This window comes from Peribacillus sp. NJ11 (assembly GCF_030348405.1).
In the GTDB taxonomy this organism is placed as follows: Bacteria; Bacillota; Bacilli; order Bacillales; family DSM-1321; genus Peribacillus.
Genome location: NZ_JAUCFO010000001.1, coordinates 346030 through 576715 on the forward strand (window position 1 = coordinate 346030; position 230686 = coordinate 576715).

A 230686-nucleotide genomic window follows, 5' to 3' on the forward strand; every position below is an offset into this window, starting at 1 on the left:
GATAAATCGGGCGAAGGATATCTTCCATCATAAATTCCTCCAAAACCTTTTTTTTTTTACTTTCGACAAAACTCTTCATTTTCCTGCTTATTTCCCTTACCCCAAACCATTTCAATTCAAAAGTAATAAGTATCCTTTATTTCTTTTTTGTTCCATCCATTGTTTATGGTATAGTTAAAGTTATATTTTAGGAGGGACAATCCATGGCTAAACATTCTAGCAAAATCAATAAAATACGTACATTTGCTTTGAGTTTGATTTTCATCGGCTTTATCGTAATGTATATCGGGCTTTTCTTCAAAACACATCCAGTTGTCATGACACTTTTCATGGGACTTGGCCTTTTATTCATAATCGCAAGCACCGGGGTTTATTTTTGGATTGGAATGCTTTCTACAAAAACGATTCAGGTTGTCTGTCCTAACTGCAGCAAACCTACAAAAATATTAGGGCGTGTAGATATTTGCATGCATTGTGAAGAACCCTTGACCCTTGACAAAAAGTTGGAAGGCGAAGAATTCAACGAAAAATATAATCGCAAAAGCCTGCATGATTAGAGGGATTCCAGCTAACTGATTTACCTATCATGAGACCTTAACAATTGTATCATTTCTTAGAGACATGAAAAAAAGTTCCAACCAAGTGGAGGAACTTTTTTTAATGCGTTTCTTTTTTCGCACAATCCGTACAGTCGCCGTAGATTTCCATCCGATGGTGACTGACATTGAACCCGGTGACTTGTGCTGCGAAATGCTCGACTTCATCCAATGCAGGATAGTCGAAATCCACAATTTTCCCACAAGTTTGACAGATTACATGATAATGATTTGTCGTTACGAAATCAAACCTGGCTGAAGAATCACCATAAGTAAGTTCTTTTACCAAGCCTACCTCCCGGAAAACACGCAGGTTGTTATAAACTGTCGCCACGCTCATATTCGGAAACTTGCCTTCCAGCGCTTTATATATATCATCCGCGGTAGGGTGGGACATGGAGCTTATCAAATACTCAAGTATCGCATGGCGTTGAGGAGTTATTCTTACACCGGTATCTTTTAGGGAATCCAACGCTTCTTTTAACTGAACTTCAGACACCGTCATCCACCTCGTTTTCTCATTAAGTATGAATTCTTAAATTGTAATATTTATAATTAGTGTACCTTTTATTCGTTGAATTTGTCAATAATTCAATGGTTTTACCATTCTTTTTTATTTTATTCATCACCGCTTTGAATCTTTCCCATTTTCGTATTGTATTTAGTATCCCCTCGATAAGTCGATTACGTTGATGAAGTCTTTTCCAGCTTTCAGGTATTCACGCATGTTTTTTTCGAATATCGCAAAGGTTCTTGGTAAATATTCTCCGCTTTTACTTGAAAGATGCGGTGTGACCGTAACGTTTTCCATCTTCCAAAATGGATGCCCTTTTCCTAAAGGTTCCGGATCAAATACATCCAAGATGGCATGAGCCAATTCCCCTGCTTCCAATGCTTCGATCAACACTTCATCGTTAATAAGATCACCGCGGCCAATATTCACGAATACGGCGGTTTCTTTCATTGCTTTAAAGTGTTCTTTTTGCAGAAGGCCCTTGGTTTCGTCAGTACTTGGCAGGACGGATACGATGTAATCGGCGTCCGTTACGGCTTCCAATATATTATCCAGTGTATAAAGGTGATCGATGGACTCCACTGGCTTCCCGCTCCGGTTCACCCCCATTGTCGTCATCCTAAAGGCTTTCCCCAAACGGGCCACTTCTCCTCCAATTGCACCGGCACCAAGAATGAGCATCGTTTTGCCATTCAATTCCCCAACTTCAATTTTTCTATGCCACAGTTCTTCCCTTTCATTCTTCATAAGCTGTTTCAATTTCTTTTCATATTGTAAAAGCATCCCTATCGTATACTCGGCCATTGGGATTTTATGAATGCCTCTTGCGTTCGTCACCAAAATGCCGCGTTCCTCAATGGCTTTAAAAGGCATTAATTCCAATCCTGCACTCATGACCATTATCCATTTTAAGTTCGTCGCGTTCTCAACGATTTCTTCATTTAAATCCTCACCGTATGTAATCAAGATTTCCGCTTCATTAAGTGGCTCATCCGTCCATTCTTCTTGATAAATAAAGTTCAAATCAGGAAAAGCGTCCATCATCTTCGTTTGGATGCTTTCATTCGGAATGATTGTTGAAAGTATTAACATGTTTATCTCTCCCTTTTAATTAACATAAAAAAAACACGGGCTCTGTGTGTCCCGTGCAACTTTCTCTGAGGAGGTATTCCCTTAATAAAGCATATTCAGGTGTCCCCTTTTTGAGTTGGACAAAAGCCTTAGCCTTAATAAAAAAGGCTTTGTTTTAATGAATTTGGGTTTAATGCATGTAATTCAGGCAATATGAAAACACCATCCCTTCTGATCAGCACATCGTCAAAGTAGATGTCACCACCGCCATATTCAGGACGCTGGATCAAGACCATATCCCAGTGTATAGATGAACGGTTTCCATTATCCGCTTCTCCATAGGCAAGTCCCAGAGCCAAGTGCAGACTTCCGCTTATTTTCTCATCGAACAATGTATCGTCCATAGGTTCTAATATGTAAGGATTGATTCCAATTGCGAACTCCCCGATAAAACGGGACCCTTCATCGATATCCAGAATCCGGTTCATTTTGGCAGGTTGATTGGAAATGGCTTTAATGATTTTCCCCTTTTCAAGGTTTAATTCCATGTCACTAAAGGTGATTCCTTCATAGGTTGTGGGTGCGTTGAAGGATATCCTTCCATTGACGCTCTCTTTTATGGGTGCCGTAAACACTTCCCCATCAGGTAAATTCTTTTTTCCGGCACATATGATGGCCGGCATACCTTTGATGGAAAAAGTCAAATCTGTCCCCGGTGAAACGATCCTGACTTTGTCAGTCCGTTCCATCAATTGCTTTAACGGTTTCAATGCCGCCTCCATTTTCCCGTAATCCATAGTGCATACTTTGAAAAGGAAGTCTTGGTACCTGTCGAAGTTCATGCCGGCTTTTTGCGCTGATGCGTTGGTGGGATAATTAAGTAAGACCCACCGTCGGTTGTTTACATAGAAAAGAGTGGGAGAATTCATAGCTTCCCCTTGAATACGGTGCCTCTCGATGGGAACATCAGTCATTTCCACGTCGTTTTCTTCACTGGTGATGATGATGACCGCATCGATATCCGTATACTTCTTCAAAGCCCATTGCGATGATGTATCAAGTTGTTCCTTCACATTCCCTTGTAACAGATGTCGGCTAATCTCATCGTCTTCGAGTTCTATATATGGATAAGCACCCACTCTGTATATTTCATCAATCAGCTCTTTCAACAACGGTTTCGTGTTGATATGGCCCCGGATGAGGATTCTCTCTTTTGGCTGTAATTGTATCGAATGGTGAATCAGCCTGGCCGCAAGCTTCGTTATTCGTTCATCCTTCATCTGCCTGTCCCTTATTTTTCTAGGTCTCGAAGAGTTTCAAGCGCTTCTTCGACGTGGCCTTTGACTTTTACTTTACGCCATTCCTTGACTATTTTACCTGCCTTATCAATCAGGAAAGTTGAACGTTCAATGCCCATATATTCCTTGCCGAAATTCTTTTTCAATTGCCACACATCAAATGATTCAGCCGCTTCATGGTTTTCGTCAGCTAGCAGCAGAAAAGGCAATCCATGTTTTTCGATGAATTTTTCATGACGTGCCGCCGGATCTGGGCTGATACCAATGATGACAGCGTTCAATTCCTCGAATTGTTCATTGTGGTCCCGGAAATCACAGGCCTCCGTCGTGCATCCTGGCGTCATGTCTTTTGGATAAAAATATAAAACGATGTATTTCCCTTTAAAATCCGATAGGGAAACCATTTCACCATTGTTTGCAGGGAGTTGAAAATCAGGTGCTTTTTCTCCAATTTTAACAGTCATATTGAATCCTCCATTTCCTTCATTATGGTAAGAGTACCCAATAATCGAAAGAAACACAACTTTCATTTATCCTTCCTCTCTTTATGCTCCAGATCGATCACCGTCCGAATCACGAACGCTGCCGGGAGTGTGTACCCGATGAAAGCCTGAATGGTAGCTATCATCCTGCCCATGCCAATTGGGGCTATATCTCCATACCCTACAGAAAACATGGTCATTGCGCTAAAATAAAAAGAAGTCTTCAACTGTTCATAGAACGTGCCATCCAATCGATTGCCCATATCAAGAATCACCGAATGATTCTGAAGCTCGTATAATAAATAAATCAGTGCAAATCCAACTAATATCGTCGCATATAAATTGCCAAGCCACAGCATATCCTCCAGAGAAAACTTCTTTCCTCCCGACTCAACAAGAAATAACGTCCGAATGCTCATCACCATGCAAAAAATGATTCCTGCAATCAAGATGTAGAAAGTCATCCCCTACGCCCCATTTCAAAACGCTACTTCCTTTATACATACTCCCTGTCCTAACAATATATTCTTTTTTAGGAACAGACTTCAGCCTTATCACTCACACACCCTAAAGGCATTTGTCAAAAAACCGGGAACGTTTCCCGATTTTTTTCATGTTGACCCTTTTGGTCGGATATGTTAAGATTGTCTAAATTTTTATAATAGTTTTTATTTTATAAATATTTGGTGCCTGCAATCAGTTTATCAGCAGGTTTAGTGAAATTTCATATGTGGAAATAGGTTCCTAATTTTCATTAGGATTAAAAGGGAAGCCCGGTTTGATTCCGGCACGGTCCCGCCACTGTAATGGGAATGTTAGCGCCATCCAATATGCCACTGGTCCACGGATCGGGAAGGCTCGCTGCTAATGATATTCCCTAAGTCAGGAGACCTGCCTATTTCGACAACACTGTTTTAACCTACGGGAGATAGGGAGGTGTTAGGGACCTTATAATTATAAGGGGCATTCTGCATGTCTCTTTATTTTAAGCATTTCTAACTTTCTCTTTTTGACGGTTAGGGGTGCTTTTTTTATTGTTTTTAAACAAATCAAAGGAAATTAGGAGGATGAGAATTTTGAAAAGCAGTAATTTGGGGTACCCGCGAATCGGGGAAGATCGTGAATGGAAACGTACATTGGAAGCATATTGGTCCGGGAAAATCGATGAACCAAAATTCACGGCACAACTAAAAGCCATCCGATTAGGCAACTTACAAAAACAAAAAGATCAAGGCATTGATATCATTCCTGTCAACGACTTCACTTTCTATGATCAAATGCTCGATATGTCCGTCATGTTCGGTCTTGTTCCTGAACGTTACTCTGCCTATGGAGGCGGAAGCGTTCCCCTTTCCGTTTATTATTCAATGGCTCGCGGGAACAATGATGAGGTCGCTTCCGAAATGACGAAATGGTTCAATACGAACTATCACTATATCGTCCCTGAATTAAAACTGCCACAGCTGACTTTAACAGAAAATAAACCACTTGTAGCATATCGGGAAGCCAAGGAAAAGCTAGGGATTGAAACGAAGCCCGTGTTAATCGGACCTTATACTTTCATCTCCCTTTCCAAAGGCTTCAAAAAACAAGATATCCCTGGCATAATCCTGAGCCTGCTTCCCCTATATACGCAAATCCTGCAAGAGTTGGAGCAAGAAGGCGTGAAGTGGGTTCAAATGGACGAGCCTTCTCTTGTTTCATCCATTTCCAAAGATGATATGCAAACTGTTACTTACCTCTATGAAAAACTGAATGAAGCAGCACCAAACCTGAACATCATGCTGCAAACATACTTTGATGCCGTGGAACACTACCAAGAAGTCATCGAATTACCAGTTCAGGGAATCGGTCTTGATTTTGTACATGATAAAGGAAGGAATCTAAGTAATCTTGAAGCATCCGGCTTCCCGAAGGACAAAGTGCTTGGTGCAGGTGTGATAGATGGAAAAAATATTTGGCTTTCTGATTTATCGAAAAAGATTCAATTGATCGACACTCTAAAGAAAAAAGTAGCCGAAGACCAAATCTGGCTTCAACCCTCTTGTTCCCTGCTTCATGTTCCAGTGACCGTTCGTAATGAAACCGCCGTTTCAAAAGAAGTGAAAAAAACCCTTGCTTTTGCCGATGAGAAACTTGAAGAAATAACACTCTTGGTCAAAGGGAATAATCAGGGCTTTGAAGCAATCGCCGATAAGGTCGATGCTAATAAATTAACGGTTCAGACGTTAGCTAGTTCAAATGCACGGAATCATAAGAGTGTACAATCCAGTGTCGAAAAGGCTAAATCAGAGCATGTTGGACGTCAGCTTCCATTTAAAGGACGTTACCAAAAACAACAGGAATTTTTCAAATTGCCTTTTCTACCTTCAACAACGATCGGTAGTTTCCCCCAGACATTTGAAGTTAAGCAAGCACGCGGGAAATTCAAAAAAGGAGAATGGAGCGCTGCGCAATATGAAACATTCATTAACGAAGAAATCGGCAGGTGGATCGACATTCAAGAAGAAATCGGCTTGGACGTTCTCGTACACGGGGAATTCGAACGGACGGATATGGTTGAATACTTCGGTCATAAGTTAGGCGGATTTGTCTTTCTAGAAAAGGGCTGGGTACAATCCTATGGGTCTCGCTGCGTAAAACCACCAGTCATTTATGGTGACATCCATTTCATCGAACCGATGACAGTCAGGGAAAGTGTATACGCACAATCACTGACGAAGAAGACCGTAAAGGGAATGCTTACAGGTCCTGTCACGATTTTGAACTGGTCATTTGTCCGTGATGATATTTCCAGGGAGAATGTTTGCTACCAGCTGGCACTTGCTTTGGAAAAAGAAGTCATTGCATTGGAATCGGCTGGAATCAAAATGATCCAAGTTGATGAACCTGCACTTAGGGAAGGTCTACCATTGAAAAAAAGCGATCGCGATGAGTATTTGAACTGGGCTGTGAATTCGTTCTTGATATCCACATCAAGCGTGGAGGATACAACGCAAATTCACACGCATATGTGCTATTGCGACTTCAACAGTTTCATGGATGTCATTTCTTCCTTGGATGCCGATGTAATTTCCATCGAAACATCCCGTAGCCACGGAGAGCTTGCTTCCGCATTCGAGGAAAAAACGTATGAAAAAGGTATTGGCCTGGGTGTGTATGATATTCACAGTCCCCGAGTTCCAGCAGTGGAAGAAATGGTCGATATGATTGAACGGGGCATCAAAGTATTGGATAAAGACCAGTTTTGGATCAATCCCGACTGCGGCCTGAAAACAAGGGGTATCCCGGAAACCGTCGCTTCCCTGAAAAACATGGTCGAAGCAGCAATAATCGTCCGTGAAAATCTTTTAGCCCAAACAACAGGCAAATGATTGAAAAGGAAAGCGGCTTATCAAATGCCCATCCAACACAGCAATCACGGACTTTCCTAACCGACCTTGTTTTTCCACCGGATACGAATCATCATAATACCATCTTTGGCGGGAAAGTAATGGCTTATGTTGATAAAATAGCCTGTATTTCAGCTATGCGCCATTGCCGAAAACCCGTTGTGACTGCTTCAAGCGACTCTTTTGATTTTTTGGCCCCCATCAAGACAGGGGACGCAATTAACCTTGAAGCTTATGTCACTTGTGCCCATCGCACATCAATGGAGGTATTCGTGAAAGTGGAGCGTGAGAACTTATTAACAGGTGAAAAGCAGCTTACGGCACGCGCTTTTTTAACGATGCTGGCCATTGACGAATACGGTAAGCCGACAATCGTACCTCAGGTCATTCCGGAAACGGAAGAGGAAAAGCAGCAATATGTTCAAGCACAAGCAAGATATATTGAAAGAAAAAATAAACGCAAATAAACAAAAAACCCTTCAACATGAATACTGTTGAAGGGTTTTTTTTAGTTTCCTGCCCCACGGTACCTCTTCACTCCTTGATTCCATATGAAAACGGATATCATGAAAAAGGCAACCCCGATTACAGGTGTGGCAAATGCATATGCATACCACTCTTCTTTTCTAAGGAAATAAGATGCCGGATAAACACCAACAAACGCGAATGGCAGCACCCATGTAAGGATAAAACGAATGACCTTATTATAAATATCAACAGGATAGCGACCGTAGTTCCCGATATTGTACATCATTGGCATGATGGATGTTTTCGCATCCGACCAGAACCCAATGCTTGCTATCGCTACGAATATGGCTGCATAAGCAAGGGCCCCTCCTATTGCAAAAATGATGAAAAGAATCGGGTCATACCACGCAAGCTCCAGATCCAATGAAGCCCCCGAATAGAATATAATGATCAAACCGGTCACAACGCCAAACAACGATTCTAGCTCGATTCTTTCTAAGATGACTTGAAAGAGACTATGTATCGGTCTTGTTAATATCCGATCCATTTCACCTTTGACGATATAGCGATCATTAAAATCCCAGATGTTGAAAAAGGCTGAAAAAAGGGCGAATGGGATAAGGAAGAATCCATAAATGAATATGATTTCTTCACGGCTCCACCCGCTTAAAAATTGGGTATGTCCAAAAACGACTAAGATAAATACCAGATTCACGACCTGATTCAGCAGGTCAGATAGGATTTCGATGAAGAAATCGGCTCTATACTGCAATCTTGTTTTCATATACTGACTCACATATTGAAAAAACATCGATACATAAAACATCCCGTCAACCTCCTTGAATAATCAGCTGTTTTTTTGCGACTATCCATAAAAGCTGAATCGGTATTATAAGAATGATGCACCAAATTAACTGCTGTAAAAGCGCCATGCCAATTTCGCCTGAACTGTACCCGTTCGTAAAAATCATGCTTGGTACATAGCTGATCCCTTGAAAGGGCAAATATTTCATCACTTCCTGTGCCCATATCGGATAGAAACTGATGGGCAGCAGCAGACCGGAAAATAAATCAATGATAACCCTTTTAGCCCGGATTAATCCGGCATTATTATATAAGAAAAAGGTAGTGATTCCCGTCAATAAGTTAATTTGTGTATTGATGATGAAGCTGAACAGCAAGGAAATGCCGAATATCCCCCACGTAGCCGGCTCGTGTGGCAATTCAATAGGAAAAATGAAAGCTACCAGCAGCATTCCCGGAATCGAGAAGAAGAAGAAACGGAATATCCCCTCCCCAAGTCCTTGCATCGTTTTCATGCCTAAATAGTTATAAGGACGGATCATTTCAATGGCGACCTTGCCGTCCTTAATTTCAGTGGCGATTTCGCGGTCGATATTATTGAAATAAAAAGCACGCGCCATCCATGCAACAGCGACGTAGGTTGTCATCTGCATACTTGAAAGTCCTTCGATGGAGCTTTTTTCTCCATATATCGCATTCCATAAGAAATAATAAGCACCGATATTAATGCTATAAATTAAAATGCCGGTATAATAATCCGTTCGATACGCAAGCATCATCAAAAAACGCATGCGGATCATTGCAATATACTTCCCCATTGCCCTCCCCCTTCTTGATAGACACGTTGTTTCTTAATGATAAGAGAGTCAGACAGTGCCTTCTTCATAAATATTGCGAACAATCTCTTCAATGGACGTTTCATGGATTTTGATGTCCTTTATTTTAAAATGTGACACGACAGCTGAAACAAGCTGTGAAATATGATCACTTTCTTCTTTCAACAAGGCAATATAAGTTTGATTTTTCTCATCATAAACCCAGTTAGCAGTAAATGGGAGCGGTAAGGATTGCAATTCCTTCAATTCAATCGGCTCGATGAATTGAAAATGGATCTGTTTTTCCTCAGCCCAGTTATCTTTCAAACTCTGCAATTCCCCATCATATATGATTTGACCTTCATCAAGCATGATTACGCGCTCACACAATGCCTCAATGTCACCTAAATCATGGGTAGTCAAAAGGATTGTCGTATTATATTTCTCATTGATTTCTTTCAGGAACTCGCGAATTTTCATCTTCACGAGTACGTCAAGGCCTATTGTCGGCTCATCAAGGAACAGCAAAGGCGGATTGTGGATCAGTGCTGCCGCAAGCTCGCAGCGCATTCGCTGACCAAGTGAGAGTTTACGCACTGGTTTGTCCAGCAAAGGACCGATATCGAGCGTCCTGATGACATGTTCCATATGATCGTTATAATGTTCATCCGTTACTTTATAGACCTTTTTTAGCAGCCTAAAGGATTCCTGAACCGCAATATCCCACCAAAGCTGTGAGCGCTGACCAAATACGACTCCGATTGTTTGAGTGAACTTTTCCCTTTCCTTATGTGGATTCATGCCATTGACCGTGATTTCACCCGCTGTCGGTTCCAAAATACCTGTCAGCATTTTGATCGTGGTCGATTTTCCTGCACCATTTTCCCCAATATAAGCTACCATCTCACCCTTTTTTACAGTAAAATTGATATCATTGACGGCAGGGACGATTTTATAATTTCTTGTAAGTAAATCCCGGAAGGCACCCTTTAAGCCTGAACGGCTTGATGCCGACTTAAATTCCTTCCGAAGCTGTTTCACTTGAATTGCATCACTCATCCTGTTAAATCCTCCGTAATCTCTTGTCCTAATGAATTAGTTTATCCAACCTAACCCTTTTAGACAATAAAAATGCTTGGATGCCATCTACCATTTTCAGGGCGAATCCGACCGTTGTCACAGATACATATATAAAGGAGACGAGCATGCCATGAATATTAAAGAATTTTTACTATCCCAAATCGAAAAGGTCGTAATCGACCTTCGATACGACTTCCTTTATGAAGATGAATACGGAGAATTATTATGCCAGGTCATCCAAAGGGATTCCAGCGGATCGATTGAAAGCACCCCCATAAGTTTCCACATTCGCATTAATGAAGAAAAAGGAACCGGCCAACTTATCTATTACCAAGCCCAGGGCGAAATGAACCGCCAATCCTTCGACATCGAAAACCCTGCCACCATCTTGGACATTTTATCTTTCATAACCGGAGTTTTGGGGTCCGACCCCATTTCCCAAACAAAATGAAGGCCCAGGAATGCTGCTGCTCTAAGGCTGCTTCATTCCAACAGAGGCCGGATCACATTTCCTAGCCTTCCACCACAGATTTACGGACGGAAAAGTGCTATGATTAAGGTGAAATATGTTTATATTTTTAGGAGGTTTTAAGATTGGATTTTAGTAATTCGGAGCTTTTACATAAAGAGGCATTAGAACATATCGTTGGTGGGGTTAACAGCCCATCCCGTTCTTACAAAGCGGTAGGCGGCGGTTCACCAGTTGCAATGGATCATGCCAAAGGGGCTTATTTCTGGGATGTTGATGGCAATAAATATATCGATTATTTAGCTGCATATGGCCCGATCATAACAGGGCATGCCCATCCACATATTACGGAGGCAATCGTTAAAGCGGCAGAAACCGGCGTTTTATACGGCACACCAACAAAACATGAAGTCAAATTTGCCAAAATGTTGAAAGATGCCATACCATCCATGGATAAAGTCCGCTTCACCAATTCAGGCACTGAGTCTGTCATGTCCACCATCCGTGTGGCCCGCGCTTACACCGGACGCGATAAGATCATCAAGTTTGCCGGCTGTTACCATGGTCACTCCGACCTTGTTCTCGTAGCTGCTGGTTCAGGCCCGTCCACCCTAGGCACACCGGACTCAGCCGGCGTGCCCAAAAGTATCGCACAAGAAGTCATCACGGTGCCTTTCAATGATATCGAGCCATTTAAAGAAGCACTGAATAAATGGGGCAATGAAATTGCAGGCGTACTTGTTGAACCGATCGTCGGTAACTTTGGAATCGTGGAACCAAGCCCAGGCTTCTTGGAAGAAGTCATTTCATTATCTCACGAAGCCGGATCACTCGTCATTTTCGACGAAGTCATCACAGCTTTCCGCTTCATGTATGGAGGGGCACAGGACTTCTTGGGCATTCAGCCCGATTTGACGGCTCTTGGAAAAATCATCGGGGGCGGACTTCCGATTGGTGCCTATGGCGGCAAAAAAGAGATCATGGAAACTGTCGCACCGTTAGGACCAGCCTATCAAGCAGGTACGATGGCAGGAAATCCGGCTTCCATGCTTTCCGGGATAGCTTGCTTAGAAGTACTTAAAGAAGAGGGTCTGTACGACGAGCTTGACCGGCTGGGAAAAATTCTTGAAGAAGGTATCCTGAAAGCCGCTCGCCAATATAATGTCCCAATCACCATCAACCGCCTAAAAGGGGCATTGACGATCTATTTCACGACAGAAAAAATTGAAAACTATGAGCAGGCGGAAAATACTGATGGCGAAATGTTCGCTAAGTTCTTCAAACTCATGCTCAACCAAGGCATCAATTTGGCACCTTCTAAATATGAAGCATGGTTCTTGACAATAGCTCACACGGACGATGATATCGCTTATACTCTAAAAGCGGTTGAACATGCATTCAAAAACCTAATTTAATAAAACGAAACAGCATAATTATGCATTTTTTATACACCCCCAAGATGTACATCAATCTTGGGGGTTTCTTATTTCCGTGTAATAAATCTTTTAAATTAGCCTTTGGAGCCATTCTCTACAAAAATCCCATCAACCACAGCATCCAATCCATTGTATAAAAAATTGATTTCTGAATATTTAAATGATATGATATGGATACATTTATATACATTTATACACTTTCTTTCAATCTATAAAAAAACTTGGACGATTGTTCGGGTTTACTAATATTTCCCCCATTAAACAAATGCTACAGGAGGTGAAAGGCTAAGAATAAGGGCAGCCTTATTCAAGCCACACATATGACCCAACAATGGACACCTGCTACATTCAAAGAATTTTACAAGGAAGAACATGATGCCTGCGGAATCGTTTCCCGCATCGAAAAAAAGAAGATCCCTACTAACGAAAACATCTTTGCCTGTATCGACGCCCTGGTTAAAATGAACCATCGCTGCGGCTTCATCAATGGCGAGGGTGATGGCGCCGGCATCCATATCGATATTCCCCGGGCTCTTTGGAAAAAGAAGCTGGAAGCGGTAAATATCGATCCAAGCATCGTCGATGAAGATTCCTTCATAGTCGGCCACTTATTTTTAAGCAAAAAAACAGATGCGAACGACTTAAAAATCGAAGTAAAGGAGAAACTGCTTCAATATGGTCTCTCTTTGATATATGAAACAGATAAAGCATACCGTTCTGAGGCATTGGGACCGATTGCCATTCAAGAAGACCCAATGTTCTGGCAATTCGCCTGTTCCTCCACCATCAAAAACAACCAGGAGCTTTCAAATCTTCTTTTTGAGCTGACTTCCGACATCGAAAAAAGTGATTTCATCCATGTTGCATCCTTAAGCCAGCATCATGCTGTCTACAAAGTGATGGGTGCGGGGGATACCCTCCCTGCCTATTATCTTGATCTTGCAGACCCTTTAGCTGCCTCCACCATGACACTGGGACATAACCGTTTCTCCACTAATACTCTATCAAGCTTCTTCCGGGTCCAGCCTTTCAGTGTACTTGGTCATAATGGCGAAATCAATACCATTGCCAAATTGCGTGATGAAGCGAAAATGATCGGTGTTCCCATCGCTAAAGACGGAAGTGATTCACAGGATTTAAACAAGACGATCGAAACTTTCATCTGCCGCCATGGCTACTCTTTATTTGAAGCTGTCGACCTTATGTTCCCGCCAATCATTAATGAAATCAAGGAATATCCAGAGCACTTACAAGACTTATATACGTATCTACGGGAGGCATGGGGTCACTTTGCACAAGGTCCAGCAGGAATCATCTCACGTTTCGGCGATGAGGCCGTGTTTTCTGTCGACTCTTTAGGCCTGCGCCCGCTATGGAATATTGAAACAGAATCATCCTATATGTTCACTTCCGAACCAGGAATCATCCCTTCAAGTGAATATACCGGAGATCCTAAACCGATGGGACCTGGGGAAAAAGTGGGTTTGAAATGGAATGGTGACCGTATTGAGTTGTACACCTACAAGGATTACCAGGATAAAGTATTTGAACTCTTCAATAATCGTTTCGTTCTTTCCAATGACCGAGTCCGCTTGCAGCCCCAAGTTTTTGAAAAGGTTGTCTCCATGACAAACGCGCAAGCCATTCATAATGGTCAGTATAAAGCTTTCGGGTGGGAAAGGGAGCATGTTCAATTAGTGGAACAGATGGCCGAAAAAGGCGCTGAGCCCATTCGTTCACTTGGTCATGATGCGCCTCTGGCGGCACTTAATCCCCAACGGACCAACATTGCGGATTTCATTAAGGAAAGTGTGGCTGTCGTAACCAACCCAGCGATAGACCGGGATCGGGAAACCGAGCACTTCTCAACAAGGACCATCATCGGAAAACGGCCTTCCCTATTCGAAGCGAATAAGGCTGGAAAGGTTATGGAGCTGCTGACTCCTTTATTGATTGAAGGATTGACGGGTTATGAGTGTTCATCCATCGTATCGCAGCCAAGCTATGATCAGTTCATTAAATATAACCAAGATCAAAAACTCGTGCATTTCATTTCAAGCACGTTCAAAGAGGATGAAAGCATCACGGATGCTTTAACCAGGATTACGGATGAAAGTGTCAATGCAGTGGATAAAGGAAAAACGCTGCTCGTTCTGGATGATGCCCTTGCCCATCAAAACGGCAACCTTTGGCTTGATCCCCACCTTGTCACTTCAGCCGTCGATCAAGCATTGGTCCGCACAGGCAAGCGCCGGGATTGTTCCATCCTTTTACGTTCCGCATCGCTAAGGTCACTGCATGATATCATCGTTTCTTATGGTCTTGGAGCCAACTTAATCAGCCCCTATTATATGTTCCTATCCTTATCTTCAGATGACCTTAAGGGGGTTACCAATCTATATAACTCCTTGACGAAAGGACTTGAGAAAGTTATCTCCACCATCGGCATTCATGAGCTGCGGGGATATGGAAGACTTTTCTCTAGCATCGGTTTACATGAGGAAATCGCAAAATATTTAAATGTGGCTAACTTCTTCGGTTCCAATGATCTGGATTACAATTTTGATAAAATCAAGGCTGACGCCATCCAGCGTGCGGAAGATTACGGCAATGAAAAAGAACGGATGGGAAAGACCTTCCATTTATTCCCTAGGGTTTGGAAGTCGATCGGGGAAGTTGCTTCAACCGGTGACTATGACGCTTATCGCGAAAAGATCACCGAACAGGAAGAATCCAATCCTACGACGATCCGACACTTGACATCATTAAAAGCTTCAGATGCTTCAATCCCTTCTGAAGAAGTCAGTCTTTCGGTCGGCGAACAGGAATTGCCGTTCGTCATAGCCTCCATGTCCTTTGGATCACAAAATGAAATTGCTTTCCGGGCTTATGCAGAAGCTGCCGAGCGGTTAGGCATGATCAGCATGAATGGTGAAGGCGGGGAAATCAAGGATATGCTGGGCAAGTACCCGAAATCCCGCGGACAGCAAATCGCTTCCGGCCGTTTCGGTGTCAACGCAGAACTCTTGAACTCTTCAAATCTATTGGAAATTAAAATTGGGCAAGGGGCAAAACCTGGTGAAGGCGGACACCTTCCCGGTTCCAAGGTCACAGCGAAAATCGCAGAAGCCCGGAATGCAACAATCGGTTCCGACTTGATCTCCCCTTCCAATAACCATGATATATACTCAATTGAAGATTTGGCCCAAATGATCCATGAACTAAAAACGGCAAACGATAAAGCAAAAGTTGCCGTCAAGGTTCCGGTCGTTCCAAACATTGGTACGATTGCGGTCGGCGTCGCCAAAGCAGGGGCCGATATCATTACGCTTTCCGGTTTTGATGGCGGAACAGGTGCTGCCAGGATCCATGCACTCGCACATGTCGGTCTGCCAGTCGAGATTGGTGTGAAAGCGGCCCATAATGCTTTACTTGAGTCAGGTATTCGTCAGAATGTTGAAATATGGGCTGACGGTGGGTTAAAAAGCTCGATGGATGTATTGAAATTAATGCTGCTCGGGGCAAACCGTGTAGGTTTTGGGACACTTTCGATGATTGCCGTCGGCTGTACAACGTGCCGCGGTTGTCACCTTGATACCTGCCATGTGGGCATCGCCACTCAAATCGAATCGGAAGCACAAGCGAAAGAACATGGGCTACGCCGTTTTGTTCCGCGAAAATTTGATTTAGCCGTTCAAGGATTAACGAATATGTTCAGTGCATTTGCCAAAGAACTCAAAGCTCTGACCGGATCACTCGGGGTGAAGAATCTTCAGGATATCGTCGGACGTTCTGATTTGCTTCAGCAAAGTAAAGGTCAACAATCAATGGATTTAACCTATTTATTGAAAAATTTGGATATAACACCGTTCTCTCATAAAGAAACGGCGGCATATTTGAATGAAGGCTCCATGCAGGTTGCCGTTGGCGCTGAATATCTGGATTCACATGTAGATGATCTGCAGCAATCCCGCAACTATAGCTCGATCACTTCCGAGCAGCGTGTACTTGGCAGCAGGGTGTCCTGCCATCGCGTTAGAGGCAGATTGGATGGTTCATACAAAAAACTTCCTCCCGTTCACCTATCCTATCAGGATGGTTCCATCCCAGGTAATGGACTTGGGGCATACAATACGGAGGGAATTACGATCAGTGTGAATGGCGGCGCCCAGGATGGGATTGGCAAAACATCGATTGGCGGTAATATTGCCATCTTTAAATCTCCCGGAAAAGACGGAAAGTTCTACAATGGCTCTGTCGGTAAGGGCTTTGGATATGGTGCACAGCATGGTCTCCTCATTGCCCAAGGTGATGCCGATGCCAGAGCGGGAATCCGGCTTTCCGGAGCAGATATGATCATTGGAGGATTATTGAAACAACCACTTCCTGAAAAGGAAACCGGTAATATTGCGGTTACTTCCAATATTAAGGGATTCGCTTTTGAATACATGACAAATGGAAGAGGTTTGGTTCTGGGTGATCCGGGTCCATGGATTTGCGCAGGGATGACAGGCGGTGTCGTTTATTTACGGCAACAGCCTGAATTTGGATTAACCAAAGATGTCATTAAGAAACGGGTTGCAAAAGGGGCAAAGATTTCCATTGAGCCCCTGTCTGCAAAAGGCCTGCAGGACGTGGCCGAACTTCTTGGCAAGTACACGGCACTCTTGAAGGATCATGACCAAACGGAAGAAGCAGCCTCCTTGGAGGCTCTGCTTCAAAATCCTGGAGAGCACTTCCTTCAGGTCGTTCCTGTTAAAGAACAAGCGGATCCTGCTGTATCCACAGAGTGATGCCGAAAACAAAATTAAGAATCGTTCATTAAAAAAGCTGATGCTCTTCAATTCGAGCATCAGCCTTTTCCAGTCATTTACCTTTGGGGTAGTCTTTTAAACGAAGGAAAAACACACTTGAAAGCAATCAAGAAATTGCCTATATTTTCTTTATATATTAAACTTGATTTTACCTATTGTAACTTTAAGGAAAATCCTGTATATTACTTTTTGTTTACATCCACTCATTTTAGTGTAAAGTACTAACAAATAAGTTAGAATACAACTTTAAGCAAAAGCCTATATATAAATAGAGCCTTTTTCTTACCATGATCCATTACATCACAAAGAAAGGATTAACCTATATATGAAGTTTGGTGCCCGCATTCTCAAAACAGGAATAGCAATTGTTTTAGCGCTTTATCTATCGGAACTGCTTAACCTTCCTGCTCCTGTCCTTTCTGGGATTGCTGCAATTTTTGCAATACAGCCGACCATTTACCGTTCGTATCAAACGGTGTTGGAGCAAATCCAAGGAAATATCATTGGCGCGTTGGTTGCTGTCTCCTTCGTTTTGTTGTTCGGAAATGATATTTTTATAATCGGTCTTGCCGTAATGGTTGTCATAACCATCAACTTAAAATTGAAAATGGATAAAACGATCGTCCTTTCCATCGTGACGGTCATTGCCATCATGGAAAACCAGGAAGGGGAATTCCTTAATTTTGCCTTTATACGTCTCTCATCCGTTTTGCTTGGAATCGTTTCTTCTTTTATCGTGAATCTGGTTTTCATTCCTCCAAAATATGAAGCAAAACTTTATACACGCATTACAGATGTGACGGAAGACATCTTAAAATGGATCAGAATCAGCACAAGACATGCTACAGAACACACTTTATTGAAGAAAGACATCAGCCGATTAAAGGCGGAGTTACTCGATCTCGAACATATCTATTCCATGTACAAAGAGGAACGGGAATATTTCAAGAAGAACAGTGTAGCTAAAGCAAGAAAGCTTGTGGTTTATCGGCAGATGATCATTACAACAAAAAAAGCGTTTGAAACCTTGAAGAGAATCCATAAATTCGAGAATGAATTATATCAAATGCCTGAAGATTTCCAACGGAGTATCTTACAACAGCTTGATTCCTTGATTCGCAAGCATGAACAGTTGATATTACTGCATATCGAAAAAATCAAGTCGATTGGGGAGATTGAAGATTGGGACCAGGATTGTTTAAGTCGTAAAGAGCTGCTCGCCCACTTTTTCGAACAGCAGAATCAAGTGGACGAAATGCATGATAATCTAGGCCATCTCTCTGCCCGTCTTGTACCATTGATTTCTGCAGTCATAGAATATGACGAACAATTGGAACATCTTGAAAAGCTGATCGTCAGCTTCCAGTCCTTCCATAAGGAAGATAACGAAATATCTGTCCAGTATGAAGAAGATTAAAAAGACGGTTCCCCGGGAACCGTCTTTTTTCGTCTCTATTTAGAGCATGCTCCTCATTCAATCATCCAAAAGGTTCTTATCAGCAGCCTTTTCAATCGTATCCAATTTCTTCAAAAGATCCTGCAGCTCATCTTCTGAGAATGAGTTGAAGTTCTTGCCCATCAATTGGTTATGCTCCGCAAGGACTCTCCCCAAAATGGCTTCCCCTGCCTCTTTCAATTCAAGATTGATGACCCTGCGATCCTTTTCAGAGGGCTGCCGTTTCACATAATCCATTTCGACCAGCTTATCTACAAATACGGTAATCGCACTTGGCTTTACGGTTAAGAAGTCAGCCAGCTGGGTCGATTTGATCGACCCCTCTTTTTTCAATATCAATAATATGAAAAATTGAGGCGACGTTAATCCATAAGGCTGAAGATTTTTTGCTACGATGGCCCTAAGCTTCTTCCTAATCCGAAAAATCTGCATTTCTATACTATTAGTTACTTCCCATTTAAAATCCAGCCTTCTCACTCCTTATATAGGACAATCCTACCTCTTAAATTTAATTAAATGACATACCATTGTCAAATTTACTTTCCATATATCCTTAAAACTAAAAAAAATTCAAATTTTCCCCATTTAACTGTATTTATTTCCTACTTCCATTCCGAATAAATTACATGACAAAAAATAATTAAACTGGTAAACTCTTTACTTAATAATATTAATACTTATGAAAATTAATATTTATTAAAATTAACAAATAAACATTGGATATGGGAGGCGTTGTCAAAAATAGGTCAAGTCATTTAATGAAACTGATTCAAAAACCGATCATCAATATTTTTTTGGAGGCGAAACAAGTGAATAGAGGACGTTTAGTTTTAATCAATATCATTGGTTTGGTTATTATATTGGCGGTAGTGGCCGGTGGGGCTTATTACTATTATGAAAGCACGAATTTCATTAAAACGGATGAAGCGAAAGTGTCGGGTGACCTTTATACCATCGTTGCCCCCACAACCGGAAAATTAGCAGATTGGGACTTACACGAAGGAGACAGTGTAAGTAAAAATGACAAAGTTGCTAATGTAACCACATCAGATGTAAAAGAAGCAGTAAAAACGGCAGCGCAAGGGACAATCGTTAAAACACAAGTACATGATGAGCAGTTGGTTCAAGCGGGTCAAACGCTTGCTCAGACCATCAATATGGATGATCTATCCATAACGGCTAACATTGAAGAAAATAAATTGAAGGATATTGAAAAAGGTGACAGCGTCGATATTATCATCGATGGAGATCCCGATACTGTCTTCGAAGGTACATTGGAACAGATCGGTTATGCGACAACGTCTGTCTTTTCAGTGATGGGCAATCAAAACAGCAGTGGAAACTATACGAAAGTGACTCAAAAAGTACCAGTGAAAATTTCCATTAAAGCACCATCCGATAAAGTTCTGCCTGGAATGAACGCAGAAGTGAAAATTTCAACTAAATAAACCGGCAATACAGTTATACAGAAAGGAGGCTTACCTTAAATGGCTTCTCAAACCATCTCAGTAAATGAAAACAAGGGAATGAAACAGTTTGCCCCCATGTTAATTATCTTAATGCTAGGTTTGTTCATGGTCATTTTGAATCAAACCCTGCTTAGTGTCGCCATGCCGAGGATGATGGCCGAATTTAATGTAGCTGCGACAACGATTCAATGGTTGTCAACTGGATTCATGCTCGTGAATGGAGCTTTGATTCCACTGTCCGCTTTTTTAATAGAACGGTTCGGCACGCGCATTTTATTCCTCGCTGCCATGTTTCTATTCACGGTAGGGACATTCATCTGCGGCATCGCACCAAATTTCCCCGTCATCCTTACTGGCCGGCTGATCCAGGCGGCGGGCGGCGGGATCTTACAGCCATTGGTCATGACAATCATTCTTTTCATCTTCCCTCCAGAAATGCGCGGGAAAGGAATGGGAATCTTTGGTCTGGCCATTATGTTCGCCCCTGCCATCGGACCGACTTTATCTGGTTGGGTCATTCAGGAATATAGCTGGCGGGTCATGTTCTACGCAATGGTGCCATTAGGCATGATTATCATGACACTTGCCTTTATAAGTATGCGTAATGTAGCAGAACCCAAGAAAATAAAATTGGATTTGTTGGGCGCCTCTCTATCCTTGATAGGTGTTGCATCATTACTATACGGTGTCAGTGAAGCAGGTTCCAAAGGCTGGACGGATTCCATCGTTCTGGGAACGATCATCATCGGGCTAATCCTTCTGAGCCTATTTGTGGTTCAACAGTTAAAATCGGAAGCACCTATGCTCGACTTCCGTGTATTTAAGTATGACATGTTCGTATTATCGAATATCATTTCCGCCATAGTCACAGTGGCCATGTTTACCGGGATATTCTTATTGCCTATCTATTTACAGACTCTAAGAGGATTCACACCCGTTCAGTCCGGTCTGTTGATGTTACCCGGAGCCCTTGTGATGATGGTGATGTCACCCATTTCAGGAGCATTATTCGACAAAATCGGACCTCGTCCATTAGCACTTGTCGGTTTAGCGATTACTGCTATCACAACCTTCGAATTCGCTAAATTGACTACGGAAACTACCTATTCGACTTTGGTCATCATCTACGCCATCCGCTCACTTGGAATGTCTTTACTTATGATGCCGATCATGACAGCTGGGATGAATCAGCTTCCTAAGCATTTGAATACACATGGTACGGCAATGAGCAATACGCTTAAACAAGTAACCGGAGCAATTGGTACGAGCTTCGTGACGACCATTTATACAACCCGTGCTTCTTTCCATGGAACTTCCTTAGGTTCGGAAATGAGTACGAGTGATCCCGGTTTTGTTCAGAATTTCCAAACAATCGTTCAATCCATCATGAGTTCGATGAATCAAACGAGAGAACAGGCACAGGAAACTGCAATGTCGCTGATTTCTTCACAAATCCAGGGTCAAGCAAATGTGATGGGAATCAATGATGCATTCTTTTGGGCAACAGGTTTCGCAATTGCCGGTATAGTTCTCTCATTGTTTTTGCGTGACGTTCGGAAGGACAAAGCAATGAAACAAGCTAAACAGGAAAAATTGGATGTACCTTTGCTTCCTTCACCAGTAAAAAAATCGGTTTAATTAAATGGGGGATTTAATATGAAAATCTATGTTGTATACGACAGTGAAGGTAACCATACGAAGGCACTTGCCGAATCAATAGCTCACGGAGCCGCTGGGGTTCCAGGGGCTGAGGTTCTAATTGACCATGTAAACGAAGCGGATGTTTATAAGCTTCAGGAAATGGATGCCATCATTTGGGGATGTCCGGGTCACTTCGGCACCATCAGTTCGAGTTTGAAAACATGGATTGATAAACTTGGGTATCTATGGGCGGAAGGAGCGCTGATCAATAAAGTGGGTGCTGTTTTCTGTACGACTGCCACCATACATGGAGGACTCGAGGCTACCATGCTGAACTTAATCACCCCAATGCTTCATCAAGGCATGATCATTGTCGGCTTACCCGGCACTGTCCCGGAAAACGCCTTATATGGTTCCTACTATGGTGTAGGAATAAGCTGCCCGCCCGGGGTGGATGACAACATAACCAAGAACGACTTGCAGCTTGGAGAAGCATTAGGAAAACGGGTAGCCCATGTCACCCGTTCATTCACAAACGAGCTCTAGGAGGCTTGATTCAATGGGCATAATTCTAATTATCATCGTTGCCATTTTAGCGGTTTCGGGCTTGATCACATTCAATATCAAAGCTTTATCACCTGAAGATAAGCCGGTTCTCGAGAAAGAGAACTCGTCGGAAGAGTCCGCTTCTTCTTCGGATGATGATCCCGTTACCGAAATCATCGTCCCAACAGACAATGATGAATTGAAAATGAAAGACCAGGATTATCGTTCGGCACTTTCCAAGCTTCACAACCAAAAGCCTGACGATGAGCCAACTGCAGAAAAAAAGCCTAATCTTCGCAAAATGAAAGACGAAGAATATCGTGGTAAATTGGAAGACTTCCAGCAAAATGGCGATTGAAACACGCCCCCCCATTCGGCATATTTGCCTTTTGGGGGTTTTGTTTTATATGCCATGAAAGGATCTTCTCTTGCCTCTGCCACCACCTTCAACTTAGGGATCGACGTGCAGGCTTTAACTTTTTTTTCTGGTTGACAAATATTCACAAAGACTTTAAGCTAAGTTAATGCAACACAAACATTTTTTTAAACTCAGCTTTTGTTGAGAGACGGAATTTTAAAAGGATTTCCTTTTTTCGTTCGTCACTTGCCTTTTTGGCAGGTGGCGATTTTTATTTTTACAGGGGTGAAAAATATGCAACTTTTGAAGTATTCAATAATGGTCTTAATTGGTTCAATCTCATATGGCACATTATCCACCATGATCAAGTTTGGATTTATGGATGGCCATTCATCTGGAGAACTGGTCGGCAGTCAATATCTTGTCGGTTGGCTGATTGTCTCCGTTTTATTTCTTTTTTCGTTTAAATATAAAGTTTCATGGAAGAGTGCCGGATTACTTTTAATCACGGGCATGATGTCCACTTTCGTCGGAAAGGCATATGCCGTTTCCGTATCCGAGCTTCCCGCTTCGATTGCCGTTGTCTTTTTATTTCAATTTACCTGGATAGGCGTCCTCATTGAAAGTTTCATAAATAAAAGACGCCCGGATAAAAATAAACTCATTGCCATTTTCGTTCTCTTCATCGGAACATTATTGGCAGGAGCGATTTTTGGTCAGCCTCTATCTGCCCTAAGCCTAAAAGGCGTATTGTTCGGACTATTGTCTGCGGTGCTTTTTGCGCTATATATGTATTGCAACTCTCAATTCGCAGTTGGGGAATCTTCAATGAAACGGCTGTTTTTCATTGCAACGGGTGGTATGCTGACTGCTGTATTCACAACTAACCCCGTTACACTTGTTACGAATCTTGTCCAAACGAACCTATGGTACTATGGTTTGTTGCTCGGTACTTTGGGTGTACTTGTTCCTTTCTTTTTCTTTGCTGTCAGTCTGCCGAAAGTGGGAGTCGGGCTTGGAACGATCCTTTGTGCAGCGGAATTGCCATCAGCGATGGTCGTTTCCGTCATCTTCTTGAATGAACAGGTTACGTCACTGCAATGGTTCGGGATGTCCTTGATCATTGTCGGTATCGCCTTGCCTGAGGGAATAAAGCACCTTCCTCAATTCCTTCCTGACAGAAAAAAAACGCTGCATGAAAAAAGAATTTCTTAACAGGTTCATCATTATAATAAGAAAGACCATTCCCGTTAGCGGAATGGTCTTTCTTATGTATATTACTTTGGCGGGAATCATATGGTTTTCCTTTTCCCTTAGGAATCCAATTGTTGTACTTGAAATAGGCTGTAGTAATGCCCTTGCTTTTTCATAAGTTCTTCGTGTGTTCCCATTTCCGTAATTTCCCCATTATCGATATGAACGATCCGGTTAGCATGGGTGATGGTTGATAAGCGATGGGCCACGATGATGGTGGTCCGGTTTTTCGCCAAAATATCAAGTGCCTCCTGGATATAGTGTTCACTCTCTAAATCCAATGCGGATGTAGCTTCATCCAGCACAAGGATAGGCGGGTTTTTCAAAAATACCCTCGCAATGGCAACCCGTTGCTTTTGGCCTCCGGATAATTTAACTCCCCGCTCCCCGACTTTCGTTTCATACCCCTCTTTTAGACCCATAATGAAGTCATGGGCATTCGCCGCCCTTGCCGCTTCAAATACTTCTTCATCACTTGCATCAGGCCGTCCCATAAGGATGTTGGCCTTAACCGATTCACTAAATAAGATATTATCCTGTAGCACCATCCCGATTTTATCTCTTAGGCTGCGGACTTGATATTTACGGATATCCGTTCCATCCAATAATACCATTCCCTCCGTCACATCATAGAAACGGGAAATTAAACTGACGATCGAGGATTTCCCTCCGCCGCTCATCCCGACAAGTGCAATGGTTTCTCCTGGTGTAACATCCAAATTTATATGTTTTAAAACGGGTGCCTCTTTCTCGTCATAAGCAAACGAAACATCCTGAAAGGTAATTCGGCCATCTACATGCTTAAGCTCTTTCGCCCCTGGTTCGTCATCGATATCATACTTCTCATCCACAAACTCAAAAACCCTGTCCATGGACGCCAATGTCTGGGTCATTGTCGTAGAAGAGTTAACTAATCGTCTGAGGGGATTATATAGCCGGTCTATGAAACCGACGAAAGCAACCATGGTACCCAGCGACAATTGTTCGTGAATGACTTGATAACCGGCAAAGCCTATCACGAGCAGGGGGGCAATATCCGTAATCGTATTCACGACAGCAAATGACTTAGCATTCCAACTCGTATGCTTTAGGGCCTTATCCAGGAAATTCTTGTTCTGCTTCGCAAACAGTTCCTGTTCCCTGTCTTCTATCGCAAAGCTTTTGATGACTGACATCCCTGAAACCCGTTCATGAAGGTGACTCTGTACATCCGCTAACGCTTGGGAGCGAATCCTTGTATAGGTTCTCAACTTGCCAAAGAAATGCTTAATCGAAAACGCATAAAATGGAAGCATGATGATGGATACAATGGTTAACTTCACGTCCATCGTAAACATGATGGCTATCACTATGATGATCGTTGCGATATCCAGCCAAAGATTCATCAAACCCGTGATGACAAAGTTCTTCGTTTGTTCCACATCCGTGATCATCCTTGAGATGACCTCGCCCACTCTTGTATTGGAATAATATTTAAAGCTCAGTTTCTGTATATGAGTGAATAAATCATTACGAATATCATATAGGATTTTCGTTCCGGTCCATTGAGCGAAATACTGTCGGTAATACTCAATCGGCGGTCTAACCGCAACAAAAATGAACATCATGATGCCCATTGCCCATAAAAGGCGTTCAGACTTCACAGCTTTGGACAGGTCACCATTTCCGATGATGTCATCCACTATGTACTTACTGAGCAATGGAAGCAAAAGCGGAATTGCGAACTTCAGCAATCCAATCAATACCGTCCCGATTATCTGCCATTTATATGGTTTAACGAATTGCAAATACCTCTTAATGCTCTCCACGGAATCCCTCCTTTTCTGATTCATTAAATCAAAATGCTAAAAAAAGTCCCTAACGTTCAATTGGGAATCATATATGCACTTTTCAATTATATTTTCCTTTTCGAAGATTAACTATAAAAAGGATTTCATTCAATATCTTTCATACACATTTATAGGAGGCAAGGGGTTAAAGATTTGCTGTTATTCAAAAATCGTTCCTGCTTGAAAGATCAGTGGGTAGGTACGTTACACAATGAAAAAGCCTGCTAATTAAGCAGCAGGCCTTTTCTATCATCGATAGGTTAAAAAGCGTTCATACCAACTATCAATAAACTCTGCGGAGAATGGTCCTTTTCGCTGGCGTATCATATAAATTAAATAGTCTACGTTCTGTTTCAATATTGAATCGATGGCATCCGGGTAATTCATTTCTTTCCGATGCCTTTCATATTCATCCTCATCCAGCAAATTAAACGTCATATCTGGGAATACCTTAATGTCCAGGTCATAATCAATGTATTTCAATGCTCCCGAATCGTATGTGAACGGAGAACTGATATTGCAATAATAATAAACTCCGTCCTCTCTCAACATACCAATAACATTAAACCAATACTTTGAATGAAAATAGCAAATCGCCGGCTCTCTCGTAATCCAGGTCCTTCCATCTGATTCCGTTACCATAGTACGGTCATTGGCTGCTATCACCAGATTTTGGGTCCCTTTTAAAACGGTTGTCTCTTCCCAGATACGATGGATATGTCCATTATGTTTATAGCTATGAATTTGGATTTTTCCTCCTTCGGCAGGAACAATCCCCATTTATCTCTCCCTACTTTCTATAGACACCCTGACAGCGTACTGTGCCCTATTCCGTTTGCAGTTGTTGTGTGTATTTATAATATATACTTTTTTCCATTTACCCTATATTCCTATATTATAGCGATTTATTCATAAATTTAAAACAAAAGTGGCTAATCTCCCAGTGAAAATGTGTAAATAAGTCGAAAAAGTCTGACCATCCACCCCATTTTAACTTAGAAATTAGCCGGTTATTCATTGTATTGCAGCTTGTCCTTGCTGAAAATAACGGATGACTTCTTCCGTTTGCTTCTCGAACATATCATGGATACTTTTCAATTCCTGCTTTTTAAGTTGGATCTCTTCATGAATGGTGACTGCTTCATTCTCCTCTTGCAGGGCAAGGAGTTGCTTCTCTATATCTTGGCATCTTTCGATTTCGGATTGTAAAAGTAACAGCTTATCCATCGTTTTCAACTGGTTGTTTATTAGCCGGTTAAATTCCTCCATGAATGCACCTTCCTAATGTGTATTTTTTCTATAGTATGTATATTCTAGTTTTTATCCAGCTTTTCCTTTGACATAAAATGTAAACACATCAAAACATTTGTCGAATCAAATGAAAGGCAAAAAAAAACATCCTTCAAAAGAAGGATGCCTTTCGTTTTTAAAACGGCAATTAGCCTTGGTTTTTATTGCTTTGGGATTTTTGGTTTTGCTGTTTCACTTCTTGAACGTTTGTTTCAGAAGCGAACTCAGTACCGAATTGGCCCTGAGCTTGACCTTGACCCTTTTTTTGCTGAGATTGTGCGTTTTGTTGTCTCACTTCTTGAACGTTTGTTTCAGAAGCGAACTCAGTACCGAATTGGCCTTGACCTTGCTGAGATTGCGCGTTTTGTTGTCTTACTTGTTGAGCGTTAGTACCTGCTTGTGATTTATTATTGTTATTAGCCATTGATATCACCTCCACGATAATAAGATAACCAATATCAAGGAGTGTTATCCAACTAATAACATTTAAATTTTTCCAGTTACATTAAACAAGCAATGAAATGCCACCATCAACTATAATGGTTTGTCCACGAATCATACTGGCTCCATCGGAAATTAAAAACAGGATGGTATTCACCATATCTTCCACCTCGACCATCCGTCCAGCAGGAGTTTGTTCTGCCGCCTCAGCAAGCATTTCATCCCGATTCGGGAAAGACTTCAGGGCATCCGTATCGATAACACCGCCGGAAACGGCATTGACACAAATGTTTTTCGCAGCCAGTTCGACCGCTAAATATCTTGTCAGGGCTTCAAGCGCAGCTTTGGAAACACCGACAGCTGTATAATTTTTCAAATAGCGAATGGATCCTAGTGAACTGATGCTGACGATTTTCCCTCCGCCGTTCCTCTCCATCAATTTCGCCGCTTCCTGTGCGCAGAAAAGGAGGGCTTTTGTATTGATGTCCATGGTCCAGTTCCAATGCGATTCTTCAAGCTCCATCAAAGGGCGCTGCACTCCTGAAGCAGCATTATTAATGAAGATATCCAAACGTCCATAATAAGCATCGATTTCCTCGAACATGCTTTTCACTTTCGCAACGTCACCGACATTTGCCTTAACTACAAGGGCTTTACGCCCCAAAGCTTCAATTTCAGCTGCCACTTCTAATGCTTTCGACTTGCTCCGGGCATAATTAATAACGAGGTCGTATCCTTCCTCTGCAAGCCTTATTGCCGTGCTTCTACCTAAACCTTTACTGCTACCTGTAACGAGTGCCACTTTTTGTTCCATACGTTTATTCATCCTTTCTGAGTAAACACCGAGTAATAAAAATCATTTTTAAAAGGAGTGTTACTGTTATGTATGTTGGACGTGATATGACAGAGTTGTCGATGATGAAAAAATCGGATTGGGAAAATAGCGAACTTGCCTATTTTCATCACTCCCTTCAACAAATGGTACCTTATTTAAACCAAGAAGGACAGAGTATCCATAGCGAAATCGTCAAAGAAATTGAAAATAGAGGCGGACTTAATAGGCAGGAAGCCGATTATACCCATGGAACGAAAACCATTTACGATTGATTTTATACGGATATGACATTGAAAATCAACAAAAAGAAGAGGATATCTTAGCGGATATCCTTTTTAGTCTGAAAGCAAACTCGATAATCGAGTTTGCCTACTGTTTTTTTAGAGTTGTATAATTTGAACGCTGATTGGAATGTAGGGCACTCGCTTTCGGCGGGCGGTCCGGGAGCTTCCTCCGGCGTCTTTGCCCCTGCGGAGTCTCCCTTGGACACGCTTTTCCCGCGAGTCTCTCTCACCTTCCGTTCCAATCAACTCTGTTTTAAAATGTAGATAGAAACCATCCCCAAGGTGACCCGTAATTACAATACTGCCTTTATTCAATCCGCTTTTTTTCTTTATAGGCCTTCATCATTTTTTGGTGGGAAACCGGAAATGCGAACTCCTCCATCTCTGCTTCACTCACCCACTTGAGTTGGTTTTCTCTTAATGTCTCTTCACTGATGACTTCTTTGACTATTCCCGTATACGTGTCCACTTTCCAAACAAGATGTGAGAAAACATGTTCAATTCTCACAAGTGATTCCGTGATTTCAGGTTTAACACCATACATTTCCTGAAACCGATTCTCGAAGAACTCCCTCTTATGCTGAAGGGATGAATGGTTCTCGAAGTTCGGATATTCCCAAAGATTTGCCAGCAACCCTTCAGATGCTCGCTTGTGAATTAAAAATTCACCTTTTTCATTCGTTAAAACAGCAGCCACAATTGGTACATCCCGCGTTTTTTTCTTTTGGACTTTTACAGGCAGTTCCGATTGAACCCCTGCTTCAAATGCAAGACAATGACTTTGAACGGGACATAATAGGCAGGCAGGCTTACCTGGTGTGCAGATTAATGCCCCCAGCTCCATCAAGGCTTGATTAAATGCAGAGGTATGTTCATGATCGATCAGCTTTCTGACGGCAGCTTCGAATGTTTTTCTAGTCTTTGGCTTGGCAATATCTTCATATATCATCAATATCCTTGATAATACACGCATGACGTTTCCATCGACAGCTGGCTCCGGCTTGCCATAGGCGATACTTAGAATCGCACCAGCTGTATAAGGACCCACACCTTTCAATTTGGAAATTTCCTCGGGATCATCCGGTACAATCCCATTGTAGGAAGCCTTCACTTCCTGAACGGCACTATGCAGATTCCTTACACGTGAGTAATACCCTAGCCCTTCCCAAGCTTTTAGGATTTTCTCTTCATCGGCATTGGCAAAATCCTCGAGTGTGGGGAACCATTCCACAAACCGGTTGAAATAGGGAATCACCGTGTCCACCCTCGTTTGCTGCAACATTATTTCTGAAACCCAAACACGGTACGGGTCCTTATTTTCCCTCCATGGCAATTCTCTTTGTTCTTTGAGAAACCAGGAAACCAAATCTTTTTGAAAATCATCGATTTTTATTTTTTCTATTGTCGGGATCGTTATTTCTTTCACATCAGTTCCTCCAAAGATGTTACACTCTTATCAAAAATGGGAATACCTATAGTAGGTCATTCTTTTTTAATATCATGTTCATATCCAGTTATTTGTAATTGGTCACGGAAATAAGTCTGAATTATATTCATTTGATGGTTAATATATAAATACGGTATGATGAGAGAAGACCATTTTTTTCAAATTGTGGCAGGGAGGTTAGTTTTTTGGATACAGGTACTCACTTCGTCATGGGAATTGCTCTTGGAGGTCTTGCCACGTTAGATCCTGTCATTGCGCAGAGCCCAGTCACTGCAAGTGCAGTAATAGCAGGTACGATATTGGGATCACAAGCTCCAGACATTGACACCGTTTTAAAATTAAGGAATAACGCTGTATATATACGAAACCACCGTGGAATCACGCATTCCATTCCCGCTGTTTTACTTTGGCCCTTGATTATCAGCGGAGCACTTTTCGCCATCATACCTGAAGCAAATTACCTTCATCTTTGGCTTTGGACGTTCTTAGCCGTATTCCTTCATGTATTCGTGGATATATTCAATGCTTATGGGACTCAGGCTCTTAGGCCGATTTCGTCAAATTGGGTAGCTTTAGGGGTCATCAATACATTCGACCCGTTCATTTTTGGAATACATGTTGCAGGCCTGATATTATGGGGCTTTGGATTTCCTCCAGGCTATTTATTTCTCTCGATTTACGGAATACTCGTTGTCTATTATATCTCCAGATTCAGGGAACAGGCGTTTATAAAAAGAGCTGTTAAGCAGCAAATTCCCGGAGCAAGAAAAATTATTTTATCACCGACCATGCGTTTTCACCGCTGGAAAATCGCGGTAATTACCGAAAAGAATTATTATGTGGCACGAGCCGATAATGGGTATGTGACGATTCTTGATACATTTGATCGAGTGCCATTGCCAGAAAGTGAAATTCTCGAAGCCGCAAAGAAGGACATCAACTTGGCAGCCTTTCTGTCCTTTTCTCCGGTTTACCGATTTGAAATCGAACAGATAAAAGATTATTATGAAGTCCGTTTCATCGATTTAAGATATCGCAGCAATGGGTATTACCCGTTTGTGGCAGTAGTCCATTTAGACAGCGAATTGAATATATTGAATTCTTATACCGGCTGGATCTTTAGCGAAGCGAAGCTGCAGAAGAAATTGAATATTATTTTGTAGTCGCTGCATATTGAAAAAAGGCTGATCCCAGGGAACCCCTCTGGAATCAGCTTTTTAATGAAATCTATTCTGCTGATTTAATAACTGTTTATATTTAGGATTTTTTGCAATGAATTCATGGAACTGCTCACCGTAGTTATCAATCCAGGTCCTTACAACGCGCGATGTCATTTCTTCCCCGGCATATTCATGTCCAGCCTTTGCATAGGTCGCTTCGAAATCTTCCCATAATAATTCCACCCAAGTCAAAGCTTGCTCATACGTGATGTGGTCATTTTTCTCAAGCAGTATCTTGGTTAACCTTTCATGGTAATCATTCATTTGAACCACCTCATTGCCAATATTTTTACAGAATGAACTATACTGTCCCTTACCCATACTAGTGGTAAGCGGAAACGCTTCTTTTCTTTAATCTGATGCTTGGAGGAGAAAAACTTGCGAAATAAACAAAAAGGATTCCCCAACCAAAACAATAATAAATTCCAAGGCGAGCCTCGTGCAAAAGCAAGATATGCATCAAAGCGTGCAGATGGCAGTATTAATACACATCCTCAAGAACGAATGAAAGCATCAAATCAGCGATCGAACTAAAAGGTACCTCAGAAGGAATCGGGTCTCCCCCGGTTCCTTTTTATTTCAACATTGAAATTGGCAGTGCCTCTTCCTTTCCGCTTCCACCTAAACGGTAACCCCAGGCGAATACGCCGTTCATATAATCAATTTTGAAATAGACACCGGGATCGCCGTCAATTTGGTATATTTCACCTTTTTTGAAATCATCCGGATTTAACAAATAGGCCTTGGCCATCGTCACTTTACGTTCCAATACTGAAAATTCATTAACCATTCCCAATTGCTCTGCTTTTCTCGCTTTTTCAGTCAACGCTGCAATTTCCTGTTGTAGTTCATAGGCCGACAACTTGCTGTACCTTACGTCGCTCATATATATGGCTCCTTAAATGAAATTAATTTACTTCTATATTAAACAAAATTTTATGATTTGGCTATCGATGCACTTATTCCATATCAGGATTGGAAAGATAACGCTCAATCAATTCTATTGGAAAACCTTTTCGGTATAATGCCTGCTTCATTTTTTGTTCATATTCGAAGCCTTCATGGTTTTTATATCGGCGTTGCATTTTTTCAGCATGGTGGCAAAGAGAATCCCATTGTTCATCTTCATCCTTTTCAACCGTCACATCTTCAAGCGCTTCAAGGATGACATCTCTCGGGAAACCTTTCCGTAACAAGGTTTGTTCAACTTTCAGCCTCAATGCCCGTTCTGAAATGTTTTTTTCCTTTTTGACCGATTTTCCAGCAAGTTTCCTTGCATGTTCAATTTGAATATCATAGGGGTATTCCTTCAATGCCTCGACAACCAACTTTTCTTCTACCCCTTTTTCCTTAAGCTCGAGCTTAAGGGTAGTGGGACCTTTATTGCCTCCGTTAACATGGGTCCGTACGTAAGCCTTGGCAAATTCTAGGTCGTCTAAATAGTTAAAGCTGTATAGCTTATGTATCGCTTCCTTTATAATCGGCTCTTCCGTTTCCTTCTTTTTTAAATAAAGGCGAATTTCCGATTCCGAACGCATCCTGTATGATAAATAATTAAGTGCATCGGTAAATGCTTTTTGGATTTCATCATGGAATTGTATTTCAGCTAGCAGCAGGTCATCAAGTGCCGTACCCTTTTTCAATTGAAACTTTAGTAGCACTTCTTCGTCCACACTGAAAGCATATTTTTCATCAACGAAAATGTTATAACGATCTTTACGTTTTTTTTGGGTTGTTATTTTTGTTATGTTTGGCATAATATCCACCCCCACCCCTACTTTACCCCTTTACGTGTACCATTTCTATATATAGCATGTCTAAAAATGAAAAAAGGACATGGTCATGTTAAAGTGAAGGAAAGAAAGGGAAAGGAAGTGGTTTTCATGAAAATAGCCATTGCTGGTGGAAGCGGTTTTGTCGGCACAGCCCTTATCGATGAATTATTAAAAGAGAATCATGATATATATATCTTGACCCGTCATCCCGAAAAATTCAAAAAACAGGAAAATCCGACATATATCGGCTGGCTGACCAAGGACGCAAAGCCGGAAATGCATTTGGAAGGGCTCGATGTTTTCATTAACCTTGCTGGTGAATCTTTAAACAGCGGGCGTTGGACTCCTGAACGAAAACGCCGGATTGTCGAAAGCAGGGTCGAAGCTTCCAAAGAGATGAACCGGATCATTTCCAAACTGCCCGAAAAAGTATCTGTCATAATCAATGCAAGTGCAATCGGATATTATGGTATTTCGGAACATGAAACCTTTACCGAAACCTCCGAATCCATCGGTGATGATTTTTTGGCCCGTACTGTTAAGCTATGGGAAAAAGAAGCGGCTAAATCCCGCTCTTACAGTGAAAGGTTCGTCCTAACAAGATTCGGCGTGATTCTGGGGGAAAAGGAAGGAGCACTGCCAATGATGGTCATCCCTTATAAACTTTTCGGTGGAGGAAAGATGGGCAAAGGGAATCAGTGGCTTTCCTGGATCCATATTCATGACGTGGTCCGTGCAGTCATCTTTTGCATAAACGATCAGCGGATTGAAGGTCCAGTCAACTTTACGGCACCTAATCCCGTTCAGATGGATACATTCGGGAAAACAATAGGAACTGTCATGCACCGGCCCCATTGGTTACCCGTACCTCCCTTCTTCCTCAAGACCATGCTTGGGGAAATGAGTGTACTTGTGCTTGAAGGACAAAATGTCCTACCCATTAAACTTAAAGAGGAAGGATTCATCTTTTCTTTCCCAACCCTCAAAAACGCTTTACAAAATATCTTAAAAGAGGATTCTCACGTATGAAAGGATCATTTTAGGAAAAAATAGGGATATTAAGTGAAATGGAGATGATCTAATTGTCCAAAAAACACGAAAAAGAAAAAAGTAACTTAACTAGTACGCAAGCGGTTCTTTATGCTCGGGAATTTAAAAATGCAGATCGAGCAGGTGGTTTTAACGAGAGGAAATCCCGTCGTTAAGTCTGGAGTATTTTCCCGTACATTTTGAACATCCATTCAACACAAAATAAGCTAGAGATGATAAGTTGAATAATCATCTCTAGCTTATTTATTTTAATTTTTAGGGGGCGCTAGCATGGGACGCAATAACATACACCATAATCGAGACAACAACAAACAGAAACTTCCGCAGGTTCCTAAAAACTTGAAAAGTGACGGACTTGATGTTGAATATTCTTCCGAACTGGCTGACCAGGAAGATATCGAGGCACAAGCCCGGGCAAATGCAGCTGACCGCCGTGCTCATAATCGCCGCTAATAAATAGGACGAACCAAACCAAGGGGCTATAATCAGCCCCTTATATTTACTTTATTCACATAGTTTATCCACAACCCTGTATATATTGTGGATATATTCTGAAAATACTGACAAACAATAGGTACAATGACTGCCTTACTAACATGAAAATAATGTTATTTCTGGATAACCCTGTGGATTATGTGGATAAAAGGAATGTTCCACTGATCACTCTGTATTTTCATTGTGGATAACTATTCAGTTTCCTTAAATTGTTCCACAGGAATATTATTTATATAATAATTCATCTAGATCTGTTAAACTTCTTCCTTCCAATTATCATCGCATGCCATGCGACTTTTCCAACCTTTCCCCATATGATTCTAACTAATTTGTCAGTATTTTTTTCGGCTACTAACCCCGGCATTAAAGGAGGTTCCCCATACTTTTGTCATCCGCACTTTCTTCCAACTGTTTACGAAGCAAGAATTTTTGTATCTTCCCACTTGCATTTCGAGGCAGCTCATTACAGAAGATATATCTTCTTGGACGTTTATAGTTCGCCAGTGTATCACTATTCTTACACCAGGTTTCTAAATCGCTTTCCTGTAACGTAAGGTCTTTGGCAACGATGAAAGCCGTTACCATTTCCCCCCATTGATCATCAGGCTGCCCCAGTACTGCACAGTCGAGAACTCCTTGATGCTCATAAAGTGTGTCTTCCACTTCACGTGGATATATATTTTCCCCTCCTGAGATAATCATGTCGTCCACTCGGTCCTTGACCCACAGATATCCATCTTCATCCAGGAAACCGATGTCACCGGAATGGTACCAGCCTTTGTAAAGCGCTTTTTCGGTCTCTCCACCTTTTTGGAAGTAACCCTTCATGATACATGGACCTTTCACAAGAATTTCCCCTGTTTCCCCAGGTTCCAGAATATCATCGGGATCTGATGGCCCTTCGTCATTCGGACGGGCAATGATGATTTCATGATCGGAACATGCTTTACCGGCAGAACCCGCTTTCCTAATTTGATCATCCTCCAATAAGAGAGTGATGGCAGGACCCATTTCAGTCATTCCATAAGCTTGGATGAACTGGATGCCAAGTTTCTCCTGACAGGCACGTACAAGTGATGGTGCCATTGGAGCTGCTCCATAAAGCCCCAGCTTCAAACTCTGGAATTTATATTCATCCAAGTTTTCCTGAAGTAGCATGTTCCACATCGTTGGTGCAGCAAATAACTTGGTGATCCCCTCGGATTCAATCAGTTCCATAACTTTTTTGGGATTAAACTGATGTAATATGACGTTTGTGGCACCAGCCTGTACGCGAGGTAAAAAGGAACAGTGCAATTCAGCACAATGAAACATCGGTGCAGTAATCAACCCGATGTCAGAGCGTTCGTACTTCATGGCCTCTGTTAAAATCTCTGCTTGTTTGACCATATCTTTATGAAGGTGAATGACCCCTTTTGGTCGTCCGGTTGTCCCGCTCGTATACATGATGGCATAAACATCATCCTCGTGAACGTCAACTTCATCCGGATTTGATGAGATACTTGCCATTTTTTGACGGTAACCTTTGGCATATTTCGGAACATTATCATCAATATACCAGAAAGCAGTTTCCGGAAATCTCTTCTCAACCGCGGCAACGCTCGATTCCAATTCGTGCTCGAATAAAACGACCTTTGGAGCAGCGTCATTTAAGATGTAGGCCAACTCCTCTGGCATTAAGCGGAAGTTGATTGGATTAAAGATTGCGCCGATTTTTGCACAAGCAAATAATGCGGTGGCAAGCTCTTCATTGTTGTAAAGGTATGTAGAGACCCTGTCGCCTTTTCGCACTCCTTCCGCTTGAAGGGCCGCCGCCAACCTATTCACCTGCTCATTCCATTGAATGTACGTATAGCGGATATTTCTTCTCACGTCGTAGATAGCTTCTTTAATGGGGAATTTCTGAACCGTCTGATCAAAGATACTTTTAATCGTCACTGACATATCATTTTCCTCCTCAAGTAAACCCACCATCAACGGGGAGAGTTCAGGCCAGCCCTGCCGATGGTCGGCTTCATCACTTTTTCAGCTTTTACTTTCGTGCGAATTACGAATGTTCATAACCGTATAGTCCCGTTTCAATCCAATCTTTCTATGATGGTGGCATTCGCCATGCCGTGGCCCTCACACATTGTTTGCAGCCCATAACGGCCGCCTGTCCTTTCCAACTCATGGATCATTGACACCATCAATCGGGCCCCGCTGCCGCCAAGAGGATGACCTAAGGCAATCGCCCCGCCATTTGGATTCAGCTTCTTGGGATCTGCCCCCGTTTCTTTTAGCCAGGCAATAGGTACAGGAGCGAAAGCCTCATTCACTTCGAAGACATCGATATCATCGATGGAAAGGCCGGCTTTTTCCAAAGCTTTTTGAGTGGCGGGAATCGGCCCAGTAAGCATCAGGGTGGGATCTGATCCTACTACAACCCGTGTATGCACTTTAAAGCGTGGTTTCAATCCAAGTTCTTCCGCTTTACTGCGTTCCATCAATAATAAAGCGGCAGCACCGTCACTTATCTGGCTTGAGTTCCCGGCATGGATTAAACCGTCTTCTTGGAAAACCGTTTTCAACCCAGCCAGTACTTCCATGGTAGTTCCAGCCCTTGGACCTTGATCTTCCGTAACTTCCATTTGATTTCCTTCTTTATCAGTACCCGTCACTGAAATCATTTCACGGTCAAAATGCCCTTCTTTTTGAGCACGTATTGCTTTGGCATGACTCTTAACGGAAAACAGATCACATTCTTCACGTGTTATTCCCCACTTATCGGCGATTCTCTCAGCTGATAAACCTTGGTTGATCACCTCATACCTGTCTAAATACTTTTGGCTGGTTACAGCACCTTGAATATTAGACCCCATGGGGACTCGGGACATGTTTTCCACTCCTCCGGCCACTACAACATCCATATCTCCCGACAAAATGGCTTGGGAAGCGAAATGGACAGCCTGCTGACTTGATCCGCATTGACGATCAATCGTCGTTCCCGGCACTTCGATCGGAAATCCTGCAATCAGTGCAGCAATTCTTGCTATGTCACCTGCTTGTTCGCCAGCCTGTGAAACACAACCTAGTATGACATCATCGACAATAGCCGGATCGATGCCCGCCTTCTCAATCAGCTTTTTCAATACTTCCCCTGCTAGATCATCTGGGCGAATGTCTTTCAAGACACCGTTCCTTTTCCCTACTGGCGTTCGAATCCCTTCAACGATTACCACTTCCCGCATATACTCTCTCCCCTTCTCATCCTGTTTATATTAAAGGCCCAGATTCTTAGCGATGATTTTCTTCATGATTTCATTTGTCCCGGCATAGATGCTTGCTACCGGGACATCCCGATACCTTCTGGCAATCTTGTATTCTTCCATATATCCATAGCCGCCATGAAGTTGCATGCACTCAATCGATATTTTTCTCGCAGTCTCCGTCAAACGCCATTTTGCCATCGAAACCTCTGTGACCACCTGTTCTCCCGCCATATGATTGGCGATCAATTGATCTAGGAAAACACGCCCCATTTTGATTTCCGTTGCCATTTCTGCGATTTTGAATTGAGTATTTTGAAACTGACTCACGGATTTTCCGAACGCTTCCCTGCTTTTCACGTACTCAATGGTATCGTCCAGCATATCCTCTGATGCCGTTTGAGCACAAATTGCCACTACAAGGCGTTCCTGCTGCAATTTCTCCATTAAATAAGCAAAACCCTTGCCTTCTTCACCAAGCAGGTTTTCCTTTGGAACACGACAATCCTCGAAGATGAGCTCTGCTGTATCCTGACTGTGCAAACCAAGTTTCTTCAGTTTCCGCCCCCTGGAAAATCCAGGTGTATCCCTTTCTACCACGACTAAGCTAACGCCTTTATGCTTTGGAACGGCATTTGGATCCGTTTTACACGCAACGATGACCAAATCCGAATGAATGCCATTTGTGATGAATGTCTTTTGGCCATTTAATATGTAATGTTCTCCATCCAAAATAGCAGTGGTTCTTATATTGGCTAAATCCGAACCTGTTCCAGGCTCTGTCATGGCGATTGCTGTAATGATTTCCCCTGTCGTGCATTTAGGAAGCCAGCGCTGTTTCTGCGCCTCATTTCCGTATGCGGCAATATACGGAACAGTGATGTCACTATGGAGTCCGAAACCAATGAATCCAGAACCTACTCTTTCCAATTCCTCATTAATTATGACCGCAAAGCCCCAATCTACCCCGGAACCCCCATAATCTTCTCCAAGATCCGGACAGAGAAAACCCTGTTCCCCCATTTTCACCCAAAATGACCGGGGAATGATCCTCTCTTCTTCCCATCTTTCATAGTGGAGAACTGCTTCTTTCTCTAAAAACTTTCGGAATGTCTTACGGAAAATGTCATGATCCTCACTTAGATATGGATGTTTCATCTGTTTTTATCTCCTCTGCATGTCTTTGTCTAAGGCTCTTTTCAAGATCGATCTATAATGGATTGCATCATCTTTTCCAAAAGGAATTCACACTTACCTGGGTGACATTCGAATGGCCCCATCCAGCCTGATGGTTTCCCCATTCAGCATTGGATTCGTTATGATGCTCTCCGTTAGCTTAGCGTACTCTTCGGGATATCCGAGCCTTGATGGGAATGGAACGGTTTTACCTAATGACGTCCTCGCTTCATCAGGCAATGAATCGAACATCGGAGTATGGAATAGGCCCGGTGCAATAGATACGACACGTATCCCTTTGGTGGCAAGCTCCCTTGCAATCGGCAGGGTCATCCCAACAATGCCCCCCTTAGAAGCACTATATGCTGCTTGTCCGATTTGTCCTTCAAAGGCAGCTACCGAAGCCGTATTGATAATGACACCACGCTCCCCCTCTTGGTTCGGTTCATTTTTGACCATTTTTTCAGCCGCAAGTCGGATGACATTAAATGTACCGACCAAATTGATTGTCACCACCTTTGAGAACGCTTTCAATTCATGTGTACCTTTTCTGCCTATGACCTTCTCTGCAATTGCAATACCAGCACAGTTGATGACCGTATTGATGCTCCCGAATTTTTCAATTCCTTCTTCCAACGCTCCCAATACACTATCTTCACTTGTTACATCCGTTTTAATGAACAGGACTGAATCTCCCAATTCATGAGCCATCTTAGCGCCATTTTCTTCCGAGAGGTCAAATATGACTGCCTTTCCACCTTTTTTAATGATGTTTCTTACTGTCGCCGCTCCCAGACCTGAAGCCCCGCCTGTAACAACTGCAATGGTTTCTTGAATATCCAAATCCTCACCTCATTTGTTTCTAGAATATATATTCATCTTTCACTACCATCAATACCTATTTTCAATATTAATTTCACCGCTTGCCTGTTTTATCGTTCACCTTCAAGTCATGAAGGGTTTCGGTAAAGCCTTTGATTACCTGTTCAAAATCCTGTTTCAATCCATCCAGCTCTTGAATGCGTTCATTAATTTCGTTTAATTTCTGTCCTGCCATTTCAATCGTTTTTTCCAATTGCTTGATGCCTGTCCTATCCTTATCGAATAACAGGACTATATCCTTTATTTCCACTAACGAAAAACCATACTTCTTACCGCGCATTATGATTTTAAGCTGTGCGTATTCTTTCTTTCCATAAACTCTTTTTCCCGTTTCGGTACGCTTTGGCCTAAGCATACCCAGTTCCTCATAATATCGGAGCGTCCTTGTCGTCAATTCGAATTCTTTTGCTAACTCAGAAATGGTGTACATGTTAAAACCACACTTTGCAAAGGGATTATTTACCTTTATTTTAACATTGACGTTAACGTAAACTTCAATAAATATTCACAAAATTTATAATATATGAAACTGCATGAAAGATTCAAATTGATATACTAGAGGTATATTCTTTAAAAGAAGGGAATGATCGATCAATGCTATGCTCAAAAATATTAGTTGCTTACGATGAATCTGAATTGGCACTTAAATCTTTAGAAAAAGCGATTGAATTAGCCAAGTTGGATCCCGCTATCGAAATCCAGGTGCTTCACGCTGTAACGTTGCCAATCAAACCAAATATATATGGTAATGCCTTTCAGGAAATTGAAGAATCCATGCTCAAGTATGGAAATGAAGTGATAAAAAAAGCGGAAGCGCTATTATCAGAAATCCCGAATGAATCCCAAACATTTGTCGTAGAGGGTTCAGCCATCACGACTTTATTGGAACATGCAAAATCCCGGAATTGTGACCTTATCATCATGGGCAGCCGCGGATTGAGTGGTTTCAAGGAATTCCTAGGCAGCGTGAGCCACTATATCGTTCAACATTCCCCAGTGCCCGTCTTGTTGGTCAAATAAAATTTACTGCAGATATTATGCCGGCCCTTTCATAGCTGGGTTTCCCTTTGGAATCCAGCTTCTTTATGCGTGCCTGAACCCCCATCAAAACTTATCGTGTTTTACAAACACTTCCGTTTACGGGTAAAATGAAACTAATTTTAAACGAGGATAACAGGTGACGCAATGGATATTAAGCATTTGCAATACTTTATAGAGGTAACCAATTTTAATAGCTTCACTCGGGCTGCCGACCATTTATTCATTACCCAGCCGACCATCAGCAAGATGATTAAAAACCTGGAAACCGAGCTAGGTGTTGAGCTTTTTGATCGGTCGCGTAAGCAACTGATCCTGACCGATGCAGGCAGGGTTGTCTTGGAACAGGCAAAATTGATTGATAAGGCCTTTCACAATTTAGAAACGGAAATGGACAATTTATTAGGTTTGAAAAAGGGACATATACGCATCGGGCTGCCGCCGATCATCGACGCTTCTTTCTTCCCCCGAATTCTTAGCCGTTTTCATGAGGAATATCCCAATATTACCTTTCAATTAGTAGAGGATGGTTCAAAAAAGATTGAAGAATCCGTCCAAAATGACTTAATTGATATAGGCGTTATTGTCCTGCCAACCAACACCGCACTTTTTCATCATTTTGCTTTTTTAGAAGAAGACATTAACTTGATAGTTCATCCCTCCCATCCACATTCTTGTCTGGCAGAAATCGATTTGGCCGATCTGGAAAACGAGTCTTTCATCTTATTCAATAAGGATTACGTCCTTCGAGAACTCATCATTTCATCCTGTAATGAAGCCGGTTTTTCTCCACATATCGTTACTGAAAGCTCACGCTGGGATTTCATTGAGGAAATGGTTTACTGTAAACTCGGAGTTGCTCTATTACCTGAAAGTTTATGCCATCATGATGAACGCGTGAAGTCAATCAAGGTTAAAAACCCATCCATTAGTTGGAATTTGGGATTCATTTGGAGTAAGGACCATTACCTTTCATACGCTGCAAAAGAATGGCTGAAATATACGAGGGAAGCGTTATCTCATAACGAGTGAATTTTAATCTGCCTGATGGGATGTAAGCACTATCATAGATTTTGGTTATGCATTTGATAACATCTAACCATTTTACAATACGTAACGGCGGGGTTAGACTTGGTATGAGTAAAAAGCACGGTAACTGCTGATGGTTTCCGTTTTTTCTGAAAGGAGATATTAATGATCACTTTATCCAGTGTCGATGAGTTACACGAAACAGAAGCAGCTCTGGAGAAAATTAAATATTCATACCCCGAACTATTTAATAAACTGCTCCATGTCGTTGCCTTAACACGGACTTTTCAATTTAAATATCAATTTATGGGCACTTTAATCATGGATGAAAACCCAAACGAATACACCCCTGAATTCGTTATGCCCTCCGTTATCAGATTATATATAGAGGAAGTTCAAAAGTTAAAGGATGATCCGAATATCCAGGTATTACTTCAAACCTTCTCCCAAAATAAAAATATTGGATATGCCAAAATCAGTATGCTTGTGCTCGGTAAAAGCCCTGAATCGCTTTTAGGTGCTTCATCCATCAAATGAACCACCCCTGATATGCTCCAAAAAAAAAACCTCCATTAACGGAAGGTTTTTTTCTTTAACACGTTATTAAAGCACTTTGCTCAAAAAGGCTTTGGTTCTTTCCTGCTGGGGATTATCAAAAATCTCACTGGGGGTATTTTCTTCAATAATATAGCCTTCGTCCATGAAAATGACGCGATCACCAACTTCTTTTGCAAATCCCATCTCATGGGTCACCACTACCATGGTCATACCTTCCTTAGCAAGTTGCTTCATGACCTCAAGGACTTCACCGACCATTTCCGGATCTAGAGCGGAAGTCGGCTCGTCGAATAACATGATTTTTGGTTCCATCGCCAAAGCCCTGGCTATTGCGACGCGTTGCTTTTGCCCCCCCGATAATGAATCCGGGTATGCGTTCGCTTTCTCGGCAAGCCCCACTTTCTTAAGCAGTTCCATCCCTCTTTGGGAAGCCTGGTCTTTGGAAATCTTGCGGACCTTTAGAGGCGCAAGCATAATATTATCAAGAACAGTCTTATGTGGAAATAAGTTGAAATGCTGAAATACCATGCCAACTTCCGTCCGGACTTTATTGATATTGACCTTCTTGTCTGTCGTATCAAGTCCTTCGATGAAAATATGCCCTCCTGTTATCGTTTCAAGTTGATTGATACACCTGAGGAAAGTGGATTTACCCGATCCAGACGGCCCGATTACAACGACTACTTCCTGAGGGGAAACGATTGCATTGATATTTTTCAATACTTCATTTTCCCCAAATGACTTCTTTAGATTCTCGACCTTGATCATTCTGTTTTCAACCTTCTTTCGAGTCTACTTAATACGAAACTTAAAATGAGCGTAAGGAATAAATAGATGAAGGCACACGCCAAATATGGCTCCCACACTTTAAAGTACTGACTCCCCATCGCCTTTCCCCAATACATTAATTCCGGGGCTGCAATGACACAAAGCAGGGACGAATCCTTCAATAATACAATGAATTCATTTCCTAACGGAGGGATCATTCGTTTGAAAGCTTGAGGCAATACAACATGAATCATTGTTTGGGTATGGGTCATCCCCAATGAACGTGATCCTTCCATTTGCCCTTTATCGATGGATTGAATGCCCGCACGGAAAATTTCTGCAATATATGCGGCTGCATTTAAAGATAAAGCAATGACCCCGGCGGTTACTGCATTCGTTTCACCGGTAAAGAAGGGCACAATTCCAAAATGGATTAAAAAGATTTGAACTAAAAGCGGTGTTCCGCGAAAAACCGTGACATAACAGTAAAATGGAAAGGCCAGCACTTTGTTCCTCATGATTTTCCCTAAACCGATCAATAACCCCAAGAAGGTTCCGATGAGGATGGAGGAAACCGACAGCCCTATAGTAAGCAGTGTTCCTTTTAATAAGAAAGGAGCATATTCAAAAATAATATCCCAGCGAAAACTCATTCCGTTTCCCTCCTAAAGACCAAAAAAACTGCGTAACTTCACACGTAAAGTTACGCAATCTTTTACTATCCACTTGTTTTTATTGTTGTGCTTTCAATGTTTCGATATCTGGATCAGTACCAAACCAGTCTTTATAAATATCTGCATATTTTCCATTTTCATAAATGGCATTCACAGCTTTATCGAACTCCGATTTCAATTCACTGCCTTTCGGGAACATAAGACCATAAAATTCCTCATTGAAACTTTTGCTATCTTCAACGACTTTCAGTTTTTGATCGGGGTTATTTTTCACATATTCCTCAACAACCGTATTATCAGCTACGACAGCCGAAGCTCCACCTTTCAGTAATTCCTGAATGGCCAGGTTATTGTTTTCGAATTTTTTGATGTCCTTATGATTTTTTCCAAGGAGTTTCTCTACCGCTTCCTGTCCAGTTGTACCAGTCTGAACGGCAATGACCTTCCCTTTCAATTCACTTCCTGATTTTATATCACTTTTCTCAGGAACGAGAATCTTGTTAGTTGATAAAAAGTATGGAACCGAGAAATCATAAGATTGTTTTCTTTCGTCATTCACTGTAATCGCAGAAATTGCGACATCCGCTCTCTTAGATTCGATTTCAACAAAAATAGGGTCCCACCCAACACTTTCCAGTTTAACTTCATAACCTGCTTCTTCAGCAACGGCGTTGATGAAATCAACATCGAATCCTACAATCTTATCGCCTTCAAGAAATTCAAATGGAGCATAATTGGCGTCAGTCACGATTCTGAGTGTTTTTCCATTGGACTCTTCTTCTTTACTAGTTGTCGAGACTTCTTTATCCTTTCCGCATCCTGTCATGACTAGTAACAAAGAAGCTACCATGGCAAACACTAAAAAAGAAACCTTTTTCAAAATAATCCCCTCTTCTCTCTCGTAAACTCTCTTTTTTTAAAAAAACAGATAAATCTAACTTTAGAGAACATTCAGTATATTCTTTTAAGAATATTATACGTTCATTTGTTTTTTTATTCAATAAAAAATCGACAAATAACTTTAGTAAAATAAAAGTTTAATCAATTAACTCGGTAAATCAAAAATGCAAATATTCTCTAATGGGTAAACGGGCAGACTTTTTCCCTTTTCTCGAATTAATGGATATTATATTGAAAACAGTAATTGAAACTTTCAAAAGATTTAATAGAACAAAAATAAGCAGCGGCCAAATTAGCGTGGCCGCTGCTTAAATGATTATTATGGAACTTCCTTATTGCCCTCTTCAATATCTAACATATCCAAAAGGAAGATGAAGATCGGTATCCCGATGATCAATCCCCATATCCCTAGGAAATGCTCTGAAAACAATAGGATGATGAAGGTGAAGAATGTTGGAAGATTTGTTTTTGCCGACATGAATTTCGGATTTAAAATATAGCTTTCAAGTGCATGGATCACAACAATCATGATTAATACAGCAATCACTTTAGGCATGCCGCCGATGCTATAGGCAATCATGCTAAGTGGAATGAGGGAGATGATGACCCCTGCAACCGGAATCAAACCCAGGAAGAAAATCATGATCCCTAGTCCGAGCAACTGCGGGAAGCCAAGAATCCATAAGAAAGTTACCGATAGGACGGCATTCGTAATGGCTATCAAGAACTGGACCTCAATCACCTTTCCGAATGAATTGATGAATTTGACGCCAAAGTGGCTTAAGTTTATAAAGAAAGATTTAAATTTGGCCCGCTTGAATTTAGAAGTGAAGCGAATGATTTTATCTTTTTCCAATAAGAAAAATAGACTGAGCAACATGGAAATGAAAACTTGAAATGCCAGTTTACCGAAATCGGATATATAAAGATAGAGTGTATTCATCTGTGTTTGAAGATCGAGCGGCGATCGCAGCTCGTTCATTATATTAATGGCGTATTGAATGACCCTACTATCTGGTGGATGTTGAAAGAAGAAAACGATCTGTGTGACTAATTCAGTGAATTGTAGCGTAATGACCGGTAGATATTTATAAAGAACGATGGCTAAACAAGAAATGACGACTGCATATAAAAAGCTTATAACAACCTTAGAATTGATATGCATCACTTTATTCAGCCGACTCATGATAAATTGCTCCAGCCTTCCCATCAGGAAAGTGAAAACAAATGTGAATAACACGATATTAACCATACTTCCGATGCTTATTAAAAAGAGGACTAACACAATTAATGTAATTAACCTTGAAAAACCTTCGCTTTGCAAATACTCTTTTACCACTTACCTATCTCCTAACTACCATTCTGCCTTGATAATTCCTTCTACTTATTATTTTACACGGAATTGAGGGATTCTACTACAATTACCTTCCATTGACAACAAAATTTTTTGAATGATCAGTAATCCCCATGATGCAGACGTTAGTTAAGAGCTTTTTAGAACATCCGATTCCATAATTCCACTGTCATTCATGCATGAAAAAAACATCTGCCATGGGCAGATGCTAATCTTCATCCTTCACATCGATATCTTCGGGGATGGGTTCGTTATAATAATCCGCCAATTGCTTCTTATATTTTTCCATCTGTTCAAGATGCATATTAAACTGCTCTTTAAAAATCAAATGCTGCTCACCGTCATGAACGGTGCGAATTTTATTTTGAACGATCAAACTTTCTATATAAGATTCCGGCATCGATAAATATTCCGCAGTCTCTTTAATTGTCAAGTACATGCCTTCACCCCTTTTCCATACTAACTATACTAGATTGGGGGCATTATTTGAAGTGCTTGATATTTGATTGAAAATCCCTTCAATTCCAAGGAAAGGATGAAACCGGATTCAGGGTTTTTGACATGTAACATCCCCAGCTTAATCGATTTCCGTAAATGGAACATTTTATACAAAATTCCAAACAATAACTTACAATCCCTTCCAATAACATGTAAGATAATGTTAAAGTACTATATCCATATATTAAGAGGAGTGGGACAAAAATGACCTTCTTTTATGTCATTCTTGCGGCAATTTTTGCTGTTTTCCTGGTCAATTTCGTTAAAGGGCTAAGTGAACCGGCTAAATTAGAACGCTATCAAAATGAATTCCGTAAATACCATGCGGAAACTTTAGATTTGCATGCAACGGAAATCGTTTCAGAAGCATTGATAGAAAAGCTTAATAAAGCACTAGATTTCAATTATATGGAAAAGGTCAATGCTGAATTCCGACTGAAGCATCCACGTGACTCACAGATAAAGGTCAATCAGGTTTGGCGTGAATTGAAACGCTATTTGATTATGGCTGCAGTGTTTGGAAAAGTTGAAATGTTTAATTCAGTCATCGATGAGTTATGGCATATCATGCTGAAATATAGACAGGAATATGATGAGTTTTGCCAGGCTTTCATCGGTAGGACCATTCAGCACCATCCGCATTCAGAACCTGTTTTCAAACCCGAAGAGCGTACTCTTTTTGACTTTTACTATGTACAGCTATTTACGGTGGACTCCCATTCCATTCAAAAATGGGGTAAATTTTTCAAACATGATAAAGGGCAAACGCTTCTCCGCGATTTTGAAACGTTGGAGCTGGAGCAGTTAAAAGAAAAATATATGCGGAAACCGACAAGTATACAAGCGGAACGGACCTTTGAATCTTTCACTTCCCAATTTAAAGAAAATCGCCCTTTGACAGAATTGAATTGGCGGAAAACGTACGACCAGACGGACTACGCAGCTCCTGCCTATTTCACTTATGCAAGTACCGATGATTTTGACAGCGAATTTAAAGATATTTTCGGGAATGAACCGAACACAGTTTCCTCTGGATCCGGTCATGGTGGCGATCATAGCAGTTCCCATGACAGCAGTTCTGATTCCTCTTCTAGCTGTTCTTCATGCAGTTCTTGTTCGTCATGAGCTTTTCGCTTGGAAAAACATTTGAATAAACGCGAAAAAACCACTCTGTATGCTTTCAGAGTGGTTTTTTATGATTTTGATGATGTTCTCATAATGGATTTCTACTAATTCTTCACAAACTTTATCTCAGATGTTTTGAAAGTCTTCAAAACCAGCTCCATGAAAAGTTAGATAGATTCTACTATGAGTTTGGTTTTTTCAGAAGATAATTCAAAATTGAAAAGATATTAACCAAAATTGGAACAATGTCCTCTATTAATTTTTACAGAATTTAACTTATAGCTTTTAGATTATTAATTAAAAGGAGAAGAAAAACAGAAAAAACATTTTTTTAGCAATTTTAGCAACGATTTTAATGTTTTCCACTATTGCTCCAACATTTAGTTTTGCTGTTGGGAATAAAACAACAGTTAATATTGAAGAAGATGTAAATATGACTAATGAATATTCAACTAATACAGCAGATTCAATGTTTAACAATTCATATGAATTTGCTACAGAAGAACCATCCTCAGGAGAGGTAGGTATTCAACCTGCTGGATTTAAAGGGTGGGCAATACAGATTGGGATTGATGAAGCAGAGGGTGTTACTCAATCAACAATTAAATCACGATTAAATACTTATTTAAAAAATGCTGGGGTACCTTCTAAATATTCTTTACAAATTGCCGATGCTTTTGCTCGGGCAATCACTTGGTTTATAATGTGATTATAATATTTTGTATAAAATTTAAATAAGTATATTTAATTTATTTTTTTTAAGGAGTTACAACTGATTTGGATGATAAAGAGATACGGAAATTCAGACCAGTTTTTGTATATACAAATTTGGAAAACAAGAAAAAATTAGTACAAGGTTTAACTGAAGATCGAGTGAAATTAATTAAAGAATTAAAAAAGTATAGAAATGCCCTTTCACCATTTTTAATTAATGTTTTGCAAACTAATATAGATCAGTGGGAAATGGAAATTTATGATTGGCAAGAGGAAATAAAAAAAATAGAAGCAGAGAAAGAGAGCTTTTAAGTGCTCTCAGTTTGTAGACAAAAGGGGTTCGGAATTTATAAATTCCGAACCCCTTTTGAGATTCCCTTTGAATTTTCGTCCAAGGTTAAGAGATTGGGGCACTGCAAGCCACTCTTTTAGGCCATTATTAGACATTGCCATGTCCAATTGGCTATCTTCTTCAAATTATAGGTAAGCATCGCCTTCATCGGAAATTTTTTAAGTCGTCTATTTCCTTCTTCATTAATTCCACCGATTGAACCAATTCTTGATCCTTTGTTTATTTTTCTCGAGAACCTCCTTCGATGTCCGGTTGTCTTTTTGTTTTTTCCATTCAAAGAAAGAGGCAATTCCGATAAGCAGCCCTCCGCCAATGATTAAATACAGCCACCATGGCATCTCGCTCCACATCGAATTGGTATTCATATAGACATTGAATAAAATGGTGCCAGTTCCAGCGATGAAATAGGATTTGTATTTCATCATGAAGCCAACGAGCATTGCTGCCAATGACACCGTTCCGATAATGAGCGCATCGTATAAAGTGTTGCCCGCCATTGCATCAATGATCAAGACTAAAAACAGGAGGAATACAATACCCATCTCGATATATTGTGTGATTTTGCCTTTAACAAAGATTTTCCTCAGCAGAATGGTGCTGACAATGAACAGCGGCAGTATATTTACCTCCTCCTCAAGTACAACTGGTATCGTGAATTGACCCGTGATGACCCAATACGGATAGAGACTGAATAATATCGCTGCAGCTAACTGGGTTTTTCTTTCCATCATTCCTGTCGTCGTGCTTCTCATCAAAATGAAATAGATCGGAATCAACAGTGCCACGATGATTTCCAGAAGGAAATGTGCTGGTCCCCCCATCAAAACATCCATGTTCATGGCAAGAAGAAACAGCAAGCCATAGACTCTGTAAAAGTCCAATTGAAGTCCTGCCCCGCCTTTAGTCAGCAGGCCTTTAAAGAATTTCCTGCTAAGAAGTACCATTATGGCTGCACACCCAAAAAGGACTGTCATACCAACGAAAGGCCGTAATGTGGCCGTATACATGATGGTGGTCCAATACGGATACAAACTGATAATTCCCGTCAGCCAAACGTAGATGCCCTTTTCTTTTACATCCTTTGTGAAACTTCCAATCAAGATGAAGTAAACCGTGATCAAGAGTGAGACAATAACTTCGAGTAACTGGCTTGATGTTTCAGTTACGGGAATTCCCCTATTCATGGCCAGTAAAAATAACAGGCCATATATCCTGTATCCATCGATAGTAATACCTGTATCTTCCTTTTTGATTAAGCCATTGAAATAACGTCGGCTTAAAAGCAGCATTCCTAACATACAGCTGAAAAGGACCATCAATCCCATTACAACCGATAGGCTGTCGGCATAGTCGACGATGATTAGGAAAGGATATAGACTGACTAGAGCAGCAATATTGGAATAGATTTTCCTCTCTTGCTTTTCCGTTGTTAAGCTTCTCAGGAAAATGAAATAAGCGGTTAACAAAAACGATACAAAGACTTGGAGTAACTGTTGATCATTATCATTAAAAACCTCTGCATTCATATCGATCACAAAGAATAAACCATAGATTCTGAAAGGATCAAAGCTGATGATGCCCGATCCGTTTTTCTTGAGTAAACCGCTGGAATACAGCCTGCTTAGCAACAACATTCCTGCCATACAGCCGAAAAGAACAGCCAAACTCGTGACGATTGGGAGTGTATGGGCATAGTCTATGATATTGATGAAAGGGAAAAGTCCGATGATGGCTGCTATTCCTGAGTAAATGCTTTTTTCTTTCTTATAGATCGTGAATCTTCTCATCAGGATAAAGTAGCTAGGCAACAGCAGGGAAACAAAAATCCCCAAAATCGCAGATCCTGTACCGCCCATAAACACTTCCAGATTCAGAGTACAGAGATATAACAAGCCATAAATCCGATAATAATCAATGACTCTTTTCGTTCCCTCTTGGTTGACCAATCCTTTGAAATGGCGACTGCTTGCAAACACCATCACAGCCATGCATATAAACAATACAATTATCGCAAAAACCAGAGGTAATGTATTTGCATACATATTGTAAAAAATGAACGCCAGGGTCAGAGGAACCACAACATAGTTCCGCCAATTCCTTTGCATGAGCAGATACCAGGCAAACAAGAACTGTCCAGTCATCACCCCTACCCAGACCAATTCGCGGTTAAGCGGAAAGTCCCGGATTGCCGTTTCCAAGATAGCTATGCTTATCCCTAAATGAATGAATGGAATAAGGTAATACTCCATGATGCCTTTCCAATTCTTATTGGATAACGCCCACAGAATGGTTATGAGTCCTGCTGTTATCATCATGCATATTGATTTAATGAATACCATTTGCTCCATGTTTACCACAAATAAATGGACCTGTAGGAAAAGGACTGAAAACCCTAGGTACGTAAAAACGTATTTTCCCCATTTCACATGCGCCCTAAAAGCACTCAAAATATAAATCAACAGTTGCGCAACATATAGGAACGGCGAACTTTCCGTTTGGGCAATGAGCATATATCCAACAGGAATCGCCAGTAAATTGGCAAGGTGACTTGCGTAAAAGAAGTACAGTTTCCCATTTTTTGAGTATTTCCCAAGCCATTCTCCTAATAGGAAAAAGATAATGGGGCCGATCAACACGAACGCAATCTTCAACACCATTGAACCAAAATCAAAAACATCGTAGAGTGAAGCATATAAGCTGGCACCTGTAATTACGACAGGTACCCAGAATATGTGCTTCCGATGGATATGGACGGACCAACCATTTATTGCAGTAGCTACAGCAATCACTCCGCTTGCCTCCAAAGGATTCAGTGAATCGAATGGGATCCATATCAAGGAAAGGAAGGAAAGAATCTGTCCACTATATGCAAAAACAGGAAAGAATTTATGATATTCCTTTTTAAATGTATAAGCTGCACCAATTGAAATCAGCGAAACCCCCATTAAATAGAGGCTGACCGGGATATATGAACGGACCCACTCTAAACCTTCCAACAAATATGGATAGAAAGCAACCAAAGCCAAAACGAAAGTGATTGGAAATCCGTAAATGGCGTTTTCCTTCATATGCTTACTATCGTCTTTAATATATGTGATGAAGAAAAGGCCAGAGATCATGGCGAGGGCTACGCTAACTGCAAGCCAATCCATTTCGCTGAATTTACTGGTCAGTATCACTAACATGGTCATTGGGGAGATAAGTAAGATACTCCGCTTAAACAGGCTGTACTTCGGGTGACTGTTATATAAATATAATCCAAGATATTGGATGACCTGAAGAACAAAAATCAGATTTAAACCGGTAGAAAAAGAGACTGGTAAAGCAAAGAAAAGGTATACGAACGCTAAGTTGAAAACAACAACTGCCGGGTACGTGAAGCTTGATTTTCTCGATTGAACGGAAACATAGACAAGCTGTGCGGATACTATCATGAGCGCGATGAATATTTGCGCATAGACTTCCTGGTACGCCATCCCGTTTATATATAAGAAAACGATCCCGCTCTCAATCAAACTTGTAAACATGAAATTCTTCGAAAGCTTAGTCATATTGAATTTGACCAGATATTTTGAAAGAGCGGTAAAAATGATTGGTACAAGTGCAAAAGCAATGACCATGTATTCATTTAATAATGAATTAAAAACAAAATGGATATATCCATACGTAAAAACGGCACTAAAAGCCATTTCATAATATTTTTTTTGAAATTTTACGGCAAAAATTAAAAACAAAACAGAAAAGAACATCAACGTTAGTGAATACACCAAGTTACTAGAGAATAACGTCAAGATTACAAAGGCTTCAACGATGATCTTAAACTGGATGAATTGAAAAACGAATGGTTTGAATAACGTTAATGCTTTTTGATTTTTCAATTGCTCAATATTCCATAATAGAATTAAATTAAGAATGCCAATGGCCAAAAACATCCACTCGATAGTCGGCGTCACAAAAGCTAAACCGAAATAACAGGTAATGCCGAACGTGAATATGGAAATGAAAATGAATATTTTCGACTTAAAGTAGTCAGCAATCTTAAAATAAATGGCTAAGCAGAGTAATCCTCCAAGAAACCCCAGAAGCCCCCGCCCCCCACCATTAAGTGAAAGGTACTCTCCAAAAATCCGATAATATGAAGCTGATAAAATCGTAATCGGAATGAATAAACCCGCTAGCGTCAAGAATGCAAAAGCTGTCTGTTTAATTTTCAGCTTCGAAGCGATGAAGGCCATCCCCGCAAAAATGACGGAAACCATTCCTATGAAGAAAACTTTAAGGACCGCATTCAAATTCCCCCATGAAGAGGTTGCTAAAATCAATCCGCCGAACAGAAGTAATATGACCCCAGTAAGCAGGATGACAGAGATATTCCGTTCCCTGATTTGCTCAGGTGTTTTCTTCAGCTTTGCCTGTTTTACTGGTTTCTCCAGCTTGAATGCCTGCTGGTCAATAACCGGTTTCCTATCAGTGATCTCCTTGACAGGTTCAAGCCTATCCTCCAAAACGGATTCAATAGGATCATACCCGGCCTTCTCATTCTTCATTATCGATTCTTTCAATTTCCCAGATTCCCGTAATTTCAATGAAGATTCTTCAATCAGGCTATCTTGAACCTTCATCTCGGCACTTTCACCGATAATCGTTTCATGTGCTTGGATGGACTTCTTTTTTTCATACTCTAAGCGCTTTTGTTTATGGAGGGCTAATTGGAAATGCCGATTGTATGCCCTGCTAATCCGGATATATTCTGATTTAGGGATGAGCCGCCTTTCCCATAAAACATCCAGCTCTTCTTGGAAAATACGCTTCCTTCTTTCTAATGTCATTTCTTCCTTTGAAGAATCATTCATCCCAAGATTCCCCTTCCTTCAAATAGACCTTCTATCATCTTATGTATATTCTCTTTTCGATAATAACAAAGTTTTTCCATTTTTTAAATATTCAGGATGATACGTATATGAAACAACGAAGCCAGTGGTGTTCCTCCTGACTCAAAAAAAAGAATGACTTCCATTGAAGCCATTCAGCGTCTTTCCATTGATTTTACTTTATCCTCGCTCCTGATAATGCATAAATAAACGATCATTGAAATGAAAATCGAGGCCGCTGCCGTGATATAGATGCTCCTATAGCCGAAGAGGAAGCCTATCTGCCCGAACACGATGGCACCTATGCCCACTCCAAGATCGAAAAATGAAAAGTATGTTGCATTCGCCATCGCCTTCCGATTAGGTGCCGTCTTTTCAATCGACCATGCCTGCAGCGCCGGCTGGACAGAACCGAATCCAAATCCATAAAGCACTGCCGCAATGTAAAGGACCGCTTCACTCGGCATCCACGCAAGCAGCAGCATCCCAGCCATGATGAGTACTGTTGAAGGCACGAATATGGCTCGATGTCCCCTTCGGTCATATAATCGACCCGCGAATAATCTCGTGACCATGAGGGCCATTGCATATACTAAAAAGTACCACTGAATCCCATCTACACCTTTTTCCGTTGTATACAGGGGAAGGAAGGTTGCAATTCCACCGAATGTAACGGAGATGAAGAAAATGAGCAAAGATGGCTTAAGGGCACTTTTTTCATATATGTCAAACCTTTTGGCTCTGACAGCCGCCGAAGAATCACATTCCACTTTTTGATACCGAATAAGTGATGCTGTAATGATGGCAAACAATCCTAATAATGAGCAGATTAAAAACAACTCTTGAAAAGGAAGGACCGTAACTAGAAAAAGACCCAATGATGGCCCGAATGCCAGTGCTAAGTTACCCGATAATCCGTAATACCCCATCCCCTCACCACGCCGTTTCGCAGGGATTATATCGGAAGCAATCGTTCCTGAAGCCGTTGAAGAAAATCCCCAGCCGACGCCCTGTACAATCCGCATCATGAATAACAAGCCGATGCTCCCCATAAAACCGAAGGAACCCACTGACAATGCGAAAATGGCTAACCCGATAAGAAAAACGATGCGTCTTCCCTTCGTCTCCAATAATCTGCCGGCAATTGGCCGAACAAGCAAGGCCGAAAAAGTGAAGATTCCAAGGACAGCCCCCACCAGGCGGTCGTCACCACCAAGCTGCTCAACAAACAGCGGGAGGGTCGGCATCGTCATTTGAAACCCCATGAAGATGCACATATTTGCCAAACAGATCATAATGAAATCACGTGTCCAGATTTTATCAGTCCCTCTTACCCGTTCATCCACTAAGGTTTCCCTCATATCCCTTCACCTTCCAATTAAAATAGTCATTGCCAGTTTACTAAAATTGGTTAAAATAAGCGAATGATTTATTTCGTGCACCTAAATATATATATATAAATAAAAGCCCAGTATGACACTGGACTCCCCCCTTTAACATTCATAATGAAAAGCTGACATAACCATTTCCGTCCACTTTCCTTCCGTATGCAAACTAACAATTTAGGTTCGCCTTGCTGTAATACATAATACCATTGCTTCTATTCATCATTCATACAGCGAAACGACTCCGAATCCTTTTAATTGAAACGAATCCCGCCAATCTAATTGAATTTCCTTAAATTCAAAATTCCATTAAACAACCCAGGAATCAACCACTCTGCTAGTGAGGAATGGTAGTATCGCCCTATCTTAGTGTATCCCATATCTTTCATCTACCCGCCCGAACGAGTTTCTGTTCTTTTCTTCGCCGTTTATCTTGATACATTTTTTGATCCGCTTCTTTGAATAAGCTATCCATATTCCCTTTGGAATGCGAACGGTAAGCATGCCCGATTGACATACTGATGTGAGGGCCTTTTTTTAGGGAGTTTTGCAGAAGGATTTCTTCCTTTAATAATTCACAAAGAGATTCTACTTCTCGCTTGCTTCTATCAATCAGCAGTATGGCAAACTCATCCCCTCCCACTCTTGATACAACAGCGATGTCCGAGAAAATCCGTTTCAATAGATTGGCTGCTTCTTTAATCAATTCGTCCCCTTTCTTATGGCCATACGTATCATTCATAAATTTCAGCTCATCTAAATCACACAAAATCATGGCAACCGGAGTGTCAAAATCCAGATTGGATTTCGCAGAAATATTATCGAAAAACTGTCGATTATGGATATTCGTTAATGGGTCATGGGACATTTGATACTCAATATCCTGTATGAATCTCACTCTTTCATCGATATTCCGAATGATTCCTTGAACGGCTACCAATCGCTCTTTTTCATATATTGGTGTAGCATATTCCTCGAACCACAAATAATTCCCCTCGATATCTCGCCAGCGCTGAATGACCGGCTTAGTATAATCAATCCCAACGTATATCTTTTCATTTAGGATTTCAAAGTCATCAGGATGAATCCTTTCAAAAGGCGAGGAAGGGTCATTGTATGCTTCTTCCAAGACACCTTGACCTAAAAGTGTATTGATGGATGGACTTAGATACCTGAACTTGGAACTTGGATTTGATTCGTAGCAGTAGATGATATCCTTAGAACTTTCCACTATATTAAAAACCTTTTTTTGCTCTTCGAATCCTTTCTTCAGATAGTCCTTTTCCCTTTTCTTGCGAGTGAAGATCGTACATTTAAATATATCTAATGACAATTTATTGAATTTCATTCTACAGCCCCCATACTTTTGAAGTCATTTTCCAAATTTTTTTCCTTACACTTGATGGCGGACTTACACGGTTCATTCGTTACTTTTAACATAATTATCCTTTATATATTATAATTCCAAAACATCTAAAAGGAAAAACTTTAAAAGTTTTTCCTTATTTCCTGAGAAAGGGGACCGCTTCTAGCAAATTACCCACGCTATGATAAACTGAAAAACGGAAGAAACACTAGCATCTTTTCTATTATTATTGGAAACTCGTTTAATCCTCTCCAGCACTTTGGTACTTTGTTCCAATAAATATTGACTTCTGTTTATGGTTCATTTCTAAATCAGCATCACCATAAGCCATAGGCTGTTCATGAAGATGAAATGGCCGCATAATTGAAAAAGCCGATCCCAATTGGATCGGCTTTTTCATGCTTCACGACTATTTCGTTACCTCGATTTTCCCATTATTCGTTTCCAATTTAATTAAGTTTTCGCCTTTTCCAATGACAGTATTGCCCTCATGCTTACCAAGGATATCTACTTTCCCATTGTCGACATGAACATCGAAAGTTGTATTTGTCGGTTCATTCTCCGTTTTAATCATGATTTTACCATTATTACTTTCGAGGTCGATCTCCCTATCCAAGTCTTTCGTGACCAATGTGATTTTACCGTTATTCGATGACCCAACCAGTTTTCCCTCTACATTATTAAGATCTACTTTTCCGTTAGCAGATTTCACTTCAACTTTTTCAGTAATTATATCATTCAGTTCTACCCGGCCATTTTGAGATTTCACATTTAGATTTTCACTTTTCAATCCTGATATTTGCAATTTACCATTATCGGACTCGACGACAAAGGATTTATAAGATTTATCAGGTACAAATACTTTTAAATGTAAGGATTGTATATGAAAACCAAAGCTAAAGGTACTTCGGTCTTCTAATTTTACCGAAAGCTTCTTTCCTTCCACATCTGCAGTGAAATCCAACTTGGAAACATTCACCCCTTTTGAAACCAACTCAATCCGGGTCTCCCTATCCTTCGTTGGAATAATCTCTACAGCTGCATTGTCAGTGTCGATTTGAATGTCCGTCACGATCTCTGAAATCGTTTTTTCCTCTGTAGTCGCTTTCTTATCCGTCACTTGGGAAAACGTAAACAGACTTCCTATTACTCCAATCAATAACAATACAAGTGCAATGATTGATAATTTCTTAACATTAATCATTTTTCAAACCGCCTTTCACAAGGGAAGCGTTAAATTTTAAATAGCGAATGAACCCTTTGGTTAAAGCACTCGTAGCAACAAACATTCCCATGGCAATGAAAATGCCAATCCCGCTTAGTCCCAATGCGAAGAACAGGTCGAATAATTGAAAGTTACCTATCGCAAGGTTGAAAAGAGCGCCAAACGGAGCAAGAATGAACGCTATCGCCGATGTCCATCCTGCAATGACAACTCCGAGCAATGCTATAAAAGGTCCCAAAACGATCACTAAATTAAAGAATCCCAAACCAATGACTGCCCAAACTGCCCGCATTACATTACCGGCAGAAGTCGTTTGTTCGACCTGGCCAAGATGATAGGTTGCCATCAGCTCCTTGGAAATCTGTTTAGGATTCCCAAGGGATGTGGAGATTTCCTGCTCTGACTTCCCTTTTTCCATTCCAATTGCGAAATACTCTTCGTAATCTTGGAGGATATCTTCCCGTTCCTCTAAGGAAAGTCTGGTTAAAGAGGCATTCAATTGTTTTAAAAACTGTTCTTTATTCATTGGTTCACACCTTCCTTGATTAATTGGTTGACCCCATTGGAAAATTCATTCCATTCCATCAGCAGCTCTTGAAGGTATCTCCGGCCTTTGTCGGTTAACTTATAATACTTGCGCGGAGGACCTTCTGTTGATTCTTGCAAATAAGTCGTAAAATACTCTTCCTTCGTCAATCGTCGCAAAAGTGGATATACCGACCCTTCCGATATTTCAATTTGATCCGAAATCTTCTGTACAAGTTCATAACCATAACGATCCTGCTTATCCAATAAGACCAGGACACACAGTTCCAGGACACCCTTTTTAAATTGTACATTCATATCCCCATCACTCCTTCCAAGAGTCTTTTAGTATAGTTCAATAAACAGTACTGAACACCGAACAATACATCATATGTAAATAATTTACCACATGGTATTGTTTATTGCAAGGTACTGAAAATATTTTTTTGGTCTTACATGCATTCCAATTAGGGTAGAAGAAAATTAACATTATATTCAAAGCTACAAGAGAATACGATGTATAATAGTAAAATATGGAAGGGGGAGTTACTTTGGCCAACAAAGAAATAACGAAAAAGCAATTCGAGTTTCTTGAACATGAATTTAATTACCTTGAAAAGGAAGGAGTCATCTCCCAGCAAGAGAAAGTGAGGATGTTAGGTTCCTATGATGTAAAAGGTAATTTGAGCTTCATCACTATTCTATTATCCATTGGGGCACTTCTTTTAGGTTTAGGCGTATTGACCTTCGTAGCCAGTAACTGGATCTATTTAAGTAAAGCGGTTAAATTCCTACTTATCATAGCATGCCTCATCGGAGTGAACTTTGCTGGGGTGAAGGTGCAGGTACGCTTTCCCAAAACGTCACGAAGTCTGCATTATGCAGGTATTCTGATTTTTGGTGCAGGAATTTTTCTAATCGAGCAGATGTTTAATATTACCATAAATTTCAACAGTTCCTTTTTATTATGGGCGATCGGAACGGTATTCATTGGATACTATTTAAAGGATGTCTTCATCCTCCTTTTTACATCTTTCCTGCTTTTCATTTATATTAACGGAAGTATATTCGTTGATGAAACGTCTTATCCGCTTGCCATTCTTATATTTCTACCGGCTTTATACATTTTGTTAAAGAAATTCGATTACCCTAAATATCTGACCTTTTTCACTAACGCTTTAGCCATAAATACAATTGCCTTATTTCTTATGGAATTCGTGCCGAAGCTTGATGTTGAAAATTCGAATACGATTGTGCTTTCCATTCTGTTTGTACTGGGAATCGTGCTTGCCTATATTCCGGTAAGAGCCAAATTACAAAACATCACCCACATACAAGGGCATATCTTACACGGTATTACGGCACTCTTCCTTACCTTTGATTTTTCTATCTGGTTCCCTTTAGCTTATTTCGTTTTTCTGCTTTATCTCATTCTAAAAGGCAGTTTGACCAGCATCGTGATAATATGTGCACTGATTTTCAGATATTACATCTACTCCTTTGACTTCCTGCCAAAATCGCTTACATTCATCATTGGAGGAATCATGCTTATCGGATTTGGCTTCTTCTTTGAAAATCAACGAAAAAAAGGAGGGGAACTCAATGAATAATCCATCATTCCGTCCACTCTTCATATTTTCCATTCCAGTCTTGATTCTGTTAGTCTTGGCGATTCCTCCGGTCTGGACAACAATGACTGGAGATGTAATCAAGATCAAAACAGCCCCGGTTGATCCGACTGACTTGTTTAGGGGAAGCTATGTGGCTTTGAAATACGAAATTGAATCCGTTAAGCCATCCCAAGTCGATGACTCGATTAAAACCGAGTTCAACACAAGGAATATGGGTGATTATAAAAAGGTATATGTACGTTTAAAACAAAACTCTGATGGACTATACGATGTTGATTACGTAACGAAAGAAAAACCCACCAAAGGCGTTTACCTAAAAGGGGAATTGGAAATCCCATATGAGCTGCAAAATCCGGAAACCCTTCAGATCAGATACGGTCTGGACAATTATTTCGCATCCGAAGAAAAGGCAAAGGAAATAGAGAAGGACGCATTGGCCAATCCTTCAGTGGCCGTGGTAAAGGTCCGTAATGGCAATGTTGTTTTAACGGATATCATCATTGAATGAATGACCCCGGATATGACTAGCAAAAAGAGCATCGGATTTTCGATGCCCTTTTTTTGCTCGACTTTTTTCATATGGACATCAGCTTGTTACTTAATGACTCGTTTTGCCCCTATATATTTTTCTTTCCAATACTTATCACTCATTTTGACCACCTTGACCCCTTTGGTTGTGGTCCCGACAAATGTACCATTTCCATAATAGATTCCTACAAAAGAGACCTGCCCTTTCTTACCTGTGGCATAGAAGACCAAATCACCCGCTTTTAAGTCTTTTTGTTGCAAAGCCTTTCCGATTTTATACTGTTCGGCACTCGTTCTTGGAATCTTCATTTCTGTCGCGGCATTTTTATATACATACTGGGTAAGACCGCTAGCATCAAATCCTTTTGGTGTCGTCCCCCCATATTTATATTTGCTCCCCACCTGCTTCTTTGCCAAAGCGGCAACTTCATCACCATAATTGATAGAGGCAGAAGCATTAGCCGGACTGAATATGAATGCCGCCATCAATACTCCGATTAAAACTATGGCTGCAAGCCATTTTGAAACTGGTAAACTATAACTCATCCTTTTTCCTCCCCAAACTGAAAATGAACCACAATTTTAAATGTATGTTGCCTTTCGGTTTTCAGACCAAAAATCATTTTTAATTCGTTCATCATAATCTTTGCCAAAAAAAACAAATAACCAGATAACGCCGTTGGGTAGCTAGTACGGTGTTATCTGGTATATTCTACTCTTCTATATGAAAGAATAGTGTCCATTACTTAGGATCCTTGTATTGTCGTGCATTCTCACTGTCACTTAGACCTTTAGTGGTATGATCGACCACACCGCCGACCCCAAAGAATGTAAGCGCTATGAAGTTAATGATGCCCAAAGCCCCGTTCAATGCATCATCAGTAATGGTAAAGCCTATAGGGGTAATGAAATTGTTTATGAACGCGGCAACCATCTGCGTCAATATTAAAAGCCCAGGAAGGAGTACCGTGAATATAAACGTCGGATTCTTAAAACGCACTCTCCAGTTGATCATTGCCTTTCCCCCTCTCTATCATATTAAATCCGCTTCATTGAAGATAGTTACGGACTTGCTATATATTATGCGGCTTGTCCTTTTTACGTTCGGATATTCCATTAATAATCTATCTCGCTAGTTTCCCATAAACATAAAAAAGCCCATCCGAGGATGGACCTTCTCTTAAACATAAAAGTAGTTTTAGAAAAAGCTAGAGAGCGCCTTACTTTAACAAGTAAGTAACAACCTCCTCAAGGTCTAAATACTCCTCAGCGTGCCAGTTGATTCCTTCCTTCAGAAAATAAGCTTCTGCCTCTATAGGCGAATTGGAAGTCACAGTCCGCAAACCTTTTCTCTCAATCTCCCCCGGAATGGATACTGGCGGCAAATCCTCTGCCATCCAAAACCGTTTATACTGCTGAGCCAATTTATCCTTTTCGAATTCACCTATCATTTGCCCCCGGTTTATAAATATGAGGTAATCGGCAAGCCTGCGGATATCCTCCATTTGATGAGTGGAAATGAATACCGTCTTTTCTCCCCTTTCCATCCACTTAATCAAAAAGTCCGTGTACTTCCGTTTTGAGACGATATCCATATGTGCGGTCGGTTCATTGATCGGCGGTACATTATCCCATGAAGTCATTTTTGTTCAACGTTCGCAAATGCCTTTAATGATACTTGCTGCAATCTCTGCTGCATCAGCTAATTTCATTTTAAATAAAGTCACGAAAAAATATTTAAGCGGGAGAAAGCAAAAAGAAAGAACGTTCGATCCGTGATCGAGCGTTCTTTTATCCTGAACATATTGAATGAATGTAAATAAAACGATAGGCACGATAGTTATTTGATACTCGAACCTTCACTTTTCCTTTCAAATGCTAGAATTGCCACACTCAATTCCCCTTCAAAAACCATCGAATCCGTTCAGCAGCTTCCGTCAATCTCTCAACCGGTTGGACCAAAGCCATCCGGACATACCCTTCACCCTGCTTCCCGAAAGCATCTCCGGGGACGACCGTAACCCCTGCTTTTTCGATCAATGCATAGGAAAAATCGCGTGATTTCCAACCAGCTGGAATTTGGGCCCAAATAAACATCGTGGCTGAGGTTTTCGGGACATGCCATCCCCCATCGGCAAGGCCTGATATCAAGGCATCTCGACGGGACTCGTATTCCTTAACCTGATCGGATAGCAGCGAAAGGTTGGAAGTAAGCGCCATTTCGGCAGCTTTTTGGATGGGATAAAAGACCCCATAATCGATGTGTGATTTCAAAGTTCCCAGAATGTTCAGCGCATCGCGATTGCCGACCGCATACCCAATGCGGCATCCGGCCATATTAAATGTTTTGGAAAGTGAATTAAATTCAATTCCCACTTCCTTGGCACCCGGAATGGACATAAAACTAATTTGTGGATGATTATCAAAAATCAACTCAGAATAAGCAAAATCGTGAACCACCAGGATCTCATTCTTTTCCGCAAACGATATGACTTCTGAAAAGAAAACTTCATCAGCAAGGGAGGTGACAGGATTTCCTGGATAACTGATGATCATCATTTTCGTTTTTTGCACTATTTCATCCGGAATTCCGTTGAGCTGGGGGAGGAATCCGTTCTCGGCAGTAAGCGGCATCGGATGAATGATTCCGCCGGCAAGCTCTACACTCGCTTCATAAATTGGATATCCCGGATCTGGCACCAGCACATAATCTCCCGGGTTTATCATCGCCGTTGCCAAGTGTGCAAGTCCATCCTGGGATCCCATCAGTTGAAGGACTTCTTTTTCTGCATCCAGCTCCACTCCATACCGCTGCCGATAAAAATAACGGACTGCTTCATGGAACTCAGGCGTACCTTTTAACGTATACCCGTAGGAATTTGGATCCTTTGCATATTTCACAAGCGTTTCCACTACAAAATCAGGCGGTGGTAAATCCGGACTTCCTACACTCAAATCGATAACATCCATCCCTCTTTTCATTGCTTCCTGCTTGCGGGTCGCCAATTCTGAAAATATCCCTGTTGTGAATCTTCCGACTTTTTCAGATGGAGTCATATTCATTTATGATTCCCCTCCATTATTGATCTTTTATCTATCATTATAGCAATCAATCTCCGGTATTTTATACCCTTAATTAGTGCTCATCAGTATCTGTTCAAGTGCTTCATCAAGATGATGGAATTTAAATGCATACCCTTCCTTTTCCAACCTCTCAGGTATGACCCAGCGGCTTTTTAATATCAATTCCGTTTCGGTCCCCATAAAGAAAGCCCCCATTTCAAGCATGGGTGTTGGGCATGGCATTCCTATCTTTTTATTCATGATTTTTCTCAAATGGGCCATTAATTCGCGATTTGTAACTGGATGCGGTGAAGAACAATTGAATACCCCGCTCAATTCCTCATTCTTTCTCAAAAAAAGGACAATATTAAATAAATCTTCTATATGTATCCAACTGAATTTCTGATTTCCTGATCCTTGATGGCCTCCCAGGCCGAATTTAACCAAATTCCTATAAGGGGTCATCACTCCCCCATCTCCCAATACAATGGCGATCCGTAAAGCAATTTGTCTCGTCTTGGGTAATTGGAAATCGAAAAATGAGCGCTCCCATGCTTTAGCTACATCAACGGAAAAGCCTGAACCGATCACACCATCCTCTTCCGTCATTGGTTTATCTTCGGCATGCCTGTATATCGTTGCCGTACTTGAGTTTATCCATAATGAAGGTGGGTTTTCACATTGTTCGATCGCCTGTCCGAGCACTTCAGTCGTATCAGTTCGTGAATCCAATATTTCTTGCTTATTCTTGACATTATAGCGGCAATTGACCGTTTTTCCTGCTAAGTTGATTAACATATCCGAATTATCGATCGTTTCCCTTATTCCTACTTTATCTTCCCAGCCAATATGAGGGGTTTGCCTGGAGATGATCCTTACCTCATACCCTAAATTCCTGAAATGCCTTTCAAAGTATTGACCGACAAAACCAGTCCCGCCCGCTAAAACCACTTTCTTCAGCATATACCCAACCCACTTTCTCTTATGAGTTAATAGTACGAATAATAACCAGTGATATCTTTTTTTGTGAATTAATTCACAAAGATTATACCATATTATTACATTGAATGGTAGCACGAATACATAACATACCGCTAAGCAATAATTGATGAACTTGTCCAAGCAAAAGGGAAAATTACACATAAATTAGTAATGTGGAAAATTATAAAACAAAGGGATGATTTCAGTGTCAAACAAAAAACTAAGAAGAACTGGCAATTCCGGAACTGGCAATAGAAGCCGTAGGACTGCCTTGAGAAGAATCTTAGAAAATTTTTTAAACAATAATAGAGGTACTTCAATCAAGGAACCCACTTCAATCAAGGAACCTACTTCTATCAAGGAATTTGAAAGGAATTAGAAGGATGCTTTTTTGAAATTAACAGGGAATCCCTTTGGACTATTCTAAAGGGATTCCCTGTTAAAATACTGTTTTCTGACTTTTGGTTATGTATTTACATGTACCAGCTATATATTTCTAGTGAATAACTGTTATATCTAATAGAGATAAGGAGAAGTTATGATGTATTTTTTTCGAGACTGGAAACCTAAAAAAGATATAAAGAAATTAATGGATATTACGGTAAAAAATTTTCGGGTTTCGTCCGATAAAGTGAATGAAATTTTGCAAAAGTCACACAAGGTACTTGTGATTTGTAATGATAAAGGTAAAGTAGTGGGGTTTCTTTGTTATAATCTTTATTTATATAAAGTTGCTCATATTAATTATGTAGTCCTTGACAAGAAATATAGAGGAAAGGGAATTCTGCAATCCCTTTTACCAGAATTAGTAGCATATGTGAGAAAAAAAGGAATTCTTGTTTTGTCCGGTTTTGTGAACAAAAATAACCCTGAAGCATTGCAAAAGTTTAAAGGCCTTGGATTTAAACCGATTTTAATTTATCATGATGACATTCTAATACAATCCCTGATTTAAAAAGGCCTCCTGCCCCTTATAGCGTAAATAAGAAGAAAGATCGATTAAAATACATTCTGTTTTACCATTCATTAACTGGAATTCTCTGTCTGGTACTAATAATGAATTGAGGATTACCCCGAATATATGAATCTTGTGTTACTCCCTGCAATGAAAAACTACAGAAAGAAATCGCCTGTAAATTCTACATGGATTCATAGGCATTTTCCCTGTAATCTCTTTGACCATTTAATACCCAATCATGATCTGACCCTCACTAGGATGCTTCATTGAACTGCCCTTTTCTACATATAGTCACGTACAATTCAATTGAACGAAACCATCCGCCCGTATGTCCTACCTTGTCTTGATATTTGAGTTCCCCATTAAAAAGGTCGACCAGAAAAAACTGGTCAACCATATATACGATTATCTTAATTGAATAAAACAGGAACGGTGCTGTCCATATTAGAAGGAATACGCAATGATTTAATACCTCAACCATAATGTTAAATTTTTTCTATATTTTCAAAATCGACCCATATCTTCAGCACCCATTCGTGTATAGTGATTGTATAACTGCTTAAAGGGGAGATAATTATGAAATCGATAGAACTAATCATCTTAAATATGGAAGAGGTTAGAAGAAGAAACATTAAACTATGGACTTCAATACCTAAAGACACACTCCATTGGAAACCAGACGACATGGCAATGAACTGTTTAGAAATGGTTAGACATGTAGCTTACCAGTTTATGAATCACCATTTGAAAAACAGCCACTTATCTCTGTAGAAGCGGAATTAAACTTTGCCGAACCTTACAGGCGTGATTTTTTGGAAACAATAGTATCCTTTAGCGAAGACGACTTATCCAATATTAAAATTGATCGCTCTAATATAGGCTATATCAGGGATTTAGGAGACATGTTGCTAAGAATCGCTTATCATGAGTCTGTACATACTGGTCAATTATTGGACTATTTAAGAACTGCTGGAGTTCCTAGAATTAGCGTTTGGGATTAACAGCATCATCTTCAAAGGGTGTTTCACATGGTGAAGCACCCTTTTCCTTTTGTGAAAAATCATGATGTATGCTATCCAAATCTATAATCATTGTTATTCTTATATACATGTATAATAGTCTCGCAGTTCAACAGATTTCAAACATAATGACAGGCTGTGAAATGACCATTTCCGATATCCCGGTACTCCGGTACCCTTTCGGCGCAAAGCACTGTTGCCATCGGACAGCGAGTCCGAAACTTACATCCCGATGGCGGGTTCACCGGACTCGGGATGTCTCCTTTTAAAATGATCCGTTCACGCTTTATACGCGGATCAGGGATGGGAACGGCAGACAGGAGCGCTTTCGTATAGGGATGCAGCGGGTTATCAAAAAGTTCCTCTTTGGTTGCCAACTCAACAATATTCCCTAGATACATGATGGCTATTTTTGTGCACAAATGCTCCACCACACTCAAATCATGGGAAATGAACAAATAGGAAAGCCCGTTTTTCTTACGCAGCTCACTAAATAGATTAATGATTTGAGCCTGGATGGATACGTCGAGGGCCGCAACAGGTTCATCCATGACAAGAAATTCGGGATTGAGGGCCATCGCCCTGGCAATGACAATCCTCTGCCGTTGCCCACCCGAAAACTCGTGCGGATAGCGGTCCACATGATACGGAGAAAGGCCGCAAGTTTCCATGACCTGAAGCACCTTTTCCCTGACGTCCTTATTTGTGGCTAGACCGTGTTCGACCATGGCTTCCCCGATTGCGTCCCCAACTCGTATACGGGGATTCAAGGAACTGAAAGGGTCCTGAAAAACAAGCTGCGTTTGAACCCTGAGGCGGCGCAGGTCTTTTTTATTCAAGCTGAACACATCTTCCCCTTTAAAATGCACTTCACCTTCCGTTTTGTCATGAAGTCTTAAAATTGTCTTTCCAATGGTTGATTTCCCGCTACCGGATTCACCGACTAAACCAAACACATCTCCTTTTTCAATGGTAAATGTGACACCGTCGACGGCTTTTACCGATTCATTCTTTTTACCGAAAATTCCTTTTGAGCTTGAGTAATATTTTTTTAAGTTTTTCACTTCCAATAATGCTTGACTCATGTAACGGCCTCCCCCTCAAATAAATGGCAGCTTACACTATGATTGTCGGAGGTTTCTTTCAGTTCAGGGTGCTTTTTCAAGCAAATATCCTTACGATGCTCGCAGCGGTCGGCAAAATAGCAGGATTCCGACAGTTCAGCCAGGTTCGGGACTTGCCCCGCAATCGTAAATAGTGATTCCTTCCTTTCCCCAATGAGTGGCTTTGCTTTCAATAGTCCCTTTGTATAGGGATGCTGAGGATTTGTATACATCTCCATGACTGGTCCCCGCTCCACGATTTTCCCAGCATACATTACAATGACATAGTCTGCCATTTCCGCTACAACTCCAAGATCATGAGTAATTAGCAATATGGATGTATTGAATTCCTTTTTTATATCCCGCAATATATCTAAAATTTGGGCCTGGATGGTTACATCAAGAGCAGTCGTCGGTTCATCAGCTATGATGAGCCTTGGATTGCAGCTGATGGCAATGCCGATCATTATCCGTTGAAGCATCCCCCCGCTCAGTTCGTGAGGGTACATGCCGATTATTTTCTCGGAGTTTGGTATTCCAAGCAATGTTATGAGTTCCCGTGCCTTCTTATAAGCATCTTTCCTGCTTAGGAGCAAATGTTCCTGCAGTGGTTCGATCATCTGCTGTCCAATCGTATAAACTGGGTTTAGCGATGTCATCGGCTCTTGAAAGATCATTCCGATATCATTTCCGCGAAAGCGGTTTATTTCTTTTTTGTTCATTTGCAGCAGATTACGTCCGGCAAAATTCACTTCGCCTTTTTCAATTTTGCCGGACTCAGGAACCAACTGCATGATTGAAAGCGAAGTTATGCTTTTTCCGCAGCCGGATTCCCCAACGATACAAACGGTTTCCTGCTCGCCAATTGAAAAGCTGACGTTGTTCACTGCCTTTACAACGCCTTCTTCTGTATAAAAATTCGTTTCAAGGTTTTTCACTTCCAATAGAGCTTCACTCAAAACCAACACCTACCTTTTCATTTTCGGATCCAGCGCATCCCTCAACCCATCTCCTAGCAGATTAATGGACACCACTGTTAAAAAGATCGTTAATCCTGGCGGAATCCATAACCATGGACGCATACGGAAGTCCATATAATTATTGGCGGCATCCATCATATTTCCCCAAGAAGGGGTAGGTGGAACAACTCCCAATCCAAGAAAGCTCAACGCCGATTCACTGAGAATCGAACCAGCAACATTTAAGGTTGCCACAACAAGCAACAATGGTAGGGTATTCGGAATCAGATGATGGAAAATCTTCCGTCTGTCGCTTAATCCAAGAACTTCCGTTGCTTGCATGAAGGGTTGTTCCCTTAAGGATAAAATCTGCCCTCGCACAAGTCTTGCAAGAGCTGGCCAGCCGACAACACTTAGCATGATCATGATGATGTAAAGCCTGTATTCGGATGGAACCTTCCACTCTGATAGGATGGCCCCCATTATTAATAGAAGCGGCAATCCCGGAATGGACATTAATATATCCGCGAGACGCATGATGACCAAATCCACGACTCCTCGATAAAAGCCAGATATCGCACCAAGAAACGCTCCGATAGCAATGGATAGGAACATGGAAGCAAGACCTATCGTTAATGATATCTGTCCTGCCATCATCAGCCTTGTCAGTACGTCCCTACCGTAATTGTCAGTACCAAGCCAATGTGAGGCACTTGGTGGCTGATTGGAATATGCGATGTCTGTCCTATCAAGAATATACGGCGAAAAATGCGGCCCGACAAAACTGAGCAAAAACATGAATATGAGGAAAAATAAGCTGACCATCGCCAATTTGTTCTTATTTAGACGGCGATAGGTCTGTTTCCATAATGAAGGGGATTTAACCTTCGCTGGCTTCTTCCCCTTTTGGATTAACGGTTTAGCAGTCTCCATTTTCACCCCTCCTATTTCAGCCTGATTCTAGGATCGACAGCTGCGTAAGTCACGTCGGCAAGAAAGTTGCCGATGATGGTAAGGCAGGAAAGAAACAGTGTGAATGCCATCAGGACAGGGTAATCACGGAAACTGACCGATTCCAATTGGATTCTTCCCACTCCTGGCCAATTGAAGATCTGTTCCATGATGATCGCACCGGAAAAAAGACCCGGCAATTCAAAGGCAAGGAGCGTAATAACTGGAAGGATGGCATTTTTAAGAGCATGTTTAAATATGACCACTCTCTCCTTTAACCCCTTTGCCCTAGCCGTCCGGATATAATCCTGCCTGATCACCTCAAGCATTCCGGTCCGGAAATAACGGGTAAGTGACCCGATGCCAAGCAGCGTTAATATGGTTACCGGCAAAATCATGTGCTTACCTACCTCCAGAATATAGGCAAAGCCAGTGCTGTTGCTTCCCGTATCTATCATGCCGCCGACCGGCAGGACTTTCAGATCCACACCGAACCATTTTATGAATAGCAGACTGATGAAAAATGAAGGGAAGGACATGGCGGCAAACACGAAAAACGTAACAAGTCCATCCAACAATGAATATTGCTTAATGGCCGAGAGAACGCCGGTCAGGAGAGCGATGGTCCACGTCAGGAACAACGCGAGCAGCGCCACTATAAAAGAGTTCCAAACATATTTGTTTAGCAACGAAGTTACACTTTCCTGATGTTTTAATGAGAAACCGAGATTCCCTTGAAACACATTCCCGAGCCACGTGAAATAACGCTGCAGCATAGGCTGGTCCAGTCCGTACAAAGCCTTCAGTTCCTGTGCCCTTTCGGGTGTGAGGCTTAAGTTTGAATCAATATAATCACCAGGAAGCATGGCAAATAAAAAGAAAATGATAAAAGACGTTCCAAACAAAATAACGATCATTTGTATAAATCTCTGCAGAACATATTGTTTCACCTGGTAATCCCCCTTTTGCAGATAAAATGCCTAGCTATGCGCCAGGCATTTTACATCTTACTTTTTAATTGAAATATTCGGTAAGCTCGATCCTATACCCGTATAGTTGTCAGGAACCAATCCTTCGATTTGCCCGCTGATTGCTCTTGCACTCTGGCGGTAATGAATAAGGATATATGGAGGGTCCTGTGTAAACTCTTTATATAGTTCATGATACAGTTCTTTACGTTTATCGATATCAAGAGTACCTAAACCTTCTTGAATCAGTTGATCGACCTTAGGATTTGAATAACCCACATAGTTATTAGGGTTATTGGTTGCAAGGTCTTCCACTGTATCGCTCGGGTCAAGGATTTGTGATGTGGAGACCGCTGCAAAATCATAATCTTTTGCCGTTAGCTTCGATACAAGAGCATTAAAGTCCGTTACTTCCGGCTCGAATTTAATACCGATATCTGAGTAATTTTCTTTCGCGATCGGAATCACGGCATCCTCTGCATCTGCAGTTAGATAGCGGATTTTCAATTGTACGCCGTCTTTTTCACGGATACCGCTTTTCCCGATCTTCCAGCCTGCTTTATCCAGGAGTTCTTTTGCTTTCCCGGCATCAAATGCATACTGTGTGACACCTTCATTGTTATAAGCCCATGAAACAGGGGAAACCGGAACATCTGCTACCTGTCCAAAGCCTTTAAATCGTACATCTACAATTTTCTGGCGGTCCATTCCATAAAGCAGTGCTTGGCGTACTGCTTTATCCTTAAATTGCGGTCGAGTATTATTTACATAAATCAAGCCATAATCGTTCACCGGAGCCACTTGCACATTGGCAAATTTCAAGCTCTCCAATTGCCCTACCGTATCATCATCAGCCGGAAAACCTGCATAATCAAGCTCACCAGTTTCAAACTGCTGAAGAGAAGTGGCTTTATCGATGATTTTGTAAATCAAGTTTTCCGTTTTAGGTTTCCCTTTGTAATAATTATCGTTGGCCGTGTAGCGTATTTCCTGTCCAGGTACATATTTAGAGAATACATATGGTCCCGCACCAAGTGGTTTCGAATACAACTCTTTTAAATAATCCAACTTACCGTATTCGTACTCTTTTCCGTAATATGCCTTAGAAAGCACCTGCCCTCCAAGAATTAATAATGCCTTCGCATTTACTTTTTCAGTCGCAATTTCTATCCTTTGTTCATCCAATACTTTGATGCCCTCTATCGATTCGGCTTTACCTTCTTTATACTCTTTACCGCCTTTAATAGCAGCAAGGGAAATGTCTTGGTACCCATTGTAAGAAGGATCATGAAGAAGTGTAAGTGTAAACGCAACATCATCTGCCGTCACAGGAGAACCATCGCTGAATTTAGCATTTTTCCTCAACTTGAAAGTATAGGTCATTTGATCTTTAGAAGTATCCCAACTCTCTGCAAGAACCGGAACCGGTTTTCCATCTTTATCAAGATCCACAAGCGGTGAGAAGATTGGCGTCGTTGCGTTGCCATCCCAGCCGTTTTCATAAAAATAAGGAAGGAACACCCCTCCTGGAGCTGAGATGCCAGCAACGAATGTATCTTTTCTTGCTTTGGTTTTATCAGGCAAAGCAGATAAGTCGGTTGCTTTATAACTTTTTACTTCTGCCTTTTTCACAGTGACATTGTTTGTTTTTGGCACGCTTTCTTTTGTTTCATCATCCCCTGAACTGTTTAATGCACATGCTGATAAAAACAATAACAACACAATCAAGAGAATTAGACTGCTGATCCCCTTTTTCATTCCCCAACCCCCATTATTTTATTTTTCACAATCCCTGCCACTATGTATATATAGCGAAATCGGCTAACGAATTTAAAACATATTATTCTGACAGGTTTTATGAGATTTATTTTGTTAGCTTACTTAAACTAGATAAATTTGTCAATATATAATTTTTATTACAATTAAAGGATAAAAAGGAATTCGCGCAATGCAATCCTGTACACTCTTTGTACCAAAAACAAACAATCAACTGTAACTATGTGAACGGAAAAATGATCACCAAGAGAATGTTTCATGATTAGGAAATTGTGGAAAATAAATGATATAGGAGGGATAAGAAATGTAATCTAAAAAACCAGCGGTCAGAATGGTTAGCGCTGTTATTCTAACCAGTACTCTTTTAGGGGCGGGTGCTTCATTTTCAACAGAACCGATTGAGGCTGCTTCCACTATGGATTCCACTTCTGGCATACCTAAGGAACACGCTCTTACAACCTTACATGAAATCTACAACAAAGCTTTTTCAGGAGAGATGCCTTATACTGCCAAGGGTTTGACAATTAGTGAAAACACCAAAAAAGAAGTATATGAGACATTTGGTTCCCCCCCAGAACCAGGTAACACCGATGAAACATTTGACTATTACCATGCAGAGATGGGACACCCAGGATTTGCATTTGCCTATAACGATGACAAGACCATCTCACAAATCCGATATTTTGGGACAAATGTAGAACGGCTAGGAAGCATCACACCTAAAGTTTTAGGGAAACAACTCGGCAGCGCTGACGAAATACGCCATATCTCCAGTACGAATGAAATCAACTATATTTACAAGACAGGAAATTATGAACTACAATTCATTGTCGGTGAAGATCAAACTGTAGATCATATCAATTTACTCGAAGCTAAATAATATTTACGGCAAAATAGTCGTTGCAGGTTGTAGAGAAGGAATATTTTCTCTACAGCCTTTTTTGTTTCCAGCCCCTAACCTTCTATCACTTTCAACCTCCCAAAATACAGAATGGAATCCGAACCGATCGTTCCATTTACAAAAACCATACTCCCCCCAAACGAGCTCTTAATATTTTTACAATAAAATTAGCTTGTTCAATATTATTTCAATATTAGGAGATGTCGGAAAGATGATTAATAAGTTCAGGGCATTCACAGTATCGGTTCTAAGCATAGCCATCCTTTTTCAAGGTCTTCCCGCGGTTGCTGCAAAAGATTCAGAAGACAATCAATCTGGAGGCAGATGGATAAAGGGCGAATATCATGCCCATACCACACAGTCAGATGATGCCGAGGGATCACAGAGCCTTGAAAGCTTGCTAAATAACGCATTTGAAAAGTACGGCATGGATTGGATGGGAATTTCCGACCACTTGAGGATGTCTTCAAGGGATGATGAGGGAAATTTGATTCCGGGTGGGCCGATACCGCTATCTCAGGGAATCATTCAATATCAAGCCCCGAAAATGGAACAACTTCAAAAAGAGGGAAAATTTAAAAATAAAGTCATCTTTTCAGGCTTTGAATGGGACATGCCCACATACGAGCATGTCGGCATAGGCATTTTGGGAGATCAGCCGGGATCACCTAAAAGTCTGAAAGCTGGCAATCAATTTGAATATCTGTTCACCAACCAGGATGAAAAGATGTTTGATCCTGTGGATGTAGCCGTCTGGAAAGCACAGGATCAAAGAGCCAATAAGACACCCGGGGATGCTCGAACGGCATTGGCATGGCTTGAGAAAAATTATAAGAATACAAGTTATGCCATATTGAACCATCCATCAAGAAAAAGGGTGTACAACATATCTGATTTTCGTGACTTCAACAATATCGCCCCGAATGTCATGTTCGGATTTGAAGGGATGCCAGGTAACCAGATGGAGCCAGATAGAGGCGGTTTAAATCTGACAACACCCGAAAATCGGACCTATGGCGGTTCCGATTACATGCTTGCTAAGGTAGGAGGTGCATGGGATGCGCTTCTTGGGGAAGGTCGTAAGTTCTGGACCTTTTCAAATTCGGACTCCCATTTTGAAATCAGTGAAAACCGGCTATACTCCAGCGGTTACTGGCCAGGAGAATATTCGAAGAATTATACATGGGTAAATGGTTCATCAATGCAATCCGTCCTTAATGGAATGCGATCCGGAAAATCCTTCTCCGTTTTTGGTGACTTGATCGATGCTCTTGATTTCCAAGCTAAAAACGGAAACAACAAGGCAGATATGGGCGGGGAACTTAAAGTGAAGGAAGGACAGGTGGTCAAGATTACCATCCGATTTAAGAGCCCCAAAAAGAACAACAACGGGGACCCCGTTAAGGTGGATCACGTGGATTTAATTTCCGGGGAAGTAACCGGAAAAGCAGTGCCTGGAACACCTGCTTATAATAAAGCTACCAATGATACGACAAAAGTGGTTAAACGCTTTACAAGTAAAGACTGGAAAACCGATGGCGACGGTTTTCATGCCATCACTTACAAAGTCAAAGCGAATAAGGATCAATATTTCCGTTTGCGAGGGACGAATCTAGGGGTAAATGTCACTGGAGAAACGATTGACGGTGAACCGCTGATTGATACAAAGACTGAAATCGAGGATAACGAAACGCGTTTTTCAGAAATAAACAAACGTAACTATAATGACCTTTGGTTCTATTCGAACCCCATTTTCGTCAGCGTAGAGGATAAAAATCATGATAAACACAAAGTTAATTAATATTCTGCAATAGTTCTGGACGGTCCAAAAAAAGCCCCTCATCCACTAAGCCAATAATCGATGTGGATGAGGGGCTTTTTGTCCCCTTAGATTCTTAATGATCCCTTCCCTTTCTTTAAAATCCTTCCTCGGATAACGATTATCTTTCTTTTAGTATTATTTCACTTCAATGCGTGAAAATCCGTATAATTCACCAAGTTTCATTAACACTAATCATATAAGTTATTTTCATTGACTTTTTTCCTTTTCTTGTATAGTATCACAGAGTATCAATCCCTATCAGATTACTAGGAGGTTTACCCAAATGAAAAAAATGGTTGCACTTTTATCGCTATTGTTAGCTTTCACGGTTGTACTTACCGCTTGTGGTACCAATACAAAAAATGAGGCAAACGATACCGACAATAAATCTTCTTCACAAGAAAATCTATATGATAAAGTTAAAAACGATGGCGTATTAACAGTTGGAACAGAAGGTACATACCCTCCTTTCACATTCCACGATGATTCAGATAAACTAACGGGGTTTGATGTTGAAATTGCTAAAGAAGTGGCAAAACGCCTTGGAGTGAAAGCTGAATTCAAGGAAACACAATGGGACGGCATGTTTGCAGGATTGGATGCTAAACGTTTTGATATGATCGCGAACCAAGTGGGCATCGATGAAGACCGTCAAAAAAAATATGATTTCTCTGACCCATATATTCAATCCGGAGCCGTATTGCTTGTACACAAAGACAATTCGGATATTAAATCCTTTGATGATTTGAAAGGTAAGACCTCTGCACAATCTTTAACGAGTAACTACAATGATCTAGCCAAATCACATGGTGCTGAAGTTACCGGTATTGAAGGATTTTCTCAATCTGTACAGCTTATTGGTTCTAAACGTGTAGATGCGACGATCAATGACAAATTGTCGTACCTTGATTATAAAAAGCAACACCCTGATGCACCTATCAAAGTCGCTGATGAGGAAGAAAGCGGAGTCGCCAGTGGTTTAATGTTCAGAAAAGACAGCGGCAAATTAGTGGAAGAAGTAAACAAAGCATTAAAAGCAATGAAAGACGACGGCACGTACGCAAAAATCTCGGATAAATGGTTTGGTGAAGATGTTTCTCCTAAGTAATATTTTCACCGACCCCGAGCGTATGGACCAGCTTGTTTCCATCGCTCAAACCTCCCTCTATCCGATGATAGAGGGAGCTATTCAATATACAATTCCACTAACGCTAATTTCATTTGTTCTCGGCCTTATTCTCGCTGTACTCACAGCATTAGCTAGATTATCTTCCATTAGGATCTTTCAAATAATTGCGCGAGTATATGTGTCAATCATCCGCGGGACACCATTACTTGTGCAATTATTTATCATTTTTTATGGACTTCCAAATTTAGGAGTAACCATCAGTCCTTTTATATCGGCTATTATCGGATTCTCATTAAGTGTTGGAGCATACGCTTCTGAAATTATAAGAGCGGCCATTTTATCCATACCTAAAGGACAATGGGAAGCGGGCTATTCGATCGGGATGTCATATACCCAAGCTTTAAAGCGGATCGTCTTGCCGCAAGCAGCGCGTGTATCCGTTCCCCCATTATCCAACACGTTCATTAGCCTTTTAAAAGATACATCGCTTGCATCACTCATTCTTGTAACGGAATTATTCCGTAAAGCTCAGGAGATCGCTGCAAAAAACTATGAATTTCTACTACTTTACATGGAAGCGGCTGCTTTATATTGGATTTTGTGTACCATTTTATCCTTCATTCAAGGAAGTTTAGAAGACAGACTTAATCGTTATGTAGCAAAATAAGAACCGCAGTAGTTAAAGGGGATTTTAAAATGATCAACATTAAGAATCTTCATAAATCGTTTGGTGACCTTGAAGTTTTAAAGGGCATCGATTTGGAAGTGGAGCAAGGTAAAGTCATTGTATTGATCGGTCCTTCGGGTTCAGGTAAAACAACCTTTCTTCGGTGTTTGAATCTCCTTGAGGTGCCAACGGACGGGACGATTGAAATCGACCAAACCGTAATGGACTTCAAAAAACCCGTTAGAAAAAAATCGATTACATCTTTTCGCGGCTTGACAGGGATGGTTTTCCAAAGCTATAACCTCTTCCCCCACAAAACAGCTGTGGAAAATGTAATGGAAGGCCCCATCATCGTAAAAAATATAGCCAAACATGAAGCGAAAGAAACGGCTGCTGCCCTGCTTACAAAAGTGGGCTTAGGTGAAAAAATCGATTTTTATCCTTTTCAATTGTCCGGCGGACAGCAGCAACGAGTCGGCATTGCAAGGGCGCTGGCCATGGAACCTAAGGTCATGCTATTCGATGAACCCACTTCCGCTCTAGATCCTGAACTAGTTGGAGACGTGTTACAGGTAATGAAAGACCTGGCGAAAGAAGAAGGCATGACAATGATCGTAGTAACCCATGAAATGCGTTTCGCCCGTGAGGTCGCCGACGAAGTCATTTTCATGGATGATGGAAAAATAATGGAACGGGGAACACCCGAACAAATTTTCACAAACCCTAAAGAAGCACGTACACGCAAGTTCCTCAATATGATTCAATAAAAAAACGATGCTTTTGCAAGCACCGTCCGTGGCCCCCCGTTTTTTGGAAAATGGGGGGTTTTTCTTCATTAGATTAATGAGAGGCTTGGACCTGTTTAGTCCTTGTCCGTGCATGGTAAAGCTGAAAAAGAATCAAAGCAAAAACGGAAAGGATCGCTCCAGATATAAATGGCAAATCTATTGAAATCGAAAATAACCAACCGCCTATCGGAGGGCCTGCAATCCTGCCGAACGAGTCGAAGGAAGAAAGCAGTCCAGTGACACTTCCATGCCCCGACATGGAACTTTTGGTCAGCAAGGCCGAAATTGCAGGTCGGATGAACCCATTACCAACTCCGAAAATCGTTAGGAAGACCGCAGATGTCCAGAAACCGGTAGAAAACAGGATGAGAATGAAACCAACTGCCGATACGATGATTCCTACTCGGATAACCGCGCCTTCCCCGTATTTCTTTGTCATCCTACCCACTAATCCACCTTGAACAATCGCACTGCCAAATCCCATGATCATAAAGATATAGCCTAATTGAACAAGAGTGATATCAGCTTTTTTTGCTGCAAAATAGGCAAAAGTCGTTTCGAGTCCCGCCATTGAAAGCGTGACGATCAATTGTAGGATGAACATGGTGGTAAGGGGCCCTTTAAAGGCTGTCCACATGGACTCTTTATTTTTAGACTGTTGGGCCCTCTTTTCAACCGTATGTGATTCCTTCAGTATCGCAATCACTAAGATTAGTGTGATCAAAGAGGAAATTCCAGCAATGTAAAAAGGTAAATTCAAACTTGATTTGGAGAATATCCCGCCAATCGCCGGACCAAAGATGAACCCTAGCCCTGTAGCAGCACCGATGATTCCCATCCCTTTTCCTCGATCTTCCGGAGTCGTGATATCAGCCACATACGCCATTGCGGTTGGCATGTTTGCCGATGACAAAATCCCGCCAACGATCCTGGCTACAAATAATACCCATAAAGAATCTGCCGAGGCCATGATGAAAAATGAAAGGGCCAATCCAGCAATCCCGATTATCATGACAGGCTTACGTCCTATCCGATCAGATATACGTCCCCACATCGGGGCAAAAAATAATTGCATTAACGAATAAACAGCCATTAAAAGACCAAGCTCAGTAGGACTGCCGCCAACCTTTTCAGCGAGGAACGGAATGACGGGAATGATGATTCCAAATCCGACCATGACTAAAAACATCACTAAAAAAAGAACGGGTAACACCTTTTTTGTTTCCATTATTTTTTTCTCCTTTTATTCTTCCACATTCGTTGAGTACATTTTTTAGAAAGATTTTGTTTTAAAGTACAGGAACGAAGTCCTGAATCATAATACTTAGCATGAACTGCCTAGCAATACTTTAAACAGTTTATCATACAACCTTTACCAAATCAGTAGGAAGCGCCATCTTCTTTCTCCCCAAATGAAAAGAAACCTCCTAAACTAAATAAAGATCAGGCATCGGGGTCCCTGATCCTTACAGTGCATTTTCATTTACGTGTTTCGTGAAACTTGTGGAATGGATGCCAAAATTCATTACTTATAAGAAATATCTTTCACTTCCCCTTATTTTTTGCTGAAGGGTACTCTATACTGTAGGGTATGATTGATGTTTGGGAGGTAGAAGAATGTCAAATGATCAGTGGATTTTAATTATTGACGATGAAGAAGATTTAGCACGTCTCATGGAGACAGTTTTACATAAGGAAGGTATTCCAAATATTATTACGGCAGGGACGATTGCGGATGGATGGGCAAAGTTTCAGGAATTCAATCCTGCACTAGTCTTGCTAGATATTATGCTGCCAGATGGTGAAGGATATGATTTATGCAAGCAAATTCGTGAAGTGTCCAATGTTCCGATTTTATTTTTGTCCGCAAAGGATGAGGAAATTGATAAGCTTTTAGGATTGGCAATAGGCGGGGATGATTATATTACCAAACCATTTAGTCCGAAAGAAGTTGCCTATCGAGTAAAGGCACAGCTGAGACGTGCTGGCTTTTCAGAGGACAAAGTGGCTCCGAAAAAATTGCAAGTTGGTCCTTTTGAGCTTAGTGCCAATGAAAATGAAGTGAAAAAGGATGGCAACACAATCGAGCTCACAGCTAAAGAAATCGGGCTGATGAGCTGTTTTATGCATCACCCGAATCAGATCTTGAGCAAGGAGACTTTGTTTGAACATGTGTGGGGTGATGATTTCTTTGGCTCTGATAATACAGTGATGGTACATATTCGCCGTTTACGCGAAAAAATCGAGGTGGATCCTTCAAAGCCTTTGTTTTTAATAACCGTTAAAGGGCTTGGTTATAAATTACAAACCAAGGGGTGAAACAAGATGAAGTGGAAATTGACACGGCGCTTTTTAGGATCCGTTGTGACAATAGTTGTAATCATAGGGATTGTAAATACAATTTTACTCTTAAGCTTACTCTTTTATCGAGCCATGCATGACTTCGGGACTGAAGGAGTATCTGCAGAAAACTTTAGCAGAACATTTTCACAATATGTGGAATTAAAAGATAACAAACCTATGGTAAATGAAAAAGGGCTGAAAAAATTGCAGGACAATAACGCCTGGATACAATTTTTGAATAATAAGGGTGAACAAGTGGCAGCCTTTTATACACCGAAAAGATTGCCAACCGTGTATTCTCCAGTTGAAATCGTCCAAATGTATAAGTATAAAGAAATTGATGCAGAGACAACTGTTTTTGTTGGCGAAACCCATAATTTCAGCTATTTTGTAGGCGTTAAGGAACAGAAAATTGGCCGCTATGTAATAACCTATAATTATGCTAAAGTTTTTAAAAACTTTAACATCTTACTATTACTTTTTTTAATCGTGGATATCATTATTGCATTAGTCATTGGATTCCTGTTTGGTAAAAGATTAACGAGACCGCTAAACATATTAATAGAAGGAATTCAGCAGCTCCGGGAGAGGAGCTTTAAAAAGATGAGCATACCAAAAGGCGTTTATGAAGATGTATTTCGCAATATGAATGAACTGTCAGTAAAGCTAGATCAGTATGAGAAAGAACGTGATCTTCTCGACCAAATGCGTGAGGAATGGATTAGCAATGTTTCACATGACATGAAGACACCACTTGCTTCCATCCATGGGTATACAGAATTGATGAAAGACAACGCCACAGATTTAACACCACAGGAATTGTATGAGTTTTCATCCATTATTAATAGACAGTCCACTTATATGAAAGATTTGTTAGATGACCTAAATTTAACGATGCGTTTGCGGAATCAAAGACTCCCCTTACAATTTGAAGATGTAGAAATCGTGGGGTTTATACGGGAAATGACGATCGAGCTTTTAAATGATTCACAACTTGGTGATCGACAGGTTGAATTTGAGGCAAATGTGGACATGGCAAAACATAAAGTGGATAAAAAATTACTGAAGCGGGCGATTTTTAACTTTATCTACAACGCACTCGTGCACAATGAGGAAAATGTCATTGTGAAAATACAAATTGATGATATTCGTCTAGAATCGGAACTTCATACCAAAATTACCATTTCCGATAATGGCCGCGGTATTCCCTCCAAAGATTTAGAACAGGTTTTTGAACGCTATTATCGAGGTACGAATACTGCAAGTACACATGGGACTGGACTAGGTATGGCCATTGCAAGAGACATCATTCTGGCTCATAATGGAAAACTTGATTTGACTAGCGTTGAAAATAAGGGAACCACCATTACTATCCTTTTATAATGCACATTTTACTTAACAGGAAAAGGGCTGTACTCCTCTTACTTATTGGAGACAGCCCTACTTCCCTATTTATTTTGTTTGTGCCTTTTTTGGAATTTCCTCAAATTTAACTTCATCATATGACGAAACTTCATCACCATTTTTCACGTACATCTTCAAGTAAGCATCTTTCCGAAGATTTTTTTGTACCGTGAATTCAAGTGGTATTGTTTCACCATCTGCATTCTTTGCGTCCAGTTTATAAGAATAGTAGGTCATCACTGAACCATCATCAAGTTTTGTTTCATGTTTTACCCCATCCTCTATAACTTGCAAATAATAATTGCTGGCATTCATGCGGTTAAAGTCTATTTTAGTAAGCGCGAAGACTCCTGCCGCTCCCAGTATAAATAAAATACCAATTACCATAAGAAATTTCTTCATCTCGATCATCCTTCTGTTTTATTATTTTGTGTGATAATACGATTGTAGGAAGCTACCGTTAAGAAATAATACAGACCGTAGATAACCGTATAAGCAATCATCCAGATCAACACAGGTTTTTCCAGGTCCATCATCAATAAGCCCGAGAAGGCTTTTAAAGCAACTGCACTGTGTAATAACCCCACTGCCAGTGGTACGAAAAAGATTACGAATACTTGTGATGCAATGGATTTCCGCATTTCTTTTGCGTTAACGCCCATTTTATGAAGCATATTGTATTGCGATTTATCTTCCTCTGCTTCAGTTAGAACCTTAAAGTAAATGATACTGCCTGTTGCAGCTAAAAAAACCAGACCAAGAAAACTTCCGATAAAGAGCAATGAGCCCACACCCTCGATACTTGTTTGGAAATCTTGAGGGGCACTGGAAAATAGCGCTTCTTCAGGTAATTGTTTTGCAATTTTTTCTGATAAATCCTTGGAAGCTTGTTCAACACCGATAACACGATATTTTAGGGATTCCCCTTCTTTTTGCAATGATTTAAATTGATCATTCGATACTACCACTGCAATGCCTGCTGTTCCGGCATTTAAAACTGTTTGTGTCTTAAAACTTTGGAATGTGATTGCCGTGTTGTTTTCTGTCGTGATGGTCTTGTCCTTATATATAGGTGAGAACCTTTTGTCATATCCAATATCCAAAATGACTGCATTGTCATTATTCACAAGCAGTGCTTCCTTGCTTTGAACTTGTGCTAATTTGTTATATGTTTTTTCGTCGATAACCGTGTAAATCCTTTTATCAGAGCTATCGAATGCTGATGGCATGTTAAATTCTTTCGTATTAAATGTGATAGATAGTGCTTCAATATTTTCATCATACTTTGTATCTGACAATACAGCGCTCACTTGTTGATCGCTTTTTGCATCCGTTAGCTGATACATGAAGGTATTCGGATCAACGGTCATAACTTGGTCATTTGCATTGTAATAAAGACCATAAACCGCACCGCCGGCCGTTACCGTTGTAGCACTTAACACCGCAATTACGGTCAATGTACGTGCATTACCCCGAATGCGATACAGCAGTTGCGAGATCGTCATTAAATGAAGGCCTTTCCATAGCCATTTTTCATTTTTCTTAATCACGGCTAACACAAAGCCTGTCACGCTATGAAACAAGATAAACGTACCGACAATAACTGTTGTCAATATAATGAGTGCTGTCATTAAAAACCCGACCTTTTCCCACACTTTAGAAGTAAAAAGATCTTGCATCGCCAACCAATAACCCATGACAATCAAGAAAATTCCCAGAATGGCTACAATCATTGATGGCTTCGGGGCTGCTTCCCCTTTTTTCGATGCATGGAAGAGATCGATTAGTTTAAATTGATAAATTAAACGATAGCCCTGGAATGATGTCACCAAGAAAATAATAAGAAATACGAAAGAGGTGTTCAATGCTGCAGATCCCGAAAAAGTAAATGGTGCTATGACATCATAGCCCATTAAATAAATCAAAATCGTCATGAATCCTTTTGAACAAAGGAATCCAAGGAAAATCCCGACAACTAATGAAACCAAACCAAGCAATAGGTTTTCAAAGAAGAGCATAAAACCAATTTGACGATTACGTACGCCAAGCAATGCATATAATGCCACTTCTTTTTTACGTTTTTTCATAAAGAATGAATTTGAATAGGCAATGAAAATGGCAACGAAGAAAATCAGGATGACTGCCGCACCACTCATTAATGAACCTAATTTTTGTGATGAAGCCGTTTGTTCTGCAACTGTGTCGCTATATTTTAATGTTACAAATGTGAAGTAGATGATAATGCTAAAAACCATCGATGCGATATATAAAAAATATTGGGAGAGGTTTCGTGCAATATTTTTTCTCGCTAGACTAAATAACGTCATCTACCTCACCTCCAATTGTTGCAAGGACATCTAAAATCTCTTGGAAGAAAGCTTTACGTGTTTTGCCACGACGGTAAATTTCTGTTGAAAGCGTACCATCCTTAATGAAAATAATGCGCCTGCAGAAGCTTGCGGCATAAGCATCATGCGTCACCATCATGATGGTGGAATTATTATTTTCATTCAGTTCACTTAAACTTTCGAGCAGACCTGTCGCCGATTTTGAGTCAAGTGCACCTGTTGGCTCATCTGCCAGGATCAGTGCCGGCTCTGTCACCAGCGCTCTGGCTGCAGCTGTTCTTTGCTTCTGGCCACCGGAGATTTGGTATGGATATTTAGCTAATAAATCCTCAATCCCAAATACTTTTGCAATACGATTCACTAAGATAGTAATTTCTTTCGCTGGAATTTTCGCAATCGCCAGTGGTAATAATATATTTTCCTTCACAGTCAAAGAGTCGAGCAAATTGTAATCCTGGAAGATGAAACCGAGATTATCACGTCTGAAATCTGTTAAGTCAGCTCCCTTCATATCGTGAATGCTCGTATCATTCATATAAATTTTCCCTTCAGTTGGCGAGTCAATAGTTGCTAACATATTAAGCAACGTCGATTTCCCTGCCCCGGAAGGTCCCATGATCCCTACAAACTCTCCTGCATGAATATCAAAAGATATATTTTCCAACGCTGTGTAGGCAGCACTTGATTTACCATAAGTTTTTTTTATATTATCCACTTTCAATAATGGTTCCATTTGTTTCACCTCTTCAATTTTGTTGATACTTATACTTTACATGCCCATCCTTACAGCATGGTTATGCCAACCTTACAGCAAGCTTAAATCCATAAAAAAAACGCCTTCTTTTGAAAAGAAGACGTTTTTTCATTATGAATTTTTCAAACACCATCAAAGGACTTAATAATTACGATATTAGAGCATGCCCCTTATCATTTAACTTTGCTTCAATAGCCTGCGATCGATTACAAAATTCCCAAACGGGATGAATGAAACGATGAAGATCAACGCCATTTTTAAAAAGGACCATTTTGATATAATGCTCACATAGAGCAGCAAAAGCCCAAACACGACAAATAAGAAACCATGGATGCTGCCCAAAATGAGTGTTGCTTCCCCAATATCCAATATGTACTTTATGGGCATACCAATGGCAAGCAATAGAACATATGAAATTCCCTCAATTATTGTAATAAACCGAAACCATCCAATAGCTGTAGAAAACATTCGCTCATCCCCTTATTCATTGTACAGTACGACATCATTCAAAATCGACTCACAAACAGACTTCCAGCTTCTTATTCCTAATCCAAAATCTGTTACTCTATCATATTATATAACTGGCGTATCCACTAATAAATAGTACCAGGATCCGTTTCCTAAAATTAAACCTGCAAAAGCCCAATCCAAGGACTGGGCCTATTAACAACCTAAGGTTCAAATTTACTTAAAAGAATCCTGAACGCTCAATTCCGAAACCAATTCGCGCCCTCATCCATATGCACAAATGGAATATCCGTATCAATTACACCTTTGATTCGTTCTAACTTAACATCTTCCCCATCAAGCCATTTCGCAAAATCTATTGAAGTCGGCTCCTGGTTCCCTCCCAAAGCGATCCAAGCCTTCATCTCCTTAGGTAAATAAGCGGATGTATGAATCGTTCCCGCCCAGCTGCTATATAAATCCGAGAAGACGCCTTGATCGGTATCATTAAACAATCTATAAGCATCGTAGGCAGATGAAAGTTTCCCTTCGTGATCTTGTATAATTTCCAATCGGCGTTTCGAATCGATAAGATGGTTACGATTTTCATGTTTCATGATTTCAAAATGATTGGTACAAGCATTTGACGTGCGCACCTCTACATTTCTCGGAGAGGTTTCCACAATATAGGTACTTCCGCTTTTATCATAGACGACGTAAGTGAAAGAATGACGATGCGGGATTTCCTTCAACATCGCGACCGCCTCCTGAACGTTCGCACAAGATTCAACAATCAGCCTGCCAATCATGCAACAAATGAACCCATCACCAGGGTTCTTGCGATTCATGAAGTTATAGCCTATCACCAAACCTTTTTCGTTCATTCCATCCATCCGCCCAGTCCCTCGCTGACTCGGACCAATGCTGGAATACCCTCGATCGCTTGGCTGGAATAAGACATAGCGCCCTTCATATGTCTTTGGATGGTAATCATAATTGCGAATGAGATAATCATCGCCTGTCATGATGGAGCACCCCGACCGAACATAATCCAAACGGTATCCCCCGAACTCCTGCAACACGCGTTCAATTGGCCATTTAAGCGCATCTTGCAACCCCAGTAATTCCTCCCAAACTCCAGGGGCGAATTGTGTAATCGCCTTCTTGACCTCTTCCTCTTCAACCGTAAACCGAGGCTGCCTGATCTTCCACTGATCTTCACGATTTTTTACCGTTAGTGAATCTTTTAATTCCTCCCCTTGCATGTATCCAAACTCATAATGTGTACCCCGAAATTGTATGACATCACTATATATTTGCTTCACGGCTTATCCCTCATTTACAGTAGTTACTATTCAAATTAAGAATACTTGAAGTAATGTTGAAAATAAAGAAGATAAGCGTTTAAATTTATGAAACAACTCACCACCCCGTACCTCCTTCATAATCTGTAACTAGGCATATATATGAGGGGGACGGATCATGGAGATGGAATTAACGGCACTCCATTGGATTTATGTTGTATTCATTGCATTGATAATCGGGTTTATGGTAAAACGTCGTGATACTACCCTCATCTGCATAATTGGTATTTTCCTTTTGGCTTTAGTGGCTACAGGTAGTTTAGCATCCTCCATAAGCGGGATATTCAACAGCTTCATTTTCGCAATCACGGAATTAATGTCCACGATTTTAATCATTTCAATCATCGTTGCCATGAGCACGGTATTAACGAAGTCGGGCATTAATGATGTCATGATTGCACCGTTTGCGAAATTCATTAAAAATCCTACACTTGCCTTTTGGGTAATCGGGATCGTCATGATGATCATATCCTGGTTTTTCTGGCCATCACCGGCCGTTGCCTTACTCGGGGCTGTTTTGCTCCCAGTTGCCTTACGGGCTGGTTTACCTGCGTTAGGCGTAGCGATGGCGATGAACCTTTTTGGTCACGGAATAGCATTATCAGGGGATTTCATCATTCAAGCTGCACCTAAACTAACTGCGGATGCCGCTTCGATACCAGTCGGTGATGTCATCGCTGCGAGTATTCCCCTTGTCATTACAATGGGGGTCGTTACCACCCTTTCCGCCTTTCTCCTTTTAAAGCGGGATATGAAGCTTGGAAGAATCAAGGCGGCGGATAATGAGGGAATCGTCCAAGATCAAACAATCAGTGAAGATTTGCTCACACTGGGACAAAAGAAGTTTTTTGCCGTTTTCATTCCGATCGCCTTTCTGTTGGATGTTGTGGCATTGTCGATTTTGAAGCTCCAGGGCGGAGATGCAACGGCGTTGGTTGGCGGTACAGCCGTTTTCATTTTGCTGATTTTATCCCTTGTCGCACATAAACAACAAGGACTTGAAAAATCAACAGCCTATTTAATTCAGGGTTTTCAATTTGGCTTTAAAGTATTCGGACCTGTAATTCCAATCGCTGCATTCTTCTATTTAGGTGATTCTGGATTCAATCAGATCATCGGGAACTATTTACCAAAAACATCCCTCGGCATCGTCAATGACCTCGGTGCCGCATTAGCGGCCTCCGTTCCTTTAACAAAAGAAATAGCCGCCGTCACATTAACGGGAATCGGTGCCATCACTGGGTTGGATGGATCGGGCTTCTCAGGCATTTCTTTAGCGGGATCGGTCGCCAAACTATTTGGAACGGCAATCGGAAGCGGAACCGCCACATTGACCGCACTTGGGCAAATAACCGCGATTTGGGTCGGCGGAGGTACCCTGATTCCATGGGCACTGATACCAGCCGCTGCAATTTGTAACGTGAGTCCCTTTGAACTTGCTCGCCGGAATTTGCTGCCGGTCACCATTGGTTTAACAGTTACTACGATAGTCGCGATGTTTCTCATTTAATGATTCTGTCCGATATGTATGGACTCACGGAACGGGTCTGAAATTTCCACATTCCCATATTTAAAAAGGACTGAATTAAAAATCAGTCCTTTTTCATTTCAATCGTCGATATAACTGTAGATTTCGTCGATATATTCCTATTTTCGGAGATATAACTGTAGATTTCGCCGATATATTCCTATTTTCGGAGATATAACTGTAGATTTCGTCGATATATTTTTCCTTCATACCCTAACTTATTCGTTATGGAATTTCTTTTTTGAAATCCATATGTTCGTTACCAATATCGTTAGTGCCGTCAATTCAAGTGCCGCTAATGCACCCCAAATCGCCTGTGTATTGACGGTACCTAAAATCAATACTTCCATCGCATATTTACTCATGCTTGCTGGATTCACATTATCTATAACCGGGCTTAAACCAACTATCATTCTGCAGCCGAGAAGAAATACTATCGAAATTAATGCAATGATGCCCTGACTATTAAAAATGGTACTGATCATCGTCGTGAATGAAACGATAAATAGAATCCACAGCAGATAGAACAACAAAGCCATTATTAAATTCACAAAATCAACACTCGTAAACAAAAAAACTGCATACAGATATGAAACCAAGTATCCTAATGCTACACTGCAGGCAACAAACAGATAATTGGAAATGATTTTCCCACTTATATAAGATACAACCGTCACGGGCCTTGTAAGAATGAAAGCCAGCATCCCATTTGCTTTATCAGATTGTACGACACCCATCATGGAAACGATGATGATCATGACTCCGAGCTGATCAAATTGAGACCCTAATGTACTAGCAAGAACTTCGCCGCCTGTTTGGGCAGCCATGCTTGGATCAATGGTGATCCCTTGACCCCCACCCAGAGCTTCTAATATTGAAGGTAAATAATAGCTTACAACCGGTTGAGTTATCCCTAAAAATATAAATGCAAGTGGAAGCCAAATCACTTTAAATTCACGTACCATCTGAACAAATTCCTTTTTCGCTAAAACGGTAAAATTATTCATTCTTCTACCACCAATTTTAAAAATATCTCTTCCAATGTATCGTTATCTATTTCGAACCTTACAAGATCAACATTATGCTCCAGCGCATTCGCCAGTAACATATTCTTGTTTGACTCAATATTTTCCACTTCTATCTTCAATTTATTTCCCATTACCTCTACACTTTTTACAAAGTTCAAGCTTTTTACGTTTTCAATCCATTTTTGACTTTTAGAGGTTATGTCGACATTAATTTTGTTTCCGCTATTCCTGTTTAGTAATTCTGACATTGTTGTATCTTCAATTTTTTCACCACTCTTTATAATGACAAATCTCTCACATATTTCTTCTGCATCGCTTAATATATGTGTCGATAATAAAATTGTCGTATCTTTCTTTATTTCTTTTATTATATTTAACACTTCTCTCCGGCCGATTGGATCTAATGCCGAAACAGGTTCATCCATGACAATCAATGCTGGTTTATGTAACAACGCTTGTGCAATTCCAAGCCTCTGTTTCATACCTCCTGAAAAAGTTCTCACCTTTGAATTTTCTTCCCCGCTCAACCCCACTTTCGACATTATCTCTGGAATGCCCCTTAATAATTCTTCTTTTTTGATACCCGAGAGCTGCCCCATGAAAGTAAGGGTTTCTTTGGCAGTCATCCATTGAAAGAAGTTTGGGTATTGTGGTAAGTAGCCTATTTCCTTTTTCATTTTAGAAATTTTCTTACCATCAAGCAAAACTTTTCCCATACTTGGATCTATAATGTCTGCAATCACTTTTATTAGTGTCGATTTGCCAGCTCCATTTGGCCCTATCAATCCAACACATTCCCCTGATTGCAGTTCCATTGAAAAATTATTGACCGCTGTTTTTTCTTTGAATTTTTTTGTAACATTTTTAATTTCTAATTTCATATTCTCTCATTGTCCTTTCTACCAATAACGAAGTACAGAATTGGACCGATAGTATTTGCAAAAATAATGATGAGTGTCCACAATAAAACATTTTTCCTCGTCTTTCGATGTCGGTATAAATCAATTAATGATATAAGGACTAGAATCATCCCAATAGCAATTACCGGTAAAATAATTGGCAGAATAGACATGAAATCAATATCTTTCAATTCGTTCCATCCATAATGCAATTCCATATATACCACTCCTTTAATAACGAAATATTATTATCATTATCAGTAATGATAACATTAAGATTGGAATTTTTCACCTATTTTTTTCTTTATAAAATATTGTTTTAGTTTTTATTGTTATTTATAATGATAATATTATCAATATAAATAACAATGAAAATATAGTGATATTTATTAAGCTTTATTGTAGGTATTTTCAATTGTGAAGTAGTTAATATCTTCAGAAAAAATAGTTCGGTAATATTCTTGAACATGATTCAAACATTACAATATATGGCGAAATGAACTTATTATTCATGACTTATCCCGTCAAATTCTATGTAAGGAGAATAAAATGATTAATAAAGCTGAAATTTTAATGCATCCAGTAAGAATAAAGATTTCCCAAGCTTTAATGAGAAACAGGGAAAATGGGTTAACACCATTAGAAATGTTAAAAATCATTAAAGATGTGCCCCAAGCAACATTATATAGACATATACAGGTTTTGTTGGATTCAGGGGTCATTCGCATTGTTAAAGAGAAAAAAGTGAGATCCGTTTCGGAAAAATACTATGTGTTAAATGAAGAAGAAGCGCGAATTAGCGGGGAAGAATGGAAAAAATCTTCTAATGAGAAAAAACTGAACTTTTTTTCTTATTATCAATTATCCCTTATGACTCAATATCAAAACTATCTTTCTAAATTAGAAGAAAAAGACTGCTCAGAAGATGGTTCAACCTTTTCAATTTTAGAGCTAAAGCTTGATGATGAAAGTTTTGTTAACTTCCAAAATGAATTGAACGATTTAATGGTAAAATACTACAAAGCTACGAATCAAAGTTCTAAACAGGACTCCCCTATTCGAACCATCGGCGTTACGATTATTCCAGAATCATAAACAAATGAAAAAGGCTGTTCCGAAACCATGGTACCATGACCATAAGTCTCCTTATTTGGAACAGCTCCTTCATTATGGAAGAAACCCCCACATTTTTATTATCTGCTTGACGGCAATTATCAGGTCAAAAATGAATCTATCCGTTGGCAGCAGCAAGAGTCATCCTTAAAATTCAAATTTCCCCCATAGCTTCCTTGATACTGCTGTATACTTCGTCCCATAGATGCTTTTCTTCGGAAAAAGCCGCTGTTATTTTTTTAATAACTTCTTTTTGCTCTGCCTCGAAACGTTCATCATCCTTGGAAGGCAGGTCAGACCTCAACTCCATTACATACTCTTGTACCTTTGGTGCACGAGGTCCCCAAACGGCTTTTTCTTCACCATTCTTATCAATGAATATAAAAATGGGAATCGCACGCGCCGTTCCATTCGTTAAGTATTGATCGATCAGCTCAAGATTTTGATCTCGTAAAACCATGCGAGTTTCAATATTAGCCGCTTCAGCTATATTCAACAGAATAGGTATATTCATCATCGCGTCTCCACACCAGTCTTCAGTGATGACAATGGCTCGAAGTTCCTTCGTAGTTAATTCATAAAAAAAGCCTTGGTCTTCTGCAGAAATGGAAAAACGCTCCTGAATCGATTGTAAGTTTTCTTTATGTACTTTCATCGAGGATATAAATTCTTTTGCAGGAATCCCCTTTTCAAACCATTCATTCAGTGTCGTCATATTATTGCTCCTAACTATTTTTAAGTTAAAAATAGCATAAACCACTTATTATTTCATTGTTTCCACGCTGAAAAATCAATTAGAGCTAAAATTACAAATTGGTAAATTAAAACCATGTTTTCTTTCCCGTGTAAAGGGAAAACTCTAAATACAATCAATAGCTTACTAACTAACTATTTTATATTCATTAAAACATTGTTTTCTAGTTTAGGAGATGAAATTTGTGGAAGGTTTTCTCTTTGCGCTACTCCCTGCATTGACATGGGGCAGCTTAGTGCTTGTTGCCGAAAAACTCGGAGGCAACTCTTATAATCAAACACTTGGCATTACAGTCGGTTCATTACTGTTCGCCATCGTGATGTCTTTCATCAATCCGCCGGAATGGAGCAGTACAGTATGGATCGTCGGCATCTTTTCCGGGATAGGCTGGGCATTCGGGCAATTATTTCAGTTCAATAGCGTCAAGGAAATCGGAGTGTCGAAAACCGTTCCAATCTCAACAGGACTGCAAATTCTAGGAAATACATTCTTTGCCGTTATCATTTTCAAGGAATGGAATGACAAGATTACAATCATCATCGGCATTGTTGCAATAATCTGTTTGATTACAGGTGTCTTGCTGACAAGCTACGGCGATGGTACTAACAAAAAAGAAGGAAGCATGAAAAAAGGGATTTTTTATCTTGCCATTTCAACGGTTGGTTATGTTACATATGTCATTGTAGTCAGATGGAATGAAGTTGACGGATGGTCGGCGATCCTGCCTCAAGCAATTGGCATGTTCCTAGCTGCCCTGCTCCTTTCCATCAAACATAAACCGTTTAATAAGTATGCCGGACGAAATATTCTAACCGGAATCATGTGGGCAATCGGCAATATCGGCCTCCTGCTCGCTAATCCAAAAGTGGGCGTCGCCATCGCATTTTCATTTTCCCAAATGGGAATCGTCATTTCCACTTTAGGCGGCATCTTTCTTTTAGGAGAGAAAAAGTCCAAAAAGCAAATGGCCTTCGTCATTATCGGATGTGCACTCGTAATAACTGGCGGAATCATGATTGGCTTTACAAAAGAATAGTCAAAGGAGCGATAAATGATGTATGAAGATTTAGAGAAAAAAGTAGTCGTGATCACTGGGGCGGCAAAAGGGTTAGGAAAAGCCATGGCCGAAAGGTTCGGTAAAGAAAAAGCACATGTAGTATTGAATTATCACACTGAAAATGGCGACCATAAGGAAATCATCAAGACGATTGAAGCTGCCGGCGGGAAAGCCGCAGCCATTCAAGGAGACGTTTCAAAGGAAGCGGATGTAAAGAAATTGCTTTCATTCGCTGTGGACACATTTGGTACAATCGACATCATGATCAACAATGCCGGTATTGAAAATGAAGTGCCAAGTGAAAAATTGACGCTTGAAGATTGGCAGAAAGTCATCGATGTAAATCTAACGGGTATGTTCCTGGCTAGCAGGGAAGCCATCAGTTATATGCTTGATCATGGTATTAAGGGAAATATCATTAACATGTCTTCCGTTCATGACCGGATTCCTTGGCCTCATTTTGTCCACTATGCAGCAAGTAAGGGTGGAGTGAAGATGATGGCAGAAACCCTTGCACTTGAATATGCCCCTAAGGGGATTCGCATTAATAATATTTCTCCTGGCGCAATCGACACACCAATCAATGCCGAAAAGTTCAATGACCCAAAAGCTAAACAAGAAGTCATCAACCTGATTCCGATGGGATATATCGGAAAACCGGAACAAATTGCCGCTTGTGCTGCTTGGTTAGCTTCCGCTGAATCAAGCTACGTAACGGGCATGACCTTATATGCTGACGGCGGAATGACCAAATATCCAGGATTCCAAGCAGGAAAAGGCTGAACTTAACTTAGCTTATTAGCAAGAAACTTTTATGTATATGGATAGGAGAAAAGAGGGACTAGGATTTTTCCTATGTCCCTCATTCCTTTGTCCTCACCATATATATGAATTTAATGGCTTCTAATGAAAATGCGAGATAACCCTTATTCCAAATAATTTGCTATTTCTTCATTAACAAAGCGATTTTTTGGTTTTTTTAATCCAAGGTGATCACGGAGAGTGTCTCCTTCATAGTCCAAACGGAACAAACCCCTCTCCTGTAAAATTGGAACAACCTTCTCGACGAAATCCTCTAAGTCGCCTGGTAACAGTGGAAATTGAAGCATAAAGCCATCTGCAGCTTTTTCAGTAAACCATACCTCCATTTCATCAGCTACTTGTGTTGGTGTACCGACAAATCTATCTCGTCTGGCAGGACTGAAAAATCTCGCATATAAATCACCCACTTTTATGTCCTCTTCACCAATAATTTTCTTCATTTCATTAAAGTTACTTTGTATGCTATTTACTGATGGAAATTCAACATCCTTCGCTGGTGTATCTAAAGAATATTTTGAAAAATCTACGTTGCCCATATAACCAGAAACGAATTTCAAACTCTCATAAGGGTCGACGAGACTTTGGAGTTTATTGTATTTTTGAATGGCAATTTCCTCGGTTTCTCCGATAATAGGGGAAATGCCGTGAAGGATGTGGAGCTCTTCCACGCTTCTTCCAAAATCCATTAAAGACGATTTTAATTCTTGATAATATCGTTTGGATTCTTCAATGTTATCCCAATGGGTGAAAACGACTTCGGCTGTTCGAGCGGCTAACCGCTTCCCTGGTATAGACGCACCCGCTTGAATGATAACCGGCTGCCCCTGCGCCGAACGTGCAATATTCAACGGACCTTTAACCGAAAAATAGTTGCCTTTATACCGAACCTCATGCACTTTATCATGATTAAAAAATTGTCCCGTTTCTTTGTTATGCACAAACGCATCATCTTCCCACGAATCCCATAATCCTTGGACAACGTCGATGAATTCCTCCGCTCGTTCATAACGATGATCGTGTGCCCAATGTTTATCACGACTGAAATTCAAGGCCGTCTCTCCGGTCGCATCAGCTGTAGTAACAACATTCCATCCCACCCGTCCGCCGCTTATATGGTCAACAGAAGCAAATTGGCGAGCGAGTACATATGGTTCACTGTACGTTGTAGAAGCTGTCGCCCCAATGCCGATTTTTTCTGTCGCTACAGCTAATGCTGTAATTAGTACAATCGGATCAAATCGATTAAGTATTTGAGGATGCGATTCATGATTAATGGCCAAGCTATCTGCCACAAAGGCAAGGTCAAATTTCCCTTTTTCCGCAATTTTTGAGAGTCTTTGCAAAGCTTTCACATCAATACTTGCATTCGGATTTGATGCCGGATGCCGCCACGACGCAACATGCATACCTGTTCCAATCAAATAAGCAGCTAACTTCATCTTTCTGTCTTGAGCCATTCTAATCTCTCCTTCCTTATTTATTAGAATATATCTCCTTATAACTGCTCAATTTTTTCAAGGTAATGAATGTTGGAATATAGTTTCCATTGTAAGTTTCTTCAATAAATTTAGCCGTTTTCTCTGATTGATAGAGATCAACTAACTTTCGGTAAATTTCATTGTCTTGATCTTCACTCCTAGCCGCTATAATATTAATATAAGGCTTTGCAGTACTACTTTCATAAATAAGAGCATCTTTTAAATTTAGTCCCGCTTCTACCGCAACTCCATTATTAATCACCGAACCAGCTGTATCTTCCATCACACGTGGGGCACTGGCACCATCGACAGGAACAATTTTGATTTTCTTCGGATTTTCCTTTATTTTGTCCTGTCCACCATTCCCGTCAAAGTCATCCACAACCTTTAAGAGTTTTGCTTCTTGTAATAGCAATAAAGCTCTTCCCCAGTTAGCTTGGTCATTGGGCACAGCAATTTGTGCACCATTTGGGATCTCTTCCACCGATTTATATTTGCTTGAATACAAACCGAGAGGAGCAATAATTGTAGTCCCAATTGGAACGATGTCTGTATTATTTTTCGCATTAAATGAATCTAAATAGGCAACATGTTGAAAGGCGTTGATATCAATATCCCCTTCTGCCAGCGCTTCGTTCGGATCATAAGCCGATGAGAAATTAACAATTTCAATTTCCACCCCTTCTTTTTCAGCCTGTTCCTTTAAAAATTCCCATGTTCGAAGTTCAGAATTTCTAATCCCTACCTTCACTTTCGTTTGTTTCCCTCCTGCATTCGTTGAATCACTTGAGCAACCTGCCAATAACACCCCCAAGATAAGCAGTATAGGTAAAATACATTTTTTCATCATTCATTCCACTCCCCCTCTGTAAACTACCGCCACTACACTCTTCTAATTTTCCGTTCGAATATATTTCCTAAACTTTGTACTCCCTGGACAACAATTACTAGAATTACAACGGTGACGAATATCGTAATAGTGCTAAAGCGTTGATAGCCATATGTTATCGCTACATCTCCAAGTCCACCGCCACCTATAGCTCCTGCCATTGCTGTAGCGCCCACTAAACCAATTGTTGCAGTTGTTATACTTAGAATTAATGACGCAAAAGCTTCAGGCATTAAAAACCTGAAAATAATTTGTAACGGCGTTGCTCCCATGGCTTTCGCGGCTTCAATAATGCCTTCATCCACTTCCAATAGCGAATTCTCCACAAGTCTTGAGATATATGGGCCAATATGAAGCACTAGTGGCACAATTGCTGCTGTCGTACCAATCGACGTACCAACAATTAGTCTTGTAAATGGAATAATCGCCACAAGCAAGATAATAAACGGAATCGATCGAAAAATGTTTACAATCGGATTCACTATAGAAAAAATAAATCTATTTTCATAAATATGACCTTTTCTTGTTACAACCAATAAAATGCCTAAGAATATTCCAATGATGCTTCCAAAAAAAAGTGAAATACTAACCATGTACAGCGTTTCCCACAAGGCGTTTAAAATGAGCTCTTGGCTTACTTCCATCCTTCGTCACCTCCTTCACTTTGACATTTTGATTCTTTATAAACTGTAATGCCCGATCAATTTCATCTTCATTTCCTATTATTTCAACAATTAAATTACCAAATGGGATGCCTTGTAACTCAGTAATATTGCCGAACAGAACGTTTATTTCCACATTAAACCTCTTCGCTGTTTTTGAAACGATTGGCTGCCCAGAGCTTAATCCCAAAAAATCAATTTTAAAAATTCGGCTGAAATAGGCATCCTCATTGAGCAATCCATAAACACTTGATGGCACTTCATCGCGAACAACCGATCGAATGAAGTTACGTGTTGTTTCTGTTCGCGGACGGGCAAAAATATCGATCACATTTCCTGATTCAATCACGCTCCCATCCTCCATCACTGCAACCCGATTACAAATTTCTTTAATCACTTCCATTTCGTGCGTGATAATTAGAATGGTAATTTTATATTCTTCATTTATCCGTTTCAACAGATTCAGGATTGATTTTGTTGTTTGTGGATCCAATGCCGATGTTGCTTCATCACATAATAGAATCGAAGGGTTTGTAGCCAAAGCACGGGCAATCCCGACACGCTGCTTTTGTCCACCTGAAAGTTGATTTGGATAGTTCATTGCTTTGTCTTCTAGACCAACAAAGCGGAGAATCTCATTAACTCGTTCTTCAATCTCTTTTTTCTTTTTTTTACTTAACAATAATGGCATCGCCACATTATCAAAGACTGTTTTTGAATTAAGTAAATTAAAATGCTGAAAAATCATGCCAATATTTTTCTTAGCATCACGCAAATCTTTTTCAGACATCTTGGCAAGATTTTTTCCTTCTACAATCACTTCACCTGAAGTAGGATATTCCAGTAGATTCACAGTTCGGATGAGTGTACTTTTTCCGGCTCCACTAAAACCGATAACCCCGAATATATCCCCTTTTTCAACGGTTATATTAATCTCCTTTAACGCTTCAATTTTCTTCTCCCCGTCATCAAAAACTTTTGAAACCCGACGAAATTCTATCAAAGTGGCCACCTCCTCTTTTTAATTAGCTTGGTATAGAAGCCACCCTTAAAACGCGGGCACGACGGCTCCTTCATATTGATCTAAAATAAATTCTTTGACCTTTTCCGTCGTTAATGCGTTCGCAAGCTTTTGGATCGCTTTATCGTCCTTATTGTCTGGACGAGCAACTAAAATGTTAACATATGGTGAATCCTTCCCTTCAATTATCAGTGCATCATCGAGAGGTTTTAACCCTCCTTCCAGAGCATAGTTTGTGTTAATGGCCGATGCTTCCACATCATCTAGCGAGTGAACTAAAAGGGGGGAATCGACTGGAATGAATTCTATTTTTTTAGCATTTTTTGTAATGTCCTCAATCGTATAATCACCTGACTTAGAAGCATCCAACTCAATGATATTATTTGCCGCAAAAAGCTGTAACGATCGCGAAAAGTTTACTGGATCTTTTGGTACGGCTACTTTCGCTCCGTCTGACAATTCACCTATAGACTTAATTTTTTTGGAATAGACACCAAATGGTTCAATATGTACACCCTTCACATTAACCAAATTCAGACCACTATCTTTATTTACTTGCTCTAAGTAAGGGGTATGTTGAAAGAAGTTTGCATCCAATTCTTTGTCTGCTGTTTGTTGATTCGTTTGAATACCATCCGTAGAAATCACTACATCCAGTTTCACGCCTTGTTTTTCTAAATCCGGTGCGATAAACTCTAAAATTTCTGCATGTGGTATTGAGGCTGCACTAATTTTCAAAGTCACTTCATCATCCTTGTCTCCTTTACTCTCCGATGATGTTTGCTCATTACTTCCACAAGCACCCAATATCAGCAATACTACTGTTAAAACCGTTACGGACAGCCATTTAATTTTCTTCAATGTTTCTCGCTCCTTTTTTTATCCTTTTATATTGGAATAACAAATATTTATCAGCTGCTTCATGCCCTCTGGATCTTTTCTTTTCCTTCTATATGATAGTCTCTTTCCCTAAGAGAAGCGGACTCAACAACTGAAAGGATTGGATCCGTTCTGCTTCTCTTCGAAGCGGTGTATGCAAAATAAATTCATCCACTTGAAAAACTTTCTGAAGTTCCTTTAAAATCCCGTTAACATATCCTGGAGTCCCAGCAATAACACTTGCGGTCTGCTCTTCTATTTCGTAAGCTTCACCAGCCTGCTTCTCAAATGACTCAGCCTGCTCACGTGATTGAACTGTCAGCGTCCGGCCACTTTGTAGATGAACTTTAAATAGTTTGTGTTCGCTTGCCAGCTCCACTGCTTTTTGTTGGGTAGGAGCTGCCACAACCGCTAATGATACGATAAAGCGACCTTCTGGGTACTTGCTTCGGTAAGCAGAGGACGCTTCATACAGCATGGTATCATCACTATTAATAAATCTGGCGAATACAAAATCCATTCCGAGATTGGCGGCTAGTTGAGCGCTGTCTGAACTTGCACCAAGCATAAAGGTTTCTGGCTTTTCAGGCGGTATCGGTGTTGCTTGAATACCAGAGAGTAAGTGATCATCATTGATTGAATTTTCGATTATCTTTTGCAATAAGGATGCACGTTCCCCAAAATCTTTTCCATCATTCACAGTTCCAAATTGTAACGCCTTTGTTGATAAAGGAAATCCACCTGGTGCTTTACCAATGCCAAGATCTACCCTACCCGGGGCAAGAGTGGATAAAACATGAAAATTTTCAGCGACTTTATAAGGACTGTAGTGCTGAAGCATGACACCTCCCGAACCTACACGAATGGATGTGGTTTTCGATAATAAATAAGAAATTAATACTTCCGGTGAAGATCCAGCAACTTGTTCCATATGATGATGTTCCGATACCCAAAAACGGGTATATCCCCATTCTTCAGCTTTTTGAGCTAGGTTTACGGTTTGCTTAAGTGCATCAACTGCCGAATTCCCAGGAAAAATGGGGCTTTGATCTAATATTCCAAGCTTAAAACTCATATGACTTTCTCTCCAATCATTAATACCGAGTTAACAAATCGAATTAGTTGTTTTAATGTAATTGAAATTCATCCTAACATTGTAAACAAGCCCTTGACAACACCTTATTTGATAGAAAAATTTATTTAATTGATAAAAAAATTCTATCAATTGCTTATGAATTTGGAATGCCTTTGCCTAATAATTAACCACGCTCTCGCCTATCATGGTTTGAGATCTATTCTTCTTACCGCTATCAGAATAGGATTCATCAATGATAGGAAGAGAAAAGGAGAGAGGAGTCTATGAAAAGCTGGAATGAAAGAATGAAGAGTGGCTATGTATGGTAGGTAAAATGGGGGGAATGTTCGCATCATGACTATGCTTGAAATCAAGTTGGAACGAAACCTTTGGAATTATAACAACAAAGGTGCTAGGCACGAATTCGTGTCTGGCACCTTTGTCATGTATGTTTACCACTTACCATGGTTATATAATAAATCCTTGGCACTTTCAAATAAAAAATGAGCGGCTTTAATAATGGAATTTTCATCAACAGTAAAAGCTGGATGATGCCAATCTTCGTTTCCGTTTGTACCAAAAAAGGCAAAGGTACCGGGGATATGTTGAAGGTAATAAGCGAAATCTTCACCACCCATTGAAAGTTCTGGATTGATTACATGTAATGATTGCCCCAAAGCAGACCTGCGTGCCATCTCTGTGACAGCTGGATGATTATGTAGCGCGGGGGGCCCAGGAAACCAACCAATCGTAGCTTCCTGTGAAAAAGCAGCGGCGATATGATTCACAATCGAATAAAACTTATCCTTTATTTCTTCGCGAATTGTAGATTCAAAGGTTCGTATCGTTCCTTCTAGTGTGACGTCACCGGGAATCACATTCCAAGTGCTTCCCCCTGTTATTCTCGTTACACTCACCACAGCACTTTCTAGTGGGGATACATTCCGGCTGACGATAGTTTGAAGAGCCGTTATAAGCTGGGCCGCCGCTGCTATTGGATCCTTTCCACTATGAGGGATGGCCGCGTGACTCCCCTTACCTTGAAGAACAATTTGAAAACGGTCCACCGCCGCCATTAACGGACCTTCTTTTATCCCTATAGTCCCAACAGGTAAATTCGGTTTATTGTGCAGCCCAATTATGGCCGCTACATCGCCAATTTGACCATCTTTTATCACATGCGCCGCACCCCCACCTGATTCTTCTGCAGGTTGAAAAATCAATCGCACGGTACCGTTCAGCTCTGATTGGCATTCTTTTAAAAGGTAAGCAGCGCCAATAACGGCTGCGGTATGGAAATCATGGCCGCACGCATGCATTACTCCTTTTACTTTCGAAGCAAATGGAAGCCCAGTTTCTTCCTCAATCGGAAGAGCATCGATATCCGCTCTTATGGCCACGGTAGGTCCGGGTTTACCACCCTTTATATCTGCAAAAACACCTGTTTTCAATCCTGTATTACGGATCTCAATACCCTCTTCCCCGAGCCACTTTTGAATCGATTTTGTCGTTTCGAATTCTTCATTTGATAACTCCGGATATTGATGTAAATGGCGCCGTATCGATATTAAGCGCTTTTCCAGCTCTCGACTCATACAGTCGCCTCCTTCTATAAATCTAAGCGATAGCATTTTACCAAAATATCATGATTTTGAAATTCTTTCGTTCGATCCCGCTTAAAGCCAAACCATTCATATAGTTTAATGGCTTTATGCATCTTATCAGTAGAATGTAGATACAAACTGGACGCACCTTGCGATTTTGCATAATTTACACTAGCTTTTAATAATTCCTGTGCGATACCGCGTCCCCTTGATTCGGGATGAACGGCCAACAACCGAATGATTGGTGAAAAAATCCCAAGTTCCGGCTTTTCATATGCTTTTTCAGATGACTGAAAAAGCTGTAATGTACCAAGGATATCCTGATTGCACTTTGCAACCAACACCTTATCAACATGTGGATTATCCACCGAGGACTCAATATTATTTAAATATCCTTCCCAAGCTTCCGGGTTCGAATATTCATGTTCATATTGTTGATAACTTTCTACCAATAAGCGGCGCACCGTCTCTTTATCTTCTTCAATCAATTCATCGACTACGATTGTATTAATCATACGTTCTCCTTTGGCCCCTTCCTTTAATTGACCTTTTCTTCTAAAAACGATAAGGAAAAATCTCTTGATATCCGGTTTAAAAATTGTCGTGTTCGATCTTTCTTTGGAGCATTGAAAATCTCCAATGGTGACCCTTCTTCTACAATGACCCCTCCATCCATGAATAGAACACGATCCGATACCTCTTTAGCAAAACTCATTTCATGGGTTACAATTACCATCGTGATGCCTTCCTGTGCAATTGCTTTTATGACAGAAAGCACCTCCCCAACCAACTCAGGGTCGAGTGCCGACGTTGGCTCGTCAAAAAGAATGACTTCCGGATTTAAAGCAAGTGCCCTAGCAATTCCAACACGTTGCTGTTGCCCTCCTGACAATTGTGAAGGGAAATGGTCATGCTTATCTCCTAAACCTACTTTTTCCAATAACAGCTCACTTTCCCGTTTCGCTTCAGCTTTCTTATATTTTCTTGTAACAATTAAGCCTTCCATTACATTTTCCAAAACAGTTTTATGAGCAAATAAGTTATAATGCTGAAAAACCATCGCCGATTGTCTTCTAAGGGACAAGATTTCCCTTTTTGTCGCCTTCTTAGACTTCACCTGTATATCTCCTACTTGAACCATTCCCTCATCTGGTTTCTCCAGAAAATTCAAGCATCTAAGCAAGGTTGTTTTCCCAGAACCACTTGGCCCAAGAATGGTAACTACTTCTCCCTTGGCTATTTTCAAATTAATACCTTTTAAAACGGGCTGCTGGTTAAATGATTTTTTTATATCTTTTAAATAAATCATTGTACTCCTCCTCGATTATAGGCAGTGGCCTTTTTCTCAATTAAAAACGAAAGACCTTCTGCAATGATTGTGAGACCCCAATAAATTAAACCAGCAGCGATAAAAGACTCCAAAAATTTCAAATTGGTGGATGCAACAATATTAGCTGCTCCTGTCATTTCTTTTTGCGATACAATGAAAGCTATGGATGACGTATGCAGAAATCCAATGAAAATATTCGTGAAATTCGGGATGGACTGAGCAATGGCCTGTGGCAAAACAATTCGCGTCATGGCTTGAAACGAATTCATACCCACGGAATAGGCTGCCTCCATTTGGCCATTGGAGACACTGATAATTCCCGATCTGAATATTTCTGATAAATAAGCACCCGCACTCAACGATAAGGCGGTTAAGACAAATAAAATAATCGGAATGGAATTAGATTGTATACCCAAATCAAATTTCTTAGAAATTTGATCGATTAATAATGGAAAACCGAAATAAATAAGCATTATGTGCATGATAATCGGTGTTCCTCTAAAGAAGGAAACATAACCATTTGCAACTCTACATAGAAATTTCACTTTATATATCCTAATCAAGGCAACAGCGAGACCGATAATAAAACCTGCAAGAAGAGGAAGCATCGTTAAGGTAAGTGTGATCGGAAGTGCTTTAATAATCTCCTTAAAAGCAGTCCAAATAAATAGAATATCAATCGTCAAGTCCTTCCCTCCTCCCTTTGTTATCCAGTAACAGACACATCAACAGTTTGATGCCGATTAATGCGGTTTTCATAAAGTCTGAATATTTTCTCAAACAATAGCACGACTGCATAATAGATAACAGCTAATGAGAGATAGACTTCGAGAGCATGTGCAGTTGCAGCAATTAATGTCTCTCCCCTACCCATCATATCCATTACGCCGATGGTAAAGGCAAGTGAGGTATCCTTCAAGGATCCGATAATAGAGTTTGCGATATTCGGAAAAGCAATCCGTATTGCCTGAGGAAGCACAATCCGAAAAAAACTTTGACTATTATTCATACCAACAGAATAGGCTGCTTCCGTTTGCCCATAATCGACAGCCTTAATCGCTCCTCGGAATATTTCTGCGAAATGCGCCCCATTACTTAATGCATAAGTAATAATGACAAAATACAGAGCATCCATTCTTGAAATATCAATATTAATGAATAAAAGGATTGCAGGCAGTCCATAAAAAACTAGAAATAATTGTATTAAAATAGGCGTTCCCCGAATGAATGAAATATACAAAATGACAAATTGATTCAAAACAGGGATACGAAATAATCTCAGGATGGCTGCCGCTATCCCGATGACCATTCCTAATAAAACGGATGCTGCCAGAATTTGCAATGTTACTCCAAGGTAATATATTAACGTCGGAATGAAATCGACGATTAATGAAGGATCAAATGCTTTCCCCATGCTTTAGCACCTCCGCGCTTACTACTATCTAATTAAAATCCTACTGAATAGTCTGCGCCCAGCCACTTTTTACTTAGTTCGCTAACTACCCCATCTTTTTTCAGCTCCACAAGTGCTTCATCAATTCTCTTCTGTAAAGGCGTTTCGTCTTTTCTTAGCAAAAAGTATACTTTTGAATTAAGAAGTGGCTCACCCACAACCTTTTGCTGTGCATCTGCTTGTTTATTTAAGAAGTCGACTGCAAATGGTGTAGTTATGGTAGCATCCGCCCGACCAGTTTTGATTTGATTCTTCGTATCATCTACGCCTTGGCCAGAATAGACAATTTCAATCCCGGCATTGTTTTCTTTATTATACTTTTCAAGAAAAACAGCAGAATTGCTCGTTGCACTCACGATCGCTTTTTTTCCTTTTAGATCTTTAATGGAGTGAATATCATTGTTGTCCTGATGAACTGTAACTTGAAGGGGAAAGACATTATATGGTTCTTTATTAAATAGAAATTTTTCTTTTCGTTCATCATTCACCTCCATTTGGTGAGCAACAAAATCTATTTTGTTCGTTTCTAAACTTAATAATAGATTAGAAAATTCCATCGTTTTAAATTCAAATTCATATTCAGGCAGCTTTTCATCGATTTGACGAACCAACTCGACATCATAACCTGTCAGCTTACCATTCTTATCCAAAAAGCAAATATTCGGGAATTGCGTCCCTGTTCCGACAATGATTTTCTGAACTTTTTTATTTTTTGAATCTCCAGAACTTGATTTAGCAGTACTCGTTGTTTCTTTCGAAGAGCAAGCTCCCAAAAAAGTAAGTAACAGTGCCATAACAATAAATAATGTTTTTTTCATCACAAATTCCCCCGACGTTTTTAATTACTAACAATTGGCTCTTTATTTTCAATAATGCGATACAGCGTTTCATCTAGAATTTTACGAAGATACACAATTTTTTCTCCATCGTGATCTCGTTCAGCAAAAATCTCATAGCCTCTTCTTTCATAAATGGAAACAAGCCAAGGATGACGATCAGCTGTCGCCAAATAGACGGCCGGCGCTTTCACCTGTTTCCGAAGTACATTTTCTTCCACCCAGGTTAACAAAGTTGAGCCTATACCTTTTTGTTTGTATAGGGGGTCGACTGCAAACCACCAAATGAATGGGTACGGACTGAAATGATCAGGATCATTCCATGGATGACGAACTGTCACAGTGGAAACAATTTGACCCTCCTGTTCTAAAACATAAGTGAGATTCCGCCTAATATTATTCGTCACTAGCTGCAAATCAGCTGTCGCAGCCAGAAAGTTAATATTCAATTCTCTAATTGGTTCATAAGCCCGAAGTGTGACGTTTAGCACTTCTGGAGCATCCTTTACAGTAGCAAGACGGATTAGCTGTGTCATGATTAACTCCCCGTTTCTATAACATATTATTTACACAAGAATAGTCGGATTTAAATCAGCAATTTTTCATTTATTCCTACTTTACTAACATCCTCCAGTTCTCAGGATTGAAGTATAAGTCATAAAAACTGTCATGGTTGAAAATTCAACTTTTTAAATCAGCTATTTCTACTTATATACTCGGATTAACACGCGTCTTTTTTTATTCTAATCGTTCGAGTACTTCTTCAAGATAAGGTATGCCAATTTCCGTAACACTCTCATATACGTTACCTCGCCCAATTTCAATAATAGGCACATACCGAACACCATATTTGATTTCTAAAATATCTCGCCGTTCATCATGATTGGTAACATCCACCGTTTGATAAGCAATCTCCTTTTCTTTTAAGTATTGTTTAACTTCTTCGCAATAGTGACATCCTTGTTTTGACCAAACGACGACAGATAACGCTTCTTCCATTTCGTATTCCTCCTTATTTTTTAAATGATTCTTCAATTATTGATTAATCTTTTCTTTCGCATAACGATTTTCCGGGAATGGAAGCCCCAAGTTGCCTCTTAATGTTTCTGCTTCATATTCAGTACGATATATTCCCCTTTTCTGAAGTATAGGAATCACATAAGATACAAAATCACTTAAAGCATTTGGAACACTTGAAGTAAAGATAAACCCGTCCGCACCCTTCTCTTCGAACCATCGCTGAATCAAATCCGCTACTTTCTCTGGAGTTCCAATAAAAGAAGTCCGAGGTGTAGTCTCCTTAAGTGCTACTTGACGGAGCGTTAACTGTTTCTCCTTGGCTTCCTCTTTAATCCGATCAGTCGTACTTCGGAAACTGTTTTTTCCGATGTCTCCGAGGTCTGGGAAAGGAGCATCCAGTTCATATTGAGAAAAATCATGATGATCGAAGTATCGTCCCAAATAGTCAAGCGCCTTATCTATAGATACTAGGTTAGCGAGTTCTTGATATTTGTGCTCTGCCTCTTCCTCAGTTGCACCAATGATTGGCGCTATACCTGGCAGAATAACAATTTCATCAGGATTTCTCCCGAATGCAATAGCCCTGTTTTTTACATCTTGATAAAAATTCTTGGCATCTTCCAATGTTGGTTGGCCTGTAAAGATTGCATCCGCTTCTTTAGCCGCCAGATTTTTGCCAGCTTCTGATGAACCTGCTTGAAAAATGACAGGCCGCCCCTGTTTAGATCTAGCAATGTTAAGTGGTCCTTGCACGGAGAAAAATTCTCCTTTATGATTTAATTGATGTATTTTAGAAGGATCAAAAAACTCACCGGACTCTTTATCCCGAGTAAACGCGTCATCCTCCCATGAATCCCAAAGCCCTTTGGTAACTTGTATATATTCTGATGCTATCCGATAGCGTTTGGCATGATCAGGGTGTTCTTCGATCGTTTTGTTATAGTTCAAGGCAGTACTCTCAAGAGGTGTAGTAACAAGGTTCCATCCGCCACGACCATGACTAATGTGATCAAGTGAAGCAAATTGCCGAGCTACGGTAAATGGTTCACTGTATGAGGTGGAAACAGTTCCGACAAGCCCTATTCGTGATGTGAAAGCAGCAAGTGCGGATAAAATGGTAAGTGGCTCAAATCGATTTAAAAAATGCGGAATGGATTTCTCATTGATGAATAAACCGTCAGCAATGAAAAGTAAATCGAACTTTCCCTCTTCTGCCTTCTGGGCCTGCTCCTTATAAAATTCAAGACTAACACTAGCATCGGTTTGAATGTCAGGATGCCTCCAACCAGATATACTCCCTCCAACTCCATGAATAAGCGCTCCAAATTTCAACTTTCTCTGCTCAGACATCAATACTCCTCCTTTAATTAATCGATTTTTAGCTTGCTGACTTCTACTTTCCTTAGATGACTTCTTAATTTTGCCTCACAAAGTTCTTTTCTCCAGGTAAGGCTAATTGAAGCGGACTCAACAATTGAAAAGATCGGAATCTTTCTGCTTCTTTTACTACCGGTGTATGTAGGATAAACTCATCTACCCCATATTTTTCATGTAAATTTGTTAGGACTTCCTTTACGTAAGAGGGAGTTCCAGCAATAATATTGGAATCTTGTTCTTCTATTTCGTAAGACTCCCCAGACTGCTTCCCGAATAATTCTGCTTGCACTAAGGTTTGGACCGTAACAGAACGACCGCTTTGGAGATGAACTTTCACTATCTTTTGGTCACCGGCTAGCTGTTCTGCTTCTTGTTGTGAAGGAGCAGCAATCACTGAAACTGATACCTTAAAGCTCCCAGTTGGATAGATACTTCGGTAAATGCGTACAGCATCTTCGAATACAGTCTCATTACTGTTGATAAATCGAGCAAATACATAAGCTATACCCAGATTGGCTGCTAGCCTGGCACTGTCAGCACTTGCACCAAGCAGAAACATTTTTGGCTTTTTTGAAGGGAGTGGCGTCGCCTGAATACCTGAAAGCGGGTGATTTTCATTAATCGAATTTTCAATTATTTTTTGTAAAAAAGATAACCGCTCTTCGAAATCTTTTCCATCATTAACTGTACCAAATTGTAGCGCCTTCGTTGATAAGGGGAGACCACCCGGTGCCTTTCCAATGCCAAGGTCAACTCTGCCAGGCGAAAGATTTGATAACACGTGAAAATTTTCCGCCACTTTATATGGACTATAATGCTGAAGCATAACACCTCCGGACCCTACCCTAATAGATTTTGTTTGGGCTAATAAATATGATACCAATACTTCCGGGGAAGATCCCGCTAGCTTTTCGGCATGATGATGTTCTGATACCCAGAAACGGGTATATCCCCACTCTTCTGCATGTCTCGCCAGCTTAATGGTTTGCTGTAGTGCATCAAAGGCTGAAGTTCCTGGAAATATCGGGCTCTGGTCTAAAATGCCAAGCTTATAACTCATATTCTCTCCTCCGCTTTAATTCACAGTATACTGATATGAATAATAATAATTTAATAATTTTGATTTATCCTAACACCTAAAGCATGTTAATGGCAATGGTTTAACTAATAGGAAAAAATATTGTATTGATAGAAAATATCTATCAATTAGATTGTGTCTGTAATTGATGATGATCTTGTTCAAATTTCCGAATTGATAAAAGAATGTCATTCCATAGTAAGGGTGCTTCCATCCCGTGATTTAAATGAGTCAGATAGATGTGCTGCTTTATCTTGATTAAATGTGACACATCAACTTCAACCAAAGTTCCCTGTTCTAACTCTTTTTTAATACATAAATACGGTAAAAATCCGATACAGCTTCTGCTAAGAATTAGCGATTTCGCCACTTCCAAGTGATCAACCTGAAATTCAATACGCGGCTCTACATTAGACACTTCAAAAATTTTATGAACGTGGTTCCAATCAAACGCACCACACTCAAAAAATACCAACGGCTCCATTGCTAATACTTGCACCGTTAGCTCTGTTTCAACTTGAAATGGATGTCCTGGATACACTACTAAACGTATCGAATTATCAAGGGTCTTGTGTTTTTGCAGACCACTATGTGTAACATCCTTCATAAATGCTATATCAACCCGTTTCTGAAGCAATTTATCAATTAATGCATCATTTGTTGCTGAAATAAATTTAAAGCGTAAATTAGGGTTTTCCTTTTTCCATAGAGGAAGAGCAAATGGAATAAAGTATTGCGATGTAATGATATTAGCCCCTATCGTTATTTCCTCCAGATCGCTTCCTGTTTTCAACTGTTTTTTCCCCTGTTGAAAGGTACGAATAATTTGTTCCGCAAATGGAATGAACGCTTTCCCTTTTTCGGTTAAAATAATCCCTCTCCCTTGCCTCTCAAATAGTACTGAATCGAGTTCACTCTCAAGCGTCTTAATTCTTGCCGAAACCGTCGGCTGTGATAAAAACAGTGCCTCTGCTGCTTTATGAAAATTATTAAAATGAACAACATACATAAAAGCTTCAATATGATCAATATTCATCTCCCCAACTCCTTTTTCCAAAATGAACGCAAAAAGCTCCTGTTCGCTTATCGCGTTCAGGAGCTTTTGGTTGTCCAATCAGCTCATCTTTTATAATAATTCTTTCTCCGATTTTAATCTTATAAAACCAATAAGTAAAGTGCAATTTAATTAACTGAACAACCAACAAGTCACGATATATTTATTGCGATTGCATACAATATGATATTCAAGGAACATAATACTATTTATACAGATGAAAATTTAAGGATTCTAAGTAAATAAAACTAATAATTCCATTCTCTTTCTTCCCGTTTTTCAATCCTAAGGGTGTATCTTTTTTCCGGATTGCCGATAAATTTTGCATAGTTTATTTTAATTGTTTATCCCAATGGACTTGGCAGTTTCAGTCCTTCCTGTCTACGTTATATATTTTTTCTCCTTATAAAAAAGAAAAGAAAGGTCATCCTAATGGAGTAATTCAAATTATGACATAAGGAGAGAAACTACATGCCTCAACAACAAATTGATATCAATCAATTAAATCAAGCGAAAGCAAACGTTACCCTTACGCAAACCTTACTTTCACAAGCAATTGAAAAATCTTCTTCTGATCCAACTTTGGCACAAGAAGCCATTAAACAAGCTGCTCAAGAAATCGCACAAGCCCAACTTTCCGTAAATCAGGTTTACAGTGCAGTACAAGCTCCGCAAGCGGAATGATTTTGGGTATTATTTCGATTAATTGATTCAAAACAAGATGAAAGAGGCCTATATCCAAATTTAGGAATAGGCCTTTTTATAACGAATGTTTTTGGTCCATCCAAGCTTTTTCACCCCCCCTTATTTAATGGGGGTATTCTTTGAGGGAACTTAAACGTATTGTATGGATCATACATACCTCGTTTTCACTTCTCGAAGCCGTTTGAATTTTTCTCCATAGTACGCAGTTGGCCAATCTTTGATGAGAGTATCCGGCCAATTCACGTAGTCACCGGTAGTAAATGGTGACAAGGCGTGCTTCAGGTCCTTGATCCACCGAATGTTTAGCCTCTCTTCGTCTGGATTGGTCCATGTAGCTAAATACTCCTGGACGATAATGGCATAGCGATAATAAAAAGCCGTTCATTTGGGTCCGCACGACCAGCGGCCCCTATGGATTGGTGCCAAATTGCTGCATTTTCATTTGGAGTATTTTCCAGAAAATGCTTCATCGCAGGTTCACTCGTGAATTCCAACAATTGATCCACAAAGGCAAAAAAAAAAGCCCCTCTCGATCAAGAGAAGGGCTTTTTAAAAAGTATTTTAACGCTTTATGCTTTCGTACCTTATCCAGAAATCTCATCATCGGATTTAACATCCAATGGAGTTCGTTTATCCATTTTCAGCAGGTAATAACTTGCTGCGACCAAGACTAGGAAAACGATCCCGACAATCAAGGAAATCCGGGTACTCGGATTGACCCACATACCAACCAGCACCATCAGTAAAAAGGCAATTGTCGCATAGTTACTGTAAGGGGCCAACGGCATTTTGAACGGATGTTTTTCCATTTCAACAGCATTTACCTTTCTGAATTTAAGCTCACTGATAAGTAATACAAACCATGGAATCATCCCGGGTAAAACACTCGCACTGTATACATAAAGGAATAATTGCGGCGGTGCAAGGTAATTCAGGATAACCCCGATGCCCAATCCTAATAATACAGCGATCGTACAATATGCCGGCACTCCATTTTTAGATACTTTTGCAAAGATTTTAGGAGCTTGGCCATTCAATGCTAGAGTGTAAAGCATACGCCCTGCACTGAAAATCCCACTGTTGCATCCAGACATTGCGGCAGTGATTACGACAAAGTTAATGATGCCTGCCGCTGCAGTGATACCGATTTTAGCAAAGGTTGAAACGAATGGACTTCCGATGTCATCCAGTTTATCCCAAGGATAAACCGTCACGATGACGAAGATAGCGCCAATATAGAAAATTAAAATGCGCCATATAATTGATTTGATCGCTTTTGTTACGGTCTTTGTTGGATTTTTCGCTTCTCCGGCTGTGATGCCGATAAGCTCAACGCCTTGATAGGAAGCCACGACAAGGGAAAGCGCAAAGAAGAATCCTGTCCAACCTCCCGTAAAGAAGCCGCCATTTGCCCAAAGATTCGATAATCCAATCGCATCCCCCCCATTCCCTATTCCAAAGAAAATAAGGCCAAGACCGGCAATGATCATCAATATAATCGTAATTATTTTTATAAGCGCAAACCAAAACTCAAATTCCCCGAAAGATTTTACGGAAATGAGGTTGGCCGCCCCCAAGATGATCATGGCGACCACACCTGGTATCCAAGCTGGTAACTCCGGGAACCAATACTGCATATACATTCCAACGGCGATGATTTCGGACATTCCGACGATTACCCATTGAAACCAATTGCTCCAAGCAGTCATATAACCTGCCAAAGGATGTATATAGCTGCTCGCAAAGGTTGCAAAAGAACCTGTAGTCGGTTCTAAATATAGCATCTCCCCCATAGAGCGCATAATGAAAAATATAAATATACCTGCGATGGCATAAGCGAGCATTACAGAGGGCCCGGTCCATTTGATCGTGCTCGCCGATCCCATGAATAACCCAACCCCGATGGTTCCGCCCAAGGCTATCATTTGGATATGACGTGCCTCCAGCCCTCTCTTTAATTCCTTATTTGACATGTTTAACTCCCCCAGATGCAATATTAGCGGCAATGATATTAATATCCTTTCCACCAATCGACTCTCTATTATTATTGCGGGTAAAAATGCTTTATCCTAATCATTTGCATAACACTTTAATTTTATTTTCTTATCTTATAATAGTAAATATTCTGTAAAAATACAAATGTATTTTTCAAATAAACAGTTGCCAAAAATATCTTGTTGATATTCCCAATCAAAAATTATCATTTTAAAAAAGTGATGATCAGTATTTTATAATAGTGATAGTACAAAAAGAGCAGAAAACAATCACTTCTGATCGGAGCCCATTCAAACCTTCGCAAGTGAATGTTTATAAAAATTTAAACCATTTCAAGAAGTGTTGTAAATGCAAAAATTTGTTGACCTCCGAAAAAATAAATGATAGAATTCCAATATTATTTTATAAGTATAATGAACGATTCAGCAGTGGAAGATTATCACTGACTGACATTTTCACACAACCACATACAAGCAAGCGATGAACGCTATGGATGACACTATAGCAGGAGCAGCTTCTGGAGAGACTGTACAAGATGCAGCGCCGAAGGATTCACAATCTCAGGCAAAAGGACAGAAGAGTAACGAATGATAAATTGTTATTCTGAACCCTTTAAGAGATTGGTATTATCCAATCTCTTTTTTTATTGTCCACTTTGTGATTGGACGGAAACAACACTCGTGAAAAAAACCATTGGGAAATGCAAGCTGGGCGAAAAATCACGTCCCTCTCTCCAAGACCAAGCAGGTTTGAAATCATTCACTATCAAGACCATAAAAGACGGGGGCGTACGAATTGGCTAAACAGGAATTAAAAAGAGATTTAAAAAATCGTCATGTACAACTGATTGCAATAGGAGGAACCATTGGTACCGGTTTATTTTTAGGATCCGGAAAAGCCATACAATTGGCAGGTCCATCCATCATCTTCTCCTATCTGATAATAGGGATTGCTTTGTTTTTTGTGATGAGGGCCCTAGGCGAATTGCTCTTATCCAATGCAGGGTATACGTCATTCACTGAATTCGCAACCGAATATGTCGGTCCATGGGCTGGCTTCGTGACCGGTTGGACCTATTGGTTCTGTTGGATCATGACCGCAATGGCCGATATCATAGCTGTTGGTGTCTATATACAATACTGGTTCGATATCCCTCAATGGATTCCGGCTCTAATATGCCTGGTCATCCTGTTAGGATTGAACCTATTGACCGTTAAGTTATTTGGCGAATTGGAATTCTGGTTTGCCATCATTAAAGTAATCACAATCATCGCCTTGATCATCGTAGGTATCTTCTTATTGATCATCGGCTTCAATACCAATACCGGAACGGTTTCCCTAACGAACCTATGGAATCATGGAGGCATGTTCCCTAATGGCATCTCCGGATTCCTATTATCTTTACAGTTGGTCGTCTTCTCCTTTGTAGGTGTCGAATTGGTCGGGGTTTCCGCAGCAGAAACGGCGAACCCGAGAAAGAACATTCCGTCTGCCATCAATAAAATCCCTGTCCGGATTTTACTTTTCTATGTGGGTGCCATATTCGTCATTCTCTGCGTCAACCCATGGACTCAACTGGATTCCACGAGCAGCCCATTTGTAGAGGTCTTTGCGTTAATCGGCATTCCTGTAGCTGCAGGGATCATCAACTTCGTCGTTTTGACATCTGCTGCTTCTGCATGCAACAGCGGTTTATTTTCAACAAGCCGAATACTCTATACGTTAAGCAGGAATGACGAAGCCCCTGCCAAACTGAAAAAATTAAATAAACAGGCTGTTCCAAGCAATGCCTTGTTTACATCAACAATCGTTGTATCACTTGGGGCATTATTAAGCAAACTGATACCGGAACAGGCATTTACCGTTGTGACGACCATCAGTGCCATCTGTTTCATTTGGGTATGGAGCATAATCTTGATCTCCCATATCAAATATTCGAAAACAAGGCCTGACCTCAGAGCCGAATCAACTTTCAAGGCTCCTTTTACACCCTTTATCAATTACGTCATTTTAGGATTATTCCTGTTCATCCTTATCGTTATGCTATTCGCTGAAGCTACACGACTATCACTGCTCATGACGCCAATCTGGTTCATACTCTTGGTGATACTATATAACTACCAGAAAAAAAGATAGAAAACGGATAAAGCCTTGAACTCAATATGAATTCAAGGCTTTATCCATTTCAACAAACACTTCAACTTTCCATCAGTGGACTCGGTTGCTAAAAATATATCAAGCAACCACATTAAATTTTATATCGAAATAGTGTAAGCTAATATATATCATCGGAACTTGTAAAAGAAGGGAAATCAATCATGTATGAATTTCCCTTCCCCGTTTGGTTCACCCATCCATCAGTGGTATTAAAGAAAAACCCCCATTGGTGGACGTTTCACTTTATTTAATACGGAGGGGTTTGTTTAATGAAGATTATATATATCCTTACTCTAGTTCCTTTCATAGGCATACTAGGATTTCTACCTTTTGTTAATAGAATAGAACCTTATGTATTAGGGATGCCTTTCAATATGTTCTGGATGGCTATGTGGGTGGTCCTTACCTCTGCCATCTTGGGCATCATGTATAAGCTGGATCCCAGGAATCGGGAAGGTGACCAGGAATGAATATTGCTCTCTTAATCATTTTAGCATTTTTACTTCTGTCGATATTTTTAGGCATTCGCTCTTCAAAAGGAAAAGATATGGACTTGGAACAATGGACGGTGGGCGGACGTGGCTTTGGTGCAATATTCGTCTTTCTGCTGATGGCTGGGGAAATCTATACGACCTTCTCCTTCCTTGGCGGCAGCGGCTGGGCTTATGGAAAGGGCGCACCCGCTCTATATGTTCTTATTTACATTACTTTGTCTTACGTATTATCCTATTGGCTCCTTCCGGAAATATGGAAATATGCCAAAGAAAATAAACTGATGTCTCAATCCGATTTCTTTGTAAGCAAATATAAGAGTCCTAGTTTAGGAATTTTGGCTGCGCTTGTCGGTGTGGTGTCGATGATTCCAGTGATCGTCGTGCAGCTGAAAGGTTTGGGGATCATTGTATCAGAAGCTTCTTATGGTGCCATCTCAATGTCTGCGGCGGTTTGGATGGGGGCGATCAGCCTTACCATTTATGTGATGATATCCGGTATACACGGTTCAGTTTGGACAGCAGTCATTAAAGATATCATGATGATTGCCATTATAGGATTCTTAGGGATTTATCTGCCCATTCATTACTTTGGTGGATTTCAGCCGATGTTTGAAGCGATTGATTCGGCAAAACCCGGTTTTCTAAAGTTCCCTGAGCAGGGACTTAGCGTATCATGGTTTATCTCCACGGTAATATTGCTCGTATTCGGTTTCTATATGTGGCCCCAAGTTTTCAGCGCTGTTTATTCAGCGCGCAGTGGGAAGGTATTTCGAAAAAATGCCATCATCAGCCCTTTATATACGCTCATGCTGTTATTCGTCTTTTTTGTAGGGTTTACAGCTATATTGAAAGTGCCTGGACTCGTTGGGGCAGATGCAGACCTCTCATTGCTGCGCCTTTCGATCGAGACCTTTGATCCATGGTTCATAGGCATAATCGGCGGAGCTGGATTGCTGACCGCATTGGTGCCTGGATCCATGCTTTTGATGAGCGTCGCTACACTGCTCGCGAAAAACGTTTATAAGGAATTCGCACCTACAGTATCCGATCGGCACGTTGTAAGATTGGCAAAGTTCCTTGTTCCCATCATTGCCCTTATAGCCGTCTACTTCACCTTAAACGGCGGCGAAACGATGTCGGCATTAATTCTCATGGGATACAGTCTCATTACACAGCTATTCCCTTCCCTTCTCTTTAGTCTGAAGAAGAATAATCCAATCAATAAATATGGCGCAATCGCCGGCATCATCACTGGATTGGCCATCGTAATCTGCATTACACTCAGTCATTCAACAATAGGGACCTTGTTTCCATCCTTGCCACAAGCAGCAAAAGATTTGAATGTCGGAATCATCGCCTTGGCAATCAATTTCCTTGTGATGATAACAGTAAGTCTTGCTTTCAGGAAGCACGCGGTTCAGTTGGAACCTAAATCCGTTAACGATATATGAAGCGCTCATTTTTGGATAAAAAGTAAAGATGTGAAAGAACAATGGAAGGCTCAGTCAAAAGACTGAGCCTTCCTTTATAATCGACATCCAAAGCATAATGTCCTTTTTCTCAAGATTGATTATAGGAAGTCTCATTTTAGACTACTACTCTTTTTTGTTTATAATCAAATCCCCTATTTTAACTAATAAATACAACGAAAAAATAATCATCAAGGTTCTGGCTACTACCAGACCATCAGTAGCTAAATCATATCCTTTAGGTATTAATAATTTAGGGTTAAAGCTAAAAGTAATCGATATTACGAGAGCTATTAAAATCAGGATGCAACCGAACTGAAGTCTATTTGACATTAACATTCCGCCTTATATTAGGTTCGCAGTTAGCAGATAAAATGCTTCGTATTGCTTCCAAGACAACAAAAAAATACTCGTATCAGTAGATTCGGGCTTTTACTCGTGAGTTCCACGCATTTACTCGTGAATTTGGAGCAAATACTCGTGAGTTTTACGCTTTTACTCGTGAATTTGGAGCAAATACTCGTGAGTTCCATGCCCGTTAATAAAACTCATTTCCTTTTTTCCTGATAACTTCAGTAATCCACTAAAGCCTTCCTTCCATCATTCAATGCTTTGACCATTTCCTTATATTCCTGTAACTCTTGTTCCAGTTTTTGTTTTCTAGATACAATCATCCTCGAAACCTCTTTCGGGCTGGGCCCGCCTTGAATGCTTCTAATCTCTACAAAGTATTCGGGAGAGATTATTTTTTTCCATTCATCTTCTGCTATATTCACTGAGACGAATCCATTTATCATCTTGTTTATGTCTTGTGTGTCCCAATCATATAGCTCTTTCCCTTCACTTATCGACCGTTTTGCAATATGGCTGGCTATGGAATGGGCTTTTCTAAATGATATCTCGTAATCTCTTGATAGGGTATCCGCTAATTCAGTAACCGTTATACTAGATTTTGCTGCCATTTTCTTTGTATGTTCTTCATTCACTTTCAAAGTTGATATGACGGCATACATCAGTTTCATGACACGGCCCGCATTCGAAAAGGCTCGATATAAATGCGGCTGTAAATCATCTTCCGTATCGACGATATCACCAAATGGTGTGTTGTGGATCATGTTCATGGCAGCAAGTGCGTCACCATACGCACTGCTTGCAATCGAACGGGAATGTTCAATTGATACTGGGTTTCTTTTTTGCGGCATGATGCTGCTTACTTGTACATAAGGATCTGCCACATGAAATGTACCAAACTCCCTTGTCACATGCTGCAGGAAATCTTGAATCCACCTTCCAGTGTTGACCATGCACGTCATGATGGCAGTTGCAGTTTCCAATAAATAATCGGCCCCGCCTATCGAGTCATAGGAATTTTCAATAACCGAATCGAACCCAAGCAGTTCAGCGGTACGGTTCCGGCTGATTGGAAAACCGGTAGTCGTTAACGCAGCCGCGCCCAGAGGGGATTGGTTCACCGTTTCAAAGGCTGCCCATAACCGGCCAATATCCCTTTGGAGAACATCATAAATGGCTAAAAAGTAATGACCTAATGTAGTCGGCTGAGCCGGTTGGGTATGTGTGTAACCAGTAATATAAGTTTCTGTATGTTTTTCTGCCTGCACCAAGAATACCTCACTCAATTGGTTTGCATATCCGATCAATTGGAGAAGATGACCTCTCAAAACTAGCCTGTACATCGCAACTCCCATATCATTACGGCTACGCCCGATATGAATTTTCCCTGCAAGCTCATGACCAATTTCCTCACCGACCTTTGCCTCCATCATGAAAAATAAGTCTTCGAATTGAGGCTGATAGGTCAGCTTGGTGAGATCTGTTTGGGCCACTTTCCGAATCCCATCCAGCATGGTTTTCGCCTCTTCTTCTTTAATGATCTTTTGTTCCGAAAGCATGATGACATGTGCTCGATGAATATCGAACATCACATGAAATAAGTAATCTCTTTGATCATTAAAAACTGGCATTAGAAGCTCTTCTGCATATGTTTTCCCAGGAAAAACACTACCTTCATTTTTGATAAATTCTTCAAGCTTACTCATCTTTGAACCTCCGATTTATAAAGCTTTTTCCGCTTTGATTCCAAAAAACTTGTTCGAAATAAAGAGAACGATAACAATAAGCGTGATTTGAATCATCCCATAGGCAGCTGCCTGCCCCATATTGAACATCCGAAGCTGATTCATGATTTCAATGGATATGGGTCTGTTTGAAATCGTATACAACAAGACTGAGGTTGGAAATTCTCCTACAGACTCGATGAATGCCAATAATGTCCCGGATAAAACACCAGGCATGATAATCGGTAAAATGACCTTTCTGAAGGTATAAAACCACTTTGCCCCCAAGTTTCTAGCCGCTTCCTCAATCGAGTCATCGAGCTGCTCCAGAACGGCGTTAGTCGAGCGGACAACGAGTGGAATATGTCTGATGAAATAGGCAAGGGGCAAAATCCAAAATGTTCCTACCAATATTTGACCGAAAGAAAAAACGCTAGGTTCATTGAATGCGAATATCAAGTTCATCCCTATGACCGTTGCAGGCAACGCCCAAGGAATCATGACTAGAATATCAACAAAGCTTTTCCCTACGAATTTCCGTTTGACAAGAACATAGGACGCGATGACCCCAAACACCAGATTTGCCAGTGTGGCAATTACGGCCATCAGTAAACTATTCCGTAACGGTTTGAAGATATTGGGATCTTCAAACAATAGCCGGTAATTTTCCACATTAAATACTGTTGGGTACGTTTGGAATGTCCAGGTCCCATCCGGCACAAGTGAAAGCAATAGAATCGTAAAGTGAGGTAAAAGCAGAATAATTACGCCGATGATACCCGTTACGACCATCACCCATTTCATAAACGGATTTTCCACTTCATTCCTGTGTGCCCCAATTCCTTTGGAAGCCATGCGGTAATCTTTCCTATTCTGGTACCAACGCATGAATAATAGAAAAGAAATCGAAATAATGGATAGAATGACTGATTGAGTAGCAGCAATTTCCATATCACCATTAATCTTCGAAAAATAAATTTGCAAGCTCAATACCCTGTACCCCCCAGCCAATAAAAACGGGGCGCTGAATGAAGCCATCGATATCATGAAAACAAGTAAAGAGGCGGCCACGATGGCGGGTGTCAATAATGGAAATGTCACCTTCCAAAATACCTTGAATTTATTTGCGCCTAAGTTATAAGCTGCTTCTTCAAGGGACGGATCAATTTTATTGATTGCAGCGGATACGGTCATATAAAAATATACATACATCGTATAGGCATGCACGATCAGTATTCCCGATACCCCGCCAATTTTAAATGGAACTTTATCGAGACCGAACAGATCCTTGATGGCATTCGGGATTAATCCCGATTCTCCATATAAAAACATAAAGGCCATAACCCCTACCAACGACGGAAGGACAATCGGCAAAATCGCTACAGATGAAAAGAAGCTTCTCCCTGGGAAATCATAACGGTTAAAAATGATTGCTAGCGGAATGCCAATCAAGGCACTGACCAATACACTCAATACGGATATATAAACGGAATTCCATAGAGCCTCTAAGTTCGTTTTCGATTCCTGTACGAAGAAGTCCTGATAATTTCCGAGGGATATCGCTCCGTCTTTTTGCAAACTTTCTATAAAGGTTCTCAATGATGGGTAGAGTACATAAGCTACAAGCACCAATACAACTGGAATAAGGAGCCAAGTCGTCAATCTGGTGTCACGATTTTTAATCATGGTGCATCACCGCTAATGACAGGGAGAAGGCGCAGCTGATTCTCAGGAAGTTGGACAAACACTTCCTTCCCTTGATAAAAGTATCCAAATTCATGAGTATTAAATACGTCCACCCTTAATAACACGTTTTGAACATCCACCATGACATTTACAACAGATCCAAAGAATTGGACGGAATGGATTTTACCTTTAAAGATATTCATTCCCTCTTCGGCCACATCCAGAATTCTGATTGCTTCAGGACGAATCGAAACAGCAAGGTCATTATCGGTCTGCAGAATTGAATTTCCTTCCCTATCTGGATTTTGCACATTGAATTTAAACGGTTGTTCACTGTTTTTAAGGGTAACCGCTATATTCTCTTGTTGAACGTTTTCCACATTAACGGGCAATAGATTAATCTCACCTATGAAACTCGCCACAAAGTCATTGGCCGGCTGATTATAAATTTCTGCCGGCGTCCCGACCTGGTGACATACACCATAATTGAACACAGCGATCCGATCACTCATGGATAATGCCTCAGCCTGATCATGTGTGACATAAATGGTGGTAATCTTATAATCACGCTGCAGTCTTAAGATTTCTACCCTCATTTCATCACGAAGCTTGGCATCCAGATTACTTAATGGCTCATCCAACAGCAATATTTCCGGTTCAATGACCAGTGCTCTCGCAAGGGCAACACGCTGCTGCTGTCCTCCGCTCAACTGGCTCACTTGACGACTCGAGTAGCTCTCCAGCCTGACCTTTTGGAGGGCATCCAGCACTCTCCTCTTTAAGTCAGCTGAAGAAACTTTTCTCACACGCAAACCAAATGCAACATTATCAAAAACAGTCATGTGGGGAAAGAGGGCATAGTTTTGAAATACCATGCCTGTATTTCTTTTCTCCGGAGGTACACGCGTCATATCTTTTTCGCCAAATCGGACGACACCTTTTGTTGGATAATAAAAACCGGCAATCATCCGAAGCGTTGTCGTTTTACCGCAGCCACTTGGACCAAGAAAGGTAAAAAACTCTCCTTCTTTGATTTCCAGATTTAAATGGTCAACAGCTATCGTTTTACCGAAGGCTTTTTGGACATTCTCCATTTTTATTGACGCCATCCAACGACACTTCCTTATTCTTTAATTTCTTTATCTCCACTTTTTATATTTTCGTCCCAATATTTCATCCACTCGTCACCATTTTCTTCGAATGCATTCCAATCGATATCCATGGCTTTAATTTCGGTTTCCGTGATCCATTCAGGTAAATCCTTCACATCACTTCTGGTCGGAATCCTGTAAAATTCTTCTGCCAAAGTTTTTGCGGCTTCTGGTGAATTGACAAACTCATAAAAGGCTTCAGCCGCTTTTGGATGCTTGGCACCTTCAACGATGGCGATACCTTCTGTCAATACGGGCGTTCCGCTTTCTGGAATGACGAACTCAAACGGATAATTTTTATTTTCTTTCAGCATGACAACATCCGGCATTGCCCAGACGGAAAGGGAGCCCTCACCTTTAGCTACCTTGTTATACATCATTTCCGGGTTCGCTGAATATTCCTTCGTGTTTTGGTCGAGCTTCTTTAACCAGTCATATCCTTCTTCGGGATCATTCGTATCCTTATACGTACGATAGATCATCGCAGAAAAAATTGTCCTCATCGTTCCGGAGGCCAACGGGTAGCGGATGATGATTTCATCTTTCCATTTCGGATCAAGCAGCTCATCCCAATCTTTCGGCACTTCGTCTTTTGACAGTTCTTTGCTGTTATACATGATGACTTCCGGTGTCTGGCTCGTTCCCGTCCAATACCATTCCGGATCGTGGAATCCTTCTTTGAGACTATCGGAATAGGTAGGCTTATAAGCAGAAAGCAGTCCATCATCCTTTGCTTGATTGAAGTTCGTGGAAGGTGCTCCCCACCAAACGTCTGCCTGCGGATTATTTTTCTCTGATCGAACACGGTCAAGGATTTCCTGGGACCCCATATCAAGCCACTCAACATCAATACCATATTTATCTTCGAACTGCTTTTCGAACTTCGATAAAATATCTTTGCCATGCGGAGAATAAACGACGATTTTATCTTCCAACTCACCTTTTTCTCCCTTGGAACCGCCAGACTCCGAATTCGTTTTCGTATCTGAACCATTACATCCTGAAATCAATAGTGCTGCCGATAAGACCAGAACTGAAACAAGCGACTTTTTCCTATATTTCATAAATAATCCCCCTCATCACGAAAATTCAAAATGCCATCATGTTCCCTTAAGAATAGGGAAACCGCCCCTAATACTCCTGCGTTTTCTCCCAATTGAGAAGTTTTCATTTCTACTGAACTTGGAAGATATCGATCAACGATCTCCCGAATTCTAGGTAAAATGTATTCAGATGAATTTAATACACCACCTCCTAAAATAATCACCTCTGGATTTAGCAAACTAGCCGCATTGACAATTCCGCAGGCTAAATGTTCGATGGCTTCATTAATGACGGCCATCGCTGTCGTGTCTCCTTTTTTTGCGGACAAAAAAGCATCTTCCCCCGATAGTTCGGAAGATTGGGCCCGTTCGAATAAAAAATGATAAGGATCCTTGAGAACAGCTCTGGTAAATTGACCGCCAATCGATTTTCCACCTGCGACACTTTCCAAATAGCCGTATCTATGGAAAACCGGCTTGAATTCACGCTTCATATCCTCTTTATCCGTTACCATATATCCCATTTCCCCAGCTGCACTGGAAGCCCCTCTGTATAACTGATTATTCAAGATAATGCCGCTTCCTATCCCCGTGCCAACCGCAATGAACAGTAAATTCCGCTTATTTTGTGCATTACCCAGCCACTGTTCTCCAAGCGCAGCCGCGTTTACATCATTGTCGAGAAAAATGGGGAAATCAAAATACCTTTTCGCTTCGGCTATAAACGGATACTGTACCCACCCTAAACTCGGTGCCTCTATGACTAATCCGCTTGCCGTTTGCGTTATACCAGGAATCCCGACTCCCATCCCTAATATCCTGTCCTTTCCAATCTGCTTCTTTGCAATTAACCGTTCCGTTTCAATCGCCATTTGTTTAAGAAGACCTGAATGTAAATAAGTGCTTGTTGAAAAACTAGCTTCGGCAAGGATGTTGCCAATTAAATCACATAAAACGATTTTCACTTTCGTCCCGCCTATATCAACCCCTATGATATAGGCAGCCTTCTCATTGAAAAAGAGCTGGATAGGCCTCCTTCCACCTTGAGAAGAGGATTCTCCTATCCCTTTCTCAAATACCCATTTCTCCTGTATAAGTTCATCCACGGCCAGGGAAACGGTCGGTTTACTTAGCTTAAGCTTAACGGCGATTTCAGCTCTCGATATGGGTGAACATTCTTGGATGCATTGAATGATTCTTTTTTTATTAACGTATTTTTGATGACTGGGTGTTCTTTTAAAACTCATCACATCACGGCCTTACATCATTTAGTTAGTAAATCTTCCTAATTAAGTAAAAATATAACTTAAATACATTCTGCGCACAAGTTATTATTCTGAACATTTTAAATAGTCACCTTTTTATAGTTACTTCGAATTATTTACATTTATAACCATTAGTGCTATTTATTAGATAAGTTTTTTTCATCTAGTTAGTTAGAAAATATTACTAACCTACATTTTTTTCTTCACAAAAGCTTGGGTATTTTATTAAGGTTGAAGGGGGTTAAAAGAAAATGAAAAAAGCTTTTTTATCGTTGCTTTCCCTTTTGCTAGTTCTTGCATCATTGCCGTTTGGAGGTTCCGCTGCAAATCCGGAGGAAGCCAAAGTTGAGCTATGGAATGCGGTCAAGCCACTTGAGACGACCGTGACATTCTTAAACAGCGGTGCCCATCCTGATGATGAGCGCAGTGACTTTCTAGCTTATCTATCGAGAGGGTTAGGGGTGAAGACATCCAGCCTGATTGCAAACCGGGGTGAAGGAGGTCAAAATGAAATTGGGGATGAACTGGACAATGCTCTTGGAATCATCCGTTCAAGGGAAATGATAGAAGCTGCAAAAATCACCGGAGTTAAGGCCTATCATCTAAGTGGAACAACCTCCGACCCCATCTATGATTTCGGATTCTCTAAAACACCAGAGGAAACTTTGGGAAAATGGGGCGAGGAACTCACGTATGAACGGCTTATCCGCTTTATTCGGACGTATCAGCCTGATATATTGATGCCATCCTTCCAAAATGATGATACCCAGCATGGACATCATCGAACTATGACAATCTTAAGCGAACGTGCCTTTAAGGATGCCGCTGATCCTACTGTTTTTCCAAAACAATTGAAACAAGGTCTATCGGTATGGCAAGTGAAAAAGTTATATTTACCTGTTTCCTCCGCAGATCAAGCAACCACTTCGATTGAAATCGGTAAATATGATCCAATATACGGTATGACTTACCCACAGCTTGGAGAACAATCCCGGTATCTGCATAAAAGCCAGGGCATGGGCTCTGATATCCCTGCAGCACCGCGCCAGGTCCATCTGGATTTGAAGCAAAGCGCCGTTGATACAAAAAGCCAGTCGGACCTGTTTGCAGGCATACCTTATGATTTTACTGAATGGGCTGAAAAACTCCCTCGCTCAGCATCAAAATTAAAAGGTGAATTTAAATATCTACAACGGAATTTAGATGCTGTTATTGAAGCTTATCCAAATGATAAACGGGTTTTTTCAACTTCCCAAACGGCTCTCGCCAATGTTCGTTCAATTACTGCGCAAATCAAAAAGGCAAAGCTAAGCCCTGCCATGAAAAACGACTTACTTCATAAGCTCTCATTAAAAGAAGAGCAAATACAAAACGTCAGTTATGTCTCTTCAGGACTGGATGTTCAAGCTAAAGCAGCGTCAATGATCCTTACAAAAGGCCAAAATACGAACGTAACCGTAACGGTGAGGAATAACGGGAAACAAACATTGAAAAAGGTCGCTGCTGCATTGAACGTACCTAAAGGATGGAAGGCTAAAACAAAAGCTAAAGATGTCAATCTAGCACCAAATAAATCAACGACAATAACGTACCAGGTCGAAGTCCCTGAAGATGCAGCCTATTACCATGCTTATGATGAATCAACAATTACAACCAGCATTTCTTATAAATACGGCAGCACCAAAACCGCCATCAAGGAAGAATTGGATGGAACGATCGCTGTCCTTCCTGACGTTGGTCTTAACCTATCCCCTGAAGATATCGTGGTAAATACATCAGATGTAAAAGAAAAAATACCAGTGACCGTAACCTTGAAAAATTATACAAAAGGAAAAACAGCAGCAAAGGTCGCTTTAAAAATCCCTGAAAATTGGGAAGTTCATCCCCAAAAAGCCACCGTATCATTTAATGAAAAATCAGAAGAAAAACAAGTGAAATTCAATCTAACACCACCGAAGGCAATTCAAAATGGTGAATATCAGGTTAAGGCAGTTGCCACTGTCAATGGAAACACCTTTGATTCAACCATTCAGGAGATTTCCTATGACCATATCGGAACATTCTATTACCAATATCCAGCTGCAATCAATACCGTTGCATTTGAGCTTTTGATGCCAGCTTCATTAAAAGTGGGATACATTGAGAGTGGATTTGATAAAGTGGCAGATTACTTAAGCAACGCTGGCCTTAACATCACAAAGTTAACTGCGGCTGATTTAGCTGAAGGTGATTTAAGCCAATACGACACGATCGTTACAGGCATACGTGCCTATCTATCCAGGGAAGATCTAAAGGCAAATAACGCGCGCTTACTGGAATATGTGGAAAACGGCGGTCATCTCGTCGTTCAGTACCATAAACCGGGTGATGGATGGGATGCCCAGAAGACTGCCCCATATCCACTTACCCTCGGGAATCCTTCCATTCGCTGGCGGGTAACCGATGAAAATGCCACGGTCAACGTGTCTAAACCAGAATCAGCGCTTTTTAACTATCCAAATAAAATAACAACGGACGACTGGAACAATTGGGTTCAAGAAAGAGGATTGTACTTCCCAATGAAATGGGACGAACGGTTTGAAACATTCATTTCCATGGCTGATCCGAATGAAGAAAAATTTGATGGCGGAATCCTCATGGCTAAATACGGTAAAGGCACCTACCTCTACACTAACCTGGTCCTATACAGGCAAATTCAAGGTCAGGTTCCGGGCGGATATCGAATCATGACGAACCTGATTAGTTACGGTTCCAAGTAAATAAAAAAGAAACCTATGCAGGTGTTGACTGCATAGGTTTCTTTTCTCATTTCTACTCTAAGAAAAAAGTTATGCACAAAGATAAGGGAAAGGCTTATGCGTTTGGGTTTCCCCTCATTTTCCCGCATTCCTTTGTCCACACTTTATGCACAACTTCTTTCATAATCCAATTCAATGCCGGCAAATAATTTCTTACAGGCATTTCCACACTCGCATTCCTTTAAAGCACTTTACTCAAGAATGCCTTGGTTCTCTCGTGCTGAGGGTTACCGAATAGTTGATTCGGTTCATTTTCTTCGACAATATACCCTCCATCCATGAATATGACCCGGTCCCCGACTTCGCGGGCAAAGCCCATTTCATGCGTAACCACGACCATTGTCATACCTTCTTTAGCAAGTTGTTTCATTACCTCTAAAACATCCCCGACCATTTCAGGATCAAGTGCCGAAGTCGGTTCGTCAAATAGCATGATCTTCGGATTCATCGCTAATGCCCTTGCGATGGCAACCCGTTGCTTTTGCCCACCGGAAAGTTCCCCTGGATAGCTATTTGCTTTTTCCTTGAGACCAACCTTATCCAATAACTCAAGCGCTAATCTTCCCGCTTCCGCTTTATCGGTGGCACGAATTTTAATAGGGCCCAACGTTATGTTTTCCATCACCGTTTTATGAGGAAATAGATTAAAATGTTGGAAAACCATTCCAACTTCTTGCCGAACCTTGTTAATATTGATTTTCCGTTTAGGGTCGGTTATATCATGTCCGTTAATGACCACCTCACCGCCCGTAACTTCCTCAAGGAGATTCAGGCAACGCAGGAATGTACTCTTTCCAGATCCGGAAGGGCCTATTACGCAAATTACTTCCTTTTCTTGCACTTCTGCATTAATATCTTTTAAAACCTCGACAGTTCCAAATGATTTTCTCAGGTTTTTTACAGTAATGATGCTCATCGAACTTGTACCCTCCTTTCAATGAAATTAGCAATAAGGGTTAACAAATAGATGATGATAAAGTAAATCACACCTACAGCGAGCCAAATCTTGAATGCTTCAAAGGTTGCCGAAGCTTGAATCTGACCTTGCTGAGTTAAATCCGCTATACCAATGACGGATAATAGAGAAGTATCTTTCAAGCTGATGATCGATTGGTTCGTAATGGTAGGGAGCATCCTTCTAAAGGCTTGCGGCAGCACGACATATCTCATTGTTTGAGTACCCGTGAACCCGATGGATCTTGCCGCTTCCGTTTGTCCTTTATCGATGGATTGTATCCCTGCCCTTATTATTTCAGCAAAATATGCCCCTGCATTGATTGCAACGGTAATAATTCCTGCTGTTGTACTGTTCAATGAAATCAAATTTAGTGAATTCACACCAAAATAGATAAAAAACAGCTGCACAATGAACGGTGTCCCCCGTATAGCATCCACATAAACCTTTGCAATCCAGTTCAAGATCTTGATCGGGGCAAGTCGCAGCAAAGCCACCACTAAACCAATCAAAAAACCTAGAATAATGGCAATCACAAAGATATAAAGTGTCACCTGAAGTCCTTTTAATAAAATAGGCAATGCCGCAACAATTATATCCATTCCTTTCACCCCTTTGAAAAAGAAAGCGCGCTTTATGCGCGCCTATTGATCATGAATCTATTCACCAAGATACGTTTTTATAATCTCATCATACGTGCCGTCTTTTTTAAGATTGGCAAGACCATCATTTATTTTCTTCAATAAATCCTTGTTTTGCCCCTTCAATACAGCAATCCCATACTGATCACCATTCAAACGGTCACCTACGATCTTCAACCCAAGATCTTTTTGGGCGATTGCATAGGAGATAACCGGGTAATCTTCTATAAGAGCATCCGCATTACCGTTGGCCACTTCCTGGAACATTGCTGGACTATCATTAAATTGAACAACTTTAATTCCTAGTTTCGTAGCATTATCCTGTGCATATTTAGCACCTGTTGTCCCTTTTTTCACTGCTATGGTCTTTCCTTTAAGATCTTTAACCGTTTTAGTACTTGTATTATCTTTTTTAACAACTATAGTTAATCCTGCATCAAAATACGGTGTTGAGAAATCTACTACCTTTTTTCTTTCCTCCGTAATACTCATTCCCGCAATGGCCACATCAAGCTGATTGGCTTGCATCGCTGGAATGATTCCACCGAAATCCATAGGAGACAATTTGATTTTAAAATCCTGGTCTTTCGCTATTGCATTGATTAACTCAATATCAATACCTTTATAGTCGTTCCCCTCTTTAAATTCAAAAGGAGGATAAGTTGTATCAACACCAACTTTATATACCTTTTCAGGTTTCTTTTCCTCACCTGCATTTTTTTCATCACTGGTTCCACAAGCCGAGATAAAGATAGATAAAATCAAAAACATACTAAGTAAACCAAGTTTCTTCATTCAAATCACTCCACTTCTTAGATTATACGTGATAATAAATAATTCTCCCTATAATATAGCATAAGAATAAAGTATTATAATATGAATTTTTAGAATAAATAATATTTTCTTTGAATAATATTTATGGATGTTTTTCCTAATATTGTTTGAGTGATGGTAAATATAAAATAAGTATGAAACTGCGTATTTGATCCTTTTCTATAAAAATGCCGAGCTGCTATCAAAAGGGACATTCAGGTATCCCTAATAAGACACACCCCATATGGACCAAGGACCGATAGGATTATCGGAAGCTTACACAACTGATAATCGATGCAACAGGTAGAAAAGATGCAGATAGCCATTCATCACCCGCTCTCGTAATTTTCACAGTTGGATATGAAGAAGTGAAAAACATTGCTTTAAGATCGAAAGGGCTGTCCCAATTTCGGATGAATTCGACTTTTCCAGACAGACCTTTTTTAATGATATTTGAACAAATAAAAGAGACCACTTTATTTTGGTCTCATTTTTACAGCTTGTATAATAACGCATTCGGAAAAACCCCCAATTATCAGAAGCCATCTTCCGCCACTAACATTGATGATTTCGCCCAATATGTAATTCGAAACATTGGATGAAAGAAAAGGTATGATTTCAGCTATTTCAACTGGTTTTGCTATTCGTTTAAGGGTTACTCCATGATAGTTAATACCTCAGCCACTTGGAGTTCCTCGTAATGATGTTTTTTTACTTGGAATCCATTCTAATGAGTCAATAATGTATTGAATCAAATCATCATGTTTCACAACACTGCCGATGACACTGTTGTTTCTTTCTCTATACATCCAAAAATCCTTTATATCAGGTGTCTTGGGAATAAGATAAAACCATGATTCTGGCTCTTGTTTTCCGCCTTAAAATAAGTCTTCGTTAGGGTAATTTTAGGTTTTTGCATTCTTAAAGAACTATCCTGCCCTAATAGTGGACTATGAAAAAGCTGCCTTATAGACAGTTCTGATCTTAAGTTAACGTACCTGTTAGTTGAACAGCGTAATAGATTATTTAAAGTTCACGTTAATTCCCCAATTGTTGCTTAGAATCGCCTCTACCAATTAAGATAAAAAATTTTCTTTAATTATTTGAATAGCTACAAAGTTCAATCAAAGTTCCATCAGTTGATACGGGATTAACATAAATGAGCCTTCTTCCCCGTGTGTTTGTACGTAGTGTGTCCTCTAGAAAACGAACTCCATTTGTACTTGCCTCGAGTATTGCTCTGTCCAAATCGTCAACTCGATATGCAATATGATGTACCCCTTTTCCTCGTTGCTTTATAAACCGAGCCATTGGAGAGTTCTTGTTGGTTGGTGCCAATAATTCAATTACTTTATCATTAGTTCTGACAACAGCAACGTGTACTTCAACACCAGGTGTATCACTTGTATAACGGTCCTCTAATACTCCATTTAATACATTAAGATAAAAGGGAAGAGCATCATCAATACTTCTAACAGCAATTCCAACGTGATCTAAAACATATTCAAATTCAGTTCCTCCCAATTTAGTTCCTCCTTTCAGGATTACTATCTTTAATCTGGCTAAGTCTACTTTTTTAAAAATTTTAATCCTCTATCATTATAGATTTAATTTTCATGGGTTCTACATTATTGGCTCCCATTATCCTTCATCCTAAAAAAAGGCATTTTGTTCCACTATCCTGCCCCGTTACTTCAATAAGAAAAGACCCAGTAATGGCAGCCTTTATCTTAGCTTACTCATAGATTGTTTTGATTAACATTTAGTTCAATCAAATTACCGTCTGGGTCAGCACAGAAAATTTGTGCGAATCCACTTTTTCCGTATGGTTTTTCAAGGATTTCAACTTCATTCTGCTTTAACCATTTAAGAGTGTCATAGTAGTTATCGACTCTAAGTGCAAAGTGACCTTCTCTGCTGGATAAACTTTTATCCTTACGGATCGTCTGTGAAGAGGGATCGACTATCAAGTGTAGTTGATGTCCCTCTATTTCATACCAGGCACCTGGAAAATCAAAATCAGGACGCTTTATTTCTTTTAAACATAAAGTTTTACCATAAAATTCTTTTGCTCTTTCCAAATCTGTCACAGTAAGACTTACATGATGGAGGCATTTATATTTAATCAAAACCTTCACTTCTTTCATTTTATCTAATTTCCCCTTTATTTTATCACTACTTCAACTAAACTGTCCCTTTAGTTCCATAAAGAAAAAGCTGTCTTAAAGACAGCTCAAATATCCAATTCACCAGGTCGACCAAGTGGTATCGTTTTGCTGTAATCTGATCCAAGGCCCTCTACTGTCACTCCACGTTTGAAAGCTACTGCTTCATTATAAGCATTGTTGTTAAACCTGTTTGTTGATTACTCCCTGGCGCAACACCCACTACCCGGATGTTAATAGGAATTTATGGATTAGAAAAACATATGATAATAATTTTGAAAGAGTTGATAACTATGGAATTTGTTGTCGGACTGCTATCATTTGTTGGTGAAGTAATTTCGGCATGGGCTATAGCAGCTTGGAGTTATTCCCAAGAAAATTTGACAACAATTTGAGGCAATTTCTTTATTGAAAAACCTGCCCCGTTTGTTGCAAGGAAAAAGAGCTGCTAATCAGCTCCTGATAATAAAGTAAGCACCCTTTAGTGGAATAAACATTAATGATTTTTATTTCCATACATTCTCGCCATAGTTGAAGGTGAAAATTTAATGCTATATTTCGCTTCAAGTTCATTCTTTATTTTTCTTGTTAAATTCACCCCCTGTTTATTGTGTTCTTCTTCAAGTTCAATCCCATTGGGAAGCAATTTATCTTTATCCCAATCAATCCATTCACCATACATATTCACCCATTCAATCAATTCTCGTTTTAACTCATTTGAAATCGGAATGTCCTCTATATCAAAGTTACAACCACATTTATTGCACCATATAGGGTCCGCTCCAACATCTCCTTCAACTTTTAACACATACGTTTCCTTTTGTTCACAAAAACATTCCATATTATTTTCTGACTCCTCTACTACACGTTTTTATACTTTTTATTAAAGTAATCCACAAGCACCTGTTAGTTGCATAACTAAACCTTTTATACTTCCCATAAACCAATAGAAAACAAAAGGACCATAAGAAGGCACACTATAATATATATCGCCTTTCTTACCTTAAATGGTAGTGAAGTTATCAAAAGATAAACAAAATTACCGAAGATTCCTGCTCCGCTTACTACTTCACTCTGTTCTTTATCTTGCTCTTTAGTATATCGAATGGACAATATTAATCCTGTTAGAGATAAGAGAACAAGGAAGAGAAACCCTATATCTATATTCAATTTAATTTTCCTCTCCTATTTTAGGTGGATCTCGTTACTTTATATGTATTTTTCACAACCACTTTTACAAGCTTCTGAATATAATATATTATAACTCCTTGTTGAACTAACCTACCCCGTTACTTGAAGAAGAACATGTATATAAAACTACCACAGTGCACTTCCCAACAAACTCATGCCAATAAATCCATATACAACAGTAACTCTCAAACCATACAAAAATAAGTTATCCTTTTTAAAAAGTCTGATCAGTTCAAAGAAAGAAATTACAATCCGTATAACCAACAACAGTCCAAATATACTTAAACATGACATTCCAATAGTCATTGGAATCTCTGTCACTAACCTCATACCATCTGACTTATCATTTGAGATTACCCCAATCCCCATTCCAATATAAATCCACAAAAATGACCTCAATATCAATGTAAAGAATAAAATGTAATAACGATGAACAGTAGGTGCCAAAGAAGAATCCACAGACGTTATCCATTTTATAAAATACTTGATACATAACCTACACGAAATAATAGGATGTAACCACGCAAATATAAAATCTGTTTCATCGTCCTTAACATAAGAATTCTTTCCAAATGTCATTTTAATTATATTTGATTCGTTTTTCTTCTTTTTCTTCCTTTTCATCTTCAAAAACCAATCTAATAGTCATAGTATAATTCGATAGTTGCAAAAAGAAAAAGCTGCCTTAGAGACAGCTCCGATCTTCAGCTAAAGAACCCATTTGTTTAAGTGATTTTATTCACAATATTTCAGTGTAAAAATAAAATTCTTATTTATTACTACTTTACAAAAAATGCAATAACCCCTAGGATTATGCACAAAATCCCACCCAAAAATTGTCCTAATCCTGATGCTTCTCCCATTAGTAATAAATTAAATATATTCTTACTTTTTTGATTTTTTCCGAATAAACCATCGTCAGTTTTCATACGATAACCCCCCCAAACTATTAAAACTGCCCCAAAAATAAATAATATAATCTGCATTTAAAATCCTCCGTTGTTTGTTTAATATGTGCATCTTTTTAAAATGGATTATTTGTCTTCCTCATCAAAAATAAAAGTTTCTTCAATTGATAAATTAAAAACTGAAGCTATTTTATACGCAAGTAGCACAGATGGATTATACTGTTGCTTTTCTAATGAGATGATTGTTCTAGAAGATACACTTACTTTATCAGCTAATTCTTGTTGTGTTATTTCATGTTCTATTCGTAATTCTTTTACTCTATTTTTCATAAATCCCCCTAATTAAAGGACATGATTATAATATTTTCTAGCCCAAAATTCACTAATTATTAATGATACTAAGACAACAAACAATACAGTATTTGTTGCGATTATCACAAAATTAGTTAAAAACATAAGAATAAAGATTTCGTATATCAGAATTTGCAAAGAAAAGCGAGCAACTTTTCCATCAATTAAAGCGTCTCTTTCATCATATTCCTTTGCTAATTCCTTTTCTAGAGATTTATTCTTTCGGGATTTAATATAAGAAATTGTTGAGGAAACCAAGATTATTCCCCCTAAGAATAATATGAAATACCCAAAATTAAATCCTACTGATTTATCGAGAGTTATTTGAATGATTCCCAATACAATTATCAAGATTGAAACAAAAAAGCGCTGTATGAATAGATTTTTCAAACATACCTCTCCTAACCAATTTAAATTCTCCTGAAGTGAAGTTTGTTTCACGTGAAGTTATCTTCACATGAAGTTAACTTCATGTTAATCATTCTCAAAGCAAAAGTCAATAAGTAAATGTTGATTATTAAAATCATTTTAGTTTTCATTGTGTTGAACTAACCTTCCCCGTTAGTTGCATAAAGAAAAAGCTGCCTTAAAGACAGCTCCGAACTTAAGCTAACGCACCTGTTAGTTCAACAAGGTACTTCTATTTTATATAAAAATTTATATCGTCTAATGCCGAACGAGACTGTTCCCTTACAAAACCACTTTCATCTTGAAATCCCTGATTAATTATTAACAAAACAAGTTCTTTGTTTATCTTTTTATATACTTTTGCAATACGTCCCAAACAAAGTATTGCGGTACCACGAATATTAGCATCCTCGTGTTCACTGTACATAAACATAATATCTTGAACAAAATCTGGGTCATCTGTACTTACGGCTAGTTCTAATAAGCCATTTATAACATTTTCCATATCATCGGAATTAATAAGTTTAAAAATTTCTTTATTATTTTCTATATTGTTACTATATCTTTCAGACTCATCGTGTAAAATTTCATTTAAAATCTCCTCGTAAGACTTTATTTTGCTCCAAAGTGACATATATTCTAATGATTCTGATTCACACTTGTCTAATTCAACAAACGCACGTATTAAAGTCTTTTTGGTTTCAATTTTTTTATCGGTTTGACTAAGTATATTTATTTTATCTCTATACATAATGAGATGTTTATTAAAATTCCTTCTTGCTTCTGTAAGTGAGTAATCTCCATTTGGACCACCCCAAACTTCATCCGCATATAAATCGTTCTGTCCATCATCTTCCCAATTACAAAGTTCACATATATCATGACCCCCACGCTCGTCTAATGTCGGAAATCCACAGCAAAGACACTTTTCACGTTGCACTAAAAATCCACCCCCATTTTTCTTATAAATTTCATTAATATATTAATATCAAAATTTTTCTTTACGGTATCCTGCCCCGATAGTTGAATAAAGAAAAAGCTGCCTTAAAGACAGCTCTAATCTTCAGCTTACGCACCCGTTAGCCATCCATGAATCGCAAAAATCGGCGATTCACCACAAAGAATGAAAATGGTTGGGAAGTGTCAATACTGATACTGACCTTAATCCAGTCAACCCTAATCCATAGATTAATTAATTAACGCTCTCCTCTTTTTTTTAAACGATTGAGCAGGGTCTACTTAAGTATTGTCATTTTTCATTTTTAAAGAAACTTATTTTCATGGTAGTTCAATTAGAAAAAGGTTGCCGCAGCAACCCCTTATTTCACAAAAGTTAGCAATTCGTTAAATAAAATAATCTACATTATACATGATACCTAAAGCTAACAATAGGTAAGTAAGTGTAATGACTGTAATGACATATTCTTTTGAGTTTTTCAGGTACTTCCACTCCATAAACAACTGAAAACCCATTGATACAATTAAAAAGCATATCCAATACCACTTTATAACATTTCTGTCCTCTACTGCAAAAGGAAGAATACATAAAAAAATGAATAGGATTATACCTCTTCCCCAACGGTCAATGTTCTTACCAGAAGTTTCTGATATCTTTTTCTTTTCTACACCGAGCCATTTCCTTAAAAATTTATCTATAAAGAGAGAAAAAATAATAAGAATGATAAAGAACACTAAGAATTCCACTAAACATCCCCCTTTTATATCCACTTGAGCTATATTTTACTACAAAATTATTTATATCTTATTCAAACTATCCTACCCCGTTAGCTCCATGAGAAAAGAGCTGATCGTCACAGCTCACTAATTAACTAACGCACCCGTTAGCTTAAGTACAATAATTCACAATCTTACTTTTTTAGATAAAAACTATTACTAAAAGTTTTATATTGTATAAATATTTTAAATATGTAAAAAAGCTTACTCAAAGAGTAAGCTTAACCTCTATAAACACTATCACATGTTCCAGGTTTTGGTTCATAAAAACAATGGTCTTTAAATTGACCAGTATGAGGTTGATCATACCATGTTGGAGGGCATGGAGCATATGGATTAAAATACCAAAGAGCATATCTAGCCGGATGCTGTCTCCAGTGCTTCAAATTCTGTTCTGCTAATCTTCTTTCAATACCTCTCGCTCTTTGATAAAATACATTCCCTTTTTGAACAGCTTCAAAAGAATAATTTCCTCCTTGTACTTGATAAATGACTTGTGGAATTGTTCTTAAACCTTTAAAGTCTAAACAATTAGCTACAAGACGATTCACAATTACATTTCCAACATATAACATTCCTTGTTTTCCTTCACCTTCGGCTTCTGCTCTCATCATCCTTGCCATTAAGTCAACGTCTGAACTTGTGTATTTTGCTCTTGTCATTTTTCCACCCCAAAAATATTGTATGAAAAATAGCCTACAGTCATGTCATTATTTATGTAATATAAATGCTTAGTTATAATAACTTACAGCTTTTAAGTAAAATGAAAACTATTGCATTCTTTTTTCCCTTTATTCAACTAACCTGCCCCTATAGTTGCATAAGAAAAGGAGCTGCTGATCAGCTCCTGGTAATGAAGTAAAGCACCCGTTAGTTTAACAAGGTTTACTATTATCCCTGACGTAATATTTTTTGAAACATTTTTGGTAGATGTTTTTCAAAAACCTTTATCAATTCTTTTCCAAAAATAGTTATGGTTTTTTCCCAAGGGTGTCCTAATAATCCCCATTCAAAATTCTTATGAATAAAAAAATAATAATCACCATTTGGAAAAATAGGTACTGTCCATTCATCAAATTCACTTTTCGGAAACTCCAAACGGGGGTTTATCCAGCAACAAGAATGTTCCCAATCTAATGCGTACATATATTCATTTTTCTGTGTAAGTTCTTGAAAGACAAGTAATGATTTTTCCTCTAGGTCATTATAAATCTCATCATAGGTATCTAAATCCACGGACCCATTTAAATACCTGGATACATCATAAGTGATAAATGGATTTGGCACTTCAAAAGATGGAAAGTCAGACATACTTGGTTCAAATTTAAATTCATCATATATCCTATCCCATACCTCTTTATATTCTAATGTAGAAAGTTCAATCCAATTTTCCATTTGTATAGCCGCCTTTACGATGCTTTTAATGAGGGTTATTATATCACTTCTTCTTCAACTATCCTGCCCCGATAGTTGCATAAAGAAAGAGCTGCCTTAAAGACAGCTCTAATCTTCAGCTAACGTACCCTTTTAGTTCTATAAAAATTTTAAACCAATCTTTATATCCCGCAATGGTACAGATAACATTCTCCTTTAGCTAAAGCTTCTGACATTAAAATTATTTTTTCAAATTGTGTAATCACTTCATCTCGGTTGAAGACTAGTTTTTTATAGTCCCCCTCCTGATTGTCAGCTTCGAAATAAACGAATTTTCCAGTGAGTTCAAATTTATCAGGTGCATTTTTAATTAGACTCTTCCATGACGAAAAAATACTTATTAAAGTATCAGAAGAGTGATTATCAAAAAGGGTTACTCCATGATAGTTAATACCATGGCCACTTGGAGTTCCTCGCAATGATGGGTTTTTACTTGGGATCCATTCTAATGAGTCAATAATGTATTGAATCAAATCATCCTGTATTGCAATACTGTCGATGACACTGTTGTTTCCTTCTCTGTACATCCAAAAATTCTTTATATCAGTTGTCTTAGAAATAAGATAAAACTCATGATCCAAGCTCATGTTTTTCCTCCTTAAAAAGGTCCTCGTTAGGTCTTATAATAGCACTCCATTTTTACATCATGAGCTCTGTAACGGCACGCAAAGTTAAACTATAACTTTCACTTTTCTTTAACATTACATGTATGTAGGGCGACTGGATACTATGTGTATCCGGTTTTTTGTTATCGTACAATCATAATTCTTAAAGGGAAGAAAGTAGTCCTAGAATTTTGATAAAAAAAAGAAGGATAGATCAGATGAATGATTTACCCTTCTTTTTCCAATAAAATTGATGATTAAATTGAGTTTTCGATACGTGATAAACGAAGTGATCGGCCATCTGCAGAGGTATTTCGAACCTATGTAATAGAAATATTTTAGTTTTTTCAGGGTTAACCCTGCTTCGTACCCTTTGGGCATGTAACTTAGAAATATAGTTTGACCGTGCTTCATACTTCATTAATGAACTAATAAAAATAGTGCCAACTTCTCTTTAATAGAAATGGGCACTTCGTTTATTCGCTATACGTTATCGTGACGCTTTAGGCGGTTGGCACACGTCACATTTACGTTGGTTTTTATTTTTAAATTTCGTAAATGTTTTTTCAAAGTTGCTACCACATGTACATTTAAATAGTAACTTTTGAGAAAAACCGTGATATTCAGTCGTTAGCAACTTACTTTCCGAATTGTTCTCAACAAATTCTTTAATTTTGCCAATTGTCCATTGTTTATTCATTCTCTTACACCTCCATATTTTATCGCTATGCGGAGGCTTTTCTTGGCATCCGTTCAATTATAAGTAAAAGTAGTATTTATCTTAGGTTATCCATTATAACATGAGCTGGCACTCAATTAAACAGATGGAATGCATCTTATTAAACCAAACTACTTCGTAGGCGATAGACACTTACATTGTTTTACATTTATTTCATACTGGATCCAAATAGCAACCTTCCTTATCGAAGGAATGCCATCGGTTAATTGAATTAGGAAATTACTCTTTATGACAAAAAAAGAACCTTCAATCCATAGATAGATCAAAGGTTCCTGTGTAAAAATCAAAATCAACTATAAACTAACTCTTTTTTTTTACTTAGACCAAGCGTCTCTGCTGTTGAAGAATGAATTTCGTTCAAAAGCTCTGGATTTTCCATTAATGACTCGCCATAGGAAGGAATCATTTCTTTAATTTTTGGTTCCCACTCTTTCATACGTTGCGGGAAGCATTTATTAATTACCTCAAGCATAACGTGAACAGCTGTAGAAGCACCTGGAGAAGCACCTAGTAATGCTGCAATCGAGCCATCAGAGGCACTTACAACTTCCGTTCCAAATTGGAGCGTACCTTTGCCGCCTTCAACAGTATCTTTGATTACTTGTACACGTTGGCCAGCTACTACTAAATCCCATTCCTCGGTCTTAGCGTTCGGGATAAACTCACGTAGCTCTTCCATGCGCTGTTCCTTCGATAACATGACTTGCTGGATCAGGTATTTTGTCAATGACATTTCTTTTGCGCCTGCCGCCAACATAGTCAAGACATTATTCGGTTTTACGGAAGTTATTAAATCGAACATTGAACCTGTTTTTAAGAACTTCGGTGAGAATCCGGCAAATGGTCCAAATAGCAACGATTTTTCATTATTGATATATCGTGTATCAAGATGCGGAACAGACATTGGTGGAGCACCAACTTTAGCTTTCCCGTATACTTTTGCATGATGTTGTGCAACAACGTCCGGATTATTACACACCATGAAAAACCCGCTTACTGGGAATCCGCCAATGTGTTTCCCTTCAGGAATACCGGATTTTTGCAGTAAGTGCAGGCTTCCGCCCCCGCCTCCAATAAAGACGAATTTAGCAGTATGGTGTTCTACGCTACCGTTATCTACATTACGCACTTTTAATTCCCATGAGCCATCACTAGTACGTTTAAGATTATCAACACTATGTTTGTATTTGATATCGACGTTTTTAGTCTTTAAGTGGTCAAACATCATGCGTGTTAAAGCACCAAAGTTAACGTCTGTACCAGAGTCTATTTTCGTGGCCGCAATAGGTTCATTCGATAGGCGGTCTTGCATGATAAGCGGTATCCATTCCATCAGTTTGGCTGGGTCATCGGAATACTCCATACCTTTGAATAGAGGATTGTTTGATAGCGCTTTAAAGCGTTTCTTTAAAAACTCTACATTTTTATCCCCTTGTACCATACTCATATGAGGCAATGGCATGATAAAGTCTTGCGGATTATTAATCAGCTTACTGTTTACAAGATAAGACCAAAACTGCATTGAAACTTGGAACTGTTCATTAATATTGATAGCTTTGCTAATATCTATAGATCCGTCAGATTTTTCGGATGTATAGTTAAGCTCACACAGTGCAGAATGTCCCGTACCCGCATTATTCCATTCGTTAGAGCTTTCTTCTCCTGCGTTTGCGAGCTTCTCGAACACTTTGATTTCCCATTCCGGTGCTATTTCTTTCAGTAATGATCCCAAAGTCGCGCTCATGACTCCGCCACCAATTAAGATAACGTCTGTTTTATTCTGTATGTTGCTCATTATAACCTTCCTTATCCGCTATATTTGCAAAAAAGATGTAGGCGCTCCTGCTTAGGTCTCACAAAAAGCCAGGCGCGACCTAGGAACACACCTTTTCTGTCTCATTATAACTATATCATAGTCTATTATAATTATTTATAGATTAAAGTATTCTACTATTACTTTTTGTTAAAATATTCTTTCTGTGAAAAAATGAACGTAAACTAATTGCCCCAATCGTAGCATAACAAATAAGTTGCTCCAGCAACCATCCTTATTGAAGTAAGAAACTGTTAGTGAATGTATATTAATATAACCGGAATCAGTAATGAAATAAACATAGATCGACAATATCAAAGGTAAAGTAACCATTTCCCTAAATATGTGGTTTCAACACCAAAACCTCCATTTCAGTTCTTAAGGCTTGTCTAAATCTATTTTAGCCTATTTTCCAATTCTCCTGTATAGGAATTATTGGTAGTTAACCCATTGTACAATCATTAAACTATCTGCCCCGTTAATTCTATAAGAAAAAGGCAGAGACAGCAACCTTCCTTATTAAAGTAAAGCGCCCATTTCTTTAAGTACAATTCATCACAAACTCACAATTCAGTGAACCGGACTGCACCAATTACAATAAAAAAAACTGCCAAGATGACAGCTTCGGGTTTCTATAAAGAGTCCTTTGCGAAAAGAATCCAATCCAGCATCCATTTCACGTTTAAAGTTGGTCATAGGCAAATCCGCAGGAGCAACGATTTATCCCAAATAACAGGTGATAAGATGCGGGAAATTCCTGATTGACTTGTTGAACTGCATGTGCAAATTCATTACCATCCTTTGGTACTGGCGAAAGTGCATCCGCTTTTTCTTGAGAATAAATATTAGCTCCAGGTGGTACGAACCTATCAGGTGGAATTCGAACGCCATTTGTTACTACTGCATTATAAGAAATAAATGCGCCTTTCCCTACAATTGCCGTATAAACAATGGAATTAAAACCAACAAATACCTTGTCTGCGATATAACAAGGACCATTAACAAGGGCACCATGAGCAATGGTCACTTCATTTCCAATGAATATTGAATACTTTTTTGTTCCAACTGAAATCCTTTTATTTAATAAACCATGTAAAATTACTCCGTCCTGGATATTTGTATTAAAACCTATAAAAAGGGGTTCCTTCATCCGCACATATACTTACATTAGGAGCTACATAAACATTGTTCCTAATGGTAACATCACCTATGACACTGGAAAACTGACTTACAAATGCTGTTTTATCAATTTTAGGAAAGCGCTGAACGGGATTAAATGAAGTAATGGGGTTGGGACTTATGAATGGTTCAAAACATTTAGAATGGTTATTAGAAGAGGTTTTTTCTTCCAAGTAATTACCTCCTTTACTATCCATAGGCGTATAATTATTTTAAAACCATAAAAAAAACTGCCAAATGGCAGCCCGATCTTCAACATAATTGTAATTCATTATATTTTTCCCAGTTTTTAAATCGATAAGTTCATTTAGTCTTTACCTGCTTTCAATACTTATCAATCGTAGCGCCAATGACGGAGGCGCGAATGAAATCTAGTTTTTGGAAACGTCTAAGCTCCTCTGCCGTACCTGTCACGACAGCCCCGTTAAAACGGACTTCCCCTTTTGAAGATTGAGTATTTTCCTTTATTCCCTTCAGAGCTTCTTTAATAGAGCTTTTATGACTGTCTGTTTTACTCAGTTGCTCCAACGTGTGAATGAACCCCTGCCCACTTTCCCCAGAATAAGGAACTTCTTCGCTGACATCAAATCCAAAGGCACCGCCACCGCCCTTAGTTTTTAAGCTATCAGAATCCAGCTCCTTTGTCATTCTGTCCATTTGAGCGACAGTTGTTGTATCGACCCATAGCCAATTTACATTTTCATAGCCAAGCTGCTTACCCATCTCTGCTAAAGTCATTGGCTCCTTAAAGGAAAGGGCAACCTCGATTAACGTATTTTTGTCCAAACCAACGGCAGTATCAAGTTCATCCGGTAAATAGTCATAGGACAAACCTGGATAATAAAAATCGATTTTTCTTTCATTATTGAAATCATTATAACGGACTGTCCGTTGCTCCTTTTCGTTAAAAGCATTGACTTCAACCATTCCACTTCCACGTTCAATGGTGTCTATCCTTCCGAACAATGGGATTTTCTCGATCTTTTTATCCCATACTATTGAACGGTCACCAATGCTTTTACGATATGTAGTTTCTCTTGTTACACTAAATAAATTGTAATCATAGCTGCTATCCCCAAAAGATATATTTGCCCCATGGACCATCTCATATATACTACCCTGATGCTCTAGCCGTTTATTGAGAATGTATTGACTGCCTGTGAAAAGAGTGGTCAACAGGATGGTAGTTGTAAGTACAGCAATGATTACATACTTGATTGTTTGCCACCTTTTCGTTTTTTTGAGGGCCTTTTGCAAGGAAGGTTTGCTGATAAAATCGATTTCTTCCTCTTTTTTAGATTCGTGATTACCGCTCATGGTTTGCCTCCTTATAAATCTTCGCTAACTGTTTCCTGGCCCTGAATAAATTAGTCTTAATAGAACTGATAGGTTTCTCTAATAACTTGGATATCTCTTCGTACGATAATCCTGATTGATACTTCAATAACAAAAGTTCTTGAAAGTGCGGCTTTAACTTTGATAGTGCATACCCAACCTCTCTAATCCTCTCTTTTTCAAGAAAAATCACCTCTGGAAGCTCATTCATATCCATCTCTAAAAGTCCTTCATTTAAATTGAGGTCATACCGCCGTTGCTTCCGGCACTGATCATAATGAAAATTTAATGATACACGTATCAGCCAACTCCTTATCTTGGAAGTCTGAATCGTATCGTAATAAAGCAGATACTTATAAGCCGTTTCCTGAACAACATCCTCTGCATCAGCTTGTGAAATACCCAATTTTCGCAAATATCTATATACGATATTAAGCTCTGAATTAAGCTCGTTATTCTTATTTATGTCATTCATCATCGTCCTCCTGCCAACTAGACGTATAAGGTAAAGAAAAGTTTACACTTTTAATCACACAAAATAGTTTTTTAGTAAATAGTTTCGAATTTTAGTAAGAAGATCTTTGAAAACAACGTTTGATAAAATTAATACAAAAATACCTTGATAAATGAATAAATAGAAAGAGCATGTCCGTACTAAAAGATAAATCTAAACATACTCTTCACTATTCAATTGAATGATTCTTTTATATGAAGATTAATCTCACAATCTCCCCAGAAACATTAACATAAATATCCATTAAAAAATCACCTCACCTCTAATAACTAGAGGTGAGGTGATTTGAATTTAATCAAACTTTACATAATCCCCTTCTTTGATTTGATTCTTTTCAAACCATCCAAGATTCACTTCAATTGCATAATGATAAGAAAGTTCCGGATCATAGGTAGGACATATATCCACTTTACAAGGCTCCATATCAAGTATTTTTAGAATTTCCCCATCTGAATCAAGAAAAGCAATAGATAAAGGAATGAATGTGTTTTTCATCCAAAAGCCACCATATATTTTTTCCGAATACACAAATAACATCCCCTCATTTTCGGGTAATTTTCTAACAAACATTAAGCCCTTTTCTCTTTTTCTATGAGTATCTGCAACTTGAACGGTTAATCTAGTTTCCCTGTTACCACTGAGTATTTTTATCATTTTAGTTTTTATTCTATTTTTCATGTTCAATCACCTTCGATTAATATTAATAAGCAGGAAAGAAAATTGATGTCTTTTTAAAAGAAGTTCATGAGATTGAAATTTCCTTTTTTCGAAAAAACGTCTTTCCCCTAATAATAAAAAGGAAGAAAGTTGGAGATAAAAACGAAAACAAGAAGAAAAAAATAACTAGGCAAGCTCTTTTTCACTTCTAATACTTATTCTATGGTTCTAAATTTAATACTTTGTTTTCAATAATCAAAGCAACAATATATAAAAAGATTTGTTCAACTATCCTGCCGCTTTAGTTCAGTAAGAAAAAGCTGCCTTAAAAACAGACCCGATCTTCAGCTAACTCACCCGTTAGTTCTATAAAAAATGTTACGAACCACCATATAAATGCAATACCAAGAATACTGCGAACCATATAACCGCAATACCAAAATCTAATAACATCTGCATCTTATTTTCTTTTTTTAAAAAACATTCAAATCCATCTATTATTGAACCAATTCCTGATAAAAGAATTATATATTTTATGAAATTAAAATTAAAATCGTTAATTAAACTTAATATTAAAATTAAGCCCGTTGCTATTATCATTAAATATCTAATCAGTATAAATGGTTTAGTACTTTCTCTTTTTTCAAAAAACAATCCCATTACAAAACACCGCCTAATATAACCTGCCTTGTTAGACAAATAAGGAACAGGCTACCGAAATAACCTTAGCTTGTTGAACTCCTCTATTACATTTAATCACTATAGTTTTATTATATCTCTTATGGAACTAACCTGCCCCGTTAGTGCCATAAGAAAAGGGCTGCCGCAGCAACCCCTGTTAATGAACTAACGCACCTGTTAGTTCATTAAAAAAGCGATTCTTATTAAAGAATAGCGCCGTTTGCGGAACAACTTTATCGACGTGATTACATATTTCGCTGGCGGTACGTCAAAATCCATCAATTATTGGCCCAACAACTATTAATTACCCTTAATTTATTTGATTTGCTCAGCCAACTCTAAAATAATTCCCTCTGGTCCACGACAGTAGCATAACTTATAACTTTCTTCATAGTGTTGTATCTCACTAAAGATTTCCGTACCTTTCTTTTTCAATTTGGCAACAACAGCTTCAATATCTTCAACAGCAAATGCAATATGCCGGATACCTAGGGTATTTGCAAAAGGTTGCTGAATATCTTTTTCATCTGACGGCGTATAAAATTTAATTAGCTCTATCCATGCCTGACCGTCTGGCGTTCCCAATCCTACACATGCTACTTTAACGTCATTAAGCCCACTCATCTGATCCATCAACTCTCCTTCCAATTCCCATTCCCCTTGCACTTCAAGTCCAAAATCGAGAAAAAACTCTTTAGCAGCAGAGAGATCATTTACGATTACACCTACATGATCTATTCTGAGGATCTTCATATCTCATACCTCCTATGTTCCTGTTATTTTGCAATATCCTGTTTTCTTCATAAGTTTTTTTGAAGTTCTAATTCGCTAAAAACAGAAAATATCCTTCTTCAACAAACTGGCCCAATTGTTGAAGAAAGGTCAAAGAGCACTCTTCAACTATCCTGCCCCGTTAGTTCCTTAAAGAAAAAGCTGCCTTAAAGACGATCCGACCTTCAGCTAAGGTAACCGTTAGTTCATTAAGAATCGCAATTTACATAGAAGGAAGATACACTCTCCATTCTTTCCAAGCTTTAAGATAGCCACTTAAGTCATGCGGGTGAACTCTAATACAAACGCCTATACGTGTGTATAATTGAAAAAGAACTTCATCCAAAAGCCTTTCTGTATTAAAGGGGACATCTTGAGTCAATAATGAGAAAGATTGCAATAGTGTCCTTAAATTTAAATTGTCTGGAGAAGAGCAAAATGCATAAGTAAAATCATAAATCTTTGGACCGATTAAAGGCGAAGGGTCTATAACCCCATTTAATTTATTGCCCATATATACAAAATTATGAACACCAGCATCTCCATGTAGGTAATACTTTTCTTCTTGATGTTCGTATGTTTTCAATTTATTAACCAATAACTCCACTTTTTTATGATCCTCACTTGGTAATAAATCGCCTATATCCTCTTTGGCAAATTCCAAACTACTTAGATTGAAGTCCGCCCATGAATTTCTATGTATTCCATTTACTCTTCCCCAGTTATCTTTGTTTACTTTTTTGTATTTATTTAATAGTTCCTTAATTAAAATAGTCATCCATTCTAATTTAGATCCTCGATTAAAATGAGTTTCTCCAGAAATATAGGAGTATACAATAAATTCTTTTTTCTCGTCTGTATAAAGTACATTAGGCAACAAATTTACATCTTTATAAGTAAGGAGAAAATCCTCTGTTGTAGCTATAATTTTAGGTTGGTCTATTTTTATTACATATTTCGGTATTTCATTATTATGTAGAGTATATAAAATTCCATTTGTAGTACCACTTTTTAATTTTGTGAAGTCTGTGTCATCACTTTTTATTATGCCTTGGTTTACAAGGCTATAAATAATTTCATTTATTTTCTCCATTTATTTAGTCCTCTCGATTAATCTTGGTAAGTCTTTATAAATATGTAAATTCGCTCTTCTTATTGAACTAACCAACCCCGTTAGTTGCATAAAGAAAAAGCTGCCTTAAAGACAGCTCCGATCTTCAGCTAACGCACCTGTTTGTTCAATAACTAATTAAATAATTTGAATGAACTAAACCCCATAACATAACCTCCACCAATACCAATCACCATGCCAAAAAGTGTCCATTGTGAAATGTAAATACCGAACATAAATAACAATAACCCCAATAATCCTAATAGACCCATTTTTTTATTCACTAAATTGTCTCCCATTTCCTCGCATATTCTTTCATGCACTACCTATCTCCAAATTATAACAGTTTCTTCTTGAGCTATCCTGCCCCTTAATTCAGTAAGCAAAAAAAGCAACCAAATCGGCAGCTCTGGATCTTGAACTCCATAGTTGAAGTACATACCTTCACAATCATACAAATACCAAAAAGCATTTCTTCAAATGGGGAACTTTTCACTTTGCACAAACAATGAAACTATTTAATGAATGCCCATTTCCATTTGAAGTGTTCATCAATTCATAATAACTAGTTATCAACGGTTGTATCATGGAAGGAACTTTAATAAATTCTGCACGGATACTATTTGCATAACTTTTTTCCCATTGACCGTCTTGTAATAAGGTTGCATCGACTGTAAGTTGTTTTATCACTTCAAAATTTGCTTGCTGGAGTAGCTGGTGAATTTGAGTTTTATGAAACAAGTTTTGGATATTTCCTTCATTCTTTACGAAGTTTGAATATAAGGCTAGAATGGAAACCGCACAAAAATGGGAACGTTGCGTAATGTAGGTAAAGTCGAGGTCCCATTCTGCAAAACATATATGTTTTGCCAATCCACGAATTTTTTTAAAGTAATTCAATAAATCTTCTGGTTGCTTGAAATACCATGAACAATGGGATAATACCGCCACATCAAATGGTATAGTTGGTTCAAAAAAATCAAAATCCATTTCAAAATGGAAGTCAATACGTTCACCTAATGGAGATTTCTTAATACGTTCTGTTGCTTGACCTAATGTTAATGGTGCCCCGTAATCGGGACTAGCAATATCTATTGCGACAACACATCCGTTTTCTCCTACTGCGTCTGCTATTGCAACTGTTGTATCCCCTTGACCACAACCTATTTCTAATACACGGATTCCTTTTTGAATCCCAAATGCTTCTACTAATTCCATACGGTGCTGCAACTGAACTTGTTGTATCAAATCATCTTCAAATAATTGATATTTCGATAAAAAAGATCTTGTTTTTTCGTTTAGTTGAAATGACTTCAAGTATAATTCACCCCACATTTATTGTGTTGGTTCATCAACAATGAAAAAGGCTGCCTCAGCAACCTCCCTTATTGAAGTAAAGCACCTATTAGTTCATTTAGATACATAACTTTATATAATTAATAAATCACTTTAAACTATACCGAATTAATCAATTTATGTTAAATTTTTCTTTTTATAGACCTTTTTTAAAACATTAATGTTGATTTTTGCACAAATAAAGAAGACCTCTTATTGTGGTCTTCTTTTTTTAATTTTCTTGAATTAATGCACCTGTTAGTTCAACAAGAAAAGGATTTCATAGATTAGTTTAACCTGTTACCACGTTTATTTTTGGTTCTTCACAAGAAATAACATCAATCGTGTGATTTAAGCAGAGAAACTGATAATGAATGTAATTTTCAGAGGGACATATATCTTCTCGTTCATTCGTGGCTATTTTTATATAATCCAAGTACCTTGACTTGGTATATAACCGAAATAGCTCTCCCTTTGATATTTCAGAATTATCTATAGAATATGAAAAACATTCATCGATAACAGAATATGAAATATATGATTCAAATTCTAATTGCACCAAAGGTAAATCGATGTTGAACGTGCTTCTATTAATAAGCAATTGTAATGAATTTTCTTTGGATTCTATTATTTTTTCCAAATAACTATATCCTTTCTCTTGCATCAATTCATTAAAATCCACTTCATCATCACTCATTCCTTAATTTTACTATTTAAATTATACTTCATTTCCCAGTCGTCTTCTTCAAATAACCTGACCCTTTAGTTCCATCCATAAAGAAAAAACTGCCTTTAAGACAGCACTGATTTTATGCCAACGCAACTGGTAGTTCCTTAAGAAACATAGTTATTTTATAGGAAGAAACCACACATCTTCTTCTCCATAGACATCTCCTGTGGGAAGAAAGCCAAAACGTTTATATAATTCACGAGCATTTTCGTTATCTTTAAATACGGTTAGACGAATTTCTTTACAAATGGTAAACCTATTTGCTATCCAATGAACCATCTCAGACAGTGCCGCCCTACCATATCCTTTACCCTGATAACTCTCATCAATTATGAATCCGTTAATCCAATACATATTCGTCGTATTTTCATCGTAAGCATGCATGATAAAACCGACCATTATCTCTTTGTCATATATGGCAAAGGGCAAATAAACAATGTTATCCCCGTCTGGTTTAATATAAACTTTGGCAAGTGAAACGGCTACTGGTGGTACAAAGTTACTTTGCTGTTTCTTAACTTTTAGTGCTAATGCCTTTTCCCAATTTTCTCTCGTAACACATTTCAAATGTACTTTCATAAATTTCACCTCTAATCATAATCTGACATTACCTCTTTATTAAATTCACTACTGACACTGAAATACCTTGTTGCACTAACCTGCCCCTTTAGTTGCAAAAGAAAAGGAACTACTGATCAGCTCCTGATAATGAAGTAAAGCACCCCCCTTTACTTTAAGTACACTCCTTCACAATCTTTGCTATATTAATATGCACGTTAGGAGTAAAGAGAGTATGCTATTCTATTGGCTTAACCTTATATCTCAAAACAGTTTTTAAGTTTGCAGGTTCAACTTTTCTAAAATCTGAAAGATATATTTCTCTATGTTGTAATGAAGTTCTTTCAAGATTATTATTTTTTATGAATTCATTCATTAATTTAAAACTTTGAGGTTCATCATCATATGGGCCTACATGAAGCATTTGGACAGATAAACCATCTTGAAATGTACCGAATTTTACATCATTTAGAAATGGATGTGGTTTCTTTTTTTCTACATTTTCAAATACTCTCTCTACTATTTCTTTTGTTACAAAATCTGGTTGTCTAATCATGATAGTATATAATAATTCATCTTAATTTAATGTATCTAATTTCTTTCCCTCTTCTGTTAAATCCCATATTCCTTCTAATGGATATACAGTATATTCAAAATATCCATCTGGAGTGTATCCTTGCTTCGGGTTCATTCTGACAGCATAAGCCAATGAATAAAGAACACCTATCTTTTCAGCGAATTCGTGTTCATTTGGATTTCCTTTTCCCTTTATCATAAAAAATTTCTGTTCTGGAATTGTTACAAGTTCAGATTTTTGTTTTGGGATATATAAATTCTTCTCTTGTTTTCTCCATTCGTATTTCATTAGTTTTTGTTCCCTTCTATATATTTTTTTATTATGTTTGATTACTACTTCAACGTCCTTCTAAATAAACCTTCTTCTTCAACAAACCTGCCCTTGTTAGTTCAATAAAAAAGGCGATTCCTAATTAAAGAATCGCATCCTAAAAATAATTATCGAAGAGAGTTATTGATCTTTTTTTTAATCCTTTAATTGTTATATGAATCAAATATAACAATAACAAACATCCAAATGGCCATATCCCATATTCTTCACTAGGAAGATATTTATCTAATAAATCATTCAAAATAAGATATCCTATTATGATGAAGATTAGACCTGTTGTGAAAAATATTTAAGAAGTTTTGATTTTTAATTTTTATTGAAATTCCTTGTTCCACAAAACTGCCCCGAAAGTTGCATAAAGAAAAAGCTGCCTTAGAGACAGCTTTGATCTTCGCTAATGCACCTGATTGTTTAATAAGACTTTACACATGAGAGTCATATTAATAACAAACAAAGCGAGATGATGCCCCTGTATAATTTAAATAAGTCGGCTCATCTATTTATGACTATTTTCTTTTTTGGTTATTAAGAATGCAGGCACGCCCTACTGGACACCATTACACAACCGACCGATATTCTCGACTTCAACAACGACCTCATCCCCCGACTTGATCGGGCAGCTGCCAGATGGTGAACCCGTGGCCAAAATGTCACCTGGCTCCAGAGTCATTACCTGCGAAAGCCAGCTGATTAAATACGGAATGCTTAGAGACATTTCATTGGTATTCCCGTCTTGGACAACGCGGCCGTTTAAAGTGGTCACAATCCGCAAATTGGTAGGATCTACCCCGGTAACGATGCACGGCCCCAAAGGTCCGAACGTATCAAATCCTTTGCCCCGAGTAAACTGTGGATCTTTTTTTGTAAGATCTCTTGCTGTGACGTCATTAAATATCGTGCAACCAAACACATAATCAAGCGCATCTTCTTCTTTAATGTTCTTTCCGCGCTTTCCAATGACCAGGGCCACTTCCCCTTCAAGCTCCACTTGGTTGGTTAGCTCGTTTGGAGGAAGTATAATATTCTCCTTGTCTGGAATAAGCGAAGATAATGGCTTTAAAAATAGAAATGGTTCTACAAGGTTTGCCTCTCCGCCCGTTTCCTTCGCATGACCTGCATATGTCCAACCGAAATTAACCACTTTAGAAGGTTTTACAGGTTCCAAAATTTTCACGTCACTATATTTCAGCTCTACCCCGTCATACTTTATTTCCTTGTTAACAAGTTCAGCAAAACTGCTAGACAGTTGTAATATCATCTCATCCTCAACAATACCGTAATGTATGTTGCCCTGTTGATTCTGATAGCGAACTATTTTTTGTGTTTTTTGTAGTACATGCATGATGAATAAACTCCTTTGATGAATAAGATATACTTACCTCAGATAATATAAAATTCGGCTCTCCTCTACTATAGTAACATGTCTGTTCTTTTACGTGAAAAAAGAGCTGCGTCGCAACTCCGTCTTCAACTTAAGCACCATTTACTTTAAGTACATTTCTTCACAATCTATATCTATATTTAATTAACACTATAGAGTATGTCAAGAAGAAGCTTGTTCCAGTAACTCTTCACAGTTATTTCGTATTTGTTCTTTAATTTATAGTTACGGTACAAATACCTGTTTCCTTATTCATTGATATAGCATCGACTTATTATTAACTAAAATTATCATTTTCGCAAATGTATATTTTCAACCTTATGATCTGATCCTTTTTTTAAAACTAGATTTGCCCGTCCTTTTGTCGGAAGTATATTTTCATGTAAATTTTTCAAATTAATTTCTTCCCAAATTTGAGTCGCTAATTTAATGGTATCTTCTTTAGACAAATTAGTGTAACGATGAAAGTACGATTCGGGCCTTTGGAACGCTGTCTTTTGAAGTAGAAGAAACCTTTCAACATACCACCGTTCAATGTCGGGTACGTCTGCATCAACATAGAGTGAAAAATCAAAAAGGTCACTGACGAATACTTGATTTTCTTTGTCAACTTGAAGAACATTAACACCTTCCACTATTAAAATATCTGGATTACAGATAGTCTGGATTTCATTTGGCAAAATATCGTACGTCAAATGTGAGTAGATTGGAACTTCCACTTTATTTTTTCCTGCTTTTACATCTCCGATAACATTAATTAGTTTTTGAGTATCATAACTTTCAGGAAACCCTTTTCGTTTCATCAGTCCTTTTTCTTCTAAGAAATCATTTGAGTACAAAAAACCATCTGTAGTGACAAGACCTACGTTTCTATGATTATCCCATCTAGATAATAATGTCTGAAGTAACCTTGCTGTCGTACTCTTTCCTACAGCAACACTCCCTGCAATTCCAATGATATACGGTACTTTTTTTGCATTAGTTTTCAGAAAGGAAGATGTAGCCGTGTTAAGCTGCTGAGAAGCTTCGACATATAAATTAATTAAACGGGTCAAGGGCAAATAAACCTCTTCCACTTCCTGAATGGATATTTCTTCATTTATTCCTTTTAAGTTATCCAATTCTTCTTCAGTTAAAGGAAGAGGAGTATGGTTTCGTAAAGATGCCCACTTTTTTCGATTGAATTCAAAATAGGGAGTATAGGAACTCATGATTTTTCATTACCTCACTTTTTAGAGTTTTAACAAGGAGGGTGTCCATAAAATTCAGGAATGCGATGTTCCTAATCCCTTATTGACGTAATGCCCCTGTGACTTGAGGAAGAACTTGAAATATGCTCAAATGCATTCCTGTAAGTTTACTCATTCTTGTGTTTAATTTTTGAATGATAACCCATTTGTCTCCAAAGCAGCCCTTAATTTTGGTAAAGAAGCTGGTCCCATACCGTGAAATTTCAATATCTCTTTTTCACTATATTTTGTTAGCTGTTGTAAAGAGGTTACCCCATTGTGTTCCAATGCTCGTCTGGCTGGTGCCGAGAGTAGTGAAAGAAATCCGTCTTCAGGTTTGCGTTCTTGCTCACAAACCGGGCAGGTCGGACAGTCGCTGGATTTATAGTATTTGTGTCCTTCGTCGCAAGTCCTTAAAGTTTTTTTTGAAATTGTCATTATTAATGTCTCCTTTTCTCTCAAGAAATTTCCCAGCCATACTTTCGTCAATCTGCTCCAATTTCCTTTTACTCTCGTCGGTTTAAGACCAAATTCTATTAAGAATAATTCTATTGCACAATTCATTCGTCACGAATTATATACTCTTTTTCATTTAGCTTATATATTAACAAACCATTCATTTTTATTAAACAGCTAACCTCTGCCACGACTTTTGCATAACCTTCATTATTAGATTGAGCACCAGTTAATGAAAATACCCTGTCCGGTGCTTAAAGATGTTTATATTAGTAAATTTTCGGTAAAGAGAAGGGATAGTGGAACTTAATCCAATAGTTTAATTTTAATCCTTTTTTTCGTGGGAGCTTTTTGTTGAATCTTCATAATGGAAAAGTCTTTAATTTCATTTGTGTTGTTAACGTGGGTTCCGCCACATGCTTGCTCATCAATATCATTTATTTGAACGATTCGAATTTGGTTAAGAGAGGCTGGAAGTAAATTAATGACCGTTTTAATAAACCCTTCTTTTTGCTCTGCTTCAGTCCTGCTAATTGTTTTCGTGTAAACATTATGGGGGTGTGCCAGTATCTTCTTTATCGATTGTTCTAATGAATCAAATGGTATTTCTTCCATTATTTCAGGAGAAAAAGACAGCTCTAATCTCGCATGATCTTTTTCAATTTGACTGCTTGTAGCTAAAGCATTGTAATGTTGAAATAAATAACCTGAAATGACATGCAATAATGTGTGGTACTTCATATTCTGAAACCGCCAGGACCAGTCAATTTGCATCTCTACTGTTTGATTAATGTCCTGTAATGGATGTTCTAGTTCATGAATTATTTCACCATCTATTTTTTTTACTGTTACTATTTTATAGGTTTCATCACCTTGTTTAATAACCCCTCGGTCACAAGGCTGCCCACCGCCACCAGGATAAAAAATCGTTTGATTAAACACAACAAATCAATCTTGTATGGAAACAATATTTGCCGAACATTCTTTTAGATAACTATTCTCTAAATATAACTCTATCGAGGCCATTTTTTTCTCCTTTAGTTGCCTTAATATCCTCTACCAGCATTTCAACATGTTCTTTTTTCGTAGCCCAACTAGTACAAAATCTCACAGCACTGTGTGTAGCATCGACTTTTTCCCAGAAGGAGAATGAATACTTTTTGCCTAATTCCAAAATTACATCTTCCGGCAAAATGGGAAACTGCTGATTCGATGTAGAATCATATCGTAATGAAAATCCATTTTCAACAAACGCTTCTCGAATCATGATTGACATTTCGACTGCATGATTAGAAATTTCATAGTATAAGCCATCTTCAAATAAGGTTTCAAACTGGATTCCCAAAAGTCTTCCTTTAGCCAGTAATCCTCCCTTTTGCTTGATGAAATATCGGAAATCCTTTTTCAGGGCATCATTCATGATGACTACCGCTTCACCAAACATTGCACCAATTTTCGTTCCCCCTATATAGAACACATCACAAAGCCTTGCAATATCCGCCAAGGTTAAATCGCTGTCTATTGAAGCCAAACCATACCCTAATCTAGCGCCATCCAATACCAATGGCAAACCACATTCCCGGCAAACTTTACTTAATGCTTCCAATTCGACTTTACTATAAGTCGTTCCATTTTCTGTAGGGTTAGAAATATATACCAAGCCTGGCTGTACCATATGCTCATGAGTAACATCATTCCAGTGAGCATCATATAATTCTTTCACCTGATCAGCTTCAATTTTCCCATCATCACTCGGTAAAGTAAGTATTTTATGACCAGTGGCTTCAATTGCTCCTGTTTCATGTACTGCGATATGACCAGTAATTGCAGCCACTGCACCTTGATGCGGCCGCAAAATTGAAGCGATGATAGTTGTATTCGTTTGTGTTCCTCCTACTAAAAAGTGTATATCGGCATTCGCAGCATCACACTCTTTTCGAATGTAAGCTCTCGCTTTTTCACAGTGTTCATCCACTCCATACCCGGGTGTTTGTTCTTCATTGGTTTCTATTAATCGTTTCAGAATTCGCTTATGAGCACCTTCTGTATAATCATTTTCAAAACGTATCATCCTATACCCTCCCCAAACTATCCAATTTCTTCTGAATGAACATCATAGAAGCATGGATTTCTTTTATTTCATTTTGTGATAATCCTTGGAATAACCTCACTATTTGTTCATCGGATTTTTCATTAAGCTGGTTAAAAAGTGTCATCCCTTCAGGAGTCAACCGAATCAGGCTAGTTCTGTTATCCAAGGTCGAGTTTTCCTTCATAACCAGTCCATCTTTACTTAACTTGTTAATTATTCTGCTCATATAGCTGCGATCAATTTCCAGTTTATCAACTAAATTATTTGCTATACACTGCTCCATCAAACCGATTTCTAAAATTACCCGTGCCTCAGTGAAAGAATATCCGGTATCCAAAATATGCTTATCCAATACACCAAGTATATTCGTATAAAATCTATTGAATTGCCGTATATCAGCAATGGTATTTTTATTTATATTCATTATAGACATCCTTTTTAGTGGACTTTATCCACTAATACTTTAGTGTGATTAGTGGACTTTGTCAACTTTTTTTCAATAAACTTTGAAGGATCAATCGATACCACTAGTTTGACCAATTTAAAAAATTCACTTTAGAGCTTGCAACACCTGCTGCAATCAAAAAAGGAGCTGCCGATAAGCAGCCCCAAACTAGTTGAACTAACGCACTCTTATATTAAGTAAAATTTTTCACAAATGAAGAGAAGTTGCCAATATGACAGCTCTGTTCCGTTCTTTAATTCTTGCATCTGAGGGTTGAATAAAAATTGGGCTTATATGTGATTTTTTAATTTCTTTTCCATCAGTTCTGCCATTTGTTTCGAATCTGGATTTCCTTCATTTTGTAATTTATCAATGATGTTAATATAATCCATTTCATTTCGGTTCTGACTTAATTTATAAGCAGCCTGAATGTCTCCCACCTTAATCTTAAATCCAACTATGCCTTTCAGTTCACTTTCTAAGAGAAGAGGAGAAAGTTTATCCCATAAAACAGGATTTTCACGATTTTCTTCATATTTTTCCAGCATTATTGCTAATTCTTCTATTAATTCATCTTTCCCTAAAATGCTTGCTTTACCATATACATGGACGGCTTGATAATTCCATGTTGGAACTTCTTCATGCCCATACCAAGAAGAAGAAATGTAAGCGTTCGGTCCCTGAAACATAACAAGCACATCTTCACAGGTTTCAAATGTTCTCCACTGAGGATTTCCATAAGCCATATGCCCAGTAATATAGTAATCATCACCTTTTTTATTTAACCCCAAAGGCAAATGAGTGGCAATCGGTTTTCCTTGTTCTGTTGTGACAATCGTGCCAAAAGAGTTTTTTTGAACAAAACCCCAAATTTCATCAACATTTTTGACCTTATAATATTTTGGAATATACATAATAATCCACCTTTCAAAAAAAGTTATGTGAGTGTTTTGGTCATTATAAGGTCCATTTGTTCTTCATCACCCATATAAAAGGAGTGGGCTCCAGTTTGAACAAACCCCAGTTTCTTATAAAAAGCGATAGCATTTTCATTTTTTTCCCATACACCTAGCCAAATTTTATTTTTTTTACCTTCCATCGCAATTTCAATAGCTTCATTTAGCAGATATTTACCAAGCCCATGTTTTTGAAATTTTTTCTTTATATAAACCCTCTCGATTTCAAGTGATTCATCACCCATTTCTTCAGACTGAGCATCATCGGTATTGACCTTTAAATATCCAGCGACTTCATTATTAAAATAAACAAAATAGAATTGCGAAGAAATATTGGATAATTCATTTTCTAATTGTTTTAAGTTAAATGCCCTTTCCAAATAGGCATTCATATTTTCGGGTGAATTCTGATGCTTAAATGTCTCATTAAATGTTTCATAACTAATTACGTGAAGTTTGCGTGAATCTTCAAGGGTACATTTTTTTATATTTAAAGTCATTTAAATATGTCACTCCTTTATATAATCAATAAGTTCTCTTGTTTCCCTTTTTTACAAATTCCCAGTCTTTTTCTATATTTTTTCTTACTCTTTGAAGAAGATTGAAAATGGTTTCGACTTCTCTTTCGGAAAATCCCTCTAATGCAACGATATTGGAATAATCATTTTCTCTTTTTATAAAAGGATAAACATTTTTCCCTTTCTCTGTTGGAGAGAGTTTTTTAATTTTTTTGTTATGTTTATCTTCTTTCTTTTCAATAAAGCCATTAATTTCAAGTTTTTTTATTGCACGAGCTGCTGTTGTTCGATCTACTTTTATCATCTCAGCTAACTTTTCTTGAATGATTCCCGGGTTTTCACATATTCGCACAAGGTACAAATACTGCCCTTTTGTAAGGTCATGCTCTTTAAATTCTATATTACTTATAGAATCCAATGCCCTTGCAATCATTCCTATTTCACGAAGAATTTCCTTCATAATTAACTCCTTAGTACATATTTTTGTTGCAAATGCAATAAAATAGGCATATATTAAATTTAACTTAACTTTGTTGCGTTTGCAACAAAAAAATAATGATAAAGGGGTCGAGTAAAGTGAAGTATGTTTTTTATGTATTAGGAATTTTAATATTAACGCTTGGTATTTCTTTCACTATACAATCAGACCTTGGAACTTCCCCTTTTGATGCACTTTTAGTAGGACTGTCCATAAATGTGGGGCTTACTGTGGGTAGTTGGGAAATAATAATAGCATTAATATTGATATGTTGTAATTCATTTTTAAAAAGACAAAGACCAGAAGTTTTGGGTTTGTTAACAGCATTTATAACAGGTATTGGTATTGATACGTGGCTTTTTTTATTGCACAATTTGATAACACCTGAACTATGGTACAGCAAAGTTGTTTGTTTTGGAATCGGCTTAGTTTTTATAGGATTAGGAACTGCAACATATTTACACACAAATTTTGCACCGATTCCAGTTGACCGGTTAACATTAATCATACAAGAATTAACTAGAACAAATATATTTTTTTCGAGAACATTCATTTACCTCGTATTCTTGATAATGGCAATGATTTTAAATGGACCAATTGGCATTGGAACTTTATTAACCGTCTGTTTAGGGGGGCTAATACTTAATTACTTTATGTCATTTACTGAAAAAGTATTAGACCGGATATTAACACACTCTAGTACATCACCAAATTATGATAAAAATAAAAAGCATTCAATATAGAATGCTTTTTATTTTTCTTGTTCAACTATCCTGCCCCATTTTAGCTCCATAGAAAAAGAGCTGCCGCAGCAACTCTCTTGATGTAAGGACCCGTTACTTAAAGAGGATTTTCAAAAAGCGCTTTGTTTCTTACTTTTTCGGTCAATTGTCTTAATTTTTTTAATGAAATAATAATGTTTGTAGAGGGCGAGCACTACCAATAAGATTTTCACTAATAGGATGTCCACATAAAATACAGAAATTACGATGAAGAAGTCGGCAATTAAATTGATTCTGATTTTCTCTTTTCGAGTCATACCTCTTTTTTGCAGGAATGCTTCAACGTATTTTTCATATAATGAGGTGCTTTTGAACCAGTTTTCAATCGACTTGGAACTTTTAGCAAAGCAAAAAGCAGCAAATAAGTAAAACGGACCGCCCGGCAGAACTGGTAACACAGTCCCTGCAATACCAATCACAAGAGATATGGATCCAAGAAGAAAAAATAGGATACTTTTTACCTTTTTAATTGTAATCACCTTTTTATTTATATTCTATTCCCTTTTAACGTAAAGAGGAAGTCTAATTGATTCAAAGTAGCTTCCCTTTTTCTTCTTGAACTAACCTGCCGTTAGTTGCATAAAGAAAGAACTGACTTTAAAACAGCTCCGATCTTCAGCTAACGCATCCGATAGTTTAATAATCTCATTTAAATTCGGAAGGATTGAACCAAACATTCTTCATCATCGACAATTTTCTTTTTTTCTTCAAACTCTATATTCAGCGCACTAAAAACCCTTCTCCAAAATATAATAGCAGGAATATTCTTAGCTAATTCAACAATATAGTAACTACCCTTTTTTTGTTTAAACAATTCCTTTAATAATGAAATGGCAATACCTTTTCTTCTATGTTTTTTCAACATAAAAATATCATTAATACTGTAATCACAGTCCTTTTTTAAAAATGGCCTTTCTAAAAGTAATAAAAACCCTACAATTGTCTTATCTTTTATAAAAAAATATGGTGTTACCCCTTCTTCCTTCCAAATTAATTCAAATGAATCAAATTCAAATGAACCATCTGTTGATATGTCTAAACCATCGGTATACTCTGAAAGGTCATGTAAATAAAGGGAATATAAATTCTGAAGAATATGCTTTTCATCATTGGAAATGGGGTTTAATGAAACAGTCATTGTTATACCTCTTTTACAATTAATTAAATTCTCACTTAATTTATTTCTACATGATTTTCATTTGTCCTTCTTGAACTAACGCCCCGATAGTTGCATTAAGAAAAAGCTGCCTTAAAGACAGCTCTGATCAATAACTATTAGACTACTTAATCTTGTTCATCAAGTTCAATAAAATAATGATCCTTACGATATGACACTGCCTCCATGGTTGCTATCAGGTTTTGCTCATGCAAAACGTCTATTCGATAAAATCCTGTCCGATAGTTTCGTTTAACTTCCGTTGCACGGGCTACTATCTTATCTCCGGGTTTAGCTGATTCAATAAACTGGATTGTTGTCGAGAGTCCTAAGGATGTTTTTCCATATGCATTACAGGCTACCGAAAAAGCATGATCTGCTAAAGCATAAATAACTGCCCCGTGTACAGTTCCATATGCATTTACCATATGGCTTTGCACTTCTAACGTTGCTTCTGCAGTACCTGCCTCGAATTTTGTTAACTGAATGCCTAAAGACTGAGCATACGGATCGTTTTTTACTTGCTCATGAATTTGTTCATAGTGTTTTTCATAAATGTGATACTCATCCATTTTCTTTTTCACCATTACCTACCCCTTTGATTGAATATTTTACCCACCACCATTGAAATAAGAAATGGAAATGCGAGATGGAACAAGTCAGTACCAATATGATTTTTAAAAAACCAATTGAACCAACATCATGTAGACAATCGTTCCCCCTCCTATGGAAAGGAGCATCATTTTCTTCCAAAAGTGAAGCAGGGCAACTACAGCCACCGCAATAAATTCAGGGATGCCGTGACTTCCGGATTGTATGCTCACATCCTTTAAACAATAAATGACCAAAAGCCCAATTACCGCGGATGGCAGTATTTTACCGAGATACTGAACATACTTCGGTGTGGGTTTACCGGATGGGAAAACGATGAATGGAAGAAACCTTGTAAGCATTGTGCCTAAAACAACCATCGCAATCGTAATGATTTGCTGTGTTAAGTCCATTGTCATATGGTCTTGACCTCAACTTTCTCTAATGGCTTTCTAAGTAAGGTGAGTACCCCTAAAATTGCAAACATAGCAGGGATGATGAAATTGTTTCCACCAAAAATAATAAGGCAGACAGCTGACAGCCCAAGCCCTGCGAGAGCACTATGATGGTTTTTCTCTTTCATCCACTGTTCAATGAAAATTACCACAAAGAGAGCAGTCATAACAAAATCGAGTCCTTCTGTGTTGAACTTGACAAGTGATCCAAAAATGCCACCTATCGCTGCTCCTATGACCCAATAGACATGATTAAGCAGTGTTACAAATGTCATAAACCAGCCCTTGTCTACATTCTGCGGAACATCAACCGTACAATTGATGGAAAAAGACTCATCGCAAAGCCCATAAATCAGATACAGCTTTTTCTTCCCGGTCCCTCTATACTTATCAAGCATGGAAATGCCATAAAACAAATGTCGTGCATTCACCATTAAAGTTAGAAAAAGGGCGTTAATCGGATTGAATGCGACAAGCAATAAATTGGCTGCAATAAACTCCATTGATCCTGCAAATATTGTTAGACTCATCAAGATCGGGTAAATCGCACTGAAACCTAATGAATTCATATAGATTCCATAAGCTATTCCCAAAAATAAAAACCCTGCAAAAATGGGGACTGTATATGGAAAAGCCGAACGAAATGCCATCCATATTTGTTTTCTTTTTTTCATATGATCCACATCCTGAACTACTAATTTGATACTAAATTTAACATACAAAATCCATACAAAAAATAAGATAATTGTATGGATTACAATTATCTTCAAATTAATAAAAGCCCCCATCTTGATGAAATGGGGGCTTTATTTGTTCTACTTCTTCTTTATGCAATATGGACTCTTCTAGATTCACATTTTTCAAACCATACATTTTATCATTATAATTCCGTACAATAATGATATTATTGTATGGAATACGATAGTAGAGGTGCAGTATGCCAGTAAATTCATTTGACAATTATCCAATGTCTTGGAAACCTGATAAGAAAGCATTAAAGCGTCCTTTTTATAAATCTCTTGCATCATTACTTGAACAAGATATAACAAATGGTTTTTTAGCACCTGGAACAAAGTTACCTCCGCAACGAGAATTGGCAGATTTTCTTGACTTAAACTTCACCACGATTACCCGTGCCTACAAAATATGCGAGGTAAAGGGATTAATATATGCCGTTACTGGAAGCGGAACCTTTGTAGCTCCTAATGCCACTCGTTCTATAACCATTTCCGCGGATAAAACGGCAAACAGCATTGATCTTGGTTTTGTGGCATCTTTTGAGCAAACCAATGATATTGTTACAGAAACTATTCAAAAAACGGTGAACAAAAGTTATTTGGAGAAGCTACTGAATTACAACGATCCGACCGGTATTCCACATCAAAAAACAGCAGCTATAAACTGGATGGAATCTTTCGGCATTCACGCGGATCAAGATCATATAGCAATCGTTTCAGGTGCCCAAAATGCATTGGCCATTGCCTTGGCTGCTTTGTTTGAGCCTGGCAATAGAATTGCAACAGACTTATACACATATTCAAACTTTATCGAGTTGGCAAAGATGTTCCATATTAAGTTAGTGCCCATTCCCGGAGACCAGTTTGGAATGCTGCCGGACGAACTTGAAAAGCAGTGTTGTCAAATAAATATTGACGGCATTTTTCTAATGCCCTCTTGCAACAATCCAACCACAATCATGATGTCAGATATTCGAAAGCAAGAATTGGCTGCGGTCATCCGCAAGCATCGTTTAATTTTGATTGAGGATGATATTCACGCATTTTTGACGGCAGGCATTATCTCCGATTACCGGCAGCCGATGTTCCATTTACTTCCAGGACAGAGCGTTTATATTTGTGGAACCTCTAAGTCAATATGTTCTGGATTAAGAGTTGCCTATATGGTCTATGGGGATGCATTTCGCGAGAAAATTCCCCAGGCCATTTTTAACATAAATGTAAAGACCTCTTCTTTTGATGCAGAGATTATCACAGAGCTTATCCTATCAGGAAAGGCTCATGAAATTGTTTCTCGAAAGAAACAGCTTGCACAAACTGCAAATGATATTTATTCGGAATATTTTCCTTTAAGAAAGGATGTTGGACATCCTCTCAGTCTTTATCGTTGGCTTCCAATTAAAGGACATAACGATGCGTTACAGCTGGAATCGGATTTGAAAAGGCGCGGTATTCGAGTTTTTCATTCCAATCGTTTTCAAAGCGGGCAGACCACCCCTGATATGTATTTGCGTATTGCACTTTCTTCTACAAACTCATTTGATGAGTTAAAAATAGGATTAGGAATATTAAAACAGTATCTCGACTGATGCATCAGTTTATAGCCGACACCAATATCCTGAAGGTGTCGGCTCTTCAATTATAAAAAATTGTCCTGAACTTAATAATCCTTTTTAATATGATTTTATATATGAACCATTCTGCCCCGTTAGCTCCATAAGAAAAAGGCTGCCTCAGCAACCTTCCTTTTTAAAGCTTAGTGAAGGAAGAAAATTAATTGTAATAACGTATTAATCATTCAACCTTTTTTATCTTAGTAACAATTAAAATCCCATAAGAATCTTCAAATAACGGATCTATAACTGGTTGTCTTAATAAATATATGTTTTTGAAATTTTCCCCTAATAGATATGAGGGCAATAAATGGTCATATTTAATTACTCTTAATCATAAGGAACAAGGAGAACTTTTATTAAGGGGTGGTCTTTATGCCAACAAATTACAGAAGATGGACAGAGTATCCTTATGCAGGGGAGAGTATCCCACCTAAAGGTTCTCCAGAGGCAGGATTTGGGCCGATGTTTTTTATTTCAAGGGGAAGAGATAATGATTTTCTAGACCCTTTTCATCAACGTATTAATTGGAGAATTAAAAATCCTGAAGGTATTGATTGGGAAACTGAGTTATTGATTGTAGAGCAGACATTAAATTCATTGACTCCTCAGCAAATACATATAGCACAATATTGGGGAACAGGTGAATTAACCGAGAAAATCACCACCATAATTTTCAGGTTAGCTAAAAAGTATAAGCTGGGATCACCGAGTGTTGCCAGGGTGCAGGGATATTTCCACGCTGCTATGAATGATGCATTTGTTATAACCTGGTTTTTTAAATATCATTGGGATGTTGCACGTCCAAATCAATATGGCAGAAATTTTTCTACTGTATTGTTTACCCCTCGTTTTCCAGCTTATCCTTCTGCACACGCTACTGTGGCGGGATGTGCAGAGGCAATATTAAGTTATATTTTCCCTCGAGAGTCATTCGAAATAAAAAAAGTAATGGAAGAAAGTGCTCAATCCCGTTTGTACGCTGGCGTACATTTTAATGTCGATAACATTGAAGGCTTAAGTTTAGGCAGACAAATTGGAGAGGTAGTTGTAAGTTTATTAAGGACACAAAATCTAAATACGCTTCAATAATATTTATATGGTTCAGGTTAAATTAACCTGAACCATATAACAACTTCGATTTTAAGCTACTGCAGCTTGAATGGCTAATCAAGTAATAACTCGGACTTAAACACGATTACAGCATTTCCCGCAATCCTTACTTCCTCTGGCTCCTGATTACAAATTTTCACTTGAACATCAATGATACCCGCCCTTTTTATAGCTTCGCCCTGCACTGCTTTAAAACTGAATAAAGAATTATCATGTTTGACAAGTCCATGCTGTATTAAGTATGCGCCTAAAGGACCGTTCGCATTACCCGTAACAGGGTCTTCGTTAATACCAATTGCAGGAGCAAACATTCTTCCATGAATTAAAATTTCCGAGTCGGGAGCATTCATCGTAAAAACATAGAAACCATTGCAATTAATTAATCCACTGACTTTTGTAAGTAGATCCATATTAGGGTTTAATTGGTGAAGAAGTTCCGAACTCTTAATTCCAATCATCACCTTGGAATGCCCGGTAGAAACGATTTGTACTGGACAATCTTCTAATAAATCATTTTCACTAATATTGAGAGCCGTTAATATGTTTTCCAAAGCTACACCATCAATCACCGTTTCAAAACTAATACTACCCTGCGTCATTATAATTTTGTAATCATTATCTTCATTAATCACATCGACTGGTAAAATGCCGGCACCGGTTTTATGATAAACTTTAACTGTATTTAAACTTTTTTCAACTGCACGAGCATAGTGGGCCGCAATCGTCGCATGTCCACAGATGGGAACCTCATGTGTAGGCGTAAAAAAACGAATATGTACATCAGATTCACTATTGTCTGATCTAAAGATAAATGCCGTTTCCGAATTGTTAAGCTCTCTTGCAATCCTCTGCATCTCACCCGAAGATAAGCCATCTGCATTTGTTATTACACCAGCCGGATTACCTGATAATTTTTCTTTCGTAAATGAATCAATTTGATATAATCGGTATTTTCTTGCCATGTCATTTCCCACCTTTAATATCTTCAAATTCTTGTCCTTTCACTATCTTTAATTCTTATTATATTAAAAGTTCCCCCGTTGCTTCTATAAAGTGCTTGATGGAGTTCAAACATGCAGCAACAATTACATCGGGATGTACCCTTTTGTCATAAAACAAATATCAAAACAGGAAAAAAAATGAAGACCATAACAAAATAAAGCTACGAATCTGTTTGTTTGATAAATAACCTAAAAAATCAAATTGGGTTAAGGACTAATTAATTAATCCATTAGAAAAGGGCTGCCGCAGCAACCCTCATTTTTTACTTTGATTTTCTTATCAATGCAACAAAACAAACTTCGCTTAGAAAAATCAAAAGTGAATTATAGGTTAATCACTTTATCTTCAGTCTGAGCATCTGTCTGAGCATCAGCTTGTCCACGTTTACCTATTCCAAAAGCGTAAAAACTAATTACAACGATACCTAGAAAACCTATTCCTACCATAAGCGACATCCGTGTGTCATCATTGAACCACATGCCGATTAACACCATAATCAAGAAAGCGATGGTCAGGTAGTTTGTAACAGGTGCAAATGGCATTTTGAATGGATGATTGTCCATCTCGGCTTTTCTTACTTTTCTGAATTTAATTTGGCTGATCAGAATGACAAACCACGGAATCATACCAGGAAGTACACTCGCACTGTATACATGTACGAATAAATTTTCTGGTGCAATATAACTCAAAACAACGCCAATAGATAACCCGACTATCACTCCGAACGTACCGAATAATGGGACACCGCTATTAGATACTTTCGCAAAGAATTTTGGCGCTTGTCCATTCATACCTAATGTATAAAGCATACGGCCTGCACTGTAAATACCACTATTGCAGCCAGACATAGCAGCCGTGATTACGACAAAATTAATGATTCCAGCTGCTGCTGTAATACCAACTTTCGCAAAAGTCGCAACAAATGGGCTGCCGATCGTGCTTAATTGATCCCAAGGGTAAACGGTTACAATAATGAAAATCGCACCGATATAGAAGATTAAGATACGCCAAATGGTACTTTGAATCGCTTTAGTTATCGTGTTTTGCGGATCTTTTGCTTCACCAGCTGTAATCCCAATTAGTTCTACACCTTGATAAGCTGCAACGACTAATGAAAGAGCAAAGAAGAACCCTTTCCAACCGCCCGTAAACCATCCACCATGTTCCCAAAGATTCGATAACCCTAATGCTTCTCCTCCGTTACCGATGCCAAAGAAAATAAGTCCAAATCCTGCAACGATCATTAATATAATCGTTATGATTTTAATCAGTGCAAACCAAAATTCAATTTCACCAAAGGATTTAACGGAAATTAAGTTCGCTGCTCCAAGAATCACCATTGCGATTAAACCCGGTATCCATGCAGGAAGATCAGGGAACCAATACTGCATGTATGTCCCTACTGCAATTATTTCAGCCATCCCGACAATAACCCACTGGAACCAGTTACTCCATGCAGTCATATACCCTGCCAATGGATGAATGTACTTATAGCCAAATGTTGCAAACGAGCCTGTACTTGGTTCTAAATACAACATTTCCCCCATTGCACGCATAATTAAAAATATAAATAACCCTGAGATTGCATAAGCTAACATTACAGAAGGACCTGTCCATTGAATCGTGCTGGCTGAACCCATGAATAAACCAACACCAATTGTACCGCCCAAAGCGATCATCTGAATATGACGGCCTTTTAACTCCCTATTCAAATCTTTGTTTGCCATTCCATTTCCCCCTACACTACTAATAGTCGATTCTGATGCAAGATGTTTATTGCTCTCCCTATTTAGTACAGAAATGATATAGCAGGCTCCATTTTCACTATCATAAAGCTGCCCCATAAAATCATTCTTCACTTCTAATTTAAGCAATCCTGACAGTTAATAAGATTCTTAAAAATTATAACGTAATTCCAAATCGTGGATTTCAAGTTAATGCTGTATCAAGTATCATAAGAACTTTGAAACCAAGCATTTAACCTAATCAACCCACTCGCATGGAAAGCGCTTACTTTTTATTGGTTTTAAAAGTGAAACCCTTTAACGTTATCTGAATATAGTAACTCGAATAAAAGAGTATTACAACTCTTTTATTCGGCTACTAGCAGATATATTTATGCGGTTACTAAAAGTGACCTTAATTTCAGCTTCACCAACATATCATTCGTCATTTTTTCCAAATCATATTCCGCCTTAAATCCCCACTCTTCTTTTGCACAGGTTGAATCTATTGTATTTGGCCAACTATCGGCAATGGATTGTCTTACTGGATCTACGTCATAATTCATGACAAATTCCGGAATATGCCTTTTTATCTCGGCTGCAATTTGCTCCGGATCAAAGCTCATTGCAGACACATTGAAAGAATTCCGATGTTTTAATTTTGAGGCATCGGCCTCCATTAGGTTAATGATGGCAGCTAAAGCGTCAGGCATATACATCATATCCATATACGTTCCCTTATCAATGTAAGAAGTATATCGCTTGTTTTTAATCGCTTCATAGTAAATTTCAACTGCATAATCGGTTGTTCCCCCGCCAGGAGGTGTAACATATGAAATCAATCCCGGGAATCGAAGACCCCTCGTATCAACCCCAAATTTATGATGGTAATAATCACATAATAACTCTCCTGATACCTTATTAACTCCGTACATCGTATTCGGTCGTTGAATGATGTCTTGCGGTGTCCAATCCTTAGGTGTGCTTGGACCAAACGCACCAATTGAACTCGGTGTAAATAATTGGCAATCAAGTTCCCGTGCCGATTCCAAAGCATTGACCAATCCGCCCATGTTTAAATGCCAAGCTAAAAGAGGCTTCTTTTCAGCTGTTGCTGACAATAAAGCAGCTAAATGTATGATCGTATCCACTTCATGTTTTTTTGCCATATTAAACATCGCTTTTTCATCTGTAACATCTAAAGTCTCGAATGGACCTGATTGGACAACATCGCTGTCCGTTTTCCGAATATCTGTTGCAATGATATTGTCAGATCCATAAATCTCTCTCATTTTCAGCGTAAGTTCTGAACCTATTTGACCTAAAGCCCCCGTTACCAAGACCTTTTTCATCAAAATCCCTCCCCTTTTTCTCTCTGCAGCAAGCAATTCCCTTAAATGATCGACATCTCTTTTCCTACTTTTTCATAAATGGTTAGTGCACGATCCAGCATCTCTTTTGTATGAGCAGCTGTAGGCATATTCCTCACTCTTCCTGTTCCCTTTGGAACGGTAGGAAATACGATGGATTTAGCATACACGCCTTCTTCATTCAGTCTCTTACTGAATTGCTGCGTTTTTGCTTCATCTCCTATAATGCAAGGCGTAATCGGTGTTTCGCTCTCCCCGATATCAAACCCTAATTCTTTTAGACCCTTTTTCAAGTACTCGCTATTTTCCCACAGCTTATTTTGAAGATCTGAGCTATTCATCAAAATATCAATGGCTTCTATACTAGCTGCAACTGCTCCCGGTGTGACAGCAGTTGAAAATAAAAATGGACGGCTTCTCACTTTTAACCAATCAATTAAATCTTTCTTTCCTGCTACATAGCCACCTACAACACCTATCGCTTTGGATAAAGTTCCAATTTGGAAATCCACTCTATCCGATAACCCGAAGTGTTTTACCGTTCCAGCACCATTACCCAATACCCCTGAGCCATGTGCATCATCAACATAAGTAATTAAATCAAACTCTTCTGCAATCTCAACAATTTCAGGGAGCTTGGCAATATCCCCATCCATCGAGAAAACGCCATCAGTAATGATCATGACCTTGTTATACAATCCGGACTCTTTTGCTTGACGTGCTTTCGCTCGTAAATCGTCCATGTCCGAATGAATGAAGGGAATAATCTTTGCTTTGGATAATCGACATCCATCAATGATAGAAGCATGATTCAATTCATCCGAAAGAATGGCATCATGTTTATCCATCACTCCTGAAATCGCTGCCATATTACAATTGAAGCCCGATTGATAAGCAATCGCCGCTTCTGTATGTTTAAATTCAGCAAGCTTTTCTTCTAATTTAACATGAATATCCAATGTTCCGTTGATCGTACGAACGGCACCGGCTCCGACCCCATATGTTTTCGTTGCTTCTATGCAAGCCTCTATCAATCGTCGATCTGTCGCTAAACCTAAATAGTTATTTGATGATAAATTAATTAACTCTCTGCCTGCAATGGTGATTACCGGACCGTTTGGACCTTCTACAGGATCAATAACGTTGTAAAGTCCTTTTTCTTTTAAATCTTCCAAATTTTCTTTCAAAAATTTATTTAATATTTCACTAGACATTTAATATACCCCCTCATTGATGGTTGGAATAAGTGCAGGATTATTATATGTTTTACCCCAATTTCAAGAATACTGAAATTTACTCTTTTTTCTAAAAATACACGTGTCCTCTCCATAAACACACAGGGAAGTAACCTAAATCCCTTTATACTAATAGTTATATCAATCATAATAATAGAAAATTTTAATGTTGTCCATATTGTGTGGACAAAAAAATCGAAATTTTTGTAGTTTTGAAAAAAAGTTCGCTCAAAAATGTGTTTAAATCGGGGTAAATTCGAAGAGAATATCATCATCAATTTTCCAAGTTAACCTATGTTTTATCTTCTGGTTTTTTGGAGACCTTAACAAATGACCACAAATAAGGAGGGGTATAAAGTGAAAACAGAAGATGAAAAAACCTCAGAAGGCTTAAATGAGATTTTTGAAATTATCAATGCAAAAGGTGACATAGGAGAATTAAAGGAAATCGTTCAAAAATCCGATGACCAAATAAATGAAGACAAGTAATCTAAGAGGATTTAATTATCCTCTTTTTTTGTCGTTTTCTATGGTTCAAATGGACTGTTTGAGTCAAATAAACAACAAAGGGTCCATTCGAACTTCCATTTAGTTCCATAAAAAAGAGCTGATGATCAGCCCCTGAAAGTTGAGGTAAATTTCACGTACAAGAAAATTAAAAAAAGTTATGCACATTATCAGGAATTAGGATTTTTCCCATCTCCCCCTTCCTTTATCCACACCTTATGCACAACTAAAATTGAAGCCAGTTCCTTTCTTTTATGCCGACTTCGAATTTACATTACGGGTTCATCTTTTTCATCTTGTTAAGAAAAGGACCATCTGAATTTTTGTTTTCCCCTATTACAAAATTCGTCATCTAATAGGTCAAATTAACCATAATGATTATTGGTTTTTTTAACAATAACTCAATCACAAAGTAAACTCCGTTTGGGATTTGATCCAATAACAACACCGATAAAGAAACATATATACCGCATGTCACTTGAATGTATGTTGATTGGTGGAAAAGATATCGGCATTCTTTGAAGATTGTACATATACCGCTCCTTTTCTTGATAATACAATAAAGACACCAACTAGATCTTCTCCTTCAAGTTAGGCTTGAGTTAATTCCTGCATCTATTTTCTGCATAAGTGAAATAATTAACAAGAAGGGATATCCAAAGGGAAAAGGAGAATGACTATGAATTATAAAAATATCACTATTGCCGGCAGCGGCGTTTTAGGTAGTCAAATCGCATTTCAAACGGCTTTCAAAGGGTTCAACGTTTCTGTATATGACATCAATGATGAAGCATTGGAACGTGCAAAAGATAGAATCACTAATTTGAGGCCTTACTATAAAGAAGACATAGGGGCTACAGAGGATGAACTCAATACTGCTTATGCCCGTATTTCTTTCAACAGTGATTTATCCATGGCAGTTGCCGAAGCTGACCTTATGATTAAGCGATTCCAGAAGTGGTTCAAATCAAAACGGATCTTTACACGGAGTTAGGAAAAGTGGCCCCTGAAAAAACAATTTTCGCAACGAACTCCTCTACATTATTACCAAGCCAATTTGCCGAAGCAACAGGCCGTCCAAAAAAATTCTTGGCTTTACACTTCGCTAATGAAATCTGGAAAAACAATACGGCAGAAATCATGAAACATCCTGGAACGGGCAGTAAGGTGTTTGATGAAGTGATTGATTTTGCAAAAGCGATTGGAATGGTTCCTCTCCCTTTACATAAAGAGCAGCCGGGCTATACTTTAATTCCTTATTGGTTCCTCTTTTGGATGCTGCCCAAATGCTCTTATTAAAAGGAGTGGCTGATACGGAAACCATCGATAAAACGTGGATGGTTGCGACAGGAGCACCTCTTGGTCCTTTCGCTATATTGGACGTGGTAGGAATCAATACCGCTTATAATATTTCACTTGCTACAGCGAAAGCAACAGGTGATCCAGCGGTTGAAAAGTTGGCTACCTTATTGAAAACGGAGTATATCGATAAAGGGAAAATCGGAAGGGAAGCCGGAGAAGGATTCTACAAATATCCCCATCCCAATTTCACAAAACCAGACTTTTTAAAAGGTTAATGAACTTGTATGAATGAGCAGAAGGTGCCTTAGGGACACCTTCTGTTTTTTTTGCCATTTCACACTTTCTAATGTCTTCAATAAAATCAAACGAAAAGAAATAGACCCTGAAATCGGAAAAGTATTTTCCCGAAACCAGTGCCTAATATGATGTACATGATTAATATAGTTGCTATTTACTGAACCTTATCCCCTATATTTCAAAGCTAATCCTTTTAAGAAATTCCTGGCGTATCGATCTCCGCACTCTTTATAATTCCTATGGCCAACTTTTCTTAAAATAGCGCTTAATTCTCCTTTGGTTATCATGACTCCTGCTTCCTCCAAGATATCAATCATATCCTCACTGGTTAATGTCAATGCTATTTTCAGTTTCTTCAGAAGGATATTATTCACACTTTCCTTATTCTTTACAGCCGGTTCCTGGCTTTGGGGCTGACCGGGTTTTGGCTCTTGTCTCCCTCTTTTAAAAATGATCAAGCCATTTAAAAAGGACTCTAACATCATGTTATTGCAGTTTATCCCTTCTTCATCTTCATCTATATCATCGTCGTATTCATCATAGTAATCATCTTTTGGTTTTGTGAGCATCTGCATGACTTCTTCTCTTGTCACTTTAATGTCCCCAAGTTTAAATACCTCTACCATATCGTTATTTTTTATATCCAGCGCGTATCTTAATCGAATTAATATATCATGATTATGCATCCAAAAACCTCCTATGTATTTCTCAATTTTCACAGTACCTTCATTATTTCACAAATGGATGGAAATAAACGCAGATGAAAATCCGAGAACCTTTTACAGATTCCCGGATCCTTCTGCTTATTCTTTAATCAGCTTCAACGAGGTAACTACTTCAACATGACTCGTCTGCGGGAACATGTCCACCGGCTGCATGGTTTCAACGCTATATGAGCTGCTTAGTTCTTGTAAGTCCTTCGCCAATGTGGATGGGTTACATGATACGTACACAATGGTTTTCGGTTTAACTTTCAAAATTGTTTGCAGTAGGGATTGATCACAGCCTGATCTTGGTGGATCGACGACGAGTACATCCGGTTTCCAGCCTTCTTTGGTCCAGCGTGGCAGGATATTCTCGGCTTTGCCTGTTTCATAGTATACATTGTTGCGATTATGTTTTTTGGCATTTTTCTTGGCGTCCTCAATGGATTCTTTAATGACGTCCATTCCTCGGACTTCTTTGGCATTTTCAGACAGCCATAGTCCAATGGTCCCTACGCCGCAATAAGCGTCAACGACTTTTTCCGTGCCGGTTAAAGCTGCTGCTTTTTTCACTTCATCATATAAGCGAACAGTTTGGACCGGGTTAAGCTGGAAGAATGTACGCGCTGATAGTTCATAAGATATGTCGCCCAATGTTTCGTTGATGACTTTTTCGCCTGCCAAATGAATCGTTTTTTCTCCAAAGATAAGTGAGGTGTTTTGGTTGTTGATGTTTTGAACGACCGATTTCACTTCTGGCAGTTGGTCACGAATTTGTTTAAGCAGCTGATCCTTTTGTGGAATTTCTTCCGCTCCTGTAACAAGGACAACCTGCACTTCACCTGTTTCAAAGCCTACCCGAGTAATGACCGTACGGATTACACCTTTTCTTTTTCTTTCGTTATAAATCGAGATATTCAGGTTCTTTAGTATCTTTTTCACCGTACGTGTTACTTTATTGGTTGCCTTATGCTGTACAAGGCAATTCGGGATATCGATCAGTGTATGGGAATTCAAACCATATAGACCAGCAATCAATTTGCCATCTTTTTGGCCTACTTGGTACTGACTTTTATTGCGATAATTCCAAGGATCTTCCATACCGATCGTTTCTTTTACATTTAATGAAGAAACTAGGAATTCCGAATAACGTTCCATCGCTTGAATGACGATATCGCGTTTTTCTACAAGCTGCTGGTCATAGCTTAAATGCTGTAACTGACATCCGCCGCACTCTGCGTAAACCGGACATGGTGCTGCAATCCGGTGTGGCGATTCTTTCCGGATGGTTTTAATTTTCGCCTCGGTAAAGTTTGGCTGTACTTTTGTGACCAAAGCTACAACTTCTTCACCTGGTAATGCTCCAGGGACGAAGACGACTTTCTTTTTGAAATAACCGACTCCCTCTCCGTTAATGCCAAGCCGTTTAATGGTAAGGGGAAGGGTTTGATTCACTTCCAGTTTTGTATCTTGAATGTTTGTCATTTCTTTTCACTCCGTTTTTCGATGCTTCTCCACAAATAGAGGGAAGCGTAGCTTAGATATGGAGCCCAGTTCACACTATAGGATTCCATTTCTTCTTGGGTTGGCTTTTGCGGTAAGCCATATAATATTTTCAAGGCATTTTGAATGCCAATATCGGCTTTGGGAAATAGGTTCGGCCGGCCGAGTCCAAAAAGCAGGAAGTTTTCAGCCGTCCATCTACCGATACCGCGTATTTTTATTAGTGTATCCATAACCTCTTGATCGGATAGCTTATCCATTATACCAAGATTGAGTTGGCCCTGAATGATTTGCTCGGAAAGTCCGATGACGTATTCCGCTTTCCGGCGACTGAATTGAATGGCCCTTAATTGCTCAATTTGAAGTTGGGCGGTTGTTTCCGGTGTCGGATAAAACCAGGCACCTTCTATCTGGTAGCCGAATGTTTTAACGAATCGTTCCGTGAGCGTATGAGCAAAAGATAGGTTTAATTGCTGATGTATGATGCATTTGACGAGGCAACTGTAGTAATCGAAGTCCAAGACTATAGCTGTACCGCGGTGCTCCTCGAAGATTTCCCGCAAATCGGATTCCCGAAAATGCCGGGAAACGCCTTCTAATGGCTGATGCCAATGAAAAACCTTTTTTAACCGTTCGAGTGCTTTAAACTTGTCCTCTTCTGAATGACCTTTGATGATAAAAGATGGATCTTCGATATTTCCTATTGCCTGAACCTGCAAAACGATTGGTTCTTTTTCTATATATAGCGGAACTTTTACCGTCCTGTTAGAAAAATCAACTACCTGAAGTGGGTCTAACGATAATCGTTCGAGAACTAGATCGAAATTATAGGGTCCTTGAACCTGTAATTTTTCTGTCCACACAAGCGATCCATCCTTTAGCAGTTTTCCACGTATTATAGCATGTTTCCAGAAATATTACTTGAAATAGAGGAGAATGGATAAAAGCGGGACCTGAATCATCACTACAGGACCCGCTTTTAATTTTAATAAAGCATTCGGTTTGGAAATTGTTTCTCAATCATTAAATCATCAAGGCTGCTGAATGTGTATCCCTGTTTTTCAAGATCCGTCAGTATCGAGTCGAGTGCTTCCGCATTATCCCTCGATACTGTATGCAGTAATAATATCGCGCCGGGATGTATCTGCTTAAGCACCTCATCGTGTGCGAACGCGGCACCCTTTTGTTGATCGACAATCCAGTCTCTATATGCCAGTGACCAAAAGATGTGGTAATACCCTTCTCTTTTTGCGATTTTCATTGTTCTTTCATTAAATACCCCACGAGGCGGCCTTAAGTAATTCATTCCCTGTTGCCCGGTTAATTTTTCCGTCGCTTTTTTTACCCGCTCGAGCTCGGTGCGAATGACATCGTCCGTCACGCTGGTCATATCCGGATGGTTCCATGAATGGTTCCCCACGATATGCCCTTCATTGGCCATACGGATAACTAGCTCAGGCGCCGTTTTTAAATAATGACCCGTGACAAAAAAAGCTCCAGGAGCCTTATGTTTCTTCAGAACATCTAAAATCTGTGCCGTATAACCATTTTCATAACCGTTATCAAATGTTAAATAAACGTCTTTTTTCTTTGTATCCCCTTTATAAATCGCTTCATATTTAGGCAGCATTTCATTGAATTTTTTACCGGCATCGGCAGGTGTCCCATTTCTTCCTTTATTGAAACCCCAGTTATAGGATTCCGCAAAAGCTGGGCTTGCCAAAGAGCATATCAAGCATATAAAAGCGGACAAAATCACCATTTTTTTCATTGGAATATCCCCCATGTTCTTTTTTCTTAGTGTTTGGAACATAGAGATTTATATGCATGATATTGTAAAGGCCGAATTATCGAATTCTGGGTCGAATTTTTCCCGCTTTAGAACGAATTATCGAATTGTGGGACGAATCCTCTCAACAAAATCTTAATCCCACGCAAAAAAAGGCCTTTCCTCCGAAAAGGATTGGCCCCTTCATATTGGTTTATCCTTTAAATAACGCTTGTGCCGCCTTCCAAATAATGGCGATAGCGAAAATGAGAACTGTTACAATTCCGACTACGTCCAGGAATGTTTCAAGACCGGAGAAAATCGTGTTTGCTACAGGAAGTTTGATGAAAGCAAAACCGGTTAACATGGCGATAAAGAATAAGATGTAGCTATTCTGCATGAAAATCCCCCCTTTCTCTTCTAATGTATGTGCGACCGTTCCAAAAGATTGTACTTTTCTAAGGTAATTATCGCCTTTTTTTTCATATACATTTAGCAAGGGGGGAATGAAATGCTGGAATGGGTTATCACGTTAGGCTTTGTTGGTTGTCTTGGTTTAGGTGGTGGAGTGTTTATTCATTTTGTGAAAAGTGGATTGAATTTAGAGGATTCTTCGAGGGTCGATCCACTGCCGGAAATAGAAGAGTAAGATAGCAAAAGACGCTCAACCGATTGGCGAGCGTCTTTTGCCATACATTTATTTAAAAACTGGTTCTTTGAATTGTGCCAATTTTTCCAATGAAGATTGCTGAACATCTTTATGCAAGCTGTTTCCATGTGAATCCATGGTAACAACGGCTGTAAATCCTTCAACATTCAGATGCCACATTGCTTCAGGAATACCAAATTCAGTGAAGTTCACGCCTTCTACGGATTTGATGCAGTCTGCATAATATTGAGCAGCTCCGCCGATTGCGTTTAGATAAACGCCGCCGTGTTCACTTAGTGCCTCAAGTGTTTTTGGTCCCATTCCGCCTTTACCGATAACTGCACGGATGCCAAATCGTTTCATGATATCACCTTGGTAGGGTTCTTCACGAATACTTGTTGTTGGTCCCGCAGCCTTCACATGCCATTTACCTTCTTCGTCCTTCAGCATTACTGGTCCACAGTGATAGATGATTTGTCCATCCAGGTCGATTGGTGCAGGATTTTCAGATAAATGTTTGTGGATAGCGTCACGGCCCGTATACATTCTGCCGTTAATATGAACTACGTCACCAACTTTCAATTCACGGATTTGCTCTTCCGTGATAGGTGCTTGCAGGGTGATTTCACGGGAAGATTCAACGTCGGATTCTACAGCGGCTGCCACTTCTTCCTTCGCTTCTTTTTCTGCTTCTAGAGCGAAGTCGATTTTCTCTCCTTCTTGATATAACCACTCATTGATTTCGCCTGTTTCCGGATTCACTTTCACTCCTAAACGGCGGAAAGCCCAGCAGTTATAAGCCACGGATACGAAAAAGCTTGCAGGAATACGGTGCATGACACCGATTTTACATCCAAGCAGTGTAGTTTCGCCGCCAAAGCCCATCGTGCCGATTCCCAATTCATTAGCTGTCTTCATGATGTAATCTTCAAGTTTACGAAGATCTTCATTCGGATTCACATCTTCATTACTGCGGAAAAGTTGAGCCTTAGCCAGATCATATCCGGATGAACGGTCCCCGCCGATACCAACGCCGATGAAGCCGGCACTGCAGCCTTGTCCTTGTGCTTGGTAAACAGAGTGAAGGACACATTTACGGATTCCGTCCAAGTCACGGCCCGCTTTCCCCAATCCTTCAAGCTCCATAGGAAGACTGTATTGGATGTTTTTGTTTTCACAGCCGCCGCCTTTTAAGATGAGACGAACATCAATGTAGTCTTTTTCCCATTGATCGAATTTCATGACAGGAAGACCTTCCCCAAGGTTATCCCCGCTATTTTCACCCGATAAAGAGTCAACGGCGTTCGGACGAAGTTTTCCGCCCTTTGTTGCTAAAATGATTGCATTTCGGATTGCTTCTTTTATTTCAAGTTGGTTCACGCCAACTGGAGTTTTTATTTTGAAAGTCGGCAGACCAGTATCCTGACAAATCGGTGATACATTGTCGTCAGCCATTGTAATATTATTCGTGATGGTGGCCAAGCTCAATGCAGAACGAGTACCTGCATTTTCACGTTGTTTTGCACTTTTGACCGCACGACGAACATCCTTTGGAAGATTCGTTGAAGTTTCAACGATAAGACTGTACATACTTTCTTGGAATTTTTGAATATCCAAATTTCTCTTCCCCCTCTTATTTCCCCTAGATTTAATCATTTCCCTGCTTCTCTATAAATAGCGAATGATACAACACCCGTTTTATTATACATCTAACATAATCTTTCGAAAACAAGTAATTATTTTTCTTAATGAAAAGCAAATTGGTGAGGAATCTTCAAAGCGCCAAGAATAGCCCATGACTAAATTTTTCATCACCAAACATTTCCTATTTGTTATGAACGCCATTCATCATTATTTATAAAAAAGGGATGACGCAGGTTGCACGTCATCCCTTCATGAATATTAACATTGAAAAAATCATACTATCGAAACAGATATTATTCTTCCCTGGTTTTGAATTGTTCAACTTTGCCTTCCAAATCATCTATCATGCCGATTAAGCGGTCTATATCTTCCAGTTCAGTATTTTCAGGTTCGATATGATCAAGAACCTCCATGAACATCGTTAGGCGTTCTTTTAAGTATGTTAATTGTTCGTTTTTACCTGTAATGGATTTTCCCATGAGGCACTCTCCTTCCATTCTTCTTTCATCGTAACGAAATCTGCTTGAAAGTGCAATGGCAAGCTATAAATGCAGCTCTCCGCCATTTGACAATTTTTGTCCCCATTGTTCATAATGGGTTAGTGCATTATTACGTAAGGAGTTTTAAACATGTCAATAATCAAGCAAGACCTTTTAACACCAATTACACCCAAGTATGATCCTTGGGAAGCATATATGGACGTTGAACAATATGGAAAGCTTAGCCTGACCAACGTAGAGTTCACAACCACCACACTTTGCAATATGCGTTGTGAGCATTGTGCTGTCGGTTACACACTTCAGCCCAAGGATCCCGATGCTCTGCCACTGGAATTACTGATTCAGCGACTTGATGAGATTCCTTTGCTTCGCTCGTTCAGCATCACTGGCGGAGAACCGATGCTATCAAGAAAACAAGTGAAGAATTATGTTTTGCCTCTATTGAAATATGCCCGTAACCGCGGGGTCCGGACACAAATCAATTCCAATTTGACCCTTGACTTGGAACGTTATGAGGAAATCATTCCCTATTTGGATGTCCTGCACATTTCCCATAACTGGGGAACGATAGATGAATTCATTGATATCGGCTTCGCCATGATGGACCGAAAACCATCGCGGGAACAGCGAAAGAAATTATTTGATAAAATGATTGAAAATTCCCAGGCCCTGACAATGGCTGGTGTGCTGGTTTCAGCAGAAACGATGCTTAATAAACGCACATTGCCGCATCTTGAACATATTCACAGACAGATCGTCGATGAAATGGGATGTCAAAGGCATGAAATTCATCCGATGTATCCAAGCGACTTCGCTTCGGCACTTGAAACGTTATCATTAGAGAATATGCGTGAAGCGATTCATCATTTGCTTGATATCCGTGATGAAAATGTATGGATGCTTTTCGGTACCCTGCCATTCTATCCTTGCAATAACGGTAAAGAGGATATTGAGCTGCTTCAACGCCTTTATCGTTCACATAAAGTGACTGTTCGAAATGACCCTGATGGACGTTCCCGGTTGAACGTCAATATTTTCACCGGGGAAGTTATAGTGACCGACTTCGGTGATGCACCTACATTGGGAAATATCATTGATCGGCCATTGACCGAATCGTATGACACATGGATGAATTCGAAACTGGCCAATGAATTGAACTGCCACTGCCCGGCAGTCAAATGTCTCGGCCCGAATGTTCTTGTCAAAAATGCCTACTATCCAAAGGAAGACTTCAGGATCAGGAAGTCAACCATATGAAGAAAAAACTCGCCAATCCGGCGAGTTTTTTCATTTTACCTGGGTTGCTGCGAGACTGTAAAGCTGAAGGAAACATGGTCCTGAACCGGTATCCAAGCCCCGATGCCTTGCGAAGTGATGTTCTTGATCGTAATGGTTCTTTTATTTCCTTTTAGGTTCAAATATACTTCCCCATATGTGACCTTGCCTTTTTCATTGACGGCGGAAGCATAACTGGATAAGTAACCAATCCTATTTGAAGCAACATTGTATACTTGATCTTTTTTCGTACCAGCTCCGATGATCGTTTCGAAAGCCAATGGCAAATTGGTTTTTTCCGTGGCTTTTAACAGCATCATCTTTTGAACATCCTCAGCCTTAGGGATTTTGGCGGTCAGACCGCCACTTACTGCCTTCTGACTTTCCTGGACGTAACGGATCCTGTATGGAACTTCACCGCCGCGATTATCATAGTAATTCATATTGATCTTTTGGTATTCCCAGTTTGGGGCCGTTTCCGAAGACTCATAATTCAATGCCCAATGGCCAAGGTAAATGGTCGCCCTGTATCCAAAAGCAAGCGGAGCCTTTGCAATTGCTGATTCATTCAACATATGAATGAGTTCTGGATTTTCAATCTTTATATCCGACGAATCAATCAATTGTTCGGCAAACTTACTCGGCTGCAACATTGGAAGATCCTGAGTCGGGTTCGGATACGTATTCTCCTTTGCAATATTCAATACGGAAGGTGGGATTTTCACCTTATTTGGAGTTGTTATATCTCCTGGTATATCTGCTGCAAAACCTACATTAGCCTGAATGAAGGCAAATAGGGTAAACATCGTAATAAGAATAATTCTTCTCATGCTGTCGCACTCCTTTTGAGGGGTTCAATCATTTGTTTATAGATTTTGTTTTTAGCCGACATTCTATACATTTCAATCTGATGTCGATTTTGTAATATATTTGTAAAGTTCAGAATATTTACTTTTCTATTCAAATCGGTTATACTTAATTTACATTATAAAAAGGAGGCGAAATCGTTCATACCTATAAATCTTTCAGGAGGTATGCTTATCGAACAATCCACGACACCCTTTTAAAGGATGACAGAAAACGAATTCGCCTATACTTAAATCTGATGTAAAAGGATGGTGTGACACTCTAGAATATTTTCTCAACTTTTACAAAAGCATGATGAAAAATTTTGGATTAACTTATGGATGGTAATTTACTAATATAGAAATGACTCTGCTAAATCTAACCTGAGCAGAGTCATTTCTATTTTTATTTATAAAAAAGAGACCTTCCGCATCGGAAGGCCAGCATTCTATAATAAGTAAAATCCAATCCCCATAATGAAGTAAGCAGCCAATAGGGTAAGGCCTTCAAACCAGTTCGTTTCCCCGTCATTCGAAATCATGATCATCAGAAAGACTGCTGTAACCATTGATATCAGTTCTGGCCATGTAAAAACAAGCGGCATATGTGTTGGATACATTAACGAAATCAGCACGAGTACAGGAGCTACGAACATCGCAACTTGAAGGGTGGAACCAACGGCAATCTCCACAGCGACATCCATTTTATTTTTATAGGCCATTATGACGGCTGAAGCATGTTCTGCCGCGTTACCCACGATCGCAACGATAATGACTCCGATGAATAACTCCGTCCATCCGAAGGTTTCCCCCACTTCGCTGAACGTATGGACAAGTTTCTCCGATACGAACGCAACAGCCAATGTAGCGGCAGCAAGTATTATAATTGCCTTTTTCTTGCTCCACTCCGGTTCTTCCTCTTCATGTTCCTCGGTTTTCTCCGTATGCTGATATACCCCTCGGTGAGTAACCAATTTAAAGAATAATGCAGCAAGGTATAATAAGATCAAAATGATGGAAATTCCGACACTTAACGACATCGTGCTTGATTCACTCATGTTTTGTGTGAATACTTCCGGTATGACGAAGGCTACAATAACAGCAAAAATTAACAGGCCGGCATTATGCCTCGCATCGAATACATTAAATTTCTGCCGTTTGTATTTGGTCCCTCCGATAAAGAATGATAGTCCTGCCACCAACAATAAATTTCCTAAAACGGAACCAGTCAAAGACGCCAATACGACACCCACTAGTCCCGCCTTTAATGAAAAGATGGATATGATCAATTCTACTGCATTACCAAAGGTTGCATTCAAAAGACCGCCAATCCTTGGTCCCATAACGATCGCTAAGCTTTCAGTCGCCCGGCCCATGAAGCCTGCAAGCGCGACGATTGTTAAGCAATATACTATGAACATGATTACACTCGGCCAATGCAATAATGACCCAATGACAGATAAGGGGACGCCTAACAGGACAAGCCCCAAAAATATTTTATTCACGATACTTCTCCTCACAATCATATAGTTCTTTTATGTAACAAAAACTATCATACATAATCTTCGGGCGATGACAAAGGAAAATTTTTATCATCGCTTCGCTTCTTGTCAATATTTACCCAAATTTCTATTGCTTAATCCTCTTACTAAGATGTAACATCAAAAAGGTATACATTTCTTAGGAGACATGACCTTATGAATAATAAACTGCTTTTAAGTGTTCTAATCATTATTGTAGGCATATCAGGGTTTTCTCAAGGGATGCTTCTGCCGATCATCGCCATCATTTTTGAAAATGACGGAATCAGCTCATCCTTAAACGGGTTCCATTCAGCCTCCCTTTATATTGGAATTCTGTTGATTTCTCCTTTTATGGAAGCGCCACTCCGTAAATACGGGTATAAGCCATTGATATTATTTGGCGGGATAACCGTCATTCTATCGCTTGCCTTATTCCCGGTTTGGAAATCATTCTGGTTTTGGTTCGTACTCCGTTTCTTCATTGGAATCGGCGATCATACACTCCACTTTGCTACCCAGACATGGATCACTGCTATTTCACCAATAGCAAAACGAGGAAGGAATCTTGCCATTTATGGACTTTTCTTCAGTCTTGGCTTCATGGTCGGACCGCTAATGACGAAGCTTCTCGAGATTAATCAGGCTTTGCCTTTCATCATGACATCCATACTTAGCTTTCTTACTTGGTTAACTGTTTTCCTTATTAGAAATGAGCTTCCTGAACAGGATGACTCTGAAAACACATCATTCCTCGGAACACTCAAAAGGTTTTCAAAGGTGAGCCGCATAGCTTGGGTCGCTTTTTTACTTCCGTTCACCTTTGGCGTGCTCGAAGCATCATTGAATAGCAACTTTCCAGTATTCGCTTTGCGCTCCGGAATCGATTTAACCGCAGTATCCATCATCATTCCGGCATTTTCTGCCGGGACCCTGCTTACACAAATTCCCCTGGGGATGATCAGTGACCGCTTTGGCCGGCGAAAGACCCTGTTGACGATTCTTTTTTCAGGCTTTGCCACATTCACTCTAGCAGGGATTTATTCCTATTCAGTTCTTGGCCTACTCATCTGCTTTATGATTGGCGGAATGATGGTCGGTTCGACTTTCTCGCTGGGTATCAGTTATATGGCAGATCTTTTGCCTCGAAACCTTTTACCCGCAGGAAATTTATTATGCAGCATTTTCTTTAGTCTCGGCAGCATCGGCGGTCCATTCTTTGGCGGCCTGGTCATTGAACACGTTCAGGGTGGGAATTTTTTCTACATGATCAGTATCATGCTTTTGCTTGTCTTCATTTCATTGGCCTTGTTTAAGGAGAATATGCCTGCTTCAGTTATGTAGTATAGTTTATTATCTGGACAACTCCATTTATTATTCAATTTGCATGTTTAACAATTGTGCCTGTAAATGCACTTTATATTTTTTACTAGATTAGAATCATTCTTCTTTATTTCTGAATAGGATATGTGGTAATATAATATTAACAAAAGGGACATCACGTTAATAAACCTTTGAAAACATTGCTGTCATCGCAATTACGATGGCAGCTTTCATATTTTATCCAGAGAAATGACGTTGATTATCTTTCTCAATTAAGCATTAAACAAATGATAATCTATATCATTTACACAAAAATAGAGAAGAATGTGGGAGGGAATCTTATGACTACAGATACTAAACATTTAACCCAACCGGCTACATGCAAAACCTCTTGGTTGGAAAAAGCAAAACCTCATTTAGAACTTATTGCTGCCTTATTCAGCGGATTATTAATAGTTATGGGCTGGGCATTTTCAAAGAACGGAATGGAGTCCACTTCCATAGTCATATACTTAGCCTCTTTCCTGATTGGAGGATATGCCAAGGCAAAAGAAGGCATAGAAGATACGATCGCCGACCGGGAATTGAATGTTGAGATGCTGATGATTTTTGCCGCCATCGGTTCAGCGATCATCGGATACTGGACTGAAGGCGCCATATTGATTTTCATCTTCGCTTTAAGCGGTGCGCTTGAGACATACACGATGAATAAAAGCCATAAAGAAATTTCGGCACTTATGGACTTACAGCCTGAAGAAGCGTTATGCATCACTAACGGATATGAAGAAACCGTATCCGTTTCCCAGCTGCGTATCGGGGATCTGATTTTAGTGAAACCAGGTGAGCGAGTTCCTTCAGATGGAAAAATCACGGACGGCCGTACCAATATCGATGAAGCGGCAATAACTGGCGAATCCATGCCAGTCAGTAAATCATTGGATGATGAAGTATTTGCGGGAACGGTTAATCTCCGTGGAACGATTACCGTGGAAATTACCAAACCAGCAAATGAAACATTATTTCAAAAGATAATCACTCTCGTTCAATCCGCACAAAGCGAAAAGTCGCCCTCCCAGCTGTTCATTGAACAGTTTGAGGGGACTTATGTAAAAGTGGTATTGTCAGTTGTCGGCTTAATGATGTTCGTGCCCCATTTCTTATTGGGCTGGAGCTGGACCGAAACGTTCTACAGAGCAATGATCCTGCTCGTTGTCGCTTCTCCTTGTGCCCTTGTAGCCTCCATTATGCCAGCTACACTTTCTGCCATATCAAATGGTGCACGTCATGGCATTTTATTTAAAGGTGGCATACATCTTGAGAATCTAGGAAACCTGCAGGCGATTGCCTTAGATAAAACCGGAACATTAACAAAAGGAAAACCAGAGGTAACGGATGTCATTATCCGCGAAGATTTAAACGAAGAAGATTTCTTATTTCATATTGCATCTGTTGAAAATTATTCAAACCACCCTTTGGCAACATCGATCGTACGTTATGCTAAAACGAAATTGCAAAAGAAGGACATCATTAAACCGGATAACATGGAAGATATTTCAGGTAATGGGGTTCAAGCTTATTTCAATGGCGTGCTTTGGCAAGTTGGAAAAGCTGATTTCGTCGGTCGCAGTGAAGCTGAACGATTCCAAAATGGCATTGCGCTGACATTGGCTGAACAAGGTAAGACAATTGTTTTTGCAAAAGATGATCAAGGGATTGCCGGTATACTCACTTTGAAAGATGTCGTACGCGAAGAAACGATTGCTGCCATAGAAGCTTTGAAAAATGAGGGCATCCATACTGTCATGCTGACAGGCGATGGTGAAAAAACCGCTAAAGCAATTGCGTCGGAGAGTCACATTGATGCATATATTGCCGAATGCCTCCCTGAAACCAAAGTGAATGAAGTGAAAAAGCTGAAAGAACATTTTGGCACTGTAGCAATGGTTGGGGATGGCATCAATGATGCACCTGCACTAGCAACAGCTTCTGTTGGGATCGCAATGGGTGAAGGCACGGATGTTGCCTTGGAGACAGCGGATGTTGTTCTGATGAAGAATGACCTGCCACGTATCGCGGAAGCCGTCAAATTATCAAAGAAAATGAATCGAATCATCAAACAAAACGTCATTTTCTCGATTTCGGTCATCATGATCCTGATAGCATCTAATTTCCTTCAATTTCTGGACCTTCCATATGGCGTCATTGGCCATGAAGGAAGCACAATTCTCGTTATACTGAATAGCTTAAGACTTTTGAGAAACTAAACATGAAAAAGGAGCCCCTAAAGGCTCCCTTTTTTTATGTTCGTTTCATTTAGTGATATCCATTCTTACCGTTTGCAGAACCTGATGTTTTATGGTTCGAACCTTTTTTTCCTTTTTGCTTTGTGCTGCCATCCTTTTTACTCATGAATGAACTCCTCCTCTACAAAAGTTATCATTTCTTGAATAGTATCTGCAGAAGTAAAGTCCGCTACTACGGTAACTCCAGGAAGCTCATTCACATTCTGGATTTTCCTTTACACTTATTAGAGCATTTATTTCCCCGCCCAGTATGATGATTAGCCCCGATAAATAAAACCAGACCATTAATACGATTATTCCTCCAAGGCTTCCATAAGTCGCGGAATAATTAGCGAAGTTCTCCACATAAAAAGAAAACAAAAAGGATACGATACTCCATCCTGCCGTTGCAAAGATAGAACCGGGCAATACTGTTATGCATTTCAGTCTTTTGTTTGGCGCAATCCAATAAAGGATTGTGAACACAATCAAAAATACCAGCGTACTGATCACCCAGCGCAGTTGATTCCAAATCGTTAGAAACTCATCGGATTGCCCAATCTCGGCAAATAGGAATACTCCGATTTGTTTTCCGAATATCGGAAGCAATAAAACGACAATAAAAACAAATATCATCGCTAAAGTGAGAAGAATCGACATTCCCCGGGAAATAAAGAAAGTTCGACTTTCTTTTACACCATATGCATGGTTAAATGCTTTAATGATTGCATTCATCCCATTTGATGCCGACCATATCGTCCCGATGACACCAAACGACAATAAAGTACCATTCGCTTCCATCACTTCCGATAGGTTAGCCTCAATGATATTCATCGAATCTTCAGGTGCATATGTACGGAGGGTATTTAAAATATCTTCCTGGGAAAATGGCAGATAGGCCAATAAAGTGAACAAAAAAATAAGTAACGGAAACAGGGAAAGTAAGAAGAAATAAGACAGCTGTGCGGCAAGTCCTGACACATCATCCATCTGTAACCGTTTTATGAAAGTCTTGAAGAATGAGCCTTTCAGCCATTCTTTTTTATTGGCCATACCTCCACCTCATTTTTTAATTTAAGGAGACCCGTTCTTGTGGATCCTGAATTGAAGATGACTCTTCCTGCTCTGCAGCAAAGACTTCCTTCGTTTCCATCACCACTTGGGCAACTTGCGAAGGAATATCTTTCATTTCCTCCACCTTTTGGGAAATGAAGGATACATCATCGGAGATTTTTTCAACAGTGGAACGTACCTTAGATGATGTTTCACGTACTTGTGTAAGCACCCCATTGGGATTCTTCACGAATTCTTTTATATTACTCATGCAACTTTTGCTGTTTTCCAATACAGAATAACGTGTATTCTTATCAAAAAGGCTTACTGCAGCCCCTGCTAACGCCCCAATAAAGACCGCTTGCATAAATTTACTTTTCTTGGCACACTTATATTCTTCTCGAATGTTGCTCATATATTCTCCTCCTCGTCATATATTGGTTCATGGATAATGGTAGCTATCTACATTATACAATGTTTAAAAAAGTTTTTTCCTATCTTTTCCCAAACTCTCTCACTTTAAAACGTGGAGATGACAAAGTGAATTGGGGATCAAGCTTCGTTTTCCACCCGAATATCCATTGACTTCTAGGGGTAATCATGCAAAGATGAAAATAATTTAGGAACGTAAGAAAGGATGAGGAATATGGATTTAACACGAAACACAGCCGAAAGTGTAGAGTTTATGGTCGAAGCAATTAAGGATAAATTAAAAGTGATGAACTTCGGTGCAATCAAATCAACCCATTTTGATATCGAAATGTACGAAGAACTGCACGATATCTATATAATGGTGATGAAAAAAACGAATTTCAGTGTCCGTGAAATGGAAGCAATCGCCGAAGAACTTGGAAGACTGCGTAATAAGTAACATTTAAATCCTCCCATACGGTGAGGATTTTTTTCATTTTTTTAAAAATCCTGCTACATTTGATATAGAGATTATAGTTAAAAACAGACAGGGGTTGTAAGCATGGTAGAAAGAAGAACGCCCATCAGTATTGCAGAAGCAGTGGAAAAAGTGATGAAGCATAAATTAAACGGACATATGGAACTGATTCCCCTCGAGGAAAGCCAAGACCGTTTTTTGGCTCAAGATATTACAGCTACAAATGATGTTCCGCATTTTAACCGCTCGCCATATGATGGATTCGCCCTCAGGTCCAAGGATACCGTTGACGGTTCCATAAATAACCCTCTCGAGTTCGAAGTGGTTGAAGAGTTGGCTGCTGGTATGGTATCGACTATTCCCGTACAAAAAAACCAAGTGGCAAGAATCATGACTGGAGCTCAGATGCCTGCTGAGTGTGATGCCGTAATCATGCTCGAGCTCACGAAGGAATTCGAAAAGGACGGAAAGAAGTACATATCATTTAAACGCTCACTAAAGGAAGGGGAAAACGTTTCTTTTCAAGGTGAGGACGCAAAGAAAGGGGATGTTCTTGTAAAAAAAGGAACAGCAATCAACCCAGGGATCATCGGCTTATTGGCCACATTCGGTTATGCTGAAGTCCCTGTTGCCAAGAAACCTGTCGTCGGATTATTCGCTACAGGTTCGGAACTACTTGATGTTAATGAACCCTTGCAGCCCGGTAAGATTCGCAACAGCAATTCACATGCCATCTCCGCCCAAATTCGGAGGGCTGGAGGAGAAGTCCGTTTTTATGGAAAACTTAAAGATGAACTCGAATTAAGCTACGAGGCCATTTCAACGGCCTTGGAGGAAGTCGATCTGCTAATCACAACGGGAGGCGTTTCCGTCGGTGATTTTGATCTTCTCCCAGATATTTATCAACAAATTGGAGCTGATGTCTTATTCAACAAAGTGGCCATGCGTCCGGGCAGCGTGACGACGGTAGCCGTATTTAATAACAAATTTTTATTCGGTTTATCCGGCAATCCATCCGCCAGTTATGTCGGCTTTGAACTATTTGCAAGACCGATCATCCGCACCATGCTGTTTTCGGAATATCCGCATTTACGAAAAGAGACGGCTCAATTGGCAGAAGATTTCTTAAAGCCCAATCCATTCTCACGTCTGCTTCGAACCCGATTATTTTACGAATCCGGCCAGTTGAAAGTAATTCCCAGCGGAGTTGATAAATCCAATATTACGACAAGCTTGGCAGGTGCCAATTCACTGACCGTCTTACCTGGGGGGACCCGTGGTTTTCAAACGGGAGATTTTGTGGACATCCTGCTTCTCGATGATCAAGAAGGATGCAAATGGCCTTGGTGAAGCCTTTTATTTTTCAGGTGGTTGGCTACCAAAATAGAGGAAAAACGACTTTCATAACGAATATTATCGAAAAGCTTCGCGTAGCAAAATTAGAGACAGCCGTTTTAAAACACCATGGACATGGCGGAAAACCAGATGTCACAAGCATGAAGGATTCCAATAAACACTTTCAGGCTGGAGCAGCCGCTTCACTTGTTGAAGGAGACGGGACAATAGAATTGCTCGGCAATTTCAAGGGGGGAGCCCCTATCACTGAGCTGATTAAATTATTGGGTCTATTCCTCCCCGATGTGATTTTAATTGAAGGTTATAAGCAAGAGGACTATCCTAAGGTCATTTTAATCAAAGAAGAAAGCGACCTCCTGTTATTGGAACGGCTTACTAATGTCAAAGCAGCGGTGGCTTGGCCCGAATGTCTGGAACGCACCAGGAATCATGCTTCAGTACCCGTCTTCCCTTTGAATTCGGATGATTTCATTCCATGGTTCTTAAAACAAATATGAAGGAGGGCACAATGTTCATTCAATTTCCCTTAGAGAAACGCCGTAAGATGATCGAAAGTATCCAAGAATATGTGTATCAGGAACATGGCAAGGAAATCGGTGAAATCGCTGCTGAAAATCACTTGCAATTCATTTTCGAAAACATTGCTCCCTTTATTTATAATGAAGGCATTAAAGATGCTAAAAAAGTGATTGAGGACAGATTAGGAAATATCGAAGAAGATTTGTATTCATTGGAACGACCGATTGATTAAGATGAAAAAACAGCATCATAATTGATGCTGTTTTTTCGTTCATTGTTCGGTCAGAATTAGCGGACCGTTCTTCGTGATGGCAATCGTATGCTCATATTGAGCCGAGTATTTCCCATCTGCGGTAGAAGCCGTCCATCCATTCGCATCCCGGCTGGCCTTGTATGTACCTACGTTGACCATTGGCTCGATAGTGAATACCATGCCTTCCTTAAGACGCGGACCTTTATTCGGCAGCCCATAATGCGGAACCTGCGGCTCTTCATGAATGACATTTCCTATCCCGTGTCCGATGAAATCACGAACGACCGAGAAGCCTTCAGCCTCGACATATGTTTGAATGGCATGACCAATATCACCAATCCGGTTGCCTTCCACACACACTTCAATCGCCTTATATAAAGATTCCTTCGTCACATTCACTAAATGTTCCGTTTCCTTTGAAACCTTACCTACCGTATACGTCCAAGCAGAGTCGGCAAGGGCTCCGTTATAATTGACGACCATGTCAATCGTTACGATATCTCCATTTTTCAAAGGGGTCTTTCGAGGGAAACCGTGACAGATTTCTTCATTTATGCTGGCACATGTCGCATACTCATATCCCTTGTAACCTTTTTGTTCCGGCTTCGCTCCATGTTTTTTTAAGAATCCTTCGACAAATTCTTCTATTTCCCATGTTGTCACACCAGGAACAATCAACTTTGCAATCTCCCTATGACAAGCTGCCAAAATTTTACCCGATTCATGCATCGCTTGAATTTCACGTGCAGACTTTAATACGATCAATCGTGACACTTCCTTTTTTTATTCGTCTCCTTTTATTTTACTGCAAAGATGGAAGTATATGAATCCTTTAAATCTCATTAAATAAAAAATCCCGGCAGCTGCCGGGATTTTTTATTATTTCAATAGATTAAGCGATTCCCGGTTAAATGCCGGAAGATCTTCTGGCGTCCTGCTGGTTACAAGCTGGTCGCCGCAAACTACAACCTCTTTGTCCAAATATGTGGCACCTGCATACTCCATATCGACTTTAATGGATGTATATCCTGTTGCGTGGCGTCCTTCAAGTGTTTTGGCTGTAATCAGCAACTGCGGTCCATGACAGATTGCAAATACAGGTTTTTTATCATCCATGAACGATTTGGCGAACGATACGAAGCGTTCGTCAGCACGTAGTTGATCAGGTGAGAACCCTCCGGGGATGAACAAAGCATCGAAATCCTCCGGTTTCACCGAATCGATGCTTTCATCAATCTTGACTCCAACTTCCCCTTGTTTTCCTTTAACGGTTTTCCCTTTTTCCATTTCAATCGTCGTTACAGTATGACCAGCTTCTTCAAATGCTTTTGCCGGTTCACTGTACTCCGAGTCCTCAAACATATTCGTTACAACACATGCGATATTTCTACCCATAAAAATTCATCTCCTCAATTTTTGATTGAATGAACCTATCTTTGTACTTTATTTATGTTCCCTACTGCACTATAAATAAAACACAATGTTCCCAAAACTATCACCTTTTGTTTATGAGCGAAATCCCTTTCGGAGGTTGCTGCCCAAGTTTTAATATCAAAAAAAAGGGGTCCCTGACCTTTTATCTTTTCAAAAGCTGATCAATGTTTAGGATACTGGCCAACAACGTGTATGGCATTGATGATTCTTTTGTTGATCCATTTCCTGTTTTCTTCTATATTCAAATTTTCAAACATCCTTTTCCGCCCTTCTTCAGTGGTTACATAGTAATTAGGCAGGTTATTCAGTGATAATGTGATGATGTCATTTTTACATTTGCTGCACGAGCAAAATGTTTGGTATTCCATACCGGACATTAAAACCTGCACCCATGTCACAACGATCTCTTCCATCACATTTGTATATTCTCTATCCATAAATTCTCCTTCAAAAAGAAAAACCCGTCATTCCAGACAGGTTTTCACTCATTTATTGCCGTCCGTGGGACAATCAAGATTTCAACTCTCCGGTTTTCAGCTCTTCCTTTTTTTGTTTCATTAGAAGCAACCGGCCTGAATTCACCATGTCCTTTAGCACTGAACATTTCGGGATCTAACTCTTTATTTTCGAGAAGAAGTTTCATGAAATTCACGGATCGCATCACGCTCAGATCCCAGTTGGATTCATACTGATAATTTTTAATTGGAATATTATCGGTATGTCCGCTTACGATAATGTTTCTGGGTAAGTCCATGACCAGTAAATTTGAGATTTCCTTTGCGATTTTTTGGTTTTCACTTCTCACCTCAGCAACTCCCGATTCAAACAACACGTTCTCCCTAATTGAAATCAACATGCCTTCATCCGTAAGGTTCGTTTCCAATCTATCCGTTAAACCATTCTTTTGGATATAGGCATTTACACGCTCCTGAACTTCCGTAAGTTCTTCTTGCTCGTTTTTCCCTAACTTCTTAAGATCTTCTGCCCCTGATCTTTGTTCTGGTGATGTCGGCTCATTGCTGGGGGAATCACTTGGGAAATCCATAAAACCCGTTCCGCTCGTAAATACCTGGTTAAATACATTGGACAACTGCTGGAACCTTACTGCATCAACCGAACTTGAAGCGAATAAGACGATAAAAAGCGCAAGAAGCAATGTTAAGATATCGGCATAGGGAACCAACCATGATTCATCGATATGCTCTTCATGCCTTTGTTTCCTTTTACGCCTAGCCATCTTCTCTCACATCGCCTTCTAACCACTTTTTACGATCTCCAGCAGGCAAATATGATGTTAATTTCTGTTCAATCGTTCTTGGCGCTTCCCCTTCGATGATCGATAAAATCCCTTCTATCATCATTTCTTTGATCCGGACTTCCTGCTGCGATTTCCGTTTGAGCTTATTGGCAAATGGATGCCATAACACATACCCTGTGTAAATTCCCATCAAGGTTGCGACAAAGGCGGCAGATATGGCATGTCCCAATGCCTCCGTGTCAGCCATATTGCCCAATGCTGCTATCAGCCCGATTACCGCACCCAATACGCCAAGTGTCGGTGCGTATGTTCCGGCTTGACTGAAAATCGCTGCCGCGCTTAGGTGACGCTCTTCCATCGCGTCTATTTCCTCTGCTAAAATATCACGAATATAATCGGCACTCTGACCTTCTACTGCAAGATTCAAGCCATTTTTCAAAAAAGCATTATCCACTTGGTCCGAAATGCTTTCCAATGCCAGTAAGCCTCCTTTCCTGGCAATGACCGCCCATTCCGAAAATGTTTTTATTAATTCTTCAGGCTTTGTCAATTTTTGTTCCAAGAATAAAATTTTGAAAATTTTAGGTAGTCGTTTTAATTCCGACAAAGGGAAAGCCGTTACGACAGCAGCTATTGTCCCTACAATAATGATCAGAATAGCTGCCGGGTTAATCAATGCTGTTACACTAACGCCTTTCAACACCATCCCGACTAAGATGGCCACAATACCAAGAACTACGCCCAAAACTGATGTTATATCCATAATACTCACCCATTCATTTAAAGTCTCGTCTTCTCCTTATATCGGATAAAGTTTAAAAAAAGTGAGGATTATTTTTCTATTCCATTTTAATTTTCATTAAATCATCACAAAATCCACTCACTTTACGCCTTGCCAAGGGAGGAATTAAAAGCATATATCAACAGGTCGGGTAAAATTTCCGCCGGGAATGTAATTTCACTTGGGGTTTGGTGCTTTACTCGTGAGTTCCACGCTTTTACTCATTAGTTTTGGTGCTTTACTCGTCAGTTTCACGCTTTTATTCGTGAGTTTCGGTGCTTTACTCGTCAGTTTCACGCTTTTACTCGTGAGTTCCATGCTTTTACTCGTGAGTTCCACGCTTTTACTCGTGAGTTCCACGCTTTTACTTGTGAGTTCACGCTTTTACTCGTGAGTTCCACGCTTTTACTCGTGAGTTCCACGCTTTTACTCGTGAGTTCCACGCTTTTACTCGTGAGTTCCACGCTTTTACTCGTGGGTTTTGGTGCTTTACTCGTGAGTTCCACGCTTTTACTCGTGAGTTTCGATGCTTTACTCGTGAGTTCCACGCTTTTACTCGTGGGTTTTGGTGCTTTACTCGTGAATTTCACGATTTTACTCGTAAGTTTCGAAATTTGGACATTGACCAGAGGCTTTTCCTTTATCAAAAAAAGGACAAAGCCTGTCAGCTTTGTCCTTGTTCCTGTTTCCCTCGGCTTCTTCCACCGAGCCATTTTATGATGGGCGATAAAAAAAATAAGATGAATAAAATCCTGAATAAATGAAAGCTTGTGACAACGGATAAATCCACATGCACAGACATGGCTGTGACTGCCATTTCGGCGACGCCGCCTGGCGCCATGCTCAAAAATAATTCGTTTGCCTGCAAGGATAGGACAGGAGCAAACTGAATGGAAAGATAATAGCAAAATCCAATTAACAGGATGTTACTGACGAATACTGCCCCGAACATCTTTCTGAAGAGTCGGGGATTATCGACCTTCAGTGTGTACCCTAAATGGGCGCCAATCAACAATTGTGACAAGTTCAACCAAAAGTCAGGAATTTGCGGGGCACCTGGGCCTACTAGATTAAATAAGGCTGCGGCCATGAGAGGTCCTAGTAAAAAAGGAAGCGGAAAATTGGCTTTCTTTGTGATTATGATGAATATTAGCAAGGTTGCCAACATCATGATGGCTAATACCCCATCATATTCAAATAAGAAAAACGGCCGCTCCGCTATAGCCATCACAGCTCCTGGTTCAACTGACATTACATGGGTCACAAGCCAAGGAACAATGGATATCACCAGGATGACACGAAGTGTTTGCATGAAACCTACAACCGTTTCATCACTATCCTTCATTTCCTCACTTAAGACCACCATCTGGGAAAGACCTCCCGGAAAACTGCCAAGCATGGATGTGCTCAGAGATAGGTCCATTCGTTTTCCGACAAACCAGCCAGTCAAAACTGTAAATAAAATGATTGCGATTGTCGTAAAAAGCATAACCGGCAAATATTCAATCATCTCATTTAACGATTGTTTAGTGAATGAACTACCCAGTTGTAAACCAAGAATGACCAATCCTGTGCTTCTAAAGGTTTTAGACCATAACATGTACTTCCCTAACTTCACTTTCGCAATCATCACCACGAATAATGGTCCCAGCATCCATGGTAAGTATATTCCAAGGCAATCAAACGCATATCCACCCAGGAATGCCAAAAAAGATGTAAAAATGACTCTAAAACTCTTACTCTCGATTAAATTTGCACTCACAGAATTACCTTCTTTACCTAAGCGAATTTTCATCTATATCTTAACATAAAATAAGCTGATTCAAAGTTGCCTTACCTACTTGTTTTCGTTGAAGCGAGGAGTATTCATCACACTCTTAACCATATCAGTAACAAAATGATCGTCCGCCTATATAGACGAAGTGTATTCATTGACTCCTCGTTTACCTACTGTCTTTCCTTCATTTTATTTGGATCGTCACAATGGCCTAGCTTTTAAAGCAGGCATTCAGCAAGGATAGGCATCCAAGCTTATGCAGGGACAATATTTCGCAACATCAAGCTTAGCTGTTTACAATAGGCAGAATGTTGGTGCCAGTAGCCATTTTGATGTCAGGATGGATTGGTCACAATACATTTCACGTTCTTGGCGTGCTCGCCATCGTCAGTGCATTTTTATATTTCATCATATATTCGCTCCATTAAAAGAAACAGCAATGCACTTCCACTATTTACTAGATTTCCCACCCCCACAAACTCGCTACAAAAGGTAGAATGAGTATATAGGGGTCAAACTCTTATGGAGGGGTGACTAAATGTTATCAAATACAGAAATAGGCATTGACTTAGGAACTGCAAATACGCTAGTTTACAGTAAAAATAAAGGAATCGTATTTAATGAGCCATCAGTGGTGGCCATTGATATAGAGACTAATAAAGTATTGGCAGTTGGTGTGGATGCAAAAAACATGATCGGGAAAACACCTGGAAATATCGTGGCAATCCGTCCACTTAAGGACGGTGTCATTGCGGATTTTGATGTAACGGCGCAAATGCTTCGGGAAATCATGAAAAAAGCAAGTAAGGCCCTAGGCTTTTCGATTCGAAAACCTAGTGTGGTGGTCTGTACACCATCAGGTTCCACATCAGTTGAGAGAAGGGCCATTCAGGATGCAGTAAAAAGCTGCGGAGCCAAACAGGTCCACCTTATCGAGGAACCAGTAGCAGCAGCAATAGGTGCAGGCCTGCCTGTCGAAGAGCCGGTTGCAAATGTCATCGTTGATATCGGCGGGGGCACGACTGAGGTCGCGATCATATCTTACGGCGGCGTCGTTTCTTGCAATTCGATAAGAATTGGCGGAGATCAATTGGATGAAGATATCAGCCAATATGTTAGAAAAAAACATAATGTGCTGATTGGGGAAAGAACAGCCGAGGAAATAAAAAAAGAAATCGGCTACGCACTAGTTGAACATCCCGTGATCACCATGGAAGTCAGGGGCCGCGATCTTGTAACGGGTCTTCCAAAGCCGATTACAATATCATCCACTGATATCCAGGAAGCCATCCAGGAATCGCTTCTTCATATATTGGAAGCAATAAGGGCCACTTTGGAAGATTGTCCACCTGAATTGAGCGGGGATATCGTCGATCAAGGTGTCATCTTATCCGGCGGGGGTGCACTTCTCAACGGGATACAAGAATGGTTGACGAATGAAATTGTCGTCCCAGTCAAACTTGCAGATAATCCGCTTGAATCAGTCGCCATCGGAACCGGGCTTTCACTTGAGGTCATTCACAAATTACAAAAAGCCGTATACTAAAAAGATGAAGGAATCCCAACTTGGGGTTTCTTTTTTTTATCTATCCAGCCTTATGTTCCCAGGGTGCAAGAGCAATCTCCATGTTTTAAAGTTAAATAACTTCACTGATATATTTTACCTCGTTTGAGTAGAGAATAAGAAAAAGGGTTTTTACGTTCGACAGTATGCGTTGCTTTTTTGAAGAAGGATCATTCCTGCAGGACTAAACGCATGCAATGTTACATAAGTTGTGATATAGTATAATTATGTTACATTGGTAAGAGGAGAAGATTTATGGAATATGTAGAAGCCTTTAAGGATATCAATCAAATCAGCAAAATTAAAACCTATTTACGAGCGCACTCCAGTCGGGATTATTTATTGTTTGTACTCGGCATCAATACAGGTATGAAGATAAATGAAATGCTCGAAATAACCGTCGCCAACGTTCTTGATGAAACTGGAAAAATCAAGGAATTTTATGAGCAACGGATGGAAAATGATGAGGTCAACCAAATTTATTTGAACCTGAAAGTCCGTACCGCCTTACAAGAATACCTTAAAGGCTCGAAGGTTATCGAAGGTCAATTTATATTTCTTTCTCCTAAGACAAAAAAGCCGATTACACGTCAACAGGCACACCGAATCATCCATGATGCTGTGGAAGGTGCAGGTCTGACAGGCAAATTCGGAGCAAGTTCGATGCGTAAAACTTTTGGCTACCATGCCTATAAACAAGGAGTGTCACTGGCCTTGATACAAAAGCATTACCATCATTCCAGTCCATCGGAGACATTAAAATACATCGGCATATCAAAGGAGAAGAAATTCAAGACGATTATTGACGTTAACTTATAAACATTCTGCTATCTTCTATTGACTCTAACCAACATTTTAAGGAGGAATTCCAGTGAGAATTAGAGAAAGTGAACTTCCTGGTATTGGCCAAAAGTTCGAAATCATAACGAGAAATGATGAAAAGTTAGTAATTGTCATTCACGATGACGGCCGTCGGGAATTGTACCATTTTGATAATGAACATGAAGACGTCATATCGAGCATCACCCTTAACGATCAGGAATCCCGGCAAATGGCTTCCATCATAGGCGGCATGGTTTATAAACCACAAGCACTTGAAACGATTGAAATGTCATTGGGTGACTTAGTGATTGAATGGTTCAAAGTGGAACCAGGTTCTAAGGCCATCAATCAAACGATCGGTGCGATTGATATAAGGAGCAATTATAATGTAACCGTCATCGCCCATTCGAAAAAAGGAAAAAAACAACTGAATAATCCTGGCCCTGACTCTATCATCGAAACAGGCGATACCCTTGTGATATCTGGTGAAAGAAAAGATATCCGTAACCTGACAAGAGAATTATTGACCGACGAAAGGAGTGACTAAGCTCATATGGACCATTTAGTCTTTGAAGTGGGAACTGCCCTACTTCTAGTAGCATTAGCTGCTCTCGTTGCAGGTAAATTCAAAATCTCAAATGTTCCACTATTAATTATCATCGGGATGCTCGTTGGTCCCCATGCCCCACAATTCGGATTAATTGACCTGCGTTTCATTGAAAGTGATGAAATCATAGCGTTCCTCGGACGTGTCGGTATCTTATTCCTCCTGTTTTACTTAGGTCTGGAATTTTCCGTAAAAAAACTTATGAAGTCCGGGAAAAATATCGTGACAGGCGGAACGTATTACATTGTGATCAACGCCGGAATGGCCTTTGTATATGGTTTCCTGCTCGGACTTCCATTAAAAGAGGTTCTGATATTAACCGGGATCATCAGTTTTTCTTCAAGTGCTATTGTAGCAAAGGTACTTGTTGACCTTAAAAGGACCGGGAACAATGAAACGGAGCTAATCCTCGGCATCATCATGTTTGAAGATATCTTCCTCGCTGTTTATCTTTCAGTCGTATCCGGATTGGTATTAAGCTCCTCTGGTTCCATTTGGGGAACGTTACTTTCTACTTTAATCGCAATTGGGTATATGCTTGTATTTTTTGTTATCGCCCGGAAAGCATCTGGGATCCTTAACAAATTATTCAATATTACATCAGATGAGATTTTTATCATCGTCGTGTTTGCATTACTATTCTTTATTGCAGGTTTCTCGGAAACGATTCATGTTGCGGAAGCCATTGGTGCATTACTGCTCGGCCTAGTCTTTTCTGAGACGGAACATAGCGACAGGATTGAGAAACTTGTCATTCCCTTTAGGGACTTCTTCGGGGCCATATTCTTCTTCAGCTTTGGCTTGAGCATCGATCCGACGACCCTTGGCGGAGCTGTCTGGATGGTTCTTGGAGCCGTCATCATCACTATAATCGGTAACTTTGTCGCTGGTATGATTGCCGGACGCAAATCCGGTTTATCTCACAGAGCTTCCGCAAACATCGGTTTAACGATTGTTTCACGTGGCGAATTCTCCATCATTTTAGCCAACCTAGGCATTGCTGGCGGTTTAATGCCTATACTAACCCCGTTTGCGGCACTTTATGTTTTGACCTTAGCGATTCTTGGGCCGATCCTTACAAAAGAATCCAAACACATCTATAATATCCTAAATAAAGTCTTCAAATGGACCCCTCCGAAGGTTCAAAAGGAACAAGGAAAAGAAGTACAATAGACAAAAAGGCCAGACATGCTATCTGGCCTTTTTTCTGTTAACCTTTAATAGCCCACCTGGAATAACTTACATAATTCCCCTAACATTACTATAATTGTTATAAAAAGGGCGTGAAATAATGAGTCTTTCTTTAAAAAGAGCCATTAGATATTTAATCTGCCTAGTGGTAGTATTGGGCGTATTATTCATAGGCTTGAAGTACCAACAGCACCTATTTACAGTTAGTCGCGAAACTTACGAGATTAAGGGATACTTGCTGTTCGGATCTTCATTCCCGATTTTCCTGGGCATGGTACTCGCCATTCCCCGAATTCTGCAAAGTTTTTCTAAAAAGGTGCATTGGAAAGTGAATTGGTTAAGGCTGATCATTCTTGGCTTACCATTCCTTTACCTCTCTATCATTCCGATTTTGTACTTTACTGGATTATTTAAAGATTTGCCTCTCTCCAAATTTGTTTTTGGTTACTTCGGAGAAAATGAATCAACCACATTAAATGCGATCATTGGAGTAATTGCAGGTTATATCATTGTCACAAGCTTATACAAGCGCGAGGATTAACATGAAAGGGACTTCTTTTTTGGGAAGCCCCTTTCAATTTCTTTTCATTTGAGGATTAACTTGCATGAACAGAGGGAAAAGAAGCAGATAACCTAAGTAACTATTCAGGAGTGATGCCCGGATGAATAAGTCGATAAAATTTTCAAAGAAACTGATTAAAGAAATAAAGGAGGATCGCGTGACGGGGCTGGCAGCTGAACAAGCTTATTACTATTTACTCGCCCTATTCCCTTTGCTCATTTTACTGCTGTCCATATTACCTTATCTGAATATTGATATTCAGACAGCACTGGACACCATAAAAACCTTCATGCCTACGGAGACGATGGAAGTCATTGAGAAAAATATCATCAACATATTATCTGAGCGGAACGGCGGCTTACTGACTTTTGGTTTCCTTGGCACCATATGGTCCGCTTCAAATGGAATGAATGCGTTCATTCATTCCATGAATATCGCTTATGATGTTGAAGAAACAAGGAATTTCATTAAAGCCCGCTTCATCTCCATTGTATTGACATTAGGCTTGGTTGTCGCATTCATCGTCATGTTAGGTCTCCCCGTCTTCGGAAAAGTCATCATCGATTTACTACAGCAAGTCATCCCGATCCCTGAAGAAATGCAAATTTTATTCAGCTTGTTACGGTGGGTTATCGCGGTTGTGGTCATCTCACTCGTCCTGACCTTTCTATATCGTTTTGCACCGAACAAAAGCTTTCCCATTAAACACGTCATCCCTGGGGCAGTGACCGCAACTGTACTTTGGCTGGGAATATCACTTGGATTTTCATTCTATATCAGTAACTTTGCCAACTATTCTTCCACTTATGGCAGTTTAGGAGGCGTTATCATCTTGATGCTCTGGCTATATTTGAGTGGTCTGATCTTTGTGATCGGCGGAGAAATCAATGCAATTCTTCATCGCCAAAATACCATTCCAAAAAAACAGTCACGCACTATCGTACATCCTGTCCCGCTTAAAAGGTAAAATCATGAATTTCGGAACTAGATGGAATTAATTCAAAAGCGGCTGTCCCATTCGGACAGCCGCTTTCCTATTCATCCTTTATTGACAAACTCTTCATATCTTTCATCATGGGCCAGCCATGCCGCGTATTTTCGCTTCATGTATTTTTCAGCTTCCCCAAATGTATCAAATGTTTTTTTCTGTTGTTTTCCATTGATTTCAACAATCCATTCTTCTTCTTCATCTTCATAGATGAATATGTCCTTTTTATCTCTCGTTGAATATAGGCAACCCTCTGGGGATTCCTTTACATTCAATTGATTTTTATGTGCATCGCGTTTAAGGGGCTCGGCAAAGAATGTCTTTTCGACATATTGACTATAAGCCTTTTCGGACATGGTACAACCGGCGGCTTTTTGATGGCCGCCACCATCGTACTTTCCAGCAACCTCAGAAACATCTATGTCATCGTGGATTGTCCGGAAGCTGATTCTTTTACTCCCTACCATCAGGATGGCGATATAATCCAGATGCGAGAACTCTTTCGACAGTTCATTTCCCAATTCTGAGTGGTATGACTCTGCATGGACCACCCCAGCTGTATGGGGACCGACCGTAGCCTGATAAACTTCTCTTTTTTTCCTGTTTATGTACCGATCAACCCGACTCTCCTCAACATTCAGAAGCGTTTGCTCCACTTCGTCAAAAGTAAAACTTTCAGCCGTCGATAACTTATTTGCGATTTTCATTTCGAATTCCTCTATCGGAATCATGAAAAACAGGTCATTCAGCCGTTTTGCCGTTGAATTTTTATTGACTTCCCATTCCCACGTATCGTATTGACGGACCAATTCAACGAATTCAGCGATAATGCTTGAAGGTTCCAGAAATTTATTTTCAACAGCATACTGATAGAATAATGAAGTTGCTGCCGTCTGTTTACCGTCTTCCTGTTCGACAGTTACAGATGCCCAATCATGTTCATTCAAATGCAACGCTGACTTATGATGATCGATCAGCAGCGCTTTACCTCCATCTTCCACAAACTGAGTAATCATTTTTTCGTTATCCTCATCAACCGATAAATCAGTAACAATCAATGTATCTTCAATCTTAGCCTGCTCAAGAAATGCTCCTACATTCTGATTAAGGCGACCGATTGAATTATAACTAACAACTACTTCTTCTCCGAATGCCAGCTTAGCTACAATGCCGCAACCGACTCCATCTAAATCATTATGTGTAAAGAGATGGTACACACAAACCCCTCCTAATAACTAATAAATTTACTTTTCCCTAAAGACATGAATTTCAATTGCAATCTTTACAATTGTAGCATAATCATATCCGCATAATTTACCATGCTTCCATTACGCGATGCTTTTGTTCTTTTTTTTTTTGAAAAACCCACTTATGATTCTTTATTTTCCAGAATTTACACCAATATATAATGAAAACACATTACTTTGAAATCGTGGATTCCATGTACTCCCTTAAAACAGACAGGGGAGCACAACAAACCATAATGCTTTTAGACATCATGATCATGTATTCAATGATCACTTTATGCCTCATTCTATCTATTTTTCTAGGCACCCCACCAACAAGTGGCCCTTATGGCCATTTCAGGATTGTCCAAATAACAGGGGAAAATCTGAGTCAAATCACAATTGCCTTAATTAATACAAAAAAAAAAAACTAAAATAGCCGTCATGCCACAAATCACATTCAACAGAGCCTGAGTAACATAACCTAAAATCCATTACATCAAAAAAAAAGCCGCAGGAAATGTTAATCCCTGCGGACTCCTTATGTGAAATCACTGTTCTATCAATTTTCCAAGGTTGGCCATTTCAATGGCACTAACGGCAGCTTCATAGCCTTTGTTACCTGATTTAGTTCCGGCACGTTCAATGGCTTGTTCAATATTCTCAGTTGTCAACAATCCGAAGATAACCGGTACACCTGTGTCCAAGGAAACGGATGCCATGCCTTTAGCTGCTTCATTGCACACATAATCATAATGTGAAGTGGCACCCCTGATTACCGTTCCAAGACCGATTACCGCATCATATTTACCTGTATTCACAAGTTTCTTCGCAATTAACGGAAGTTCAAAAGCACCCGGGACCCATGCGATGTCAACATCATTCTCATCAACACCATGACGCTTAAGGCCATCCAATGCCCCTCCTAAAAGCTTGCTTGTGATAAACTCATTAAATCTTCCTACAACGATTCCTACTTTCAATCCTGATCCGATTAATTGTGCTTCAATAATTTTCCCCATGTCCAATTCCTCCTAATTATTATACAGATATCATTTTTTGTTCATATAAATGCGCTAAACTCCTTAAGCATTCGGGATGTTCAGTTCAAATTCCTGTTTCCCGATTGTATCACTTTGTTGAAGAAACCGAATCAAATCGGCTATCGTGATGAATTTCAGGTTGAATTTCTCAGCGATGACTTCCAAATCGGATACGCGTGCCATCGATCCATCTTCATTCATGATCTCGCAAATGACACCAGCTGGAGCGGCACCGCATAACTTTGCCAAATCCACCGAAGCTTCCGTATGTCCTGCCCTCCTCAGTACGCCGCCTTCTTTAGCGACTATCGGAAAAGTGTGACCAGGCCTTTGAAAATCTTCAGCGACCGAATCCTCTTTAAGCAGCTCAAGTATCGTCAATGACCGTTCAAAAGCACTGATTCCTGTGGAAGTGCTTTTATGATCGACACTAACAGTAAAAGCAGTACCATGATGATCGGTATTTTCTCCTACCATAGGATGCAGGTTCAATTTCCCTGCCAATTCTTCAGTAATGGTTGTACAAATCAAACCTCGTCCATGAGTCGCCATGAAATTAATCGCTTCCGGCGTCGCCTTTTCGGCCAACAAGACAAAATCCCCTTCATTTTCACGATCTTCATCATCGGATACGATTACTATCTTGCCAGCTTTCAAATCTTCGATCGCTTCTTCAATTGTATGGAACATCATTACACCGCCCTTTTATTAGAATCCGTGCTCTGCCAAAAACTCTAAATTCAACCCTGGTTTTGAATCACCAGTTTTCATTTGATGTATAATATATTTCCCTATCATGTCATTTTCGATGTTAACTATATCGCCAGCCGCTTTTTGCCCCAATACGGTGTCCTGATGAGTCAATGGAATCAGTGATACAGTCAAAAGGTTTCGTTCGATTCCAAATATCGTCAAGCTCGTTCCATCAATGGCTACAGATCCTTTTGGAATGCAAAAGGTACTGAGCCCTTCTTCCAATTGGATTACATAATATACGGCGTTTTCTTTTCGTTCTTTTTTTATGATTGTTCCGGTTCCGTCGATATGACCTGAAACAAAATGACCGCCAAACCTTCCCTGTGCACTCATGGCTCGTTCGAGATTCACAGGTGATCCCAACTTTAACGTCCGGATCGAGGAAGCTTTGACCGTTTCCGGCATCACATCGACCGTAAATAAACTTTTCGTGAAGGACGTTACCGTTAAGCAGACCCCGTTGACTGAAATACTATCCCCCAGATGAACATCTTCAAGGATTTTTTCAGAACGAATCGACAGCTCCATACTGCTTTTTCCTTTTTTCAAGGAATGGACGGTACCGATATCCTCAATGATTCCCGTAAACATGTTTTTCCCCCTTTTATAAAATATAAAAAACCCCTTAGGAAGACCTAAGGAGTTAGCAGGAGAAATGAGTGAAAAAAACTGTATACCTAAAAAGCCCAATATTTTCTTTTTTGAAAAATTAGGCGTACGTATACACTTGGGTTCCACACGTCCTTCTCCCATCCAGACTGTACTGTCGGCTTTGGAATCTCACCAAATCCTGCCTTTATCAGGCTCGCGGGCTTAGAATTTCTTCATCACCGCCGGTTGGGATTTTCACCCGACCCCGAAGGACACTATCAACACATTGCTGCGCTTTCTAGTATTATGTTGTTATTTAAAAGCCTATGTAATAGGATTTTTACGGTTATGATATTTATCGAAATGTTTTATAGTCCTGTTGAATATTGTTCATTCCTTCCAAGTATCCTACCAAAAAACTACCACTGAATTGACTTTTAATTAATGACATATTACCACGACAAAATAAAAAGAACAAGGAATCAATCTCCTTGCCCTTCTCCATCAAGCCATTTTAAAAAAGTAATTTTGGATACTTTGTATATCCTTCCGTTTTTAACCACGTGTAAGGGAAGGTCCCTATTCCCTTTTTTATCCTTAGCAGGTACGTTTACATCCACTTCGACGTTTTACTCTATCTTTTGTTCTTGTTTAGATTCGCATTTGCATTTACTATGTCCGCAATCTTTACATTTTTTGTTTAAACCCAAGTCTCGAATATGTTAATGACTAGTTTATGTAAATGAATGAAAAGAGTTTGGACCACACAATGGATACTATAAAGACTTGGCCCATAAGCTCGGCCATACTAAAAATCAAGTTAGCTGCAAGTTATATGTGATGGACCATGTCTACATGTGTGATCCGTTTCTTCCACCATTCCTGGCATAAATGATTGTCTCCTGCCAATACAACAGCACGGCACTTCTTCAAACCAGATGAGTTATAGAACTTCTTAGCTTCTTTATCACGTTTGTATTTATTGTAATAAGCCTGCTTACCCATACTATTTCCTCACCTTCTTTCTCCAAAATAAAAAGCACCCACAGAATGAGTGCAATATTTAAACCATTTAAATTCAATTAGTGCTTTGCAACTTACCATTAACTAAACTACTATATTGTATCGGAATGTACTTACCACCTGATTTTGATTTTACTATTCCATTCAAAATAATGCTTTTTACTCTCTTTTTTACAACACTTTTTCTCTTTTTTCTTGCAACAATCTTTTACCTTCTTACAACTGTGTTTCTCTTTTTTACAACACTTTTTCTCTTTTTTCTTACAACAATCTTTTACCTTCTTACAACTGTGTTTCTCTTTTTTACAACACTTTTTATCCTTTTTTTTCTTACAACCATGTTTTCCCATATAATCATCTCCATATCATGTATTGTTATATAATATGGATTTACTAAATTTACGCTTGTGCTTGTCCCCATTAATAAAAATATTGACATCTTCTTTCTCCAAGATAAAAAGCACCCAATTGAATAGATGATAATATAACTTTACAATCGAATTCAGAGGGTTTTCTTATATATTATCTATAAAGATTTTCTTTAGGAATTTTGCTCTAATGATGGACAAAAATTCAGAGTATTCGAATCCGATTTCAGAACGGATGTTTGTATGTTTAGGCAATTAAAAAACACCCATATTTATGGATGCTTAATGATTTCAAATTATCTATCCACGTTCTTTAAAATGAATCTCCCATAAGCCTGGTTATTTCTAACATCTGTGATTTATCCTCATAGACCAATCTTTTATTTTCGTCTTCTAATTCTGTATTCAAACCAAAAATAACAACCTTTATCAGTTATTACTTTCAGACAATAAAAAGTTAACTTCCCTACTTCTTCAGGTTGAACTTCTTGACGATTTACAAAGTCCTCATTAAGGCTTCTAGTTTATCATTAAAGCTAGCATTTCATGTGGAGTATACGATTCAATGCACCCTTCAATTGTGCCAACCTTTCCTACCAAACACGAAAATGGAACAAATAAAAACCGCCTCAAACCCTTTAAAACAAAGGTTTAGGCGGTTTATTTTTTTCTGTGGTATCTTACGACCCGAAGGACTAAATTAATATGAATTTTTGAATATTTTATCGCCATAAAGTGAATGTGAAATTTCTAAACTTAAATGGTTAATTAACTACGGGAAATCCCTTTCTATATGGAAAAATGAAATTCATTTCCGAGTACCCCCGATGTGCTCCAAAAAGATTAAACATGCTTAAATGGTGGAATAAGTTATAGGAGTCACAATTCATACAAGGAGGAAGCTCATGCTTATTGCCATCACCAATTTGATTTTCTTTCTATTCGTCGTAACAGTGAATTTCCTAGCCAATTTCCTGCCATTAAACGGCCAAACATCAGGAGAGGTCTCTGATAAATTGGATGTCCTTTTCACTCCTGCCGGTTATGTATTTTCCATATGGGGCTTTATCTACTTTCTGCTGGCCATTTGGGTAATCAGGCAGTTTTTAGGTAACCACCTTAACAGCCCTGTTTATAAGGCATCCTCCCCTTGGTTCGCTTTAAGCTGTGTACTGAATAGTTCCTGGCTTTTGGCTTGGCATTACGAACACTTTTTGTTATCCGTATTCATTATCATCGCGCTTTTGGCTACATTAATGGTCATTTATATAAGCATAAAAAAAGTGGAGCATACTGCTTTCGATTTATTTCCGTTTTCCGTTTATACAGGCTGGGTGAGTGTTGCTGCCATTGCTGACATTTCTTATTACCTTACCTATATTAAATGGGAAGGTTATGGGATTTCCAGTGTAGCTTGGACAATCATTTTGCTGATTGCAGCAACAATCCTGGCCTTTGTCTTTGCAGGTAAAAACCGGGATTGGTGCTATCCTCTCGTATTCGTTTGGGCGTTCATAGGCATCGGGATCCGAAATGGTGCCGCCTACCCGGTAACCTCAGACATTTCTTATATTCTGGCTGCTCTCATCTTTATCGTGTCCATCACAATCTTCATCAAAAATAGAAGGAGCTGAAAGGAAATATGGCTGCCTAAAATGCTTGCCGAAGATCATGCCATACGTCCTGCCAAGCTTCAAGGCCAACTGAGAGACGGACCAGTTGGTCACTGATGCCCATTTGTTCCCGAGAATCTTCAGGAATGGCAGAGTGTGTCATGGTGGCGGGATGCTGGATCAATGTTTCGGCATCCCCTAGACTAACGGCAATTTTGATAAGTTCCAATTTATTGAGGAATTCCTGGGCATCCTTTTTTGTACCATGCAATTCGAAAGAGATAATGCCGCCGCCATGTTTCATCTGTTTTTGCATTATATAATGATTCGGTGAGGCTTCATCACCTGGATAATATACCTTTTTCACCTTTGGATGTTTCTTAAGTTCTCGAAAGATCTCCATTGCATTGGCCGAGTGACGGTCCATCCTGACAGGCAAGGTCTTTAACCCCCGCAATAGTAACCAGGCATCGAATGGTGAAATGATTCCACCGATATCCTTCTGTGTAGTTCCAGCTACCTTATTCATAAACTCCTTCTTGCCGACAACAAGGCCCGCAACGACATCCCCATGCCCGCAAAGATATTTCGTCGCACTATGAAGGACGATATCACATCCATATTCAAGCGGTCTCTGTAAGTAGGGAGTCGAAAACGTATTATCGACTACGACCGTTACATTATATTCCTTCGCAACTCTCACTACCATCTCTAAATCAATCATTTTCATCGTCGGATTGATTGGGGTTTCTACATATATGCAGGTCGTTTCCGGCCGAATCATTTTCCTTACCTGTTCTTCTGTATCCATTTCACAAAAATCATGAGTGATTCGGTATTTATTTTTCATTAACTGCAGAAGCCCGAATGTACATCCATATAACCCCTGTGAACACAGGATGTGGTCATCCGTTTTAGTTAACGCAAAAAGCACTGCTGAAACCGCTGCCATACCCGAGCCGAAAGCAAGGCCAGCTTCCCCCCCTTCCAAAGCGGCAATCTTTTCTTCAAGCACTTGTACCGTGGGATTTCCAAGGCGTGAATAAATATATCCATCTTCTATACCGGCAAAACGCCGTTCCCCTTGCTCGGCCGTTTCGAAAGTGAATGTTGAGGTTTGGAATAAGGGTGTTGCCAAGCTTCCTAAATGCTTCTTCGAGTCATATCCTTCATGTATGACTGCCGTTTCAAACTTTTTATACTTCCCTGTCATATCGTCTCCTCCTAACCTATATCTATTGCTATCATATGTCAAAAATCCATATAAAGGAAGCGTTTTCATTCATGAATATCCCCATCAATAAACTCCAGAATTTAGTAAATATAATTTAATATCACAATCCGAATTTATAGATAAAGATTTTGGCAGGCACAAGATGAACAAATCCATTTTTGGTTTTCTGGTTATATTAACGACTGCTTTAATGGGGTTCTTCATTCGCTATAGGACAAATTGGCTTAGCGTACTTCACCCTAAGTTACTGGCAGGGTTTCGGTTCATCCTAGCAGGTTTCAGCATGGTCATAGTCGTTAAGCCATCAAACGCCCGAGTATCATCTTTTTTCCAGACAGCTGGTGTCAGGGGATGCTTCTTTATAGGATTAAGGACCATTTTAGCCGGGGAATTGTCGATCTTGACATTCATGAACCCGTTATTCCTCTTGCTGGATGACCCTGTTCACTGGTACGTTGCAGTTGGAGGTTCACTCATTTCATCGGCATATTTTTGGTTAACTGGGAATTCCACCATTTTAAGACAGCGAATAGGTCATGTAGAGTGAATTCAATTGAGCATCTACTTAATTTTAGAGAAAAGGAGGAGTTTTAAGAATTGGTCGGATGGTATATGTTCCCTGCTTAAATCCTAATCGTGTTTGTAAAAAAAAAGAGACAGCCGCCACGGCCATCTCTTTTCCAAATCATTCATCGACTACGATGTTTCCACCATAGAAGGTTACTCTCGTTAATGGAATCTCCAGTTCACGAGCCATTTTTTTCAACTCTCGCTCTTCTCTTTCCGTTACGATTGAAATAACAGTGCCGTCTGCACCTGCACGCCCAGTTCTCCCTGATCTATGGATATATTGATCGATATTATCAGCCATATCAATATGAACGACCGCAGTAAGACCTTTAATATCAAGCCCCCTAGCTGCTACATCCGTTGCTATCAACATCGGGGATTTTCCGGAACGAAGCTTGCGCAGCGCTTTCTCCCGGTCGACTTTATTGGATTCCCCGTGAAGCACGCCCATTTCAACACCTTTATAGCTCAGCTTTTCATGTAAGACGCTCAGTTCTGCTATATCATTCAGGAAGGCAAGGGCCTTCACATCTTTAAGTCTTGTGATTTTCTCAAGAATCTTGGATTTTTCCCGTCTCTCTACAACAAAGTACAGATGATCCACTTTCGATTCCATTTTTTCATGCTTATCGACCTTTATCATTTCGGGTTCATTCATGAATCCTCGGGCCGCTTTTTCCGTTTCCTCTGGCAGAGTTGCTGAAAATACCATTATTTGCCTGTCTTTGAGGGTTGTTTTGATAATATTATTGATCGTACCCATATGCTCTGGAGTGATCAATTGGTCACCTTCATCTAGTACAATCGTCTTAACTTCATGCATCTTCAATTTCTTTTGGGCAATCAATTCATAAATTCTACCCGGTGTTCCGGCAATTACCTGTGGATGCTTCTTCAGTTTGTCCAACTGCCTTTTCACATTAGCACCGCCGATGAATGCTGCACCCGTTATGCCGCTTCCCTCTGACCAAATGCGAATTTCTTCATTGATTTGCATGACCAGTTCTCGGGATGATGCCAAAATCAAAGCTTGCGGCGATTTTTTTTCAGGATCTACCTTTTCTAACAATGGCAGTAAATAAGCTAAAGTTTTTCCGGTTCCAGTCGGTGATTCAGCCATGATGTCTTTTCCCTCAACAATCACGGGAATCGCTTTAGTTTGAATCGGGGTAAGTTGTCCGAATCCGGACTTTTTCCAGACCTCTTGTATATATGGTTTTCTATCGTTCACTAATGCAGGTAATTCGCTCATATCGTTCTCCTTTAATATAAAACTTTTCCTATCTTTCATAGTACCACTTATTCTTGTCCAGTAGCCAACGGAATACGAATTGTAACCGTCGTCCCTTTGTTTATCTCACTTTCAAAATGCATTTCCCCGTCAAGCCGATGAACGACCTTCCGGCAAATTGCAAGTCCGATCCCTGTGCCCTTTTCCTTCGTCGAATAAAAAGGCTCACCAATCCTTTCAAGGCGCTCGGGCATCATTCCTATGCCATTATCACTCACGCTGACTACAGCTTGATCATCGAGGATTTGCAGCGACAGATCAATTTTCCCATTATCCTCAATCGCTTCAATGCTATTCTTGACAACATTGATTATCAACTGTTTAAGTTCAATTGAATCAGCCATAATATAAATCGGTTCAGCGGTTTTAACCCTAAACCCCATTTCGATATTATTCAAATTCGTCTCTGCTTGCATCAACGTGAATACCTGTTGTAAACTGTCGGCAAGATCTATCCTTCGGAATGCGACATCCTGTTTCTTTCCGAGAACCAACAGTTCACTTGAGATAATATTAATTCGGTCAATTTCCTTCAACATGATATCAGAATGCAGCGGGTTGACCTCCTGTGTCATGTCCATTAATTGTACGAATCCTTTTAAAGATGTCAGCGGATTTCTTATCTCATGTGCGACGGCAGCAGCCAGATGTCCGATTACAGATAGCTTTTCCGACATGATCATCAATTCCTCTTCGCGCCGCAATTCAGTAATATCCCTTACGATTGCATATACTCCAAGCATTTCCGCTTGAACGATGATCGGTAGAAAGGTTACACGGATTATCCGCTTTTCATCACTCTTATTCTGGATGGTCGTTTCGAATTTTACGGCTTCACCTTGAAGGGATTGTATAAAGAAAACAGATACTTTTTCCTTTTCATTCCAGTTGATGAGATGATTCGCATTCTTGCCTTTCAAATTGTCACTGTGATGACCTAACAGCTTTTCAGCTTCCGGGTTAATTGAAACGACATTTCCTTCGAGATTCAGTTCAAGGACACAATCCGGGTTATGCTTGAACAGCGACTGATACTGTTCATCCTTCAGATTGAATTCCTGTTGGGACCTCAACATTTTCCCCGTCCAATACCTGATTATGAAGTATAAGACAAGCCCGGTTATGAAAATGAACATCCATCCTTTGGAATGTTGAAACATTGCATATATCTGAACATCCGCCTTTGCCTGTGTCATAGAGATGTAATCCGTAACGATAATCCATAAGACCCCAATGATTATATATATAATAGCCACTTTACATGCAATTTTATGAGATTGGTTCATGTTTTTTCCTTTGTAATGTTTTTTGGTTTATTATTCCCAAATCACTCAAAAAAAGCCCTCATGTTTTCCACATAAGGACTCTTTGGATATTGTACCATATCTATGGCGTTCATTGTTTTATATCTAAAAAACCAACTGGGTTTAAATGATCAAGAGAGGTTTTTGATGGCTTGATTGAATTCCTCTTCTATAACTTTTGAAGGCTTGGCCGATAGTAAGCTGAAAACAACGACCGCTATTGTTCCAGCGATGAAACCAGGAATGATTTCGTATACTTCAGCTAACTCTTCGATCATTTCCCAAACGATTACTGTTGAGGTACCGACAATCATTCCCGCCAGGGCTCCCCATTTCGTCATTCGCTTCCAGTACAGGCTTAACAAAATGACCGGACCGAAGGCCGCTCCAAAACCGGCCCATGCATAACCCACCAATTTAAGGATCGTACCACTTGGATTAAAAGCTAAAATGAGAGCGATGGCAGAAATAGCTAAAACGCCAAACCGGCCCACTAGCACTAATTCCTTATCCGATGCATTCGGCCGAATGAACTGCTTATAGAAATCATCCGTCAGGGCACTTGCAGAAACTAACAGCTGAGACGCAATCGTACTCATGACCGCTGCCAAAATCGCCGCCAACAAGAAGCCTGTAATTAAAGAAGGAAACAGTTCTTTAGCTAAAATGATGAAGACAGACTCTGCACTTTTTTCCCCTAAAGGACTGCTTGTCAGATTAAAATAAGCAATCCCTACCAATCCGGTGAACATCGCTCCCACGATAGCAAAAATCATCCAGCCCATACCGATTCGCCGTGCACTTTTCAATTCTTTAACAGATGAAACCGCCATGAATCGAACGATTATATGAGGCTGACCGAAATAACCAAGTCCCCATGCCAGGAGAGATATGATGCCAATGGTTGATGTTCCTTCGAAAGCATGCAATAAATTCGGGTTAATCGATTTTATTTCATTGAAGGTAGGATCCCAGCCACCAATATTTACAATCGTGACAACTGGTACTAGAATTAAGGCAATGAACATAATCGTACCTTGTACGAAGTCCGTCCAGCTAACAGCCAGGAATCCGCCAAATAATGTGTAAAGAATAACAACGCTCGCCGTCAGCCAGATGCCCCACCGGTAATCCAAATTGAAAGCGGAGCGGAAAAGCTCACCGCCTGCTACCATACCTGAAGAGGTGTAAAAGGTGAAGAAGATTAAAATGACCGATGCTGATACAACTTTCAAAATCCGTGATCCATCTTTAAACCGATTTCCCAAAAAGTCGGGAATCGTAATCGAATTGCCGGCCACTTCCGTATATGTCCGAAGTCTTGGTGCCACGAATAACCAGTTTAAATAAGAACCTGCACACAGGCCGATGACAATCCAGCCTGCACTTAACCCGCTTATGTACATTGCACCGGGAAGACCCATCAACAGCCAGCCGCTCATATCGGAAGCACCTGCACTCAATGCAGTTACAGCTGGTCCCAAGTTCCGGCCGCCAAGCATGTAATCCGTTAAGTTGGCCGTTCTCCGATAGGCCAAATAACCAATTAACAGCATGCCTGCCATGTATATTCCAATTGATATTATAATTCCATATTCCAAAAATGAATCCTCCTATTTATAGGTTAATTTTCATCTTGTAAGCTTATCAGAAAAAAAAACATATGTTAAGAAGTTCTTGCACCTATCAACGATTTCACTTTCAATATAATTAAGAAAATTCATTTTATTAGATTAAATTATTAGGAGGAATACGCCCATGCAATCCTATATCAATCAGCCAGATGGAGTCTTTCCCTCTGTTTGCTCTCTTGACTGTCCTGATCAATGCGGTCTACTGCTGCACAAAAAGGACGGGAAAATCATTAAAGTTCAAGGGGACCCTGATCATCCAGTCACCAAAGGGAATATTTGCAACAAGGTCCGGAACATGACTGCCCGCCTATATGACCCCAATCGCTTAAAGCAGCCATTAAAGCGCATCGGCCCGAAAGGAGAAGGGAAATTCGCTCCAATCAGCTGGGAAGAGGCCATTGACACAATTACTTCCAAATGGAATGATCTGCTCGAAATGCATGGTCCTGAAAGCATACTTCCCTACAGCTTTTATGGAAACATGGGTAACCTAAGCGCAGAGGGTATGGATCGCCGTTTTTTTCACAAACTCGGTGCAAGCATGCTTGAGCGTTCCATTTGTAACGCGGCCGGCTCAGTCGGATACAACTATACAATGGGTGGTTCTTTCGGCATCGACCCTGAAGAAACGATTCATACAAAGCTTTTCATCATGTGGGGCATTAATGCGGTGAGCACAAATATGCACCAAGTTACGCTTGCACAGCAAGCCCGAAAAAACGGGGCCAAAGTAGTTGTCATTGACGTACATAAAAACCAAACCGGTAAGTGGGCAGATTGGTTCATACCGATCCTGCCTGGTACCGATAGTGCCCTTGCCCTCGGTTTAATGCATATTCTATTTGCCGAGAATCTAGTCGATCAGCCTTTTCTTGATGAATACACAGTGGGTGCTGCTGAATTGCGCGAACACGTCCGCCAATATGACCCTGCAACCGTCTCCGCGATCACCGGCGTTCCAATGGATGACTTATATGAATTAGCCAGGATGTATGGCACTACCACTCCATCATTCGTCCGAATAGGCAATGGGCTGCAGCACCATGATAATGGCGGCATGGCAGTACGCACCATTGCCTGCCTGCCTGCACTTACCGGGCAATGGATGACGGAAGGCGGCGGGGCCATCAAAGGGAATTCAGGATATCTGGCTTTTAATACAAATGCCTTAAGACGTCCTGATTTATTGCATAATAAAGCTACTCGGACCATTAATATGAACCAAATCGGTCAAGCTCTATTGGAAAAAGAAAACCCGATTCGCTCCATGTTTGTATACGGCTCCAACCCAGCACTTGTCGCTCCGAATGCAAATAAGGTGCAGGAAGGTCTAATGCGGGAAGATCTATTCACAGTGGTCCATGATCTATTCTTGACCGAAACGGCCATGTTTGCTGACCTCGTCCTCCCTGCCACATCATCTTATGAAACGGAGGATTTTTATAATTCATACTGGCATAATTACGTCCAAATACAGAAACCTGTAGTCGATAAATATGGCGAGTCGAAATCGAATGTTGAATTGTTCAAACTTTTAGCTGATGGAATGGGTTTTGAGGAACAAGCTTTTAAAGATTCAGAAGAAGATATGATACGGCAGGCGCTTGATTTTCCCGATAATCCGCATTTGGATGGCATCACCTATGACTCCCTTTCAAGGAATCAATTTGTCAAAGCCAAGATGCACCGGATGTTCCCAGGCAAGCTACCGACACCAAGCGGTAAAATCGAACTTTATTCAGAACGGATGAAGCGCGATGGATATCAGCCTCTACCAACATATACACCAATCATAAAAGACAGCGAACTGCCATTTTTATTCATACCGGCACCTAATCATAACTTCTTGAATTCAACCTTTTCAAATAATGCCAAACATATCTCCTTGGAAAAGGAACCTAAGCTGCACATCAATGCAGCTGATGCCAAAACGTTAGGGATAGCTTCCGGAGATATGGTTAAAATCTGGAACGGCCGCGGTGAATGCTTGCTTACCGCCGCTCCCGGTGAAAATGTGTTACCCGGCGTAATTGTCAGCCAAGGCTTGTGGCAGAATGCACCTGAAACGAAACAACTCATCAATGCCCTTACTCCAGATCGCCTCTCAGATATGGGCAATGGCGCCGTTTTCTTTTCTGGACGGGTGGATCTTGAAAAAGTCCAACATAAGTCCACGAATCTATAAGTAATATCGGCGATTCTGGAGTTATATCGGCGATTTCCGTTTTTTTGCATATCAACATAAAAAAGGCTGTTCCACAAGGAACAGCCTTTTCGTCTAGCTATTTACTCTTCATCAAACCAACCAGTTGGCTGAATGTCCAAGTTGTTATTGATTTGCTTCACTTCCGTATATGCCTCATAACCGAAAGTGCCCAGTTCGCGTCCATTTCCACTTTGCTTGAATCCTCCCCAAGGAGCTTCATTATAAGTCGGGTGATATGAGTTTATCCACGTGATGCCGGCACGTACTTTTTTAATGACACGGTACGCTTTTGCGATATCATTCGTGAACACCGCTCCCGCTAAACCATATTTCGTATCATTGGCAAGTCGAAGAGCTTCCGCTTCATCCTTGAACTTTTGAACGACAAGCACCGGTCCAAAAATTTCTTCCTGTACAATCCGCATGTCCGGTGTCGTATCAACAAAAATAGTAGGTTCGACAAAGTAACCTTTATCCAAGCCTTCTTCTTTAATTCGGTTTCCACCGACGATTAATTTGGCTCCTTCTTCTTTTCCAATTTGGATATACGATAATATCTTGTTCATATGGGCCTCTGAAACGATAGGACCCATTTGGCTTTTTTCATCGGAACCTGAGCCTACTTTGATCTTTTTCGCCTTAGCAGTAAGGCTTGCAATGAACTGATCGTAAATGGACTCCTCCAAAAGTAACCGGGAGCCCGCTGAACAAACTTGTCCTTGATTACAGAAAATCCCGTAGAGAGCATAATCAACTGCAGTCTCGAAGTCAGAGTCCGCAAATACGATATTAGGCGATTTCCCACCGAGCTCCAATGTCACTTTCTTTAGGTTACCTAGTGAAGCCTCCATGATCTTACGTCCAGTTGCCGTTCCTCCCGTAAAGGCTACTTTATCTATTTCTTCATGTTCGGCAATGGCCTGTCCGACAACTGGCCCCGCTCCTAACACTAGGTTTGCGACACCTTTAGGCAATCCGACCTCATCCATGATTTCAAATAGTTTGACAGCTGTCACTGGTGTAACCTCCGATGGTTTGAACACAACGGAATTTCCTGCAGCCAGTGCCGGGGCCAGTTTCCAGGCTGACATCATTAGAGGGAAATTCCAAGGGACGATCTGCCCGCATACACCGATCGGTTCCCTTACGACCATCGCTTGCTGGCCATCAGGAACTTCATAAGTCTGACCTGTCGGTTTTGTAGCCAATCCTGCATAATATCTAAAACAGGCTGCTGAATCATCTATGTCATAACGAGCCTCACGCAATGGCTTCCCATTATCCAATGTTTCCAACGCAGCAAGTTCTTCAGCTTTTTCTTCTATTTTATCGGCAATTTTGAATAAAATGCGAGCTCGCTCCACTGCCGGAGTTCCCCACCATCCACCTTCATAGAAAGCATATTTCGCTGCCTCGACAGCTGCATCAACATCTTCCTGTGTGCCTTCTGCAGCTGTAGCAATAACTTCTCCCGTGGCCGGATTCAATACATCCCGCTTCTCACCTGAAGTCGAATTCACCCATTCCCCATTGATGTACATCTTTAAGTCCAGTGCTCCCGTTCCTTCTTTTTTCGTGTTATTTTGTAAAGTTTCCTGCATATAAATTCCTCCTCGATTTTAAGTTATCTACCTATATAAGATATGAGCAAGATTCATGCCAGTTTGAAATATTAGGGAAATCACACTTTCTTGCCCTTTCCTGTACCATTTAAATTCAATCGTGAATTCCCTATTCAATTCTGCATAAAACATTCACAACTTTCGCCCCAGCTCTTTTATAAATTCATAGAAAAATAGTAAAATCAGCAGCTCAAAAAAAGAGATGAGCAGCTGCTCATCTCTTAATACATTAATTTCGGTTAAAAATGACCAATTTCATTTCCGTCATCTCTTCAATGGCATATTTTAACCCTTCGCGGCCCGTCCCGCTTTTTTTGATTCCGCCATATGGCATGTTGTCGACACGGTAAGTTGGGATATCATTAATGATAACACCGCCGACTTCCAATTTTTCTGCGGCAGAAAGTGCCAAATTGATATTTTCTGTGTAAATCCCGGCCTGCAATCCGAATTCGGAATCATTGACCATATCAATCGCTTCCTCAACGGACGAAACTTTATTGATCAAAACAATGGGAGCAAAGACTTCCTGACAAGATACCTTAAGCCTTGCATCCACTTCCAGCAACACGGTAGGATGCAGGATATTCCCTTCAGATTTACCTCCTGCTGCAACAACCGCACCGTGTTGTTTAGCTTCACCAATCCAGTCCAGGCTTCGCTGTACATCGCCAGGGCTGATTAATGCCGAGATATCCACTGCGGGATCCATGGAATCACCAAGCTTCAAGTCCTTCGTTGCTTCAGTGAATTTTTTGACGAACTCATCATATATCTCTTCATGAACATATGCGCGCTGTAAGGAAATACAGACCTGCCCTTGGAAAGCGAATGCCGCCGATACACAGCGCTTGATGATTTTATCGATATTTATTCCTTTATCCACTATGACAGCTGCATTTGAACCAAGTTCAAGACTCACTTTCTTTAACCCTGCCTTATTACGAATCCCGATTCCTACAGCAGGACTTCCAGTGAATGAAATGCTCTTCACCCTTGAATCAGTGACTAATTTATCACCAATTACCGAACCGCTTCCGGTAACTAAATTAAACGCACCTGCCGGCAAATCCGTTTCGGCTAACAGCTCAGCAAGAAATAGCGAAGATAGCGGTGTTTGGCTCGCAGGTTTCAAGACAAGCGTATTTCCTGCAGCAATGGCCGGCCCTACTTTATGAGCAACAAGGTTCATCGGAAAATTAAAAGGCGTAATCGCACCCACAACTCCAATCGGCTCACGGACGGTGTAGCCAATCCTTCCTTCCCCGTCAGCTGTAGCATCCATCGTCAATGTTTCGCCATGAATCCTTTTTGCTTCCTCTGCTGCAAATTTATAAGTGGCGATCGTCCGGGTTACTTCCCCCATAGCCGTTTTAATCGGTTTCGCTGCCTCTTTAGCAATGATTTCAGCTGCTTCATCTTTTCGGCTTTCCAAAAGACTCGCAAGTTTTTCAAGTATGGCAGCCCGTTTATGGCTAGGTAAAGCAGCCATTGTTTTTCTAGCTTGATAGGCTGATTCTATCGCCGATTCGACATCTTCAAGGCTTGCTGAAGGAATCTCCGCAAGTACTTCCCCACTATAGGGAGACTTTAGTGTCGTGAATTTTTCTGCTTCTTGCCATTTACCATTAATGAATAATTTCTTCTTCAGCGTTTCCGTCATGACCATCCTTTTCACCTCTTATAAAATTTCTTTTTCTACAGCAGTAAATGTCTTATCAAGGATTTCAATTATTCTTTCGACTTCCGATTTAGTAATGATTAAAGGCGGTGCGAATACGAGTGTATCTTGGTCAAACGTAACAGACCGACAAATCAAACCATTCTTTGCCGCTTCAGCAACCAGTCTTGGAGCAAGCTGTGTCTCAAAGCCTTCCCCTGTTTGTTTGTCCTTTACGATGGAGATGCCCCCAATTAGTCCAAGTGCCCTAACATCACCAACAATCGGGTGTTTGCTTTGAAGCTTCTTAAAGCCAGCAAGCAACTCTTCACCACGCTGTTTCGAGTTTTCTATCAGGTTTTCACGTTCAATTATTTCAATATTTTTCAAAGCAACCGCACAAGCCATAGGGTGACCACTGTATGTGTAGCCATGTAAAAGCGTGCCTTTTGAAAGGGCTATGAAGTCTTGATGCATCTTATCATTCAGGACGACCCCGCCTAACTGTGCATATCCGCTCGTAACACCTTTTGCAAAGCACATCATATCCGGTACAACGCCAAAGTGCTCAATTCCAAAATAAGTCCCTGTTCTACCGAAACCTGTAATGACTTCATCCGTCACCATTAAAATGCCGTATTCATTACAAATCTCCCTTACTTCCTTAAAATAGCCTTCAGGAGGAAGGTTCACGCCACCTGCTCCTTGAATCGGTTCAGCCATAAATGCCGCAATCGTTTCAGGTCCTTCCTGTACAATGACCTTACGCAACTCCTCAATGGAGGAACCTTCCACATGGTAAAAATCCGGTGCGGTTGAATTCGTGAAGTCCCGGAACGGTTTCAGACCAGTCGCACTTGTAGCTCCCATTGCCACTCCATGATAGGATTTCGAGCGGGAAATGATTTTTTGTCGATTAGGCTGCCCTTTCAAAATCCAGTAATGACGAGCTAGTTTGATGGCCGTATCATTCGACTCCGATCCACCTGAAGTGAAGAAAACTGCATTCAAATCCCCAGGAGCGATGGAAGCGATTTTGGCCGCTAACCGGATTGCCGGCTCATTGCTGAAAGTGGCGAAACTTGAGGTGAAAGCTAACTTCGCCATTTGTTCCTTCGCCACATCAGCCAACTCTTCTTGTCCATGGCCAATATTCACATTCCAAAGTGAAGCCATGCCATCAATGACAGTCCTGCCCTTGACATCCGTAAGATATATTCCCTTACCTTCAGTAAAAATGAAACTTGGACCATCTGTCTGCTGTTGTTCGATTGCCGTAGTAGGATGAATAAAATGCTTTTTATCCAAATCGATTAATTCCTGAATACCCGTCTTCTCTTTAATCATGTAAAAAACACCCTTCTCATGTAATGTATTTTTTTGCTAAACTATTTTATTTATATATATTTATAGATATAGCAAGATGCATGCCAAATTATATGAGCCTTATATTAAAGGTATTCAAGTTAAAATGATTCATAATCAAATCATTACGAGTGAATATCGATTCATATACAAATCACTCGATTCATATTCAAATCACCCCCCCATTCATTAGAAAAAGTACTAATTTACAGGCATTATGTTGAATTCCACCGTTAGATGTTACATAACCTTACATACAATATTGAATTTTCGGAAGATTTGTATTATTATCGTGTTATTACTTTACATTCCTTTTTTGCCGCTAGGTTAATCTAAACGAAAGAAGTTGATATATATGCGGGTAGGTTTTGAACTGCTCCAAAAACAAACCATGAAATTATCATTAACTCCTGAATTACAGCAATCGATCAATATCCTTCAATATTCCACCTATGAACTATTAGATTTCCTACATCGACAGGCAAACGAAAATCCCGTACTCGAAATAAGCGAAACATTTAAAGAACCCCCCGGATCCTCTGAATCTTCCATTCGTACACATAAAATTAATTCTCAGTTACGGGGATCTTCCTCTAAAAGTAAAAGTTTCAACGGAGAAAATGATTACAACCCGATCAATAATTATTCCGGCAACACAGAAACACTGGAAAACCACTTATTGGAACAAATGAGTATGTTAAGGTCCTTGAAAGCCATCGAAAGGAAGATTCTCCAATTTTTTATTGGGAATTTAAATGAATATGGATACCTTGAATTGGATGGAAATTGGGCAGCCTCGCATTTTTCCGTGTCCGTGGAAGAAATAGAAGATATGATTCAAGTATTGCAATCCCTTGACCCCATTGGAGTCGGGGCAAAAGATCTGACCGATTGTTTACTCATTCAGCTGCGAGAGCATGAGGATTACAATGAATTGGCGTATAAGATCGTTAAAATGCACATAACGGATTTAGCAGAAAAACGCTACAGAAAAATTGCGTGCCTTTACAACGTGACTGTTCAGGAAGTACAAGAGGCCTCTGATTTCATCCGGACGTTAAACCCTCGTCCCGTCAGTCACTTTTCCAAAGATATGACTCATTACATCGTTCCGGACGTTTACGTGGAAAAAGAAAAAGAAGGGTTTCTGATAACGGTCAATGACAGCTACATACCTAAACTTTCCATCAATCCTTACTATAAGAACCACCTCGCTATGAATCCTGGTAATGAGGTAAAAGATTATGTTAAAGGTCACATAGATGATGCCCAATTACTATTAAAAGGGCTTGAACAAAGACAAATGACACTTTACAAAGTGACATCTACAATAGTGGAGGAGCAACAAGAATTTTTCATAAAGGGAATTGCTGGTTTAAAACCTATGACACTGAAAGACATTTCGGAAAAACTCCAACTTCATGAATCAACAATCAGCAGGGCGACAAGCAATAAATATATTCAGACACCGCATGGCCTATTTAAATTAAGGAACTTCTTTACTAGAGGCTTAAACCGAGTGAACAGCCAAGCGACCGAATCCACTGCGACCATCAAAGAAAAAATAAAGGTCTTGATTGCCGATGAGGATAAGATAAAGCCTTTTTCAGATCAGAAACTTTGTCAGATATTCGAAAATGAAGGGACAAAAATTTCTCGCCGCACCATTGCTAAATACCGCGAAGACTTGGGTATACCGGGATCTTCCAAACGTCGCAGATTTTAAAATCAAAAAAACTAGCTATGACTCTTTCAAAAGATGCATCTTTTGGAAGAGTCTTTTTAAATGGATAGATGGGGAATTTTAAAAGACTCTTCCATACTTTCCGTTGATTCTGTTAAAGGTCTAGTGAATGCCACATAAACAAAAAACCCCTGAACCAGGGGCTCCATACACTTATTAATTCAAACTTTCCAAATACCTGTGTAACGGTTGTCTTAAGTCCTCCCCAATTCACTGAAAGAGGATTTAGTATCCTAATGTCATTCATTATTATTCGAGTTTTATTTATTACCCCATTTATCCTCGAAAATAAGTTCGTCCATTGGTCTTCTTTTTTCCCAATTGGCAAGTTCAAGAATGGGTTTATCCGGATATTGATCGGTATAGCCAATCGACATGAGTGCAATGGGTTCCACATGCGGCGGAATCTCCAAAATATCCCGAATATCACTTTTCTTATAAAAGCTTACCCATCCCATTGCCAATCCTTCCGCACAGGCAGCCAGCCACATATTTTGAATCGCACAGGCTGTAGATAGGATATCCGTTTCCGGAATGGAGTTCCTCCCCAAAACATGGGAGCCTCCCCGTGTCGGGTCACATGTTACACAAATGGTGTATGGTGCTTCTTTTAAACCTTCCACTTTCAAACTAAGAAACTTATTTTCTTTACCGCCTTCATAATGAATAGCGAGTGCCCGTCTTTCTTTATCCGCTGCCCATGCCAAACTGTTCTTGGTTTCCTGAGATGAAATTACAATGAAACTCCAAGGTTGCATGAATCCTACAGACGGCGCATGATGTGCAGCATCCAAAATTCTGCGGAGTACATCCTTTGAAATGGGCTTAGGCAAAAAACTCCTGATATCCCTTCGGTTATAAATGGCTTTATATACGGCAGCTTGTTCTTCATTAGTAAACATAGTTTCCCCCCATGATTCCGGTTCCCCAGAATTTTATCTAAAAATTCAATATGAATTTTACAGGTAAACCCTTACAATTAACAGTGACTTTCCAGATATCCCTGGATTCAGCTTGTTCCGTCCACCACAATATTCACTCTTTCCTGAGGCCTTTGTTCGTCAACATAGCGATCTTCATGAACCATCCAGTTATTATTATCCTCCCACATTTGACGCGCATCTTCACCATCCCTCTAAAGGCCACGTATCACGGGGACATTCCACCCAAATCGTGAAATCATGGGACCCTTCCATTTCTTTACGCATAGAATACGTTCCTTCAATAATGACCCCAGCAGGAACCATATGCCATTCGGCCGTAGTGTCCGTTTCCCACTCATACCTTTGATACCTTGCTTCTTTCCCCTCAGTAAGCGGTTTCAGGATTTGGTTAAAAAGCGGTCTCGAATCACAATCCGCACCAATCTGTTTTTGGGCTGGGGGCAGTTGGACCCTTTTCGATGATGGCAAATGAAAATCGTCTATATGAATGACCGCACTACCTCGACATTATGCTTGGAAACGGGAGGCGAGTGTACTTTTCCAGACCCACCCCGACCATCTATGGCCATTATATATGGAGATCGTTTTTTTTGAAATTTCGAGAACATCAGTTATAAGACTTTTAATCGTATACTATCCATTAAGTGTTGGAAAGGTCATTAGCATTCCTCCTATACTACTTATTTCATCGTCCTCCCTTATATCCCTTCCTTGAGAGGATAAAATGAAAAAAACTAAGAAGAAGGGGCAAGTATTGAATAACATCCAATTTGCCGCCATTTTCGATATGGACGGTACCTTGTTTCAAACTAACAAGATATTAGGTTCTTCACTTGAAAGAACATTTGAGATCCTTCGATCAGAAGGGAGCTGGATAGGAAATACCCCGCTTGCCACGTACCAAAGGATTATGGGCGTCCCACTAACAGTCGTTTGGGAAACTCTGTTACCAAAGCAACCCGCGCATATTCGCCAGCAAGCTGATCAACTTTTTTTAGAGTGTTTGATACAAGAAATCAAAGAAGGAAAAGGTTCGCTTTTCCCTCTCGTCATGGAGACTTTGTCAACGATCAAACAGCTTGGAATTTCCATTTTCATTGCTAGCAATGGTCTAGAAAAGTACTTGGAAGAAATTTGTTCTTATTTTGGGTTACATGAATTTATTACCGACATATATAGCGTGGAAAGGTCTTCGAAAGGATCGAAGACCGACTTGGTGCAAATGTTATTGAAAGACTATCGAATTGAAAGCGCCATTCTGATTGGAGATCGAAAGTCCGACATCGAGGCAGCAAAGGAAAATGGCTTAACGGCTGTGGGCTGCCAATTCGGATTTGCCGAAGAAAATGAATTGGCTGATGCAGATCTGTTCATCGCAGATTTTCCTGAACTTCAAATATACCTTTCCAAATAGATACTAAAGGCCTCTCCCCAATAGGTTTTCCTGTTCTGCAAGCATTACGGCTATCCTATCCTGGATTGCCGTGATGCCTTTTTCTTCAACAAAATTATTCACAATGATCGAAAATATGATTTTTTCCCCTCTTTTGGTCGTCACATAACCTGATAAGGAGCTCGTTCCTGAAATGGTCCCTGTTTTCGCTCGGACATTTCCAGCTGCATTTGTCCCTTTCATTCTTTTTCTTAGCGTACCGCCCACCATCCGATTTTCATCTCCCGCAATTGGCAATGCATTCAAGTAAGCAGGAAACCACGTTTTTTCCTGTACGGCATATAGCAGCTTAGTTATTTCATTCGCTGGAATCATATTGACTTGGGAAATGCCGGATCCATCACGCATTATGATCGTTTGCATATCGAGACCCATACCATTCATCAGATTTCGAGCAACCTTCAAACCATCTTTCCAGCTCCCCTCCCCTTCTGCTTCTTTGCCCATTTCTTTCACCAAAACCTCGGCATGGCCGTTATTGCTCAATTTCATGAAAGGTATAAGCAGTTGTGAAAGCGGCATGGACTGATGAGTGGCGATTAAGTCCGCCCCTACTGGCGTTTTCCCTTTTTTCCTTTCTCCCGACACTTTAATTCCATGTTTCCACATTGATTTTTTAAATAAGCTCAGGGCATATTCTGTAGGATCTTTCACCGAGATCCACTCTTTGGTCACCCCGGCATGCTCGGGAATGGTCCCCGTCACAGTAACGACATCTGTGCCATGGGACCGTTCAACTTCAATTTCCTTATTGCCGTCTACAGATTCCGTTTTCGTTTTGTTGATGACCTTCACGTAATCCGTTTCCGGCTTCAGCTTCACCGTTGCCGTTTTACCAGGCTTTTCCCCGGGTGTTACCTCCACGATGATGGTGCCGGTATCATAGTCCTCATTAGGGGAAGCGGTTAAAGCTGAAACAGCTGCTCCGTAATATTCCTGTTCATCGCTCCAAACTAAGTCTTGGGAATAACGAACATCATCATACCAAGAATCGTCACCTATAAGATTTCCATGAATGAGCTTAACTCGCCTTTGCTTCAGTGAAGCTGCCAGCTCATCAAAATCCTTTTCCAATAATGTGGGATCACCTTTTCCCTTCAGGTACACATCTCCCTGCAGAACATGGCCAACCTGCACTCCATTTATGTATAGTTCCGTTTGAAAAACATGATCTTCCCCTAATGTTTCCAAGGCTGCTGCTGAGGTCAAAAGCTTAAGGTTCGAAGCAGGCCGCAATCTTGTTTGCGCCCCTCGTTCATAAATCATTTCTCCTGTTTTAGCTGAACGGATGGAAATTCCCGTTAACGCCCCTGCCAATCCTGGTGAATCATCCAATATTTGTTGGATTTTCTGTCCTAGGTTTCCATCATCATTCGCTGCCTGCATCGATTCTCCATTAAAAAAACAAATCAAAAACAGGAAGAATATAAAACTCAACTTCCTTTTATATGTCAAACCTATCACTCCCACTCTCATAACTCACCACTTCTATCTTGTCCATTTTACGGTCATATAAAAAGAAAAAATCCACTTGAACCTCCCTAGTTTATACATACTCATGAAACTGCAGGATTATTCGGCCCCATTCAATGGGATCCATTAGGCAATCCCGACTTCATGATTCATTTACATGTACGATTACAGGGAACTTTTTTGAATGATAATCCGTATAAGTATGAAGACATAGTAAGGAGTGAATATATGTATTCAAAGATACAGCCACCAACGAAGAAAATTTCCAAAGAATCCGTGAAGGTTTGGCGGATGACTGAAGCCATTACCAATCTCATTATCCTCACCGTCCTTGGCATCCTATTATATGTTGATGATCATTTCGCTTGGACAGAATGGATTGGATGGATTTTATACGGACTTATCACATTATCTTTTTTCCATGCAATCTGGTCCATCTTCATTGAACCGATCTTGTTGCAAAAGTATTGGCGTTACGACGTGAACGAAGAATTCATTCAAACAAAACGTGGAGCCTGGAGTGAAACGCATGAACTCATTCCGATGACGAAGGTTCAGTCCGTCAAATTGAACCAAGGCCCTTTTTTAAGAAAATATAACCTTTATTCACTAAGTATCGGAACAATGGGAAACTCTCATGACATTCCCGCCATCCCGAAGAAAGAGGCGTATGAATTAAGAGATAAAATTGCCCATTTCGCAAAAATAAAGGAAGTGGATTAACGATGGAAGAACATGCAAAACGATTACACCCTTTCAAAATCCCCTTCGAATTATGGAAATTGCTGAAAGGGAATGTATTTTTCATAATCATGCTTTATGTCCTGAACTTCGGTTCTGAAAAGATGTATATGAAGGTACTCCAAATCGGTTTTCTAGTTTATCTGATTTGGAAAGTCATTTCTGTCATCCTTAAATGGTTTACGTATAAATATCAAATAAAAGAAGGAACCATCTATATTACTTCAGGGCTTGTCTCGAAATCGTATCGAACGGTCCCGCTTCATAAAGTACAGAATGTTCAACAACGTACGACATTATTCCATAAGATTTTCCGCTTAACCTCATTAACATTCGAAACGGGGATGACTGGTGATCAGGGTACCGTGCCATTCGAGGTGATTTCCCGAAAAGAGGCAGAACGGCTAGAGGGGGAATATTCTTCAAAACAAGAACTTTCGGTTATCGAAGTGGATATTCACGAAGAACGAATTGCGGAGAATATGGAACCATTCAATGAAAAAACGATTCATTTCACACCCACCAAACAAGACGTTCTAAAGGCTTCCTTTACATCACTCAGCTTTTTGGCTCTTATCCCGATTGTGGCTACGTTATATAATACACTCGATGATTTTTTCAATTTGGAGAATGCAGAAGGTTTTTTTGCCAAGTTATTGGATACATGGTGGATCATAACCATCGTTCTTGTCTGTCTCATATGTGTAGCCGTTGCCTTCGGAATCGTTTCCACATTCGTTAAATATGGAAAATATGAAATTTCATCCGATCACGAGCGTATATATATCAAGAAAGGTGTACTGGACGAATCTGCTTTTTCCATTCAGAAAGAAAAAGTACAAGCTGTCGAAATCACCCAATCAATCATTAAAAGATTGCTAGGATTGGCAGAAGTGAAACTGATTAGCGCAGGAAGTACAGGTGATGAAGAACTGGAAACGAATACTCTATATCCTTTTTTATCCGTTGAACGGGCATATGGGATGGTAGAAGAGATTTTACCCGCTTACAAAGTGGAACGGTCAATGGAGTCGTTGTCGAAGCAGGCCTTCAAAATCCGAATGCTGCGGCCCAGCTTTTTCTGGATTCTCACAACGGTGGCAATCTATTATTTCAAACCCTCCCTATGGTATATATCACTTATCCTACTCGTTCTCATTTATACATTGAGAATAATGGATTACAATAATAGCCGTTACTTGTTAAATGATGAGTTCATTCAGTTTAAATCCGGAAGTTTGGAAACATCACTATTCATTACCAAAAGAAGCAAGATCATTCAAATTGAGGTGGAACGTTCGAAGATGCAAAAGTTTTTCGGGCTTGCCTCAATTGAAACGATCAACCGCTCCAAGCCTGTACACCATACAAAGCTCCAAGATGTATCCGTTGAATATGCTGACGAATTTTACACATGGTATAAGGGCAGGACAAAAAATATCCAAGTCGAATAAGATTCAATGTTTGGAGAGTTGACTATTGCAGTCAGCTTTTTTTTCATCTTTTTCCACTCCCTTCCCACCTTCGACTTCACGACAAAATTAATATTGGAATTTTCTAACTTGTCACTTCAAAAAAGCGAAAGAAGACCGAATTATCAAATAGAAGCCAAAATTAATTAGAGGTATATAAGAAGGGGGATTGTCCATATGAGAAGACGGACAGACTGGTATTTTAATTCGCTAAAAAAACAAATATTGATTCCCTTTTTAGCTTTGATCATGATAAGCGGAATGGCCATCTCCTACATGAGCTATAAAAACAGCATCGATTTGACGACCCAGGAACTTACCGGAACGACTGAAGAACAAGTCAAGTCAATGAATGATTCTTTCGAAATCTTCTTTCAAAAAACGGAAAATCAATTGGATAGGATCGGAAAATATCCTATCATGAGTACTTATGATAAGAACCTCGAATCCATAATGGATGAATTTTCTTATACGCAATCCAGCAACTCAGAAATAAATGGTATATATCTCGGCACAGAGAAGGATGGAAAAGCATTTATATTCCCAAAAACTGAATTGCCGGCTGACTACGATCCAAGACAAAGGGATTGGTATCAATCCGCATTGAAACAAAAAAACAAGACCATTTGGACGGAACCTTATACCGATCAGGCTACGAATGAACTTGTCATTACGGCAGCAAAAGCCTTATATGATGGTAATGAATTAATAGGCGTGCTCGGTGTCGACATCTCGATCGATACTTTGGTCAAGATGGTTAATCAAACGAAATTCGGCGAAACGGGCTATACGGTTTTGCTGGATAAGAACGGGTCATTCGTTACGCACCCAGACAAGAAAAAAATTCAACAGGATATATCAAAGGAAAATATGTTCAAAAAAATGAAAAGTGAATCCGGATCAATGATCGAGGAATATGACGGGCAAAGCCGAATCATCGGATACGCTACCAATCCAAACACAGGATGGAGAATAGCAGGGCTAATGGATGAACATGAAGTGCTCGTCCGTGCAAGCCCGATGATAATCGATAATATCATCACACTGTTGATTGTCTTTACTCTGACTGCACTATCTGCCATCTTCATCACCCGTTCTTTAACGAATCCCATTAAAAAGCTGCAGGAATCCATACGGAAAATGGCTGACGGCGATTTCACATCCAAGAATTTCATTTCCAGGAAAGATGAGATTGGGCAGCTTGCAGAAGACACTAACTTAATGACCAGAAATATGAGCCATATGCTAGGGCAAGTTAACAACCTTTCCGATAAAGTATCAGAATCCTCCATGACGTTAGTGGCTAGTGCAGATGAGAATTCAGCTGCAGCTAACGAGGTGGCCATGACGATGGAACAAATAGCGGCGGGTGCCATCGACCAAATCGAAGTCGGGCAGAATAACGAAATCGCTGTAAAGCTATTTGCTGACAAAATCAATGATTTTGAAGCGCAAACGAGCAAAATGGCCACGGAATCCGAAAATATGTTCAAGGCTTCCGAAAACGGAATCACTCAAGTGCAAGGCCTAAAACAGCAATTCAATGAAACGTCCCTGATATCCAGTAAGATGAGTACGGCAGTCAAATCTTTGGATGCACGGTCCAATGATATTAGTGCGATCGTAAAGACCATAAGCGGAATTGCCGGACAGACTAATTTACTCGCCCTGAATGCTGCCATCGAAGCGGCCAGGGCTGGCGAGCACGGAAAAGGGTTTGCAGTTGTTGCCGATGAAGTGAAGAAATTGGCCGCACAGACGGAATACTCCCTGAAAGAAATCTCTGAAATCATTCAAGCCATGCAAAGCGACACAACCAATACCGTTCATTTGATTGACCAAGTCAATCAAAAAATCCACCATCAGGATACTTCTGTAACGGATACGGAAAATGCCTTCAGTCACATTGCGTCGATTATTGCGAACACATTCAGCAATTTTGACGAAATAAAAAAGATGATGAACGATATGGTATCGGAGGTCACACGGATGGCGAGTAACGCAGAACAATTAAACTCGATCAGTCAGGAAACTGCGGCAGGAACAGAAGAAGTATCTGCATCCGTAGAACAAACGAATGCTTCCATGGAACAATTAAATGCCCTGGCTAGTGAATTGGATGCCTTATCCCAGGAAATGCACAAAGAAATACGGAAATTCACATTTTAATCAAAAAAAGGACGGATCCTAAGGGATCCATCCTTTTTAAACTTACGATTTATAGAGGTCGTCTACTGTTCGTTAGCGTTTCGTCTGTTTCAGTAATTCCTGAGTAAGAAGAATTGGCTTTACTCGCATCCGAATCGACTAACACTAGCAGCTTGCCACTCTTTACATCCGCTTCATAACGATTCGCCTCTTCTTCAGGTATACCCATACCGATTAAGGTACCGGCCAATCCGCCTGTACCAGCACCTACAGCCGCCCCGGCTAATGTTGCAGCAAGCGGTCCAGCTGCCAGTACTGGTCCGATTCCCGGAATCGCCAACGCACCCACACCTGCTAATAATCCGGCAGCACCTCCCAAAATACCTCCGGTCGCCGCACCAGCTGCAAGCCCCTCTTCAACTTTTGTACCCGTTTCTTCATTCACTGACTTTAATTCTTCTTTATCTTTAGCTACCACTGAAATATCTTCACGATTATATCCTTGAGCCTGTAATGACTCAACAGCCTTAATGGCTTCTTCTCCAGTTTCATATACACCAATTATACGTTTATCCATATCTATCATCCTCCTTAAAGAATGTAAATTGTCGCTCCCCCTTTACATACCCCTGGGAATGAAAGGGCTAAACGTTATTTAACAGGAAAATATTTTTGAGTTAACCCATACTAAGAAAGGGTATATATAATAGTAGTATGCATATTTTTAGGAGGTTTTCTTTTTGCTTATCGAGTTACTTAAAGATTTAGTATCTATCGAAAGTTCATCGAAAGAAGGAGCTAACCAAGCAGTTGAATACTGTGCGAACTGGCTAAAAAATCAGGGACTTACCGTGAATGTGATCGTTAATAACGGTTATAAAATGCTTGTTAGCGAAATTGGCAGCGGAGATAAGACCGTTATTTGGAATGGCCATGTCGATGTTGTCAGCGGGACGCCGGATCAATTTTTCCCTGAGGTTCATGAAGGAAATTTATATGGACGCGGGACAGCCGACATGAAAGCTGGGGTTGCAGGGATGATGTGTGCATTTAACGAACTGAAGGATAAGGGCTTAGGTTTGAAAATCCAGCTGCAGATTGTATCAGATGAAGAAACTGGTGGGTTGAACTGTTCTGGATATTTAGCG

234 protein-coding genes, 4 pseudogenes and 3 riboswitches (2 of these 241 running past the window's edge) are annotated in these 230686 nt (G+C 39.7%); of the genes and pseudogenes, 75 read left to right on the forward strand and 163 right to left on the reverse strand.

Annotated features, from left to right (window positions below; genetic code table 11):
- Window positions 1-28: the beginning of a nucleotidyltransferase-like protein gene (locus QUF86_RS01730; protein WP_289318481.1), read on the reverse strand. Its footprint begins 848 nt before the window's first position; the window shows 28 of its 876 coding nt (coding positions 1-28); its start codon is at window positions 26-28; its stop codon lies off the left edge, out of view.
- Window positions 29-203: 175 nt separating this feature from the next.
- Between QUF86_RS01730 and QUF86_RS01735 the strand changes: the two genes are divergently transcribed.
- A complete protein-coding gene (locus tag QUF86_RS01735; protein ID WP_289317901.1) occupies window positions 204-557 on the forward strand; it encodes a YgzB family protein in 354 nt (117 codons plus the stop codon).
- A gap of 100 nt (window positions 558-657) precedes the next feature.
- On the opposite strand, the gene perR is transcribed toward QUF86_RS01735, so the two are convergent.
- From perR to QUF86_RS01760, 5 genes are all read right to left on the reverse strand, one after another.
- Window positions 658-1101, reverse strand: a complete 444-nt coding sequence (gene perR, locus QUF86_RS01740; protein WP_370013904.1) for a peroxide-responsive transcriptional repressor PerR — start codon at window positions 1099-1101, stop codon at window positions 658-660.
- Between the two features lie 156 nt (window positions 1102-1257).
- A complete protein-coding gene (locus tag QUF86_RS01745; RefSeq protein WP_289333427.1) occupies window positions 1258-2202 on the reverse strand; it encodes a D-2-hydroxyacid dehydrogenase in 945 nt (314 codons plus the stop codon).
- 134 nt (window positions 2203-2336) lie between these two features.
- Entirely contained in the window at window positions 2337-3461 is a 1125-nt protein-coding gene (locus QUF86_RS01750) for an aminopeptidase (protein ID WP_289333428.1), read from the reverse strand.
- An 11-nt stretch (window positions 3462-3472) separates the two neighbouring features.
- Window positions 3473-3943 carry a thioredoxin-dependent thiol peroxidase gene (gene bcp, locus QUF86_RS01755; RefSeq protein ID WP_289318482.1) on the reverse strand — a complete coding sequence of 157 codons (471 nt, stop codon included), beginning with the start codon at window positions 3941-3943 and terminating at the stop codon, window positions 3473-3475.
- A 62-nt stretch (window positions 3944-4005) separates the two neighbouring features.
- Entirely contained in the window at window positions 4006-4425 is a 420-nt protein-coding gene (locus tag QUF86_RS01760; RefSeq protein WP_289317905.1) for a potassium channel family protein, read from the reverse strand.
- A gap of 257 nt (window positions 4426-4682) precedes the next feature.
- Window positions 4683-4874, forward strand: a riboswitch (cobalamin riboswitch).
- 154 nt (window positions 4875-5028) lie between these two features.
- On the opposite strand from QUF86_RS01760, the gene metE reads away from it, so the two are divergent.
- Entirely contained in the window at window positions 5029-7335 is a 2307-nt protein-coding gene (gene metE / locus QUF86_RS01765; protein WP_289333429.1) for a 5-methyltetrahydropteroyltriglutamate--homocysteine S-methyltransferase, read from the forward strand.
- On the forward strand, window positions 7332-7820 hold the full coding sequence (locus tag QUF86_RS01770; protein WP_289333430.1) for an acyl-CoA thioesterase: 489 nt from the start codon (window positions 7332-7334) through the stop codon (window positions 7818-7820). Before metE ends, QUF86_RS01770 begins: the two co-directional genes overlap by 4 nt.
- Before the next feature lie 41 nt (window positions 7821-7861).
- On the opposite strand, the gene QUF86_RS01775 is transcribed toward QUF86_RS01770, so the two are convergent.
- The 3 genes from QUF86_RS01775 to QUF86_RS01785 are packed head-to-tail and all read right to left on the reverse strand — an operon-like array spanning window position 7862 to window position 10499.
- Window positions 7862-8647 (reverse strand): ABC transporter permease, encoded by a 786-nt coding sequence (locus QUF86_RS01775; RefSeq protein WP_289333431.1) that lies wholly within the window; start codon window positions 8645-8647, stop codon window positions 7862-7864.
- Between the two features lie 4 nt (window positions 8648-8651).
- Entirely contained in the window at window positions 8652-9443 is a 792-nt protein-coding gene (locus QUF86_RS01780; RefSeq protein ID WP_289317908.1) for an ABC transporter permease, read from the reverse strand.
- A gap of 48 nt (window positions 9444-9491) precedes the next feature.
- Window positions 9492-10499, reverse strand: coding sequence for an ABC transporter ATP-binding protein (locus tag QUF86_RS01785; protein WP_289317909.1), 1008 nt, complete (start codon window positions 10497-10499; stop codon window positions 9492-9494).
- Window positions 10500-10650: 151 nt separating this feature from the next.
- On the opposite strand from QUF86_RS01785, the gene QUF86_RS01790 reads away from it, so the two are divergent.
- The 4 genes from QUF86_RS01790 to QUF86_RS01805 all read left to right on the forward strand — a co-directional run bounded on the left by QUF86_RS01790 (window position 10651) and on the right by QUF86_RS01805 (window position 18656).
- Entirely contained in the window at window positions 10651-10971 is a 321-nt protein-coding gene (locus QUF86_RS01790; protein ID WP_289333432.1) for a hypothetical protein, read from the forward strand.
- 143 nt (window positions 10972-11114) lie between these two features.
- Window positions 11115-12404, forward strand: coding sequence for a glutamate-1-semialdehyde 2,1-aminomutase (locus tag QUF86_RS01795; protein ID WP_289317911.1), 1290 nt, complete (start codon window positions 11115-11117; stop codon window positions 12402-12404).
- 341 nt (window positions 12405-12745) lie between these two features.
- Window positions 12746-17218, forward strand: coding sequence for a glutamate synthase-related protein (locus QUF86_RS01800; protein WP_289317912.1), 4473 nt, complete (start codon window positions 12746-12748; stop codon window positions 17216-17218).
- Window positions 17219-17564: 346 nt separating this feature from the next.
- Window positions 17565-18656: an FUSC family protein gene (locus QUF86_RS01805; protein ID WP_289317913.1), complete on the forward strand. Its 1092-nt coding sequence runs from the start codon at window positions 17565-17567 to the stop codon at window positions 18654-18656.
- Window positions 18657-18713: 57 nt separating this feature from the next.
- On the opposite strand, the gene QUF86_RS01810 is transcribed toward QUF86_RS01805, so the two are convergent.
- Window positions 18714-19127, reverse strand: coding sequence for a MarR family winged helix-turn-helix transcriptional regulator (locus QUF86_RS01810; protein ID WP_289317914.1), 414 nt, complete (start codon window positions 19125-19127; stop codon window positions 18714-18716).
- Window positions 19128-19504: 377 nt separating this feature from the next.
- On the opposite strand from QUF86_RS01810, the gene QUF86_RS01815 reads away from it, so the two are divergent.
- The 5 genes from QUF86_RS01815 to QUF86_RS01835 all read left to right on the forward strand — a co-directional run bounded on the left by QUF86_RS01815 (window position 19505) and on the right by QUF86_RS01835 (window position 23924).
- Window positions 19505-20143 carry a biotin/lipoyl-containing protein gene (locus tag QUF86_RS01815; protein ID WP_289318483.1) on the forward strand — a complete coding sequence of 213 codons (639 nt, stop codon included), beginning with the start codon at window positions 19505-19507 and terminating at the stop codon, window positions 20141-20143.
- Window positions 20144-20197: 54 nt separating this feature from the next.
- On the forward strand, window positions 20198-21802 hold the full coding sequence (locus tag QUF86_RS01820; protein ID WP_483313697.1) for a DHA2 family efflux MFS transporter permease subunit: 1605 nt from the start codon (window positions 20198-20200) through the stop codon (window positions 21800-21802).
- Between the two features lie 18 nt (window positions 21803-21820).
- The gene (locus QUF86_RS01825; RefSeq protein ID WP_289317916.1) at window positions 21821-22351 is read left to right on the forward strand and encodes an NAD(P)H-dependent oxidoreductase; all 531 of its coding nucleotides are present in this window, start codon (window positions 21821-21823) and stop codon (window positions 22349-22351) included.
- Window positions 22352-22364: 13 nt separating this feature from the next.
- Window positions 22365-22709 carry a hypothetical protein gene (locus tag QUF86_RS01830; protein WP_289323758.1) on the forward strand — a complete coding sequence of 115 codons (345 nt, stop codon included), beginning with the start codon at window positions 22365-22367 and terminating at the stop codon, window positions 22707-22709.
- Between the two features lie 294 nt (window positions 22710-23003).
- A complete protein-coding gene (locus tag QUF86_RS01835; protein WP_289317918.1) occupies window positions 23004-23924 on the forward strand; it encodes an EamA family transporter in 921 nt (306 codons plus the stop codon).
- 98 nt (window positions 23925-24022) lie between these two features.
- Here the strand turns inward: QUF86_RS01835 and QUF86_RS01840 are convergent, their stop codons facing one another.
- The 5 genes from QUF86_RS01840 to fabL form a co-directional block, all read right to left on the reverse strand.
- The gene (locus tag QUF86_RS01840) at window positions 24023-25771 is read right to left on the reverse strand and encodes an ABC transporter ATP-binding protein (RefSeq protein WP_289333434.1); all 1749 of its coding nucleotides are present in this window, start codon (window positions 25769-25771) and stop codon (window positions 24023-24025) included.
- Window positions 25772-26041: 270 nt separating this feature from the next.
- The gene (gene ntdP, locus QUF86_RS01845) at window positions 26042-26572 is read right to left on the reverse strand and encodes a nucleoside tri-diphosphate phosphatase (protein ID WP_048685440.1); all 531 of its coding nucleotides are present in this window, start codon (window positions 26570-26572) and stop codon (window positions 26042-26044) included.
- A gap of 234 nt (window positions 26573-26806) precedes the next feature.
- Entirely contained in the window at window positions 26807-27061 is a 255-nt protein-coding gene (locus tag QUF86_RS01850; protein WP_289317920.1) for a YgaB family protein, read from the reverse strand.
- Window positions 27062-27230: 169 nt separating this feature from the next.
- The gene (locus QUF86_RS01855; protein WP_289317921.1) at window positions 27231-27506 is read right to left on the reverse strand and encodes a gamma-type small acid-soluble spore protein; all 276 of its coding nucleotides are present in this window, start codon (window positions 27504-27506) and stop codon (window positions 27231-27233) included.
- 81 nt (window positions 27507-27587) lie between these two features.
- Window positions 27588-28337, reverse strand: coding sequence for an enoyl-[acyl-carrier-protein] reductase FabL (gene fabL, locus QUF86_RS01860; RefSeq protein WP_214747519.1), 750 nt, complete (start codon window positions 28335-28337; stop codon window positions 27588-27590).
- 68 nt (window positions 28338-28405) lie between these two features.
- Here fabL and QUF86_RS01865 point away from each other — a divergent pair, with 68 nt between their 5' ends.
- Complete coding sequence (locus QUF86_RS01865; RefSeq protein WP_061461732.1) at window positions 28406-28630, forward strand: hypothetical protein; 225 nt, start codon at window positions 28406-28408, stop codon at window positions 28628-28630.
- Window positions 28631-28949: 319 nt separating this feature from the next.
- Here the strand turns inward: QUF86_RS01865 and mutY are convergent, their stop codons facing one another.
- A complete protein-coding gene (mutY, locus tag QUF86_RS01870) occupies window positions 28950-30068 on the reverse strand; it encodes an A/G-specific adenine glycosylase (protein WP_289333435.1) in 1119 nt (372 codons plus the stop codon).
- Window positions 30069-30274: 206 nt separating this feature from the next.
- Between mutY and QUF86_RS01875 the strand changes: the two genes are divergently transcribed.
- Window positions 30275-31252: a metal-dependent hydrolase gene (locus tag QUF86_RS01875; protein WP_289317924.1), complete on the forward strand. Its 978-nt coding sequence runs from the start codon at window positions 30275-30277 to the stop codon at window positions 31250-31252.
- 54 nt (window positions 31253-31306) lie between these two features.
- Here QUF86_RS01875 and QUF86_RS01880 read toward each other — a convergent pair whose 3' ends face one another.
- Complete coding sequence (locus tag QUF86_RS01880) at window positions 31307-31573, reverse strand: YfhJ family protein (RefSeq protein ID WP_289317925.1); 267 nt, start codon at window positions 31571-31573, stop codon at window positions 31307-31309.
- A 114-nt stretch (window positions 31574-31687) separates the two neighbouring features.
- Here QUF86_RS01880 and QUF86_RS01885 point away from each other — a divergent pair, with 114 nt between their 5' ends.
- Window positions 31688-31843, forward strand: a complete 156-nt coding sequence (locus QUF86_RS01885; protein WP_289333436.1) for a small, acid-soluble spore protein K — start codon at window positions 31688-31690, stop codon at window positions 31841-31843.
- A 40-nt stretch (window positions 31844-31883) separates the two neighbouring features.
- Here the strand turns inward: QUF86_RS01885 and QUF86_RS01890 are convergent, their stop codons facing one another.
- A complete protein-coding gene (locus QUF86_RS01890; protein ID WP_063234815.1) occupies window positions 31884-32195 on the reverse strand; it encodes a YfhH family protein in 312 nt (103 codons plus the stop codon).
- 73 nt (window positions 32196-32268) lie between these two features.
- Window positions 32269-33066, reverse strand: a complete 798-nt coding sequence (recX, locus tag QUF86_RS01895) for a recombination regulator RecX (RefSeq protein ID WP_289333437.1) — start codon at window positions 33064-33066, stop codon at window positions 32269-32271.
- Window positions 33067-33192: 126 nt separating this feature from the next.
- Here recX and QUF86_RS01900 point away from each other — a divergent pair, with 126 nt between their 5' ends.
- The 3 genes from QUF86_RS01900 to QUF86_RS01910 all read left to right on the forward strand — a co-directional run bounded on the left by QUF86_RS01900 (window position 33193) and on the right by QUF86_RS01910 (window position 34587).
- Complete coding sequence (locus QUF86_RS01900; protein ID WP_289336181.1) at window positions 33193-34113, forward strand: TIGR01777 family oxidoreductase; 921 nt, start codon at window positions 33193-33195, stop codon at window positions 34111-34113.
- 53 nt (window positions 34114-34166) lie between these two features.
- Window positions 34167-34289 (forward strand): YfhE family protein, encoded by a 123-nt coding sequence (locus QUF86_RS01905; RefSeq protein WP_289333438.1) that lies wholly within the window; start codon window positions 34167-34169, stop codon window positions 34287-34289.
- Window positions 34290-34404: 115 nt separating this feature from the next.
- Window positions 34405-34587 carry a YfhD family protein gene (locus tag QUF86_RS01910; RefSeq protein WP_289317929.1) on the forward strand — a complete coding sequence of 61 codons (183 nt, stop codon included), beginning with the start codon at window positions 34405-34407 and terminating at the stop codon, window positions 34585-34587.
- Window positions 34588-34992: 405 nt separating this feature from the next.
- Here the strand turns inward: QUF86_RS01910 and QUF86_RS01915 are convergent, their stop codons facing one another.
- From QUF86_RS01915 to QUF86_RS01935, 5 genes are all read right to left on the reverse strand, one after another.
- Entirely contained in the window at window positions 34993-36573 is a 1581-nt protein-coding gene (locus QUF86_RS01915; RefSeq protein ID WP_289333439.1) for a fatty acid--CoA ligase, read from the reverse strand.
- A 134-nt stretch (window positions 36574-36707) separates the two neighbouring features.
- The gene (locus tag QUF86_RS01920; protein ID WP_289333440.1) at window positions 36708-37859 is read right to left on the reverse strand and encodes a thiolase family protein; all 1152 of its coding nucleotides are present in this window, start codon (window positions 37857-37859) and stop codon (window positions 36708-36710) included.
- 30 nt (window positions 37860-37889) lie between these two features.
- Entirely contained in the window at window positions 37890-39035 is a 1146-nt protein-coding gene (locus QUF86_RS01925) for an acyl-CoA dehydrogenase family protein (protein ID WP_289333441.1), read from the reverse strand.
- A 93-nt stretch (window positions 39036-39128) separates the two neighbouring features.
- On the reverse strand, window positions 39129-39896 hold the full coding sequence (locus QUF86_RS01930) for a 3-hydroxyacyl-CoA dehydrogenase (RefSeq protein WP_289333442.1): 768 nt from the start codon (window positions 39894-39896) through the stop codon (window positions 39129-39131).
- A 73-nt stretch (window positions 39897-39969) separates the two neighbouring features.
- Window positions 39970-40365: a MerR family transcriptional regulator gene (locus tag QUF86_RS01935; protein ID WP_289317934.1), complete on the reverse strand. Its 396-nt coding sequence runs from the start codon at window positions 40363-40365 to the stop codon at window positions 39970-39972.
- Window positions 40366-40529: 164 nt separating this feature from the next.
- Here QUF86_RS01935 and QUF86_RS01940 point away from each other — a divergent pair, with 164 nt between their 5' ends.
- From QUF86_RS01940 to QUF86_RS01950, 3 genes are all read left to right on the forward strand, one after another.
- On the forward strand, window positions 40530-40955 hold the full coding sequence (locus QUF86_RS01940) for a universal stress protein (RefSeq protein WP_289333443.1): 426 nt from the start codon (window positions 40530-40532) through the stop codon (window positions 40953-40955).
- A 165-nt stretch (window positions 40956-41120) separates the two neighbouring features.
- Window positions 41121-42005, forward strand: a complete 885-nt coding sequence (cidR, locus tag QUF86_RS01945) for a cidABC operon transcriptional activator CidR (protein ID WP_289317936.1) — start codon at window positions 41121-41123, stop codon at window positions 42003-42005.
- Between the two features lie 162 nt (window positions 42006-42167).
- Window positions 42168-42539: a hypothetical protein gene (locus tag QUF86_RS01950; RefSeq protein WP_289317937.1), complete on the forward strand. Its 372-nt coding sequence runs from the start codon at window positions 42168-42170 to the stop codon at window positions 42537-42539.
- 66 nt (window positions 42540-42605) lie between these two features.
- On the opposite strand, the gene QUF86_RS01955 is transcribed toward QUF86_RS01950, so the two are convergent.
- From QUF86_RS01955 to QUF86_RS01975, 5 genes are all read right to left on the reverse strand, one after another.
- On the reverse strand, window positions 42606-43328 hold the full coding sequence (locus QUF86_RS01955) for an amino acid ABC transporter ATP-binding protein (RefSeq protein WP_289333444.1): 723 nt from the start codon (window positions 43326-43328) through the stop codon (window positions 42606-42608).
- A complete protein-coding gene (locus QUF86_RS01960) occupies window positions 43325-43981 on the reverse strand; it encodes an amino acid ABC transporter permease (protein WP_289317939.1) in 657 nt (218 codons plus the stop codon). Before QUF86_RS01960 ends, QUF86_RS01955 begins: the two co-directional genes overlap by 4 nt.
- Window positions 43982-44060: 79 nt before the next feature.
- Window positions 44061-44882 carry a basic amino acid ABC transporter substrate-binding protein gene (locus tag QUF86_RS01965; protein WP_289333445.1) on the reverse strand — a complete coding sequence of 274 codons (822 nt, stop codon included), beginning with the start codon at window positions 44880-44882 and terminating at the stop codon, window positions 44061-44063.
- A 339-nt stretch (window positions 44883-45221) separates the two neighbouring features.
- A complete protein-coding gene (locus QUF86_RS01970; protein WP_289317941.1) occupies window positions 45222-46241 on the reverse strand; it encodes an AI-2E family transporter in 1020 nt (339 codons plus the stop codon).
- 223 nt (window positions 46242-46464) lie between these two features.
- Window positions 46465-46695, reverse strand: coding sequence for an excisionase family DNA-binding protein (locus QUF86_RS01975; protein ID WP_289323741.1), 231 nt, complete (start codon window positions 46693-46695; stop codon window positions 46465-46467).
- 263 nt (window positions 46696-46958) lie between these two features.
- Here QUF86_RS01975 and QUF86_RS01980 point away from each other — a divergent pair, with 263 nt between their 5' ends.
- The 3 genes from QUF86_RS01980 to QUF86_RS01990 all read left to right on the forward strand — a co-directional run bounded on the left by QUF86_RS01980 (window position 46959) and on the right by QUF86_RS01990 (window position 48905).
- Window positions 46959-47879, forward strand: coding sequence for a glycine-rich domain-containing protein (locus QUF86_RS01980; protein ID WP_289333447.1), 921 nt, complete (start codon window positions 46959-46961; stop codon window positions 47877-47879).
- Between the two features lie 355 nt (window positions 47880-48234).
- Complete coding sequence (locus tag QUF86_RS01985; protein ID WP_289333448.1) at window positions 48235-48588, forward strand: hypothetical protein; 354 nt, start codon at window positions 48235-48237, stop codon at window positions 48586-48588.
- 68 nt (window positions 48589-48656) lie between these two features.
- Window positions 48657-48905 carry a hypothetical protein gene (locus QUF86_RS01990; protein WP_289333449.1) on the forward strand — a complete coding sequence of 83 codons (249 nt, stop codon included), beginning with the start codon at window positions 48657-48659 and terminating at the stop codon, window positions 48903-48905.
- Between the two features lie 222 nt (window positions 48906-49127).
- On the opposite strand, the gene QUF86_RS01995 is transcribed toward QUF86_RS01990, so the two are convergent.
- From QUF86_RS01995 to QUF86_RS02020, 6 genes are all read right to left on the reverse strand, one after another.
- Window positions 49128-53798 carry a hypothetical protein gene (locus QUF86_RS01995; RefSeq protein WP_289333450.1) on the reverse strand — a complete coding sequence of 1557 codons (4671 nt, stop codon included), beginning with the start codon at window positions 53796-53798 and terminating at the stop codon, window positions 49128-49130.
- A gap of 173 nt (window positions 53799-53971) precedes the next feature.
- Window positions 53972-55177 carry an MFS transporter gene (locus QUF86_RS02000; RefSeq protein ID WP_289333451.1) on the reverse strand — a complete coding sequence of 402 codons (1206 nt, stop codon included), beginning with the start codon at window positions 55175-55177 and terminating at the stop codon, window positions 53972-53974.
- 409 nt (window positions 55178-55586) lie between these two features.
- Entirely contained in the window at window positions 55587-56549 is a 963-nt protein-coding gene (locus QUF86_RS02005; protein ID WP_289317948.1) for a sensor domain-containing diguanylate cyclase, read from the reverse strand.
- A gap of 427 nt (window positions 56550-56976) precedes the next feature.
- Entirely contained in the window at window positions 56977-57771 is a 795-nt protein-coding gene (locus QUF86_RS02010) for a DUF4097 family beta strand repeat-containing protein (protein WP_289333452.1), read from the reverse strand.
- Window positions 57764-58318 (reverse strand): DUF1700 domain-containing protein, encoded by a 555-nt coding sequence (locus QUF86_RS02015; protein ID WP_289317951.1) that lies wholly within the window; start codon window positions 58316-58318, stop codon window positions 57764-57766. The genes QUF86_RS02010 and QUF86_RS02015 overlap by 8 nt, the downstream gene beginning before the upstream one ends.
- Window positions 58315-58635: a PadR family transcriptional regulator gene (locus tag QUF86_RS02020; protein WP_289317952.1), complete on the reverse strand. Its 321-nt coding sequence runs from the start codon at window positions 58633-58635 to the stop codon at window positions 58315-58317. The genes QUF86_RS02015 and QUF86_RS02020 overlap by 4 nt, the downstream gene beginning before the upstream one ends.
- Before the next feature lie 233 nt (window positions 58636-58868).
- On the opposite strand from QUF86_RS02020, the gene QUF86_RS02025 reads away from it, so the two are divergent.
- A complete protein-coding gene (locus QUF86_RS02025) occupies window positions 58869-59927 on the forward strand; it encodes a DUF2157 domain-containing protein (protein ID WP_289333454.1) in 1059 nt (352 codons plus the stop codon).
- A complete protein-coding gene (locus QUF86_RS02030; protein WP_289317954.1) occupies window positions 59920-60456 on the forward strand; it encodes a GDYXXLXY domain-containing protein in 537 nt (178 codons plus the stop codon). The genes QUF86_RS02025 and QUF86_RS02030 overlap by 8 nt, the downstream gene beginning before the upstream one ends.
- 86 nt (window positions 60457-60542) lie before the next feature.
- Here QUF86_RS02030 and QUF86_RS02035 read toward each other — a convergent pair whose 3' ends face one another.
- The 5 genes from QUF86_RS02035 to QUF86_RS02055 all read right to left on the reverse strand — a co-directional run bounded on the left by QUF86_RS02035 (window position 60543) and on the right by QUF86_RS02055 (window position 64502).
- Complete coding sequence (locus QUF86_RS02035) at window positions 60543-61022, reverse strand: C40 family peptidase (protein WP_289317955.1); 480 nt, start codon at window positions 61020-61022, stop codon at window positions 60543-60545.
- Between the two features lie 196 nt (window positions 61023-61218).
- The gene (locus QUF86_RS02040; protein ID WP_289317956.1) at window positions 61219-61491 is read right to left on the reverse strand and encodes a phage holin; all 273 of its coding nucleotides are present in this window, start codon (window positions 61489-61491) and stop codon (window positions 61219-61221) included.
- A 205-nt stretch (window positions 61492-61696) separates the two neighbouring features.
- Window positions 61697-62119, reverse strand: coding sequence for an ATP-binding cassette domain-containing protein (locus QUF86_RS02045; RefSeq protein ID WP_289333455.1), 423 nt, complete (start codon window positions 62117-62119; stop codon window positions 61697-61699).
- Window positions 62120-62369: 250 nt separating this feature from the next.
- Entirely contained in the window at window positions 62370-63539 is a 1170-nt protein-coding gene (locus QUF86_RS02050) for an LL-diaminopimelate aminotransferase (RefSeq protein ID WP_289333456.1), read from the reverse strand.
- Between the two features lie 69 nt (window positions 63540-63608).
- Window positions 63609-64502, reverse strand: coding sequence for a TIGR01777 family oxidoreductase (locus QUF86_RS02055; RefSeq protein WP_289333457.1), 894 nt, complete (start codon window positions 64500-64502; stop codon window positions 63609-63611).
- A gap of 559 nt (window positions 64503-65061) precedes the next feature.
- Between QUF86_RS02055 and QUF86_RS02060 the strand changes: the two genes are divergently transcribed.
- Window positions 65062-65475, forward strand: coding sequence for a GNAT family N-acetyltransferase (locus QUF86_RS02060; protein WP_289333459.1), 414 nt, complete (start codon window positions 65062-65064; stop codon window positions 65473-65475).
- A gap of 579 nt (window positions 65476-66054) precedes the next feature.
- A pseudogene (locus QUF86_RS02065) lies at window positions 66055-66479 on the forward strand (DinB family protein).
- A 137-nt stretch (window positions 66480-66616) separates the two neighbouring features.
- Here QUF86_RS02065 and QUF86_RS02070 read toward each other — a convergent pair.
- The 6 genes from QUF86_RS02070 to QUF86_RS02095 form a co-directional block, all read right to left on the reverse strand.
- Window positions 66617-67582 carry an ABC transporter ATP-binding protein gene (locus QUF86_RS02070; protein WP_289333460.1) on the reverse strand — a complete coding sequence of 322 codons (966 nt, stop codon included), beginning with the start codon at window positions 67580-67582 and terminating at the stop codon, window positions 66617-66619.
- Window positions 67579-68559, reverse strand: a complete 981-nt coding sequence (locus QUF86_RS02075; protein WP_289333461.1) for an ABC transporter ATP-binding protein — start codon at window positions 68557-68559, stop codon at window positions 67579-67581. The genes QUF86_RS02070 and QUF86_RS02075 overlap by 4 nt, the downstream gene beginning before the upstream one ends.
- A gap of 9 nt (window positions 68560-68568) precedes the next feature.
- Complete coding sequence (opp4C, locus tag QUF86_RS02080; RefSeq protein WP_289333462.1) at window positions 68569-69492, reverse strand: oligopeptide ABC transporter permease; 924 nt, start codon at window positions 69490-69492, stop codon at window positions 68569-68571.
- 11 nt (window positions 69493-69503) lie between these two features.
- Complete coding sequence (locus QUF86_RS02085) at window positions 69504-70460, reverse strand: ABC transporter permease (RefSeq protein WP_289317966.1); 957 nt, start codon at window positions 70458-70460, stop codon at window positions 69504-69506.
- A gap of 57 nt (window positions 70461-70517) precedes the next feature.
- Window positions 70518-72236: an ABC transporter substrate-binding protein gene (locus QUF86_RS02090; RefSeq protein WP_289333463.1), complete on the reverse strand. Its 1719-nt coding sequence runs from the start codon at window positions 72234-72236 to the stop codon at window positions 70518-70520.
- A 258-nt stretch (window positions 72237-72494) separates the two neighbouring features.
- Window positions 72495-72668: a hypothetical protein gene (locus tag QUF86_RS02095; protein WP_289333464.1), complete on the reverse strand. Its 174-nt coding sequence runs from the start codon at window positions 72666-72668 to the stop codon at window positions 72495-72497.
- A gap of 1 nt (window position 72669) precedes the next feature.
- On the opposite strand from QUF86_RS02095, the gene QUF86_RS02100 reads away from it, so the two are divergent.
- From QUF86_RS02100 to QUF86_RS02120, 5 genes are all read left to right on the forward strand, one after another.
- The gene (locus tag QUF86_RS02100; protein ID WP_289333465.1) at window positions 72670-73134 is read left to right on the forward strand and encodes a YjgB family protein; all 465 of its coding nucleotides are present in this window, start codon (window positions 72670-72672) and stop codon (window positions 73132-73134) included.
- A gap of 232 nt (window positions 73135-73366) precedes the next feature.
- Window positions 73367-74956, forward strand: coding sequence for a PHP domain-containing protein (locus tag QUF86_RS02105; protein ID WP_289333466.1), 1590 nt, complete (start codon window positions 73367-73369; stop codon window positions 74954-74956).
- 304 nt (window positions 74957-75260) lie between these two features.
- Window positions 75261-76085 (forward strand): amino acid ABC transporter substrate-binding protein, encoded by an 825-nt coding sequence (locus QUF86_RS02110; protein ID WP_289317970.1) that lies wholly within the window; start codon window positions 75261-75263, stop codon window positions 76083-76085.
- Window positions 76069-76773, forward strand: coding sequence for an amino acid ABC transporter permease (locus QUF86_RS02115; RefSeq protein ID WP_289317971.1), 705 nt, complete (start codon window positions 76069-76071; stop codon window positions 76771-76773). The genes QUF86_RS02110 and QUF86_RS02115 overlap by 17 nt, the downstream gene beginning before the upstream one ends.
- 29 nt (window positions 76774-76802) lie before the next feature.
- Window positions 76803-77540, forward strand: coding sequence for an amino acid ABC transporter ATP-binding protein (locus tag QUF86_RS02120; RefSeq protein WP_289317972.1), 738 nt, complete (start codon window positions 76803-76805; stop codon window positions 77538-77540).
- A 73-nt stretch (window positions 77541-77613) separates the two neighbouring features.
- On the opposite strand, the gene QUF86_RS02125 is transcribed toward QUF86_RS02120, so the two are convergent.
- The gene (locus QUF86_RS02125; protein WP_289323717.1) at window positions 77614-78789 is read right to left on the reverse strand and encodes an MFS transporter; all 1176 of its coding nucleotides are present in this window, start codon (window positions 78787-78789) and stop codon (window positions 77614-77616) included.
- A gap of 389 nt (window positions 78790-79178) precedes the next feature.
- On the opposite strand from QUF86_RS02125, the gene QUF86_RS02130 reads away from it, so the two are divergent.
- Together QUF86_RS02130 and QUF86_RS02135 are read left to right on the forward strand one after the other, a co-directional pair.
- Entirely contained in the window at window positions 79179-79880 is a 702-nt protein-coding gene (locus QUF86_RS02130) for a response regulator transcription factor (RefSeq protein WP_289333467.1), read from the forward strand.
- Window positions 79881-79886: 6 nt separating this feature from the next.
- A complete protein-coding gene (locus QUF86_RS02135) occupies window positions 79887-81287 on the forward strand; it encodes a sensor histidine kinase (RefSeq protein WP_289333468.1) in 1401 nt (466 codons plus the stop codon).
- Between the two features lie 69 nt (window positions 81288-81356).
- Here the strand turns inward: QUF86_RS02135 and QUF86_RS02140 are convergent, their stop codons facing one another.
- From QUF86_RS02140 to QUF86_RS02160, 5 genes are all read right to left on the reverse strand, one after another.
- Entirely contained in the window at window positions 81357-81710 is a 354-nt protein-coding gene (locus tag QUF86_RS02140; RefSeq protein WP_289333469.1) for a YxeA family protein, read from the reverse strand.
- Between the two features lie 5 nt (window positions 81711-81715).
- Window positions 81716-83635 carry an ABC transporter permease gene (locus QUF86_RS02145; protein WP_289333470.1) on the reverse strand — a complete coding sequence of 640 codons (1920 nt, stop codon included), beginning with the start codon at window positions 83633-83635 and terminating at the stop codon, window positions 81716-81718.
- A complete protein-coding gene (locus tag QUF86_RS02150) occupies window positions 83622-84389 on the reverse strand; it encodes an ABC transporter ATP-binding protein (RefSeq protein ID WP_289317978.1) in 768 nt (255 codons plus the stop codon). The genes QUF86_RS02145 and QUF86_RS02150 overlap by 14 nt, the downstream gene beginning before the upstream one ends.
- Window positions 84390-84587: 198 nt before the next feature.
- On the reverse strand, window positions 84588-84878 hold the full coding sequence (locus QUF86_RS02155; RefSeq protein ID WP_289317979.1) for a DUF3817 domain-containing protein: 291 nt from the start codon (window positions 84876-84878) through the stop codon (window positions 84588-84590).
- Window positions 84879-85117: 239 nt separating this feature from the next.
- Window positions 85118-86182 (reverse strand): C45 family autoproteolytic acyltransferase/hydrolase, encoded by a 1065-nt coding sequence (locus QUF86_RS02160; protein WP_289333471.1) that lies wholly within the window; start codon window positions 86180-86182, stop codon window positions 85118-85120.
- Window positions 86183-86339: 157 nt separating this feature from the next.
- Here QUF86_RS02160 and QUF86_RS02165 point away from each other — a divergent pair, with 157 nt between their 5' ends.
- The gene (locus QUF86_RS02165; protein WP_289333473.1) at window positions 86340-87731 is read left to right on the forward strand and encodes a hypothetical protein; all 1392 of its coding nucleotides are present in this window, start codon (window positions 86340-86342) and stop codon (window positions 87729-87731) included.
- 236 nt (window positions 87732-87967) lie between these two features.
- Here the strand turns inward: QUF86_RS02165 and QUF86_RS02170 are convergent, their stop codons facing one another.
- Genes QUF86_RS02170 through QUF86_RS02180 form a run of 3 tightly spaced genes read right to left on the reverse strand, consistent with a single transcriptional unit; the run spans window position 87968 to window position 89894 of the window.
- The gene (locus QUF86_RS02170) at window positions 87968-88756 is read right to left on the reverse strand and encodes an ABC transporter permease (protein WP_289317982.1); all 789 of its coding nucleotides are present in this window, start codon (window positions 88754-88756) and stop codon (window positions 87968-87970) included.
- Window positions 88753-89658, reverse strand: coding sequence for an ABC transporter ATP-binding protein (locus tag QUF86_RS02175; protein ID WP_289317983.1), 906 nt, complete (start codon window positions 89656-89658; stop codon window positions 88753-88755). The genes QUF86_RS02170 and QUF86_RS02175 overlap by 4 nt, the downstream gene beginning before the upstream one ends.
- Window positions 89655-89894, reverse strand: coding sequence for a PLD nuclease N-terminal domain-containing protein (locus QUF86_RS02180; RefSeq protein ID WP_289317984.1), 240 nt, complete (start codon window positions 89892-89894; stop codon window positions 89655-89657). The genes QUF86_RS02175 and QUF86_RS02180 overlap by 4 nt, the downstream gene beginning before the upstream one ends.
- 331 nt (window positions 89895-90225) lie before the next feature.
- On the opposite strand from QUF86_RS02180, the gene QUF86_RS02185 reads away from it, so the two are divergent.
- Window positions 90226-90771: a helix-turn-helix domain-containing protein gene (locus tag QUF86_RS02185; protein WP_289317985.1), complete on the forward strand. Its 546-nt coding sequence runs from the start codon at window positions 90226-90228 to the stop codon at window positions 90769-90771.
- Window positions 90772-90943: 172 nt separating this feature from the next.
- Here QUF86_RS02185 and QUF86_RS02190 read toward each other — a convergent pair whose 3' ends face one another.
- Window positions 90944-91504, reverse strand: coding sequence for a thioredoxin family protein (locus QUF86_RS02190; protein WP_289333474.1), 561 nt, complete (start codon window positions 91502-91504; stop codon window positions 90944-90946).
- 214 nt (window positions 91505-91718) lie between these two features.
- Between QUF86_RS02190 and QUF86_RS02195 the strand changes: the two genes are divergently transcribed.
- Together QUF86_RS02195 and QUF86_RS02200 are read left to right on the forward strand one after the other, a co-directional pair.
- Complete coding sequence (locus QUF86_RS02195) at window positions 91719-92579, forward strand: GRP family sugar transporter (RefSeq protein WP_289333476.1); 861 nt, start codon at window positions 91719-91721, stop codon at window positions 92577-92579.
- Window positions 92580-92597: 18 nt separating this feature from the next.
- Window positions 92598-93383, forward strand: a complete 786-nt coding sequence (locus tag QUF86_RS02200; RefSeq protein WP_289333477.1) for a glucose-1-dehydrogenase — start codon at window positions 92598-92600, stop codon at window positions 93381-93383.
- Between the two features lie 143 nt (window positions 93384-93526).
- Here QUF86_RS02200 and QUF86_RS02205 read toward each other — a convergent pair whose 3' ends face one another.
- The 17 genes from QUF86_RS02205 to QUF86_RS02285 all read right to left on the reverse strand — a co-directional run bounded on the left by QUF86_RS02205 (window position 93527) and on the right by QUF86_RS02285 (window position 109160).
- A complete protein-coding gene (locus QUF86_RS02205) occupies window positions 93527-94879 on the reverse strand; it encodes an LLM class flavin-dependent oxidoreductase (RefSeq protein ID WP_289333478.1) in 1353 nt (450 codons plus the stop codon).
- Between the two features lie 16 nt (window positions 94880-94895).
- Window positions 94896-95747 carry a MetQ/NlpA family ABC transporter substrate-binding protein gene (locus QUF86_RS02210; protein ID WP_289333479.1) on the reverse strand — a complete coding sequence of 284 codons (852 nt, stop codon included), beginning with the start codon at window positions 95745-95747 and terminating at the stop codon, window positions 94896-94898.
- A gap of 35 nt (window positions 95748-95782) precedes the next feature.
- On the reverse strand, window positions 95783-96433 hold the full coding sequence (locus QUF86_RS02215; protein WP_063234758.1) for a methionine ABC transporter permease: 651 nt from the start codon (window positions 96431-96433) through the stop codon (window positions 95783-95785).
- Window positions 96375-97454, reverse strand: coding sequence for a methionine ABC transporter ATP-binding protein (locus QUF86_RS02220; protein ID WP_289333480.1), 1080 nt, complete (start codon window positions 97452-97454; stop codon window positions 96375-96377). The genes QUF86_RS02215 and QUF86_RS02220 overlap by 59 nt, the downstream gene beginning before the upstream one ends.
- A gap of 45 nt (window positions 97455-97499) precedes the next feature.
- On the reverse strand, window positions 97500-98333 hold the full coding sequence (locus QUF86_RS02225) for a MetQ/NlpA family ABC transporter substrate-binding protein (RefSeq protein WP_289333481.1): 834 nt from the start codon (window positions 98331-98333) through the stop codon (window positions 97500-97502).
- An 88-nt stretch (window positions 98334-98421) separates the two neighbouring features.
- Window positions 98422-99426 carry an LLM class flavin-dependent oxidoreductase gene (locus QUF86_RS02230; RefSeq protein WP_289333482.1) on the reverse strand — a complete coding sequence of 335 codons (1005 nt, stop codon included), beginning with the start codon at window positions 99424-99426 and terminating at the stop codon, window positions 98422-98424.
- A 452-nt stretch (window positions 99427-99878) separates the two neighbouring features.
- Complete coding sequence (locus QUF86_RS02235) at window positions 99879-101021, reverse strand: amidohydrolase (RefSeq protein WP_289333483.1); 1143 nt, start codon at window positions 101019-101021, stop codon at window positions 99879-99881.
- A gap of 14 nt (window positions 101022-101035) precedes the next feature.
- The gene (locus tag QUF86_RS02240) at window positions 101036-101545 is read right to left on the reverse strand and encodes a GNAT family N-acetyltransferase (RefSeq protein WP_289323696.1); all 510 of its coding nucleotides are present in this window, start codon (window positions 101543-101545) and stop codon (window positions 101036-101038) included.
- 23 nt (window positions 101546-101568) lie between these two features.
- Window positions 101569-102339, reverse strand: coding sequence for an amino acid ABC transporter ATP-binding protein (locus tag QUF86_RS02245; RefSeq protein ID WP_289333484.1), 771 nt, complete (start codon window positions 102337-102339; stop codon window positions 101569-101571).
- Window positions 102336-103046 (reverse strand): amino acid ABC transporter permease, encoded by a 711-nt coding sequence (locus QUF86_RS02250; RefSeq protein ID WP_289333485.1) that lies wholly within the window; start codon window positions 103044-103046, stop codon window positions 102336-102338. The genes QUF86_RS02245 and QUF86_RS02250 overlap by 4 nt, the downstream gene beginning before the upstream one ends.
- Before the next feature lie 20 nt (window positions 103047-103066).
- A complete protein-coding gene (locus QUF86_RS02255) occupies window positions 103067-103774 on the reverse strand; it encodes an amino acid ABC transporter permease (protein WP_053344404.1) in 708 nt (235 codons plus the stop codon).
- 32 nt (window positions 103775-103806) lie between these two features.
- Window positions 103807-104631 carry an amino acid ABC transporter substrate-binding protein gene (locus QUF86_RS02260; protein WP_289333487.1) on the reverse strand — a complete coding sequence of 275 codons (825 nt, stop codon included), beginning with the start codon at window positions 104629-104631 and terminating at the stop codon, window positions 103807-103809.
- Window positions 104632-104651: 20 nt separating this feature from the next.
- Complete coding sequence (locus tag QUF86_RS02265) at window positions 104652-105185, reverse strand: GNAT family N-acetyltransferase (protein ID WP_289333488.1); 534 nt, start codon at window positions 105183-105185, stop codon at window positions 104652-104654.
- Between the two features lie 202 nt (window positions 105186-105387).
- Window positions 105388-105648, reverse strand: coding sequence for a glutaredoxin family protein (locus QUF86_RS02270; protein WP_289333489.1), 261 nt, complete (start codon window positions 105646-105648; stop codon window positions 105388-105390).
- A gap of 36 nt (window positions 105649-105684) precedes the next feature.
- Window positions 105685-107019, reverse strand: coding sequence for an LLM class flavin-dependent oxidoreductase (locus QUF86_RS02275; protein WP_289333490.1), 1335 nt, complete (start codon window positions 107017-107019; stop codon window positions 105685-105687).
- A 64-nt stretch (window positions 107020-107083) separates the two neighbouring features.
- Window positions 107084-108106 carry an LLM class flavin-dependent oxidoreductase gene (locus QUF86_RS02280; protein WP_289333491.1) on the reverse strand — a complete coding sequence of 341 codons (1023 nt, stop codon included), beginning with the start codon at window positions 108104-108106 and terminating at the stop codon, window positions 107084-107086.
- 142 nt (window positions 108107-108248) lie between these two features.
- The gene (locus QUF86_RS02285) at window positions 108249-109160 is read right to left on the reverse strand and encodes a LysR family transcriptional regulator (protein WP_289333493.1); all 912 of its coding nucleotides are present in this window, start codon (window positions 109158-109160) and stop codon (window positions 108249-108251) included.
- 489 nt (window positions 109161-109649) lie between these two features.
- Here QUF86_RS02285 and QUF86_RS02290 point away from each other — a divergent pair, with 489 nt between their 5' ends.
- Window positions 109650-109862, forward strand: a complete 213-nt coding sequence (locus QUF86_RS02290) for a hypothetical protein (RefSeq protein WP_289318003.1) — start codon at window positions 109650-109652, stop codon at window positions 109860-109862.
- Between the two features lie 168 nt (window positions 109863-110030).
- Here the strand turns inward: QUF86_RS02290 and QUF86_RS02295 are convergent, their stop codons facing one another.
- From QUF86_RS02295 to QUF86_RS02305, 3 genes are all read right to left on the reverse strand, one after another.
- Window positions 110031-110126 carry a BBE domain-containing protein gene (locus tag QUF86_RS02295; RefSeq protein ID WP_289318486.1) on the reverse strand — a complete coding sequence of 32 codons (96 nt, stop codon included), beginning with the start codon at window positions 110124-110126 and terminating at the stop codon, window positions 110031-110033.
- Between the two features lie 4 nt (window positions 110127-110130).
- Window positions 110131-110280, reverse strand: a complete 150-nt coding sequence (locus QUF86_RS02300) for a hypothetical protein (RefSeq protein WP_289336302.1) — start codon at window positions 110278-110280, stop codon at window positions 110131-110133.
- A 187-nt stretch (window positions 110281-110467) separates the two neighbouring features.
- Window positions 110468-111856: an amino acid permease gene (locus tag QUF86_RS02305; RefSeq protein ID WP_289333495.1), complete on the reverse strand. Its 1389-nt coding sequence runs from the start codon at window positions 111854-111856 to the stop codon at window positions 110468-110470.
- Window positions 111857-112385: 529 nt separating this feature from the next.
- A riboswitch (glycine riboswitch) is annotated at window positions 112386-112464 on the forward strand.
- Window positions 112465-112673: 209 nt separating this feature from the next.
- On the opposite strand from QUF86_RS02305, the gene QUF86_RS02310 reads away from it, so the two are divergent.
- From QUF86_RS02310 to QUF86_RS02325, 4 genes are all read left to right on the forward strand, one after another.
- The gene (locus QUF86_RS02310) at window positions 112674-114014 is read left to right on the forward strand and encodes an amino acid permease (RefSeq protein ID WP_289333496.1); all 1341 of its coding nucleotides are present in this window, start codon (window positions 112674-112676) and stop codon (window positions 114012-114014) included.
- Window positions 114015-114304: 290 nt separating this feature from the next.
- On the forward strand, window positions 114305-114505 hold the full coding sequence (locus QUF86_RS02315; protein ID WP_125161884.1) for a DUF3311 domain-containing protein: 201 nt from the start codon (window positions 114305-114307) through the stop codon (window positions 114503-114505).
- Entirely contained in the window at window positions 114502-115980 is a 1479-nt protein-coding gene (locus QUF86_RS02320) for a sodium:solute symporter family protein (protein WP_289333497.1), read from the forward strand. Before QUF86_RS02315 ends, QUF86_RS02320 begins: the two co-directional genes overlap by 4 nt.
- 402 nt (window positions 115981-116382) lie before the next feature.
- Window positions 116383-116565, forward strand: coding sequence for a hypothetical protein (locus QUF86_RS02325; RefSeq protein ID WP_289333498.1), 183 nt, complete (start codon window positions 116383-116385; stop codon window positions 116563-116565).
- A 5-nt stretch (window positions 116566-116570) separates the two neighbouring features.
- On the opposite strand, the gene argH is transcribed toward QUF86_RS02325, so the two are convergent.
- Genes argH through QUF86_RS02350 form a run of 5 tightly spaced genes read right to left on the reverse strand, consistent with a single transcriptional unit; the run spans window position 116571 to window position 123200 of the window.
- Window positions 116571-118055: an argininosuccinate lyase gene (gene argH, locus QUF86_RS02330; protein ID WP_289333499.1), complete on the reverse strand. Its 1485-nt coding sequence runs from the start codon at window positions 118053-118055 to the stop codon at window positions 116571-116573.
- 15 nt (window positions 118056-118070) lie between these two features.
- On the reverse strand, window positions 118071-119759 hold the full coding sequence (locus tag QUF86_RS02335; RefSeq protein ID WP_289333500.1) for an ABC transporter permease: 1689 nt from the start codon (window positions 119757-119759) through the stop codon (window positions 118071-118073).
- Complete coding sequence (locus QUF86_RS02340) at window positions 119756-120868, reverse strand: ABC transporter ATP-binding protein (protein ID WP_289333501.1); 1113 nt, start codon at window positions 120866-120868, stop codon at window positions 119756-119758. Before QUF86_RS02340 ends, QUF86_RS02335 begins: the two co-directional genes overlap by 4 nt.
- Before the next feature lie 14 nt (window positions 120869-120882).
- The gene (locus tag QUF86_RS02345; RefSeq protein WP_289333502.1) at window positions 120883-121974 is read right to left on the reverse strand and encodes an extracellular solute-binding protein; all 1092 of its coding nucleotides are present in this window, start codon (window positions 121972-121974) and stop codon (window positions 120883-120885) included.
- Window positions 121971-123200, reverse strand: coding sequence for an ROK family transcriptional regulator (locus QUF86_RS02350; protein ID WP_289333503.1), 1230 nt, complete (start codon window positions 123198-123200; stop codon window positions 121971-121973). Before QUF86_RS02350 ends, QUF86_RS02345 begins: the two co-directional genes overlap by 4 nt.
- Window positions 123201-123469: 269 nt before the next feature.
- On the opposite strand from QUF86_RS02350, the gene QUF86_RS02355 reads away from it, so the two are divergent.
- The gene (locus QUF86_RS02355) at window positions 123470-125977 is read left to right on the forward strand and encodes an NEW3 domain-containing protein (RefSeq protein ID WP_289333504.1); all 2508 of its coding nucleotides are present in this window, start codon (window positions 123470-123472) and stop codon (window positions 125975-125977) included.
- 220 nt (window positions 125978-126197) lie between these two features.
- Here the strand turns inward: QUF86_RS02355 and QUF86_RS02360 are convergent, their stop codons facing one another.
- From QUF86_RS02360 to QUF86_RS02555, 39 genes and pseudogenes are all read right to left on the reverse strand, one after another.
- Entirely contained in the window at window positions 126198-126932 is a 735-nt protein-coding gene (locus QUF86_RS02360; RefSeq protein WP_289318015.1) for an amino acid ABC transporter ATP-binding protein, read from the reverse strand.
- Window positions 126929-127573: an amino acid ABC transporter permease gene (locus QUF86_RS02365; protein ID WP_251431611.1), complete on the reverse strand. Its 645-nt coding sequence runs from the start codon at window positions 127571-127573 to the stop codon at window positions 126929-126931. The genes QUF86_RS02360 and QUF86_RS02365 overlap by 4 nt, the downstream gene beginning before the upstream one ends.
- A gap of 57 nt (window positions 127574-127630) precedes the next feature.
- The gene (locus QUF86_RS02370) at window positions 127631-128407 is read right to left on the reverse strand and encodes a transporter substrate-binding domain-containing protein (RefSeq protein WP_289318016.1); all 777 of its coding nucleotides are present in this window, start codon (window positions 128405-128407) and stop codon (window positions 127631-127633) included.
- A 1113-nt stretch (window positions 128408-129520) separates the two neighbouring features.
- A complete protein-coding gene (locus tag QUF86_RS02375; protein ID WP_289318017.1) occupies window positions 129521-129949 on the reverse strand; it encodes a VOC family protein in 429 nt (142 codons plus the stop codon).
- 215 nt (window positions 129950-130164) lie between these two features.
- Window positions 130165-130554, reverse strand: coding sequence for a VOC family protein (locus tag QUF86_RS02380; RefSeq protein ID WP_289336182.1), 390 nt, complete (start codon window positions 130552-130554; stop codon window positions 130165-130167).
- A 532-nt stretch (window positions 130555-131086) separates the two neighbouring features.
- Complete coding sequence (locus tag QUF86_RS02390) at window positions 131087-131431, reverse strand: hypothetical protein (protein ID WP_289318019.1); 345 nt, start codon at window positions 131429-131431, stop codon at window positions 131087-131089.
- A gap of 476 nt (window positions 131432-131907) precedes the next feature.
- Window positions 131908-132405: a hypothetical protein gene (locus QUF86_RS02395; RefSeq protein ID WP_289333505.1), complete on the reverse strand. Its 498-nt coding sequence runs from the start codon at window positions 132403-132405 to the stop codon at window positions 131908-131910.
- A 155-nt stretch (window positions 132406-132560) separates the two neighbouring features.
- On the reverse strand, window positions 132561-132767 hold the full coding sequence (locus QUF86_RS02400) for a hypothetical protein (RefSeq protein WP_289333506.1): 207 nt from the start codon (window positions 132765-132767) through the stop codon (window positions 132561-132563).
- Window positions 132768-132815: 48 nt separating this feature from the next.
- Entirely contained in the window at window positions 132816-133019 is a 204-nt protein-coding gene (locus QUF86_RS02405) for a helix-turn-helix transcriptional regulator (RefSeq protein WP_289333508.1), read from the reverse strand.
- 12 nt (window positions 133020-133031) lie between these two features.
- Window positions 133032-133430, reverse strand: coding sequence for a hypothetical protein (locus QUF86_RS02410; protein ID WP_289333509.1), 399 nt, complete (start codon window positions 133428-133430; stop codon window positions 133032-133034).
- Between the two features lie 250 nt (window positions 133431-133680).
- Window positions 133681-134388 carry a CPCC family cysteine-rich protein gene (locus QUF86_RS02415; RefSeq protein ID WP_289333510.1) on the reverse strand — a complete coding sequence of 236 codons (708 nt, stop codon included), beginning with the start codon at window positions 134386-134388 and terminating at the stop codon, window positions 133681-133683.
- Window positions 134389-134792: 404 nt separating this feature from the next.
- Window positions 134793-135152 (reverse strand): DUF4181 domain-containing protein, encoded by a 360-nt coding sequence (locus tag QUF86_RS02420; protein ID WP_289333511.1) that lies wholly within the window; start codon window positions 135150-135152, stop codon window positions 134793-134795.
- Between the two features lie 251 nt (window positions 135153-135403).
- Window positions 135404-135844 (reverse strand): cell wall hydrolase, encoded by a 441-nt coding sequence (locus tag QUF86_RS02425; RefSeq protein ID WP_034310898.1) that lies wholly within the window; start codon window positions 135842-135844, stop codon window positions 135404-135406.
- Between the two features lie 229 nt (window positions 135845-136073).
- The gene (locus tag QUF86_RS02430; protein ID WP_289333512.1) at window positions 136074-136577 is read right to left on the reverse strand and encodes a DUF2716 domain-containing protein; all 504 of its coding nucleotides are present in this window, start codon (window positions 136575-136577) and stop codon (window positions 136074-136076) included.
- 161 nt (window positions 136578-136738) lie between these two features.
- The gene (locus QUF86_RS02435) at window positions 136739-137203 is read right to left on the reverse strand and encodes a hypothetical protein (protein ID WP_289333513.1); all 465 of its coding nucleotides are present in this window, start codon (window positions 137201-137203) and stop codon (window positions 136739-136741) included.
- 508 nt (window positions 137204-137711) lie between these two features.
- The gene (locus QUF86_RS02440; protein WP_289318034.1) at window positions 137712-137921 is read right to left on the reverse strand and encodes a hypothetical protein; all 210 of its coding nucleotides are present in this window, start codon (window positions 137919-137921) and stop codon (window positions 137712-137714) included.
- Window positions 137922-138249: 328 nt separating this feature from the next.
- On the reverse strand, window positions 138250-139755 hold the full coding sequence (locus tag QUF86_RS02445) for a malate:quinone oxidoreductase (protein WP_289333514.1): 1506 nt from the start codon (window positions 139753-139755) through the stop codon (window positions 138250-138252).
- A 700-nt stretch (window positions 139756-140455) separates the two neighbouring features.
- Window positions 140456-141149, reverse strand: a pseudogene (locus QUF86_RS02450) (LbetaH domain-containing protein).
- 127 nt (window positions 141150-141276) lie between these two features.
- A complete protein-coding gene (locus QUF86_RS02455; RefSeq protein WP_289333515.1) occupies window positions 141277-142269 on the reverse strand; it encodes an anti sigma factor C-terminal domain-containing protein in 993 nt (330 codons plus the stop codon).
- Entirely contained in the window at window positions 142259-142762 is a 504-nt protein-coding gene (locus QUF86_RS02460; RefSeq protein WP_289333516.1) for an RNA polymerase sigma factor, read from the reverse strand. The genes QUF86_RS02455 and QUF86_RS02460 overlap by 11 nt, the downstream gene beginning before the upstream one ends.
- A gap of 330 nt (window positions 142763-143092) precedes the next feature.
- Window positions 143093-143479 (reverse strand): DUF192 domain-containing protein, encoded by a 387-nt coding sequence (locus tag QUF86_RS02465; RefSeq protein WP_289333518.1) that lies wholly within the window; start codon window positions 143477-143479, stop codon window positions 143093-143095.
- A 357-nt stretch (window positions 143480-143836) separates the two neighbouring features.
- Window positions 143837-144118, reverse strand: coding sequence for a hypothetical protein (locus QUF86_RS02470; protein ID WP_289333519.1), 282 nt, complete (start codon window positions 144116-144118; stop codon window positions 143837-143839).
- 336 nt (window positions 144119-144454) lie between these two features.
- Window positions 144455-144892 carry a VOC family protein gene (locus tag QUF86_RS02475; RefSeq protein WP_289333521.1) on the reverse strand — a complete coding sequence of 146 codons (438 nt, stop codon included), beginning with the start codon at window positions 144890-144892 and terminating at the stop codon, window positions 144455-144457.
- A gap of 241 nt (window positions 144893-145133) precedes the next feature.
- Entirely contained in the window at window positions 145134-146003 is an 870-nt protein-coding gene (locus QUF86_RS02480) for a hypothetical protein (protein ID WP_289333522.1), read from the reverse strand.
- 152 nt (window positions 146004-146155) lie between these two features.
- On the reverse strand, window positions 146156-146305 hold the full coding sequence (locus tag QUF86_RS02485) for a hypothetical protein (RefSeq protein ID WP_162604545.1): 150 nt from the start codon (window positions 146303-146305) through the stop codon (window positions 146156-146158).
- Between the two features lie 208 nt (window positions 146306-146513).
- On the reverse strand, window positions 146514-147338 hold the full coding sequence (locus tag QUF86_RS02490; protein WP_289333523.1) for an SAM-dependent methyltransferase: 825 nt from the start codon (window positions 147336-147338) through the stop codon (window positions 146514-146516).
- Between the two features lie 310 nt (window positions 147339-147648).
- On the reverse strand, window positions 147649-148053 hold the full coding sequence (locus QUF86_RS02495; RefSeq protein ID WP_289318042.1) for a hypothetical protein: 405 nt from the start codon (window positions 148051-148053) through the stop codon (window positions 147649-147651).
- 150 nt (window positions 148054-148203) lie between these two features.
- A complete protein-coding gene (locus QUF86_RS02500) occupies window positions 148204-148665 on the reverse strand; it encodes a GNAT family N-acetyltransferase (protein ID WP_289323647.1) in 462 nt (153 codons plus the stop codon).
- A 217-nt stretch (window positions 148666-148882) separates the two neighbouring features.
- Entirely contained in the window at window positions 148883-149200 is a 318-nt protein-coding gene (locus tag QUF86_RS02505) for a GyrI-like domain-containing protein (protein WP_289333524.1), read from the reverse strand.
- A 21-nt stretch (window positions 149201-149221) separates the two neighbouring features.
- Complete coding sequence (locus QUF86_RS02510; protein WP_289333525.1) at window positions 149222-149509, reverse strand: GyrI-like domain-containing protein; 288 nt, start codon at window positions 149507-149509, stop codon at window positions 149222-149224.
- A gap of 586 nt (window positions 149510-150095) precedes the next feature.
- Entirely contained in the window at window positions 150096-150893 is a 798-nt protein-coding gene (locus QUF86_RS02515) for a fumarylacetoacetate hydrolase family protein (protein ID WP_289333526.1), read from the reverse strand.
- Between the two features lie 329 nt (window positions 150894-151222).
- Window positions 151223-152143, reverse strand: coding sequence for a type I pantothenate kinase (coaA, locus tag QUF86_RS02520; protein WP_289333527.1), 921 nt, complete (start codon window positions 152141-152143; stop codon window positions 151223-151225).
- A gap of 162 nt (window positions 152144-152305) precedes the next feature.
- A complete protein-coding gene (locus QUF86_RS02525; RefSeq protein WP_289318047.1) occupies window positions 152306-152599 on the reverse strand; it encodes an RNA polymerase alpha subunit C-terminal domain-containing protein in 294 nt (97 codons plus the stop codon).
- Between the two features lie 324 nt (window positions 152600-152923).
- Window positions 152924-153559: an alanyl-tRNA editing protein gene (locus tag QUF86_RS02530; RefSeq protein ID WP_289333529.1), complete on the reverse strand. Its 636-nt coding sequence runs from the start codon at window positions 153557-153559 to the stop codon at window positions 152924-152926.
- Between the two features lie 52 nt (window positions 153560-153611).
- Window positions 153612-154688: a threonine aldolase family protein gene (locus QUF86_RS02535; RefSeq protein WP_289333530.1), complete on the reverse strand. Its 1077-nt coding sequence runs from the start codon at window positions 154686-154688 to the stop codon at window positions 153612-153614.
- A gap of 1 nt (window position 154689) precedes the next feature.
- Window positions 154690-155133, reverse strand: coding sequence for a MarR family winged helix-turn-helix transcriptional regulator (locus QUF86_RS02540; protein ID WP_289318051.1), 444 nt, complete (start codon window positions 155131-155133; stop codon window positions 154690-154692).
- Window positions 155134-155444: 311 nt separating this feature from the next.
- The gene (locus QUF86_RS02545) at window positions 155445-156068 is read right to left on the reverse strand and encodes an FMN-binding negative transcriptional regulator (RefSeq protein ID WP_289333531.1); all 624 of its coding nucleotides are present in this window, start codon (window positions 156066-156068) and stop codon (window positions 155445-155447) included.
- Between the two features lie 23 nt (window positions 156069-156091).
- The gene (gene paiA / locus QUF86_RS02550; protein WP_289333532.1) at window positions 156092-156610 is read right to left on the reverse strand and encodes a spermidine/spermine N(1)-acetyltransferase; all 519 of its coding nucleotides are present in this window, start codon (window positions 156608-156610) and stop codon (window positions 156092-156094) included.
- A gap of 25 nt (window positions 156611-156635) precedes the next feature.
- Window positions 156636-157088 carry a MarR family winged helix-turn-helix transcriptional regulator gene (locus QUF86_RS02555; protein ID WP_289333533.1) on the reverse strand — a complete coding sequence of 151 codons (453 nt, stop codon included), beginning with the start codon at window positions 157086-157088 and terminating at the stop codon, window positions 156636-156638.
- Between the two features lie 116 nt (window positions 157089-157204).
- Here QUF86_RS02555 and QUF86_RS02560 point away from each other — a divergent pair, with 116 nt between their 5' ends.
- Complete coding sequence (locus QUF86_RS02560; RefSeq protein ID WP_289333534.1) at window positions 157205-157849, forward strand: YczE/YyaS/YitT family protein; 645 nt, start codon at window positions 157205-157207, stop codon at window positions 157847-157849.
- 110 nt (window positions 157850-157959) lie between these two features.
- Here QUF86_RS02560 and QUF86_RS02565 read toward each other — a convergent pair whose 3' ends face one another.
- The 5 genes from QUF86_RS02565 to azlC all read right to left on the reverse strand — a co-directional run bounded on the left by QUF86_RS02565 (window position 157960) and on the right by azlC (window position 160764).
- On the reverse strand, window positions 157960-158367 hold the full coding sequence (locus QUF86_RS02565) for a YbaN family protein (protein ID WP_289333535.1): 408 nt from the start codon (window positions 158365-158367) through the stop codon (window positions 157960-157962).
- Between the two features lie 170 nt (window positions 158368-158537).
- Window positions 158538-159026 (reverse strand): GNAT family N-acetyltransferase, encoded by a 489-nt coding sequence (locus tag QUF86_RS02570; protein ID WP_289333536.1) that lies wholly within the window; start codon window positions 159024-159026, stop codon window positions 158538-158540.
- A gap of 146 nt (window positions 159027-159172) precedes the next feature.
- Entirely contained in the window at window positions 159173-159631 is a 459-nt protein-coding gene (locus tag QUF86_RS02575) for a PaaI family thioesterase (protein WP_289318058.1), read from the reverse strand.
- Window positions 159632-159721: 90 nt separating this feature from the next.
- Window positions 159722-160054, reverse strand: a complete 333-nt coding sequence (locus tag QUF86_RS02580; RefSeq protein WP_289333537.1) for a branched-chain amino acid transporter permease — start codon at window positions 160052-160054, stop codon at window positions 159722-159724.
- Window positions 160051-160764, reverse strand: coding sequence for an azaleucine resistance protein AzlC (azlC, locus tag QUF86_RS02585; RefSeq protein WP_289318060.1), 714 nt, complete (start codon window positions 160762-160764; stop codon window positions 160051-160053). The genes QUF86_RS02580 and azlC overlap by 4 nt, the downstream gene beginning before the upstream one ends.
- 263 nt (window positions 160765-161027) lie before the next feature.
- Here azlC and QUF86_RS02590 point away from each other — a divergent pair, with 263 nt between their 5' ends.
- Entirely contained in the window at window positions 161028-162416 is a 1389-nt protein-coding gene (locus QUF86_RS02590; RefSeq protein ID WP_289333538.1) for an aminotransferase-like domain-containing protein, read from the forward strand.
- A 399-nt stretch (window positions 162417-162815) separates the two neighbouring features.
- Window positions 162816-163532, forward strand: a complete 717-nt coding sequence (locus QUF86_RS02595) for a vanadium-dependent haloperoxidase (RefSeq protein WP_289333539.1) — start codon at window positions 162816-162818, stop codon at window positions 163530-163532.
- A gap of 74 nt (window positions 163533-163606) precedes the next feature.
- Here the strand turns inward: QUF86_RS02595 and QUF86_RS02600 are convergent, their stop codons facing one another.
- The 4 genes from QUF86_RS02600 to QUF86_RS02615 all read right to left on the reverse strand — a co-directional run bounded on the left by QUF86_RS02600 (window position 163607) and on the right by QUF86_RS02615 (window position 168863).
- A complete protein-coding gene (locus tag QUF86_RS02600; RefSeq protein ID WP_289333540.1) occupies window positions 163607-164515 on the reverse strand; it encodes a PhzF family isomerase in 909 nt (302 codons plus the stop codon).
- A 363-nt stretch (window positions 164516-164878) separates the two neighbouring features.
- Window positions 164879-166282, reverse strand: a complete 1404-nt coding sequence (locus QUF86_RS02605; protein WP_289333541.1) for an amino acid permease — start codon at window positions 166280-166282, stop codon at window positions 164879-164881.
- A 389-nt stretch (window positions 166283-166671) separates the two neighbouring features.
- A complete protein-coding gene (locus QUF86_RS02610) occupies window positions 166672-167631 on the reverse strand; it encodes an L-threonine 3-dehydrogenase (RefSeq protein ID WP_289333542.1) in 960 nt (319 codons plus the stop codon).
- A gap of 41 nt (window positions 167632-167672) precedes the next feature.
- Window positions 167673-168863 (reverse strand): glycine C-acetyltransferase, encoded by a 1191-nt coding sequence (locus QUF86_RS02615; protein WP_289333543.1) that lies wholly within the window; start codon window positions 168861-168863, stop codon window positions 167673-167675.
- A gap of 378 nt (window positions 168864-169241) precedes the next feature.
- On the opposite strand from QUF86_RS02615, the gene QUF86_RS02620 reads away from it, so the two are divergent.
- Window positions 169242-169373, forward strand: a complete 132-nt coding sequence (locus QUF86_RS02620) for a hypothetical protein (protein WP_289318067.1) — start codon at window positions 169242-169244, stop codon at window positions 169371-169373.
- Window positions 169374-170070: 697 nt separating this feature from the next.
- Window positions 170071-170968 (forward strand): annotated as a pseudogene (locus tag QUF86_RS02625) (3-hydroxyacyl-CoA dehydrogenase).
- 186 nt (window positions 170969-171154) lie between these two features.
- Here the strand turns inward: QUF86_RS02625 and QUF86_RS02630 are convergent.
- From QUF86_RS02630 to QUF86_RS02650, 5 genes are all read right to left on the reverse strand, one after another.
- Window positions 171155-171676, reverse strand: a complete 522-nt coding sequence (locus tag QUF86_RS02630) for a YehS family protein (protein WP_289333544.1) — start codon at window positions 171674-171676, stop codon at window positions 171155-171157.
- Between the two features lie 117 nt (window positions 171677-171793).
- Window positions 171794-173179, reverse strand: a complete 1386-nt coding sequence (gene rlmD / locus QUF86_RS02635) for a 23S rRNA (uracil(1939)-C(5))-methyltransferase RlmD (RefSeq protein WP_289333545.1) — start codon at window positions 173177-173179, stop codon at window positions 171794-171796.
- Window positions 173176-174060 carry a DNA-3-methyladenine glycosylase family protein gene (locus QUF86_RS02640; RefSeq protein ID WP_289333546.1) on the reverse strand — a complete coding sequence of 295 codons (885 nt, stop codon included), beginning with the start codon at window positions 174058-174060 and terminating at the stop codon, window positions 173176-173178. The genes rlmD and QUF86_RS02640 overlap by 4 nt, the downstream gene beginning before the upstream one ends.
- Before the next feature lie 122 nt (window positions 174061-174182).
- A complete protein-coding gene (gene pdaA, locus QUF86_RS02645) occupies window positions 174183-174968 on the reverse strand; it encodes a delta-lactam-biosynthetic de-N-acetylase (protein WP_421154455.1) in 786 nt (261 codons plus the stop codon).
- 211 nt (window positions 174969-175179) lie between these two features.
- Window positions 175180-175365 (reverse strand): hypothetical protein, encoded by a 186-nt coding sequence (locus QUF86_RS02650; RefSeq protein WP_289318071.1) that lies wholly within the window; start codon window positions 175363-175365, stop codon window positions 175180-175182.
- A gap of 111 nt (window positions 175366-175476) precedes the next feature.
- Here QUF86_RS02650 and QUF86_RS02655 point away from each other — a divergent pair, with 111 nt between their 5' ends.
- Window positions 175477-175614, forward strand: a complete 138-nt coding sequence (locus QUF86_RS02655) for a hypothetical protein (protein ID WP_289318072.1) — start codon at window positions 175477-175479, stop codon at window positions 175612-175614.
- A gap of 48 nt (window positions 175615-175662) precedes the next feature.
- Here the strand turns inward: QUF86_RS02655 and QUF86_RS02660 are convergent, their stop codons facing one another.
- Together QUF86_RS02660 and QUF86_RS02665 are read right to left on the reverse strand one after the other, a co-directional pair.
- Entirely contained in the window at window positions 175663-177231 is a 1569-nt protein-coding gene (locus QUF86_RS02660) for a fumarate hydratase (RefSeq protein WP_289333547.1), read from the reverse strand.
- A 320-nt stretch (window positions 177232-177551) separates the two neighbouring features.
- Window positions 177552-177737, reverse strand: a complete 186-nt coding sequence (locus QUF86_RS02665) for an SE1561 family protein (RefSeq protein WP_089362622.1) — start codon at window positions 177735-177737, stop codon at window positions 177552-177554.
- Between the two features lie 156 nt (window positions 177738-177893).
- Between QUF86_RS02665 and yfkAB the strand changes: the two genes are divergently transcribed.
- A complete protein-coding gene (gene yfkAB, locus QUF86_RS02670) occupies window positions 177894-179015 on the forward strand; it encodes a radical SAM/CxCxxxxC motif protein YfkAB (RefSeq protein ID WP_483313945.1) in 1122 nt (373 codons plus the stop codon).
- A 35-nt stretch (window positions 179016-179050) separates the two neighbouring features.
- Here yfkAB and QUF86_RS02675 read toward each other — a convergent pair whose 3' ends face one another.
- Together QUF86_RS02675 and cax are read right to left on the reverse strand one after the other, a co-directional pair.
- Window positions 179051-179863 carry a YfkD famly protein gene (locus QUF86_RS02675; RefSeq protein WP_289318075.1) on the reverse strand — a complete coding sequence of 271 codons (813 nt, stop codon included), beginning with the start codon at window positions 179861-179863 and terminating at the stop codon, window positions 179051-179053.
- A gap of 464 nt (window positions 179864-180327) precedes the next feature.
- Entirely contained in the window at window positions 180328-181386 is a 1059-nt protein-coding gene (gene cax, locus QUF86_RS02680) for a calcium/proton exchanger (protein ID WP_289318489.1), read from the reverse strand.
- 189 nt (window positions 181387-181575) lie between these two features.
- Between cax and QUF86_RS02685 the strand changes: the two genes are divergently transcribed.
- Both QUF86_RS02685 and QUF86_RS02690 read left to right on the forward strand, forming a co-directional pair.
- Window positions 181576-182742: an MFS transporter gene (locus tag QUF86_RS02685; protein WP_289333550.1), complete on the forward strand. Its 1167-nt coding sequence runs from the start codon at window positions 181576-181578 to the stop codon at window positions 182740-182742.
- A gap of 320 nt (window positions 182743-183062) precedes the next feature.
- The gene (locus tag QUF86_RS02690; protein WP_289333551.1) at window positions 183063-184985 is read left to right on the forward strand and encodes a heavy metal translocating P-type ATPase; all 1923 of its coding nucleotides are present in this window, start codon (window positions 183063-183065) and stop codon (window positions 184983-184985) included.
- A 231-nt stretch (window positions 184986-185216) separates the two neighbouring features.
- Here QUF86_RS02690 and QUF86_RS02695 read toward each other — a convergent pair whose 3' ends face one another.
- Both QUF86_RS02695 and QUF86_RS02700 read right to left on the reverse strand, forming a co-directional pair.
- Window positions 185217-186056: a YihY/virulence factor BrkB family protein gene (locus tag QUF86_RS02695; RefSeq protein ID WP_289333552.1), complete on the reverse strand. Its 840-nt coding sequence runs from the start codon at window positions 186054-186056 to the stop codon at window positions 185217-185219.
- 16 nt (window positions 186057-186072) lie between these two features.
- On the reverse strand, window positions 186073-186471 hold the full coding sequence (locus QUF86_RS02700) for a YtxH domain-containing protein (protein ID WP_289333553.1): 399 nt from the start codon (window positions 186469-186471) through the stop codon (window positions 186073-186075).
- Window positions 186472-186702: 231 nt separating this feature from the next.
- Here QUF86_RS02700 and QUF86_RS02705 point away from each other — a divergent pair, with 231 nt between their 5' ends.
- The 4 genes from QUF86_RS02705 to QUF86_RS02720 all read left to right on the forward strand — a co-directional run bounded on the left by QUF86_RS02705 (window position 186703) and on the right by QUF86_RS02720 (window position 189052).
- The gene (locus QUF86_RS02705) at window positions 186703-186927 is read left to right on the forward strand and encodes a DUF1128 domain-containing protein (protein ID WP_289318080.1); all 225 of its coding nucleotides are present in this window, start codon (window positions 186703-186705) and stop codon (window positions 186925-186927) included.
- Between the two features lie 102 nt (window positions 186928-187029).
- On the forward strand, window positions 187030-188295 hold the full coding sequence (locus QUF86_RS02710) for a molybdopterin molybdotransferase MoeA (protein WP_289318081.1): 1266 nt from the start codon (window positions 187030-187032) through the stop codon (window positions 188293-188295).
- Window positions 188283-188798: a molybdopterin-guanine dinucleotide biosynthesis protein B gene (gene mobB / locus QUF86_RS02715; protein WP_289333554.1), complete on the forward strand. Its 516-nt coding sequence runs from the start codon at window positions 188283-188285 to the stop codon at window positions 188796-188798. Before QUF86_RS02710 ends, mobB begins: the two co-directional genes overlap by 13 nt.
- An 11-nt stretch (window positions 188799-188809) precedes the next feature.
- Window positions 188810-189052, forward strand: a complete 243-nt coding sequence (locus QUF86_RS02720; RefSeq protein WP_289318083.1) for a DUF2164 domain-containing protein — start codon at window positions 188810-188812, stop codon at window positions 189050-189052.
- A gap of 39 nt (window positions 189053-189091) precedes the next feature.
- Here the strand turns inward: QUF86_RS02720 and map are convergent, their stop codons facing one another.
- The 5 genes from map to motA form a co-directional block, all read right to left on the reverse strand.
- Complete coding sequence (gene map, locus QUF86_RS02725) at window positions 189092-189838, reverse strand: type I methionyl aminopeptidase (RefSeq protein WP_289318084.1); 747 nt, start codon at window positions 189836-189838, stop codon at window positions 189092-189094.
- 114 nt (window positions 189839-189952) lie between these two features.
- Window positions 189953-190468, reverse strand: a complete 516-nt coding sequence (locus tag QUF86_RS02730) for a type 1 glutamine amidotransferase domain-containing protein (RefSeq protein WP_289318085.1) — start codon at window positions 190466-190468, stop codon at window positions 189953-189955.
- A gap of 200 nt (window positions 190469-190668) precedes the next feature.
- The gene (locus QUF86_RS02735; RefSeq protein ID WP_289333555.1) at window positions 190669-190944 is read right to left on the reverse strand and encodes a late competence development ComFB family protein; all 276 of its coding nucleotides are present in this window, start codon (window positions 190942-190944) and stop codon (window positions 190669-190671) included.
- A 44-nt stretch (window positions 190945-190988) separates the two neighbouring features.
- Window positions 190989-191744, reverse strand: a complete 756-nt coding sequence (gene motB, locus QUF86_RS02740; protein WP_289333556.1) for a flagellar motor protein MotB — start codon at window positions 191742-191744, stop codon at window positions 190989-190991.
- On the reverse strand, window positions 191737-192528 hold the full coding sequence (motA, locus tag QUF86_RS02745; protein WP_289333557.1) for a flagellar motor stator protein MotA: 792 nt from the start codon (window positions 192526-192528) through the stop codon (window positions 191737-191739). Before motA ends, motB begins: the two co-directional genes overlap by 8 nt.
- A gap of 199 nt (window positions 192529-192727) precedes the next feature.
- Between motA and QUF86_RS02750 the strand changes: the two genes are divergently transcribed.
- Together QUF86_RS02750 and QUF86_RS02755 are read left to right on the forward strand one after the other, a co-directional pair.
- Window positions 192728-192940 (forward strand): hypothetical protein, encoded by a 213-nt coding sequence (locus tag QUF86_RS02750; protein WP_289333559.1) that lies wholly within the window; start codon window positions 192728-192730, stop codon window positions 192938-192940.
- Window positions 192937-193266, forward strand: a complete 330-nt coding sequence (locus QUF86_RS02755; RefSeq protein WP_289333560.1) for a hypothetical protein — start codon at window positions 192937-192939, stop codon at window positions 193264-193266. Before QUF86_RS02750 ends, QUF86_RS02755 begins: the two co-directional genes overlap by 4 nt.
- Here the strand turns inward: QUF86_RS02755 and QUF86_RS02760 are convergent.
- On the reverse strand, window positions 193211-194308 hold the full coding sequence (locus QUF86_RS02760; RefSeq protein ID WP_289318092.1) for an AbrB family transcriptional regulator: 1098 nt from the start codon (window positions 194306-194308) through the stop codon (window positions 193211-193213). The genes QUF86_RS02755 and QUF86_RS02760 overlap by 56 nt on opposite strands.
- A 553-nt stretch (window positions 194309-194861) precedes the next feature.
- On the opposite strand from QUF86_RS02760, the gene mreBH reads away from it, so the two are divergent.
- The 6 genes from mreBH to QUF86_RS02790 all read left to right on the forward strand — a co-directional run bounded on the left by mreBH (window position 194862) and on the right by QUF86_RS02790 (window position 200036).
- Window positions 194862-195869, forward strand: a complete 1008-nt coding sequence (gene mreBH / locus QUF86_RS02765; protein WP_289318093.1) for a rod-share determining protein MreBH — start codon at window positions 194862-194864, stop codon at window positions 195867-195869.
- Window positions 195870-196142: 273 nt separating this feature from the next.
- Window positions 196143-196706, forward strand: a complete 564-nt coding sequence (locus tag QUF86_RS02770) for a tyrosine-type recombinase/integrase (protein ID WP_289333561.1) — start codon at window positions 196143-196145, stop codon at window positions 196704-196706.
- 52 nt (window positions 196707-196758) lie between these two features.
- Window positions 196759-197256 carry a cation:proton antiporter regulatory subunit gene (locus QUF86_RS02775; RefSeq protein WP_101224892.1) on the forward strand — a complete coding sequence of 166 codons (498 nt, stop codon included), beginning with the start codon at window positions 196759-196761 and terminating at the stop codon, window positions 197254-197256.
- Window positions 197257-197262: 6 nt separating this feature from the next.
- Window positions 197263-198489, forward strand: a complete 1227-nt coding sequence (locus QUF86_RS02780) for a cation:proton antiporter (protein ID WP_289318095.1) — start codon at window positions 197263-197265, stop codon at window positions 198487-198489.
- Between the two features lie 118 nt (window positions 198490-198607).
- On the forward strand, window positions 198608-199048 hold the full coding sequence (locus QUF86_RS02785) for a hypothetical protein (protein WP_289333562.1): 441 nt from the start codon (window positions 198608-198610) through the stop codon (window positions 199046-199048).
- Between the two features lie 121 nt (window positions 199049-199169).
- Window positions 199170-200036, forward strand: a complete 867-nt coding sequence (locus QUF86_RS02790) for a YihY/virulence factor BrkB family protein (protein WP_289333563.1) — start codon at window positions 199170-199172, stop codon at window positions 200034-200036.
- Window positions 200037-200107: 71 nt separating this feature from the next.
- Here the strand turns inward: QUF86_RS02790 and QUF86_RS02795 are convergent, their stop codons facing one another.
- From QUF86_RS02795 to QUF86_RS02820, 6 genes and pseudogenes are all read right to left on the reverse strand, one after another.
- Window positions 200108-201274, reverse strand: a complete 1167-nt coding sequence (locus QUF86_RS02795; protein ID WP_289318098.1) for a DHH family phosphoesterase — start codon at window positions 201272-201274, stop codon at window positions 200108-200110.
- 560 nt (window positions 201275-201834) lie between these two features.
- Window positions 201835-202305 carry a 6,7-dimethyl-8-ribityllumazine synthase gene (gene ribH, locus QUF86_RS02800; protein WP_289318100.1) on the reverse strand — a complete coding sequence of 157 codons (471 nt, stop codon included), beginning with the start codon at window positions 202303-202305 and terminating at the stop codon, window positions 201835-201837.
- A 72-nt stretch (window positions 202306-202377) separates the two neighbouring features.
- Window positions 202378-203016 (reverse strand): annotated as a pseudogene (ribB, locus tag QUF86_RS02805) (3,4-dihydroxy-2-butanone-4-phosphate synthase); the annotation flags it as partial.
- Between the two features lie 18 nt (window positions 203017-203034).
- A complete protein-coding gene (ribE, locus tag QUF86_RS02810) occupies window positions 203035-203673 on the reverse strand; it encodes a riboflavin synthase (protein WP_289318101.1) in 639 nt (212 codons plus the stop codon).
- Window positions 203674-203819: 146 nt separating this feature from the next.
- Window positions 203820-203950: riboswitch (FMN riboswitch) on the reverse strand.
- Between the two features lie 554 nt (window positions 203951-204504).
- Window positions 204505-204678, reverse strand: a complete 174-nt coding sequence (locus tag QUF86_RS02815; RefSeq protein ID WP_289333564.1) for a hypothetical protein — start codon at window positions 204676-204678, stop codon at window positions 204505-204507.
- 131 nt (window positions 204679-204809) lie between these two features.
- The gene (locus QUF86_RS02820; protein ID WP_289333565.1) at window positions 204810-205046 is read right to left on the reverse strand and encodes a hypothetical protein; all 237 of its coding nucleotides are present in this window, start codon (window positions 205044-205046) and stop codon (window positions 204810-204812) included.
- A 923-nt stretch (window positions 205047-205969) separates the two neighbouring features.
- Here QUF86_RS02820 and QUF86_RS02825 point away from each other — a divergent pair.
- A complete protein-coding gene (locus tag QUF86_RS02825; RefSeq protein WP_289333566.1) occupies window positions 205970-206698 on the forward strand; it encodes a TspO/MBR family protein in 729 nt (242 codons plus the stop codon).
- A 16-nt stretch (window positions 206699-206714) separates the two neighbouring features.
- Here QUF86_RS02825 and megL read toward each other — a convergent pair whose 3' ends face one another.
- Window positions 206715-207890 carry a methionine gamma-lyase gene (megL, locus tag QUF86_RS02830; protein ID WP_289333567.1) on the reverse strand — a complete coding sequence of 392 codons (1176 nt, stop codon included), beginning with the start codon at window positions 207888-207890 and terminating at the stop codon, window positions 206715-206717.
- A gap of 163 nt (window positions 207891-208053) precedes the next feature.
- Here megL and QUF86_RS02835 point away from each other — a divergent pair, with 163 nt between their 5' ends.
- Window positions 208054-208458, forward strand: a complete 405-nt coding sequence (locus QUF86_RS02835; RefSeq protein ID WP_289333568.1) for a hypothetical protein — start codon at window positions 208054-208056, stop codon at window positions 208456-208458.
- A 138-nt stretch (window positions 208459-208596) separates the two neighbouring features.
- On the opposite strand, the gene QUF86_RS02840 is transcribed toward QUF86_RS02835, so the two are convergent.
- The 3 genes from QUF86_RS02840 to putP form a co-directional block, all read right to left on the reverse strand.
- A complete protein-coding gene (locus QUF86_RS02840) occupies window positions 208597-209733 on the reverse strand; it encodes a DEAD/DEAH box helicase (RefSeq protein ID WP_289318107.1) in 1137 nt (378 codons plus the stop codon).
- Between the two features lie 47 nt (window positions 209734-209780).
- A complete protein-coding gene (locus QUF86_RS02845) occupies window positions 209781-211058 on the reverse strand; it encodes an ATP-binding protein (protein ID WP_289333569.1) in 1278 nt (425 codons plus the stop codon).
- Between the two features lie 149 nt (window positions 211059-211207).
- Window positions 211208-212677, reverse strand: a complete 1470-nt coding sequence (putP, locus tag QUF86_RS02850) for a sodium/proline symporter PutP (RefSeq protein ID WP_289318109.1) — start codon at window positions 212675-212677, stop codon at window positions 211208-211210.
- A gap of 157 nt (window positions 212678-212834) precedes the next feature.
- On the opposite strand from putP, the gene QUF86_RS02855 reads away from it, so the two are divergent.
- A complete protein-coding gene (locus QUF86_RS02855) occupies window positions 212835-214895 on the forward strand; it encodes a molybdopterin oxidoreductase family protein (protein ID WP_289333570.1) in 2061 nt (686 codons plus the stop codon).
- A 101-nt stretch (window positions 214896-214996) separates the two neighbouring features.
- Here the strand turns inward: QUF86_RS02855 and QUF86_RS02860 are convergent, their stop codons facing one another.
- The 3 genes from QUF86_RS02860 to QUF86_RS02870 all read right to left on the reverse strand — a co-directional run bounded on the left by QUF86_RS02860 (window position 214997) and on the right by QUF86_RS02870 (window position 219545).
- A complete protein-coding gene (locus tag QUF86_RS02860; protein ID WP_289333571.1) occupies window positions 214997-216517 on the reverse strand; it encodes an aldehyde dehydrogenase family protein in 1521 nt (506 codons plus the stop codon).
- A gap of 250 nt (window positions 216518-216767) precedes the next feature.
- Window positions 216768-218201, reverse strand: coding sequence for an aldehyde dehydrogenase family protein (locus tag QUF86_RS02865; RefSeq protein WP_370016967.1), 1434 nt, complete (start codon window positions 218199-218201; stop codon window positions 216768-216770).
- Window positions 218202-218219: 18 nt separating this feature from the next.
- Window positions 218220-219545 carry an aminotransferase family protein gene (locus QUF86_RS02870; protein WP_289333573.1) on the reverse strand — a complete coding sequence of 442 codons (1326 nt, stop codon included), beginning with the start codon at window positions 219543-219545 and terminating at the stop codon, window positions 218220-218222.
- Window positions 219546-219918: 373 nt separating this feature from the next.
- Between QUF86_RS02870 and rpoN the strand changes: the two genes are divergently transcribed.
- Window positions 219919-221289: an RNA polymerase factor sigma-54 gene (gene rpoN, locus QUF86_RS02875; RefSeq protein WP_289333574.1), complete on the forward strand. Its 1371-nt coding sequence runs from the start codon at window positions 219919-219921 to the stop codon at window positions 221287-221289.
- Between the two features lie 278 nt (window positions 221290-221567).
- On the opposite strand, the gene bluB is transcribed toward rpoN, so the two are convergent.
- Both bluB and QUF86_RS02885 read right to left on the reverse strand, forming a co-directional pair.
- Window positions 221568-222209 carry a 5,6-dimethylbenzimidazole synthase gene (gene bluB / locus QUF86_RS02880; protein ID WP_289333575.1) on the reverse strand — a complete coding sequence of 214 codons (642 nt, stop codon included), beginning with the start codon at window positions 222207-222209 and terminating at the stop codon, window positions 221568-221570.
- 222 nt (window positions 222210-222431) lie between these two features.
- Complete coding sequence (locus QUF86_RS02885) at window positions 222432-222719, reverse strand: nucleoside/nucleotide kinase family protein (protein WP_289333576.1); 288 nt, start codon at window positions 222717-222719, stop codon at window positions 222432-222434.
- A 256-nt stretch (window positions 222720-222975) separates the two neighbouring features.
- On the opposite strand from QUF86_RS02885, the gene QUF86_RS02890 reads away from it, so the two are divergent.
- On the forward strand, window positions 222976-223665 hold the full coding sequence (locus QUF86_RS02890; RefSeq protein WP_483313905.1) for an HAD hydrolase-like protein: 690 nt from the start codon (window positions 222976-222978) through the stop codon (window positions 223663-223665).
- 3 nt (window positions 223666-223668) lie between these two features.
- Here the strand turns inward: QUF86_RS02890 and dacB are convergent, their stop codons facing one another.
- Window positions 223669-225090 carry a D-alanyl-D-alanine carboxypeptidase/D-alanyl-D-alanine endopeptidase gene (dacB, locus tag QUF86_RS02895; RefSeq protein WP_483313946.1) on the reverse strand — a complete coding sequence of 474 codons (1422 nt, stop codon included), beginning with the start codon at window positions 225088-225090 and terminating at the stop codon, window positions 223669-223671.
- Between the two features lie 315 nt (window positions 225091-225405).
- On the opposite strand from dacB, the gene QUF86_RS02900 reads away from it, so the two are divergent.
- The 3 genes from QUF86_RS02900 (at window position 225406) to QUF86_RS02910 (ending at window position 229559) form a co-directional block, all read left to right on the forward strand.
- Window positions 225406-225900 carry a PH domain-containing protein gene (locus QUF86_RS02900; RefSeq protein ID WP_289318119.1) on the forward strand — a complete coding sequence of 165 codons (495 nt, stop codon included), beginning with the start codon at window positions 225406-225408 and terminating at the stop codon, window positions 225898-225900.
- A 2-nt stretch (window positions 225901-225902) separates the two neighbouring features.
- Window positions 225903-227372, forward strand: a complete 1470-nt coding sequence (locus tag QUF86_RS02905) for a PH domain-containing protein (RefSeq protein ID WP_289333578.1) — start codon at window positions 225903-225905, stop codon at window positions 227370-227372.
- Window positions 227373-227567: 195 nt separating this feature from the next.
- Window positions 227568-229559 carry a methyl-accepting chemotaxis protein gene (locus QUF86_RS02910; protein WP_289333579.1) on the forward strand — a complete coding sequence of 664 codons (1992 nt, stop codon included), beginning with the start codon at window positions 227568-227570 and terminating at the stop codon, window positions 229557-229559.
- Window positions 229560-229608: 49 nt separating this feature from the next.
- On the opposite strand, the gene QUF86_RS02915 is transcribed toward QUF86_RS02910, so the two are convergent.
- Window positions 229609-230115, reverse strand: coding sequence for a general stress protein (locus QUF86_RS02915; RefSeq protein ID WP_289318122.1), 507 nt, complete (start codon window positions 230113-230115; stop codon window positions 229609-229611).
- Window positions 230116-230278: 163 nt separating this feature from the next.
- Between QUF86_RS02915 and QUF86_RS02920 the strand changes: the two genes are divergently transcribed.
- On the forward strand, window positions 230279-230686 hold the start of the coding sequence (locus QUF86_RS02920) for a M20 family metallopeptidase (protein ID WP_289333580.1). The gene runs 657 nt beyond the window's last position; 408 of the gene's 1065 nt are visible here — the first part of the coding sequence; it begins with the start codon at window positions 230279-230281; its stop codon lies off the right edge, out of view.

Coding starts and splice junctions, on each gene's coding strand:
- QUF86_RS01915 (WP_289333439.1), bottom strand. CDS start 36,573: ATGTCAGTGACGATTAAAAGTATCTTTGATCAGACGGTTCAGAAATTC.
- QUF86_RS01780 (WP_289317908.1), bottom strand. CDS start 9,443: ATGGGGAAGTATATTGCAATGATCCGCATGCGTTTTTTGATGATGCTT.
- QUF86_RS02905 (WP_289333578.1), top strand. CDS start 225,903: ATGGAAGAACATGCAAAACGATTACACCCTTTCAAAATCCCCTTCGAA.
- bcp (WP_289318482.1), bottom strand. CDS start 3,943: ATGACTGTTAAAATTGGAGAAAAAGCACCTGATTTTCAACTCCCTGCA.
- QUF86_RS01940 (WP_289333443.1), top strand. CDS start 40,530: ATGCTATGCTCAAAAATATTAGTTGCTTACGATGAATCTGAATTGGCA.
- QUF86_RS02705 (WP_289318080.1), top strand. CDS start 186,703: ATGGATTTAACACGAAACACAGCCGAAAGTGTAGAGTTTATGGTCGAA.
- QUF86_RS02215 (WP_063234758.1), bottom strand. CDS start 96,433: ATGGAAGTAAGCCAAGAGCTCATTTTAAACGCCTTGTGGGAAACGCTG.
- QUF86_RS02360 (WP_289318015.1), bottom strand. CDS start 126,932: ATGAGCATCATTACTGTAAAAAACCTGAGAAAATCATTTGGAACTGTC.
- QUF86_RS02195 (WP_289333476.1), top strand. CDS start 91,719: ATGAAATTTGTGGAAGGTTTTCTCTTTGCGCTACTCCCTGCATTGACA.
- QUF86_RS01745 (WP_289333427.1), bottom strand. CDS start 2,202: ATGTTAATACTTTCAACAATCATTCCGAATGAAAGCATCCAAACGAAG.
- QUF86_RS02020 (WP_289317952.1), bottom strand. CDS start 58,635: ATGAATGTACAATTTAAAAAGGGTGTCCTGGAACTGTGTGTCCTGGTC.
- QUF86_RS01835 (WP_289317918.1), top strand. CDS start 23,004: ATGCAACTTTTGAAGTATTCAATAATGGTCTTAATTGGTTCAATCTCA.
- QUF86_RS02580 (WP_289333537.1), bottom strand. CDS start 160,054: ATGACAATGGACTTAACACAGCAAATCATTACGATTGCGATGGTTGTT.
- QUF86_RS01830 (WP_289323758.1), top strand. CDS start 22,365: ATGGGCATAATTCTAATTATCATCGTTGCCATTTTAGCGGTTTCGGGC.
- QUF86_RS02630 (WP_289333544.1), bottom strand. CDS start 171,676: ATGCATAATCATGATATATTAATTCGATTAAGATACGCGCTGGATATA.
- QUF86_RS02425 (WP_034310898.1), bottom strand. CDS start 135,844: ATGACAAGAGCAAAATACACAAGTTCAGACGTTGACTTAATGGCAAGG.
- QUF86_RS02270 (WP_289333489.1), bottom strand. CDS start 105,648: ATGGAAGAAGCGTTATCTGTCGTCGTTTGGTCAAAACAAGGATGTCAC.
- QUF86_RS02060 (WP_289333459.1), top strand. CDS start 65,062: ATGTATTTTTTTCGAGACTGGAAACCTAAAAAAGATATAAAGAAATTA.
- QUF86_RS02000 (WP_289333451.1), bottom strand. CDS start 55,177: ATGAGGGAAACCTTAGTGGATGAACGGGTAAGAGGGACTGATAAAATC.
- QUF86_RS02870 (WP_289333573.1), bottom strand. CDS start 219,545: ATGATTAAAGAGAAGACGGGTATTCAGGAATTAATCGATTTGGATAAA.
- QUF86_RS02465 (WP_289333518.1), bottom strand. CDS start 143,479: ATGAAAAATAGAATAAAAACTAAAATGATAAAAATACTCAGTGGTAAC.
- QUF86_RS02350 (WP_289333503.1), bottom strand. CDS start 123,200: ATGAGTTTTAAAAGAACACCCAGTCATCAAAAATACGTTAATAAAAAA.
- QUF86_RS02110 (WP_289317970.1), top strand. CDS start 75,261: ATGAAAAAAATGGTTGCACTTTTATCGCTATTGTTAGCTTTCACGGTT.
- rlmD (WP_289333545.1), bottom strand. CDS start 173,179: ATGACAAACATTCAAGATACAAAACTGGAAGTGAATCAAACCCTTCCC.
- QUF86_RS02515 (WP_289333526.1), bottom strand. CDS start 150,893: ATGCATGTACTACAAAAAACACAAAAAATAGTTCGCTATCAGAATCAA.
- recX (WP_289333437.1), bottom strand. CDS start 33,066: ATGCCAAACATAACAAAAATAACAACCCAAAAAAAACGTAAAGATCGT.
- QUF86_RS02440 (WP_289318034.1), bottom strand. CDS start 137,921: ATGAATAAACAATGGACAATTGGCAAAATTAAAGAATTTGTTGAGAAC.
- QUF86_RS02470 (WP_289333519.1), bottom strand. CDS start 144,118: ATGGGATTGTTTTTTGAAAAAAGAGAAAGTACTAAACCATTTATACTG.
- QUF86_RS02825 (WP_289333566.1), top strand. CDS start 205,970: ATGCTTATTGCCATCACCAATTTGATTTTCTTTCTATTCGTCGTAACA.
- QUF86_RS02010 (WP_289333452.1), bottom strand. CDS start 57,771: ATGATTAATGTTAAGAAATTATCAATCATTGCACTTGTATTGTTATTG.
- QUF86_RS02190 (WP_289333474.1), bottom strand. CDS start 91,504: ATGACGACACTGAATGAATGGTTTGAAAAGGGGATTCCTGCAAAAGAA.
- QUF86_RS02240 (WP_289323696.1), bottom strand. CDS start 101,545: ATGATTAATACAATCGTAGTCGATGAATTGATTGAAGAAGATAAAGAG.
- QUF86_RS02445 (WP_289333514.1), bottom strand. CDS start 139,755: ATGAGCAACATACAGAATAAAACAGACGTTATCTTAATTGGTGGCGGA.
- QUF86_RS01760 (WP_289317905.1), bottom strand. CDS start 4,425: ATGACTTTCTACATCTTGATTGCAGGAATCATTTTTTGCATGGTGATG.
- QUF86_RS02770 (WP_289333561.1), top strand. CDS start 196,143: ATGGAATATGTAGAAGCCTTTAAGGATATCAATCAAATCAGCAAAATT.
- motB (WP_289333556.1), bottom strand. CDS start 191,744: ATGGCTAGGCGTAAAAGGAAACAAAGGCATGAAGAGCATATCGATGAA.
- QUF86_RS01850 (WP_289317920.1), bottom strand. CDS start 27,061: ATGGAGGAATTTAACCGGCTAATAAACAACCAGTTGAAAACGATGGAT.
- QUF86_RS02495 (WP_289318042.1), bottom strand. CDS start 148,053: ATGAGTGATGATGAAGTGGATTTTAATGAATTGATGCAAGAGAAAGGA.
- QUF86_RS02505 (WP_289333524.1), bottom strand. CDS start 149,200: ATGATTAGACAACCAGATTTTGTAACAAAAGAAATAGTAGAGAGAGTA.
- coaA (WP_289333527.1), bottom strand. CDS start 152,143: ATGAGTTCCTATACTCCCTATTTTGAATTCAATCGAAAAAAGTGGGCA.
- QUF86_RS02115 (WP_289317971.1), top strand. CDS start 76,069: ATGTTTCTCCTAAGTAATATTTTCACCGACCCCGAGCGTATGGACCAG.
- QUF86_RS01995 (WP_289333450.1), bottom strand. CDS start 53,798: ATGAATGATTCTTCAAAGGAAGAAATGACATTAGAAAGAAGGAAGCGT.
- QUF86_RS01960 (WP_289317939.1), bottom strand. CDS start 43,981: ATGAGTTTTCGCTGGGATATTATTTTTGAATATGCTCCTTTCTTATTA.
- QUF86_RS02210 (WP_289333479.1), bottom strand. CDS start 95,747: ATGAAAAAATGTATTTTACCTATACTGCTTATCTTGGGGGTGTTATTG.
- QUF86_RS02600 (WP_289333540.1), bottom strand. CDS start 164,515: ATGGCAAGAAAATACCGATTATATCAAATTGATTCATTTACGAAAGAA.
- QUF86_RS02605 (WP_289333541.1), bottom strand. CDS start 166,282: ATGGCAAACAAAGATTTGAATAGGGAGTTAAAAGGCCGTCATATTCAG.
- QUF86_RS02290 (WP_289318003.1), top strand. CDS start 109,650: ATGCCTCAACAACAAATTGATATCAATCAATTAAATCAAGCGAAAGCA.
- QUF86_RS02710 (WP_289318081.1), top strand. CDS start 187,030: ATGGTAGAAAGAAGAACGCCCATCAGTATTGCAGAAGCAGTGGAAAAA.
- rpoN (WP_289333574.1), top strand. CDS start 219,919: ATGCGGGTAGGTTTTGAACTGCTCCAAAAACAAACCATGAAATTATCA.
- QUF86_RS02170 (WP_289317982.1), bottom strand. CDS start 88,756: ATGAATAATTTTACCGTTTTAGCGAAAAAGGAATTTGTTCAGATGGTA.
- QUF86_RS02070 (WP_289333460.1), bottom strand. CDS start 67,582: ATGAGTCAAGCATTATTGGAAGTGAAAAACTTAAAAAAATATTACTCA.
- QUF86_RS02050 (WP_289333456.1), bottom strand. CDS start 63,539: ATGAATATGACTCCATCTGAAAAAGTCGGAAGATTCACAACAGGGATA.
- QUF86_RS02340 (WP_289333501.1), bottom strand. CDS start 120,868: ATGGCGTCAATAAAAATGGAGAATGTCCAAAAAGCCTTCGGTAAAACG.
- QUF86_RS02915 (WP_289318122.1), bottom strand. CDS start 230,115: ATGGATAAACGTATAATTGGTGTATATGAAACTGGAGAAGAAGCCATT.
- QUF86_RS02900 (WP_289318119.1), top strand. CDS start 225,406: ATGTATTCAAAGATACAGCCACCAACGAAGAAAATTTCCAAAGAATCC.
- QUF86_RS02365 (WP_251431611.1), bottom strand. CDS start 127,573: ATGGATATAATTGTTGCGGCATTGCCTATTTTATTAAAAGGACTTCAG.
- QUF86_RS01910 (WP_289317929.1), top strand. CDS start 34,405: ATGGGACGCAATAACATACACCATAATCGAGACAACAACAAACAGAAA.
- QUF86_RS02545 (WP_289333531.1), bottom strand. CDS start 156,068: ATGTATATTCCAAAATATTATAAGGTCAAAAATGTTGATGAAATTTGG.
- dacB (WP_483313946.1), bottom strand. CDS start 225,090: ATGCAGGCAGCGAATGATGATGGAAACCTAGGACAGAAAATCCAACAA.
- metE (WP_289333429.1), top strand. CDS start 5,029: ATGAGAATTTTGAAAAGCAGTAATTTGGGGTACCCGCGAATCGGGGAA.
- QUF86_RS01855 (WP_289317921.1), bottom strand. CDS start 27,506: ATGGCTAATAACAATAATAAATCACAAGCAGGTACTAACGCTCAACAA.
- mreBH (WP_289318093.1), top strand. CDS start 194,862: ATGTTATCAAATACAGAAATAGGCATTGACTTAGGAACTGCAAATACG.
- ribE (WP_289318101.1), bottom strand. CDS start 203,673: ATGTTTACGGGAATCATTGAGGATATCGGTACCGTCCATTCCTTGAAA.
- argH (WP_289333499.1), bottom strand. CDS start 118,055: ATGAGTAAGCTTGAAGAATTTATCAAAAATGAAGGTAGTGTTTTTCCT.
- QUF86_RS02865 (WP_370016967.1), bottom strand. CDS start 218,201: ATGACGGAAACGCTGAAGAAGAAATTATTCATTAATGGTAAATGGCAA.
- QUF86_RS02535 (WP_289333530.1), bottom strand. CDS start 154,688: ATGATACGTTTTGAAAATGATTATACAGAAGGTGCTCATAAGCGAATT.
- QUF86_RS02205 (WP_289333478.1), bottom strand. CDS start 94,879: ATGGCTCAAGACAGAAAGATGAAGTTAGCTGCTTATTTGATTGGAACA.
- QUF86_RS02090 (WP_289333463.1), bottom strand. CDS start 72,236: ATGAAAAAGGGGATCAGCAGTCTAATTCTCTTGATTGTGTTGTTATTG.
- QUF86_RS02540 (WP_289318051.1), bottom strand. CDS start 155,133: ATGAATATAAATAAAAATACCATTGCTGATATACGGCAATTCAATAGA.
- QUF86_RS01975 (WP_289323741.1), bottom strand. CDS start 46,695: ATGTACTTGACAATTAAAGAGACTGCGGAATATTTATCGATGCCGGAA.
- QUF86_RS02730 (WP_289318085.1), bottom strand. CDS start 190,468: ATGGGTAGAAATATCGCATGTGTTGTAACGAATATGTTTGAGGACTCG.
- megL (WP_289333567.1), bottom strand. CDS start 207,890: ATGACAGGGAAGTATAAAAAGTTTGAAACGGCAGTCATACATGAAGGA.
- QUF86_RS02355 (WP_289333504.1), top strand. CDS start 123,470: ATGAAAAAAGCTTTTTTATCGTTGCTTTCCCTTTTGCTAGTTCTTGCA.
- QUF86_RS02305 (WP_289333495.1), bottom strand. CDS start 111,856: ATGTCAAATAAGGAATTAAAGAGAGGGCTGGAGGCACGTCATATCCAA.
- QUF86_RS01825 (WP_289317916.1), top strand. CDS start 21,821: ATGAAAATCTATGTTGTATACGACAGTGAAGGTAACCATACGAAGGCA.
- QUF86_RS01750 (WP_289333428.1), bottom strand. CDS start 3,461: ATGAAGGATGAACGAATAACGAAGCTTGCGGCCAGGCTGATTCACCAT.
- QUF86_RS02005 (WP_289317948.1), bottom strand. CDS start 56,549: ATGAAATTCAATAAATTGTCATTAGATATATTTAAATGTACGATCTTC.
- QUF86_RS02260 (WP_289333487.1), bottom strand. CDS start 104,631: ATGAAAAAAACATTATTTATTGTTATGGCACTGTTACTTACTTTTTTG.
- QUF86_RS02155 (WP_289317979.1), bottom strand. CDS start 84,878: ATGTTTTCTACAGCTATTGGATGGTTTCGGTTTATTACAATAATTGAG.
- QUF86_RS02235 (WP_289333483.1), bottom strand. CDS start 101,021: ATGAGTCGAGAGCTGGAAAAGCGCTTAATATCGATACGGCGCCATTTA.
- QUF86_RS02590 (WP_289333538.1), top strand. CDS start 161,028: ATGCCAGTAAATTCATTTGACAATTATCCAATGTCTTGGAAACCTGAT.
- QUF86_RS02735 (WP_289333555.1), bottom strand. CDS start 190,944: ATGGATAGAGAATATACAAATGTGATGGAAGAGATCGTTGTGACATGG.
- QUF86_RS01800 (WP_289317912.1), top strand. CDS start 12,746: ATGACCCAACAATGGACACCTGCTACATTCAAAGAATTTTACAAGGAA.
- QUF86_RS01775 (WP_289333431.1), bottom strand. CDS start 8,647: ATGTTTTATGTATCGATGTTTTTTCAATATGTGAGTCAGTATATGAAA.
- QUF86_RS02405 (WP_289333508.1), bottom strand. CDS start 133,019: ATGAAAAATAGAGTAAAAGAATTACGAATAGAACATGAAATAACACAA.
- QUF86_RS01935 (WP_289317934.1), bottom strand. CDS start 40,365: ATGTACACCATTTCTGAGTTAGCAAAAGAATTCGAATTGACGACAAGG.
- ribH (WP_289318100.1), bottom strand. CDS start 202,305: ATGGGGAAAATTATTGAAGCACAATTAATCGGATCAGGATTGAAAGTA.
- QUF86_RS01785 (WP_289317909.1), bottom strand. CDS start 10,499: ATGAGTGATGCAATTCAAGTGAAACAGCTTCGGAAGGAATTTAAGTCG.
- QUF86_RS01735 (WP_289317901.1), top strand. CDS start 204: ATGGCTAAACATTCTAGCAAAATCAATAAAATACGTACATTTGCTTTG.
- QUF86_RS02700 (WP_289333553.1), bottom strand. CDS start 186,471: ATGAGCAACATTCGAGAAGAATATAAGTGTGCCAAGAAAAGTAAATTT.
- QUF86_RS01950 (WP_289317937.1), top strand. CDS start 42,168: ATGATCACTTTATCCAGTGTCGATGAGTTACACGAAACAGAAGCAGCT.
- QUF86_RS02815 (WP_289333564.1), bottom strand. CDS start 204,678: ATGGGTAAGCAGGCTTATTACAATAAATACAAACGTGATAAAGAAGCT.
- QUF86_RS02315 (WP_125161884.1), top strand. CDS start 114,305: ATGAAGATTATATATATCCTTACTCTAGTTCCTTTCATAGGCATACTA.
- QUF86_RS02595 (WP_289333539.1), top strand. CDS start 162,816: ATGCCAACAAATTACAGAAGATGGACAGAGTATCCTTATGCAGGGGAG.
- QUF86_RS02200 (WP_289333477.1), top strand. CDS start 92,598: ATGTATGAAGATTTAGAGAAAAAAGTAGTCGTGATCACTGGGGCGGCA.
- QUF86_RS02345 (WP_289333502.1), bottom strand. CDS start 121,974: ATGAAATATAGGAAAAAGTCGCTTGTTTCAGTTCTGGTCTTATCGGCA.
- pdaA (WP_421154455.1), bottom strand. CDS start 174,968: ATGAAAAAAATGGTGATTTTGTCCGCTTTTATATGCTTGATATGCTCT.
- QUF86_RS02575 (WP_289318058.1), bottom strand. CDS start 159,631: ATGGTGAAAAAGAAAATGGATGAGTATCACATTTATGAAAAACACTAT.
- QUF86_RS02100 (WP_289333465.1), top strand. CDS start 72,670: ATGGATTCCACTTCTGGCATACCTAAGGAACACGCTCTTACAACCTTA.
- QUF86_RS01985 (WP_289333448.1), top strand. CDS start 48,235: ATGTTTTCCACTATTGCTCCAACATTTAGTTTTGCTGTTGGGAATAAA.
- QUF86_RS02140 (WP_289333469.1), bottom strand. CDS start 81,710: ATGAAGAAATTTCTTATGGTAATTGGTATTTTATTTATACTGGGAGCG.
- QUF86_RS01920 (WP_289333440.1), bottom strand. CDS start 37,859: ATGCGGGAAGTGGTAATCGTTGAAGGGATTCGAACGCCAGTAGGGAAA.
- QUF86_RS02460 (WP_289333516.1), bottom strand. CDS start 142,762: ATGAATGACATAAATAAGAATAACGAGCTTAATTCAGAGCTTAATATC.
- QUF86_RS02650 (WP_289318071.1), bottom strand. CDS start 175,365: ATGCAGAATAGCTACATCTTATTCTTTATCGCCATGTTAACCGGTTTT.
- QUF86_RS02840 (WP_289318107.1), bottom strand. CDS start 209,733: ATGAGCGAATTACCTGCATTAGTGAACGATAGAAAACCATATATACAA.
- QUF86_RS02130 (WP_289333467.1), top strand. CDS start 79,179: ATGTCAAATGATCAGTGGATTTTAATTATTGACGATGAAGAAGATTTA.
- QUF86_RS02785 (WP_289333562.1), top strand. CDS start 198,608: ATGAGTCTTTCTTTAAAAAGAGCCATTAGATATTTAATCTGCCTAGTG.
- QUF86_RS02280 (WP_289333491.1), bottom strand. CDS start 108,106: ATGAGTTATAAGCTTGGCATTTTAGACCAGAGCCCGATATTTCCAGGA.
- QUF86_RS01865 (WP_061461732.1), top strand. CDS start 28,406: ATGTATGTTGGACGTGATATGACAGAGTTGTCGATGATGAAAAAATCG.
- QUF86_RS01900 (WP_289336181.1), top strand. CDS start 33,193: ATGAAAATAGCCATTGCTGGTGGAAGCGGTTTTGTCGGCACAGCCCTT.
- motA (WP_289333557.1), bottom strand. CDS start 192,528: ATGGATATAACATCAGTTTTGGGCGTAGTTCTTGGTATTGTGGCCATC.
- QUF86_RS02255 (WP_053344404.1), bottom strand. CDS start 103,774: ATGGGGAAAGCATTTGATCCTTCATTAATCGTCGATTTCATTCCGACG.
- QUF86_RS02835 (WP_289333568.1), top strand. CDS start 208,054: ATGAACAAATCCATTTTTGGTTTTCTGGTTATATTAACGACTGCTTTA.
- QUF86_RS02845 (WP_289333569.1), bottom strand. CDS start 211,058: ATGAACCAATCTCATAAAATTGCATGTAAAGTGGCTATTATATATATA.
- mobB (WP_289333554.1), top strand. CDS start 188,283: ATGGCCTTGGTGAAGCCTTTTATTTTTCAGGTGGTTGGCTACCAAAAT.
- QUF86_RS02040 (WP_289317956.1), bottom strand. CDS start 61,491: ATGATCAACTGGAGAGTGCGTTTTAAGAATCCGACGTTTATATTCACG.
- QUF86_RS02185 (WP_289317985.1), top strand. CDS start 90,226: ATGATTAATAAAGCTGAAATTTTAATGCATCCAGTAAGAATAAAGATT.
- QUF86_RS02055 (WP_289333457.1), bottom strand. CDS start 64,502: ATGCTGAAGAAAGTGGTTTTAGCGGGCGGGACTGGTTTTGTCGGTCAA.
- QUF86_RS02455 (WP_289333515.1), bottom strand. CDS start 142,269: ATGAGCGGTAATCACGAATCTAAAAAAGAGGAAGAAATCGATTTTATC.
- QUF86_RS02145 (WP_289333470.1), bottom strand. CDS start 83,635: ATGACGTTATTTAGTCTAGCGAGAAAAAATATTGCACGAAACCTCTCC.
- QUF86_RS02685 (WP_289333550.1), top strand. CDS start 181,576: ATGAATAATAAACTGCTTTTAAGTGTTCTAATCATTATTGTAGGCATA.
- QUF86_RS02655 (WP_289318072.1), top strand. CDS start 175,477: ATGCTGGAATGGGTTATCACGTTAGGCTTTGTTGGTTGTCTTGGTTTA.
- azlC (WP_289318060.1), bottom strand. CDS start 160,764: ATGAAAAAAAGAAAACAAATATGGATGGCATTTCGTTCGGCTTTTCCA.
- cidR (WP_289317936.1), top strand. CDS start 41,121: ATGGATATTAAGCATTTGCAATACTTTATAGAGGTAACCAATTTTAAT.
- QUF86_RS01890 (WP_063234815.1), bottom strand. CDS start 32,195: ATGAGCGACGTAAGGTACAGCAAGTTGTCGGCCTATGAACTACAACAG.
- paiA (WP_289333532.1), bottom strand. CDS start 156,610: ATGACTTTAAATATAAAAAAATGTACCCTTGAAGATTCACGCAAACTT.
- QUF86_RS02320 (WP_289333497.1), top strand. CDS start 114,502: ATGAATATTGCTCTCTTAATCATTTTAGCATTTTTACTTCTGTCGATA.
- QUF86_RS02675 (WP_289318075.1), bottom strand. CDS start 179,863: ATGAGAAGAATTATTCTTATTACGATGTTTACCCTATTTGCCTTCATT.
- QUF86_RS02165 (WP_289333473.1), top strand. CDS start 86,340: ATGGAGATGGAATTAACGGCACTCCATTGGATTTATGTTGTATTCATT.
- QUF86_RS02045 (WP_289333455.1), bottom strand. CDS start 62,119: ATGACTTCATGGGATAATGTACCGCCGATCAATGAACCGACCGCACAT.
- QUF86_RS01805 (WP_289317913.1), top strand. CDS start 17,565: ATGAAGTTTGGTGCCCGCATTCTCAAAACAGGAATAGCAATTGTTTTA.
- QUF86_RS02120 (WP_289317972.1), top strand. CDS start 76,803: ATGATCAACATTAAGAATCTTCATAAATCGTTTGGTGACCTTGAAGTT.
- QUF86_RS02230 (WP_289333482.1), bottom strand. CDS start 99,426: ATGAGTTTTAAGCTTGGAATATTAGATCAAAGCCCCATTTTTCCTGGG.
- QUF86_RS01810 (WP_289317914.1), bottom strand. CDS start 19,127: ATGCAGATTTTTCGGATTAGGAAGAAGCTTAGGGCCATCGTAGCAAAA.
- QUF86_RS02820 (WP_289333565.1), bottom strand. CDS start 205,046: ATGGGAAAACATGGTTGTAAGAAAAAAAAGGATAAAAAGTGTTGTAAA.
- QUF86_RS02370 (WP_289318016.1), bottom strand. CDS start 128,407: ATGAAGAAACTTGGTTTACTTAGTATGTTTTTGATTTTATCTATCTTT.
- QUF86_RS02180 (WP_289317984.1), bottom strand. CDS start 89,894: ATGGAATTGCATTATGGATGGAACGAATTGAAAGATATTGATTTCATG.
- QUF86_RS02695 (WP_289333552.1), bottom strand. CDS start 186,056: ATGGCCAATAAAAAAGAATGGCTGAAAGGCTCATTCTTCAAGACTTTC.
- QUF86_RS02015 (WP_289317951.1), bottom strand. CDS start 58,318: ATGAATAAAGAACAGTTTTTAAAACAATTGAATGCCTCTTTAACCAGA.
- QUF86_RS02690 (WP_289333551.1), top strand. CDS start 183,063: ATGACTACAGATACTAAACATTTAACCCAACCGGCTACATGCAAAACC.
- QUF86_RS02135 (WP_289333468.1), top strand. CDS start 79,887: ATGAAGTGGAAATTGACACGGCGCTTTTTAGGATCCGTTGTGACAATA.
- QUF86_RS01955 (WP_289333444.1), bottom strand. CDS start 43,328: ATGATCAAGGTCGAGAATCTAAAGAAGTCATTTGGGGAAAATGAAGTA.
- QUF86_RS02275 (WP_289333490.1), bottom strand. CDS start 107,019: ATGTCTGAGCAGAGAAAGTTGAAATTTGGAGCGCTTATTCATGGAGTT.
- QUF86_RS02610 (WP_289333542.1), bottom strand. CDS start 167,631: ATGAAAAAGGTCTTGGTAACGGGGGCTTTAGGTCAAATAGGTTCAGAA.
- QUF86_RS02245 (WP_289333484.1), bottom strand. CDS start 102,339: ATGATTTATTTAAAAGATATAAAAAAATCATTTAACCAGCAGCCCGTT.
- QUF86_RS02665 (WP_089362622.1), bottom strand. CDS start 177,737: ATGGGAAAATCCATTACAGGTAAAAACGAACAATTAACATACTTAAAA.
- QUF86_RS02510 (WP_289333525.1), bottom strand. CDS start 149,509: ATGAAATACGAATGGAGAAAACAAGAGAAGAATTTATATATCCCAAAA.
- QUF86_RS02475 (WP_289333521.1), bottom strand. CDS start 144,892: ATGAAGATCCTCAGAATAGATCATGTAGGTGTAATCGTAAATGATCTC.
- QUF86_RS02480 (WP_289333522.1), bottom strand. CDS start 146,003: ATGGAGAAAATAAATGAAATTATTTATAGCCTTGTAAACCAAGGCATA.
- QUF86_RS02030 (WP_289317954.1), top strand. CDS start 59,920: ATGAATAATCCATCATTCCGTCCACTCTTCATATTTTCCATTCCAGTC.
- QUF86_RS02525 (WP_289318047.1), bottom strand. CDS start 152,599: ATGACAATTTCAAAAAAAACTTTAAGGACTTGCGACGAAGGACACAAA.
- opp4C (WP_289333462.1), bottom strand. CDS start 69,492: ATGGAGACTGCTAAACCGTTAATCCAAAAGGGGAAGAAGCCAGCGAAG.
- QUF86_RS02035 (WP_289317955.1), bottom strand. CDS start 61,022: ATGAGTTATAGTTTACCAGTTTCAAAATGGCTTGCAGCCATAGTTTTA.
- QUF86_RS01925 (WP_289333441.1), bottom strand. CDS start 39,035: ATGAAACATCCATATCTAAGTGAGGATCATGACATTTTCCGTAAGACA.
- QUF86_RS01790 (WP_289333432.1), top strand. CDS start 10,651: ATGAATATTAAAGAATTTTTACTATCCCAAATCGAAAAGGTCGTAATC.
- bluB (WP_289333575.1), bottom strand. CDS start 222,209: ATGTTTACTAATGAAGAACAAGCTGCCGTATATAAAGCCATTTATAAC.
- QUF86_RS02395 (WP_289333505.1), bottom strand. CDS start 132,405: ATGAAAAGGAAGAAAAAGAAGAAAAACGAATCAAATATAATTAAAATG.
- fabL (WP_214747519.1), bottom strand. CDS start 28,337: ATGGAACAAAAAGTGGCACTCGTTACAGGTAGCAGTAAAGGTTTAGGT.
- QUF86_RS02720 (WP_289318083.1), top strand. CDS start 188,810: ATGTTCATTCAATTTCCCTTAGAGAAACGCCGTAAGATGATCGAAAGT.
- QUF86_RS01980 (WP_289333447.1), top strand. CDS start 46,959: ATGACCTTCTTTTATGTCATTCTTGCGGCAATTTTTGCTGTTTTCCTG.
- QUF86_RS02855 (WP_289333570.1), top strand. CDS start 212,835: ATGCAATCCTATATCAATCAGCCAGATGGAGTCTTTCCCTCTGTTTGC.
- QUF86_RS02390 (WP_289318019.1), bottom strand. CDS start 131,431: ATGGAATGTTTTTGTGAACAAAAGGAAACGTATGTGTTAAAAGTTGAA.
- QUF86_RS02910 (WP_289333579.1), top strand. CDS start 227,568: ATGAGAAGACGGACAGACTGGTATTTTAATTCGCTAAAAAAACAAATA.
- QUF86_RS02790 (WP_289333563.1), top strand. CDS start 199,170: ATGAATAAGTCGATAAAATTTTCAAAGAAACTGATTAAAGAAATAAAG.
- QUF86_RS02500 (WP_289323647.1), bottom strand. CDS start 148,665: ATGAAAGTACATTTGAAATGTGTTACGAGAGAAAATTGGGAAAAGGCA.
- QUF86_RS02435 (WP_289333513.1), bottom strand. CDS start 137,203: ATGAGCTTGGATCATGAGTTTTATCTTATTTCTAAGACAACTGATATA.
- QUF86_RS02150 (WP_289317978.1), bottom strand. CDS start 84,389: ATGGAACCATTATTGAAAGTGGATAATATAAAAAAAACTTATGGTAAA.
- QUF86_RS02780 (WP_289318095.1), top strand. CDS start 197,263: ATGGACCATTTAGTCTTTGAAGTGGGAACTGCCCTACTTCTAGTAGCA.
- QUF86_RS02265 (WP_289333488.1), bottom strand. CDS start 105,185: ATGACACAGCTAATCCGTCTTGCTACTGTAAAGGATGCTCCAGAAGTG.
- QUF86_RS02860 (WP_289333571.1), bottom strand. CDS start 216,517: ATGCAGGAAACTTTACAAAATAACACGAAAAAAGAAGGAACGGGAGCA.
- QUF86_RS02570 (WP_289333536.1), bottom strand. CDS start 159,026: ATGACTGTTTCATTAAACCCCATTTCCAATGATGAAAAGCATATTCTT.
- QUF86_RS02105 (WP_289333466.1), top strand. CDS start 73,367: ATGATTAATAAGTTCAGGGCATTCACAGTATCGGTTCTAAGCATAGCC.
- QUF86_RS02400 (WP_289333506.1), bottom strand. CDS start 132,767: ATGCAGATTATATTATTTATTTTTGGGGCAGTTTTAATAGTTTGGGGG.
- QUF86_RS02175 (WP_289317983.1), bottom strand. CDS start 89,658: ATGAAATTAGAAATTAAAAATGTTACAAAAAAATTCAAAGAAAAAACA.
- perR (WP_370013904.1), bottom strand. CDS start 1,101: ATGACGGTGTCTGAAGTTCAGTTAAAAGAAGCGTTGGATTCCCTAAAA.
- QUF86_RS01770 (WP_289333430.1), top strand. CDS start 7,332: ATGATTGAAAAGGAAAGCGGCTTATCAAATGCCCATCCAACACAGCAA.
- ntdP (WP_048685440.1), bottom strand. CDS start 26,572: ATGGGGATTGTTCCTGCCGAAGGAGGAAAAATCCAAATTCATAGCTAT.
- QUF86_RS02555 (WP_289333533.1), bottom strand. CDS start 157,088: ATGAAGGAAATTCTTCGTGAAATAGGAATGATTGCAAGGGCATTGGAT.
- QUF86_RS02890 (WP_483313905.1), top strand. CDS start 222,976: ATGAAAAAAACTAAGAAGAAGGGGCAAGTATTGAATAACATCCAATTT.
- QUF86_RS02335 (WP_289333500.1), bottom strand. CDS start 119,759: ATGATTAAAAATCGTGACACCAGATTGACGACTTGGCTCCTTATTCCA.
- QUF86_RS01880 (WP_289317925.1), bottom strand. CDS start 31,573: ATGAATGATTACCATGAAAGGTTAACCAAGATACTGCTTGAGAAAAAT.
- QUF86_RS02430 (WP_289333512.1), bottom strand. CDS start 136,577: ATGGAAAATTGGATTGAACTTTCTACATTAGAATATAAAGAGGTATGG.
- QUF86_RS02615 (WP_289333543.1), bottom strand. CDS start 168,863: ATGTCTAGTGAAATATTAAATAAATTTTTGAAAGAAAATTTGGAAGAT.
- QUF86_RS02285 (WP_289333493.1), bottom strand. CDS start 109,160: ATGAATATTGATCATATTGAAGCTTTTATGTATGTTGTTCATTTTAAT.
- QUF86_RS02125 (WP_289323717.1), bottom strand. CDS start 78,789: ATGGAAACAAAAAAGGTGTTACCCGTTCTTTTTTTAGTGATGTTTTTA.